This is a genomic window from Coriobacteriaceae bacterium, assembly GCA_025757745.1.
Classification (GTDB): Bacteria; Actinomycetota; Coriobacteriia; order Coriobacteriales; family Coriobacteriaceae; genus Collinsella.
On record CP107217.1, the window covers coordinates 57,672 to 288,357 of the forward strand.

Here is a 230,686-nt window from a genome sequence, read left to right on the forward strand (position 1 = left end):
GCGGCCCTTGGCGCGGCGACGGGCGAGCACGGCACGACCACCCTTGGTGGCCATACGGGCACGGAAGCCATGGGTCTTGGCACGCTTACGCTTATTAGGCTGATACGTACGCTTCATCTTAAGTTCCTCCTGCTGCATTTCGAGTGTCCGCGGGAGCGCGGACGCAGATATAGACACGTGAGCTTGAAGATTGTAGGGAAATCAACGTTCGAATGTCAAGAAATCAAAGGTAAAAGGTTGCGTAGTTCACACGGTTCCCCCATAAGCCCAACTGAAATTTGCGAGGTACGGCAACTTTTCACGATATTTCATCGAGTTTTCAACAGGTCATGTTGGCAATGTTGAGAACTTTTCGCCAGTTTTCCAAAGTTTTCAACAGGTTTTGAAAAGTTGTCGAAAGATGAGAAACATTGCACGGTGAGCTACTATTTGTTCGAAACCTTTTGAAAGATTGCGAGCGGCATGTCTGACGACTTTTACACCATGGTCGATTCCGGAGACCCGGCACCCGACAACGAGCACATCACCGGCGTGCGCGAAAAGCGTGGCGAGGAAGAGCAGACCGCTGCGGAAGCACAGGCCGCCATGTATGCCGCACGTATCGCGGTCTATGACGACATGCTGTCGACGCCGCGCGTCATCGTCATCGAACCGAAGGACGTGCGCACCTATCTGGAAGAGACAACCAACACCGTCTACCAGTGCATGAAAGAACAGGGCGGACACATCTCGCTCATGGTTATCCGCGAGATTGTCGAAAACTTTATCCACGCCCACTTTGCAGAGCCCATCATCTCGATCCTGGACGGCGGCGATACCATCCGATTCGCAGACCAGGGACCGGGGATCGATGACAAGGAGCGCGCGTTCGACTTTGGCGTTACCAGCGCAAACAGCAACATGAAGCGATACATCCGAGGAACCGGAGCCGGGTTTCCCATGGTGCAGGAGTACCTGGAAAACGCCGGCGGCGCCGTATCCATCGAGGACAACATGGGCAACGGCACCGTGGTCACGGTAAGTCTGAACCCCAAGCGCGTGCAGGAAATCGAGCGTGCCGGAGGACGAGGGGCCGCCGTACGCCCCGAGACGGAGCAGCCGGCATACGCCCTACCCAGCACGTTTGCACAGCAGCCCATGACGGCACAGCAGATGCAGCAACCCGTGGCGCGCATGCAGCAGCCTGGAGCTTTTCCCGCGCAAGATCCCCAGGTATTACTGGGCCACACGGCGCAAAACATGCCGGAGGGCATAGGCTCGGCAGATCTGGACACAGGCGCCGTTCAGCAGACGGCGGCCATGCCAAACGTCCCGCAAATGGGCTACCAACCGTACCCGCAAGGGTATCCTCCCCAATATATGCCGCAGCAGGGATACGCCCAGCCGTATCCTCAACAGTATCCCCAGGGGTACCAGCAGCCGTATCAGCAGATGCCACAGGGGCAATTTAACCCTTGGGCCCAGCAGATGCCCCCGCAGCCTTACCAACAGTGGCCGCAAAGTTTTCAACAGCAGATGCCACCCATGCAGAGTTCTCAACAACCAGCAGCTCAAATGATGTATCCTAATGCGGCGAATCAATACGCACAACCGCAGTCGGACGTGTTTGTAGGCGAGCGCGGCAACGCCGCATTAGGGTATCTGGCCCAACATCAAGAGTGTGGCGCAACGGACTTGGCGCGAGCGTTTGGAAACTCCGCACCCACCTGGTCGCGCACGCTCAACGATTTAGCGCAGGCGGGCTTGGTAATCAAACATGGGCAGAAATATCATCTGACCGAAATCGGAAGCGCTCGCGTGCGGGCTCGAGATTAAGGAACGGGAGAGACAGTGGACGAGGAAGCAAGCATCATCCTGGGGGATGCCATCGCCTTTTGCCAGCGCGACGGCCAAGATGCGCGCCTCATCAACATGCTAGGGCAATCGCGCGCCGTGAGCCTAACCGAGGACACCTTGACGATTGAGGCCCCCTCACGATTCGCCATCGCTCAGCTTAAAAAACATCAGCCGACCATCGAGGCATACCTGGAAGAGATTGCCTTTGCGCCGATTGCGCTCAACATCGTGGCACCGCAGGGCTCCGCGGCCGATAACGCCGTGTCTGCGGCACCCGTCGTCCCCCCGGCGGCGCCAGCTGCCGCCGCAGTGTCGACTCCCGAGCATCAAATCGGCGATGTTTCCCGTGAAACCATGCCCGCCGCCTCGACGTCGGCAACCCCCATGCCCGCAGCCACACACATGCCTATCTCGCACGACGCAACGCCGGGCGAGGATTCGGGCATCGCAATCAAAAACACGCTTTCAGCCGACGATTTCCGCCGCATGATGGACCAGATGAAAGGCGGGGCGCCTGCAAAAAGCGCAAAACCAGCCTCAACATCGCCCACGAGCGCCCCCGTAGCTGCGGCACCGGTCGAGCAGAACACCGATGGCGCGCCGCTCGCGGCCAACTCAAAATTCACCTTCGAAAACTTTGTCTACGGCCCCGAAAACAGCCATGCCTATCGCTCGGCTCTCAAGTTTGCCGCACTCGCGGACGAACGCGGCACATGCACATCCCTGTTCATCTATGGCAAATCGGGGCTGGGCAAGACCCACCTGCTGCTCGCCATCAAAAACGAGCTCGCCGAAAAGTCGCCCGAGATCAAGGTGAAGTACGCCAACTCGCAGGCGTACCTCGATGACCTGATGACGGAGTTCGACCGCCAAAAGAAGAGCAACGCCCCCATCATGCAGGCATACCACGGCGTGGACGTGCTCATTATCGACGACATTCAAAACATCATCGGCAAGCGCGCAAGCGTGGACTACTTTTTCCAGCTCATGGACGAGTTTATCCGCAATAACAAAAAAGTCGTCATCGCAGCCGACCGCGCACCCAAAGACCTGAGCATGGACGAACGCCTGACCAGCCGCTTTAACGCCGGTATGCTCTGTTTGGTGGCGGAGCCCAGCTACGAGATGAAATACAAGATCTTGCAGCGTTACTACGAGAACACGATAGCCACCACGCCCGAGGCGGGTGACGACTCGCTGCTGGCGGCCTATGGCGGCGATGGCGGGCATCTGACCGACGATCATTTTAAACACATGGCGGAGGTGTCGGGAACCAACATCCGCGAACTCGAGAGCTTCTGCGAACGCTGCGCCGGCGAGGCAGGAGACCGCGAACGCGAGGGCAGCGAGCTCAGCTTCGACGACATCGACGCCATCGCAAGCCAATACTTCGATACGTCGGCCAAGAAGATCAACGTGCAGACGGTCCAGTCTGTCATCGAGGAGCAATACGGCGTGACGCACGAGGAGCTTATCGGACCGCGGCGCAACGCCAACATAGCCAAAGCCCGTCATATCGCCATCTATCTGGCCATCGAGATGTGCGAGATGACGACCACGGCGGTGGGCGCGGAGTTTGGCAACCGCAACCACTCGACCGTCAGCACGAGCTACAAAAAGGTTCAGAAGATGATTCAGGAAGACCGCACCGTAACCGAGGACCTCAAGTCGCTACGAGATAAAATTACACTGCGCTCGTAGGGAAATAGAGACATCTGTTGAAAACTTGTCGAAACGCCGGGCATAACGTGTCTAAAACTCACCCCAAGGCGACGAAAAGTTTTCCGCAGGTTTTGAACGTGGAAAACGCGGTCGGTTGCGCACAGGGTGCTGTCGATTCTCTTTTTGGGGTTGACCAGCGCTTTTGGAAGTAATCAACAGTTTCGTCAGTGCTATTACTATTATTAAGATATTTATATCTATAGAAAGGTATTAAAAGATGAAGTTCACCGTCAGCCAAAGCTCGCTCACGCAAGCCATCGGCGTCGTTATGAAAGGCGTCGCTTCGGCATCTACCCTTCCCATCCTGTCGGGCGTGCTCGTTAAGGCGCAGGACGGCATCTTGGAATTCCAAACCTCAAACTACACCATCTCGATTCGTCATCGCATTGCCGCGCATGTGGAAGAAGAGGGCGAGATGGTGATTCCCTGCAAGATGCTCTCGAACATCACGAAGACCCTTCCCGATGCCCCGGTTACTTTTGAGCTCTCGGAGCGTCAGGTACTGATCGGATGCGAGAAGAGCTCCTTCCGCCTCAACACGCTCGACGCCAACGATTTTCCCGAGTTCCCTGCCTATGCTATCGAGAGCGCAGTGGAGCTCCCGACCGACATCCTGTCCGAGATGGTCGGGCGCGTATGGCGCGTCACTTCGACCGATAAGGCCCGTCCCATCCTGGGAGGCGTGCATATGAAGGTCGAGAACAACACCGTGCGCCTGGTGGCAACCGACTCCTTCCGCCTGGCCGTATGCGACACCCAGGTCGAGACCTCGACGCTCGAGGGGTCCTTTGAGCTCAACGTCCCGGCTGACGCCTTCAACGACGCCCTGAGCATCATGGCCAGCCAGGCGACCATCATGATCGGTGCCACCGACACCCAGGTTGTCTTTGAGGCCGGCAACACCACCTACGTGTCGCGTCGTATCGAGGGTGTGTATCCCAACTACAAGCAGCTCATCCCCGATTCGTGCGTGACGAGCGTCAAGATCGACGTGGCGGCTTTTAATGCCGCCCTCAAGCGCGTGGCGGTCATCGCGAGCGCGAACCCCGCAGTCAAGTTCGAGATCGATGTCGAGAACGGCCAGATGGGCCTGTCCTCCATCTCCAATGACCAGGATCTGGCGCAGGAGACAATCGATGTCGAGGCCGAGGGCGAGTCGGGCACCATCGCCTTTAACTACCACTACATCTTTGGTTGCCTCAATGCCCTATCCAAGGAGAAGGAGATCACGCTGGAGCTCAAGAGCTACTCGCAGGCGGGTATCTTTAAGTCCTACGACAAGATCAACTATCTGTACCTGGTCATGCCGGTTCGCATCTAGCGCTGCGCCATGACCATGTTTGCCCGCAACCTTTCCGTCGCGCGCTACCGCAGTTTCGATAGCTACCGTCTTGACCTGGACGAAGGCGTGACGGTGCTTGCGGGACCCAACGCGGCGGGAAAGACCAACCTCATAGAGGCGCTGCAGCTTTTGACGAGCGGCGCCTCGTTTAGGCATCCCACCGCTACCGAGCTCGTGCACGACGGCACGGGCTCGTGCAGGCTCGCGTTGAGGCTCGAGGGCGATGGCCGCGTGCTCGATATGGGGCTGGGTGTTGAGGACGGCAAGCGCTCGTTTAGCCGTAACGGCAAGAGGTGCTCGGCTGCCGGCGTGCGCGGGGTTATGCCGAGCGTGCTGTTTTGCCCCGATCATCTGGATATGGTCAAGCGCGGCGCCAGCGTGCGCCGCGCCGCCCTCGATGACTTTGGCGTGCAACTGAGCGCCCGTTACGCCGACCTGGTGAGCACCTACGGGCGTTGCGTGACGCAGCGCAACGCCCTGCTCAAGGAGACCTGGTGCTGCCGCGAGATGCTCGGTGCGTGGAATGACTCCATCGCCCGCGCCGGGTCAGCCCTGCTCGTGCATCGTTTGGCCCTGCTCGACCGACTGGCGGGCCATGTGCGCGCCGCGTATGGGCAGGTGGCGTCCGGCGAGGACGCAGGCGTGTCCTATGTATCCACACTGGGGGATTTACCTCAAACCGAGGGGCGCGAGGAACTTAAGGACTGGGCATACGAGCATATGCTCGCGGCCCTCGATGAGCGTGCCGATGAGGAGATGCGCCGCGGCGTGACGCTTGTGGGTCCGCATCGCGACGAGATTGAGTTTTCCGTCGCGGGCCGATCGGCCCGTTCATTTGCCAGCCAGGGCCAGCAGCGAACGCTGGTGCTTGCCTGGAAGGTGGCAGAAGTGGCCGTGGCGCGCGATATCCTGGGCACCGCGCCACTGCTGCTTTTGGACGACGTGATGAGCGAGCTCGATGCCGGGCGGCGAGGCGCTTTTCTGCAGCTGATCGGTGATGATATCCAGACGGTCATAACCACCACCAATCTGGGGTATTTTACCGATGACCTGCTTGATCGAGCCAAGGTGGTGAGCATGGGTGAGACGTGCTAATTACGAGCGCGAGAACGGAACGGTTGCCTTTGGCGGCTTTTTGGATGCCGAGCGTCAGCGCATCCTGGCGGCCGCGACACCTGAGCGCCGCGCGCAAATGGAGGCTGCAGAGGAATCTCGTGCGGTCTATCGCGCCTGGAATGCGGTGTGCTCGGGCACGCGCGAGGGACGCCACGTGACGGGCCTGCGCTACCTGCCCGAGTCCAATGAGCTGCTGGTGTATCTCGATTCGCCCTCGTGGACGCAGGAGATGACGCTGCTGCGCGAGATCATCCGGGCACGCATGGAGCGGGCCGGCGCGCATGTGGACGGCCTGGTGTTCAAAACGACCGCGCCCGGTCACACGCCGCCGGCTGCCAAGGAGCGCCTGCGCCCAGCCGTGACCGAGCGCCCGCCGGCTCCGCACGCCGATCTCAGTGAGGCCGAACGCGGCGAGATTGAGCGCCAAGTGGCGCCCATCGAAGATCAAAAACTGCGCGAGGCCCTCGAGAATGCCATGAGAGCTAGTGCCGAGTGGGCCAAGGGCGTGCAAAGCAAGAAAGAGCCTTAAATCGCATCTGGTGGCCTTGTAGAGCCAAATACCCTCGCTCCCGAGGGTATTTTTTACGATAAACTAGTAAGGCTGTACACATTTTCTTAGCTGAAGGAGGACGTGTGGCAAACGAAAACGATTACGATGGCGGCGAGATTAAGATTCTCGAAGGTCTCGAGGCCGTTCGTAAGCGCCCGGGCATGTATATCGGCTCGACGAGCGCCAGCGGCCTGCATCACCTGGTGTGGGAGATCGTTGACAACTCCGTTGACGAGGCCATGGCCGGTTTCTGCACCGAGATTCACGTGACGGTCCACGCCGACAACTCCATCACGGTCGTCGACAACGGGCGAGGCATCCCCGTCGACGAGCATCCCATCAAAAAGATCCCGACGCTCGAGGTCGTTATGACGATCCTGCACGCCGGCGGTAAGTTCGATAACTCGGCCTACAAGGTCTCGGGCGGACTGCACGGCGTGGGCATCTCCGTCGTCAACGCACTGTCCAAGCGCGTGGTCGTGCAGGTGCGCCGTGATGGCAGCGTCTACGAGATGGAGTTCTCGCGCGGCAAGACCGTCAAGAAGATGGAGGTCGTGGGCACCTCGGATTCGACGGGTACCACCGTCAGCTTCTGGCCCGACGACGAGATTTTCGAGACCTGTGTCTACGATTTCGATACGCTGCACAACCGTCTGCAGGAGACGGCGTTCCTCAATAAGAATCTAAAGATTGTGCTGACCGACGAGCGCGAGGCGACTCCCCACGTGGAGGAGTTCTGCTACGAGGGCGGCATCATCGACTTCGTCAAGTTCCTCAACGACGGCAAAGACGTTCCCGAGGCCTTCAAGGAGCCCATCTATATCGAGGGCAAGTCGGATCCGGATGCGCCCGTGACCAAGATGGGCGAGGTCGAGGTGTCCCTGCAGTGGAATGCCGGCTACGGCGAGAACGTCATGTCGTTTGCCAACGACATCTACACCCCCGAGGGCGGCATGCATCTCGAGGGTTTCCGCACCGCTCTCACCCGCGTGATCAACGATTACGCTCGCAAGCAGAACCTACTCAAAGAGAAGGAGGCCAACCTGAGCGGCGACGACGTGCGCGAGGGGCTTTCGGCCGTCATCTCGGTCAAGCTGCCCGACCCGCAGTTTGAGGGCCAAACCAAGGCCAAGCTCGGCAGCTCCTACATGCGCGCGCTCACGCTCAAGATCGTGACCGATGGGCTGACCGATTATCTGGAGGAGCATCCCAAACCCGCCCGCGAGATCGTCAAGAAGGCCCAGCAGGCATGCAAGGCCCGCAACGCCGCCCGCAAGGCGCGCGAGGCGACCCGCCGCAAGAGCCTGCTCGAGACGGCGTCGCTGCCCGGCAAGCTCGCCGACTGCTCGGTACGCGATGCCGAGCTGACCGAGCTCTTTATCGTAGAGGGCGACTCGGCAGGCGGTTCGGCCAAGGACGGCCGTCGCCGAGACATCCAGGCGATTCTGCCCCTGCGCGGCAAGATTTTGAACGTCGAGCGCGTGGGTGACCACCGCGCGTTCTCGAGCGACACCATCCAATCCCTGATCACCGCGATCGGCTGCGGCGTCACGACGAGCGCCGGCGACGGTGGCGACTTCGATATCAGCAAGGCGCGCTACCACAAGATCATCATCATGACCGATGCAGACGTTGACGGTGCGCATATCCGCATCCTGCTGCTGACGTTCTTCTACAAGTACATGCGCCCGCTGATCGATGCCGGCTATGTCTATGTTGCCTGCCCGCCCATCTTTGGCATTAAGGTACGCAACAAGATCCATTACGTGTATCCCAACGGCCGCCAGCCCGAAGACGAGATTCTGCGCGACACCATTCAGAGCCTGGGCCTGAACCCCGACGACAACGACGAGGACGGCAAGGCCAAGGACGGCAAGATCACCAAGAAGCGCAAGGGCTATACCGTTCAGCGCTACAAGGGCCTGGGCGAGATGGACCCCAAGCAGCTTGCCTCGACGACGATGGACCCCAAGACCCGTATCCTGCAGCGCGTGTCGATCGAGGACGCCGTGGTGGCGGACCGCGCCGTGCGCGAGCTCATGGGTTCCGAGGTCGGCTATCGCCGCGAGTACATTGAAAAGCATGCGCATGATGCTCGGTTCCTTGACGCTTAAGAGGAGGTAACGTGGCAGACGATATCAACAACAACGAGGGTGTGGACGAGGCCGGCGACGCCGGCATGCCCGATGATCTGAAGCGCCTGCTCGCCCGCGCTGAGCAGGGCGAGGACGGCGATCCGAATTCCTATAACCCCGACGCCGAGGATGAAGAGGATGAGGATGACGACGCCGAGCTCGAGGAGAGCTTCGGTGCGGTCGACCGCGGCGCCTCGGCCGGCGAGGATATCAACGGCGGTCAGCTCCAGATTTCGGAGTTCGGCCGCGAGATGAAGCAGTCGTTCATCGAGTACTCGATGTCGGTCATCACGGCGCGCGCCCTGCCGGACGTGCGCGACGGCCTAAAGCCGGTGCACCGCCGCATCCTGTACGCCATGAACGAGAGCGGCATCTACCCCAACCGCCCGCATAAGAAGTCGGCCTGGACGGTCGGCGAAGTTATCGGCAAGTACCATCCGCACGGTGACTCCGCGGTTTACGAGGCCATGGTTCGTCTGGCGCAGTGGTTCTCCATGCGCACACCGCTCATCGATGGCCACGGCAACTTCGGCAACATCGATGGCGACGGCGCGGCGGCCATGCGTTATACCGAGAGCCGCCTGGCAAAGCCTGCCATGGAGCTGCTGCGCGACCTGCAAAAGGATACCGTCGACTGGCAGCCCAACTACGACGAGTCGCTCGCCGAGCCCGTGGCGCTGCCCGCGCGCTTTCCCAACCTGCTGGTCAACGGCAGCCAGGGCATCGCCGTCGGCATGGCCACCAATATCGCCCCGCATAACCTCACCGAGGCGATCGAGGCCACCTGCTACCTGATCGACAATCCCGACGCCACCGTCGACGAGCTTATGCAGATCATGCCCGGTCCGGACTTCCCCACCGGTGCCATCATCATGGGCAGCGCCGGCATTAGGCAGAGCTACGAGACCGGTCGCGGCTCCATTACCGTGCGAGCCAAGGCCCACGTGGAATCCACCAAGACCGGCCGCAGCCGCCTGGTCTTTACCGAGATCCCTTACATGGTCAACAAGGGCACCCTGCAGGAGAAGATCGCCCAGCTCGTGAACGACAAGCGCATCGAGGGCATCTCGGACATGCGCGACGAGTCCAACCAAAAGGGCATCCGTCTGGTCATCGAGCTCAAGAAGGGCGTCATTCCGCAGGTCGTGCTCAACAACCTGTATAAGTACACCTCGCTACAGACGACCTTTGGCGCCAACAACCTGGCGCTCGTCAACGGCGTTCCCAAATGCCTGAGCCTGCGCGAGATGCTGCAGCACTACATCGACCACCAGGTTGACGTCGTCACCCGCCGCACCCGCTTTGACCTTAAGAAGGCCCAGGCGCGCGCCCATATCCTCGAGGGCTATCTGATGGCTCTCGACCATATCGACGAGGTCATCAGCATTATCCGTTCCTCGCAGACCGACTCCGAGGCAAGCGGCCGCCTGATCGAGCGCTTTGGCTTTACGCCCGAGCAGACCACGGCCATCCTCGAGATGAAGCTGCGCCGCCTGACTGGCCTGGAGCGCGACAAGATCCAGGAAGAGCTGGACGGTCTGCGCCGCGCCATCGCCTACTACGAGGACCTGCTGGCGCATGAGGAGAAGATCCTGGGCGTCATCAAGGAGGAGATGCGCGAGATTTCGAAAAAATTCGGCGACAAACGCCGCACCGAGATCAGCCATGTCGAAAAGGATCTGGATGTCGAGGACCTCATCGCCGACGAGGACATGGTCGTGACCATCACCCACACCGGCTACGTGAAGCGCATCCCGGTGGCTGCCTACCGCGCCCAGAAGCGCGGCGGCAAGGGCGTGTCGGGCGTCAACCTTAAAGAGGACGACGTTATCGACGAGATGTTTATCGCATCCACGCACGAGTACGTGCTGTTCTTCTCGAGCAAGGGCAAGGTCTACCGCCTGAAGGTGCACGAGCTGCCGGTGGGTACGCGCCAGGCGCGCGGCACCGCGATCGTCAACCTGCTGCCCTTTGAGGAAGGCGAGAAGATCGCGAGCGTCATCAGCTGTCGCGAGTTCCCCGCCGACGAGTACCTGATGTTTGCCACCAAGAGCGGCATGGTCAAGAAGACCGTGATGAGCGCTTACGACCGCAGCCGCCGTGATGGCCTGATCGCCATCAACCTGAGGGACGACGACGCGCTGCTCGCCGTGCGCCGTGTGCGCGAGGGCGACAAGATCATCCTGGCCACTACTGCAGGCAAGGCGATCATGTTCCCCGGGGACCAGGTTCGCGCCACGGGACGCGACACCAGCGGCGTTCGCGGTATTAGCATGAAGGACGGCGTGAGCGTTTTGGGTATGGAGGTTACCAACGGCAACGGCGACCTGTTTGTCATCACCGAGCGCGGCTACGGCAAGCGCACGCCGGTCGCGGACTATCCGGAGCAGAACCGCGGCGGTCAGGGCGTCTACACCATCCAGATGACCGAGCGTAAGGGAAACCTCGCGGCCATGAAGACGGTGGGTCCGCAGCACGAGCTGTTCATCGTGACGGAAGGCGCGACGGTCATTCGCGTCAAGACCGATGAGATTAGCCAGACCGGCCGAGCCACCCAGGGCGTCAAGATGATGACCGTCGACGACAACGACCGCGTATGCGCCGTAGCCCGCATGACAGCCGCCAAGGAGAAGCCCGAAGGCGAAGCCACAGAAGATGGCTCTGCCCCCGAAGAAACCCCAGTCGATCTAGGCGATGGCAACGACATGCCAGAAGATCTCCTTGACGAGTAAGAGGCCCTAGCTGGTAGAAAATATCAGACCCCATATATCGGCGGTCGGCGCACTGCGCGCCGACCGCTTTTTTGAAAACCTCGGGACTCGCGTTCGCCCCGGCCGCACGGCGGCATGTGAAGTCGATCGCGAGTTCCGCACGAGCCAGAGAGCACTTAATGTGCTCTCTGCGCGAGTTAGGACTGTCCGAGCAGGCGACTTCACATGCCGCCGTGCGGCCGGGGCGAACACCCTCCAAAGATTTTCAAAAAAGTTGTTGACGCGCGCGTAACGACTCGTCTAATATATCCCTTGCGCGATGGACCTGTAGCTCAGTTGGTTAGAGCGTCCGGCTGATAACCGGGAGGTCACAAGTTCGAATCTTGTCAGGTCCACCACTTTCTTTCGCAATAAACACCCCAGCGAGAGCCGAGTCGCCGCTGGGGTGTTTATTACTGTCTCCGTGGGGGTTTAGCTCAGCTGGGAGAGCGCGGGCTTTGCAAGCCTGAGGTCAGGGGTTCGATCCCCCTAACCTCCACCATGATGGACCTGTAGCTCAGTTGGTTAGAGCGTCCGGCTGATAACCGGGAGGTCACAAGTTCGAATCTTGTCAGGTCCACCATCAAAACTGTGAAGAGCCTCGAGGCATGGCCTCGGGGCTTTTTTCTTGTGTGTGATAAAACTCATTTTGGTTTTGTGTGCTGTGCGAAAGATTGGGTAGTATAGCTATTCAATGCGGCGAAGGCGCCGCGTGTTAACCGCTACGTACCGGAGGTGTTCCATGGTTCGTGTCGACATAGAGACCATCGTCATGGCCGCCGGTCCCGTGCCATCGCTTATCGTACTTCGCGAGCGCTGCAGCAAATCGGACTCCCCTGCGCCGCTGCGCTCCCTTTCTATCCAAACTGGTTCCTTTGAGGCTGCGGCTATTAGCCGTGGTATCGACAGCGGTCGTGCCGAGCGCCCGATTGCCCATGACCTGCTGCTCGATACGCTTGATGCCCTGGATGCAAAACTCGAGCGCATCGAGATTGTCCGTGCCGAGCCTCCCGTGTTCTACGCGACGGTCGTCGTTTTGGCCGACAGCAACGAGCATAGGATCGATGCGCGTCCGAGCGATGCCATCGCCCTCGCCGTGCGCAGCAATGCTCCCATGTTTGTTGAGGACGACATCATGAACCGCCTGGGGACCGTCTCTCCGGTTGCCGAGGAAGTCGATGATGAGCAGGAATTTGAGAAGTTCGACGAGTTCGTCCATACGCTCTCGCCCGATGATTTTTAAATGACGAGTAGCCATGAGACGGAGTATGCACTGATGGGTCGCGGCGTTTCAGCCGAAGCCGCCGCCATTGCCCGCGAGGCCCAGATGCGCTCGGAGGCATCCGAGGCCGCACGCATCGCCTATGTGACGCAGGCCCGTACGCTTCGCGAGCGCCGTGCCTCCTTTATCAAGATGGTTGCCGTCTCCGCACTTGTCGCGGCAATCTCCTCGCGCCTTCGTGGTACAGTTGGTGCGCTTGGGTTTTCGATTTCGATGGGCTTGGTCATCTGGGGCGTGGTCGATGCCGTGATGCTGACCAACCAGATCAAGGTACTCGATAAGCGCGCCGCCGATATGATGCGCGCCCGCGACGCCGCCGCCGAGATCGCTGCCGAGGCACAAGAGATGTAACGACGCCGGACTCGATGGGAAGGTCTAAAAATGGCACAGGATATGCAGGACGCCGGAAACGTCTCCGCCGAGCTCGACGCCATGGTGTGCGACCTCATCGGGGCATTTTTAGACGACCTGGCCGCTGGTGAGAACCCCGGTGTTGTCGTTGCGATCGAAGACGCCGCGTCCAACCGCTATCTGGCGGCACTCGACGAGGACGGCGAGGAGGCATGCCTCGAGGCTGCCACCAACTTTATCTCCGAGCACAAGATGGGCCTTAAGGACGAGGGCCTGGGTCGCATCGCCCGTTACGCCATCGGCTACACCGGTTGTGTCGAAATTGATGGCGGCTACCATGACGCCCTGCTTGTGAGTTTCTTTGAGACGACGCTCGAGAGCGGCTTTTCGGCATATGTACTGTACGAAGGTGTGGGCGCCGGCGATGGTTTTATGTGGAGCGACCCTGAACCTGCAGGCGAGGAAACCCCTCTTATCTAAAATCGCTAAAATAAACGAGTTTTCGGTAAAAGGCTCAAAATTCCCGCCGAGCGTTGTGTTACTGGGCGGGTCGCATACGCGTGCCGGTTGTATATAGATAGAAGATAGGGGAACTACATGCGCGTAGACAATCTGAGGAACATCGCCATCATCGCTCACGTCGACCACGGCAAGACGACGATGGTCGACAAGCTCCTGCGTGCCACGGACGCCTTCCGTGCCAACCAGCAGGTCGAGGACCGCGTCCTGGATTCTAACGACCAGGAGCGCGAGCGCGGCATTACGATTCTCGCCAAGAACATCTCTATCGAGTACAAGGACGTTAAGATCAACGTCATCGACACCCCGGGCCACGCTGACTTTGGCGGCGAGGTCGAGCGCGTGCTGCGTATGGCCGACGGCGCCCTGCTGCTGGTCGATGCCTTTGAGGGCCCCATGCCCCAGACCCGCTTCGTGCTGCGTCACGCCATCGACACCGGCCTCAAGATCATGATCGTCATCAACAAGATCGACCGTCCGGGCGCCAACCCCGAGAAGGCCTACAACGACTGCCTGGACCTGATGGCCGACCTGGGCGCCACCGACGACCAGCTTGAGTTTGCCATGGAGCACGTGGTCTACGCCAGCGCCATGAATGGCTTTGCCCGCCTTGACCCCAACGACGGCAACATGGACATGTATCCGCTGCTCGATATGATCATCGACGACATGCCCGCGCCCGAGGTTGACGAGAACGCCCCGCTGGCCATGCAGTGTGTGACCATCGACCACTCCAACTTCGTTGGCCGCATCGGTATCGGTCGCGTGTACTCCGGCACCATTCACCAGGGCGATCAGATCCTGGTCGTCAAGAACGACGGTTCCAGCGCTACCGCTACCGTCAAGCAGCTCTTTACTTTCGACTACCTGGGTCGCACCGAGTGCCAGGAAGTCGGCGCCGGTGATATCGCCGCCGTCGTGGGCATCGACCGCACCGATATCGGCGATGTCTACACCGATCCCGAGAACCCCGTTGAGCTCGAACCCATCGAGATCGACCCGCCGACCCTGTCCATCGTCTTTGAGGCTTCGACCTCCCCGCTCGTCGGCCGCGACGGCGACATCGTGGGTGCCCGTCAGCTCAAGGAGCGCCTGTTCAACGAGGCCGAGAACAACGTGACCATGAAGATCGAGGAGCTCGAGGACAAGAGCGGCGTCGAGGTCTCGGGCCGCGGCATTCTGCACCTGTCCGTCCTGATGGAGTCCATGCGTCGCGAGGGCTTTGAGTTCCAGGTCGGCCGTCCCCGCGTTCTGTTTAAGAAGGACGAGAACGGCAATAAGATGGAGCCCGTCGAGCAGGCCGTCGTCGAGTGCCCGGACGAGTATTCGGGCAAGGTCGTTGAGGTCTTCGGCACCTCCGGCGGCATCATGACGAGCATGGATACCTCGGGTATCGTGACGCACCTCGAGTTTAAGATCCCGACCCGCGGCATCATGGGTCTTAAGAACCGCATCATGAACGTCACTCACGGCGAGGGCGTGTTCTACCACACCTTCCTGGAGTACGGCCCCTATGCCGGCGAGATCGGCAACCGCCAGAACGGCGCCATGATCTCCATGACCACCGAGAAAGCCGTTGCCTACGCTCTGGGCACGCTGCAGGAGCGCGGCCAGCTGTTTGTTGAGCCGGGTACCGAATGCTACGAGGGCATGATCGTGGGCGAGCGCAGCAAGGCCGGCGACATGGTCGTCAACATCGCCCGTACCAAGAACCTGGGCAACCAGCGTTCCTCGACCTCCGATATCTCCGTCCAGCTGGTGCCGCCCCGCACCTTCTCGCTGGAGGAGGCGCTGGAGTACATCGCCGACGACGAGCTGGTGGAGATCACTCCCAAGAACATCCGCCTGCGCAAGCGTCTGCTCAATGCTACCGACCGCAAGAAGGCCGCAGTCCGCGCCGGTCAGGTCAACAAATAAGCGCCGAGCTTTATAGCGACTAACAAGAAAGGGCGCCGACCATCGCGGTCGGTGCCCTTTTTGGTGCACAGGGATTGAGTTGGTCTGCACCACCGCAAAGGTGTCTGTCCCCTTTGTGGCGGTTGACGGCTAGGCGGAAGGAAGGCCCGGAGTATTGGCGGCCTGCTGCGGCTTGAGGCGGGCGTTGCGCCAGATGATCTGGATGACGTAGCCGAGCGTAAAGACGAAGGCTACGCCGCTGACAAAGCTGCCCATAAGGGGAAGTGCCGTGAGTGCGCCCGCGGCGATACCGCCCACGGCGGCCATGGCGTAGCGGTTCTGGCTGTGTCCGATCATGCGTGCGATCGCGGTGCCCGTAAACGCCGCCGAGACCAGAGCGATACCGATCACGGCGCACATGAGAGCTCCGGCGAGTGACAGACCTGCAATCGAGATGATGAGCAACAGGACGGCGGGAACGGCGGCCACCGTGCCCAAAAGACCGCTCACCCACAGAGGGGTAGGTCGTTGACGAAGCATGCCGGCGGCGCTGGCGGTCGCGCGCGGAAAGACGAGCTCGAGGAGGATCGCGACAAAGCAGGTGGAAAGCGCCGCGGCGACGATGCCGCCGATGGTGTCGTTAATCGTTGAGGTGTTCTCGTTCTCGGTACGGTCGATCTTGAGGGCTCCGACCTGAGCGCCCTCGGCCCGCTCGGGGTCCTCGGAAACATGCGCGCTCACGGTGCCGGTGATGCGGGCGTTTTTGCCCAAGACGAGCTTGTCGGCCCAAACCTCGACATCGCCCTCGACGGTGCCGTCGATGGTCACCGTATCGCCTGCAAGTGCTGCCGACTTGGTGGAGCCTCGCAGGGCAACAGTATCGCCCATCGCGTAAAAACAGTTGGCGGTGCTACCGGTGTTGAGCACGACGTGCTGACCGGCTACCGTCACGCTGCCATCGATTGCGGTTTTGGAGATATCGATGGTGCGCGCCGCCAGGCGAATGGCGCCGCCTACGGTGCAGTCGCGAATCGATAGGCTGTCGCCTGCCGCGATAATATCGCGGCCGATGGAGGCATCGTCCAGGTTAAGGCTTTGGCCAGCCCAGTACAGGTCGCCCGCGACGCCAGACGGATTTGAGTCAGCTTCGGTTGCGAGTACGTTGCCCGCGGTGTCTGTGCCGGCGAACGACGCCGTGGGAAGTACGGTCAGCGCAAGCGCAATCAGTACGAATAGGAGGGCGATGCGGGCCTGCGCTTTGTGGCGCTTGGTCGACGGTTCTAGGTTGCAAGGCATAGTGAATCCTTCGTTAGATACTCGGCGTATATCTAACAGGGTACCCAACGTGCGAGCGCTCTAAAAGAACCTCTCGGTTGCATTTCGAAAGGTCGTGCCGTGCTATCTACTTTTTGCGATGTAAAAAGTGCGCGATGTCTTCTTCGGTGGGGCTTTTGATGTCAAAGCGCAGCGAGAGCCAGCGCAGACCCATGGTCACGATAACGCATACGACCAGCGCGGCGACATTGCTGACCAAGCCACTCATGACGAGGCTTACATAGCTTGCCGATCCGGCGATGGCCGCGATGGCATAAAAGTTGGTGCGTTGGAAAATGCCCGGAACCACGCCCATAAAGCCGTCGCGCAGCATGCCGCCGCCCACCGCGGTGAAAAAGCCCATCATGATGCAAACGACGGGTGCAAATCCGTAGACCAGTGCCTTGTCTGCGCCGGTTGCCGCATAGATGCCGACCGAGATGATGTCGAGCAGGGGGATGAGTTTGTCGGGCTTATCGACGATTGCCGGGAAGATGTAAATGATGGCCGCCGTGGCGATGGAGAGCGGCAGCGCCATTGGCTGGTTGAGGATGTAGACGTTGCCGACCTGGAGTGTCATGTCGCGCAAAAGACCGCCGCCCAGACCGCAGACTACCGCGAGTGCGACCGCGCCCACCAGGTCGAGCTTGTGTTCGCGCGCAACCAGCACACCCGAGATCGATGCAGCGACAACGGCGAACATCTCGAGCCAAAATGGGATAGCGACCATGGCATCCGAGGCATGTGAGGTAACGGTTGTGGCGGCGACGACGGGCAAGATGGGGTCCTTTGAGTTGCGGGTTTGGACAATGCCCGTACATAGTACATGTTCGGCGCCTATTGCGACCCTATTGCTCGGCAAACGGTCGGGACTGGGTACGGTCATAGGGCCCAAGCATGTACATCACCCTCCAAAGATGTCGAAAAATATCGTTTTTGGGGGGTGATGTACGTGTTTGGGGATCTGGGTTGATGCTGAATGCGATGGGGGCGTGGCTGAATAGGAGGGATGTCTAAATTTTGAGCGGAGCTCAAAATTTATTCGGTTGGCTTGCGCCGACCGCGCTGCGCTAAAAACGCGCCACCGGCGCGTTTTCTTTACGCTTTGCGCCCTGGCGGGTTCGAACCCCTCCTTCTTCGCCGTATTTGCTTGTTAGGGACTCAAAACAAAAAAGCCCCCATTCCCGGGAGCTTTCTCAACCAAAATGGCGGAGGAGGAGGGATTCGAACCCTCGTGACCTTATACAGGCCAAACGGTTTTCGAGACCGCCGCATTCAACCACTCTGCCACCCCTCCGCGTGGGGTAAAAACAAAGCAGGCACTAAGGCCTGCTTTGGAATTAACTGGCGGAGAGTCAGGGATTTGAACCCTGGAGACGCTTTTGACGCCTACACGATTTCCAATCGTGCTCCTTCGGCCACTCGGACAACTCTCCGTTAAATGCGAAAGTCAGTATACACGAGGAATCGAAAAGTGCAAACAGAAAACTTGGCATTTTTTAAAGCGCTCGCTCCGCACCCGTATCCGGCATGTGCCAGATGAGTACTAAAAAAGCATCCTGACCAGCCAGATCCCGCTCGATGATCTGTTCAAAATAGGTATTCATGAATGACGTGGCAGCGAATTTAAAAATTTTGAGGCAATCGATTGAACCGGTGGTATGCATTTCGTGACCACAACCCTGCAATCGGCGACCTGCGGTTTGACTCAGGTTGTCCTCGCCGCAGCGTATCTTGCTATCGAATTCGTCAAGCTCTTGGTCAGCATTTGGTTGGAATACGCATGAAGAGCCGTGTAAGCATGGGTATATGTGGAGGTCATGAGGTTGTAGCTGCATATTCTTGCAGCCTGGGAGGTTGAAAGATATTATTACCAAGTCTTTTCCTGCTTCAGGCGCACCTTCACGACCTGAAGCCACATTTGCCCAGAGGAGGTGACAATATGAAGGCTTATGAACTGCTGTTCTTTGTTGACCCGTCGCTCGACCCCGAGACTCGTCTCGCTGTTATGAAGCGTATCGATACCACGATCGCTGAGGGCGCTGGCAAGGTCGACTCCGTTGACGAGTGGGGCAAGCGCAAGCTCGCCTACGAGATCAACGACCTCACCGATGGTGACTACACCCTCATCAACTTCCACGCAGATCCTACCCAGATCGCCGAGCTTGATCGCGTCCTGCGCATCACCGACGCTGTGGTCCGCCACATGATCGTCCGTCGCGACGACCAGGAGTAAGACTGTCGTTTTGGACTGGGCTTGTGCCCCAAGAGGAAGTAGTGAGTTATGAGCATCAATCGAGTGAACATCACCGGTAACCTCACCCGCGATCCCGAGCTGCGCGCCACCGCCGGCGGAACCCAGGTTCTGTCCTTTGGCGTCGCCGTGAACGATCGTCGCCGCAACGCGCAGACTGGCGAGTGGGAGGACTATCCCAACTTTGTCGACTGCACTATGTTCGGCACCCGCGCCGAGGCCGTGAGCCGTTTCCTGGCAAAGGGAAACAAGGTCGCGATCGAGGGCAAGCTGCGCTACAGCTCTTGGGAGCGCGACGGTCAGCGCAGGAGCAAGCTTGAGGTCATCGTCGATGAGATCGAGTTTATGAGCTCCCGTGGTGGCCAGGGTGGCTACGATCAGGGCGGTTACGCCCCCGCAGCTCCCGCGCCCGCAGCGCGTCCTGCCGCACCGGTGGCTACGCCGCCCGCGGTCGACGTCTACGATGAGGACATCCCGTTCTAAGGGTTGTTCACCTATTTTTGAGTGAGAGGCGGCTTCGGCTCGCCGAAGTTGCCAAACGAAAGGTATTTTGACATGGCTAATGATTATTCTGCACGTCAGCCGCGTCGTAAGTACTGCCAGTTCTGCAAGGAGAACACTGAGTTCATCGACTATAAGGACACTCAGCTTCTCCGTAAGTACATGACCGACCGTGGCAAGATCAAGCCCCGTCGCGTCACTGGCGCTTGCACGCAGCATCAGCATGACATCGCCAACGCCATCAAGCGCGCCCGCGAGATGGCTCTCCTGCCGTACACCGTCCCCGTGGTTTCCTCTCGTGGCAACCGCGACCGCGGCTAAGAAGGGAGACGCATCATGAAGGTTATTCTTCTCGATGAGATCAAGGGCAAGGGCGGCGAGGGTGACGTCGTAGAGGTCGCTCAGGGTTACGCTGAGAACTTCCTGTTCCCCAAGAAGCTCGCTGTTGCCGCCACCAAGGGCAACCTCAAGCAGCTTGACGAGCGTCGCAACAACATCGCCAAGCGCGAGGCCGTCCGTCTGGCTACCGCCAACGAGACCAAGGCTGCCTTCGAGGGCAAGCAGGTCACCGTTGACGTCAAGGTTGGCGACGAGGGCATCCTCTTTGGCTCCGTTACCGCCGCTATGATCGCTGACGCCATCAAGGATCAGCTCGGTATGGACATCGACCGCAAGCGCGTCGAGCTCGGTAAGCCCATCAAGGTTGCCGGTGCCCACACCGTCGCTATCTCGCTGTACCGCGAGATCAAGGCCGAGGTTGTCGTTCTCGTCGGCGTTACCGCCGAGGAGCTCGCTGCCGAGGCTGAGGTTGAGGAGACCGCTGAGGTCGCCGAGACCGAGACCGCCGAGGTCGAGACCGAGGCTGCTGCCGAGTAGCATTTGCTGCAACGCAACAATCTTGTTCTAAGAAGGGCGCTCTGGGAGACCAGGGCGTCCTTTTATTTTTTGCGCTGGGTGAGTGTCGTGGCAGTCATTGAGATGCGGTCCCGTGTATGGGACCGTTCATCCGTTTGGTTCGGTGATGATTGCCAAGGCGCGGCTCGATTTATAGCCGCGGCTGATACTATGGATGCTCGCAAGCGATATGAATGAGGATGCTCATGGCATATGACGATAGGGAGACGGGGCTGACGGTCGAGGACCGTGGCTCCAAGCTGGGTCTCCCCCAAAACCAAGATGCAGAGGCCAACGTACTGGCTGCTATGCTGCTATCGCCTGAGGTGGTCGAAGAGGCCCAGGTCGAGCTGCAGCCCGATGACTTCTACCGGCCTATTCATAAGACCATCTATACCGCGATGGTCGATATGTACAACAGCCGCATCCCCATCGACTCCATCTCGCTGATCGATTACCTGCGAAGCATCAACAAGCTCGATGCCGTGGGCGGCGAGGCATACATTTTGGAGCTGATGGGTCAGACCCTGTCGCTCGTTAACTGGCAGCACCATGCCGCCATCGTTCGTCGCGACTCGATGCTGCGCGAGCTGATTGGCGCCACCAACGAGATCAACGCGCTGGCCTACAACGCCCCCACCGACACCAAAGAGGTCGTGGAGCTGGCCGAGAGCAAGCTGCTCAAGGTCACGGCGCGTGAGGTTAAGTCGAGCTACAAGACGCTGACCGAGTTTATGGTCGAGGCCTATAACGAGGCCGAGGAAGTGTGCAAGGCCGGCGGTCAGGCTGCAGGCGTGCCCACGGGCTTCCCGTCGCTCGACCGTATGCTCATGGGCTTCCGCGAGGGCCAGCTCATCATTATCGGCGCCCGTCCCGCCGTGGGTAAGACGTCGTTCGCCCTGAACTTGGCGCTCAATGCCGCCGCAGCGGGCTATACCGTCGGCTTCTTCTCGCTGGAGATGTCGGGCAAGGAAATTGCCCAGCGTCTGATTTGCGCCTATGCCATGATCTCGATCAGCGACTTCCGTACGGGCCGCATTAGTCCCGAGCAGTGGGCCAACATCAATGAGGCCACGCAGACGCTGTCCAAGCTCGATATTCTGATTGACGATACGCCCGGCACCACGGTGACCGAGATTCGCGCCAAGAGCCGCCGCATGCTCCATAACAAGGAGAAGGCCATCATCATCCTGGACTATTTGCAGCTGGTGAGTCCCCCGCCGGGACGTCGTTCCGAGAGCCGCACCGTCGAGGTCTCCGAGATGTCGCGTGGTCTGAAGATTATGGCCAAGGAGCTCAAGATTCCGCTGATCGCGTTGTCGCAGCTGTCGCGTCAGGTTGAATCCCGTACCGGCAAGCGCCCGCAGCTGTCCGACCTGCGTGAATCGGGCTCCATCGAGCAGGATGCCGATATCGTCATGTTCTTGGACCGATCCGCCGACGAGGCCGAGGCCTCGCGCGACGACCGACCCGACGAGGGCGTTACGCGTATCGTCGTGGCCAAGAACCGTTCGGGCCCGATTGGCGACGTCGACCTGATGTTCCTGCCGGCATCCACCAAGTTCTATGAGCTTGATGGGGCGCATACCGAGGAGTAGGACAGGCGCCCGTTGCACGGGTATACTGGGAATGTTTTGTGCTTCTGCGCACTTGCGGTGTGCGGACAGTCCATGAATGTGAGGAGTAAACATGCCGTCAACCGTTTTGGTCGGTGCCCAGTGGGGCGATGAGGGCAAGGGTAAGATCTGCGACCTGGTCGCCGGCGACTTTGATGCCGTCGTGCGCTATTCGGGCGGCAACAACGCCGGCCACACCATCGTCGTCAACGGCAAGAAGTACGGCCTGCACCAGGTGCCCTCCGGCATCATGTATTCCGACCACGTGTCGGTGATCGGTAACGGCTGCGTCGTCAACCCCAAGGTCGTCCTTGAGGAGATCGACATGTTCGAGGCCGACGGCATCACCACCAAGAATCTCAAGATCAGCGGCAACGCGCATGTCATCATGCCGTACCACATCGATCTGGATGGCGCCTTTGAGCAGAAGCTCGGCAAGAAGAACATCGGTACCACTAAGCGCGGCATCGGTCCGTGCTACCAGGACAAGATGGCCCGTATTGGCCTGCGTATGCAGGACATGCTGGATGAGGCGCTGTTCCGCGATAAGCTGGAGACCGCTCTTGCCCGCGTGAACCCCGAGCTAGAGCTCATCTACAACCTGCCCACCTACACCGTGGATCAGATTTGCGATGAGTACCTGCCCATGGCCGAGCGCCTGCGCCCCTACATCACCGAGACGAGCCTGCTGCTCAACAACATGATCGATGAGGGCAAGGATTTGCTGTTTGAGGGCGCCCAGGCGACGCTGCTCGACATCGATCACGGCACCTATCCGTACGTGACGTCTTCTAACTGCACCGCCGGCGGCGCCATTACCGGTTCCGGCGTCGGCATGAAGAACGTCGACCGCGTGCTGGGCGTCATGAAGGCCTATATCACCCGCGTCGGTTCGGGCCCCATGCCCACCGAGCTTTCCTATGAGTCCGAGGCCGGCCACACGCTGACCGAGGAGGGCTACGAGTACGGCGTGACCACCGGTCGCCGTCGTCGCTGCGGCTGGTTTGACGGCCCTATCGCCAACTATGCCTCACGCGTCAACGGCCTCACCGACATCGCTGTGACCAAGCTCGACGTGCTTTCGGCCTTCGACACCATTAAGGTGTGCGTTGCCTATGACGTCGACGGCGAGCGCTACACGAGCGTGCCCGAGCACCAGGTGCGTTTTGAGCATGCCAAGCCCGTCTACGAGGAGCTCCCTGGCTGGAAGTGCGACATCACCGGCTGCCGCAGCTTTGATGAGCTGCCGCAGGAGGCTCAGGACTACGTGGCGTTTATCGAGGATCTGGCACACACCCGCGTGACGTTCATCGGCGTTGGCGCCGGTCGCGAGCAGATCATCAACCGATTCTGGAAGTAATCGGCGTTATTTGGTTATTGCGATATACCCCTTCGCAGCCCGGATGGGCGGCCGAGGGGTATATTTGCTTGTAATGGGTCCGCTTGGTTGGCGGGCCGGTAATCCATAGAGGAGGCACCCTTGAAGGCGGACACTCAAACCATCGACATCCTGTTGTTGGGCAGCGGCGGCCGCGAGCATGCTCTGGCAGCCAAGCTCGCAGCATCACCGCGCGCCGGCAAGCTCTACATCGCGCCGGGTAACGGCGGCACCGCGAGCTGCGGCGAGAATGTGGTTCTCGACGATTGCGATCCTGCGGCCGTGGCGGCGTTTGCCCAGAGCCATGGATGCGGACTCGTGGTGATTGGCCCCGAGGCTCCGCTCGTGGCAGGCGTTGCCGACGCCGTTCGCGCGGCGGGTATCCCGTGCTTTGGCCCGGGTGCCGAGGGTGCCCAGATGGAGGGCTCCAAGCTGTTCTCCAAGCAGCTCATGGAGCGTGCGAACATTCCGACGGCCGCCTATGGCTCGTTTACCGATGAGGCCTCGGCTCTCGCCTACGTGCGCGAGCAGGGCGCTCCGCTGGTCGTGAAGGCTGACGGCCTTGCCGCCGGCAAGGGCGTTATTGTGGCAACCGAGCTTTCGCAGGCCGAAGAGGCTGTGCGGGAGTGCTTTGGCGGCACCTTTGGGGATGCCGGCAACACGGTGGTTATCGAGGAGATGCTCGTTGGCCCCGAGTGCTCGCTGCTGGCCTTTACCGACGGCAAGACCGTTCGTCCTATGGCTACCTCGCAGGACCACAAGCGCGCGCTCGAGGGCGACAAGGGCCCCAACACGGGCGGCATGGGCGTCTACAGCCCGGTGCCTATCGTGACCGACGAGGAGCACGCCACCATGGTGAAGGTCATGGAGCAGACCGTGGCAGAGCTCGCCGCCGAGGGCATCGACTACCGCGGCTGCCTGTACGGCGGCTTTATGCTTACCCCCGCCGGTCCCAAGGTGCTGGAGTTCAATGCCCGCTTTGGCGATCCCGAGACGCAGGTCGTGCTGCCGCGTCTTAAGAACGACCTGGTCGAGGTCATGCTTGCCTGTGCCAACTGCGAGCTCGATCAGGTTGAGCTCGATTGGCGTGACGAGTGGGCCGTGGCCGTTGTCCTGACGAGTGCGGGCTATCCCGGCAGCTATGAGAAGGGCAAGGTCATCACCGGCATCGAGGATGCCGAGGCCATGGAGAATGTGACGGTGTACCACGCCGGCACCGCTGTGGTGGATGGCAAGCTCGTGACCAACGGCGGTCGCGTACTCGCCGTGACCGCGCTGGGCGACACGTTCGAGAACGCTCGCGACCTTGCCTACGAGGCCTGCGAGAAGATTGATTTTGAGGGCAAGACCCTGCGCCACGACATTGGCCTGCGTGCGCTGCGCGGCCGCGACGCCTGGGATGCCTAAAATCCGAGAGGAATGAGACGGATGGACGATAAGAACGAAGAGCTCGTGGACGCGCAGATCGTCGAGGAAGACGGCCACGCGTACGGACACGCAGAGGGCGAGCCGGGCGGCGAGGTTGCCGACGAGCCGGTGCTGGTGCTGGGCGACGACGACCCGCATGACGCCCTGCTGCACGAGAAGATTCTTTCGGAGGAGTGCGCCTGGAAGGGCAAGATCCTCGACGTCCACCGTCTTGAGGTCGAGCTGCCCAACGGTCGCCGCAGTGCCCGCGATATCGTTCGCCATCCGGGTGCGGCGGCCGTTGTGGCACTGACCGAGAGTGGCAAGATCGTGCTGGTGCGTCAGTACCGCACCGCCATCGACCGCGTGACGGTCGAGATTCCCGCCGGCAAGCTCGATCCGGGCGAGGACCCGCTCGATTGCGCCAAGCGCGAGCTGCACGAGGAGACGGGCTTTAAGGCCGGCCGCATTCGCTTTTTGACGTCGATTGTCACGACCTGCGGTTTTTGCGACGAGATCATTCACATCTACCTGGCTACCAAGCTCGAGTTTGATGCGCCCGATCCCGACGATGACGAGTTTGTCAACGTTGACCTGGTACCGCTGCACGAGCTGATCGACGCCGTGCTCGACGGCAAGATTGAAGACGCCAAGACCGTCGTGGGCGCGCTCGCCTGCGACAGCATTGCTCATCGTTTGGGTGGAGCGGAGCTTTAAGTTACGCGGTTTTACCAAACCGCGTAACGAGTCGACGCTGCAAACGCCCCTAAGCGGCAATCTGCCTTTCAATCGTCGCTCGCGTACCGAAGTACGCGTCGCTCCTCTTTCAAGGCACCTTGCTCGCTTAGGGACGTTTTCGCTGACGCTGCCAGATCATTGGCGTTATGCTTGTTGGAACGCTTTGTTTTCAGCCCGAACGGTTCAACCAGATTTCTCACGCTATTTATTTATCCCCGAGGACTGCATGTTTAGAAGGTTTTTGTCTTATTACAAGCCCCAGATGGGGCTTTTTGTTGCTGATACTCTTTGTGCTCTGGTGCTTGCCGCCATTGACCTGGCGTTCCCCATTATCTTGCGCAATCTGACCGGCGGGCTCTTTACTCAGGGTCAGGCTGCTATTATGCAGGCGCTCGGTATGATCGCGGTGGGACTGGTGCTGATGTATGTCATCCGCTGCGCCTGCCGCTATTTTGTGAGCTATTGGGGTCATGTGATGGGCGCGCGCATGGAGTCCAAAATGCGCGAGGACCTGTTCGATCAGTACGAACGGTTTAGCTTTGCGTACTTTGATCGCAACAGCTCGGGCGACATGATGAGCCGCGTGGTCAATGACCTGTTCGATATCTGCGAGGCGGCGCACCACGTGCCCGAATGGATCATTATCTGCGGTATCGAGATCATCGGCTCGTTTGTGATTCTGTTTACCATCGCGCCGGTGCTCGCACTCGCCATGGCTGTGGTGACGGTGGTGTTCGCGGTCATTATGTTTTGGCAGAATATGCGCATGCGCGAGGTCTTTAGCGATAACCGCAAAAAGATTAGCGGCATCAACGCGCAGCTGCAGGATTCGCTGGCGGGCATGCGTGTGGTCAAGAGCTTTGCCAATGAGCAGACCGAGCGCTCTAAGTTTCGCGCCTCGAACAATCGCTACCTTTCGTCCAAGGAGAACATGTATCACGCCATGGGCGTCTATACCGCGACGTATGGCCTGCTCTCGGGAGTGCTTTATGTGATCGTGGTGCTGCTGGGCGGTTGGCTCGTTGCCCAGGGTCAGCTGCAGGCGGTCGATATGGCAACCTTCGCACTCTACATTTCGCTGTTCTGCACGCCGCTCGAGACGCTCGTCAATTCGGCTGAGACGTATCAGAAAGCCATCGCCGGCTTTAAGCGCATGGATGAGGTGCTCTCGACTGTCCCCGATATTCAGGATAAGCCGGGTGCTGCGGATCTGCAGGTGGCGGCTGGTGCTGTGGAGTACCGCGACGTGTGCTTTAGCTACGAGGATGTTGAATTGGCCGAGCGCGGCGCCGACGGACGCCCTGTTATCGACCACATGGACCTGTCCATCAAGCCCGGTCAGACCATCGCTTTGGTTGGCCCCTCGGGCGGCGGCAAATCGACGACTTGTTCGCTGTTGCCGCGCTTTTACGACGTTGCCGCCGGCTCCATTAGCATCGACGGCCAGGATGTGCGCGACGTGACGCAGCATAGTCTGCGCCGTGCCATCGGCCTGGTGCAGCAAGATGTGTACCTGTTTGATGGAACGATCGGCGAGAACATCGCCTACGGCAAGCCGGGCGCCACGGCAGAAGAGATCGCCGAAGCGGCCCGCCGCGCCAATATTGATACCTTTATCGAATCGCTTCCGCAAGGCTACGACACCGTGGTGGGCGAGCGCGGCAGCCGTCTTTCGGGTGGTCAAAAGCAGCGCGTCGCCATCGCGCGCGTTTTTCTCAAGAATCCCAAGATCCTTATTTTGGATGAGGCGACGAGTGCCCTGGATAACGAGAGCGAGGAAGCGGTGCAGGAGTCGCTCGAAGAGCTGGCACGCGGCCGTACCACGATCATCATCGCCCACCGTCTCTCGACTATTAAGCATGCTGACGAGATTGCGACCGTTGAGCATGGTCGCGTTGTGGAACGTGGCACGCACGAGGAGCTTCTCGCCCGTGGCGGCACCTATGCCCGTTACTATCGAATGCAGTTCGAAGGTGCGCGTGCGCACGAGCTCGACTGATTGATATGACAGGAAGATCATGGCTGATAAGAACCCTTTGACTCCGGAAGAAGTGACGGAGTTATTCTCCGAAATCGATGCATCCGGCGTCTTGGATCCTACGCTCGCCAAAAAGCGCACCGAGCGCATGCGCGAGAAAGAGGCCGCCGTCAAGCGCGGCGACAAGGCGACGCTGGCGCGGCTGCGCAGCGAGGATCGCGCGAGCCAGGCAAAACATATCGACCCGCTGTCCGAGGACGACCCTTCGGGCTCGCAGGTGAGCCATACCATTACGAAGACCGCCATGGCCGTGGTTATCGGCATTTTGGTGCTGATTGTTGGCATGCAGATTGGCTACGGCGTGATGCGACGTCTGAATACCGCGAACCTTTCCGAAAGTGTTTCGGTGGATACCGTTTCGACCGCGCTCAAGGGTGGACTTGAATGGGGCAATGGCTTTACGCAGTTCCCGCTCGATTTTACCGTCGACGAGGCAGATGAGCGCACGGGCACGGTTGAGGTGACGGTGCTGGACACGTCTTCTGCCAATGAGCTCGAGCTGCTGTCCAACGGTCAGATTCAGGCGGCGGCGCTCGCAACCAACGCCCTGCTCAACGACAAGATCGACCGTGTGGTGTATAACGTTCACGCCTATATCGACGAGGACAGCAGGATCCAGCATGATTCCTTCTTTGGCATGTTTCCTGCTCAGGGGCACCAAAGCGCCATCCTGACGTTCGTTTGGACCAAGAGCTCGTCCAACGCCACGAGTATCGACTGGAAGATGCGCATCGTAAGCATGGACGACACCATTGCCGAGCGCATTCAAAAACAGGTCAACTCGGTTTCATCGCTGATCGAGGACCCGGTGGTGAGCCAGACCAAGATCACGGAGGAGCAGGCCGAGCGCGATCTTGAGCATCGTCTGCACGGTCGAGAGATCTTCCGCGGCGGAAAGCCCGATCGCACGCCGTCCGAGCTGCTGGAGCAGGACAAGCAAAAGTAGTCCGCAGCCACATAGAACGATGCCATCCCGCGTGAGCCGCAAGCCCACGCGGGATGATTTTTCTGGGACGGGGATTAAAAAATCATTCTGTCATGTATGCAGTTGGCGACAAAGCCCTGCTCTCAGAATAATTTTTTAATCCCCGTCCCAGAAAAATCATTATGCACAGGAAGTCATAATTATCATTTTGTAAACAATTCTATGTAATTAATGCCATGGGCGATGCTTGCGGTTAGAATACCGCGAGGCCTAACTACACACCTTTAAGCCGGTCCTGTGAGACCGGGAAGGAGAACTATGGCGAACAACCATATTGCGGGCGCTGCCGCCCGCACCGTCGCGCCCAGCGAGCTGTGCCAGCGTATGCTGGCTAAAACCAGCAAGGGCACCTGCGGTCCCTGCATCCTGTATCTTGAGGATGGGACCATTTTTTATGGCCGTGCATGCGGTGCCGAGGGTACCGCAACCGGCGAGGTCTGCTTTAACACGTCGCTCGAGGGCTACTTTGAGGTCATGACCGACCCGAGCTATGCCGGCCAAATCGTAACCATGACCTATCCGCAGATCGGCAACTACGGCATTGACGAGACCGATGTCCAGTCGGCCTTCCCCGGCGATACCGCTCGCCCCGCGAGCGCTCCCGCCATGCGCGGCATGGTCGTCCACGACATGTGCGCCACGCCTTCTAACTGGCGCTCGACCGTCAGCGTGCCGGAGTACCTGCGTGCACACGGCATCGTCGCTATCGAGGGCGTCGACACCCGCGCTCTCGTGCGCCACCTGCGCGACAACGGTTCCAAGATGGGCATAATCTCGACGGAGATCTTCGACGTCGACGAGCTTGCCGAGCGCCTGTCCGCCGCGCCTACGCTGGTCGGCGAGAACCTGGTCAAGACCGTGAGCTGCCCTGAGCCCCATGCCTTTGCTGCGAACGACCTGCCCACTACGCATGACTTTGCGCTTGCCCCTGCCGCTCCTGCCCGCCACAAAGTGGTCGCCTACGACTGCGGTGTCAAGCGCGGCATCCTGGAGGGCCTGGTCCGTGCCGGCTGCGACCTCACCGTCGTGCCGTGGGATACGCCCGCCCAGCAGGTGCTCGACATGAATCCCGACGGCGTCTTTTTGTCCAACGGCCCCGGCGACCCCGATGCCGTGGTGGAGACCTACGAGCAGGTGCAGCAGCTGATCGGCAAGGTGCCGGTCTTTGGTATTTGCCTGGGTCACCAGATGATCAGCCTGGCCTGCGGCGCCCAAATGGAAAAGCTTAAATTCGGTCACCGTGGCGGTAACCAGCCGGTTATGAATCTGGTGAGCCGTCGCGTGGAGATCACCGCGCAAAACCACGGCTTTGGCCTGCTGTTCCCCAGTCTGGGCAAACTGATTCCGGAGCTTTCCGGCGGCGAAACCGAGCATGCGGCCGATGGCGACCTGCGCGCCTGGGTGCGTCGCGGCATCGCGCCAGTCGTGATGAACGAGCGCTTTGGCCGCATTCGCCTGACACATGTGAACCTCAACGACGGCACCGCCGAGGGCATCCAGCTGCTCGACGCCCCGTGCTTCTCGGTCCAGTACCACCCCGAGGCTTCGCCTGGCCCTACCGATGCCCACTATCTCTTTACCGCCTTTACGCGACTCATGGACGGCGAGGAGAACTACCTGGACATCGACACCGCGAAGGACCGCCTCGCCGGCTGGAATTTCGCCGATAGTGGTTCCGCCGTTCTACCGAACGGCGGACCTGTCGACGCTGCGGCTGCATCTGGCACATCATCTTGCCGTTCTGCTTCGGACGCGCGGGCATAAGCCCAGCGCGCCCTCGCATCACGGCAACCTGATGCACCAGCTGCACCCTCGCTGACTTTTCCAAAACATTGAGTCAGCCTCTCTAGGAGGTTTTAAACATGCCTAAACGTACCGACATCAAGCGCATCCTCGTCATTGGCTCGGGCCCCATCGTCATTGGCCAGGCCTGCGAGTTCGATTACTCCGGCGCCCAGGCCTGCAAGGTGCTCAAGGAGGATGGCTTTGAGGTCATCCTGGTCAACTCCAACCCGGCGACCATCATGACCGACCCGGGCTTGGCCGACCGCACCTATGTCGAGCCCATCACCGCCGAATTTATCGAGCGCGTGATCAAGAAGGAGCGCCCGGATGCGCTGCTGCCCACGCTGGGCGGCCAGACCGGTCTGAATGCCGCCGTCGAGCTGGCAAAGGACGGCACACTCGACAAGTACGGCGTCGAGATGATCGGCTGTGACCTTGCCGCCATCGAGCGCGGTGAGGACCGCAAGCTCTTTAACGAGGCCATGGCCGAGATCGGCCTGGAGGTCGCGCGCTCGGGCTATGCCTACAGCGTGGCTGACGCCGAGGCCATCGCCGAGCGTGTGGGCTATCCCTGCGTGCTGCGTCCGAGCTTTACCTTGGGCGGCGCCGGTGGTGGCATCGCGCATACTCACGAGGAACTCGTCTCCATCGTGAGCCAGGGCCTTGAACTCTCGCCTGCCCATGAGGTGCTGGTCGAGGAATCCATCGAGGGTTGGAAAGAGTACGAGATGGAGGTTATGCGTGACCACGCCGGCAACGGCATCATCGTGTGCTCCATCGAGAACCTCGACCCCATGGGCGTGCATACCGGTGACTCCATCACCGTGGCGCCGGCGCAGACCCTCTCCGACCTTGAGTATCAGCGCATGCGTGTCGCCTCGCTCGCTATCTTGGAGAAGATCGGCGTCGAGACCGGTGGCTCTAACGTGCAGTTTGCCGTGAACCCCCAGACCGGCCGCCTGATTGTCATCGAGATGAACCCGCGCGTGAGTCGTTCGTCCGCGCTGGCCTCCAAGGCCACGGGCTTCCCCATCGCCAAGGCCGCCGCTCGCCTGGCCGTGGGCTACACGCTCGACGAGATCGTCAACGACATCACCAAGGCAACGCCCGCCTGCTTTGAACCCACGATCGACTACTGCGTGGTCAAGGTGCCGCGCTTTGCCTTCGAGAAGTTCAAGGGCACCGACCCCACGCTCACCACGCGCATGAAGGCCGTGGGCGAGATCATGGCGATCGGCCGCACCTTTGAGGAGGCCTTTGGTAAGGCCATGCGCTCGCTGGAGGATGGACACCAGGGCATTTGCGCTGGCGGCAAGGAGGGTGCCGATAAGCTGAGCGACGATGAACTCGCCCAGGCTGTGGGCACCCCGACCGAGCACCGTATCTTCTTTGTGGTCGAGGCTCTGCGTCGTGGCTGGGATATCGCGCGCATCCACACCATCTGCGGTATCGATCCGTGGTACCTCAACCGCATCAACGATATGGTGCAGGTCCAGGAAAGCATCCGCGGCCTGCGCGTGGAAGACATTGACGCCGACGCGATGCGCCTGCTCAAGCAGTATGGCACGAGCGATGCCGAGATTGCCGCGCTGACCGGCTCGGACGAGCGCTTTGTTCGCGCTTACCGTAAGGGTCTGGGCGTGGTCCCCAGCATGAAGACAGTCGACACCTGCGCCGCCGAGTTCTCGAGTGCCACGGAATACCACTACAAGACCTATGAGAACATCTACCGCACGAGCCCGGTCGCCAAGAAGTGCGTTGCTCCCGACGAGACCACGCCGGCAAGCAAGCCCAAGGCGATGATTCTGGGTGCCGGTCCCAACCGTATCGGCCAGGGTATCGAGTTTGACTACTGCTGCGTGCATGCGAGCTATGCGCTGGCCGCCCGCGGCTTTGAGACCATCATGGTCAACTGCAATCCCGAGACCGTCTCGACCGACTATGACACGTCCGACCGCCTGTACTTTGAGCCGCTTACCTACGAGGACGTCATGGACGTTATCGATGTCGAGCGCCCCGACGGCGTCGTAGTGACGCTCGGCGGCCAGACCCCGCTTAAGCTGGCACGCATGCTCGAGGAGAGCGGCGTGAACATCATGGGTACCAAGCCCGACGCCATCGATTTTGCCGAGGACCGCGAGCGTTTTGCCGCCTTGCTCGATAAGCTGGGCATTATGTATCCGCCGGCGGGCCAGGCCACCTCGTTTGAGGAGGCCGAAGCCGTTGCCGCGCACATTGGCTACCCGCTGCTGGTGCGTCCGAGCTATGTGCTGGGCGGTCGCGGCATGATGATCGCCTACGATGCCGAGCATCTGCGCGATTACATGGCCGAGGCTGCGCGCATTAGCCCTGACTACCCGGTGTATCTCGATCGCTTCCTGGAGGGTGCGATCGAGTCTGATGTCGACGCCCTGTGCGACGGCGAGGAGGTCTACATCGGCGGCATCCTGGAGCATATCGAAGAGGCCGGTATTCATTCCGGTGACTCCGCGACCTGCATTCCGCCGTTCAGCTTTAGCGAGAGCCTGCAGGCGAAGCTCCGCGAGACCACGCGCCGCATCGCGATGGCGCTGGGCGTGCGCGGTCTGGTCAACGTGCAGTACGCCATTAAGGGCGAGACCGTTTACGTGATCGAGGCCAACCCGCGCGCCAGCCGTACCGTGCCGTTTATCTCCAAGGCCACCGGCGTGCCGCTGGCCAAATGCGCGGCGCGCATCATGGCAGGCGATTCCATCGCGAGCTTGGGCCTGCCGAGCGACGAACGTCAGCTGGACTGGTTCTGCATGAAGGAAGCCGTTATGCCCTGGGGTCGTTTCCCGGGCGCCGACGTCATCCTGGGGCCCGAGATGAAGTCGACGGGCGAGGTCATGGGTATCGCTAAGAGCTATCCCGAGGCATACGCCAAGACGCAGCTGGCGATCGACTACAGGCTGCCCGACCCGAGCTGCGGCAAGGTGTTCATTAGCGTGTGCGACCGCGACAAGCGCCACATCCTTTCGGTCGCGCGTATCCTGCGTTACCTGGGCTTTGACATCTGCTCCACCGAGGGTACGGCGCGCGTGCTGCGTGGAGGCAACGTGACGTGCGAGATCGTGGAGAAGATTAGCGGCCCGCACGACGGCGAGCGCCCCAACATCGGCGACCTCATCGCCGATGGCAAGATCGCGGTGATCATCAACACGCCGTACGGTCCGGGCTCGCGCGGCGACGGCTATCTGCTGCGCACCGAGGCCGTGCGCCGCGGCGTGACCTGCGTGACCGCGATGTCTGCCGCCAACACCTACGTGAGCGCCATCGAGGCCGTTCGCGAGGACCAACAGGGTCACGGCAGCGCCAACGACATGGGCATGGACGTCATCGCCCTGCAGGACCTGCCGCAGCACACGGTGTAGATTGAGCTGGCCGGCCGGGGCGGAGGGGGCTGAGTTTCTCACTGAGCGACTCTGCTTGCAGCCGGAGCGAAGGGGGAAACTCAGTCCCCTCCGCCCCGGCCTACGGTGACTCGGTTGCACCGTGTGCTGCCGAAGGGGCTTTGCGCGATGACTAGGGCTGAATAAAAAGTGAGTGTGGGCAGAGCCCACGTTTTGTATGGGGTCCTCCGGTGAATTGCATTCACCGGAGGACCTTTTTGTGGCTGGCTGAGAGTGCCGCTGGACAGTTAGTTCAGATTTGTATTTTTGTGAGGGTGGAAAAGGCCGATTTGAGCTCAAATGAGTCGTTCTTGGCGGTCTGATGCGACAAGGATGCGCAGTCAGGAATGAGAAAAGGGCGTTATTGGGTCTAAAACGGCTTCAAAACGATACGTTTGCACGTAAGGACCCGGCCAAAAAATACAAATCTGAACTAACTGTCCACCATCCTCCGTCAACCTCTCATTCCAAACCAAATCAGCCAACGTACGTCATAGCAATCTCCGGTAGATCGCAGGGCGGCGGTCGAGCTTTTCTCTCGGGAAACTTCGCGAAGCCCAGTTCCCGAGGGAAAGGTATGGTCTGTGTAATACCAGATAAACAGTACATTTTTGCTAGATTGGTATTTGACTGAAGAACCAATTGGTATGGCTTATTAAGCCCACCTTGCCGCTGACGCTCATTTTACTGCCGCTGGTGGACTTCCGAACTTGGTTGCGCAAGTGCTCCCATATATTGATATGACCTAGTAGGTGGCTATCTGGTTACTACCAGTTGGCCCCTTGGTAACGGGTGGCCCCATTGTGCGGAATGTACCGAACATCCCCGTTTGATACGTTTTCCCATGCTGCCGGGGGGGGCGTCCTCGGCACCTCAGCATCTCGGAAGAAAGGAGACCAGGTGCGCAGGAATTCCATTTTTACGAAACGGTGGGTGAAGGGAAGCGCGGTCCTCGTTGCCACTGCAGCGACGCTCGTGTTTGCCAATCCCCAGCAGGCGATTGCCACGCCACTCAAGGGCGTCGACTCGGCGACCGTGTCCCAGTCTGCCTCGAATGTCGTCGACATCGATTTCGCTGACGGCATCAAGGGCCGTATTACGTTCCTCGAGGACGGTATTTTCCGTTATAACGTCGACCCCAAGGGTGAGTTTTCCGAGTACGCCACGCCGCGCAGTAAGTCCCACACGGCTAAGATCCAGGCTCAGCCCGATACCTCGGACACCTACAGCAAGCCGAGTGCGACGGTTGCCGACAAGGGCGACACTATCGAGATCACCGGCGGAAAGGCGACCGTGATCCTGGACAAGGCGACTGGCAAGATGAGTATCAAGTCAGGCGACCGTGTCGTGGTTTCCGAGTCCGCGTCCCTCGACCTTGATAAGAAGGGTACCGTCCAGACGCTCGCCAAGGAGAAGTCCGAGAACTTCTTTGGCGGCGGCACCCAGAACGGACGCTTCCTGCACACCAACCAGACCATCGCCATCTCCAACACGAACAACTGGACCGATGGCGGCGTTGCCTCGCCCAACCCGTTTTATTGGACGAGTGACGGCTACGGCGTACTCCGAAACACGTTTGCAGAGGGTTCCTACGACTTCGGTTCCACGGACTCATCGACGGTCACGACTTTGCACAGCGAGAATGAGTTTGATGCCTACTACTTCGTGGCGACCAACGAGGGCGCTTCGAACGTGGCAACCGAGATGCTGCAGGACTACTACAAGGTGACCGGTAACCCGGTACTGCTGCCCGAGTACGGGTTCTACCTTGGTCATCTTAATGCCTATAACCGTGATGGCTGGTCAACGACCTCGGGTCAAAAGAAGTGGGAGACCAAGGGCAGCAAGTCCTCGAGCGAGAAGGGCGACGTTAAGTACGAGTCTGGCATGTCGACGGGCTACAAGCTCGACGGCATACTTGCGGCCGAGACGCTCAACGGTGAGGGCCCTACGGTTGATACCGAGAACATGAAAGCGACCGATTTCGACCGCCAGTTCTCTGCTCGTCAGGTTATCGATGACTACGAGGACAACGACATGCCGCTCGGCTGGTTCCTGCCGAACGACGGTTACGGCGCCGGCTATGGCCAGAACGGTTACTACAAGACCGGCGGCGTCAACTCCGACGGAGCGAGCTCGGCCGACCGTCTTAACGCTGTGCGTGCCAATGTCGACAACCTTAAGAAGTTCACCGAGTATGCCAACTCCAAGGGTGTGAGCACGGGCTTGTGGACCCAGTCCAACCTTGAGCCCGACAGCAACCCTGAGACCCCGTGGCATCTGCTTCGCGACTTCGACGCCGAGGTCAAGACGGGAGGCATCACTACCCTTAAGACCGACGTTGCCTGGGTTGGATCTGGCTACTCCTTTGGTCTTAATGGCATCAAGACAGCTTATGACACGGTGACGACCGGCGCTAACAAGCGCCCCAACATCATCACGCTCGATGGTTGGGCCGGCACGCAACGCTTTGGTGGCATTTGGACCGGCGACCAGTATGGCGGTAACTGGGAGTACATTCGCTTCCATATCCCCACGTATATCGGTCAGAGTCTTTCGGGCAACCCCAACATCGGCTCCGACATGGATGGCATCTTTGGCGGCGACCCCATCATCTCTGCGCGTGACTACCAGTGGAAGACGTTCACGCCCTCTATGCTTGACATGGACGGTTGGGGCACCTACCGTAAATCGCCCATGACGCACGGCGATCCCTACACAGGCATCTCGCGCTTCTACCTCAAGCTCAAGGCGCAGCTCATGCCCTATATCTACACGAGCGCGGCCTCGGCGGCCAACATCGACACGGGTAACGGCGATGCCGGCCTGCCCATGATCCGCGCCATGCTGCTTTCCGACAACTCCGAGTACGCCGCAAGCACTTCGACGCAGTACCAGTATATGTTCGGTGAGAACTTCCTAGTGGCACCGGTGTATCAGGATACCCAGGCAGACGAGAACGGCAACGACATTCGCAATGGGATTTACCTCCCCAACTACGGCACCGACGAGAATCCCACCATCTGGATCGATTACTTCTCGGGTAAGCAGTATCGCGGCGGCCAGGTTCTCAACAACTACGAGGCTCCGCTTTGGAAGCTGCCGCTGTTTGTGAAGGCCAACGCTATCGTGCCGATGTACGCCGAGAACAACAACCCCGAGGCCGTGAGCGACACCAACACCAAGGGTACCGACCGCAGCCAGCGTATCGTCGAGTTCTTCGCCACCGAGGGCGACGGCACCTTTACGCAGTACGAGGACGACGGCTCCTCCATCGAGAACAACACGACTGAGGACGATTCCTACGGCACGATCGACAATATCTCCTACGGTGAGCATGTGAGCACCGTCTACAGCTCCAAGGCCGCAGGCGGCACCGCGACCTTTACCGCCGAGGCCTCGCAGGGCGGCTACAACGGCTACGACTCCAACCGCACCACGACCTTCGTGGCCAATGTGTCCGCCAAGCCCACGAGCGTTGTCGCCAAGAACGGCGGATCCGCACTCAACGTGGTTGAGGTCGACTCGCAGGAGACCTTTGACGCCGCGACCCCCGAGGCCGGCCAGGCGGTCTACTTCTACAGCGAGACCCCCAACCTCAACCACTACGGCAGCGATGCGGACGGCACCGAGGCCGAGCAGGGCGAGAGCTTCAACAACACCAAGATCACCACGAACCCCAAGGTCTACGTCAAGTTCGCGAAGACCGATGTTGCTGCAGCGGCGCAGACGCTTGAGCTGGGCGGTTTCGTGAACGCCGACGCCACGCTCACAGCCGATCGCCTCAACGAGAACCTCTCCGCACCCACGAACCTTGCTGCCCCCGAGGACGCCACGACCCCAACGAGCATCAAGCTCACCTGGGGAAAGGTCGATGGTGCTACCTCCTACGACCTTAAGGTCGACGGCACTGTGTTTGCCGTGGGTGATGCGGCCGAGTTCACGCACACCGACCTCGCCTACAATAGCAAGCACACCTACCAGATTCGTTCGCGCAACGCCGAAGGTTACTCCGCCTGGAGCGATGTGCTCGAGGCGAACTCCGCACTCGATCCGTGGCGGAACGTCCCCGACGCCGAGGAAATCACCTGGGAGGGCTCACTTTACGGCAGCCATAAGGCCGAGCGCGCCTTCGACCATGAGTTCCAGTCGGGCGACGGCGGTTTCCACTCCGGTGGCAACGATCTGGGCAAGGCGCTTACCGTTGACTATGGACGCGCTTACAAGCTCGATAAGCTCGAGTACTATCCGCGCGATGACGCCGGCAACGGCACCGTGACCAAGATGCGTGTTGAGACGAGTCTCGATGGCGTCCACTGGACGAGCCAGGAGGTCGATTGGGCACGTTCCGCTGATTGTAAGACGGTAGCGTTTGACGGCACCGTGGCCGCCCGTTACGTGCGCATGACACCGCTCGCCTCGGTCGGCAATTTCTTCTCCGCGTCCGAGATTGCCATCTACAAGACCGACGGCACGGATGGCTTCGCCGTGGGCTCCAACCTCAACAAGGCCACGATCTCCGACGGAGACTACTCCAACATGAAGAACTATCTGGGCCTCGAGAATCGCGAGCCCGATACCCCGACGTTCGGTTCGCAGATCCGCGACCACTTCGCCGACCTCAACGATAACGGCGTTTACGACGTCTACGATTACTCGTTCACCATGGCGGGTCTTGACGGCGGCACTAAACAAAAGGGCAAGGTCGCAGGTTCGCTCGCGGTGATTCCGAGCAAGACCGAGGTCGAGGCCGGTGATGAGATCACCGTTGATGTCTATGCGGCCGACGCCAAGAACGTCAACGCCCTGGGCGCTCTCGTCAACTTCAAGAGCGACCAGTTCGAGTTTGTGTCCGAGAGCATCGCGCAGGACGGCTCGACTGCCGGCATGGAGAACCTGTCTCGCGAGAAGGTCCAGTTCGCGGACAGAACGCAGACTATCAATCTCGCCTTTGCCAACCGCGGCGATGGCAAGCTCTACAACGGTACCGGCGCGGTGGCGAGTTTCAAGCTCAAGGCCAAGACCGCCGGCAAGGTCGAACTGCCCTCGACATCTTGGCTCATCGGTCCGGCATGCGACGCGCTTGAGTTTGCGAGCGACGGCACGGTGACGATGCCGGATGTTCCTCAGCCAACGGTCGCCGAGTACGGTCAGGATGCCTTCAACATCACGATGACCAACGATGAGCTCACGACCGACGACGGGACCAACGTCGAGAAACTTATCCAGCAGAAGAGCTATAACGCGCTGTTCGATAATAACGAGGGCGACAACGGCTTTGAGTTCCTATGGGACTGGAGCGGCAACTGGGACAGCGAGGGTAAGCTTCCGAGTTACGTGAAGCTTCCCACCACGATGACATTCGCATTTAAGACGCCGTCGAAACTCGATAGTGTCGAGGTCGTTAACCGCAACGGTGGCAACGGAACCGTGCAGAAGATCAAGGCTGTCGTGACGTTCGAGGATGGCTCGACCCAAGAGTTCGCGGGCGGGGAGTACGATTCCTTCCGGGCTCGCTACGCCTTTGGCCTCTCTGCCGAGAACAAGGGCAAGAAGGCGACCAAGGTCGAGGTCACGCCGCTTGAGGCATCGGGTGACCAGATGCTCACACTGCGTGAGGTCAACTTCAACTACACGCAGGGTGTCGAGGCCATCGAGGGTGTCGAGCTAGGCAAGAACCAGACCGAGTTCTTTGAAGGCGACGTTACGCTCGTCGACGCCAAGGCCACGCCTGAGAGCGCCGGCTACCCCTATGTGACGGTCGAGAGCTCCGACCCCTCCGTGGTAAGCGTCTCCGCTGTTCAGGCTGGCGATAGCGTGAGCTACTACCTGCGTGCCAACAAGGCCGGCAAGGCAAAGATCACGGTGGCGTCGGTACTCGACCCCTCCAAGACCGCATCCTATGAGGTCGAGGTCAAGGCTGGTGTCGATACCTCTGCGCTCGTGGCAGCGCTTTCCAAGGCCATGGGCTACAGCGAGTCCGTCTACACTAAGGATTCCTATGCAGCTCTCACCACTGCGGTCGAGGCGGCTCGGAAGCTCCTCGACGGCGGCCAAGGCAGCTATAGCAAGAAGGATGTCGCAGACGCCACAGCCAAGATCGAGAAGGCAATCGACGGCCTCAAGATGCGCCCTGTCGATGAGAAGATTCTCATCAACACGCCCGAGAACCGCAAGAACGTCAAGGTGGCCGGCTTCTCGAGTGAGGCCGACTACGAGGGCAGCAACGCCGTCAACGCTCTCGACGGCGACGAGCGGACGCTTTGGCACAGCGACTGGGCCCATGGGACCGGTATGCCCCAGTATCTGAGTGTCGACCTGGGCCGCGACTACGATCTCACCGACGTTACATTCCTGCCGCGCCAGGACGGCGGCACTAACGGCGATATCTTCGAGGCCGAGATACTGGTCTCCGACACTGCCGACGGTTATGAGATGGGCACCGCCGCGTCGATGGGTACGTTCGCCTTCGACAACGACGGCCGCGTGCTCACCGACCGTGGCGACTGGAAGCAGATGAGCTTTGGCGCCGCGCGCGGTCGCTACGTGACCGTCAAGGTGATTCACGCCGGCGGTGGCGACGTTGATGCCTACTGCAGCATGGCGGAGCTCAAGTTCTACGGTACGGCCGTCCCCGATCCGGTGGCGAAGGATGATCTCGCTACCGCGATCGAAAAGGTTGATGCCGAGGTTGCTGCCGGCGACCTCAAGGCCGGTGACTACACCGAGGCCTCCTGGACGGCGCTCGAGAACGCCCTGGCGAGCGCCCGCGCCATCTTGAGCGATGAGGACGCCACGCAGGACGAGGTCGACCAGGCGCTCAGGGCGCTCGAGAGCGCCCGCGGCGCGCTCGAGAAGACCCCGGTGGTCCCGGTCGAGAATCCGACTAAGAAGCAGCTCAAGGCCCTGGTCAAGCAGGCGAAGGAGACTGACACCAGGGGCAAGACGGACGAGTCTGTCAAGGCCCTGACGGATGCCATTACCTACGCCGAGGACGTCTTGGGTGATGAGAATGCTTCCGACACCCAGCTCCAGGCGGCCTATGACCAGCTCAAGCTGGCCATTGAGAGCCTCAGGGATGCCGACTCCGGCAACCAGGGCGGCTCGGGCAACCAGGGTTCCGGCAATGGCTCGAACGGCGGCAACCAGGCGGGCAAGCCCGCAGGCGACAAGGCCCAGGGCAGCAAGAAGAACGGTTCGGCGATCCCCAATACCGGCGACCAGACGGCGGCGACCGTCGTGACCGTCGGTGGTCTTGGCGCCATCATCGCCGCGATCGGCGCTTTCTTCCATCGTCGCAGCAAGGCCAAGTAGCCCCAGCAACAGCTAAGCAAGCGTGCCCGCCGTCCCACCCAAGGACGGTGGGCATGCTTTTTGAATGTAGGCGGAAAGCTCCGACCCTTCGGCCTTAATCTCGCAAAGCATTCCGTCTCTCACCGAACACATCGGCATCGGTGGCTATACTTGAATTATTTGCAGTTAAGGGTCGCGGATTCGCTGCGTCACCGCTCTCAACAGGAGGTCTATGTTTATGGCAGATCAGAAGCCGGTTGTCGGGATCATCATGGGTTCCAAGTCCGATCTGGGCGTTATGGAAGGCTGCACCGCCGAGCTCGAGGCACTGGGTGTGCCCTATGAGCTCGTCATTGCGAGCGCGCACCGCACGCCGGCGAAGGTCCACGACTGGGCTTCGACTGCCGCCGATCGCGGTATCAAAGTGATTATCGCCGCCGCCGGCAAGGCCGCTCACTTGGGTGGTGTCGTGGCTGCCTTTACGCCGCTGCCGGTTATCGGCGTGCCTATGAAGACGAGTGACCTGGGCGGTATGGATTCGCTGCTGTCGATGGTGCAGATGCCTTCGGGCGTGCCCGTGGCCTGCGTTGCCATCAACGGTGCCAAGAACGCCGCCATCTATGCCACACAGATTCTGGGTGCTTGCGACCCCGAGTACCGCAAGGTTATCGAGAAGATGAAGCAGGAGATGGCTGACGCCTAAGCGTTCCGCCGTTTCACCGCAGTATAAGGAGAGCCATGTCCGATTATCAGGGAAAACGATTCAAGGCTTCTCAGATTCCCGATCCGTCGAAGCCGGGTGCTGCCCGTGCGGCACAGCAGGGTCGGACATCCTCTCCTCAGCAGCCGCGCGCGCCGCGCCCCGTGACACCGGCGACGCATCGTCGACAGGACGCGCCGGCCGCATATCGTCCTTCGTCTTATAGCTCCGCTAAGAAGCCGCCCCGGTCTTCATCGCATGCCGCGCCGTCGGATCGCACCGAGCCGCCGCGCAAAAAGCGCCACTCCATTATTCCCATTCTGCTCATCATCATCGGTATCGGTCTGATTGTCGCCGCCGCCGCTATTTTTATTAATGCCCAGATTGGCTATAAGCAGGCGAGCGATTCGTATCAGAAAATCGAGAAGCAATATGTAAGCGATAAGGACGCCAGCGGCGTGCCGATTATCGACTTTGATGCGCTTGCTCAGACGAACCCCGAGATTGTGGGTTGGATTTACGTGCCGGGAACCAACATCAACTATCCCGTGGTGCAGACCAACAACAACTCCAAATACCTCAACACGCTGTTCGATGGCACGTCTAACGCCTCGGGTGCCATCTTCTTGGATAGCGATGACACCGCGCCGGGAATGGTCGACCAGCAGACCACGATCTACGGCCACCATATGAACGATGGGTCGATGTTCAACGTGATTTCGGACACCACTGATCAGGCGACGTTCGATAGCATCGAGTTTGTGTATTACATCACACGGGATGCTACGTATAAGCTGCGACCACTGGCGACCAAAGTTGTCGAGGACACGTATGCCAAGGCGCGCACGCCCAATTTTGAGGGCGATGACGGGCTCAAGAACTACCTGTCCGAGATGCTCGACGGTGCCTCTGCCGTGGCGAGTGATGCCACCGATCGTGCCGCTTCGGCAACCAAGGTTGTAACGCTTGTGACCTGCCGTTCACTGTCGCTGAGCAACACGCGCGCTGTCATGGTGCTCACGCCCGTTGATGAATAAATTGCCCGAGAGTAGCTAATTTGGGACGGTAAGGGAGAAACGATGCTTGAGAGTGGCAAATTGATGCCTTCGATTGATGCTTGGCTGCGCGAGGCCAAGGCCGATGCTTCGGCGGCAGGCTGCGGGATGTATCTGACGCATAACGGTGTGGTGCGTGCGACGCCCAAGGCCGAGGTGCGCGGAGTCGAGACCGATGGCGTGGCACCAGGCCACAGGGTGGGCGGCATGGTCTTTGACTACGACGCCGAAAAGGTACGGTCTGCTATCGGGGCCACGCGCGCGATGCCGGGTATCGGCTATGTGCGCGTGTGGCTGGCAAGCGGCGAGCTTTCCGTAGGTGACGACATCATGCTCGTGCTTATCGGCGGGGACATTCGCCCACACGTGGTCGATGCACTGCAGGCGCTCGTTGGCACCATCAAGAACGAATGCGTGAGTGAGGTCGAGCGCGAGGCGTAGAGGATTGCGTCGATAGAAGGATCGTTTATAAAAATGCCCACCGGTACGTGTGATACCGGCGGGCATTTTGCGTTTTGGGCGCGGTGAGCGCTATACGCGTGTCGCATCCTTGGGGCTCATGGTCATGCTCTGGAAGCGGTTTTCCATGTACTCGTTATCGAAGTGCTCTCCGTAGAACTGTGCGACGGGAATGTCCGGCTCCGTGCCGTTAACGCGCTGGTACCAGTAGTCGAGCGATTGCAGCGTCATGACGCCGTCGACCAGCATGATAACGGTAAAGATGACGGTGGCCGAGTAGCGGCTCTTCCAGGGGATCTTGTTGATAAGCTTAAGCAGCCTCGGCAGCAGCAGCTTGATCCAGATGAGGCCGCCCAGGCCCCACAGGCAGGCGAAGCCCGTGCAGGTGCGTCCGCCCGTGAGGACCACGAGCGGATCGGGCAAACCGAACAGCGTTATGTGCGAGTAGCTCCACGAGACCACGCCAAACGCGGTCTGCATAAACCAGCCCACGAACACCTCAAAGCTGGCGCCGAGCAGGGCGCTCACCAGGAAAATGATGATGGGGTTCTTTTTGTAGAAGCGGTTAAGCACCATGGTCATGAGCACGGCGCCAAATCCGTAGATGGGGCTGAAGGGGCCAAACAGCATGCCGGCGCGGTTCTGATAGACGCCCGGGTCGTCGACCGTCATGTGCCAGATGTCCTCGGCGATCAGGCCGAGTATGCAGCAGACAAAGAACACCCAGAACAGGTTGAAGTAGTTGAGCTTGATGTAGCCCTCGCCGGTTTCATCGCGGCCGAGCATGCCCTCGGCGGCGGCGTCGCGGTCGAGCATCTCCTGCAGGCGGCGCTGCAGTTCGCGCTCCTGACGCAGCGTGGGGTCGACGGTTGCCGAAAGTGCAACAAGGATGCCGAGCTGGATCGCGGGACGCAGCAGGAAGGGCCCGATGCCCTGGAGCATCACGTCGACCAAAAGCTCGACGACGGTGAATGCAATAAGGATGTAGGACAGGCGGGCGGCGTTGCGGCGCTGGTTTTTGATAAGGTCCAGGCCAAAGATGATTAGGATGACGGCACTTGCCGCAGAGAGCATGATGCCGGCGACGATAAGGCCGACTGCGACGAGCGTGTTGTCGCCGAGCTTTTCGGTGGCGTTGCCGTTAACAAGTGCCGTGATGACCTGCCACATAAAGGCAGCGACCGACGGGAGCGTGCCCACGCCGGAAAGGATGCACAGGACGGCGTACACCTTAATGATGAGGGGAATCTTCTTGACCTCTGTGGCGCTGGGGACGCTGGGGTCGAGTTCGTTTCGATCCATACAGAACCTTTCTCGCTTTGTTGTAGGTTATAAGGATACGCCGCCGACCTGCCAAAAGACAGGACGAACGTCCCAATTGCAACAATGCAAGCCCCAACGGCGGGCGAGACGTGTCGTAACGGAAGTATGCGGGATCGTCGGCCCCGAGGCGGTTGCCCAATAAAATGTTTGGCTGCAAAACGGATTATAAGCTCGGTGGGCTTTTAAAAAGCGCTGTTCATGCGCGGGAGTGCTTGTCTTGCCGTGCGTATAATAGGGCAGGTAACGCCAAATAACGAGGCTCTGAGGGGATGCCATGTCTCAAGAAACCATCCACGCGGCCGAGCGTGCCGCGGGACAGGTGAAGACCATGTCGACGTATGATCCGGACTCCGACCAGCTGCATGAGGAATGCGGCATTTTTGGTGTGTGGGCACCCGATCGCGATGTGGCTCGACTGACGTACTTTGGTCTGCGCGCGCTGCAGCATCGCGGCCAGGAATCGGCGGGAATCGCCGTGGGCGACGGCGGCACGGTTATGGTTCGCAAAGACCTGGGACTGCTCGATCGCGTGTTTTCCAACGCCGACCTGTCGACGCTCTCCGGTCAGCTGGCCGTGGGTCATGTGCGCTATGGCACCGCCGGTGCCAAGAGCTGGGAAGCCTCGCAGCCGCATCTTTCTACTATCAACAGCGTCATTATCGCGCTTGCTCACAACGGCACTCTGGTCAACACCGATGAGCTGCGCCGCCAGCTGATCGAGCTGGGCGTGCCGTTCCTCTCCAATTCGGATTCCGAAGTCGCGACCAAGCTTATCGGCTACTTTACTCAGCGTACAGGCCATCTGCGCGAGGGCATTCGCAAGACCATGGAGCTCGTGCGTGGCGGCTACGCCATGACGCTCATCAACGAGCAGGCGCTCTACGCATTCCGCGATCCGCACGGCATTCGCCCGCTCGTGCTGGGCAAGCTGGTGGACGAGGGTCTGGATCAGGCCGATGCCGCATCCGTTTCGCAGCTGCCGTCGCAGGACGGCGCCGCGACGGTCGACCCCGCCGTCCATGTCACGCGCGCCGGCGGCTGGGTCGTTGCTTCCGAGACCTGCGCACTCGACATCGTGGGTGCCGAGTACGTCCGTGACGTCCGTCCCGGCGAGATTTTGCGCATCAGCGCCGAGGGTCTGGTGTCCGAGCAGGGCGTGCCTGCCGCCGAAGAGCCTGCTAACTGCATCTTTGAGCAGGTCTACTTCGCTCGCCCCGATTCCATCATGAACGGCAAGAGCGTCTATGCCTGCCGTTACGACATGGGTCGTCAGCTGGCACACGAGGAGCCCGTCGAGGCCGACCTGGTCATCGGCGTGCCCGACTCCGGCTTGCCGCCCGCGGAGGGGTATTCGCACGAGAGCGGTATTCCCTTTGGCGAGGGCCTCATCAAGAACCGCTACGTGGGCCGTACGTTTATCGAGCCCACGCAGGAGCTGCGCGCCATGGGCGTGCGCATGAAGCTCAACCCGCTGCGCGACAACATCGAGGGCAAGCGCCTGGTCGTCATCGACGACTCCATCGTGCGTGGCACCACCATGGTGCAGCTCGTCAAGATGCTGCGCAACGCTGGCGCCAAGGAGATTCATATCCGCATCAACTCGCCCGAGGTCATCTGGCCGTGTTTCTACGGTATCGATACCGACGTGCAGTCGCAGCTTATCAGCGCCAACAAGACGGTCGACGAGATTTGCGAGTATATCGGCGCCGATTCGCTGGCCTTCCTTTCGGTCGAGGGCCTGCTGAAGGTCATGCCCAAGGGCGGCTACTGCGATGCGTGCTTTACCGGCCGCTACCCCGTGGCGATTCCCGAGAGCTTTGGCCGCGACAAGTTCATGGAGGGCTTTAAGCCCCGCAACCTGGACAAGCCGCTTCACTTTGACGACGACGCCGTGGTCGAGAAATACGACGACCGCAGCTGGGAAGAGGAACACGGCGAGGCCTAAAACCTGCCATTTGGGGACAGGTTTATTTTGATAGGTTTTACCTGCTGTTTTGTTGATTGATCGGCGCGCGTTGCCAGAATGTGCGCCGAATCGAGGACAACTATGAGCACTGTTTGGCGTCTGCGCGTCAAGCAGTAGTGGGAGAGGAAGGCTCAGATGAGCGACAGCAAGCATGTGACGTATGAGGATGCCGGCGTCGATACCGCCGAGGGCGGCCGCGCCGTCGACGCTATTAAGCAGATGGTTAAGGACACCAACCGCCCCGAGGTCATCGGCGGTATCGGTGGCTTTGGCGGCCTGTTCTCGGCCGCCGCGCTTAAGGATATGGAAGACCCGATCCTGATCAGCGGTACCGACGGCGTGGGCACCAAGCTCGTGCTCGCCCAGATCATGGACCGTCACGAGACGGTGGGCCAGGACCTGGTCGCCATGTGCGCCAACGACATCTTGGCATCGGGCGCCGAGCCGCTGTTCTTCCTGGACTACGTTGCCATCGGCCACATCGAGGCCGAGCACATGGCAAAGATCATCAAGGGCGTGGCCGACGGCTGCAAGCTCGCGGGCTGCGCGCTCGTGGGCGGCGAGATGGCCGAGCACCCCGGCGTTATGGCTCCCGCCGACTACGACCTCGCCGGCTTTACCGTGGGCGTCGTCGACCGTCCCAAGATGCTCGACCCCGCGAACGTCCGCCCCGGCGACGTGATTCTGGGCCTGCCTTCTACCGGCGTGCACTCCAACGGCTACTCGCTGGTGCGTAAGGTCATCGGCGTCGACGGCATCAAGCCGGGCACGCCCGAGGCCGCTGCTAAGGCCGAGGAGCTGAGCCGCCCGCTCGAGGAGCTCGGCGGCGCATCGCTGGCCGACGCTCTGCTGGCCCCCACGCGCATCTACGTCAAGCCGGTTCTTGAGCTGCTGCGCGGTGGCGCTCCGGTGCACGCCATTGCCCACATCACCGGCGGCGGCATCACCGAGAACCTCAACCGCGCGCTTGCCGACGACGTCGACGCCGTGGTCACCCGCAACGGCGCCGAGATGGGTTGGGACGTTCCGCCCGTCATCACCTACGTGTCGCGCCAGGCCGAGCTCGCGCCCAACGAGGCATGCAAGACTTTCAACATGGGCGTCGGCCTGTGCCTGATCGTCGCCCCCGAGGACGAGGCTGCGGTTACCGAGGCCCTGGTCGCGCTGGGCGAGAAGCCGTTCCGCGTGGGCGAGTGCGTCGAGGGTTCCGGTAAGGTCGTGTACTCCGATGAGCGCTAACGAGCAGATGGCTGCCGCCGAGGGCCTGGACTTTGTGCCCTATACTCGTCCGACTGACACCGATACGGCTGAGCCGCTCAAGATCGGTGTGCTCATCAGCGGCTCCGGTACCAATCTGCAGGCGCTGATCGACCTGATTGCCGCCGGCAAGCTCAATGCCTCGATTGAGCTCGTGGTGTCGAGCCGTCCTTCGGCCAAGGGCCTGCAGCGTGCTGAGCGCGCGGGCATCCAGACGCTTACGCTGTCCAAGGATGTCTATGCCGATCCCATCGCCGCTGACGAGATCATCGCGCACGAGCTGCTCGAGCGCGGCTGCGAATATGTGGTCATGGCCGGCTACATGCGCATGGTGCACACGCCTCTGCTAGCGGCGTTTCCCAACCGCGTGGTCAACTTGCATCCGGCGCTGCTGCCGAGCTTTACCGGCGCGCATGCGATCGACGATGCCTTTGCGCGCGGCGTCAAGGTGACCGGTGTGACCGTACATTTTGCCAACGAGATCTACGACAACGGCCCCATCATCGCCCAGCGCGCGCTGGCTGTCGAGGAGGGTTGGGATGTCGATACGCTCGAGGAGCACATCCACGCGATTGAGCACGTGCTGTATCCCGAGGTTGTTCAGATGCTCGCCGACGGCCGCGTCCACGTGCTGGAGAGCGGCAAGGTCGCAATTGATGCACCCCGCCATCGTGCGTAAAAGGATTCGCTCGGTTTTCCTTACAACGTAAACTATCAAAAAGCTGGTTGGGGCATATGGAATCACATGTGCCCCAACCAGCCTTTATTACCTCTTTGATTTTGGACTCTGGATAACGTGACGTGTGTCATTTCCATCCCAAGAGATCCGATAGGGCCTCGTCCGCGTGTGGGCGAGCCCTTTTGCGTGGCCTTTTATGTCTGCTATACTGCTAGCAAATAGAGAGGAGCCGCTATGGGTACAGCAACGGTGCAGCTCAACACGCGAATCGACCCTATGCTCAAAGCTGGTGGCGATGCAGTCCTAACTCGCAATGGATTGGGGCCGAGCGATGCCATTCGTGCGCTTTGGGCTTATCTCGTCGAGCATCAAACGTTGCCAGGATTTATGGTGGCGGATAAGCTCGAGGCGCCCCGTGCGGAGAGTCTGGCCGAGCAGGGGTGCGGCCTAGCTTTTTCTTCGTTGGGGCTCAGTGCTTCGGATTTTGCGCCAGTTGGATCATCTGCGGACGACTGGGATGCCGTACGAGATGATATGTATGACGCGATGGTTGCCGACATTGAGGCGAATTGTCGATGATTGAGGCAAAGCATCTCTTGGTAGATACGAACGTTTGGCTCGATTATTACCTGCAAGAAGGGGCGTTCGACGAAGCGAAAAGATTGGTTGAACTGGCCGAGGCGGGAAAGATCGACCTTCTGTATGCGCCAACGACGGCAAAGGATGTGTTCTATATTTTGCCTCGGCGACTAGCCCGGCGGAATGTGAATGGGATTAACGTGTCGTTTGCCTCGGCGTCATGGGCCTGCATTGAGCACATGATGCAGGTGGCAGCTGCCTCTCCGCTTTCGTTGGCAGAGTGCGAGATGGCACGCATGCTTGGCAAGAGCATGCCGGATCTTGAAGACAACCTCATCATCGCTTCGGGCGAGACGGCAGATGTTGACTACGTGGTCACGAGCGACCGGCGCATGCTGGAGGCGATGCCCGAAGTTTGCCTGACGCCTGCCCGCGCACTCGATATGATTGGAATCCTCGACTAACCTTGCCTGCCTCGTTTCGCTATCATATGGGGCATTGTGAACCTCATGCAACTTTGGAGGACGGTATGGCGGATAACGCCGAGATGCTATTCTCACCTGAGCTGGTGTTTTTTGATTGGGTGTGCGCGACGCCGGATGAGGTGTTTGTGCGGCTCGAGGACGAGCTTGCACCTCGCGGCTACATTGTGCCCGGTTGGCTCGACGCCGTCCGCACGCGTGAAGATGCCTATCCCACGGGGCTTGCTATGCCGGCGACCAACATTGCCATCCCGCATACCGATCCGGGGTTTGTGGATAAGCCCTATATCGCGGTGGTAAAGCCCGCCGCGCCCGTGACGTTCAATGCTATGGCGGGCATGGGCGCCCCCGTGCCGGCGCAGATCATCATCAATTTGGGCATTGCCGAGCCGGGCGGCCAGGTCGAGGCCCTGCAATCGCTTATGAATATCTTTATGGATGCCGACGCCGCAGCCGATGTGCTCGGCCAGACCACGTGCCAGGGCATGGTCGACGCCATCCGCCGCCACTTTTAGGACCGGCACTTGGGGACTGTCCCTAACTGCCAGGTATGCCCCCTTTGCACCAAAATGGTGCAGATTAACTTATCCCCCATGTGCCAGGTGTGTCGCGGGGTCCGCGTTGTGACACAATGGCGTTTGTTCGATTCGTGATGCGAAAGGCCAACTATGGCAAACAAGAAAAAGAACTCCGAGGCCGCACCGACGCCCGAGCAGCAGGCTCGCGCTGCCTCCAACTCTCGTAAGAAGCAGCGCAAGACGTACGTGTCTAAGACCGTCAAGATTGTCCTGGTGGTTATCGGCGTGCTGGCAATGCTGCTTTCCGTCTCGGCCATGGCATGCTCCGGTCTCATGTCGCAGGCAGAGGATACCTCGAGCTACAAGCTTACCGGCGGTGTCGCCGCCACCATCAACGGCACCAACCTCACCGAGGACACCGTGACCAAGCAGATCATGAGCATGCGCGCGTCCTATGGCTACACCAAGGACAAGGACTGGGCGCAGTATCTGGTCGACAACGACCTGACGCCCAAAAAGTACCGCAAACAGCTCATCGATTCCTACGCGCAGCAGATTCTGCTTCAGCAGGCGCAGAAGGAAAACGGGGTGACGGTATCGGACGAGGAGGTCGAGAAGGCATGGAAGGACGCGTGCAAGAGCGCGGGCGGTGCCAAGGCCTTTAAGAAGACCCTTAAGACCTACGGCTATACCGAGGACACCTACAAGGACTCGCTCAAGGAGAGCCTGGCACAGCAAAAGCTCAAGGACGCCGTGGCGCCCACCAGCAAGCCCAAGGACAGCGAGATCGTCGATTACATCAACGAGAACCTGTCTAACTACAACGATGCCCGCCGCTCGTCGAACATCCTGATCAAGGTCGATTCCGACGCATCTGACGAGGACAAGGCCGCCGCCAAGGCCAAGGCACAGGAGTGCCTGGACAAGATCAACTCCGGCGAGCTGAGCTTTGAGGACGCCGTGAAGCAGTATTCAGACGACACCGGCTCCAAGGAGAAGAAGGGCGATGTGGGTTGGGATAAGCTCACCACCTTCGTCGACAGCTACCAGGCGGCGCTCGAGGGGCTCAACAAGGGCGACGTGAGTGACGTGGTCGAGTCGACCTATGGTTACCACATCATCAAGTGCACCGACTACTTCCATGTCGATAATCAGGTCGATGACATTAAGCAGGTGCCCAAGGACATCAAGAAGTACGTCTCTAACGTGGTGAAGACGCAAGCGGCCAGCACCGCGTACAGCGAGTGGCTGGAGCAGTACAAGAAGGACGCCGACATCACCGTTAACCCCATGCCCAAGGACGTGCCGTACAACGTCAGCCTGAAGGGCGTCACCAAGAGTTCGACCGACGATTCGTCGACGACTGAGTAATCATGGGGCGGCGCTCGTGCGAGTGCCGCCCGCACTATTGAGGAGGATTTGCAGATGACCAACGAAGAGCTGCAGAAGGAAATGATTGCGGCCATGAAGGCCAAGGACAAGGTTCGCCTGTCCATCATTCGCCAGGTTAAGACCGAGGTGAAGAACATCGAGGTCAACGAGCGCCGCGATGTGACCGAGGAAGACGTCAACAGCATGATCAAGCGTCTGATTAAGCAGACGAGCGAGACGCTGGAGATGTCCATTAAGGCCGGTACCGACCAGGACCGTACCGACAACCTGACCGAGCAGGTCAAGATTCTGGAGAGCCTGCTGCCTGCGCAGGTTTCGGGCGAGGAACTCGAGGCTCTGATCGAGCAGGTCATCGCCGAGCTGGGCGCGACGTCCAAGAAGCAGATGGGCCAGGTCATGGGTGCACTCGGCAAGGCCACCGGCGGCAACTTCGATAAGCCTGCCGCGGCAAAGATCGTCGGCGCCAAACTTGCGTAATTTGTTACGCGGTTTTACCAAACCGCGTAACGGCTCGACGCTGCAAACCCGTACACACGGCAATCTGACGTTCAATTTCAAGGGCGCGACCATAAGGTCTGCGCCCTTTCATTTCACGTCACCTTGCTCGCGTGTACGGGTTTTCGCTGACCTATGCTCAACAAGGGCGGTTGTGGGCGCTCATTGGGGACAGGCTTAAATGAGTACCCAATGAGCGGGTACTCATTTAAGCCTGTCCCCAATGACTAGGTGGAAGGTTGCGGGTTCTTTACGGGAATGTAGTGTGGGCTGCGGAAACGTGGTTCTTTCCGTAAAATAGAGCAATTCGTGTAAGCGCAGGGAAGGGACATTCATGGCAGACATGATCGAGATCAAGCATCTCAACAAGTACTTTGGCGACCTGCATGTGCTCAAAGATATCAATCTCACCGTCAAGCGCGGCGAGAAGCTCGTAATGATCGGGCCTTCCGGCTCGGGTAAGTCGACGCTCATCCGTTGCGTCGATTATCTTGAGGAGCCCACGTCGGGCGAGGTCGTCATCGACGGTACGCCGCTCACCAAGAAGAATCACCTGGAGATGGCTCGCAAGTATAGCTCTATGGTGTTTCAGCAGTTTAACCTGTATCCCAACATGACGGTGCTGGGCAACCTGACGCTCGCGCCCATCAAGCTGCAAAAGAAGAGCAAGGAGGAGGCGACCGAGATCGCCATCGCCGCGCTCAAGCGCGTCGGCATGGCGCATAAGGCCGGCGAGTATCCGCAGAATCTCTCGGGCGGTCAGCAGCAGCGCATCGCCATCGCCCGTGCCCTGTGCACCAAGCAGCCCATCATCCTGTTTGACGAGCCGACCTCGGCGCTCGACCCCGAGATGGTCCAGGAGGTTCTGGACGTTATGATTGAGCTCGCGCAGGAGGACATCACCATGATCTGCGTGACGCACGAGATGGGCTTTGCGCGCCAGGTGGCCGACCGCGTCATCTTTATGGAGGACGGCCGCATCCTGGAGGAGGGCACGCCCGAGCACTTCTTCGATAACCCCGAGAACCCGCGCTGCCGCGAGTTCCTGTCCAAGATTTTGCACTAGGCGCGGTGATGGACATGACGGATATGACGAGGGCGGCCGTGTCACGCCGTCACTTTTTGCAGCTGGCGGGCGCCGGCATGCTCGCGCTGACGGGGACCGCGCTTGCCGGTTGCGGCAACTCCACCAGCGGCGAGGGCTCCGACAAGGGGTCCAAGCTTGCGGCCATCAAGTCGCGTGGCCACCTGAATGCCGGCGTTAAGAAGGACGTTCCCGGCTATGGCTATTACGACACCGCCAAGGGCCGCTTTGAGGGCATGGAAGTCGATTTGTGCTACCAAATCGCCGCTGCCGTCTTTGGCGTGAGCTACAAGGAGGCCCGCGCCAAGGAGCTTGTCGAGTTTACCGATGTAACGCCCAAGACGCGCGGCCCGCTGATCGATAACGGCCAACTCGACGTGGTCGCGGCGACCTACACCATCACCGACGAGCGCAAGAAGAGCTGGGATTTCTCGACGCCGTACCGCACCGACTACGTGGGACTTATGGTCAAGAAGCGTTCGGGCTTTACCTCGATTGAGGACCTGGATGGCAAGGTCATTGGCGTGAGCCAGGGCGCCACCACGCAGAGCCTGATCGAGCAGATGATCAAGGACAACGGCTTTAGCTGCAAGCCCGAGTTTAGGGCCTTTAGCGGCTACCCCATCATCAAGAGCTCACTCGACGCCGGCAATATCGACGTCTTTGCCATGGACCGCTCCACGCTGGCCGGTTACATGAACGAGACCGTTGAGCTGCTGCAGCCCGAAGTCAAGTTTGGCGAGCAGGGCTACGGCGTGGCGACCAAGAAGGGCTGCGACCTTTCGGCCGTGGTCGATCAGGTGATTTGCGATCGCCTGGCCGATGGCTGGCTCGACCAAGAGGTCAAGACCTGGGGTCTTGTATAGGCGCATCGTCCAAGGAGGGAATCAAATGCTCGAAGGATTATTTGACGCCGACCGTTGGTCGACGACATTTCAAAACATGGGGCCCTTCTGGGAGGGCTTTGGCGTGACGCTGCAAGTGGTCGTTGCCGGTCTGTTGCTGTCGCTGGTGCTGGGCACGCTGCTGGGCGTGTTCTCTACCACTCGCTCGCGCGTGCTGCGCGCCATAAGCCGCGTGTACGTGGAGTTTTACCAGAACACCCCGTTGCCCGTGCAGGTGCTCTTTATGTACATGGCCGGTCCGCAGTTTTTGCAGGTCATAACCGGTGCCGACCAGCCGGTGCGCATCGCGCCGTTCGTGCTGGGCTTCTTGGGCGTGGGCCTGTATCACGCGGCCTACATCTCCGAGGTCATCCGCACCGGTATCGAGGCGGTTCCGCGCGGTCAGATGGAGGCGGCCCAGAGCCAGGGCTTCACCCGTGCGCAGGCGTATTGGTACATCGTGCTGCCCCAGACATTCAAGATCATTCTGCCGCCGCTGTGTAACCAGGCGCTCAACCTGGTCAAGAACACGTCGGTGCTGGCGCTTGTGGCCGGCGGCGACCTTATGTACCGTTCCGACAACTTTGTGAGTCTGTACGGTTACCTGCAGGGATACATCGTCTGCTGCCTCATGTACTTCATCATCTGCTTTCCGCTCGCCATGCTGGTGCAGTGGCTCGAGCGCCGCTCCAAGGAGCGTCCGCGCGGCGTAAGTCTGGCCGAGCTGGGGCTCGACAACGTAGAGGAGGCCTAGCGCATGGAAATCTTCAACGCGACCAACCTGCTCTACATTTGGGGCGGCTTTGTTAAGACCATCGAGATCTCGGCGCTGTCGATCTTTTTCTCGCTCATCTTTGGCACGGCGCTGGCGCTCGTTAAAAGCTATGCGCCCCGCCCGTTCCGTATTTTGGTGAGCGCCTATATCGAGCTGTTCCGCTGCACGCCGAACCTGCTGTGGATCCTGTTTATCTACTTTACGGTGCAGGGTTTGGACATTGTGATTTCGACCATCGCCTTTACGCTGTTTACCAGCGCCGTTATGGCCGAGATTGTGCGCGGCGGCCTCAACTCGATTCCGCGCGGCCAGTTTGAGGCAGCGCAGAGCCAAGGCTTCGGCTTCTTTGCCACCATGCGCTACATCATTCTGCCGCAGACGTTTAAGACGATCATTCCGGCGCTGTTTAGCCAGTGCACGACCGTCATCAAGGACAGCTCGTATCTTTCGGGCATTAACGTGGCCGAGCTCATGTACACGGCAAATGTCGTGATGGCCCATGCGATCGATCTGTCGCAGGTGCTTATGCTCTACGGCCTGGTGTTTGCGATGTACTTTGTGCTCAACTTTGGTATCTCGCTGCTGGTGAGGGCATATCAGAGGCGAATGGTGGCAGCGTAGAATGTGACAAAGGGACAGTCCCTTTGTCACATAGAGAAAGGAATCGCGATGAGCGATCTGGAGAACAAGAAGAGTCCTGTGGTCATTACCATCGCGCGCGACTTTGGTGCCGAGGGCCACGAGATCGGACGCATCCTCGCCAACGAGTTGGGGATTCCGCTGTACGACAACGAGCTGCTGGTACGCGCGTCTCTGCGCGCGGGCGAGTCGCTCGATAAGATGGCCGCCTATGACGAACGCCTGGCCGTGGAGAACATGGCGTTTCTGCCTGACCGCTATGACGCGCGTTCGTACTCGGACAAGTTGTTCCAAAAGATGAGCCAGGTGATTTTGGATCTGGGCGAGACCGAGAGCTGCATTATCGAAGGCCGCCTGTCCGATTACCTGCTGCGTAACAACCCCAACCACATTGCCGTGCTGGTGACCGCACCCTTTGAGGACCGCGTCGAGATTGTGCGCAAAAAGCGCGGCCTCAACAAAAAGAAGGGCGCCAAGCTGGTCAAGCAGCAGCAGAAGGCGCGCGAGGCGTTCTATAAGCGCTACAGCGCCGGAAAGTGGAAGATGACGAGCGGCAAGGACATCGTCGTCAACCGCGCCAAGCTGGGTCGCGAGGGCTGCAAGGACGTCATCGCCGCAGCCTACCGCTACAAAGTAGCTCAGCTCGAAGGCTAACCGACCAAAACCACCACAAGGGGACAGACACCTTTGTGGTGGTTTTTGTTTTAAGCCGAGGGGAAGGCTTTGGTGAGACCGGCGCGCGTCTGCGTGTCGGTCTTTTGGTAGATGGAGCTCAGGTGACGCTGCACCATGCGCATCGAGATGCCGAGCTCATCAGCAATCTGTTTGAGCGGGCGCTCGTCCTGGGTCACGGCCATGAGCACGTCGACTTCACGCGGGGTGAGAGTGTGGTTGGCGATGAAGGCCTGGCGCTGCTCCTCGATGGTGGGGGCGGCGAGTGCTTCTTCTGCCAGCTGCTCGCGCTCGCGCTCCTGCTCGGTTTGGGGCAGGCGGAACAGGCCCGCAGCTACAAACGCCACACTTGCCGCCACAAGCAGCATGAGTGCACCGATCATGATGATGGCGACATTGCCCGAGGTCGCAAGTGCCAGCGAGATGCCCGACGTAGTGAACGCGCACACGTTGTTGGCTGCGCGGCCCATGCCAGCCCACAGTGCGGGCGTATGCATGCGCGGTGCCAGCTGTGTAAAGGTGGCAGTAAAGAACGTGACAAAAAAGCCCGAGCTCAGGTAAAAGACGACAAGGCCCAGGTTGGGATCGGCGCCGGCCTCTACGGCTAGGATGGAAATGGTCGAGAGTACGGCGATGCCGAGCATGACAAGTCCCATGTAGCGGCGCTCGGCAAGATCAAAGATAATGCCGGCGGCAAGGCCGCTCGCCGCCAAAAAGAGGCGCGGCCAAGTCTGCACGGCAATGGTGCCATGAGCGTTGGAGAGCGTTACCACGTTGTCGAGGGTCGAGAACAAGCAGGCAAGAATCATGACGAGCGCGATGCTCCAGCACGCCTGCTTGGCGAGGGCGTGCGAGGACTCAACAAAGGGATTGATAGTGGGGTTGGAGCTCTCGGCGGCCTTTTGGGGAACGACGCTGAGGACGGAGATGGCGATAGTCGCTGAGCCAAGGACGATGAGCTCTGCGATACCGCCGCAATTGAGCAGGTTGACGGCGAACTGCATCAGGATGCCCGCGGCATAGGCTGCTCCTGCGCCAGTGGCAAGCTTGGAATCGTCTTGGAATGCCGTCGCGAAGGTGTGGTGAGCGGCGGCACCCAGCAGGCCGAGTCCAAGGAATGCCACGCAGCCCAGAATCTCGAGGGCAAGCGGGGCCGTAGGGAACTGAATTTGGGTCAGGCCCACGATGACGATAGGGACGCCGGCGGCGTTGACGGCTGCTAGTGAGTGGCCTTTGCGCTGTGCGAGCCCGAGCAGCGGCGCGTATCCGATAAAGCCGAGCACGCTCGCACCTAGAATAAGACCCTGTGCGATTACAACGCGTTCGGCACCGGCGAGCAGGCCGACGTTGACGTCGAAGCGAAACTCGGCGGCAAGGAAGGCGAAAGTGAAGAGCGCGAGTGCCAGAAGCGCGTTGATTTTAGGCCTGCTCAGGTTCAAGGACGGTCCTTTGGGTGGACGAATGATCGTGTCCTCGATTGTAGCGTTCCCGGGACGAGTGTGGCGATGGCGAAATCATATTGAATTAAACCGCAGGTAGAGACCTAGGTTCACATCTGCGAACCTAGGCATACGGAGCCATTTGGCACATCTTTGTGGTACAGAACCACCACAAAGGGGACGGACACCTTTGTGGTGGTATGTCCCTACGACCAAGGAGGCCGTTATGAACGAAAGTCACTTTGACAAGCAAGCTCAACGTGAGTCCACCTGCTCGCTGGTTCACGGTACTTGGCGTTGTGTGGGTGCCAAAATAGCTTGCGCCGGCGCGTGTGCGCTTATGGTCGGTCAGTTGCTGCTGCCGAGCGTGGCGCTGGCGACGGAATGCGCCGATCCCGCCGCTGGGACGGATGGGGTTGCCGCGGCTCCGGTGACGCCGACGGTTGCGGAGGATGCGGCCGCAACGACCGCACCAGCCGCTTCGACCGCGCCTGCAACCGATGCTGCTCCGGCGGCGCAAGCCACCGCTGAGCCTCAGCAGACGGCCCCGACTGGCGCCACCGATGAATCCAACGATGCGGCACCCGCTGAACAAAATACTCCCAGCGACAACGCCGCCACGCCGGCGAATGACGCCATCATGCCCTGTGGCGTGACCGATGTGACAGGCGGGAGCGGTGTTAAGGTCAACACGACCGTGGTCCGCCACGATACGAACTGCGGGCTTCCGGGCAACATCACGCTCGAAAAGGGTCAGTCGTACACCTATGATTTTCCCGATGTTGAGGGCGGCATGCCGGATGAGCCGCCCTGCGAACTTGTCGAAACCAAGTACTACCGGGCCGATGCTGTTTCGGGCACCCTGGTTGAAGTCCAGGACGCATCTATGTCCGATGTGACGGCCCGCTTTGAGCCCGTTGGCGATCACATGAGGCTGACGCTGACCTTTACGGGTGGCGCGGCAGGCGGCTCGTATCGACTCACGCGCAATGAGGATCTCTATATTGGCACGGCACTGGAGTATACCGGAACTGACTATGAAGGCAGCTCGACTATCCTCAACGAAACCAGGTACGATTATTACCTCCGCTACGCCATCAATAGCGAAATTACGCTCGTTGCGTCAGAAAACGAAGCCCTCCATAACCTGAACGTCAACGACGTGAAGACCGACTACGCGCCCGGCGAGGCGCCCCGCGCGACCGCGACGATTCCCGCCGCCGATGCCGACAAGTATGAGATCGCCTACGAGTGCTGGGAGGAAATGGAGCTCAATATGGAATCCGGGGAGTCGGTACCCGTCGCCTTCTGGTATTCCGATCCCGCAAAGTACACGCCGGGCATGAAGAAGATTGACCACTTCGAAGAGGGCAAGTTCTACATGTATTCCGTCGAGCTGAGGCTCAAGGGCGACAATACCGTGGCCGATGACTGCAATATGAACGTCAACGGTCATTGGGCGCACCACATCAAGACCGACAACGGCGTCTTCGCGCCAAACGCTGACAATATGCTGTGCGAGCAGCCGATCGACGAATGGCGGGCCATCGACCTTATCGAGATTAACGGTGCCATGACCACCTTTAAGGCAGGCGACAGGCCGGTCTTTACGGCGGGTACTCCGGCGGGTTCCGACTCTATTCTCCAGTGCGAGTTCTGGACGGGCAGCGACGGCAGCGAAGTAAATTCCGTTGAGTTCTGGGACCAGCACATCACCAACCATATCGACGCGTTTAAGCCCGGTGTGACCTATCGTTACGGCCTGTACTTTAAGCCGGCGCGTGGTTTCTACTTTACGCCCAATACCAAGCTGAAGATCAATGGGGTTGAGTGTGGCTATCAGGTGGGCGAGGCAAGTGAGGTTGATCCCGAGAGCGGTTGGATTTTCACCCTGTGGCTGAACACCAATCTGATGTTTACGCCTGAGACTACGCCGGCTCCCGATCCGCAGCCTACGCCGGATCCCAAGCCGACACCGCAGCCTGAGGTTAAGCCCGCGGCCAAGCCCGAGGTGAAGCCCGAGACCAAACCCGCGGCTAAGCCGGCCACGACAACCGCCACGACCAAGACGGTTGAGAAAACCACGCAGGCCAAGAAGGGCGATGCTGTCCTGGCTACCACGGGGGATACCACCGCGATGACGGTCACCGCCCTGGGCATCGCCGGCGCAACCCTTGCCGCCGCAGGCATCGCCGCGACCAAGCGCCGCAAGCGCTAGGTTTTGGTGACGGCGCCTATCCTCGGCTCCAGCAAAATCTCGATCTGTAACACCAAACTGCCCAAAACGGCTCTGGATGTTACAGATTGAGATGAACCGAATGGCCGCCAATCTAATGTCTCGATCTGTAACACGTAGCGGGGAATTTGGTCTCTAACTGTTACAGATTGAGACAAACTGGCCGGCCAAGTCCAGAACCGCCACAAAGGTGCCTGTCCCCTTTGTGGCGGTTTGCGCAGGTAGAACGGTAGGTTCGTATATATGAACCTGCCGTTCGCTTTGTTTTTGGACGACGATTACGCTGGATGACTTTTGGTTTGCAGGAAAGGAACGACCATGAGGTGGACTACTGTTCGAGCGCTTTGCCGCCGCCTGACCGTTGCCGCGGTGACCCTCACCATGGTGACGGGCTCGTTGCCCGCGGGCGCGTTTGCCGAGACCCTCACCACCGACGGCACTTTTGTGCAGGCGGATAACGGCCAAGCAGCCGACGCCGCTCCCGCCGATTCGGCTGACGCCCAAACGTCAGACTCTGCTTCCGCCGACCCCGCGCCCGATGCCGGCGCTGCCGATCCCACAGTGCCCGCCGCCGGTGACACCCCTACGCCCCCGGACTCCGAGATTGCATCGGCGGCAGGCCTGACGGGCGCTGGGCAGACCGAGAGCACGCCCGTGGCCACGCTCGCCATCGATCTTGTCGAGGGCAAGGAGCTCGCCGAACAGCAGAAGCAGGAGGAGACCGCCGAAGCCGAAGCAACCTGGAATGAGGATCTTGGGCTCTGGATGACCTCGAAGGGCGCCACGGGCGTAAAGGACGAATACGACGATGGCTACGTGGCCGGCGAGCAGACCCCCGCGCAGTACTACTTCTCGATTGATAGCCTCACCAACGAAATATCTATCGAGTATGGCGACGCGGGCATTACCACGTTGGAGGTGCCCTCGACCATCGACGACAAAAATGTCGTAAGCCTTACGGGTATGGGAAGCGCTGCGCTCACATCGATCGCCTTCGCCCCTAATTCGCATGTCCGCTCGGTTGGAGGCTTGGGCGGCAGCAGCATCAAAGAGATCGCACTGCCCGATTCGGTCGAGGAGCTCAAGAGCTATGCATTCTACAAAAGCAAGACGCTCCAAACGGTAACCTGGCCCAACAACGCGGCCTTTACCACGATTCCCGAGCAGGCCTTTAAGGAATGTGAACAACTTGACGACAAGGTGGTGGCAACGCTGCCGCCTTCGGTCAAAACTATCGACTATCTTGCATTCGCCTATTGCGGCGTGCCACAGTTCTATGTCTCGGACACAACAGTGCTCACCTTTACGCAGATCAATGTGCCGGGCACGGTGGAGCGGATTGAGCGCAATGCCTTTGACGGGTGCTCGCATGTGTCGTCGGTGACGATCGGCGACGGCGTTAAATATATCGGAGCGCACGCGTTCGCCTCTCTTGATCCTGCGATTGCCGGCAAAGAGATTGTGCTACCCAAAAGCGTGGAAATGATAGAGTGGGGAGCTTTTGAGAACACGAGATACGGAAACGAGACGAACCATAATGCCGTTGCCCTGCGCGTGATGAACCCCGATCTTCAGTTTGGTGAGGCGGGCTATCCGGGCGACTATAATGAGCGCGTGACAATCGATGGCGTAACGTATGCGATTCCCTTTAGTGAAGGCCAGACCATCTATGCCTATGCGACCGATTCGGCTGGCAACCCCTCGATGGTCAAAAAGCTTGCCGATGCCGTGGCCGATCGCAAGGACTCCGTCGATTCCTCGAAGCCTGCCTACACGTTTGAGTGGATGGGCGAGGCGGCCCAGGTGACGGGCAAACTTCCCCAGAGCGTGACGGCTACACTCGTGCAGGCGGGGCAGTCCACGCCGCTGGCGGTTGGCGATGACGGCAGCTTTACAGCGGACGCTCTCTCCAAGACAGCAGCCACCCTGCGCATTTCGCTCAGCGGTTACTATGACATGGTGCTGGCGCGCCCGGGCGACCAGATGACGGGCACATGGAATATCGGAGAGATTAAGGCTGAGGACTTTACCAAGATTCCGGCTTCGCGCGCGATTGAACTTAATGTGGCCTATCTCGAACCGGTCGCAGGCCAGGATAAGACCGAACGCATTGAGCTCGATAGTCTCGATAACATCGATCTGACGGTGAAGAGCGGCGGCAAGACGCTTAAGCCTGCCAAGGGCGACAAGGAAAACGACTACCGTATCCAGGGTACAGCGCTCGTGGTGTCGCAGGCCATTGCCGATGCAGACCAGGATCTGGAGATAACGCTCGAGCCCAAAGACAGCCTCAAGCTGGGTGGGGCGACGGCGACGGTGAAGCCTTCGGCCGGCAAGGTCGATATCGACTTGAAACCCTGGGGCACGGCGACGGTCACGACCAAGGGCGACTACCAGGGCGCCAACCGCGTGCTGGTGTTCCGTACGTCCGACGGCAAGCTAGTCGCCGACGGCGTCACCCATTTGATGGGTTACGAAGACGATGGCACCACGCCTATCATGAAGGCCGAGACGCCGCGCCTTAAGGCCGGTTCGTACACCATCGTCGCCTTTAACAAGACGAGCTACGACATCCAAGCGACGAGCTATTCCACGTTTAGCCGCCTAGGGCTGACCGTGGGTAAGCATATCGCGCAAAAGCAGGTGAAGATTGAGGACGGCAAACAGCTCGACGTGACGCTCGACGTCCCCACGTTTGACGTGGAGACGTATCGTGCCGAGCGCGGGCTGACGGCGGGCTCGGTTATCGCTGATTCGTCCGCGGTCGTTGGCGCGGAGACCGAGCTGCGCATTCATTACGAGCTCAAGGACAGCCAGGCTGCCAAGATTGAGATTCCTCTGGCCAAGGATGCCGTCGAGGATGTGTCCGCAGGCGCTCGCGAAGCCGGCGCCAGCTCCGATGCCATGTGGGCTGCCACAACTTGGGAGGGCGACAACCTCGTTCTCGATATGAAGAAGAGTGCGGGCGCCGATGTGTTTGTGCGCTTTAAGCCTAAGGCCGCGGGCATCTATGCCGTCTCGCCGCTTATTACGCTGGGCGAGGTGACATTGCCGCTGGGAAGCACCACGCTTGAGGTTAGCGGATCGCGCATCGAGGTCGACAACACCGACGTTCACAGCCTGCTGGGCAATGTGGCCTACGTTTATGCAGCGCCGTGCAAGAGCGTGCAGCTCACCGTGGGGACGGGCTCGTCGGCTGCAAAGTACACCGGCAAGACCAATAAACTCGGCCGTGCCAAGATTGAATACGAACTGCCGCAGGATACGCTTGCTGCCGAGCGTGTGACGCTCGAAGCGCGCGTGGGCTCGACCGATGTCGCCGCCGCTGCCGCAGAGGTGACGGCTCGCAATTATGTGCGCTATGTTCCGGGTGCTTCGGTCTGGAACTTTGATGTGACGTATCGTGGCGGTACGCAAAACCTGGTCAAGGACGGCAAGGACACCGGCAAGGGCCTGTGGACCTTCCATCATCTACCACAAAAGAAGAATGCCTACTGGACCTTTGACATCACGCTCGAGGTGGGAAACGAAGAGGCCGCCGACACGCTCGACCTGTACGTGGACTGCGTGGATGGCAAGACGGTGACGATTCCTCTGACTCAAAAGTCGCGCGAGGGCACCCGCGTGCGCTATGCGGCGGAGTATGTGGACGAGGGTTACCTTAAGCTGCTTAATGAGTTTAACAAGGCGAATGACTCGACCTATGTGAACTGCGGCAACTTTGAGCAGATCTTTATGCCGCAGACCTACCGCATCTCCAATGCCCAGCTTATGGCCATGCTGAGTTTTGACGCCAAAGCTTCGGCCAAAAAGCATTCCGCCGCGGCCGAGGAGCGCCAGCAGGAGTTCTCGAATGCCGTGCAGCAGTGGCACGAGTATATGATGGATAACTCGTTTAATGATGTCGACGAGGCCTTTAACGACGCGATTGACCAGATGGTCGCCGATGCGTTTGCCGAAGAGGACAAGGACGGTAAAGAGGACGAAGCCCAAGGTGGAGCTGCGCGTAAGGCTCGTCGCGACCCTGCCGCCAGCGACGGCGAGGGTGATGGTGCTGGCAACGACGAGGCCGCGCAGTTTGCGGCTGAGCTCAAGGCCGCGGTCGGCGGGTCGTCGGCGCTGCTGACCCAGCAGGGCGACAGCTATGGCGTCAATGTGGACAAGATGATCTTTGAGGATGCTTACGGCACCAGCGAGGATTGGTATCAGGAACTCGCGGCGGCCCAGGGCGCGAACGCTGCGGATGCGGCCGCCATCAAGGAGCTCGTCGACCATGCATCGCGAGCGGAGTTTATTGCCCAGCAGGCCGAGGATCTGGTGGGCCAGTCGATGGGTATCGGCCAGCTCAACCAATACGGAAGCTGGAATGACGCAACCGCTGCGGCGCTCAACAAGTGTGCGGGCATTAAGGCCAGCGAGTACAATGGTCAGTCGACGAGCGGGTTTAACGATTTGGGCCAGGCGCTCGGCAGCTCGCTGAGCTACAAGGCGGCTGACGACGATACCGTCAAGGGCTTTAAGGTCGCCGCGCCCGATGGCGAGCAGACGGCCTATATCGAGTCGGAGTTTATCGAGAACTCCAATAACAACAAGAACCAGGCGCTTCTGTTTAACTCGATCGCCATGCAGTGTGACATTCTGGACAATCTGTACGATAACTGGAATGTGGTCCATAGCCTCAATAACTCTACGATTCGCGGCTGGCTTATGGCTTGGAAGCGTAACGGCGACGCGAGCGCCCATATGAAGCTCATCCGCACGATCCGTTCGCTCAAGAGCTATAAGATCGAGTGCGAGATGTTCGGACAGGTCTTTAAGACCGATGCGTGGAAGGCGGCCGGCCAGGCGTTTCCCGCGGCGACCCAGGGCATCGGCATCTTTACCGGCATTTACGGCGTGAACGATGCCAGCAAGAACTGGGAGAACGTGAACGTCCGTATGCAGAAGGTGAAGGGCGAGCGCGAGGGCTATGAGCTTCAGCATACGCGCCTGCTTGCCAAGCCCGAGAAGACCGAGGACGACTGGAAGTGCATTTACGCGCTGCGTGACGCCATGGAGAAGGCGCGTGCGTTTGAGGATCTGCTGTATCGCCAGCTCTGCCACGATAGCACCGATGTGGCAGTGGGCTCCATTATGACAATCGCCGGCGTGCTGACGGCCGGTTCGGCGGGTACCGTGGTGGGCGCTGCCTATGATGCGGCTTCGACCAGCGTAGGTTCGGAGCGCGCGATTAAGCTGACCAACGCCGAATGCGCCTACGATGTTGCCTGCGAGCAGGTGGAGCGCGCGTGCCAGAATCGTATTACGGTCAACTGGGGCGAGCTGACCGATTCCGAGGTCTACAAGGCCAACAAGGACGGCTTGATCTCGGACGAGAAGATGCAGTCGATCTTCGAGGCGCGTTACCGCAATGTGGCTGCCAAGGCTGCACCCGACCCTGCGGGCGTGGTGTACGAGGGCCTGCTGTCCAATACGGTTGAAGGCGCGACGGTTGAGCTGTGGAGCGCCGACGATGCAGCCGGCACCAATGCAGTGCGTTGGGATGCCGAGGAGTATGAGCAGGACAATCCGCTTGCAACGGGTGCGGACGGTGCGTACAACTGGAATACGCCGACTGGCTGGTATCAGGTGCGCGTGACCAAGGACGGGTATGAGGAGGCGCGTTCGGCTTGGCTGCGCGTGCCGCCGATTCAGACTGAGGTGAACATTGGCTTGGTGTCGACGGCGGCGCCCGAGGTGGCTTCGGCCCATGCCTATACCGATTGCGTCGAGGTTGAGTTTACGCAGTATATGGACGCGAGCGACGATGCCCTGGTCGCATTGTGTGCGCAGGGCTTGGGCGACGTAACGTATGCGTGGCTCGATAAGCAGGATGATCCCAATGGCAAGCCGCTGTCGCGCGTGCTGCGTATTCGCTATGCCGATGCGCGTGAGGCGGGCTCGACGGTGGCGTTTGAGCTCGACGGTGCTCGCAACTACGCCGGTACGGCCATGGCGCGCTGGGCAAGTGGCGAGCTTGTCGTGGGCGTTCGTGCCGACAAGCTCAAGCTCAACGTGGAGCAGGCCGTGACCATGCTTGAGGGCAGTGACTTTGAGCTGGTGGCGCACGTGACCGATAGGGCGGGCAAGCCGTTTGCGGGCGCCAAGGTTAGTGTTGGGCTGGAGTCCTCGGCTATCTGCTCTGTCGATGCCATCCAGGCCGTGACGGGCGAGGACGGCGCGGCGACGTTTGCGCTGCATGGTGCTCTGCCTGGCTTGACGACGTTGACGGCGACGGTGGACGGCACGGCACTGTCCAAGCAGGTCGACGTTCGCGTGTCTGCCGAGGCAGTGCGACCGGCGCGACCGGTGGCGACGATTGGTGCGACGACGTTTGGTGCATGGTCGCCCAAGGAGAACTACATTACGGTGCCCAAGGGCACGAAGCTGGAGCTTTCTGCCGAGGATGGCGCGACGATTTGGTACACCACCAACGACACCTGCCCCTGCCGTGACGAAGGCCGTGTAAAGTACACCGAGCCCATTGCGCTCGATAGCAACATGTATGTGCGCATTGCGGCACAGCGCCCTGGCATGTCGTACAGCGAGTATTCCGAGCGTCTGAACATTACGATTACGGTGACCGATGAGGCGGTGCCTGAGCCGACGCCCGATCCCGGTCTGAAGCCAGAGCCCGAGCCGACGCCTGGCGACGGCGAGCAGGGCGGCGGTGCGGATGGCTCTGGCGGCACCGGGGTACCTGCAGGCGGTTCGACTTCGACGACGACCACGGTGACGACGAACAAGTCCAAGGGTAAGGGCGAGAACGGCAAGAAGTCCGGCGGCACGGAGCTCGCCAGCACGGGTGACTCCACCGCGATGACGGTCGCCGCCTTGGGCATCGCCGGCGCAACCGTTGCCGCGGCCGGCATCGCCGCGACCAAGCGTCGCAAGCGTTAGGTTTTGGCGACAACGCCCATTCTCGGCTTTTGCAAGATCTCAATCTGTAACACCAAGCTGCCCAAAACGGCTCTAGATGTTACAGATTGAGATGAACTGCTCGGCCGCCAATCTAATGTCTCGATCTGTAACACGTAGCGGGGAATTTGGTCTCTAACTGTTACAGATTGAGACAAAGCGGAGGCGGCTGGCGCAAGATCTCGATCTGTAACAACTACAAGGCTCAACGGGCTCCAGGTGTTACAGATTGAGACAAAACGACCGACCAGGCCCCCAACCACCACAAAGGTGCCTGTCCCCATCGTGGTGGTCGGGCGGCTGGCATAGAAAAAAGTCCCCGCCGGGCGTGTGCTCGACGGGGACTTTGCCGTTTGGTGGCTAGCGCTGTAGGTGATTACTCGCCCAGCAGGCTCTTGGTGATCGAAGCGGCGGCCTTCTTGCCGGCGCCCATCGCCAGAATGACCGTAGCGGCACCGGTGACGATGTCGCCGCCGGCCCAGATGCGGGGATCGGTGGTCTGGCCGGTCTCCTCGTCGGCAACGATGTAGCCCCACTTGTTGAGCTCCATCTTGCCGCCGATCTTCTTTGCGAAGGGGTTGGCGTTGGTGCCGATAGCCGAGATCGCGACGTCGCAGGGGATCTCCTCGATGGCGCCCTCGATGGGCACCGGACGACGGCGGCCGGACTCGTCGGGCTCGCCGAGCTCCATCTTCTGGACCTTGACGGCGCACACGGAGCCGTCCTCGCCAGCGACAAACTCGAGCGGGGAGACGAGCGGCAGAACCTCGACGCCCTCGGCCTTGGCATGGTGCAGCTCGGCGCGACGGCAGGGCATCTCGTCCTCGGTACGACGGTAGGCGATGATGGCGTGCTCGGCGCCCAGACGCTTGGCGGTACGGACGGCGTCCATAGCCACGTTGCCGCCACCAAAGACGACGACGTTCTTGCCGTGCTTGGTGGGGGTGTCGTACTCGGGGAACTTGTTAGCCTTCATCAGGTTCACGCGGGTGAGGTACTCGTTAGCGAAGAAGACGTTGGGCAGGTTCTCGCCGGGGACGTTGAGGAACTTGGGCAGGCCAGCGCCGGTCGCCACGTAGATGGCGTCGAAGCCCTGCTCGAACAGCTCCTCGGCCGTGGCCATGTTGCCCACGACGGAGTTGTACTCAAACTTGACGCCCATGTCCTCCAGGCCGTCAATCTCGCGCTTGACGACTGCCTTGGGCAGACGGAACTCGGGGATGCCGTAGACCAGCACGCCGCCGCCGGTAAAGAAGGCCTCAAAGACGGTGACGTCAAAACCGTTACGGGCGAGCTCGCCGGCGCAGGTGATGCCGGACGGGCCGGAGCCGACGACGGCAACCTTCTTGCCGTTCTTGGGGGCCATCTTGGGCGTGGAGGCGAGCTCGGGGCGGTCACCCAGGAAGCGCTCGAGCTGGCCGATGGCCACGGGCTCGGACTTCTTGCCACGGATGCACTTGCCCTCGCACTGGTTCTCCTGCGGGCAGACGCGGCCGCAGATGGCGGGAAGCATGGAGTCCTCGCGGATGGTATCGAGAGCGCCGCCGAAGTCCTTCGCGCGGATCTGCTCGATAAAGCGGGGGATGTTGATGTTGACGGGGCAGCCCTCAACACAGAACGGCTTCTTGCAGTTGAGGCAGCGCTCGGCCTCGGCCAGCGCCATCTCCTCGGTGAAGCCCTTGTCGACGGGGCGGAAGTCGCAAGCGCGCTCGGCAGCCGGCTCCTCGTTATCGGGGGTGCGGGGCGACTTCATATCGGCAACGAAACGACCGTTAACTAGTGGCATGCGCAGCTCTTTTCCTCATAGGCCTTGAGGGACTCGCCCTCTTCGGAACGGTAAGCGGCCTGGCGGGCACGAAGGTCATCCCAGTCGACCAGGGTGGCATCGAAGTCGGGGCCGTCGACGCAAGCGAACTTGGTCACGCCGCCCACCTCGACGCGGCAGCAGCCGCACATACCGGTGCCGTCAACCATGATGGGGTTGAGCGACGCGGTGATGGGGGTGTCGTACTTCTGGGCGGTGAGGGTCGAGAACTTCATCATCGGAACGGGGCCGACGCAGAAGACCTGGCTCACGGCCTTGTCCTGCAGCAGGCGCTCCAGCGGAGCGGTGACAACGCCCTGCTCGCCGTAGGAACCGTCGTCAGTGGTGATGTGGATGTGGTCCTCGTCGAGGAGCTCACGGAACTGGTCCTCCATGAGCAGGAGGTCCTTGGTGCGGGCGCCCATGATGGCGTGGACCTCGTGGCCGGTCTCGACCAGGTGCTTGGCGACCGGGAAGGCAATTGCCAGGCCGACGCCGCCGCCAATGACGGCACAGGGGCCCTCAGCCATCTCGGTGGGAACGCCCAGCGGGCCCACGACGTCGCGCAGCGACTCGCCGGCCTCGTAGGTGGAAAGCATCTCGGTGGTCTTGCCGATCACCATGAAGATGAACTCGACCCAGCCCTCGTCACCGTTCCAGCCGGCCAGGGTAAACGGGACACGCTCGCCCGTCTCATTGGCGCGAACCATGAGGAACTGTCCAGCGTGCGCATGCTTGGCGATTGCGGGCGCCTCGATGCGGAACTTGAACACCTTCTCCGAGAACTGCGTCTTCTCCAGGATCTTATACATAGAACCCCTCTCTTGTTAGGGCGACCGAACCGTGCCTCCACGGAAATGGACGGTAGCCCGAATAAAACCGTACGCGCACAGGCGTTGTGCAGACATACGGTGCAAATTATACCCTCATGGACATGTCGCTTACGTGTATCTTCGGCGGTTGGGAGCAGGGTCTATCCACTTTGGTCTACCAAATAGGGGCAGGTTTATTTTGGTCAGTTTTATCGGGTAAAACGGCAAAGGGGGCCGGCCTCGGGTTGTGATGAGGCCGGCCCCCTTTGGGGCGCTATGTGTGTAAGTCGGCGCGCGGTTGATTGCGATGCCGCAACTGAGGTGTTTCCGCAGATAAAACCTGCCAAAATAAACATCCCTAAATGGTAGGCTTTAGTGCTTGCCGTTGGCGGAAGCGGCGCCGTTGACGTGATCGCGGGCGTAGATTACGCCGTGCACGATCGCCAGGCCGGCGGCGTCTGCGGCGCGGGCGCAGGTATCCTGGAAGTCCTCGGCCTCGCGGGCGCGCAGCTGCTTGAGCACGTAGTCAGCGACAGCCATCTTGCCGGGAGGGTTGCCGATGCCGGTGCGGATGCGGCTGAAGTCGCGGCTGCCCATCTTGTCGATGATGGAACGCAGCCCGTTGTGGCCAGCATGGCCGCCGCCCACCTTAACGCGTACGTCGCCGGCGGGAATATCGAGCTCATCGTGGATCACGAGCAGCTCCTCGGCCTTGATTTTGTACTCGCGGCAAAGCTTGGAGATGGGACCGCCCGAGGTATTCATGTACGACTGTGGCTTGACCAGCACAATCTGACGCTTGCCGCCCTCTTCCTCGGGGTCGTTGATGTTGATGAGCGCGACCTCGGCGCCGGCCTGGTTTTTCCAGTACGTGACACCGGCCTGACGGGCCAACTCGTCGATTGCTTTGAAGCCAGCGCTGTGGCGGGTCTCGGCATACTCATCGCCCGGGTTGCCAAGTCCGGCAACCATGCGAATCTTAAGCGGCTGTGCAGCTGCCATATTTGTCCCTTCGTTACACAAATAGTTCAATCAACGACAAAGGCTACCACGCCCGCCGAAGGCGAGACTTCGTTTCAGCGAAATCCCACCAGACAAAAGCACGGTCGCGGCAGAGCGAGCCGCCGAAACAGAAGAAACCCCCGCGCGACCTTTGCGAAGCAAGGGGGAGCGCGGGGGTTTCTTCTGTTTCGGCGGCGATGCGCCGGGTTGCAAGGACGATGCGACTACAGCGCGAAGTCGCCGCCGACGAGCGTGGAGACGGGCTCCTCGTGGTAAACGGCGGAGATGGCCTGAGCGAACTCCTCGGCGACCGAGATGGTCTTGATCTTGCCGCCGACCTCGACGGGAATGGCGTCGGTGACGAGGCACTCGACGATGGGGGCGTCATTCAGACGCTCGATGGCCGGACCGGAGAAGATGCCGTGGGTGGCGCACACGTAGATATCGCCAGCGCCCATAGCCTTGAGCTCCTTGACGTTGGCGCACAGGGTGCCAGCGGTGTCGATCATGTCGTCGTTGATGATGCAGGTCTTGCCCTTGATGTCACCGATGATGCCCATGACCTCGGCGGCGTTGTGGCGCGGACGACCCTTGTGGGCGATGGCCAGGTCGCAGCCGAGCATGTCGGACAGCTTCTTGGCGGCCTTGGCACGACCCACGTCGGGGGAGACGACAACCAGGTTGTCGGTGTCGAAGTGCATGTCGTTGTAGTACTGGCCAAACAGCGGCAGTGCGGACAGGTGGTTAACCGGGATGTCGAAGAAGCCCTGGATCTGACCCTGGTGCAGGTCGAGGGTGATGATGCGGTTGACGCCGGCGCGCTCGAGCAGGTTGGCGACGAGGCGGGCGGTGATGGGCTCGCGCGGGCCGGCCTTGCGGTCCTGGCGGGCATAGCCGTAGTGGGTGATGACGGCGGTGATGGAGCGGGCGGATGCGCGCTTGGCAGCGTCGGTGGCGATGAGCAGCTCCATGAGCATGTCGTTGACGTTGCCGCCGGCCACGGACTGAATCAGGAAGACGTCGGCGCCGCGGACGGTCTCGTCGTAGCGGGCGTAAATCTCACCATTGGCGAACTGCTTTAGCGTAAGGCCCGAAAGCTCGACCCCAAGGTACTCAGCGATCTTCTGAGCGAGGGGACGGTTGGAGGAACCGGAATACACGCGGATGGACTTGCGCATATTCTCCGACTTCTCGGGATCATTAATCGGCATTACCCTTCTCCTTTATACATCGAATGCCATATAGATGCCTTGTTGCATTGTAACCGCGCGACGGGGTTTATCGAGTCTTGATAACGTCTTTACCGTCAACGGACACGAACCGACCACTCATCCGGTCGCGCAGGTCACGATAGAAAAAGGAGCCGTCCCCATGGGAACAGCTCCTTTTGTGCTTGGTAAAACGTTATACCTCGTCGTCCTCGCGCAGACGGCGGCGATAATCGGCGGCCCAGCCCTCAATATTTACCTGACGGGCGCGGCCCAGTCCGAGCGCGTCTGCCGGGACCGGCTCGGTGATGACGGAGCCGGCGGCAACGAGCGCGCCGTCGCCGATCTGGGCGGGCGCGACCATCATGGTGTCGGAACCGATGAAGGCATCCTTGCCGATGACGGTCTTGTGCTTGTGCACGCCGTCGTAGTTGCAGGTGATGGAGCCCGCGCCCACGTTGACGCCGGCGCCCATGGTGGTGTCGCCGATGTAGGACAGGTGCGGAACCTTGGAGCCCTCGCCGATCGTGGACTTCTTGATCTCCACGTGTGTGCCGGCCTTGGAACCGTCGAGCATATGGGTGCCCGGGCGCAGGTAGGCGCGCGGGCCGCAGTCGACGCCGTTCTCGATGACGGCCTCGATGGCGATGGTCTCATCGATGGTGCAGCCGCTGCCGACGGTGGTGTCGGTGAGGCGACTGTTGGGGCCGAGCTGGCACTCCTCGCCCACGGTGACGTGGCCGATCAGGTGCGTCTGCGGCCACACGACGGTGTCGCGGCCGATGGTGGCGTCGGGGCCGATCCAGGCCTGCGTGGGGTCGATGAACGTAACGCCCTCGGCCATCCAGTGCTCGTTGATGCGGTCGCGCGCGATGGCGGTGAGCTGCGCGAGCTGGATGCGGCTGTTGACGCCCAGGCCGTCGCGGTAGTCGTCACAGTGGAAGATGGAGACCGCCTGGCCGTGACCCTTGAGGATCTCGAGCATGTCGGGCAGGTAGTACTCGGACTGCGCGTTGTCGTTGCCGATCTCGTCGATATGCGCGGCAAGCTGAGCGCCGTCGAAGGCGTAGCAGCCGGCGTTGCACTCGAGCAGCGTGGCGGCCTGCTCGGGCGTGCAGTCCTTCTGCTCGATGATGCGCTCGATCTGGCCGTCGGCACCCAGCTTGATGCGGCCGTAGCCGAAGGGGTCGGGCGGGGTCATGGTCATGACGGTGCAGGCGAGCTCGCCGGTAGCGACGGTCTGCGCGAATTTGGCGACGGTGTCGGCGGTGATGAGCGGCAGGTCGCCGTTGAGCACGACGACGGGGCCTTGCGTGATGCCGCAGGCCTCGAGCGCGACCTTTACGGCGTGGCCGGTGCCCAGGCGCTCGGTCTGCTCGACGCACTCGACCTTGGTGGCGCTGTTGGCGTAGGCGCCGTCGATAAGGGCGCGCATCTCGTCGGCGTGGCTGCCGATGACGACCACGACGCGGCTGCAGCCGGCCTTGATGGTGGCGTCGACGATCCACTGGACCATTGGCTTACCCAGGATCTTGTGCGAAACCTTGCAGTGGTTCGACTTCATGCGGGTGCCCTCGCCGGCGGCGAGGATAATTGCGGTTGCGTCCATGTGATCTCCTGTTACGTTATAGAGACGTGTGTTTGGAAACGATACACGGCGCAATATGATACCGCAGGCATATGATGAGCGCGTAGCGATTGGCGCGTGACGGCCGATGTCGCTGCTGCCGGCGTGGTGTTTGCGCTGGCTGTGCATGGCGGCGGCGCTGCGGCGTTGGCGTTTGAGCGAGAGGATGGGGGTGCCCGTGGACATCATGCGAGGGGAATCGGGCAACGAACCCGTCGCGGCATTTTCGATGTCGCATCCGGCGGTGCCAGCGCTCTACATGGTGCTGACGCTGGGACTCACTATGTTCTCGATGCAGCCGGTGCTGATTGCGCTGTCGCTTGCGGGCGGGCTGGCGTACGGGTTTGCGACGCGCGGCGCCGCGCGCACGTTGGGGGCGCTTCGCTGGCAGCTGCCGGTGATTTTGATCATCGCGGTGCTCAATCCGCTGTTTAGCGCCTCGGGCTCGACGGAGCTGTTCCGTATTGGCATGCGTGCGGTGTATCTAGAGAGCATGGTTTACGGCCTGTGCATGGGCGGGCTGTTTGTGGCGAGCGTGCTGTGGTTTGAGGCGGCGGCGTCGATGCTCGAATACGACAAGGTGCTCGCACTGTTGGGCAACGCCGCGCCGGTGATCGCGCTCATGATCTCGATGTGCATGCGGCTTATCCCGCAGTTTTTGCGCCGCGGTCGTACGGTGCTGGCGGTGCAGGATGCGATTGATGTGCCTGGCCGCGCGCCGGCCGACCCCGTGCGCTCGCGCCTGCGGGCATCGAGCGTGTTGATGGGCTGGGGCATGGAAGATTCGCTGGAGCGCGCGGACGCTATGCGCTCCCGTGGGTGGGGCGCCGCGACACGCCGCACGACGTACGCGCGGTATCGGCTGGGGCGCGGCGATGTTGCCGCGCTGGTTGGGCTTGCGCTGTTTGGCGTGGCCACGACGGCAGTGGCGTGGACCGCGATGGCGCAGTATTCGTTTTACCCGCAACTATCGGTGCCGGCGCCGTGGCTGGGCTATGTCGTATATGCGGCCTGGATGGCGCTGCCCTGCGTGCTGTACGCGATTGACGAGAAGAGGTTTGGCTGATGACCCAGTTGGATAGCTGCTCGGTAACGGGCGTGGCGTGCGGCTCTGATGTACCCGCGATTGAGGTACGGGGCCTGAGCTTTACCTACCCCGGGGCTGAGGCGCTGGTGCTCGACGGGCTCGACTGGTCTGTCCCCCAAGGTGCGTTTGCACTGCTCGTTGGCGGTACCGGGTCGGGCAAGTCGACGCTGCTCTCGCTGCTCAAGCCCGAGATTTCGCCGACGGGTGAATGCGCTGGCGAGCTGTTCGTGCTGGGCGAGAGCGTTGCCGACATGGATGTCCGGGCGTCCGCGGAGCGTGTGGGCTATGTGTTTCAGGACCCCGAGAACCAGATCGTGTGCGAAACCGTGTGGCACGAGATGGCGTTTGGCCTGGAAAACCTAGGCATGTCGCGTGATGAGATGCGCCGTCGCGTGGCCGAGACCAGCTATTTCTTTGGGTTGGAGGATTGGCTCCACCGCGATACCGATACGCTTTCGGGCGGACGCAAACAGCTGCTGTCGCTGGCGGCTGTGCTGGCGTTGCGCCCGCGCGTGCTGCTGCTCGATGAGCCTACGTCCCAACTGGACCCCGTTGCCGAGAAGAGTTTTCTGCATGCGCTGTTTCGCGTGAATCGCGAGTTGGGCTGCACGGTTGTCATGGCGACGCACCAGCCGCGCCCAATGCTCGAATACGCGACGTGCGCGTACCGGATTGAGGGCGGACGCGTGTGCGAGGTGGCTGACATTGTCTCCCTGGGGTACCGTGAAGAGCTGTTTTCTGGCGAGGTGCCGGGGTGGGGTGCCTCGCGGCGTACAAAAAACGGAGTTTTCAGCAGCGCCAGTGGCCAGCCGGGCTCTTTGGACCCGCGCGGGGGCGCTCCGGGTGCAAAAAAAGGACTGAAATCGGACAAATCGGCTGAATTTGGGGCGCAAATACTGCCGCAGGGTGACTCGGGGGCGCCATCGCGCGCCGGTGGATGCCGAATACTCCCAAAAATGCACGCTGGGCCGGCTACCACCCTGGCAGGGAGCTGGTTTCGCTACGATCGGGCGTCCGGCTGGGTGCTGCGTGGGCTCGATGCGTCGTTCTCGGCTGGCGCGGTGCATGCGGTTGTGGGTGGTAACGGCTGCGGGAAGTCGACAATGCTTTCGGTGCTGGCCAAGACGGTCAAGTTGCAGCGTGGGCATATGGAGCGCGGGGCGGGATCGGCAGCGCTGCTGCCTCAGAACCCCAAGGCGTTGCTGGTTGCCGAGACGGTGCGCGACGAGCTGATGGAATGGGCTTCGACCTGCGGATATGACGAGGCTGTGGCGTGTGAGCGCGCGGCGAGCCTGGGGCTGTCGGGCCTGGATGGGCGCCACCCGTACGATCTTTCGGGCGGACAACGTCAACTGCTTGCGTTGGCAAAGCTGCTTCTGATTGGCCCCGAGCTGCTATTGCTCGATGAGCCCACCAAGGGTTTGGACCTGGCCAGCCGCCGCATCATCGCTCACGCCCTGCGTGACCATGCGAAGGCTGGCGGCACCGTCATCATGGCCACGCACGATCTGGATTTTGCCGAGCAGGTTGCCGACGACGTTGCCATGATGTTCGACGGTGAGATTGCCTGCATGGAGCCGCCCACCGACTTTTTTGCCGACAACGTGTTTTATAGGGCGTGATGGGATGACGGATTATCGCGTCGCGCGCCTGCTCGCAAAACTGGAGATTCCGCTGCTGCTGGCGGTTCCCGCGGTGATGGCTGCGGCGTTGCTGGCAGGCGTTGAGCAGGCGGCGCTTGCCATGCTTGTCGTGGTGGCGCTGGTGCTTGCGTTGTTCTTTGCGGGCTACGAGGCGTCGCGACCGGGCCTGCGCCAGATTATGCCAACGCTGGTTTTGGCGGCGTTGGCCGCGGCGGGGCGCATCTTGTTTGGCCCCATTCCCGACTTTAAACCCGTGAGTGCCATCGCCATTATCGCCGGGGCGACGCTCGGTCGTCGTAACGGCTTTATGGTCGGTGCGCTGGCGGCGCTGACCAGCAACTTCTTTTTTGGACAGGGCATGTGGACGCCATGGCAGATGTATGCCTGGGGTCTGGTTGGCTATGTTGGCGGCGCGCTGGCGCATGCGGGCGCGTTCGACCGTGCGGATGACACCGTGCGCATGCCGGCGCTGATGGCGTACGGTTTTGCTTCGGGCCTGCTCTACGGCGTGGTAATCAACGCCTACGACATCATCGGTTTTGTGCAGCCGCTCACGTGGGCGGGAGCCGTGGCGCGTCTTGCCACGGCGGTGCCGTTCGATATCACACACGGCCTTGCGACCTGCGTGTTTTTGGCCGCCCTGTACAAGCCCTGGTGTCGCCGCATCAACCGAGTCGTCGTGAAGTACGGACTGTAGGGCTGGTTGCGCCGGGGCGGGAATCAATACTGCCGAAGTGCCATTTGAAAACTATGCCGGTTTACGGGGCTAGATTGGCACGGGCAGACCATACCGGCTTTTTTCGAAATAGAGCAAGCCGTTCACCTGCGGTTTTATTATCTCGGAATTGCGTATGGTTGGGGGTTCGCGATTCAGCCCCGTAAATCGGCATAGTTTTGAAATGGCCGGCTGATATGACGGGCATCGTGGTCCTCAGAGAGCCAAATCGATCCCTTTTCCTCCGTCCCCAAGGGATCAGTTGGGCTAGAGCTCTAGTGTGAGGGTGACGGGGCAGTGGTCGCTGCCGAAGATGTCGCCGCGGACGCCGGTGTCGCGAACGTTGGTGGCGATTGAATCACTTACCAGGAAATAATCGATGCGCCAGCCTGCGTTGTTCTTGCGGGCATTAAAGCGGTAGCTCCACCAGCTGTAGACGCCCTCGACGTTGGGGTTTGCCGCGCGCCAGGTATCGGTAAACCCGGCGTTGAGCAGCTCGGTAAACTTGCCGCGTTCCTCGTCCGAAAAGCCGGCGTTGCCGCGGTTGGACTTGGGGTTCTTAAGGTCGATCTCCTCGTGTGCCACGTTAAAGTCGCCGCAGGTTACAACGGACTTGCCGGTCTCGCGCTCAAGCGCGCTCAAAAAGCCGCGATAGGCATCGTCCCAGGCCATGCGCACATCGATGCGCGCGAGCTCATTTTGGGCGTTGGGCGTGTAGACATCCACGAACCAAAACTTGTCGAACTCGAGCGCGCAGACGCGGCCCTCGGTTGCGGCTTGGGCGACGAGCTCGGCCGCCTCGCCCTCGCTGGCGTAGGGTAGCAGTGCGTCGGCGCGTAGCACGCGCAGCGGTTCCTGGCGGCTAAAGACTGCGGTGCCCGAATAGCCTTTACGCTCGGCGTAGCTCCAGGTTTGGTGATAGCCGGGCAGGTCAATATCGACCTGGCCCTCTTGCAGCTTGGTCTCCTGCAGCGCCAGGATATCGACGTCGAGTTCTTGCGCGATCTGGATAAAGCTCGGGTCCTTTTTGAGCACGGCGCGCAGGCCGTTGACGTTCCACGAGGCGAAAGTGTAAGTCTGAGGCATGGTGTCCTTTCGACGGGGTTGGCAGGCTTAAGATTAGCGCAACAGGGGCGGTGGTGGGCTCCGCGCGTGTCGATCCAAAGGCTGCGCGCCGGGCAAGCGCCCGCCGCCATCCGACCAACAAGGACGGAGGACTCATATGACGCAGGCAATAACGGATCCCAAGCAGGCCTCCGCCGCGCTGGAAGAGCTGTTCGGCACCCACAAGCGCGTGGTCTTCTTTGGCGGCGCGGGTGTTTCCACGGCGAGTGGCATCCCCGATTTCCGCAGCGTGGACGGCCTGTATCACCAGCAGTTTGCCTATCCGCCCGAGACCATGCTCTCGCATAGCTTTTATGAGGCGCATCCGGCCGAGTTCTTCGACTTCTACCGCACCAAGATGATCGCGCTTGGCGCCAAGCCCAACCGCTGCCACACCAAGCTCGTCGAGCTGGAGCGCGCCGGAAAGCTAAATGCCGTGGTGACGCAAAATATCGACGGCCTGCATCAGATGGCCGGCTCGCAGCGTGTGTTTGAGCTGCACGGATCGGTCCATCGAAACATTTGCCAGTCGTGCGGCGCGGTCTATAGCGCCGAGTGGATTTGCTCGCGCGAGCACGAGGACGCCGCGGGTGTGCCCGTGTGCCCTGCGTGCGGCGGGCGCATTAAGCCCGATGTGGTGCTCTACGAGGAGCCGCTCGATGAGCGTGTGCTGACCGGCGCCGTCGCCGCCATTGCCGCGGCCGATGCCCTCATTGTGGGCGGGACCTCGCTCGTGGTGTATCCGGCGGCGGGCCTTACGCGCTACTTTACCGGCGATACGCTGGCCATTTGCAATCTTGCTCCCACCGATCAGGATGCAAATGCCGACCTGCTGATTTCTTGCGACATCGCGGCCGCGTTTGCGTTCTAGCCCGTGTGCGCGGATACAATAGAAAGACTGATTGCAAAGCAACCCCGCCGCCTGCGCCCGAGCGCGGCGGCGCGGGCATTTTAGGAGGATGTTCATGGCGAACGATAGCAAGACATGGCGGTGCGGAAAGTACGAGCTCAGCTTTGACCGCCCGCGCATCATGGGCGTCCTCAACGTGACGCCCGATTCGTTTAGTGACGGCGGGGAGCACTTCGACCCGGATGCCGCCATCGAGTACGGCCTGGCGATGCTCGACGCCGGCGCCGACATCATCGACGTGGGCGGCGAGTCCACGCGTCCTGGCTTTACCCCGGTCAACCCCGACGAGGAGGCTCGCCGCGTGCTGCCTGTGGTACGCGCGCTGGCCAAAGAGGGTGCCATCGTCTCGATCGACACGCGCCACGTGGCGGTTGCCAAGGCGGCCGTGCGCTGCGGCGCCTCGATCGTCAACGACGTGACGGGCTTCACCGACCCCAAGATGGTCGAATTTGTCGCGACGAGCACCTGCGGTGTCATCGTGATGCACGCCGGCGAGGTCGCGGCGCCCACGCGCACGCATGCAACGGTGCAGCTCGATACCTCTGCTGCGGCGTTTGTTGCCGAGAAGGCACGCGAGGCGGCCGCGGAGGCTGCGCGCGAGGCCGAGAAGCCTGCCCGCCGTCGCCGTGGCAAGTTGCTGGGCGAGCCCAAGACGGAGGCCAAGCTGCCGGGCGGCGTGGTGCAGCCCTCGTTGCCGTTTGGCGATCCGGAGCCCGCGCCCGAGCCCGCGGACGAGCAGAAGCAGGAGGCACCGGCCGCCGAAGAGGCCGCCCCTGTCTCCGAGGCCGCCGCGACCCCTGAGCCCGCGCCGGAGCCCAATGACCGCCTGGCAGCCATGATGCGCCGCAGCGCCCGCCGCGAGGAGGCCTACGTGCCCACCTCTCAGCTCCGCCGCTTTACCCTGCCCGATTCGGCGCCCATCATGCGCCGTGTCATGGGCTTTCTGTCCGACCAGGCCCGCACGCTCATCCATGCCGGCGTGTCGCGCGACCGCATCTGCATCGATCCCGGTCCGGGCTTTGGCAAGACGGCCAACGAGGATATCGTCATCCAGCGCGAGACCGCCAAGATGGCGTCGCTGGGCTACCCGCTCATGTGCGCCGTGTCGCGCAAGCGTTTTGTGGGCGCCGTTTCGGGCGTGACCGAGGCCGCTGCGCGCGATGCCGCCACGTTTGGCGTGTGCCTGGGCGCTATCCAGGCCGGTGCCAACATCGTGCGCGTGCACGACGTCACCGGCTTTGCGCAGTTCCTGAACGGTTACTGGGCTGTCGCCAAGCCGCAGCCGCGCCGTGCGTTTGTGGCCGTGGGCTCCAACCTGGGGCATCGTTGCGATAACATCCGCGCCGCACGCGACATGATCGCCGAGATTCCGCTCACCTGCGTGTCCAACTGCTCGCGCATCTACGAGAGCGAGCCGGCCTACGAGACGCGCCAGGACGCATTCGCCAACGCCGTCATCGAGATCAAGACCGAGCTGGCGCCGCTGGTGCTGCTCGACGAGCTTATGAAGATCGAGGCCGAGCTGGGGCGCGACCGCTCCAAGAAGACCAAGGCCAACGGCCCGCGCACCATCGACCTGGACCTGCTGTGGATGGATGGCGAGACCCACGGCGGCAAAAAGCTGCGCCTGCCGCATCCGCTGATCGGCGAGCGCGACTTTGTGCTGGTGCCGCTCGAGGACCTGATGCACGACCCGGCGCGGTTCTTCCGCTACAACGGTGTCGAGGTCAAGGAGCCCGAGGAACGTGTGGGCCATATCGTGGGCGAATTGGGGCGTATGTAGATGATTGAGATGAATGCTGTAGCCGTCGGTACCGAGCTTGACGCCGCGCGCGACGCGGGTCGCGAGGGTGCGTCCGCGGGCTGGTGCGCTTGGAGCGCGGGCGAGGCGTCGTTGACGTTTTCGCTGGTCATGCGCCTGGATGTGAATATGCATGCCTTCCATGGCCTGCCGTTTGTGACGGCGATGGGCATGATGGACGCGCTTGTGGGCACGGCGTCGACGCCGGGTCTGGGCCTTGCCGGCAAGGTGGGCATTGAGTGGCCGAGCAATATCGTGTGCGGCGCGCCCGCGTTCGAGACGTCGTTCGCGCGCGTCGCCGTCAACGGCGGCGCCGGTGCTGCGGGCATGTTCGGTGCCGTGACGGTGGATATTGAACGTTCGGCGCTGAGCGAGCTCGGTGTGGATGCGGCCGACGAAGCGCTGGTCGAGGAGTTGGCTGCCGCCGTGCTGACCCGCGTGGACGCCTGGGCGGCTGTTGCCAACACGCCGCAGGGCGCCGCAGGTCCGCTGGCCCCCGTGCTGGGCGAGTATTTCGATATGGTGCCGCTGCTGGGCCGCCAAGTTGCGGCGGTGTCGCCCAACGGCCTGCCGCTTGCGGTCGGCGTGTTTGCGGGCCTGGACATCTGGGGCCGCGCGACTATCAAGACCGATGCCGGCGAGCAGGAGTTTCCTCCCGAGGCCGTACGGATTCGCGGGCTGTAACGCGGGGCGCCAGCGCTCAAAGATAACGATGACAACGAAGCCCTCTTCGGCCTGCACCGGGGAGGGCTTCTGTGTGACCCGAGAGAATGGCCGCGTCGGTCCTATTCCTCAAAATTGAAAAATTTTCGTTTTTGAGGAATAGGAAATATGCACGATATCGCTGTGTTGGGCGTATTCGAGGAGCCTCTATTCCTCAAAATTGAAAATTTTTCAATTTTGAGGAATAGGCTTGGCGAACGTTTGCGGGGGCTGGGGCATTGGACGTGCTCGACTTATGCCCCTGTCTTACCCCAGCTCCTGCATGCGGCGGTAGATTTCGCAGATGCCCTTGATGGTGAGCTGCCCGTCGACCACGTCGAAGGCATCGGTCGAATCGGCGACGATGCCGGCGAGACCGCCCGTGGCGATAACGGTGGCATCCTCGCGGCCCAGCTCGCGCTTCATGCGCGCGACCAGGCCCTCGGCCATGGCGGCGGCGCCCATCACGGCGCCGACCTTGATGCACTCCTCGGTATCGCGGCCGATGGCGTGCTCCGGCGCCTCGAGCGGAACGCTGGCGAGCTTGGCGGCACGGGCGGCAAGCGCGTCCATGGAGATGCGGATGCCCGGCGCGATCGCTCCGCCAATGTAATAACCGTCCTCATCGATGACGTCGATATTGGTCGCGGTGCCAAAGTCCACCACGATTGCCGGCGCGCCGTAGAAAGTTTCGGCCGCAACGGCGTTGGCGACGCGGTCGGCGCCCACAGCCTGGGGGCGCGCCGCACGCAGCTTGGTCACGGCGGCCGTCTGCGGCCCAATGACGATGGCGTCCGCGGCAATGCGGTCGGCTACGGCGTGCCATTCGCGCGAGAGCTGCGGCACCACGCCGGCAAAGGCGATCGCGTCGACCGCGTCGAGCGAAAGGCCGTACATCTTAAAGAAACCCATCAGGCGCACATGGATCTCGTCGGCGGTATAGGAGCGGTCGGTGGGCATGCGCCACGACTGCACCAGCTCGTCTCCGTCAAACAGGCCCATGGCCGTCTGCGTGTTTCCCATATCGATAGCGAGCAGCATGTCTACTCCCAGTGTCGGTGTAAAAGGACGCGCACCATTGTATACGCGCCGTCGACGGCGCTCGGCTGCGATTCGGTTACAGTGATATGGGCTGAGGGGTTTAAATATGAAGGAATTATGCTCTACGAGATTTTCCTTGCCGTTTACCGAACTCCCGCGTAATATTCTTTCTTGCGCACATGAGGCGCCCAGACATTGCGGGGTGGAGCAGTCTGGTAGCTCGCCGGGCTCATAACCCGGAGGTCGTAGGTTCAAATCCTGCCCCCGCGACCAAGAACTTGCAGCTCGTCGGCCTAGCCGGCGAGTTTTTTTGTTATTGCGGATCAATGTTTTCGACCCAGTTCTCAACTTCCCAAACAAAATCTCGATCTGTAACATCTGGACCCGATTTGGGCGGCTAGGTGTTACAGATCGAGATGTTTCGGCAGGACGATCTTTGTTTGTCTAAATCTGTAACACGAGGGACGGATTTTGCCGAGTTGTTGTTACAGATTGAGATTTTCTAGCAGGCGGGTTTGGTTTGTCTTGATCTGTAACACCTGGGGTCGTTTTTGGCCGATGGATGTTACAGATCGAGACATTTTGTTGGGACGGTTCCCGTTGTCCCGATCTGTAACGGGTAGGGGCCAAAAGTGGGCCTAGATGTTACAGATTGAGATGTTTGGTCGGACCGAATTTGTTCGTCTCGATTTGTAATATCTAGGGTCGTTTTTGGTCTGTAAGTGTTACAGATCGAGATTTTCCGACGGACCGCTCCCGTTTGTCTTGATCTGTAACAGTAAGACCCGGTTTTTGCCGAGTAACTGTTACAGATTGAGACAAACCGACGGGCCGTCCCGCCCCATCCACCTGCCGTCACCTGATATTCGCCGATTTTCGTTGTGCCGCCGTACCCCCATGCCATATCCTCTAGACAACTACGCGGCACCATCGCCGCCGCGCCTACAAGAGAGGAATGTCCATGACCGCACCTGCATCCAAACTGCTCCAGCCCATTACGGTTGGCCCCCTTGAGCTCAAGAACCGCATTATGTTTCCGCCGCTGACCACCGGCTACGAGGAGCGTGACGGCTCCATTGGCGAGCGCAGCCTGGCTTTTTACGAGCGCCTGGCCCGTGGCGGCGTGAGCTACATCGTCATCGGCGACGTCGCTCCCGTCATGACCGCGAGCCCCACGCCCAAGCTGGCGACCGACGCCCAGATCCCCACGTTTAAGGCACTGGCCGACGCCGTCCACAAGCACGGCGCCAAGATTGCGCTGCAGCTGTTCCACCCCGAGTACGACGTGCCCGGTGTCGGCCGCATGGTCATGGGTTCCATGGCTGCCGCCAAGGCCGCGCAGGAGGCCAAGGCTGCCGGCGACGAGGAGACCTTTGCCGCCAAGATGGCCGAGTCCAACGAGATCCGCAAACAGGCCTATGCCAAGCTGCACCACGACATGCAGCACTTCGTGAACGAGGCGAGCGTAGAGCAGCTCACCCAGATCAAGGAGGCTATCGCTGCCTCGGCCGCTCGCGCGCAGCAGGCCGGAATCGACGCCATCGAGGTCCACGGCGACCGCCTGGTGGGTTCGCTGTGCTCGGCCATCCTCAACAAGCGCACCGACGAGTACGGCGGCTCGTTCGAGAACCGCGTTCGCTATGCGCTCGAGGTCGTCGCTGCCATTAAGGAAGCCGCGCCGCAGCTGATGGTGGAGTACAAGCTCCCCGTGATCATGGAGAACCCCGACGGCACGCCGCGCGGTAAGGGCGGCCTGCAGCCCGACGAGGCCTGCGAGTTTGCCAAGCTGCTCGAGAGCGCGGGCATCGACATGATCCAGGTTGCACAGGCAAATCACACCGGCAACATGGGCGACACCATTCCGCCCATGGGCGCCATGCCCTACAACTGGACGCTACCCGTGGCCGAGCGCGTCAAGGCCCTGGTCTCCGTGCCGGTGGCAACCGTCGGCCGCGTGGTCTCGGTCGAGGCCGGCGAGAAGATTCTGGAAGACGGCGCGGCCGACATCGTCGCCTATGGCCGCTCGCTCATGTGCGACCCCGACATTGCGCTGAAGGCCGCCACGGGCGAGCCCATTCGCGAGTGCCTCAACTGCAATAAGGGCTGTGTCGACGCGATTCAAAACCGCAAGTACATCTCGTGCGTGCTTAATGCCGAGAACGGCGACGAGGCGACCATCGCCATCAAGCCGGGCGAGGGCGACAAGAAGATCGCCGTGGTGGGCGGCGGTATTGCCGGCCTGGAGGCCGCGCGCGTGGCGGCCAAGCGCGGCTACGACGTGACCGTCTACGAGGCGAGCGATCATCTGGGCGGCCAGATTGTGCTGGCGGCCGCGCCTCCGCGCAAGGACGAGATCATGCGCTCGGTCGAGTATTACGAGAAGATTCTGCCCGGCCTGGGCGTGAAGGTTGAGCTCAACCATGCCGCTACCGCTGAGGACCTCAACGCCGCCGACGCCGCGATTGTGGCCGTGGGCGCGCACGACGTGGTCATCCCCGTTCCGGGTGCCGACTCGGAGAAGGTCGTCTCGAGCTGGGACGTGCTGGCCGGCAAGGTGGAGCTCAGCGACCGCGTCGCCGTCATTGGCGGTGGCCTGGTGGGCACCGAGACTGCCGAGTACCTGCTGCAGCACGGCTGCGAGGTGGCGATCGTGGAGATGCTCGACAAGATTGCCGCGGGCGAGTCCGAGACCATTCTGCCGCTGATCATGAGCGACTTTGCAGAGCACAACGTGGAGCAGCACGTGAAGACCCGCCTGACCGCCATTACCGACGAGGGCGTGGAGGCCATTCGCACCACCGAGGACGGCGCCGAGGAGCCGGTGAAGATCGCCTGCGATTACGTGGTGATGGCCGTGGGCTCCAAGGCCAACGCGTTTGACCTGGACGGCGTGACGGTACCCGTGACCTACGTGGGCGACTGCTCGGGCGAGCGCACCGCCGACATCGCGAGCGCCATTCGCACGGCGTATCACGCGGCCAACGAGCTCTAAGCAAGAAAACTATCGCGTATTGAGTGGGCGGGGAGTGACGTATCGGTGCTCCCCGCCTTTTTGTCGATAAGAGTGCCTCTGACCAGCGGGTTCAGAAAATCCGAATCTCATGCACCAGAAAATCCGAATTATATGAACACGAAAATCCGAATCGCAACCACCCGAAAATCCGAATTTGCTACAGTGGTATAGAAGAATCAGAAAGCAGGAACTGGAAATCTGCGGAGGTGGCTCATGGCAGGTGAGAGGCCACATCGGGACGGATACATCCCACGTATCGTGGATGCGAAAATCGAGCGCTACCTTCGTGTCTTTGGCGCGGTCGAGATTGCGGGCACCAAGTGGTGCGGCAAGACGTGGGCCGCGCTCGAGCACGGGGCGTCCGCCTCGTATGTCGACGAGAATCTCGACCTCGCGCGTGCCGACCCAGCGATGATGTTGCTGGGAGACCGTCCGCATATTATCGATGAGTGGCAGCGCGTTCCCCAGATTTGGGACTACGTTAGACACGAGGTTGACCGCACCCGGGGTACGCGCGGCGCCTATATCCTCACGGGTTCCGCCACGCCCGCGTTTGGCTCAAAGGCGGAGGCGCCCGCGCATAGTGGAGCTGGCCGCATCGGCCGCGTCCGCATGCACCCCATGACGCTTGCCGAGACAGGTGAGTCCAACGGCAAGGTGAGCCTGGCGGGCTTGTTTGAGCATCGTTTTGAGCCCTGCCGGTGCGATGGCGATACACCGGGGCTTGTCGAAGCCGCTTGCCGCGGCGGCTGGCCCGAGGCGATCGATATGGTTTCGGCTGACGCCCAGCTCATCGCCCGCGAATATCTCAACACCACGTTTTCGAGCAGCTTCCCGGCGGTCGGTCTCGACCTCGATATTGCTCGTCGAGTCTCCGCATCGATCGCGCGCAATCTGGGACAGGCAACCACGTATAAAACGATTCTTATGGATATGTTCGGTGCCGAGGAGGAACCCGCAGCGTTTGCCGATGAGACCAAGGTGCGCAGGTACCTGGATGCCCTCAAAGGCATGTTCATTCTCGAGGAGGTCCCCGGTTGGGTTCCCGCCGCGCGCGACAAACGGCGCTTTACCGTCAAGCCCAAGCGCTATCTGGCAGATCCGAGCCTTGCTTGCGCCTTGCTAGGTATGTCCTCGCAGGCGCTGCTTGCCGACTGGCAGACATTTGGTCTGGTGTTTGAGAATTTGGTCATACGCGACCTTTCGGTCTACGCACGTTCGCTCGACCTGCTGGATAGCACGCCCGTGCGCTATTATCGCGACGATTCGGGCCTTGAGTGCGATGCTATCGTGCAGCTAGCCGACGGACGGTGGGCCGCCTTTGAGATTAAGGTAAGTGAAGATAAAGTGAGCGCCGGCGTTGAGAGCCTCAGGCGCGTTCGCAAGAAGGTCTGTGGAAATCCTCGTTCACGCACACGCGAACCGGAGTTTATGGCCGTGATTGTGGGGGTGGGTGAGTACGCCCGCGAGGTCGAGGACGGTATCTACGTGATACCCGTGCGCGCGTTGGGGTGTTAAGGGGCGGCACGCCGTGTGTCCGCTGCCCGGTGCTGCGGATTGGTGCAAGGGGGTCAGGTTTGTTTGCACCATGTTGGCGCGAAGTAACCTGACCGCTTGCACCAAGGGTTTGACTTTTAAGACATCATTAAGGCTTGCGTTGTGGAGCGAACCGCAGGTCAATGCTATTCTTTTACCTTATCGTACGGTGTTGTATTCTGCCTGAATTCTCTACCTGCGAACAACGGATAAACGCGACCGAGCGGAAAAGGATGGCAAGCCCGCAAGCAGGGCAAACGTAAGCGATGAGTGGCATGGACCGACATAGCGAGCTCCAGCAGCACAAGACGGCGGCCGAGTACCGTCAAGCTGCCGACGAGCACGTGCGGACCCTCAAGGATTTCTGGAAGGATTTCCTGGTGAGCGGTCTGTTTGTGCTGGCCGCCATCGTTGCCATCTTTGCGTGCCTGGCCTGGTTTGCCGCGAATAACCGAGTGAGCGCCACCGGGAGCACGATCGCGGCGAAGGCGGATCGGTACACGCTGACCGCCGCGGGCGAGGGTGAGTCCGGCGCACACGTGGGCTATTACGAGCGCACGGACGCCGAAAAGCAAAACATTGCGAAGCTCGATACGACCGACGCCATGACGGTAACGCTCGGCTCCAACCTGAACAACGAGACCGCGGGCTCTCTGTACCCGGGTGCTCGCGGCAAGATTACATTTACGGTGAAGCCGCTGGTGGATGACCTGGACGGGGTCACGATCAACTTGTCGCGCGTGCTTAAGGTCACGAACATTGTTGGCGTTGTTGGGGACGGAGGAACGCTGGCGCCCGAGGCGGAGGCGCTCCTTGGCTTGATCAAAGGCCACTTGCTGTTCTTTACGAGCTGCGACCAGAACGGGTATTACTCGGGCTGCGTGGTTGATAGCAAGATCGAGATTCGCAAGAGCGAATTTTGCGAAAACGGCGATATGACCAAGCCAACGAACCAGCCCGTCACCATCAATCTGTACTGGGTGTGGCCGGAGTACTTCCAGAACTTCATCCTTACCGGCAATACGAATTACTACAAGAATCTGTTTGCGGCGGCGGGCGACGCAAAGTCTGACTACGGCGCTCTGCAGGCAGATATGAACGCGCATAAAGCGAACTACTTTTACGGCACGGCAAGTAGTGTGGAAGCCGCCAACGCTCCTGCGGTTTCGGCTGACATGTCCTTCAGCGACACCGCCATCTGCTCGGCGCTGTACAACAATGCCGACGAGCAGATCGGCAATAAGGTCAAATACATCCAACTTAGAATTAGCGCTCAGGAGGGCGTGAGCTCATGAGCACCATGCAAACGCGCCTCGGCGATGCCCGCAATTGGATAGAAAGCCACCGCGCACAGGCCCTTGCGGTCCTGATATTGCTGGCGGCAATCGCTCTTATCATCGGCTTATCGCTCTCGTGGTTTGTGGGCAGCAAAAGTCTGTCTACGGTGGGCAAGATTCAAACGCCCGCGCAGCTCAAGATCATGGGTCCCAACCAGACAAGCATCGAGCCCATCGAGATTTCGTATGACGAGTCACGGGGCGATGTGAAAAACTCCAACGGCACCGTGACCGTTCGGCGCGCGTTTTGCGTGCGGAGCGACAATGGCGATCCCGCTGCCGGCGGTCAAGCGTTTGAGCTGCAGGTGGCCAACACAACGAATATCACGGGGCTGACAATCAACGTGTACCACGTGACGGTTAACGAATCGTCGGCAACGAAGGGAGATGTGGTCGGCCTCGACGGGCTCAACCACATCTACTCATGGAGCAAGAGGGACCCCGGCACCCCGATTCCGTTCACCTTTATTAGTGAGAAAAACGGCTTGGGTCAAGAGCTTGCCGACAATGATCCGACGTACGGCAAGTACGGGAATGTCCAGAAAAACGCCCGTCCGCTGTACCGGTACCACAGGTTTGAAAAGAGCGAGCTTGATGGCTACAAGGACGGAAAGGCCAACGCCGCTACGAACTTCATTATCGAGTGCACGTGGAATCCGGGCGCTGTGACCGTAAACGGAAAGACGGTCTCCAACGTCAAAGAGACCGACATGGTTTATCTAATCGCTCGCGTCACGAGCGGCAACTAATAAGTAGGAGGGGAGGGGCACCAGATGAGGAAAGACAAGAACGAGCAAAATGAAATCGCAAGGCCTGCTGGCAAACACTTTGCACAGGTTGATGATTCTAAGACAGAGCCTTGCTGTGCAGAGTCGGCGGCCCCTGCTTCCAAAGTGCGCAAACGTCTGTGGGCAGTTGCGGTGCTGCTGTGCGCCGTTGCGATTGTGACGGGTATCTACCTTACCTATACGGCCTTTTTGGCGGGCGACTTCCTTAAGTCGGTCGCCGTTTCGGGCACGTCACAGGCCCTGTTTGCCTCGGACATGCTTACGGGCTACACGAATGAGACGCTGAATGACGGGGGCATTGCCGTCCGAAGCGTCATCGCCGACACGAGTGGGGAAAACTGCTCTTTTACCTTCCGCATTTACAACCATCTGCTGGGCGACAAGAACAAGGTCAACGACAAGGACGTTAACGCGACGCTGAGCGTGGAGGCGACGGGAACGACGGGCACTTGGAGTGTTAACGGTAAGCCCACGCTGGCGGCGGGCGGCACGGTCGACCTTTCCTTCCCTGCCAACAAGGCAACCATGTATACCTATAGGGTTACGTTTTCCAAGGCGGACCTCAACAAAGCATCCTTCACCGTTAAGGCCCAGGTCGGCCCCAATAGCCCCGGCACCAACCTTAAATGGCTCGCTGCCAAGATTGCGCCTTCCGAGCGTGCAGAGGTAACGGCTTCGGGCGTTTCGGGCGAGTGGGTCGATAAGAACAAGAATGATACGAATGTCGATGACTTTGCCGCCTACAACTATCGCGTGACCGTCACGGGTGCTTCGACCAAGGTGAAGCTCACGTGGAAGGACGGGGTCGAGCTCGATCCGTTCTTTCCAAAGAACCACAAGAACGATGGTGGGCAGCCAATCGTCAGTGTCGACTCGGTCACGCACGTCGGCTCGGTCACATACGATGCCTCTCCCGGCTCGGAAATCATCACTTTCTACCGGACGGGCTCGAAGCCGACTAGCTTTAATGGCATTGGCGTTACGTGTTCGGTCGCGTAGAACAAGTCGCAAGCATAGATTTCGAGACCCCGTACGGGGCATGAGATAGAACGAGGTAGGACCAGATGAGAACGGCAAAGCGCATAACAACCGCATGCCTGACTGCGATCATGATTTTCCAGGCGCTCGCGCCCTCCACGGAGGTGTTCGCGCAAGAGCTCGACGCCGTTATGGAGGCGTCCGTCTCCGCCGCGCGTGCCGCGGGCAATACTGCCCGCTCCGTACAGGATGCCGTGGCCACCTCGCTGCAAGATGCTGACCAGGCTGCATCTGATGATGTCGCAACGACTCCGGGCGCCGACGCTGGCGCTACCGAGGGCGGCGACGGTTCTACCAACGCTGGCGAATCGCAGGACTCCACGACCGATGGAACCACCAGCGGCGATGCCCCAACGGAGGGTGACGCGTCCCAAGACGATGCGGCTGCCGATGAGGGTGCTGCTGACGAAGAGCAAGCGGATGACGCGGACGCGGATGCTGCCGCGCAGGCAAACACCGCCCCTGTCATCAAGACCGTCGAGCAGCTCGAAGCCGCGCTGGGCGACAACAAGGTCACCACCGACGGCTCGGGCGCCGTTGCGACCATCAAATTCGGGTCCAACGCCGACCTTATCGCCATCTCCAACACCGACCCTGTCATCTATCAAAATGCGATCATCTCCAGGGACGGTTTGAGCGGCGTCGACTTCGACGTGTGCAGCGCGCAGGCCGTGAGCGACCTGGGCAATCTCGCGTTCCAGGGGTTCGGCAGCGATGCCTACCCCTTCAAGGGCACGCTCGACCTGGGCGGCAGGTCCCTTACCGCCAACAAGACGCTCTTCAACAACATCGAGCTCAACGATAACAACGGCACCGTAAAGCTCACCTGGAAGGGCACCGATGCTCAGCCCATCGTGGCCGCAAAGGTCACGGGCGCGGACAAGACGCTCAGCGCTGCCATTACCGTAGACAAGCCCGAGAGCGGCGATACGAGCGTCGTCAAGCTCACTTCGCCGCTCGTGGGTGAGGTTACGGGCGAGCTCACGCTTGACGCCACGTATTCGACAAGCGCGAATAGCCCCCTGGCGATTGGCATGCAATCGTCCACGGGCAATCTGGGCCTACTCGCGAACACCCTTACTGCAGGCGCATCGCTTACGATCGCGGGGCTGAACGGTCTGCCGGAGAGCTTCAACGGCACCCCCACCATCGATGCTACGGGCGCTGGTGCCAATGCCGGCGGCCTTATTGGCGAGGCAGGCGAGGGGGCTGCCGTCGCCCTTGCTTCGAATGTCGATGTTTCGGCACTGAGCGTCGCGGGTAATAATGCGGCGGGCGGCCTTATCGGTAAGGCGACCAGGCTTACGCTTGCCGTAGATACGGACAACAGCGGAAAAGATGCCTCGGGCAAGGATATCAGTATCAAGCCAGCGCACTCGGTTGGGTCGTCATCAGCCGGTACGTATGCCGGCGGCCTTATCGGTGACGCCTCGTTTGCCAGCGATTTCACTATCGAGAATGGCACCTTCGATTTTGGCGAGGGCGTGGCGCTCAGTGTGGCCAACACGACCGCCGCCCCCTCTGTCGGTGGCCTGTTCGGCGTGCTCGACATCTCGAACGGCGATGTGACCGTAAACGGCGGATTGTATAAAAGCACGCTGCAAAACGGCGCGGACAACAGCAACAACAACGGCGTGCGCGGGAACTACGGCGGCTTGGTGGGCAAGCTGTGGGGCCAGAAATACGGTGACGCACTGCACGCGTTCACGGTGAAGGGTGGCGCTGAGGTGTCGTTTGGCGTGGGCTCTAACGGCAAGCTCGCGTATGCGGGCGGCCTGGTAGGCTACCTTGGTGAAGGCGGCGGGAGCGACAACGTGTCCGCCGTGGTCATCGGCGATGTAACGGTGACGTGTGCAACCTCGGGCTACGCCAGTAATAATGGCAAGTACGGCGGCGCCGTGGGTGTCGTGGGCACAAACAACGTTCTAGAAGTGCGTGGCCTGAAGGTCAAAACCGCCAGCGGCGCTACCATCGGCGGCACAAACGGCGGCTTTGCCGGAGTCGTTGGGTCGTCGTGGCTCGGCGTCGTCAAGTTCAGCGGTATCACCGACCTGTCGGACGCCAGATTCGCGGAAAACGACCACACCGCGCAGCTGGTCTACGAGAACTTTAACTCGCTGATTTTTGCCGCCGGCAGCGGAAGCGATGCGGGCGTCAAAATGGGCGAAACGACGAAATGGCAGTATAAGCGTCCCGGCAACCCGGTCAATATCGATGACGTGTACAGCTATGGCCAGGTCATTCGCCTGGGCGGCGGACTGAGCGAAAACCTCATCACTATCGACGAATCGCACCAGTGGCACTTTGCCTCGAACCTCACAAAAACCGACGGTGCGTTTACGCTGGCAGACGCCGACGATTTTGCGAAGCTGGCGATCACTTGGCAAACGAGTGGATACTTCCCTGTCGTGAACGGTGTCGCAAACGACAACTTCACCAGCCAGATTCCTTCGGCAAGCATCAATCTTTCCAGCGACATCAACCTTTCGGGAACGGGCCTCACCGGACTCACTAAAGACCGAGCCCCCATTGACTTCGGTGGCGTTAATGAGAGCGGGCACGGATTTACCGGCTCACTCGATGGCGGTGGCCACATCATAAGCTTGTCCGTGGGCGAGCCCTACGGCATGCGCGGGGACATTGCTCTCGACGGTAATGACGCGAGTGCGGGCAACGGCAAGATCTATCGCCATGGTCGCCAGGGCCTGTTTGCCATGCTGGGCACCGGCGCCTCCATCAGCAACGTGACCGTTAAAGGAAGCCTGCGCTTTGACAATGGTGTCGAGGTCCACGCAGGATCGTTTGCCGCGAACATAACGGGCAATGCGACGTTTAAGGGTGCTACCGCCCAAGCTGCGATTACCTGTGACCAGACATTTGCTAACGCTGCCAACGTGGGTGGCATTGCCGGCTCCGTGATGGGCACTGCAACGGTGGCGTTCGAGGCCAACGGCAACACCGCCTCCGCCGCCAAGGCGACCATCACGTTCCCGAAAGAGCTCAAGCGCGGCGAAACCAGCGAGCTCAAGAGCGGCGCAACCATCGGCGGCGCGATCGGCTGGGTCAACGACAGCGCCACCACCATTAACGTTACCAAGCTCACCGTCGGCGGCACGCTCAACGTCGGCAACGCGGCGAAAGACAAGGTCGTGCAGGCCGGCGGCCTTATCGGCTCCATTGCGCAGGGATCGAATAAGAAGTCCGTTACTATTACTGGTCTTAGCTTAAATGGATTCAAAATGACCGTGGGCAAGAATGGCGACAAGTTGAATGGCGCTGGTGGCCTTTTGGGCTACAGCTGGGGCAACACTATCGTTACCATTGGCAAAGACAAGGTAAACACCAGCGCCGACACCTATGCCCTCAAAACTTCCGACAACACGACCGTGACTGCGGATGGCTCTACTGAGCTCGGCGGTCTTGTATACGCTGCTAGCGGCCACTGGATCATCAATGACTACGCCATCGACCTTTCGGGCGTAACCATTAACGCGGACGTTGCCAAGACGCTCGGCGTTCTAGTTTGTCGTGGCTGCAAGGTGGATAATAAGACGGCATATGGCGTCGAAAACTATATAGGCCTGTACCTGGAAGACAGGGCTTATTGGGGTACCGCCTACAGGGTGCCCAGCGGCAGCGAAGCCATTAACGCGTCGAGCGTAGAGTCCTTTGACGAATGGGTTGGCAGCGGTGTACAACCAAACAAAGGCAGCAAGCTCATGGACGCCGACTGGAACACGGTCGTTTCGCTACACACACAGAAAAACAAGCTGGACATGGACGGCGATTCCACAAAAGACAACAGCTACCATAATCGCTCGTCTTTCGGTCGAAGCCAGAATACGAACGGCAATACCCGCTACTTCTACAACCTCGACATAGCCTCTAAGAATTGTGAAGGCGGCTTTAGCGGTGGCCAAATCAATACGGCGGACAAGCTGCTCTTATGGTCTGCTTTCTGCTATGCTCCCGCCGGTATTCGTTCGACAATCGTTCCCGATGGTACGACAGGGCTTGATGGTTCCATAACCATAACCGGCACAATCGATTTGGCCGGCTACAGCTACTATCCCACTCAACCGATCGGAGAGGTGACGGTTAATAATGCGGCCATCACCTTCTACTACTCCAAGATCAAGGCCGAGCAGAATGGCAACAAACTAAACTCCGATGCCACCCAGCACGAGAACATGCACTGCGGTCTTTTTCAAACGGTGGCAGACGGCGATCTCACAGTAAGCAACGTCACTTTGGGTGGTACCGTTGGGCCCGTTATCAATGACGGAAAGAGCTCTACTGACGCTATTGGCGCGGGCGGAAGCCCATCGGGCGCGCTCGTGTGCCGCTACGTATGTGGGTCCAGCGACGGCAATGGCACCAAGATTAGAAAGATCTCAATTGATGGTCTTACGCTCAACAATCTGATTGTCGACGGCGCCAACAGCGCCACGGACGCTAACGCCTATATGCCTCTGCTCATCAACGAGATGCAGAAGTACGTGAGCCTGAACGCGAAGAATATCAAGACTACTGGGTACACGAGTGGCACCAAGGCGGCTACGTCGCTGTTCGGAAAGCTTGGTGTAGGCAGTGAGGCCGATCAGGTGACGGCGAAGTTTGAGCAAATCAGCTTGCCCAGCCGAAAGAACAATACGATCTTCACCCATGCGAGCCTGCTGGAGAGTTTTGGCTACGGAAGCACGAGCACGGGTTCTGCGGACTACACCTTTACTAAGGCTGATGCCGATGCAGGCAAGGTGACCTACGGATCCGAGATTGATGGGAGTACGGAGTACCCGGGCAAGCAGCTTTGGTATTACGACGAAGCGACGTATGGCGCCGTTATCGGCTATGTGACGGTTGATGGTAAGAAGGACGGTGACGTCAGGCCTTGGTTTGGTGGCTATCTTCCTTATGTTTATAAGGGAAAGGCCACCGAGAGCGGCGTCCAATATCATGAAATTAAAGTCAACCAGCGCATTCCAAAGCTGGTAGAGGGATGCGGCACATATGGCGATCCGTATGCCGTTAAGGACGCGACGGAGATGAACGCCATCGCCAACTACATCAACAACCAAACTGCGCTCGACGGTTGGGAGGTCACCATTGCCGCCAACCAGAGTGCGCTCTGTACTCGCCGCGGCGACAATAAAACCGACAATGAGGTTACGTACGTCTATAAGCAGGCGAAAGACACTGGGAAGAAGTGGGAAAAGAAGACCGGCGACACCACTGATCCTTCGGCCACGCTTTCCGACGAGATGATGCACCGCTATATCCAAAGCGCGTACTACAGTATTGAACCTACCGGGGGTAATACGATCACCCTCGACGGTGCATCGTTTGGCGGTTTTGGCAACAAAGCCAACCCGTTCCGTGGCGTCATCGTTGGCAACCCTAAAGGTGATAAAAAGGCAACCATCAAGATAGAGAATAACGAGGGTTCGCTTCGCGGCCTCATTCCCTATAGTTATGGCAGCGTGGTGCGCAATCTCAACATCAACTATGTGAATGCGCACGCGACTATTACTTATTCTGAGAAGGATGCGGACGGCGTCCCGACGGCGTTTTTCGGCGGCGTTATCGGCTGCATTCTTGGCGGCGATAACATTATTGATGGCGTGGTCGTAAACAATCCAAATAACGGTTCGACAGCGTACGGCTTTACCGTTGTCAGCAACCCCGATGTCAGCAACCCCGATGTCAGCAGATCGCATCTTGTTCCCATTGGCGGCTACGTTGGCGCTATTGCGGGTGGCGGCGTGATTTTCCGCAACACGGGCACCTCGTGGCGTGGTGGTACAAAGAACAAAAAGTACAAGCCCATTGAGGAAGATGCCGCAAAGTATGACCAGTACGATAACCCTTACGTTGGCCGCGTGATCGACGGCTATGCCTTTAGCGAGGGCTGCAACGTCGATAACGGTGACGCCAACTACAAAATCAACGAGCTCATAAACAAGGAAACCCCCTGTGTCACCACCACGGGCACCGACAATAAGTACATCGGCACTAACGCCGAGGCGCCCGTGACCACGGTCGAAAACGCCCAGGGCCTTTTGGTGCTCTCGGCCATCATCAGCTCGGGTGCGGGTGCTGGCGCGGCACATACCAACTACTCCAATAATGGCGTGTTTCGCGGTTCCAAGGCTTACTGGGGCAGCGATTCGCAAGACCCGGCGATATGCGGCTACCTGTTTGGCAATAAGGAATATGGCAAGGTACGGAATGCTAGCTACGCAAATGTGGGCAAGCCTGAGAGTGCTGCCGGCGATTTCGAAATCGCCAAAAACGACGATCAGAAGGCCCCCGGCAAGCAGGGGTGGCACGGTCCGCTCGACCATGACGACGATGTGAATTCGCCCTACCTGGTGGCGTCCTACGCTGCCAGCTACGAAACGGGCTACGTGTGTGCATCAAAATCGATCGGCATGAGCCTGGAGTTCAAAGAAAATAGCACCTACGATATGACCGACTACGGCACGGGGTACGTGGGCCTAAACGGCCGCTACTATTCCAATGCTTGCAATTCGAACCAGCCGGGCACCGACCGCGACCGTATTACGCCGCACGTAGCCACGATCGACGGTAACGGCGCCACCATCACGGTGGGTACCGAAGGCACCGCCTACGGCGTCGTCGAATACGTCGACGACGACTATAAGGTCTCGGGCGTGGGTGGTCTATTCAGCACCGTGATGTTCACCTCCACCAATGTGGGGCAGAGCGTCACCGCGAACGACGGCGCGCAGGTCAAAGACCTCACCTTTAGCAACTGCAACGTAGCGCTCACCTATATCGACACCAACGGCGAAGCCAAACCAGGAGAGGCGCCGAACGACCTTACCGGTGCCGGCCTTTTGGCGGGTGCAACGGCCAACTACGACGACGGCACGTGCGGCATCTACCGCAACGTGCAGATGAAGAACTGCACCGTGTCGGGCGCAAAGAGCGTAGGAGGGCTTCTTGGCAGCTCGGGCCGCGCCAGACGAACTACGAGTGAAGACAGAACCTATATGGTCGAGTTCGGGGACGGGTGGGGCCCCGCGTATCTCTATGACTGCTCATACACTGGCCTTAACGTCACGGGCGAGAAGAATGTCGGTGGCTATGTGGGTACGGTCGCCTCGGCGTGCGGCGTGTGGACAACCGCAGACACAGGGGTGAGTGAAAGGACCGTTGGCAAAAACTCGACCATAACTGCCACAGGGACAGTGCCCTACGTGGGCGGCGTGCTCGGCTATGTCGAAAGAAGCGATATCTCGGTCAACACCAACATCGGCACCACCACAGCGGCCCAGTCGTCGTGCACGGCAGTCATCTCTGGGGTAAACGTGCTAGCCACCGGGTCGAACTCCGATGACCATATGGGCGCCGGCGGCGTGGTCGGACGCGCCCGTGGCGGCGTTATTTCTATGAGCAACGTGCGCATTGATGGCAGAGTCGGCACCGAGAACGCCGTCATCGGCGATGAGACCGGAACGAACAATAGCATCTACAATGCGGGCGGCCTGATTGGTGAGGTTACGAGTAGCGGTAGCCTCAACAAGTACTGGTTCGACGACTGCAATGTCAAGAATGTCAGCATTGCCGGCACCGGCAAATGCTCGGGAGGGCTTATCGGCTTCTTCTACAGCAATGTGAATATAGACTGCAACAACATTGAGATCGAGGGTGCTGCGATTAAGGGCAGCTGGAGTGGCGGTTTGTTGGGCGCGAATAACGCGAAGAACAGCGGATCCGTCGTCATCGACGTCACCAACACAAAGGTATCCAACACTACGTTTAGCGAAAGGTCCAACGGCGGCATTATGGGCGACGGGCGCGGCCAGTTCCATCTGGTAAACGTGCTCATGGACAGCAATAGCTACAATGCGGGCAAAACCCAGGGCGTACTCTTGGGCGAGGTTGACACGGGGGATGGTAAGTACAGCCTCTCCGCAGCGGGCGTGGAAGTAAAGCCCGGTAGTGGCAAGACCACGAGCGACCTGCCGCCGATGGTTTACACGACCAATACGAATACGGCTGCTGTTAACGAGAAAACTTATATTGCCTTCGGCGACTACAACGGCACGGCTGCCGCGCCCAACGAGAACAAAACGCTTTACGGCGCAGGCGATACTGCTACCACGGCAACGAGTCCGTACGTGACCACGAGGCCCGTGAGCACGCTGGCGGTGCGTGCCTCTGACGGCGACACCACCGACCGCTACCTGTTTGGCGACGGCGCCGCCATTGACACCGCGACGACCATCCAAAGCCAAGCGGGTGCCCGCGTTCCCGGCCGCTACACCTACACCAACATCGCCGGCATCAATGATGCCGGCGCGTACCAAAACACGAGCACCTATAGCGCGGACAGCTCAAAGAGCACTTTCAACACCAACAATGTTACTTCGGGCAAGAAGGCCGCAACCGACTTCCCTGTACTCATGATTTCCGGCAACGACACGACGACGGTCGAGAAGTATCTGAACATCGTGACTAACGGCGGCTTTTCCGATGCCCGCCGCCTCAACGGCAGCGCCAAGCACGTGACCGCCACCGCTGAGGTCTTCAATCTTGCCGATAACGGCGCCTTCGTCAAGGACGCAACCGCCTCGCAAGCGCCCACGCTCAAGGTGCTCAACAACGGCACGAGCTCCATGGCTTTCCGCGCGAGTACCGACTGGGACAACGAGCGGGGCCGCTTCACGCTGCTCACGGTCACTTTTAGCGAGGCCGGCCAGATCTACCGCGTGCAGGTGCCCATCATCGTTAGGCGCATGCTCGAGATCGACTTTACCGCCACCTACTCCGAAGGTGCGAACTTCAAGGCTGCCGACTATGCGACAAAATACGACAATCACGTGCTTGTGAGCAGCGGCGACACCATGACCGGTTACCTTACCTGGACCTATGGCAGCGCCCGGGGCGAGCCAGTCGCTTACGGCTGGAACACGCTGCTCGAAGCCGGCGGCTCCATGGGCCCGCTCAACAAAAGCATCACCTTTGGCGCCACGCTGCCCGAGGGCACGCAGCTCACACTCGTGGACACTGCTCATAACAACCGTGAATACCACTGCACGGTGGGCGCGGGCGGAGCGGTGTCGGTCAAACTCACCGAGTTTGTGGACGCTAGCAAGAAGGCCTACGTCGAGCCGTGGCTGAGTGAAACCGTGGGCGTGAAGGCCAAGGAGGACAAAGACGGTGCCTGGGTCAAGCTCACCGATGCCGAGGTCGAAGGCAAGAGCCAGGTCGAGCTCGAGAAGGCGGCCGGCGCCAAGGTCGGCGGTGCGTACTACCGCGCGCGCACTTCTTCCGACGCGACGGGCACGTTCTATACCCTCTCCGTTGATAAGGAAGAGCCCAAGAGTGAGAACTTCTACTTGGTGGTGCGCACGCCGGCGGGGTCCGCGGGCGTCAACGGCTACACCGCCACCGCGGTGGACACGAGCCTCAACGAGCACATCAACTACCTGCTGCGAGGCAAGAAAGCAGCCGACGACAAGGCTGCCGAGGATGGGCACCAGAATACGGCCTCGACTTACAGCGTGACATCCAACTACACGCACGGCCTCATCGATGACAACGAGGGCGGCATCAAACAGATGCAGCTTCACGATGTCACCTATCCGCTTACCATGAAGGTAAGCGACACCGTGAAGTTCGACCCGAACCAGCAATACACAAGCTCCGACGCGCTGTACTACCAGCTGGATTCTTCGCTCGTGAACTGCGGGAAGAACGGCAGTGCTGCGGGCGCGCATGGCTACCCGACTGGAACCCAGGGCACGTATTCGTTCTACGTGACAGTGGGGGGCAAGTACTACGCCCCGCATGCCTCAACCGTGAACGGCAAGACGAAGTGGACATGGGGGGAGGCCACCGCTGAAGATCATTGCGCCGCTACGGGTGTATGGACCGCGGACGGTACGGACATGAAATTGACGCTGGCCGACGCGGGTCTTGGGGCAATTGATCTTTCCGGCATTCGCGAAATCGCTAAGAACCATGGCAGCGAGTTCACCATCACCATGAAGGCGAGTCTCACCATGACGGAGCCCGCGTGCCAGGCCGGTATTATCGCTTCGCAGAATGGCGGCACAGATAGGTACACAAAGCCCAACTATCGTGCGTACCTCTCTACGAATGACGAAACGCTCAGCACCAGTAGCAACTCGGCATACATCGACGGCAAAGCTGGATACTACCGCATGGACGTGGGCTCCTCGACTATTGCGCTCGAGGCTTCAAAGAAGTCGCAGCTGGGTATCAACATCGATGACCTCAAGTCCGCCGACGGCGAAATCGCTCTGGTGGGAACGTATGATTTGTCCAAGCTCACGGGTGCCGAGGCAATGATTTCCAGTGCCGATACGGTAACGTATACGTTGAGCTTGCAGCAGCGCCAGGATGATGGCTCGTATGCTCAGGTCAGCGGTATCAAAAATTACATTACGGTGCTCGGTAGCGACAAGTTGGCTAACGGCTCTTTGAGCGCCGATGGCAAGAATTACGTATTTACTGATGGCAAGGGGACTGGCGGCGCGTTCGCCACGCGCGACGGCAACAGCCTTGCCTTTGAGCATGCTTTCCGCGTTAAGGTGAACACGGATGTTGAGGGCAAGCGCCAAACTTATGCCAACTACCGCTTGGTGCTTACGGCCAATATTATGACCGGCAACGTTGTCAACGACACACCGGTCAACGCTAGCAACCTTGATGGCTATTCGCACTCCGACTACGTGACGTACACGCTGGCGCGCATCAACACCAAGGGCATTCCCCATGAGACGAAAACCAACTAGCCACGCGAGGGGCGGCAACCACCCGGTTGCCGCCCTTTTTTCTTGTTCGCCTGGCCTGCTGCTGCCCCAGCTACCCACCAACTTTCCAACTTTCCACTCAGCTTTCCACCTAAGGTGGAAAGCTGGAAAGTAAGTGGAAAGTTGACATGTTAGATGCGGGCTGAAGAGGGGTTAATAATTACACAAAGCATACCAGCCAAACAAAAAGATACCAATCTGGTTGGTAAAACACCGTCAATGGGCCGCGAGCCAACTAGCTGCGTAAATAAAACCTAAAGAACTGTTGCAAATGAATGGCAAATGCCCAGATGCCACCGCTGCAATTTTCAATTAACTGTTACGCGCAAACAGCAAAATGCTACTATCTAACAAGCACGTAAGAAAGCAGATTAACGGTTAAGGCTAAGAAGTGGCAGGTATGTCGGAAGCAACTAGGACTCGCACGCATGCGCCCGAGGTTAGGCAGCGCGCCGTCGAGACCCTCCAAGAGGGGGTCGGTCATCGCGCCCTCGCCGCAAAGCTTGGCATTCCCCAGGCCACGGCTCGTCAGTGGGCCCGCGCATATGCCGTGGGCGGTGCCGACGCCGTGCTCAATGCAGGTGCTCGTCATCACACCTATTCGTTCGACGTAAAGCTCGCCGTGGTTAAGGACCGTTTGGAAAACGGTCTGACGGTTCGCGAGGCCATGATCAAGCACGGGATTCCCAGCGAGTCTTCGGTTAAGGCCTGGTGCCGCCAGTATCGCGAGAGCGGTGAATCTGCGCTGGTCGATAAGCCGCGCGGTCGCAAGCCGCGCGTTAAAAAGGCGGAATAGCAAACGGGATGGTGCGCCCACAGGGGCGCATTTTTCTTGCCGCCCCTCTACTCCAATGCGGACAGACTCCTTACCCCGTACGTCTAAAACTCCCCAGTTGGCCGAAAACCTGCCGCCGCTACTCCTCAACTGAGCTATAACGTTAAACAATTGCAGCGTTTTTGCATGGGGGAGTGATGGTATGACGCTACTGTATTTCCTTACCCTGTTTCCGCTGGTACCGGCGCTGGGCATGCTGCTCACGCGAGGTGACCGCGCCCGCGATGCAGTGGGGCTCATAGGCTCCGGCATCATTATGGTGGTGACAGTTGTAGTCGCCGTCATGTTTTTTGGAACGGGTCCGCAGAGCTTTGAGGTTGCCCCCGGCACCTCGCACGTGCTCTCCGTCATCAGCTCCGTCATCGACGTCATCCTGTGTGCCGTCATCCTGTACAACGCGTACAAATATAGGAACGCGCTCACCACGGTGCTCGGCATAGTCCAGCTGGTGGGCTCGCTCGTCTTTGCAGCCATGACGCTGCCCGCGGCCGAAGCCGTCACGGCGACGCCGCTCTACCTGGATTACATGAGCGTGATCATGGTCCTCGCCATTGGCATTGTCGGCAGCCTTATCTGCGTGTATGCCCTGGGCTACATGAAGGACTTCCAGGCCCACGACGAGCACGAGGCCGCGCTGCGCAGGCAAACCGCGCCCGACCGTCGCCCGCAGTTCTTGGCGCTCATGTTCCTGTTCCTCTCGGCCATGTTCGTCATCGTGATAAGCGACAACCTTGAGTGGCTGTTCTGCGGCTGGGAAATCACCACCGTGTGCTCGTTCCTTATGATTGGCTACACGCGCACGCCCGAGGCCATCAAGAACGCCTTTACCCAAATCATCCTCAACATGCTGGGCGGCATCGCGTTTTTGGTCGGACTCATGTACCTGCACGTTAACGGCATGCCGCTGACCATCTCGGGCATGATCGAGCTTTCCGGCACCGGAACCGCGCAGTCCGCGCTGCTGGTGATGCCGGTCATTCTGCTGTCGCTCGCCGCACTCACCAAGGCCGCACAGATGCCGTTCCACACTTGGCTGTTGGGTGCCATGGTTGCACCCACTCCCACGAGCGCCCTGCTGCACTCGTCAACCATGGTCAAAGCCGGCGTGTTTCTGATGGTCAAGCTGAGCCCACTCTATGCCATCTATCCCGTGACCGGCTTTATGGTCACGAGTGTGGGCGCCATCACGTTTTTGCTCGCTGCCCTCATGGCCATCTCGCAGAGCAATGCCAAACGCGTGCTCGCGTACTCCACCATTTCCAACTTGGGCCTCATCAACGCCTGCTTGGGTGTCGGCGCGCCCGAGGCCGTGTGGGCCGCCATCTTCCTGATCCTGTTCCACACGGTGGCAAAGTCGCTGCTGTTCCTGTGCGTGGGCACGGCCGAGCATCATATCGGCAGCCGCGATATCGAGGACATGGATGGCATGTTCAGCCGCATGCCGCACCTGACGCGCCTGATGATGCTGGGCATCATGGGCATGTTTGTGGCGCCGTTTGGCATGCTCGTGTCCAAGTGGGGCGCCCTGGTGGCATTTGCGCAGACCGGCAACGTGCTCATGATCATGGTGCTTGCCTTTGGCTCGGCCGCGACGTTTTACTTCTGGGGCAAGTGGCTTGCTAAGCTTTCGGGCGTCGATCCCACGGCTCAAAACGTTGAGGTCAATGTCCATAAGACCGAATGGATGGCGCTCAACACCATCGCCGCGCTGCTGATTCTGTGCTGCGTGGCGTTCCCGGTTATCTCGAGCGGTCTGGTGTCGCCCTACCTCGCCATGGTGTTTGGCCGCGTGCCGTACGTTATTGGCAAGGACGCCATGTATCTGATGGTGGTCATCGTGGCGTTTATCGCCGTGGTGCTGCTGACTTCATTCCGCGTGAGCAACAAACCGCACGTCAACGTATATCTTTCGGGTGTGGGAACCGACAATTACCGTCATTTCCGCGGCTCGATGGGACGCGAGGTGAAGGCCGAAAAGCGCAATTGGTACTCGGAGGACGCCCTTGGCGAGAAGCGTATTGGCCCCGCGGGTAGTGTTGTTTGCTGTGCCATCATCCTGTTTGCGCTGCTGTGCTGCGCGTGGATTGGGCCCGAGAGACTCGCCATGAGTGCGCCCTCGGTGCTGCGCGGCAAGTATTTTGAAGGCTCGGGCGTCGTGGGCATTTTTATTGGCACCGTGGCGTTTGCCTTGATTGCGCCGCTTGTGGGCGGCCTGATCGACGGCGTTGACCGCAAACTTTCGGCTCGCATGCAGGGCCGCGTGGGCCCGCGCTTGCTGCAGCCCTTCTACGACGTTGCCAAGCTGCTGCGCAAGGCTCCCGCCAGCGTAAACACCATGGACGATACTTATATGGCATGCGCGCTCATCTTTACCGTGGTGGGCGGCGGCATCTTTGTGTCGGGCTCCAACACGCTGTTATGCGCCTTTATGGTGACGCTTGCCGCGATCTTTGTGGTGCTGGCGTCCGCCTCGACGCAAAGCCCGTTTGCCCAGGTCGGTGCCGACCGCGAGCTGCTGCAGGTTATGAGTTACGAGCCCGCCGTTCTGCTGATGAGCGTGGGCCTGTACCTTGCCACCGACAGCTTTGATTCCATTGCCGTGACGGGGCAGTCGGCCCCCATCATCGTGTACAGCGCGCCCATTTTCCTTGCGCTGCTCGCGGTGCTCACCATCAAGCTGCGCAAGTCGCCGTTCGATCTTTCGTACTCGCATCACGCGCATCAGGAGATTGTCCAGGGCGTCGCCACCGAGATGAGCGGCGGCACGCTGGCCAAGATGACCCTTATGCACTGGTGCGAGACCGTGCTGTTTTTGATGTGGGTGGGCATGTTCTTTGTCTGGGACAACCCGGTGAGCTGGGTCGTAGCCCTGGTCGTGATGGCCGCGACGTATTTTGTCGAGGTGCTGATCGACAACACCTTCGCACGCAGTACCTGGCGTAGCTGCTTTAAGCTCGGCTGGGGCGTGGCACTGGTGTTTGGCCTGCTCAACCTTATGCCCATCCTCGTCGACGTGTTTATTTAGGAGGCGGCATCCATGGATCATAAAATGTCGCGCTCGCCGTGGGTTATTCATTACGACGGCTCGAGCTGCAACGGATGCGATATCGAGGTGCTGGCCTCGCTCACGCCGCTGTTCGATGCGGAGCGCTTTGGCGTGGTCAACACCGGCAATCCCAAGCATGCGGACATCTTTTTGGTGACGGGGTCGGTCAATGCCCAGAACCTGCCCGTCGTGCGCCAGATCTACAACCAGATGCTCGAGCCCAAGTGCGTGGTGGCGTGCGGCATCTGCGCGTGCTCGGGCGGCGTGTTTCGCGATGCCTACAACGTGATCGGCGGCGTGGACCGCGCGATTCCCGTGGACGTGTACGCGCCCGGGTGCGCCATTCGCCCCGAGACCGTGATCGATGCCATTGTGGAGGCGTGCGGCATCCTTGATCAGAAGGAGACCGTGATGCGTGCCGGCGGCGACCCGCTTACCGTAGGCGGCGCTGCTACCTGGGACGGTGGCGTTGAGCTGGGCGAGGACGGGTTTGTGGCTGCGGTGGCCGGGACTGATGGTGCCGGTGACGCGCCTGTCGGGAAGCCCGCCGCGCCCGCCGCTGCGAAGGAGGCCGAGTAATGCAAAAGGCAATCTATACCACCGTCGGGATCGACGAGCTCCTGGCGCATGTGCAGGCGCTCAAGGGCGCCGGCGCGCGCTTTGTACAGATGCATGCCGAGCGCTGTGTGGACGACGGATCGTATCGCCTGGTCTATACGTTTATCAACGTCCGCGCTGCGCAAGAGCAGATCGCGCGGGACGGAAACTATGCGATTGAGAACCTGGTGGTCGAGGGTATCGACCAGTACCAGGAGATTCCGTCCATCAGCTCGTATTACCCCGCGGTGTTCCCGTTTGAGAACGAGGCCCACGACCTGTTTGGTCTTGCCGTCACCGACATGCAGATTGACTTTAAGGGCTTTTTCTACCAGGTCTCGACGTCTGAACCCATGAGCGTTATCACGCCCGAGGTGAAGGCCGCGCGCGAGAAGGCCATGAAGGTCCGCGCCGCCGCCGAGGCCAAGGCGCGCAAGGCCGCTGCCGAGAAGGCCGCCGCTGCTGCGGGGGAGGGCGCTGGCGGTGCCGCGGGCGCTGCTGCCGCCCAGCCCGCTGCGGCTGCCGGCTCCGATGCTCAGCATGACGATGCCGCTGCGAAGGCCGCGCTCAAGGCCGCCGAGCTGGAGGCAAAGCTCGCCGCCATGGATCCCGAGAAAGCGGCCAAGGTCCGCGCGGCGCTTGCAGCCAAGGCCGCCCGCGACAAGCAGAAAAAGGAGGCGTAAGGTCCATGGCACATCGCTCCGTTATCCCGTTTGGCCCGCAGCACCCGGTGCTGCCCGAGCCGCTTCATCTGGACCTGGTGATCGAGGACGACCGCGTCATCGAGGCAATTCCGCAGATCGGCTTTGTGCACCGCGGACTCGAGAAGCTCACCGAAAAGCGTGACATGCACCAGTTTGGCTACATCGCCGAGCGCATCTGCGGCATTTGTGCCGTGGGTCACAGCTGCGGCTATGCCAGCGCCTGCGAACGCATGCTTGACATCGAGGTGCCCGGCCGCGTGCAGTATATCCGCACCATTCTGCATGAGCTTTCGCGCATTCACTCGCACCTGCTGTGGCTGGGCCTGCTCGCCGATGCCTTTGGCTTCGAGGCGCTGTTCTATCGTTCGTGGACCCTGCGCGAGCAGATTCTCAAGATCTTTGAGAGCACCTGCGGCGGGCGCGTGATCCTTTCGATTAACGAGATCGGCGGCCTTAAGCACGACATCGAGGACTCCGAGCTGGCGGGTATTGTCCAGACGCTCGATGCCATGCGCCCCGACTACGAGGCCCTGGTGCATACGTTTTTGGACGACGACAGCTGCGGCGAGCGCCTGCATGGCGTGGGCGTGATCAGCAAGAAGGACGCGCTGGATCTGTCGATGGTCGGCCCGTTCGGTCGCGCCTCGGGCGTGGATTACGACGTGCGCATGCTCGGCGACGGCGCCTATGCGGATCTGGCCGCGTTTGAGCCCGTCGTTGCTGCCGATGGCGATTGCTATGCCCGCTGCCAGGTGCGCTGTGCCGAGGTCACGCAGGCCATGGACATCATTAAGGAGCTTGTGGGCAAGATTCCGCACGACGGTATCGGCGGGCGTACCAAGCTCACGCCGGCCGACGGCGCGCGCGGCGAGGTTGTGATTGAGCAGCCGCGCGGCGAGGCGTATTACTATGTGCGCGGCAACGGCACCAAGAACCTGGACCGCTTCCGCGTGCGCACGCCGACGTCGCAGAACCTGGCGGGTCTGACGCATGCGCTGCAGGGCGTGCTCCTTGCCAACGTGCCCATGATTATCCTGACCATCGACCCCTGCATTAGCTGCACGGAAAGGTAGGCGCGGCATGAGTTTACTGACATTTGCCAAGACGGCCTTGGGTTCTATGGTCAAGCAGCCGGTAACGGTGTGCTATCCGCAGGAGAAGCTGACGGCGCCCGAGCGCTTGCGCGGGCATATCGTCAATGACATGGACGTGTGCATTTGCTGCGGCATGTGCGCGAGCCGTTGCCCGGCGGGCGCGCTCGCGGTCGATCGCAAGGGCGGTACCTGGTCGATTGACCCGTACGCCTGCGTGGTGTGCGGCGAGTGCATCGAAAGCTGCCCCAAACATTGCCTGAGCATGGACACCGCCCGCACTCCAGTTGCGGCGGACAAGACTCCCACGGTAGAAACTAAGTCGGAGTAGCGCTGGAATAGAGCTGGAATAGGGGCCGGTGGGGCAAAATTGCCCCACCGGCCCCGCGCGTGAACGCGCGGCTGGGCCGCCGCGAACAAAACTATGCCGGATTACGGGGCTGGATTGCGAACCTCCGACCATATCGAAAACCGCGAAATTAAAACTGCAGGTAGACGAACCGTCATTTTGCAGAAAACGCGGGTATGGATGAGGGCCCCGACTTTAGCCCCGTAATCCGGCATAGTTTTGAAATGCCACCATATCAGTACCAGCCCCTGATCTCCCGTGGACAGAGGGAAACGGATCATTTTGGTCCCGCGAGGCTTGCGGAGGCACTCGTGCAGGGCCGCCCGAACAAAACTATGTCGGTTTACTACGATGAATTCGACATTCCCGACCATGACTGCATTTTTCTAAATATTGCAAGCGCTCTACCTGCGGTTTTGCAAGCGCGCAATTTGCTGTGGTTGAAGGTTGGCGATTCATCGTAGTAATCCGGCATAGTTTTGAAATGGCGTTAAATCGGTAGCAGCGATTTTGCTATGCCGGGGGGCTCGGTCTTTGGGCAACTACCCTCGCAGGTAGGCGATGGCGATCTGCGTGCGGTTGCGCAGGCCCATTTTGGCAAGGATCGAGCTGATGTGGTTGCGCACTGTGCCTTCGCCCATATAAGCGGTGGCGGCAATCTCCTTGTTGTCGAGGCCGCGGGCGATGAGCTCGGCGACTTCGAACTCGCGGTCGGTCAGGCTGACAAAGGCCGCGGGCCGGCGGGTCGCGCCGGCCTCGACGTCCGCCCCATCAAAGTTGATATCCTCGATCGCCTTACCTTCGAGTACGCGTTTGCCATCCATGACCTGCGCTAACGCTGGCGGAATGGCGGCGACATCGGTTTTGATCAGGTAGCCGCGGGCACCCAGTTTGAGCGCCGACACAATGTACTCGTCATCCGGGAATGTCGTCAGAAACACCACGCGCGCCGCAGGGTCGCGCTCGAGGATCTCGCGTGCCGCCGATAGGCCGTCGCGTCCTGGCATCTGAATGTCGAGCAGCGCGATGTCGGGTGAGTACTCGGTGTAGAGCGCCACCGCATCGTTGCCGTTGGCGCCGGTACCCACCACCTCGATCTGCGGCTGGGCGCCCAGGATAATCTTGAGCGAATCGACCACCAAGCGGTCGTCGTCGACAACGATGAGCCTCATCGGTCCTCATCTCCTTGCTGTTTGGGAACGGTGGCAAACACGCGCCAGCCGCCGACGCCGGCGCGCGGACCGGCGGTGAAGGTGCCGCCAAGCGCCTCGATGCGCTCGCGCATGGAGGCGAGCCCCATGCCCTCCGCGGCGCCACGGCCGATTGCTTGGACCCCGCCCACGCCATCGTCGGTAACGATGAGCTGGTAAAACGACGGATGCTCCATGCACCGTACGGTGGCAGTATGGGCGCAAGCGTGGCGCATGGTGTTGGAGAGCGCCTCGCGCAGGACCGCCGCAAAGCAGTTCGCGACGTTTGCGGGCGCATGTTCGGTCATAACTTCAAGCTCAATCTGCGGGCCGCCGTCCGAGCGCGCGCCTTCAACAATGCGTTCGAGCTGCACGGAAAGGTCGACGGCGTTGTCGTTGAGCGCGTGGACGCTGGTGCGCACAAGCTGGAGCGCCTCGTCAACCGTGCGTTTGACGTCGGCGAAATCGACGGCGACGCCGGGCTCGTCGGCGTGGATCACGCGCAGGGCTTCGGCTTGTAGCGAGGCACGCGTGAGCTGGTGTCCGACGTTATCGTGGATTTCGCGCGCGATGCGGGCGCGTTCGGCGAGCGTCGCGAGCTCGACTTCGTAGTCCTGGCGGTCGGCAAGATCGCGGTTGCGCGCCTCCAGCGCCAGAGCTCGTTCTTGCAGCTCGTCGCGGATACGGCGCATGCGCTGCTGTTCGCGCTCCAACTGGGCGGTACGTAGCGATAACAAGGTGGCGGCAACCGAAAGGATGGTGGTCAGCAGGAGCGTTCGGGCGGTGAGCTCGTCGGCGCGAAGGTCCGCGACAAGCGCAAAGGTAAAGACGGAGCCAATGCTCAGTGCGATCCAGGCGTGCTCGCGGCGCACGCGTCGCGCGATGTCATAGAGGGCGAGAGGCGCAAACGGCACAAACGGCGGCACGAAGACAGCCGCGATGATGTAAGCGTAACTCGCGGCCTCGCTTACGCGGCGCGTGCGTTCCCCCTGTGCGACCTCGGCCAGCGAGGTGGCAATAATGCCAAGGCAAAACGCCGCGACCAGGCGAGCGTCCACAGCAAGACCCATGGCGGCCGCAATACAGCACGCCAGCACGATCGATTTGTCGAAAAGCCTGTTCATACGGGTATTGTACGCGAAGCCGCGCGTGGTGGAGGGACCGCCTGCGCAACTGTGACATTCCTCCCACGCGGCAAAGCGGCGTCGATCGCTCGCGCGAGCGGGGGTTTTCACCTCTGCCCCCTCGCACTCGTGACAAAGCTCACTGGCGCGCGCCGGCGGCTCCTGCGATGATGCAATCGTACCGGGCTGCAATCAACAGAAGGGCCGCCTCATGACAGACATCGTCCACGTCGAAAACCTCGTCAAGCGCTACGACGATCTTATCGCGCTCGACCACTTTAACCTGAGCATCGCCCCCGGCGAGATCTTTGGCCTGCTCGGACCCAACGGCTCGGGCAAGACCACGTCCATCAACTGTATTCTGCAGCTGCTCGCTTACGACAAGGGCACCATCGAGCTGTTCGGCGAGCCCATGACACCCGCCCGCTACGACCTCAAGCGCCGCATCGGCGTGGTGCCGCAGCAGGTGGCGGTATTCGACGAGCTCACGGTGCGCGAGAACATCGACTATTTCTGCAGCCTCTACGTCAACGACCGCAAGCGCCGCCGCGCGCTGGTGGACGAGGCGATCGACTTTGTCGGGCTGGGCGACTTTACCAAGTTCCGCCCCGGCAAGCTCTCGGGTGGCCTGGCGCGTCGCCTCAACATCGCCTGCGGTATCGCGCACAAGCCCGAGCTCATCTTTTTTGACGAGCCCACGGTGGCGGTCGACCCGCAGAGCCGCAACGCCATCCTGGAGGGCATCTGCCGCCTGCGCGACGAGGGCGCCACGGTGGCGTATACCAGCCATTACATGGAGGAAGTCGAGCAGATCTGCAGCCGCATCATGATCATGGACGGTGGGCGCGTGCTGGCACAGGGCACCAACGACGAGCTCAAGCGCATGATCCAGATGGGCGAGCGCGTGACCGTCGAGGTCGGCGCCGTCGAGCCCGTCACGGTCAAGCGGCTGCGCGCCCTCGAGCACGTGCTCAGCGTCGAGCTGTCCGGCGGCGAGCTCGTCTGCACCTGCGAGGCGAGCCCACACAATCTGGTTGACATCCTCGACACGCTGCGCGCCGCCGACGTGGCACTCGGCCGCGTGTGGAGCGAGCCGCCGACCCTCAACGACGTGTTTCTTGAGATCACCGGCCGCGAGCTGCGCGACTAGGGGGCGGCCATGTTCAACACCATTATCATTACGGTCAAGACGCTGCTGCGCCGGCCGAGCACGTGGGTTTGGGGCGCGATCTTTCCCATTGCGCTTTCAACGATGTTCATGTTTATGTTTGCGAACCTGAGCTCCGACGGCAAGGTCGACCCGGTGCCGGTAGCCGTCGTGGCTGACGAGGCCTGGGACGCCTCGACCTTTAAGGACGTGGCGACGTCGCTTGCCAAGGAAGGCGACGACCAGCTGCTCGAGATCCACGAGTGCGACGATGCAGCCGATGCGAACCGTGCGCTTAAGGCCGGCGAGGTCGCGGGCATCTATACGGTCGACGACGCGGGCACGCCCAACCTCACGCTGCTTTCGAGCTATGACAACTCGCGTGCGTCGTCGGTGCTCACCGACCGCAGCATTTTGGAGACGGTGGCAAGCTCGTATACGCAAAATGCCGAGCTCATGTCCCAGATTGCCCAGGACAACCCGGCGGCGCTCGCCGACCCGGAGGCGGTTGCGCGCGCCCTGTCGCTCGAGGGTGGCACCCGCCGCGTAAGCCTGACACGCACCACGCCCGATGGCACGGTCATTTACTACTACGCGCTCTTTGGCCTGGTCGCGATGATGTCTGCCGAGTTTGCCGCCTTGAGCGTCGTCGATCTGCAGCCCAATCTGTCGGGCCTTGGTGCGCGTCGCTGCGTGGGCGGTCTTTCCAAGACGACGTCGCTGGCCGGCATTTTTGTCGGCTCGTGGCTGGTCTCCTTTGCCTCGATGGCAATCGCGATCGGCTACGTGCGCCTGGTCGTGGGCGTCGACTTTGGCGGGCGCGAGGGGCTGTGTCTGGTGGGCGGTGCCGCCTCCGCGCTTGCCGCCACGGGCCTGGGACTCTTTGTGGGCACGCTTCCCGTTAAGGGCGGCAAGGCGTCCAAGTCCGGCATCCTTACGGGCTTTGCCACCACGTGCGCTTTGTTCGCCGGGCTCTACGGTGAACCGGCGATGGCGCTTGCCGATGACGTTGCCCGCGCCTGCCCGGCCGAATGCTGGCTCAACCCCGTCAAGCTCATCTGCGACATGTTCAACCGCCTGTATTTCTTTGAGGACTTGGGCCCCTTTGCCGTTCGCGCCGGCGCGCTGGTCCTTATGGCGCTGCTGTTCGTTGCCGCCGCCACGCTGATCTTTGGAAGGAGCCGCTATGAGCACCTTTAAGACCGCGCTTCGCATGGCGCTGGCGCACCCGTTCTACCTGCTCATCTACACGGTGTTCATCTCACTGATGGGCGTATTCATCGCGGCATCGGTGAGCTGGAACTCGTCGCAGCTTACCGAGTACAAGCCCTACGACACCAACGTGATCGTGGTCGACCGCGACGACAGCGACCTTTCGCGTGCGCTTACCAAGCATCTGGGTTCGCGTTTTGAGCTGGTCACGGGCATCGGCGACGATACATACGATCTTGCGGACGCGCTCTCCAAGAGCAATAGCGCCAAGGGTAGCGCCGACTGCGTGTTCTTTATCCCGGAGGGGTTTGAGGGTGACCTTGTTGCAGCCGCCCGCGCGGGGGAGTCTCTGCCCAAGCTCGATGTGACCTACGGCGCCGGTACCATGGCGGCAGCGCTTTCGTCTGCCGAGGCCTCGCGCTGGATCTCGCTCGCGGGCGCTGCGGCCGCACTTGAGCCCGCCGCCTCTAACGGTAGCGTCGCCAAGGCTGCCGAGCATGCGGCCGCGAAGCGCGCCAAGGTCGAGATCGAGCAGGTCAAGGTTGACTCGACAGCCGCCGCCACGCTCGAGTCGTATTTCAACTTTGGCGCGTACGCGATTATCTCGTCGGTCATCGTGTCGGTGGGATTGGTGTTCTCGGGCATGAACGAGCCCGAGCGCGTGCGCCGCATGGATGCCGGCCCGGTCTCCGAGCGCCAGCGTTCGCTCGCCGTGTTTGCGGCCGCTGCCGTGCTCACCGTCTGCATTTGGCTCGTGTCGAGCATGATGGGCGTCGTGGGCTTTGCCGGCGCGGTTGCCGAAGTCGGCGTGGGCCGTGTGTGCCTGGCGCTGGCGGCGACGTTTGCCCTGGCGTGCACGCCGCTGGCCGTTGGCTTTGCGCTTTCGAGCCTGGGTGCGCGCGAGGAGTTGCTCAACGGCGTGGGCAACCTGCTCGGCGTGCTCATGACGTTTTTGGGCGGCGCCTGGATGCCCCTGTCGCTGATGGGCCCGGCCGTGCAGACGGTGGCGCATTTTGTGCCGACATATTGGGTGAACGACGCGATCAGCAAGGCACTTGCCTCGGATTTGACGTCCGCCGTGCTGGGGGACATCGCCTGCGACCTGGGCGTCACGGCACTCTTCGCCGTGGCCATCGCCGCCGTAGGCCTCGCCCTCGCACGCACCAAATCCCGCGCCTAGCCACCTAGTCATTGGGTACTCATTGGGGACAGACTTAAATGAGTGGTTTCAGTCATTTAAGTCTGTCCCCAATGAGTACCCAATGACTGGTTTGGAAAAAATCGCGCACGTCGCTTAAAAATAGTTCGCCCAGGTTTACTATTACCCTAGAAAAGTAGCAGAAGGCTAACAACGGGGGATAGCATGGCAACGCGGGAAGCCTATGTCCAGGTCAAAGGGCTCAAGAAACACTACGGCGACGGTGACGCGCGTCTGACGGTACTCGATGGCATCGACACGTCCATCAACCGCGGAGAGGTCTGCGTCATGCTGGGGCCTTCGGGCTCGGGCAAGTCGACATTTCTTAATCTGATCGGCGGCCTGGAGGATGCCGACGCCGGCTCTATTCTGGTGGACGGCTGCGACCTCACGGTGCTCAAGCCTGCCGACCTGGGCGAGTATCGCCGCCGCGAGCTGGGCTTTGTCTTTCAGTTCTACAACCTGGTGCCCGACCTCACCATCAAGGAAAACATCGAGGTCACGGCGCACCTGTCCAAAAAGCCGCTCAACATTGACGACCTGCTGCGTTCGCTGGGTCTCTACGAGCACCGCAACAAGTTCCCGCGCCAGGTCTCGGGCGGCCAGCAGCAGCGCTGTGCCATCGGCCGCGCGCTCGTCAAAAACCCGGGCCTGCTGCTGTGCGACGAGCCCACGGGCGCGCTTGACTACAAGACGTCCAAGGAAATCTTGCAGCTCATGGAAGACGTCAACCGCGAGTACGGCTGCACCGTCATTATCGTCACCCACAACGCTGCCATCGCCCGCATGGCCAATCGCGTGCTGCGCCTGCGCGACGGGCGCATCGTCGAGGATGAGCTCAACGAGTCGCCCGTCGCAGCCGCCGAGCTCGATTGGTAGGCGGCGCCATGACACCTCTCGCAAAACGTCTCCCGCGCGAGCTGCGCCGCAATATCGGTAAGTACCTGGGCATCTTTTTGCTTATGTGCGGAAGCATTGCCCTTACATCGGGCTTTTTGCTTGCGGCGCATTCCATCGGCTGCCTTATCGACGACATGCGCGATGCGTACACGATTGAGGACGGCCGCGTGACCACCTCCTTCGAGGCCACCAAAGACCAGCTCAAGGCAGCCGAGGACGCGACAGACGACGTCGGCGGCGTCACGCTCTACAAGAATTTCTCCATCGACGCCATCATCAAAAAGACCGCCGGCGACGACGGCACCAAGCGCACGCTGCGCACCTATGCGCACCGCACCAAGGTCGATATCGCGTCCTACTGTGAGGGCAGGGAACCCAAGGCGGACGACGAGGTGGCCATCGACCGTGTCTTTGCCACCAATAACAACCTGTCCGTGGGCGATAAAGTCGAGCTCGAGGGTCGCACCTACACCATCTGCGGCATCATGACCCAGCCCGATAGCCAGGCGCTGTTCCTCAACAATTCGGACTTTACGGTGAACACCATCACCTATGGCGTGGCCGAGGTCACCGACGCCGGCTTTGCCGCGCTCGAGGATGCCGGCGGCGCGCCTGCCTACACCTACTCCTTTACCTTTACCGACCGCGACCTCTCTACTGCGGATCGCATCGATGCGGAGCAGGATATGGTCGAGGCGCTGACCGATGTCGATGCGCGCGTGGACGATCTGATCGATGCCGATTCCAATCAGGGCATTGGCTATGCGCGCGACGACGTGGACGGCGACTCCATGATGTGGACGACGTTGCTCGACATCATCATCGTGATCATGGCGTTTGTCTTTGTGGTCCTTACCGACGCCACCATCGAGGAGGAGAGTGCCATCATCGGCACGCTGCTCGCCAGCGGTTATCGCCGTCGGGAGATCGTCCTGCACTACCTGGCACTTCCCGCCATCGTGGGCGTGGTCGCGGCGCTTTTGGGCACTGCGCTCGGCGTTGTGTTCTTTACCGAGCCCATGCGCGGCCTCTATTACGGTTCGTACAGCCTGCCGCCCTTCCAGGTGTATTGGAGCTGGGAGATCTTTGTGAAGTGCGCCGTGGTTCCTGCCGCCGCGCTCATTCTCATCACGCTGGTGGGCCTGCTTCGCAAAATGGGCAAGACGCCGTTGCAGTTCCTTCGTCACGAGGCGAGCGGTAAATCGGGTACCAAGCGTGGCCTGCAGCTGCCGGAGCGAATGGGCTTTGTCTCGCGCTTCCGCCTGCGTATCTTCCTGCGCAACCTGGGCAACTTCGCCACGCTCTTCGTGGGCATTGCGTTCGCCTCGCTGCTGCTGCTCTTTGGCCTGGCGATTCTGCCCACGATGACGCACTACGCGGACAACCTCGAGACGAGCCTGGTCGCCGAGCACCAGTACACGCTCAAGGCTCCGCTGGAGCTCGAGGGCACCGCCGAGGTGCGCGAGCAGTGGTCGGCACTCGAGCGCTTGCAGTCGGTTGACGGCGCGCTGCTTTCCGCCGCTCAGGATGCCGATGACGAGCTTGACGACGCGGCCGATGCGGCGCAGGCGGCAGCCGATGCCGCGACCGCATCTCCGTCTGCCGAGAGCCTGACCGCGGCGCAGGATGCGCTTGCCAAGGTCCAGGACAAGAAGGATGCGCTTTATGCGCGCCTCGATGACCTTGCCGATGCCCTCGGCTGCAACCGCGACGAGGCTATCGACCTGATCGACAAGGCCTCTAAGATTGACGCTGACAACGACGATATCCACCCGGTCAATACGATCGACAATGGTGCAAGCGCAATCGCGCAGGCCGAGAAATACGCCGTCTACCAGCTGCAATACGACCGCGGCGATGGAAATGGCGAGGAGACGATTTCCGTCTACGGCATTTCATCCGACTCGCGCTATTGGAAAGACCTCAACGTCGGCGACGGACGCGTCGTCTTTGGCGGTGGCTTGCTCGACAAGTTCGGCTGGAGCGAGGGCCAGAAGGTCACGCTCAGCGACAAGTACGAGGGCGAGCATTATTCCTTTGAGTACGCGGGCAAGGACTGTGCCTGGGGCTCCAAGTCGGATATGAATGTCTATATGAGCATCGACGACTTTAACGAGCTGTTCGACAACGACGCCACCTACTTTAACGGCTATGCGAGCAACAAGAAGCTCGACCTCGATGCTCGTTACTTTGCCGGCGACACCACGCCCGACGACATGCGCGCCGTGGGCGACCAGTTCATCGGCATGATGAGCAAAATGATCGGCATGATGGTTGGACTTGCGGTGTTCATCTTCCTGCTGTTTATGTACCTGCTGACCAAGGCTGTGATCGACCACAGCGCCCGTTCGATTAGCTACATGAAGGTCTTTGGCTATCGCGAGAGCGAGATCTCGCATTTGTACATCCGCTCGATCACGCTGTGCGTGGTGGCGTCGCTCGTGCTGAGCCTGCCGGTCATTATTGGCTCGCTCACGGCCATCTTCCGTTCGATGCTGCTCGCCTATAACGGCAATATCGAGATCTATGTGCCCGCTTGGTCCATGGCGGCGTGCGTAGGAATCGGCTTTGCGACCTACCTGGTCGTGGCGCTGCTGCACACGCGTTCTATCAAACGTGTGGGCCTGGCCGAGGCGCTCAAAGTCCAAGAGTAGTCATTTAAGAACGTCCCCAATGACTAGGTTCCGTACTTGACTTTAACTCTGCTTTAACTGGTACCATCCTCTATGTCTGTAACGCCATATAGACCGAGGGGATATATCTATGACCGCAACTGCACCCGCAGCACCCGCTAAGGTGTACTTCACCAACCTGCGCACGCATGCTCGCGAGAGCCAGCTCGACAAGCTCAAGCGCCTCATACGTCACGCCGGTATTGAGCAGATCGACTTTGAGAACAAGTTCGTCGCCATCAAGATTCACTTTGGCGAGCTGGGCAACCTGAGCTTTTTGCGCCCCAACTACGCCCGCGCCGTCGCGGACGTGGTGAAGGAGCTGGGCGGCAAGCCCTTCCTCACCGACTGCAATACGCTCTATGTCGGTAGCCGCAAAAACGCGCTCGAGCACATCGACACTGCCTACCAGAACGGCTTTACCCCGTATGCCACGGGTTGCCAGATTATCATCGCCGACGGCCTCAAGGGTACCGACGAGGCGCTCGTCCCGGTCGAGGGCGGCGAGTACGTGCGCGAGGCCAAGATCGGTCAGGCGCTCATGGATGCCGATATTGTGATCAGCCTTACCCACTTTAAGGGTCATGAGCAGGCCGGCTTTGGCGGCGCCATGAAGAACCTGGGCATGGGCGGCGGCAGTCGCGCCGGCAAGATGGAGCAGCATGCCGCCGGCAAGCCGAACGTCGCGACCGAGCACTGCGTTGGCTGCCGTGCCTGCGAAAAGATCTGCGCGCACAACGCCATCTCGTTTGGCGATACCCGCGAGCGCGAGCTTGCCAACGGCAACACTCGCACGGTGCACGTGGCTGCCATCGACCACGATCGCTGCGTGGGCTGCGGACGCTGCATTGCGGCATGCAACCAGGACGCCATCAAGCCCGGCTATGAGGCCGCGGCCGACGTGCTCAACTGTAAGATCGCCGAGTACACCAAAGCCGTTGTCCAGGATCGTCCCAGCTTCCACATTTCGCTGGCTATGGATATCAGCCCCAACTGCGATTGCCATCCCGAAAACGACACACCTATCGTCAACGATATCGGCATGTTCGCGAGCTTCGACCCGGTCGCCATCGACCAGGCCTGCGCCGACGCCGTCATGGCGTCCGAGCCGCTGCCCAACACCGAGCTTACCGATAGCGCGGCCAAGATGGAGCACAACCACGAGCATCTGGAGGGCGAGCAGGCCAAGGATCCCTTCTGCATCACGCATCCCGACACCGACTGGCGCGTGTGCATCGCGCATGCCGAGAAGATCGGCCTGGGCACGAGCGAGTACGAGCTCATCGAGGTCAAGTAGCGTCGTCCTATTGGACAAACCAAGCGCCTTTGTGGCGTTAGTTGAGTAAAAGCCGCCCACGAGCACAACGCTCGCGGGCGGCTTTTTGGAAGTGCGGCGAAAAATCGAACCCCGCCGACCACAAACCGTTTTTTGGCAACAAAACCCCAGACGTTGCTTTTTGCCTAAAAATTCTTGTCGAGGAAGTTGTCGACCGTGTCCCAGTAGAGTTCGGGGTCGACCTGCGCGCTCTTGGCGTGGGTGGCGCCATGGATGGTGAGCTTTTGCTTGACCTTGCTGGCGCACGCGTCGTAGTTTTGGTCGAGCATATCGTACGGCACAAAAGTGTCTTGGTCGCCGTGGATAAACAGCATGGGAACCGTCGCGTGTTTGAGTTGCTCCACACTGCTCGCCTTATGAAAGTCGTAGCCCGCGCGCACGTTGCACACCAAGTTTGCTACATCGAGCAAGGGAAAGCTGGGCAGGCCGAACACGTCCTTGAGCTGCAGAGAAAACTCGTCCCAAACACTTGTATAACCGCAGTCCTCGATAATGCATTTCACGTTTGCGGGCAGAGATTCCCCCGCGACGTTCATGGCAGTTGCCGCACCCATCGACTCGCCAAAGACCAGGATGCGCGCCTCGGGGTCAGCCTGAACGATTTGCTCGATCCATGCGACGATGTCGAGGCGCTCGGGCCAGCCCATGCCGATATAGTCGCCGCCGGAGCGCTCGTGGGCGCGTGCGGCGGGTGCGAGTACGTTCATGCCGCGGTCGTGGAATCGCTTGACGTATCGGGCCATACCGATGGGCTCGTTGGTATATCCATGCAGGCAGACGGCGTAATCGTGTGCGCTCTCCGACGCAGCAAAATACCAGGCGGCAAGCTCGGTCCCGTCGTTCGCGGTGAGGCTGCTGCTCTCGCGGTTTTCCTTAAACCACGCCCGTGCCTCGCCCTCCTCGGCGTCCATCTGCTCGCCCTTTTCGGCGTCCTTGCCATCCTGCATCATCTTCATGGTGTACGGCGCTTGGGGGTTCAGGGCAAAGTCAAACAAAAAGTTGCCGGCAAACCCCAGCAGCGCGACAACGAGCACCAGCGCAACGACGCCGGCTATCTTGAGCTTTCGATGGGAACGTGCGTTTTGAGACATAAGAAGCTTTCCTATAAGATGTTAATACATCAACATTTAATGCAAGCGCATTATGGACGTTCGCCGTTGATGCGTCAACAGGCAAAGAATGGGTAAACAAAGGGTCACGTATGGTGCAAATTTCGCACGTACCCAGACGCTTTGATATAGTGTTGAGAACTCTTTACGTTGGAGGATGTAACCGGCATGTCCGATTCGAGCGACAGTTCTAAGCCGCGACCCAAGACCGCGGCCGTTCCACACTACACCATGGGCGAGGAGATCATGAACTCCGTCACCCATGGTGTTGGCTGCCTGCTGGGTATCGCGGGCCTGGTGCTCCTGATCGTATTCGCCGCCCTGCGCGGCGGAGGCCCGGCCCACATGGCCGCGGCGATCGTCTATGGCGTAAGCATTATCCTTGAATACTTGGCCTCCACGCTTTACCACGCGATTCAGTCCGCGGGTGCCAAGCGCGTATTCCGCATCATCGACCATAGCTGCATCTACCTGCTCATTGCGGGCAGCTATACGCCGTTTTGCCTCATTACACTGGCAAACGACGGCGGCGCTGTGCTGTTCTTTGCCGTATGGGCCATCGCCATTATCGGCATCGCCCTCGAGTGCTTTATGCGCGAGCGTCAACCGCACTGGGTAAGCGGCCTGGTCTACCTGCTGATGGGCTGGCTCGTCGTCTTTAAGCTGCCCGAACTTGTGGCACTGCTCAGCCCCGTGGCACTTGCCCTGCTCGCCGTCGGCGGCGTGTGCTACACCGCGGGCGTGCCGTTCTATATCGCCAAAAACGTGCGCTATCTTCACAGCGTGTTTCACCTGTGGGTGCTCGCCGGCAGCATCTTCCAGTTCATGGCGGTGATTCTCTTCGTAATCTAGCGACCACGCCTGCGCACCCGCGTCCTTGTTTGGGCGCCGGTGCAATTGCCGTATCCGCCGTCAACGTTTTAATCCGACGTCCCGAATCTTGGAGGTTCGAGAAACTCCCGATGGACATAACCATCTCCCTTATCACCACCCTCGTTTTGACCCTCATCAACGGCTACTTCTCTATGTCCGAGATGGCGCTCACCACGGCCAAGCGCGCCGTGCTGGAGCACGAGGCCGAGGAGGGCGACAAGCGCGCCGAGCGCGCCATTAAGCTGGCTGCCGACTCCGACCAGCTGCTGGCCACCATCCAGGTTGCCATCACACTCGTGGGCTTTGCCTCGTCCGCCGTCGCCTCGACGAGCCTGTCCGACCCACTCGCCGCTTGGCTCACGAGCTTTGGCATCGCGCCGCTCTCCGCCATCGCGCGCGGCCTGGCGCCGGTCATCATCACCGTCGCGGTCGCCTTCGTGTCCATCGTGATTGGCGAGCTTGTGCCCAAGCGCATTGGTCTGGCCAATGCCGAAGGCGTGTCCAAGCAGGTCGTGGGGCCGCTTTCCGTGTTCCAAAAGATCGCCCGTCCGCTCGTGTGGCTGACCGGCGCCTGCTCCGATGGTCTGGCTCGCATCCTGCGCATCAAGAGCGCCGACGACCGTCAGAACGTCTCGGAAGAAGAGATCAAGTACATGGTCTCGGAGCAGGACGACCTGCTCGACGAGGAAAAGCGCATGATCCACGAGATCTTCGACCTGGGCGACACCGTTGCCCGCGAGGTCATGGTGCCGCGCGTGGACACCACCATGTGCGAGGACGACGAGACGGTCGCCGACGTGCTGTCCACCATGCGCCAGACCGGCTTTAGCCGCATCCCTGTCTATCACGAGGATCCCGACAACGTCGCCGGCATCGCGCACATCAAGGACCTGATTCAGCCCGCGCTCGACGGCAAGGGCGACCAGCCCATCGCCGGCTTTTTGCGCGACGCCACCTTTGTGCCCGACACCAAGGACATCCTGCCGCTGCTGTCCGAGATGCAGACCTCGCACGACCAGATCGTGGTGGTCGTGGACGAGTACGGCGGCACGGCCGGCATCATCACCATCGAGGACATCGTCGAGGAGATCGTCGGCGAGATCGAGGACGAGTTCGACCCCGACAACAAGTATCTCACGCGCCTTTCGCGCCGCGAGTGGCTCGTTGATGGGCGTTTTTCGTGCGATGACGCGATTGAGCTTGGTTGGCCGCTTGAGGAAAGCGATGATTATGAGACCATCGCCGGCTGGATTTTGGAGCTTTGCGACTCGGTGCCCGACATCGGAGAGGTGTTTGAGGTTGCGGGGTACAAGTTTAAAGTGCAGTCGATGCGTGGCCAGCGCATCTCGCTCATTCGCGTGATCGCTCCGGTCGAAACCGATAAGAAGGATTCCGAGTCTTCGGCAGAGAAGCCGGCGGCGTCGGGTGCGGGCTCTGTGGATCCGCACGATGGCGACGAGTAGGGCAAGGAAGAGTAGGGGAGAGTTATGGCAGGCCTGTTCAACATCCTTAAGGTCACCGTCAGCGAGGACAAGATCTGCGCGCATGTGCTGGTGAACCCCGGCATGCCGCTCATGACCTCGGAGGATATCGAGGCCACGGCGCGCGTGTATTACCTGGTGCCGGCGATTGCCAAGCACCTGTGCCTGGGTGATTCCGGTCGCGAGTTCCAGGACTGCATGGGCCAGACCGAGCTTTGCCATCTGCTTGAGCATGTGACGGTCGAGCTCATGAACGAGACCGGGCTTGCCGGCAGCATCTCGTGCGGCCGCACGCGCGTAAGCGAGCACGACGAGCGCGTTTTTGAGGTTGAGCTTTCGTGCCCCGACGACGCGCTGGCCATCGGCGCGCTGTCTTCGGCCACCTTTATGATGGACTGGGCGTACCTGCACGCCGACCAGCCTGCCCCTGACGTGGAAGGCACGGTCGCGGGCCTGCGCAACCTGGTGCTGGGCATGCGCGCCGAGGCCGAGGGCAAGGATCCTCACGAGGCCGTCGCCGCTGCGAACGGCGAAGATGCTGCCGAGGCCGAGGGCGCTGACGAGGGCGATGTGCCGGTCGACGCCGAGCCCGTTGCCGATGCGACCGCCGAGCCCGTTCCCACCGAGCCCCAGGGCGTCCCCAACTTTGACGACGAGCCCCAGGTGGCGATTGATACCGAGGGCGCGGTTGCCGAGAACCACGAGGCCTCCGCTGCCGTCTTTGGCGGTGCGGCGACGGTTCCGGCAGGGCCTGCGCATGAGGGCGGCCTGCCGCTCGTGGACGGCGCCGGCGAGGACCCGGGTGCCACGGTGGCCATGCCGGCTATGCCTCAGGAGTAGGCCTACGCGTTTATCACCATCACGTACCTGCGCCTTTGCCGTACGCAGATGAGCGGAGCGGCAAGTGATGCGCTGCGGGTATAATGGACAGCATTCAAACGGTGGGCACCGACGTGCCCGCAGGAGAGGAATGATCATGGGTAAGACTTTCAGCTTTGTCTCCGGCGCACTTTTTGGCGCCGCTGCCGGCGCTATTGTCGGCGTTGCTCTGGCCCCGCGCTCGGGTGCCGAGACCCGCGCCATGGCTGCCGATATCGCTAACGACGCCTGGGACAATATGCGCGACACCTACGAGCACAGCGCCGAGGAGGCCCGTGCTGCGGTGAATGACTTTGGCCCGATGGTTGACGCCAAGACCGACGACCTGCGCGCCAAGGTCGACCTGGCCCGCGAGCGCATGGACCAGCTGCGCGAGCAGCTCAACGACGCCATTTCGGGCGGCAACGTGACGCCTGCCGCCGACGTCGTGGTCGAGAACGCCGTCGAGGCTGATACCGAGGCTGCGGAGCCCTCGACCGAGGCATAATGCGCGCCGGGGATTTTGTCGGCGCCAAGATCTATCGCAAGCCTACCGAGGACAAGCGCACCAAAAAGGATGGCACGCCGCGCAGCCCTAAAAAGCTCGGAAAGATTCACTTTCCGGTCTTTACCCCGGGCGGTACGCGCGTGGTCGGCTTTATGGTCCGCCAGTCCGATATCGCGGGCATGATCGAGCGTCCCGACCGATTCGTAGCGCTCGACGCCATTGGTGTCTACGAGGGCGCCATTGCGGTCGATGACGTCAAGGACACGTACGATTCCGCCGCCGCTAAGCGCCTCGACATCAACTTGGACGATTGCATCATCTGGGTCGGTATGGACGTGCGCACGGAATCGGGCGACGTCGTGGGCTATTGCTCGGACGTTGAGTTCAAGCCACGCTCGGGCATCGTGCAGGCATTCTATGTGACCGCCGGTGCTGCTTCGAGTGTTTTGGTTGGTGACACGCAGGTGCCGCCGACGATGCTGCGCGGCTACGAGAACGGTGCGATGGTCGTCTCGGACGAGGTCAAGTCGCTCGGGTATTCGGGCGGTGCGGCCGCCAAGGCCGCCGAGGCCAGCGTCGTGGTGGGCGACAAGGTCAAAAAGGGTGCCAAGGTACTCGACGACAAGGGATCGGTTGCCGTGGACAAGGGCAGTCGCGCACTGGGCAAGCAGCTCGGCAAGACGCGCGGCATGTTCAAGGCCTTTAAGGACGAATACCAAAAGGCGAGCGGAGGCTCGTCAAAAGCTACAAAATAGCGACGTACCAAATGATGGGAGGCAAGCCGGAGACCTGTTGCTCCGGCTTGCTGTGTTTATGGGGGAGGGCACATGCACCAAAACGGATCCAACTTAAACGGGCGTTCGGGTGCGCATCCGACAGCGCGCCGCGACCTGGGGCAGCTGCCCAGCGGTCAGCGCCGCCGTCACCGTAAGCCCGGCGCGATGTATCTCAACCATAGCCGCGGCTTTAGCGATCGCAGCGCGCGCATCGGCAACAGCCGCACACCCCGTCGTTCGTCTCGCCTGCCCTATGCGCTGATCGCCGTGGGTTGCGCGCTCGTGCTGTTTATCGCTGCCGTCGTGGGCTACGTCAACCGCAGCGTGGACGTGGAGCTCAACGGCCAGAAGACCGCGGTGCGCGTGGGCTCTACGCTGCAGAATCTCATCGACGAACAGGATTTGACTGACACCTACGACGCAGGCGACCTGCTAGCCGTCGATGACAGCGTGCTCAAGCGCCATGGGGGCGAAAAGCTGTCGGTGAAGGTCGACGGCAAGCGCGTGAAGCAGGGCAAATGGGATAGCCGCGAACTCGAGGGCGGCGAGAAGGTGACGGTCAAGGATGGCCGTAACACTTACGAGAAGCACGAGGTTCAGGCTACGGTTATCGAGCCCAAGCTCAAGGTCGAGGGCACGGGCGCTATCGAGTATGTGCAGACATGGGGTGTCCAGGGCCGATCCGAGGTGTGGGTTGGTGAGCGGTCAGGCAAGACGCAAGACCGCGGCGAGGTTGTGCCCGCCACCGATTGCGTTGTTGCGTGCGCCAGCGTGGCGCCCAAGGGCAACAAAAAGTACGTGGCGCTGACGTTTGACGAGGGTCCGAGCGGCGCCACCAAACAGATCTTGCAGGTGCTCAAGGAAAAGGGCGTCACCGCGACGTTCTTCCTTTCGGGCGATGCGGCCGAGGCCTCGCCTGCCACGGCCAAGGCGATTGTCGACGCCGGGTGCGAGATCGGATCCAACAGCTACAGCGACGATTCGCTCAAGGGTCAGGACCGTGAGGCGGTGCGCGAACAGATCACGAAAGGCACCGATGCGATTAAGTCGGCGACCGGCGTGAAGACGATGCTGCTGCGTGCTCCCTACGCTGCCTTTGACGAGCAAAACTGGATTGATGCGATGGACCTGGTCTCCGCCGTGGTCTCGTGGAATATCGACTCGGGCGACTGGCTGCTAAACGGTGCCGACGAACAGGTCTCGACGGTGCTCGATTCGGTGACGCCGGGCAATATCGTGCTGCTCACCGATAGAGACGAATGCGCCGAGCAGACACTCGAGGCGCTGCCGCAGATTATCGACGGCCTCATTGCCGACGGCTACAAGATCGTGACGCTCAGCGACCTGGTCAAGACGGACACGTCGCTGAGCAAAAAGCTCACCTCGCTGACGAAGGTCACCATGCCCAAGGACGCCGTGTTCCCCCAACTTGCCGAGGACGACGACACCACAGAGTAGTCATTGGGTAGTCATTTAGGAACGTCCCCAATGACTATGTCACGGATGCGTCAGCGTTTGGTATGCCTGCAATGTGCAGCGCATAAATTCGATGCCGCAGGGCGATGCTGATGCTATAGTTACTGCGGTTAATGAGGGTCAAGAGAAAGGTTACAGGTGAAATCCAAACCTCGACCATACAGTCGATGACCCCATGCAGGTGCTTTTTGCGCATGCACGGGGTGTAAGCGTCGAGCGGCGTGCCGCCCGCGCATGCGTATACATATCCAGAAGCCCCCGGACGTCGCACATGCGGCCGCGTTCGGAGGAATAATGATGGGGAGCACCATTGAATTATCTGAGTGAGATGCTCAAATTGCCGGTCTTGGACGTCGATGGAGAAAAGCTCGGCGTGGTGAACGATTTTGGTATTGCTACCGGCGAAGTTTTTCCGCACGTGACGTCGCTCGCGTTCCGCGGTCCCGGCAAGACGCCGTTTATGATCAGCTGGCGCAAATGGGTCGACCGTATCGACGAGACGGGTGTACACCTTAAGACGTCGGCCACCGAAATCCGTTTTTCGTACCTGCAGCCGACCGAACTCTTGCTTGCCCGCGACGTGCTCAACAAGCAGATTGTCGACACGCAGGGCATGAAAGTCGTGCGCGTAAACGACATCAAGTTTTCCATGTCGGGCGAAAATCAGCTGCGCCTGCTGGGCGCCGAAGTGGGCGCCCGCGGTCTGCTACGCGCGATCAGCCCCGCACTCGAGCATATCGTCGAAGGCTTTATGAAGCACCTGGGCAAGCCGCTCAGTGAGGACATCATCGCTTGGTCCTACATGGACCTGCTCGATCGCTCGACCAAGAACATTCAACTCTCGGTGTCGCATAAGACGCTCGGCGAGCTGCACCCTGCCGACATCGCCGACATTATCGAGCAGCTCGACCCGCGCCTGCGTGCGCAGGTGTTTGCACAGCTCGATACTGCCCAGGCCGCCGAGGCCATCTCGGAGTTCGATGACGACGAGCTTATGACCGAGATGCTCGAGGGCCTGTCCGACACGGACGCATCGTCGATGCTGGCCATGATGGACCCGGACGACGCCGCCGACCTGATCGACGAGCTCGATTACGAGAAGGCCGAGAAGCTCCTGCGCCTGATGGGCGTCAAGGAGGAGAAGGCGATTCGTAACCTGCTGGGCTATGAGGACAACACCGCCGGCCGCATCATGACCTCGGAGTTTGTCTCGCTGCCCGCCACGGCGACGGTCGGCGATGCCATCGAGGCGATTCGCAAACTCGATGAGGACTTCGAGAGTGTCTATTACGTCTATACCGAGGATCCGAGCGGCATGCTCACCGGCGTGCTCTCGCTGCGCACGTTGATCGTTGCCGACCGCGATGCCACGCTGGGCCAGCTCGCCTATCGCGACCTGGTCTACGTGTCGCCCGACGAGGACCAGGAAGACGTGACGGACGAGATGACCAAGTACGACCTGGTTGCCATCCCTGTCTGCGACGAGAACCGTCATATCCTGGGCATCGTGACCTTCGACGACGCCATGGACGTTATCGCCGAGGAGCATCAGGAGGACCTGCAGATCGCCGGTGTCGGCTCGGGCGATAGCGCGTCGGACGACTCGACGAACGTGCTCAGCTGGTTTGTGCATCGCCAGTACTGGGTTGTCGTGTGGGGCATTGCCTCGTGCATCATGGCAACGGTGCTGGGGACGGCGCTCGGCTCCGCGCATCTGGTGGTGTTCCCCATGTGCGCCATGCCGCTCGTGCTGCTTGCTGCCTCGCGCATGGTGTCGTTCGTCAAGAACTACTTCTTGGAGTATGACGGTCACGACGACGAGCCCAAGCCGTATCTGGGGTTCTTCTTCCAGAGCACGGGCATGGGCCTGATTCTGTCACTCGTGACCTACCTGTGCGCCCAGCTGGTGCGCACCGCTGCGTTCCCCGATGCGCCCATGTTTGAGGAGCAACTCTTTACCGGGTGCTTTAATATCGCTGCCATCATTTGCCTGGTTGGCAACATGAGCGCCGTGATTTACCTGATGGTGCTGTTCTGGCGTGACGAGCATGACCTCAACACGTCGGGCACCGCCATGAACGTTATTGCCGTCATGATCTCGTGCGTAGCGTACTGCGCCGCTGCGGTGCTGCTCACCATGTCGGTCATGGGTTAGGTGGTCGCGTGCAAAATACCAAGCAAAAGTCGGGCACCAAGCAAAAGTTGACCATCGCGGCCATCTTTGGCGCTATGGGTCCCGGTCTGCTGGCGGCGCTTTCGGGCAATGACGCCGGCGGCATTGCAACGTATTCCAGCGCGGGCGCCAGCTATGGCTACAAGATGCTCTGGATGCTTCCCGTCATGACTGTGCTGCTTATCGTGACGCAGGAGACCGCGGCGCGCTGCGGATGCGTCACGGGTAAGGGCCTGGCCTCGCTCATCCGTGAGCGCTTTGGCGTGCGCAGGAGCGTGCTGGCCATGGCGGCGCTGTTGATTGCCAACACGGCGGTGACCATCTCGGAGTTCGCGGGTATCGCGAGTGGCCTTGCTCTGTTTGGCGTTCCGGCGAGCATCTCGGTGCCGCTCGTGGCGCTGCTGGTGTGGATGCTTACCATGTCGGGCAGTTTTCAGCGCATCGAGAAGATTTTGCTGCTGGTAAGCTGCGTGTTCGTGACCTACATCGTCGCCGCGTTTATGGCCGGCCCCAACTGGGGCGAGGTCGCGGTCGACTTGGTCGTCCCCAATATTCAGAACGATCCCAGCTACGTGTCGCTCGTGGTCGCAACAATCGGTACCACCATCGCACCGTGGATGATCTTCTTGGCGCAGAACAACGTGGTCGATAAGAACGCGGGCGAGGACGATATCGTGCTGCAGCGCATCGATACCGTGAGCGGCTCGCTTGCCGCCGATGTCATTGCCGGCTTTATTATCATCACGACCGGTACGGTGTTGTTCCCGGCGGGTATTCAGATAAGCGATGCTGCCGATGCTGCCCGCGCGCTGGAGCCTATTGCGGGTCAGTGGTCCACGGTACTGTTTGCCTCGGGCCTGGTCGCGGCGAGCTTCTTGGCCGCCTGCGTGCTGCCGGGCGTTACGTCGAGCGCTATCTGCGAGGCATTTGGCTGGGAGCGCGGTGCTGACCGCAGCTGGGACGAGGCCCCGGTCTATCGCGGCATCATTACGGCCATCATCGGTATCTCTGCCGTGCTGGTGCTTATGCCCGGCGTCGATCTGTTCCAGATTATGATGACCTCGCAGGTCATCAATGGCGTGCTACTGCCCGTGGTTCTGGTGTTCCAGGTGGTTATCGCCGCTGACCGTCACATTATGGGCACTAACCGCAACGGCCGCGTGTGGAACGTGCTCACTTGGGCGACTATCGGTGTGATTACGGTGCTCACGGTCGTCATGTTTGTTCTGCAGGCGATGGGTTACAGCGCTTAGCGCCTCTTTTGGACTCCAAACAGGCCGCCGCCATGGGCTGCGACCTGTTTTTTTGCCTGCTGTAGGGTGTTAGCTATATGGCAGTGGGCAAAAAATGCCAAATATGAGTACTGTTGCTAAGTGAATAGCATTTACATCCAAGAAGATAATGAACATAAACTATAGTATGTTCATTAAAATTGGTTCCAATACGCCTTAAACCAGTCAGGTTGGCTGCTTTAGGGGTTGTAGGAGACGCTCAGACGTCATTTTGGGTGGTTTTGCCTGTTACTAAAATGGTAACACTACTCATATTTGCCTTTTTTGTCCACAGACCTTTGAGGTTGCGGCGAAAAGGGCTTGTTTTGATTGTTTGGGGCAGGCGCGAGGCGCGGAAACGATGTCTGGAACGGCGGAGCGGCTTGGAATTCATCCGTAGAGGTCTTCATTGGCTGCGCCAGGAGTGTCCCTAACTGCCGGAGGGGGTGTCTGCCGTAGCAGACACCCCCTCCGGATGTGGGAAGTTTACGCTGCAGGTTACTTGTCGGTGCCCAGCTTGTGTGGCTTGAGAGCGAGCGCATTGACGAGTGCGTCGGTGGCAGACTTGACGGCTGCCGGCTGCGGATCGTTGACGTGATCCTCGGGGTGTACGGGCAGGTCCTTCTTGACGGCATCGTGGATCAAGTTGAGGTACTCAGTCACGCCAGTGGTCGATAGGTGCGTGCCATCGCCATCGAACAGGTCGTTGCGGTTGGCACTGTATCCGTACCAATCGATAACGCGCACGTTCTTGTAGCGCGTAGCGGCGTTGGCGATGGCCTGGTTGGTAGAGCCAACCCACGGCTGCGGGCTGCGCGTGTTCACAAACACCACAATACGCTTATCTCCTGCATCGGCCATGATGGCGTCGATCTGGTCGTCGGTTACCAAGCCGTTGGTGCCCAGCGCAAAGACCACGATCTTGCCGGCAAGGTTCTGCTGGAGATAGCCCTCAAATGTCGCGCGGCCCGCATCAAACTGGCGGCCCTTTTCGGCATCGATATGGCTGTGTGGGAACACGCCATCAAAGGAATCAACGGCACGCAGCGACACGGAGTCACCGATCATCAACAGGTCGTAGGAGCCATCGGGGAAGCCGTCGTTGTCCTTGTCGGTGTCGTCGGCCGCCTGCTGGTCGGTGGGCGCGGTGTTTTTGGCTTCCTTGTTCAGAACTTCGGCGCCCTCACCGCTCAGCGCAGACGTCTCGGGCACAAAGATCAGGCCGCCCAGTGCAACGACCAACACGACAGCGCAGGTTGCGCAGGCAGGGACGTGCGCGCGTGCCCAGTTAGCGGGCTTTGTGGTGCCATCGCGGAACTCGGCGACGGTGCGGCCGAAGGCGCCCTTCCTAAACGGCGTTTCGATAAAGCGATAGGAGCACTCGGCTACGGCGACCACCAGCAGCACCTGCAAAATGTACTGCCACCAGGGCGTATCGTTGATGTTGGCGACCGGGTTCATGAGCAACAGCAGCGGATAGTGCCACAGGTAGATGCTGTACGAGCGCTTGCCAATCCACACGAGCGGCTCGGCGGACAGCGCGCGGGCAACCATTCCCTGGGGCTGCACGCAGGCCGCGATGACCATGAGCGTGAGGATCGAGCACAGCAGTGTGCCTCCGCGATACTGGAAGGCGGTGTAGCCGTTGGTGAGCGCGACCATGGCGGCAAGGCCAACCAGACCCACGACGCCCAACACATCGATGGATGCGGGCGAGGACCAAAAGCGCACGAGGGCGCTCGGCTGTGCCGGGGCGGTCTCGGCTGCTTCGTCGGCCTTCTCGCCAGGCTTGCCCTCGGCGTTCTTGCCGTGCTTGGCGGCGCCAGCTAGGCGATTGAGCCCCAAACGACGAGCGAGACGCACCGGCGCCAGGTCGCGATCGGGGATAAAGGCCATCCAGGCACCCAGCAGCAGCGAGAACACGCGGGTGTCGGTGCCGTAGTACACGCGGCTGGGGTCGGCGGCAGGGTTGTAAAGCACCATCATGGCTAGGGCAGATACCGCGGCAAGGCCCAGAACCACGCGGCGCGTGTTGGGCTTGCTCACATGCATGGATACCATGGCAAACAGCAGTGGCGGCCAAATCAGGTAGAACTGTTCCTCGATGGCAAGCGACCAAAAGTGCGTGAGCGGCGAGGGGTCGCCCAGAGCATTGAAGTACGAGACGTTTTGGGCAATCTGCCACCAGTTGTTGAAGAACAACAGCGACGGCAGGATGTCGGGGCGCATCTTGGTGAGCATCACGTGGTTGAAGACGGTGCACAGCGCACAGGTCACCACCACGACGGTCACCACGGCGGGGACCAGGCGACGGATGCGGCGGATCCAGAAGCTCTTGAGGTCGATGCGGCCGGTCTTAGCGACTTCGTTGAGCAGCAAGCGCGTGATCAGATAGCCCGAAAGCACAAAGAAGATCGTGACGCCGAGCAGGCCGCCCTGAGCCCACGTGAGGTTAAGGTGATAGAGCACCACCGCGACGACGGCGAGCGTACGCAGGCCGTCGAGTGCAGGGATGTAGCGGGACTTGGGGCGAGCGGGCGTCTGCTCCGCGGCGGGAGTGTTGGCGCGGCCCGCGTTGTTGGCAGAAGCGCGATGGGGGCTCGCGGTGCGTCGCGGTTCGTCGGCACGGCGTTCGCCCTTCACGCGTTCGTGCGGCGCCGGCTCGTTGCCCGTGCGGCGTCGACCGCGCGAGCCCGATTGCGAGAGTTGTTCCATAAAACATCATCCAATGACGAGAATAATCATCACGCCTTCATTGTAGCTGCCTGCTCCTGTGAATGCTTGCTGCTGGCGCAAGCTCAAGCGCGCGTCCACATCAAAGTGAACTAAAGTTATAGGGGGTGCGAGAGTGCACGATCGACGGCCGACGGTGGGCATAAGGCCCGCAGATGAGGAGGTTTCCATGGCAGATCGCGGCATCGTTGCGGTGTTCGGCAGCATGAACATGGACCTTTCGGTGGCGTGCGAGCGCATACCGCGTGCGGGCGAGACCGTCGGCGGCAGCGGGTTTATCACCAACGCCGGAGGCAAGGGCGCCAATCAGGCCGTAGCTGCCGCGCGTATGGGCGCGTGCACGCACATGATTGGCGCGGTCGGTCGCGACGCGTTCGGCGCGTCGCTCGTGGCGGGGCTCCAAGACGCCGGCGTGGACTGTGACTTTGTAGTGCATCGCGATGACGTGGAGACGGGAACGGCGACCATCATTCGCTGCGAGAGCGACAACCGCATCATACTGTCACCGGGCGCCAACCATGCGCTTGCGGGCGCGGACGTTGCCTGCGCGTTGAGGCGTCTGGTGGCCCATGAGCTCGACGGCGACGCCAGCGAGATTGCCCCGGCTGCCGGAAGCGTCTTTATCGCCCAGGGCGAATGTGACCTTGCGGCGACGGCCGAGGCGCTTGTTTGCGCTCACGAGCTGGGGTTCTATACGGTCTTTAATCCAGCGCCCGCCTGCGAGCTGCCTGCGGAGGTCTGGCCTGCGGTCGACCTGGTCTGTCCCAACGAGACCGAGTGCCAGGTGCTGACGGGCATTCTGCCCACGGATGATGTGAGTTGCGTCGCCGCGCTCAATGCGCTGCTCGACAAGGGCGCCGGCGCCGCGGTCATCACGCTGGGCGGTGCCGGCTCGGTTACGCTCGGCGATGGCGGTGAGCTGCTGCGCATGCCGGCACTTTCGAGTGCGGTAGTCGATACCACGGCCGCCGGCGATACGTTTATCGGCGCGTTGGTGGCGGCTCGCCTAGAGGGCTTGCCGCTCTTTGAGTGCATGGCCGCGGGCGCTCGCGCCTCGGCAGTGACGGTGTCGCGCCTGGGCGCTCAGCAATCGATTCCCACGCGCGCCGAAGTTGAACATTGGTTTGGTTAAACGATAAAGACGGAGAAGCGGAGTAGAACAATGGCAATCAAGAAGCTGATCCTTGATCTGGATATGGGTGTGGACGATGCGATGGCGCTGGCCTATGCCATCGCGAGCCCCGAGGTGGAGCTCGTGGGCATCACCACGTGCTTTGGCAACGTGCGCGTCGAGCAATCGGCGCACAACTGCCTGGCGGTGCTCGATCTGCTGGGTCGCCCCGAGGTTCCGGTGTACCTGGGTGCCGACCGTCCTCTGCAGGCGACTGAGCCCTATACGCCGCCGGCGTCCACCGCGCTCATTCACGGCAAGAACGGCATCGGCGGCGCGAGCGTGCCCGCGTCGCCCTACGAGCCGGTGGGGGCGACCTCGGCCGACGGCAACGCTGCGGTCGATTATCTGATCGATGCCGCGCGCACCTATGGTCCCGATCTGGTCTACGTAGCGACTGGCCCGCTCTCCAACCTGGCGCTCGCCCTGGAGCGCGATGCGGCGGCGATGATGTCCATCGGCCGCGTGGTCGTGATGGGCGGCGCCCTTACCGTGCCCGGTAACGTGAGCGCGGGCGCCGAGGCCAACATGGCGAGCGACCCCGAGGCAGCCGACGCGGTGCTGCGCTCGGGCCGTAAGCTCACCATGGTGGGTCTGGACGTGACGCATCGCGTGGTGCTCACACGCCGCGACATTGCCGGCTGGACGGGCTCGGGCACCATGGCGGGCTGCGCATTTGCGAGCATGGTCGAGCACTACATTGGCTCGTACGAGATGAACGCACCCTACCTGGGTGGTTGTGCGCTGCACGATCCGCTGGCCGTTGCCGTGGCGGTCGACCCCACGCTCGTAGGTGCGCTCGGCTGCAACCTGCGTGTTGATCTGCTGGGCGAGTACCGCGGTCGCACCATCTGCGATGAGCGTCGCCTGTCCGATCCGGACAAGAGCGCGCTTGTGGCACTGACCGTGGATGCTCCGCGCTTCCTGTCCGAGTTCAAGACGCGTATGGCCCGTGTCCTTGGCTAAGTTGTCTTTTTGGGACGGGGCTTTTTTGACTGGTATGATTGGTGTGACCATTCGAACCAGCTAAAAGAGCCCCGTCCCAATTTGACTATCGAGAGGATCTGCCATGGAGCGCATCGCGAGCTTTTCCGTTGACCATCTGCTGCTTGAGCCCGGCGTGTACGTGAGCCGCATCGACCGCGATCCGGCGACCGGCGCCGCCGTTACCACCTTTGACCTGCGCCTGACCACGCCCAATAAGGAGCCGGTCATGAACACGGCCGAGTGCCACACCATCGAGCACCTGGGCGCGACGTTCCTTCGCAATCATGCCGAGTGGTCGAGCCGCATTGTCTACTTTGGCCCCATGGGCTGCCGCACGGGCTTTTACCTGGTTGTCTTTGGCGAGCTGACGAGCGAGAAGGTCTTGCCGCTCGTCCGCGAGCTGTTTGAGTTTGTCGCCGGCTTCGAGGGCGATGTCCCCGGTGCCGCTCCCGAGGAATGCGGTAACTACCTGGACCAGAACCTCCCCATGGCCAACTGGCTTGCGCGCCGCTACCTCGACCGCGACCTGGCCGATATCGACGAGAAGCATCTGCACTATCAGCAGGCGTAAGGGCTTTGTCGTCCAAAACGCGCGCATTGGGCGCCTTCGCTTATGCGGGGGCGCCTTTTTGTTGATTGGTCGGGGTGAGCGTTCAAAATCGCTCATGTTTGTTCTAGAATGTTCGTATAGTCACATTTACGAACAGGAGTGAACATGCATATCTACTCTGTCAACGATCCCGAGTTCAAATCCTATGGCAACGTTTGGGATGACGTTCCGTCTGAGCTCACGTCGCCCGTGCTCGAGGCGCTCTCTGCCACGCCCATCCCCGAGGGCAGCAAGTACGTTGCAAGTGCGCCGGAGCTCGAGGGCGTCAAGGATGCCGATAAACTGGGCTTTCTCATGTTTGGTGGCCGTCCCTTCCAGCTCGGCTGGTGCAACGGCCACAACACGCGTCTCAACTGCCTGGAGTACCACCGCGCGAGTGAGTTCAACCTGGGCGCGCGCGACTTTATCCTGCTCGTGGCGCATCGCTGGGAGATCGAGGACGGCAAGCTCGATACCGCGTGCGTCAAGGCGTTCTGCGTGCCGGCGGGCAAGGTTGTCGAGGTCTTCAACACCACGCTCCACTACACGCCGTGCATGGTCGACGACGGTGGCTTCCAGGTGATGGTGGCGCTTCCCGCCGGCACCAACGGCCCGCGCCCCGAGGCCGCAACCGACATGCCTACCGCCGGTGACAGCTACTGCTACTGGAAGGCCGACAAGTGGGTTCTCTGCCATGCTGACAGCCCCAAGGCTGCCGAGGGCGGCTACGTAGGCCTCATCGGCAAAAACCTCGATATCGCCTGCGACTAGAATCTTCTGTCTCGATCTGTAACATCTAGCGGGCTAAATCGTCTCTACCTGTTACAGATTTAGACAAACTGCAGGGGACAGACCGAACAATCTCGATCTGTAACACCAGGCTCGGTTTCGACGGCCTACCTGTTACAGATCGAGCCAAACCGGGCCCAAGCCGCCACAAAGGTGCCTGTCCCCTTTGTGGTGGCTGCCTAGAGTTGGCTGCGCAGATAGTCAGCCATATATGGAACGGCGAAACGCACGTAACCGCGGCGCGCCTGTTCGATTACGCCGGCGTCGATGAGGCGCCGGCGATACTTTTGCGCATAGTCGGGTGTGACTGACATACGTTTCGCTACATCGGAAATGCGCGAAACGGCGTCTTCGTCATCAGTCATTGCGTCGAGAAACGCGACGTCTTGGTCCGATAGCGCGGCGAGCGTCGTTTCACAAACATCGTTTTCGAAATCGGCTTTTGACGCTTCGATAGCTCCGTCGACTTGCTCTGGCGTTACGTGTTCTCCTGTCTTGCAGCGATTGCCGATGTTATAGCCGATGAGCTGCAGCATATAGGGCGAGCCTTGGGTTGCGCGAGCGGCACGGAGGCGAAGATCGCCTGGAATATCAAGGTCGAGCTCTTCGAAAGCCCGCTGATAATAGGCATCGACATCTCCGACTGAAAGCGGTTCGAGCGTGACCTTGCGAGCGCGGTTGAGAAATGTCAGCACGCGGTCATTGAGCGTTGCACAGACGGCTCCCGGGAGACCTGCCATAACAAGCGCGACGTTGAGTCCCTCACCGACCAGCTCTTGATAGGCGGTGACGAGCTGTCTAATCTCAGGTGAATTAGCTTGGAGCTCATCGATAAGGATGAGGATGCCGTGCCCCTGCTCGGTCAGCTTGCGCGCCAGCTGCGTGAGTTTGAACTGGAAACTCTTGGTCTCCTGCACATCGCGTGTGAACTCGAGACCGGCTGAGAAGCCGAAGACGCTCAAGCTACCGCCAGAAAGTTTGGGGAGATGACGCTTGCTGACATAAGGCTCGCCTGCTTCTTGGATTTTTTCAACAATGCGCTCAAGCATATCTTCGGAGGCTACGGTGGGTGTGGCGACAACAAAACCGAGCTTGCGTGCGCGGTCGGCAAGTTCCCACAGAAGAACCGTCTTGCCGCTGCCTCGCTGGCCGAGCATGAGCATGGCTCGGTCTCGATTGCCCGGCTCCTGCTCAAGACCGGAGATGAATGTCGAAATCACGTTCCCGCGACCCACCAGATAGGACGGGCGATTTCCAAATGAGGGGGAGAAGATGGTTTCAGTCATAAGTCTCCTTTCCTTTTTTTCCTATTTTTTCCTTTCTTTCCTATTCAGTCAAATGAATTGCTGAGCGAAGGCGGTTACGTAGGCCTCGTCGGCAAAACCTCGACATCACCTGCGACTAGAATCTTCTGTCTCGATCTGTAACATCTAGCGGGCTAAATCGTCTCTACCTGTTACAGATCGAGACAAACCGGGCCCAAGCCGCCACAAAGGTGCCTGTCCCCTTTGTGGTGGTTTGGGGCGGCGGTATCAGAAAGTGTCAGACGGGGGCGGCTGCCGGGCCGCCGTGTGCGAAAAGAAGTGTCGGCCTGCGTCGCTGTCGTTGGGCGAGGCCCTATTTGCGGGGATACTGAAACCACGACAAGCAGCGTATGAAAGGATCGATGCATGGCTTTTCGTAAAGACTTTCTGTGGGGCGGCGCGACGGCTGCCAACCAGTGCGAGGGCGCCTATAACGTGGACGGCCGCGGCCTTGCCAACGTGGACGTGGCTCCGCACGGCCCCGAGCGCTATGCGGTGGTCTCCGGCCAGCGTAAAATGCTCGACTTCGAGGACGGCTATTACTATCCCGCGCAGACCGGCATCGATTTCTATCACCACTACAAAGAGGACATTGCTCTCTTTGCCGAGATGGGCTTTAAGACCTTCCGTATGAGCCTGGCTTGGACCCGCATCTTCCCCAACGGCGACGAGACCGAGCCCAATGAGGCTGGCCTGGCCTTCTACGAGGATGTATTCCGCGAGTGTCAAAAGCACGGCATCGAGCCGCTCGTGACCATCGCGCACTTCGACTGTCCGATTCACCTCATCAAGGAGTACGGCGGCTGGCGCAACCGTAAGCTCATCGACTTCTACAAGAACCTCGCGACCACAATCTTTACCCGCTACAAGGGTCTGGTGAAGTACTGGCTTACCTTTAACGAGATCAATATGATCTTGCACCTGCCGTTTATGGGTGCCGGTCTGGTCTTTGAGGAGGGCGAGAACAAGGAGGCTGTCGAGTACCTGGCCGCCCACAACGAGCTCGTTGCCAGCGCTTGGGCAACCAAGATTGCCCACGAGATCGACCCCGAGGTCAAGATTGGCTGCATGCTCGCCGCAGGTAGCTACTACCCCTACAGCTGTCGTCCGGGCGATGTGCGCCAGGCGCAGCTCGACAATCAGGACAATTACTTCTTCGTCGACGTTCAGAGCCGTGGCTACTACCCGGCCTATGCCGTCAAGAAGCTCGAGCGTCTGGGTATCGATGTGGGCATGACGGACGAGGACCGCGAGATCCTGGCCGCCAACACCGTCGACTTCATCAGCTTTAGCTATTACAGCACCCGTTGCTCCGCCGGTGCCGATAACCCCGATGTCGAGCGCACCCAGGGCAACGCCTTCGCCGGCGCCAAGAACCCCTACCTGCAGGAGAGCCAGTGGGGCTGGGCCATCGATCCACTGGGCTTCCGCATTACGCTCAACGACCTGTACGACCGTTATCAGAAGCCACTGTTTGTGGTTGAGAACGGCCTGGGCGCCAAGGATGTTGTCGAGGAGGATGGTTCCATCAACGACGACTACCGTATCGACTACCTGCGCCAGCATATCGCCGCGATGCGCGATGCGGTGACCGAGGACGGCGTTGACCTGCTGGGCTACACCACCTGGGGCCCGATTGACCTGGTGTCTGCCGGCACGGGCGAGATGTCCAAGCGCTACGGCTTTATCTATGTGGACCGCGATGATGCGGGCAACGGCACCCTCAAGCGCTCCAAAAAGAAGAGCTTCGACTGGTACAAGAAGGTTATCGCCACCAACGGCGAAGATTTGGCCTAGGCTTTCCCGATAACCGTAGCCTCCTAACCAAGGCGCCCGGCGAGTATGTGCTCGCCGGGCGCCTTGCCGTCTGCGAATTTTGGGACATGCGGCCCGCTTTTTCGACCCATCTGTCGGTACACTAAAAGCACTATGGGTACCCGCGAGCGACATATCGGCCACGCGGCCGCCCGATCCGCTCCCGTGGCGGATCCCAGGGGCGGCAGGCTCTTCGCCATGCCGCGATTCCTTGTTGGCATAACACATCAGGTGTACCGCCACCGCGTCTTTGCTATCGCCGGTGTCATCACCGCGATGTTCCTCATGCTTTTGGCAGTCTTGCCGGCACTGTTCGCCTTCGACCCCAAACTTTCTAACGCCGTGCCAGCCTATGGCGAGGTGTCCGAAGAGGTCGTGGATGCGCTTGTCCATTCGAGCTCTCTCCCGCTGCTTGTCGCCGCAATTATATTTTCGATCTGGGGCGTATCGGTCTATCTGCGCTGTTTGGACTATGTGCTGCGCCGCCGCCTTGTTGCCGTCGCCACCATCTGCGCCCTGTGGATGATCGAAGTCATTCTCAAGTACAAGTCGTTCACGCCGTTCTATGCCACCGTGCTGTGGTACCTGTACTACGTGCCCATGACGCTCATTCCGCTGCTCTACCAGTTGTGTGGTCTGCGCCTTGTGGGCCTGGAGCAACACCGCCTGGGTCGCCGCTACTGCGCTGCGCTGTGGATTATGGCTATCCTGCTTATCGGATTTGTGCTCACCAACGATTTTCACCAGCAGGTCTTCCACTTTGACCGTACAAGCGACACCTGGAGCAACGATTACACGTACGGCTGGGGTTATTTCGCCGTCCTCGTGTGGACGGCCTTTAACTTTGTGGCCTTTTTTATCCTGGTGGGCCGGTCCTCGTCCTTTCGCATCCAACGTTTCTCGGGCACGGCGGCGCTCGTGCTGCTGGGCGGCGCGTTCTTTGCCATCTCATATGCGTTGCGCGTGCCCTGGGCATGGAGGCTCAACTTCTCGCTCGTCTATTGCGTCTTGTGCGTGGTGGCGATGGAAATCTGTCTCGATTGCGGTGTCGTTCCGTCATATCACGACATCGCCGGCATTTTCGACACCTTGCCGCTTGACCTCAAAGTTCTAACGCGCGACCTGCAGGAAGTCTATGCCACGCCAGTGTCAAAGCCAATGCCGGTAGGCGTGCGCGAGGAGTTGCGGACCCAGGCGCACAGCCGCGCCCATGCCTTTGCCGTGGCGTCCGATCCCGATGTGATGTACCGTGCCTTTCCACTGCTGGGCGGATCGGCCCTGCTTGCCCAAGACGTGTCGGATCTCAACGAGCTTAACCGTGAACTGGCACATCGTCGTATGGAGCTGCAGCGTCAAAATGAGCTGCTCGCCGCCGACTACGACCTTAAGACGCACCTGGCAGACCAAGAGGCCGAGACCTTGCTGGTCCAAGACGTGGACCAGGCGCTTGCCCGCGCGCTCGAAGGGATGTACGACCTGCTGAGCTCGCTGCCGCCGTTGACCGATGAATCGTCTTCGCACGAGCGTTACCGCATGCTGCAGCGCGCCAAGATGCTCGTCGCCTATTGCAAGCGCAAGGGGTCGCTCACGTTGGCACAGCACGGGGAGAGCGGTTTTGATCGCGACCGCATTCAGCTCATTGCCAACGAGCTCGCAAGCGACCTGCGCACCATCGATATCGATTGCGCCTCGATTATCGCCATACGGCGCCCGCTGCACGCCAGTACGGTAAGCGCCCTGTACGACTGCGTGTATGACTTTGCGTTTTTTGCCTACACCACCGACCATCCGGCGCTTATGTATCACTTGGGCGACCATGACCGATGCAGTGTCGAGCTGCGCGCCACGCTTTTTTCCAACGATGATGCAGATCTTTCGCAGACGCCCGCCGCGCAAGAGCTCGAAAGCGCTCTGCAAGGGCGCAACGTGGCATACCGCCTTGAGGGCGAGCCCGGCCAGCTGCGCATGATCGTCTTGATGCCGCGGGCGGGTGAGTGACGATGCAGATTTCGCTCATCCTTCCCCAAATCGTTGCGCTCGATGTTGTCTTTGCCCTGGCTGCGTGTCTGCAGACGATTCACGTCCCGCTCATCGCATCGCGCCGCTCGTCCTATAACCGTAAGGTGATTTGTGCCTACGAGGCGAGCCTTGTGCTTCACCTAGTTATTTCGGCGCTCATCTTGTTCGCGTCGTCTGGCTCATATCTGGTGGCGCCGCTTGACGTTTGCGCCAGGGCAATGGGCGGAGCGTTGTGGCTCAATGCCGTGATCTTTGCCTACGGCATGGTGCTTATGGTGCGCTATCGTCGCCCCGTCATGCTGGCCGAACTGTTGCTCGTTGCCGCCGTGACACCGCCGGTGGTGCTTGCCATGGGCTCGGCGTGGACCACGGTCCTTATCGCAGAGGGAGCGTTTTTCCTGTTCCGCTCCATTGCGGCGCTCTTGATGGATGTCCGCAACCGCCAGGAGGATATCACCGCGTTCTCGACGATCGAAACCATCAACGTGATTCCCGTGGGCATCCTGTATCTGGACCCGAGGGGCCGTCCGCTGCTCATGAACCGCTGCATGCGAAAAAACCTGGTGGAGCTTCATATGCCCACCGACCTAGGCGATATGAGCGGTACATGGAACGACCTGCGCAAGCTCAGCATGCAAATGCCCGAAGGCGGTAAGAACCGCGTGCGGATCAACCTGGACCGCTTTGGTGAGGCGCGTGCGGTGGTCGAGGTTTCTCCCGCCGAGATTCGCCTGTTTGTGTGCGATGACGTTATGGTCTCGGGCCGTTCGTTCGAGCGCATAATCGGTCTGGACGTGACAGAGTATGCGCATGCGCATGACCGTCTGGCGCAGGCCAACCACCTGCTTGAGCTTGCGGGCCAAGAGCTCCAGGCCCAGATCGAAGAAGTCAAAAAAGTTGCCGACAATGCGGCCTATCTGCGCATGCGCGCCCGCGTTCACGATGTGATCGGCCAGCGCCTATCAATCCTTCATCGCTATTTGGAGGAGGGGCGCTTGGACGACGAGTCGCTCGAGCAGATCGACCCGCTGCTGCGCTCAATCGCTGCCGATCTGCGCAGCGGGGGCGACACCGAACCGGCAGAGCAACTGGGCGATATCGTCCATGCTTTTGGCCTGGTGAGCGTGCAGATCGATGTTGAGGGTGCGCTGCCTGAGGACGCGCGTGTCGCCGCCGCCTTTTTGCAGATTATCCGCGAGGCCTCGACCAACGCCACCAAGCATGCGCAGGCGCATCGGGTCCATGTGCGCTTGTGGCAGGAGAGGACGGATGCTGACGCCGTCGCGCACATGACGATTTCTAACGACGGGTCCCCGGCCCCCGTATCGTATCGCGAGGGAACGGGAATCCCAGGTATGAGGCATGTCGCACAAGATCTGGGTGGCAGCCTAGAGGTCCACGCCGCCCCGCCCTTTACGCTTGCGGTGTCCATTCCGCTTAACGCCAACGACACGTCCCAAAGGAGAAGCTCATGATCCGCGTCCTTATAGTCGAAGACCAGGCCATTCTGCGCGAGAGCCTGGCACGCTCCGTTGGTGACCAGCCCGATATGACCGTCGTCGCCGCGATTGCCGCCGCCACCGAGGCCTTGGGCGTCGCACTCAGGGAGCGCCCGGACATGATACTGATGGACGTGTGCACCGAACACGATTCAAACGGCATCGTGGCGGCGGCGCGCATCAAGGAGCAGCTGCCCGAGTGTCGCATCATTATCATGACGGGCATGCCCGAGATCACCTTTGTCGATCAGGCTCGCGAGGCGGGCGTCGATAGCTTTGTGTACAAGAACGTCGGTATCGACGAGCTGTTCGCTGTGATGCGCTCCACGCTGGCGGGCTATTGCACGTTTCCCAAGCCGCCCGAGAGCATTTTTTCGGGCACGGCGGCCCTCGACGATGTCGAGCTATCGATTTTGCGCCTTGCCTGCGAGGGCAAAAGTCGTCGCGAGATCGCGGCCGAGCTGTTTATGAGCGAGGGCACCATCAAGCGCCGCATTTCGGAGATCCTGAGCAAGACTGGCTACGACAACATCATGCGTCTTGCCGTGCATGCGGTGACCGAAGGCAGTATCGTCCCCAATATGGAGCGCCCGTAGTCGGTGCGCCGCCCGTGCTCCAACGCCAAAGATAGGCCGCCCGCCGTTTCGCATCTAAAAACGGCGGGCGGCCTGCTTGTATGGGCAGTGCTGTCGGCATAAAGCGGCGGGGCCGCAGGATTATCTCCTGCGGTCCCGCCTGACATGTGCGCGGATGTGTCCGCCAATCCGCGGCTATCGGTGTCTGCCGTTACGCGATGGTTGCGCTGTAAGAGGCGACGTCCTCGTAGGAATCGGTCAGGTAGGCGTCGATGCCGATGGTCGTATTGACCAGGTCGTCAAGGCTGTCAAGCTCGCCGTTCGAGAACGTGAATTCCTCGGTGGCGTTGGTGCCGGGCATCAGGTGAGCCGAGAACCAGGGTTCCTTCATGGTGCCGTTGACGTTGGTCTTGCCGGAAGGAGCGTAGAAGGTCAGGTCCTTGTCGCTCTTGTTGGTGATGTTGACGACAAAGCCGATGTCGCCCCAGTCGTCCTTGAACTTCTCGGTGATGGTGATGGTGCACAGATCGTCATCGGCGACGGTGACGGCGGGGGAGATTTCGACGCTCTGGACATCGTCGTCTTCGACGGCCTCATCGATCTCATCTTCCTTCTCGGCCGCCTCGCGATCCTTCTTCACCGTACCGGACAGGTCCTTGTCGGACTTGGTGAAGATAAACTTGTCGCCGTCCACCTCCAGGACGAGCTTGTCGTCCTTGAGCTTCAGATCGTGCGATTCATCTTCGGCGGTGACGGTTGCGGTGGTGGCGTCCTTGGCCTCCCACTTAAGGTCGACAACCTCAAGGAACAGGTCGAGGGTGCCCGTGCCGTCCTCATCGAGGATCAGGATGCAGTTGACGCCCCACTCTTCGAGCATATCCATGTACTCATCGGTGAGCTCTTCGCCATCCAAGGTTCCACCCGAGTACTGCCAGCTGCCGACGAAGTTGGCCTTGGGGTCTTTGCCGCCGCCGCTGCAGCCCGTCAGGGCAAAGGCGAGCGCCAGGACGCATGTCAGAAATGCGAGTACGGACTTTTTGAACGTTGTCTTCATGGTGTCCTCCTTCTTGTGTGAAAGCCCATAGAAGCAAATGCGGGGGTGGCGGACCCCCCGCCAATTACCAGATAGAGGGGTTAGGGCCTGGGCGTTCCACAGTTGCTGCAGAACTTGCCACCGTTTTCGCTGCCGCAGTTGGGGCAGAACCACTTGGTCGGTGCCGGGGCGGGTGCGGGACTGCCACACTCGGGGCAGAACTTGCCGGTGTTGGTGGCACCGCAGCTGCAGGTCCACGTGCCGGCCGCGGGGGCAGCGGCAGGAGCCGGTGCGGGGGCGGGTGCCGGAGCTGGCTGTGGGGCAGCCTGCTGCTGTGCCTGGCCGGCGGCGAACAGCTGGCTGGCGTTCATGCCGCCCATGCCGCCCGCCATGCCCATGCCCATAAAGCCGGCCATCGCGCCGTTGGGGTTGGCGGCTGCCGCGCGCATCGCATCGCTCTGGGCGCTGGCGATGTTGGCGGCTGCCATGGTGGGATCGCGCATGACCGCGGCCTTCTGCAGGTCCTTGATCATCTGCTCGTCTTCTTGCGAGGCGGCGATGGAGTTGACGCCAAAGCTCACGATTTCGACGCCGCGCAGGTCGCGCCAGTCGGCCGAGAGGACCTCGTTGAGCGCGCGGGCGAGCTCGGTGGTGTGACCGGGGATGGCGCTGTAGCGAATGCCCATCTCCGAGATCTTGGCGAAGGCGGGCTGCAGGGCGGTGAGCAGCTCTGACTTAAGCTGGCTGTCGATCTTATCGCGCGTGTAGCTATCGGTCACGTTGCCGCACACGTTGGTGTAGAACAGCAGCGGGTTGGTGATGCGGTACGAATACTCGCCGTTGCAGCGAACGGAGATGTCGACGTCCAGGCCAATGTTGTTATCGACTACGCGGAAGGGCACGGGAGAGGCGGTGCCGTACTTGTTGCCGATGATCTCCTTGGTGTTGATGAAGTAGACGCGCTGGTCTTTGCCCGCGTCGCCGCCAAAGGTAAAGCGGCTGCCGATATTGGCAAAGGTTTCCTTGATGGAGTCGCCCAGGTTGCCGCTGAAGACGCTCGGCTCGCTGCCGGTGTCAAAGACGAACTCGCCGGGCTCCAGCGCGACCTCGATGATCTTGCCGTTTTGCACCACGAGCATGCCCTGGCCGTCGTTGACGGCGATGACGGAGCCGTTGGAGATGACGTTGTCCTCGCCGCGCGTGTTGGAGCTGCGGCCGCCGGTGCGCTTGCTGCCCTTGCAGGCCAAGACATCAGCGGGCATCGATTCGCAATAGATAAATTCCTTCCACTGGTCGGCCATGACGCCGCCGGCAGCTCCCAATCCAGCTTTCAAGAGTCCCATGGTGATCTTCCTTTCTCGTCAAAGGCCGGGTGGTATTGGTCAGAATGGCTAATCGTCCTTGTTGTCCTTCATGACAACGGTGGTCTCGGTGTGGCTGAAGGTGTCGTGCTTCTCGGTCAGGTCGAGGTCTCCGCAGTAGTAATCGGCGTGGGTGGCCTCGTTGGCTGTCTTGAGCTGGCCTACCAGCAGCACGTCCGCGATGATTACGATGATCAGCGGTGCGACGATGTTGATGAGGATGCCCTCGACATCGAAGGTGAGGTAGTCTGGATTGAAGGCGTTCTCACCCATGAAGAGGATCTGGGAGAGGACAAACCCGATCACAAAGAACAGCACCGAGGCGATGGCGAGCTTGGGCTTGGAACAGGGGAGCTCGCCGACCATGCGGCCGGTCTGGCCGTTCATAGCAAACAGGTAACTCTTGCCGTTCCACGAGGTAGAGAGCATCCACACGGGGAACAGGGCATAATCGTTTTCTTCCCAGGTGTAGTCGAGCTGCTTGCTTTCGACTGCGGCGTCGTCGTATTCGTCGACGACGGTCTCGCGCAGGGCCGAAATTGTACTTTCTTCCATACGACGCTCGGCGCGCGCCTTGCAGGTTTCGCAATCCTCGTCATAGCGGTTGGCGATGTAGCCGGGCATATACGCGACCGAAAACGGGCGCAGCGCGTCGTAGTCAAACGGCTCGATGGCGTCCATATGGCCGTCGGGCATCTTGGACGATCCGTCGACGGGCACGCGCTCAAACGAGATATTGCCCTTACGGTAGGCGTCGTAGTGGTCGGTGGTCGTGACGGTGCGGTCGGATTCCTCGGTTACAGTCTCGTTGGTCGCATCGAAGTGCACTTCGCCGTCCACGTGGGCACCGTAGAGCCAAAACGGCACGTAGACACCTTGGACTTCGTCGATGTGGTTGCCGGTGACAAAGCTCTTGGGCAGCAGGATCTTGCCCTTGTAGTGGTCTTTGAGCGCGGCCATGACATCGTCGCGTCCGAGCTTAAACGGAATCACCAGGTCGGGTGAGAAGTCGCCCGAGAGCTGGCCGGGTGCCACGGCAGAGTTGCCGCAGTATGGGCAGGTGGTAACGGCGACGGTGCCGTCCGAGACCAGCTCGGCACCGCACGATGAGCAGATGTAGCCGGCGTTTTGAGCCAGCTCCTGCACGGCATCGTCGACAGCAGGCTTGGGGGCCGCGGCTGCGGCATCGGCTTTGGCATCTGCCTTGTCCTGGCGCTCGCGATAGAGGGCCTCGACTTCTTCGACTTCAAAACGCGAATCGCAGTAGTCGCAGACGAGCTTTTGCTCGGCACTGGCAAAGTGAAGGGGACCGCCACACGCGGGGCACTGATAGTTGACGCTCTCAAAGGCCATGATCGGTCCTTTCCGTGCCGGAGGCTATGCGCCGATGGCGCCGCCGCAGTATTCGCAGCGCCCACTGGCATCGGGAATGGTGGTTGCGCCGCAGAAGGGGCAGGTGACCGCGGTCTTGGGGGCCTTGGCGGCCACGACGCTGTCGCGCGTTTCCTGGCGCAGCTGTACCAGCGCGTCGCGAACTTCGGTTGCCTGGCGCTTGGCCTCGCGGTATTCGATGGAACCGCGCTGATCGATGGTGGAGTCGTTCACGCGCAGGTTGATCTCGGTAAAGTACGGCGTGTTGACGTGGATGGTCAGATTAAAATCGTAATCCAGGTCGTAGCGCGGCGGGTTGTAGCTCTCACGCTCGCCGTCCTTGGTCTCGCGATAGATCTCGGTGCGATGCTCGTCGATATCCATATCGCAGCCGAGTACCTGTGAGAACTCGATGATGTCGGGATTGGCGTCGCGCCAGCGGCTCTGCGAAGTGATGATTAGCAGGCCCGCGTCCTCATCGAGCATGATGTTGGTGCGCCCGGCAGAGAGCGTGCGCGTGGGGTTGAACGAGGCCAGGCGATCGGCATTGGCCTCGCGGTAGGCGAGTTGCTCGCGGATATCGTCCGCGGTGCTGGAACGATAGCCGCCAAAGAAGGGGGAGAGCTTGCCGACGCACTCTTTGCACAGGTAGCCTTCGCTGATCTTGGTCTTCCCCAAAAGTCCCAGCTCGGTACCGCAAATCGCGCACTCTTTCTTCTCGAACATCTTGTCAAAGAAGCCCATGGCTGCCTCCCATCAACAGGTAGCGTGTGTCACTTTTGATGATGGGGGAGTGCGCGATCTTTCACGATACCCAGACGGCTCAAGGAGTCTCCACAACTGGGACACATGGCCCATTTTTGACTAGTCGCTGGGGACACTCTTCGGCCACTCATTGGGGACGTACGCTGCTGGGGCAGTTGGGGCGACGAGCCGATGATGTCGTGATGTGGGATGGACTGGCACTTGCTACCGACGATTTTGGTGAGGATTTTGCACCCGCATGTTCCGATTCCGCGCCCGTGGAGGCAGCGGAGTTCACGCCCGATGAGTGCCTCGATGCCTTCGTTGCCGCCTTTGGGCTTACAGAGCACGAGCGCGATATTCTTGAGGTCTTGGTCGTTTCGGACCAGAGCGTTCAGGACATCGCCGCAACGCTCTTCCTTTCGCGCTCAACGCTCTACCGTCACATTTCCTCGATCAACAAAAAGACCGGCACCACCTCACGTGTGGCCCTTATCAACTTCTTCTGGTCCTGGACGCCCAAGGACTAGCTAATCCTCCAATAAGTTGCGGTGGAATAGTCCCTAAATCAAAGTCATGGGGCTTTAAACAGGAACTATTCCACCGCAACTGCTGAGGGGACAGACTGCGGCAGCGGCAGAGGCGTTGGCAGCTGTGGTAGTGGCAACGGCATCTGGCAGGGTGTTTTCCGTCTGCTCGCTACAGCAGCTCGCCGTGGCGGGCAATGTAGCGGCGCTTTGCCAGCTGGGTGAGCGCGATATAGGCGGTAACGATGCCAATGAGCAGCCCAAAAAAGCTCGTGGGCAGCGTCATGAGGCCGAGCGCATCGGCGATGGGGCTTGCCGGCAGCCAGGTGACAAGCGCCAGGCCTAGCACGGTGAGAGCGCACAGTGCCGGCGCGGCGTGGTCACGTGGGCTCGGCAGATGCGGGGAGCGCAGCATGTGGACCACGAGTGTCTGCGACCACATGGACTCGACAAACCAGCCGCTCTGGAAGAGTGCAGCGAAGGTCGCCATACCCGCGACGTTGCCCGTCCCGGAGAGCTCGGACCAGCTTGCGCCCACGGTGGCGGGGCACACCACAAAGAAGAGCGCGGCGAAGGTCACGATGTCAAACAGCGAGCTCACAGGGCCCAGCTCGAGCATAAAGCCCTTGATGGACGCGGCGTCCCAGGCGCGCGGGCGGGCAGTCCAGGCGTCATCGACGGTGTCCCACGGCAGCGCGATGCACACGATCTCGTAGACCAGCGACAGCAGCACCAGCTGTAGGGCACTCATGGGCAAAAACGGCAAGAACAGGCTCGCGACGGTCACGGACAGCACGTTGCCAAAGTTGGAGCTCACTGTGGTCTTGAGGTACTTGAGCAGGTTGCCGTAGGTGCGGCGGCCTTCGATGATTCCGCGTTCGAGCACGCCCAGGTCCTTCTGAAGCAAGATGATATCGGCGGATTCCTTGGCAATGTCGACGGCCGAATCGACTGAGATGCCGCAATCGCTCGCACGCATGGCGGCGGCGTCGTTGATGCCGTCGCCCATAAAGCCCACGGTGTGGCCGAGTAGCTCGCGCATGACGCGCACCAGGCGCGCCTTCTGCAACGGCGAGAGCTTGGCGAAGAGGTGGGTTTTCTCGGCGCGCTCGGCAAGCTCGGCGTCGTCGAGCGCATCGATCTCGGAGCCGAGCAAGACGTTGCTCGCATCGATGCCGATCTGCGCGCAGACGGTGGCGGCGACGCGGTCGTTGTCGCCGGTCAGGACCTTGACCGCCACGCCCTTGGCCTCGAGGGTGGCGACGGCGCCCGCGGCACTTGCTTTGGGCGGATCGAGGAAGGCCAAAAAGCCCATCAGCACCATGTCGCATTCGTCGGCGATGCCAAACTCGCCCACGCAGCGCGGATCGGTCTTCTGTGCCACGGCAATCACACGCAGGCCCTCGGCGTTAAGATCGGCGACCTGCTTGCGAATCTGGGCGAGCTTGTCTTCGGCGAGCGGCCGGGCGATGCCATCGACCTCGACAAAGGAGCAGATCTCGAGCATTTCCTCGGCAGCTCCCTTGGTAACCATCTGGGTTTTGCCTTGGGAGTCGGCGACAACTACGCTCAGGCGACGGCGCGAGAAATCGAAGGGCACCTCGTCGACCTTGGTATAGCGGTCGCGCAGGCTCTGGCCCAGCATGGAATCGGGCACGACGGTCGAGGGCGTCACATCGGCACGGTCGATTACGGCCAGGTCGATAAGGTTTTTGAGGCCGGTCTGGAAGAAGCTGTTCAAAAACGCATGGCGCAGCACGCGCGCGTCCTCGTTGCCATCGGTGTTGAGGTAGCGCTCGAGCACGATGCGGTCTTCGGTGAGGGTGCCGGTCTTGTCGCAGCACAGGACGTCCATCGCGCCGAGGTTTTGAATCGCCGGCAGCTCCTTGACGATAACCTGGCGACGGGCGAGGTCCTTGGCGCCCTGCGACAGGCTTGTGGTCACGATGACGGGAAGCATCTGCGGCGTGATGCCCACGGCCACGCTCGTGGCGAACAGCAGCGCGTCGATGACGTTGCCCTTGGTGGCGGCGTTGATGGCAAAGACGGCCGGCGCCATAACGAGCATGAGGCGTACGAGCAGCATGGAGACGCTCGAGACGCCGTGGTCAAACGCGCTCTTCTCGCCGCGCCCGTTGAGCATCTTGGCGATGCCGCCCAGGTAGGTGTCCGAGCCGGTGGCAACGACAAGCGCCATGGCGGTGCCGTTTTGCACGGAGGTGCCGGTAAAGACGATGTTCTTGCAGGCAGAGAGCGGCAGCGCGGAGCCGTCGGCACCATCGACGACGGTGACGGCAGCGGTCTTCTCGACGGCCTCGCTCTCGCCGGTGAGTGCGGACTCGATCACAAACAGGTCGCGCGCGGTGATGACGCGGGCATCGGCCGGCACCATATCGCCGGCAGAGAGGCGGATCACATCGCCGGGGACGAGCTCGTCGAAGAGGATCTCGACGCGCTCGCCGTCGCGCAGGACGGTGCAAGTGTTGGAGACCAGGTCCTTGAGGGCCTCTGCCGCATTGCCGCTGCGGGCTTCCTGGATAAACTTCATACCGCCCGATACCAGCAGCATGATGCCGATGACGATGACCGTGGAGGGGTCGCGCTGCGGCTCGGGCACGGCGAGCACGTCGATGTAGAGTGAGACCAGCGCGAGCGCGGCGAGGATGCCGGCGAAGGGATCGATGAACGCGTCGGCGATGCGGCGGGCGAGCGTCTTGGTCGGCGCTTCGATGGTGTTGGGGCCGGCGGCATCCAGGCGCTCGGTTGCCTGCTCGGCGGTGAGGCCGTTTGCCGTGGCGTCAAGCAGTACGAGAGCGTCCTCGGCGCTATGGGTGGCGGCGAATATGGTGTTCTTGGACAGGCCGGTGCGAGCGGCAGGGCGCGCCGTGCGGCGGCGCTTGGAGATGGCTTCGAGAACCGTGGCGGTTTTGAGCATCAGCATAGGGTCCTCCTTGTTGAAGGGAGTTAGCGTACGTGTCGTATTGAGTTGCAAAAAACCTAGATGTCGCTCACGTCAAGCTCACGAACCACCACAAAGGGGGCAGGCACCTTTGTGGGGGGGGTTGACGATCTGCCGGTGGCGTTTATGCGTGTGCGGAGTCCTCGCGGCGTGCCGAGGGCGACATGCAGGTTTTTCGACTAGGACTGCCTTCCATGGCACACCTCCTAAAGGCTGAGCGCAGCGCGCTTTGGGTATCTCGTACCCCTTTTTAATCCGCCCGTATTCTTGATGAGGGGGTTTGACATGTCAACCCCATTGTTCGGAAAACCATTCCCTCTGACAAAGCCTTTACAGAATGCCGTGGCCCCAAAGCGCGCCCGCATCGACGCTTCGCCTGCGCTAAACTGGAAGGCACGTACGCGATTACGAGAGGAGCCCGCATGGAGGCTTACAAGCAAGAGTTCATCAAGTTTATGGTTGAGTCCGACGTCCTTAAGTTCGGCAGCTTTACGCTCAAGAGCGGCCGTCAGTCTCCGTTCTTTATGAATGCCGGCGCTTACGTGACGGGCTATCAGCTCAAGAAGCTGGGCGAGTATTACGCCCAGGCCATCCACGATAACTTTGGCGACGATTTTGACGTGCTGTTTGGGCCGGCCTACAAGGGCATTCCGCTGGCCGTCGTGACCGCAATTGCCTACCACGAGCTGTACGGCAAGGAGGTCAAGTACTGCTGCGACCGCAAGGAGGCCAAGGACCACGGCGCCGACAAGGGCAACCTGCTGGGCTATGAGCCCCAGGACGGCGATCGCGTGGTCATGGTCGAGGATGTCACCACCAGCGGCAAGTCCATCGACGAGACCTATCCCAAGGTTAAGGCTGCTGCCGACGTCGAAATCAAGGGCCTGATCGTGTCCCTCAACCGCATGGAGGTCGGCAAGGGCGGCGTGACCACCGCGCAGAAGGAGATCGAGGCCAAGTACGGTTTCCCCGTCGCGAGCATCGTTTCCATGGCCGAGGTCGTCGAGACCCTCTACAACCACGAGATCGATGGCAAGGTCGTCATCGATGACGAGCTCAAGGCCGCCATCGACGCCTACTACGAGCAGTACGGAGCACGCTAGTTACGGCGTTTTACCAAACGCCGTAACCGGCCGACGCTGCGCGCCGCCCAGGACGACAATTTGTCATTCAAAAGGCGAGGCATGACCAGAAGGTCTATGCCTCGCCTTTTTCATGCCAACTTGTTCGTCCTGGACGGCGCTCGCTGTCCGTCCTCTACCTGCGTCGTTGTCTCGCTTCGGATGGGTGGTCATTGGGGACGTTCTTAAATGACTAGTCAGAAATGAGCGTGGATAATCTCCCGGTTTTGGCCTGTGTGCGGGCTCAAAGTGGGAGATTATCCACGCTCGTTAGATATGCGTCCGAAAATCCACGCTCGTCGCTACTTAAGCCCCGGGAGGCGGGTGTAGGGAAACGAGTGCTCCAGGAATTCGGAGCAGCGGGCGTAGTCTTTGGCGAAGTAGCTGCTGTAGAGCGAATCGAGCACGTATTGCACGGCGATGTGGCTGGCGAACTGCGTGATGCGATGCGTCATACTCTCGTGGTCACTCACCGTGAGGTAGGCGGCAAAGCCAGGGTGAATGCGAGCGCAATAAGGCGTGCCGATGACGATGACCGGGACATGCCGGCTGCTGAGAATCGGCAAGATGTCCTTGAGGTTGGGGGCAAGGCCGCCGTAGGAGATGACGATTGCCGCATGGTCGGGACCCGAGGCGAGCGCCGTACGCACCTGGGCCTCAGCGCCGTCGTGGCACGTTGCGCTTTTGCCGGCGGAGAGCAGGCGGTCGCGGAACATTCCTGCTGGATAGAGGTTGTGCGAGCCCGTGTAGATGTCGACCTGTCGGGCGTTCGCGATGAGCTTGGCGGCGTGGTCAAGCTGCGTGGGGTCGAGCAGCTCCTGCGTTTCGGCCAGCGTGGTCTGGTAGAGCCCTTCCATGCGCTCCATAACCTGCAGGCGATACTCAGCTTATCGACCCGCGATGCAAAGGAGATACTCATCCCACGAGCACTACCGGGAAGGGCTTGCGATTCGAGCCCTCACCTTAGCAATTTGACCATTTGGCACTATAATCACCATAGGCATGCGCATAACGTTGCGCTTAATCAAGAGGAGAAAACATATGGGTCTGTTTGACATGTTTAAGAAGAAGACTGAGCCCGCGGCAGCTGCTGCTCCGGCCTCCATCTCTGCTTCTGCTGGCGCCGACGTGCTGTGCTCGCCTGTCAAGGGCAAGGTCATCAAGATGGCCGACGTGCCCGATCCCGTCTTTGGTGGCGAGGTTCTGGGCAAGGGTTGCGCTGTGTGGCCCGAGGACGACCTGGTCTACGCTCCCTGCGACGGCAAGGTGACCGTCACCATGGGTCACGCCGTGGGCCTGCAGTCCGATAGCGGCATCGAGGTTCTGGTGCACGTTGGCGTCGATACCGTCAACATGAACGGTGATGGCTTCGAGGGCTTCGTCAAGGCCGACGACGTTGTCAAAGCTGGTCAGCCCATACTCAAGATCGACCGCGCCAAGATCGCTGCCGCCGGTTACAAGGACTGCGTCGTCGTGGCCGTGTCCAACACCGCCGAGTTCGCTGACGTCGAGCTCGCCGTCGAGGCCGAGTCTGCCGCCGCCGCCGGTGACGCCATCGTTAAGGTCGTCCGCAAGTAGTCTGCGGCATCCAGAAGATGCGCAAGGGTGGTCGGGTTGTCCGGCCACCCTTTTTTAATAGGCTAAACAGGTGCATTTTATTGCAAGGGGCTTGCTTTACGGGCCATTCGTTCGTCAAATTGAGCCGCCTGCGCTTTTGCGACGCAGGGGGTTGGGCCGGGCCGCTAATATGGACTTGCTGTTACGACGTGCGCTGCGCAGGGAACGCGGCGCCGCTTGTTTGGAGGAATGTCATGAAAAAGAAGCTGCTGCTTGCGCCCCTGATGGCTGCCCTGGTCGCGTGCGTGGTTTTGCTTTCCGGCTGCGGAGGGCCTTCGGTGGAGGAGCTCATCACCAACGACCTTACGAGCCAGTTTGACGAGATCAAGAACGGCGGCGATGATTTCCTCTCCGGTCTGGAAGAGGCTTCGGGCGACGAGTTTGAGCAACTGGGCATCGATCCCAAGGAGTACGCCAAGAGCTATCTCGAGGGCTTTGATTACAAGATCGGCGATGTGACGGTCGATGAGGACAAGGGCACTGCGACCGCCGAGGTTACCATCACCTGCAAGTCCATGAATAAGATCGTCGAAGATTTCGCCACCCAGTATCAGGAGAAGGTCGCCGCACTCGATACGATGCCTTCCGAGGATGACCTGTACAAGATGGCCGGCCAGGTCATGGTCGACGTGACCAAGGCCGCTAAGACCAAGGACACCAAGGTCACCTTTAAATATTCCGCCAACGAGGATAACGAGTGGTCTGCCGACGATTCCGCAACCACCGAGATGATGAATGCGATGATGAGCTAGGGGGTTACGCGGTAGTTCGTTACGGCGTTTTACCAAACGCCGTAACTGCTCGACGCTGCGCGGGCACCAGAGCGACAACTTGTCATTCAAAGAGGACGGCATGACCAGAAGGTCTATGCCGTCCTCTTTTCATGCCAATTTGTTCGCTCTGGTGCCCGCTCGCTGTCCGTCCTCTACCTGCGACGCTGCCATCGCTGGAGTAGTCATTGGGAAGGTGGCAGTTGGGACGTTCCTTTTCTGCCGACAGTTGGGGACACTCCCTTGGTGCAGGGGGGCAGCTAAAAGAGCCCCGTCCCACATTAGCATCCCGTGGGAGGGATGAGCGGTTACTCGCCCAGGATCAGCGCCGCGAGCTCGTCCTGGGTGTCCACCACGTAGTCGGCGCCGGCGGCTTCCAGCTCTGCACGGCCGCGGAAGCCCCAGCTGACGCCCGCACTCTTAAGGCCAGCGTTGTGGCCGGTCAAAACATCGACATTGGAATCGCCCACATAGAGTGTGGTTGCCGGGTCGGCGCCTAGCTCTTTCATCACATGCAGCGTAACAGGCGCCTCGGGCTTGGGAGGAAACGCATCGACGCGGCCCTGCACCAGCGCAAAGCGCTCGGAACCAAAATACTTCTCGATAAGCGGAGCGGCCAAGACATGGTCCTTGTTAGTGAGCACGGCAAGCTGCACGCCCGCGGCGCGCAGGCGGTCGAGCATCTCGATCGTGCCGGCATAGGGAGCGGTGTGGTCCTCCTTGTGCTCGCCGTAATAAGCCCTAAACTCGGCAAGCGTCTGCTCAAACATGCGGCCGTCGCCCGCATACTCGGCGGGCATAAAGCGCTCAACCAGCTTGAGCATGCCGTTTCCCACCTTATAGCGGTATTCGTCAACGGCAAACGTGGGCCAGCCGTGCGTCTCGCAGGTATGGTTGCCGGCGGCCGCCAGGTCCTCGAGCGTGTTGAGGATGGTGCCGTCCAGGTCAAAGATCACATGGGAAAAAGCTGCTGCCATGGGTGCTCCTGCCGCTTGAGTTGTAAAACGCACCCCATGATACTGGGCATGCGTGCCGGGCATGTTTGGAATCTGAATATCTTTAATAGCCCTGAGCCTTTGTCGTTAGCAAATCCTCGGCAGCTGCTCTCCTACGAGCATGTCGAGGATGCGGGTCGAGCCCCAGCCGGTGCGTACGCGCACGGCGGGTCGAGCGTCCGATCCAAGCGGCAGCACGCGGCCGATAATCGCGGCATTCTCGCCGTAGCGGGCGGCGCGCATGGCGGCCAGTGCCGCATCTGCCTGCTCGGCCGGCACCACGGCAACCATCTTGCCCTCGTTTGCTACCTGCAGCACATCGTAGCCGAGCATCTCACATGCCGCCTGTACGTCAGGGCGCACGGGCACGGCATCTTCGTCGACCTCCATGGCAACATTGCTGGCCTGGGCAAACTCGTTGAGTGTGGACGCCAGGCCACCGCGCGTGGGGTCGCGGAAGCAGCGTGTGCCGGGTGCTGCGGCCAGCACATCGGCAATCAGGTGGTTGAGCGGCGCGGCATCGCTTTCGATGGTGCTCGAAAACGCCAAGCCCTCGCGTTGGCTCATGATGGCGATGCCGTGGTCGCCGAGTGTACCCGACACAAGGATGACATCGCCAGGCTGGCAGTTGGCGCCGCTGAGCGTCACGCCCGCGGGCACCTCGCCCACGCCGGCGGTATTGATGTAGACGCCGTCGGCCCCGCCGCGCTCGACCACCTTGGTGTCGCCGGTGATAATCTTCACACCCGCCTCGCGCGCCGTCTCGGCCATCGTCTGCACAATTTGGCGGAGCTTATCCATGGGATAGCCCTCTTCGAGGATAAAGCCGCACGACAGGTAGCGCACGTGGGCACCCGAGGTCGCGACGTCGTTGACGGTTCCGCACACGGCGAGGCGGCCGATATTGCCACCAGGGAAGAACTGCGGCGAGACCACAAAGCTATCGGTCGACATGGCGATGCGCCCGCTCGCGGGCAGCGCAGCGACGCCGGCATCGTTGCCCTCGAGCAGTTCGGGCGACCCAAAGGCATCCAAAAAGACCTCATCGATGATGCGTTTCATCATCTGGCCGCCAGAGCCGTGGCCCAACAGGACAGTGCTATCGGTGGCAGTACGGGACATATCGAAAACTCCAATCGAGGACGGAATTATATGGGTGAGGTGCAGCGTCGACCGGCCCGCCGTTCGTTAGAGCGGCAGAACCCATTAGCCTCGGTAGCGGAAATATGCTGCACAGCTGCCCTCGGAACTCACCATGCAGGGGCCGACGGGATGCTCGGGTGTACAAGCGTGGCCGAACAGAGGGCAGTCGCTCGGCGTAATGGCCCCGCGCAGCACGTCGCCGCAGCGGCACCCACGCGGCTCGACCGTCGTCTCAACGGGCACATCAAAGCGAGTGCGGGCATCAAAGCGCGAGAACTCGGGGCGGATGGAAAGGCCCGAGTTGGCAATCGGCCCCAGCCCGCGCCACGTGGTGTCGCATGGCTCAAACACCTGTTCGACCAGCTGGCGCGCCACGGGGTTGCCGTCTGCGTTGACGCCACGGCGGTAGGCGTTGTCGATCGCCGGCCTGTTCTCGACAACCATCTGGACCAGCATGCAGATGCCCTGCAGGATATCGACCGGTTCAAATCCCGTGACCACACCCGGGGTATTGAACTCGTCGACCAAAAAGCTAAAGGGCGCCAGGCCCGTGATGGTGGCGACGTGGCCCGGCAGGATAAAGCCGTCGATGGTCGTCTCGGGGTCGTTGGAGATCGCGCGCAGAGCCGGCGGCGTGGTCTTGTGGGCGCAATAGACCGAGAAGTTCTGGAGTCCGCGTGCATCGGCCTCCAAAATGGCGGCGGCGATGGTGGGCGTCGTGGTCTCAAAGCCGACGCCCATAAAGATGACCGGGCGATCGGGGTTGTGTTCGGCGATATCGAGTGCATCGAGCGGGGAGTAGACGATGCGGATGTCGCGTCCTGCCGCCTTTTGCGCAGCGAGCGAGGTGGACGATCCGGGCACGCGCATCATGTCGCCAAAGGTGGTGATGATGGCGCCGTCCATCTTGGCGAGCGCGATTGCATGGTCGATATCGCGGTTGGCGGTAACGCAGACGGGGCAACCCGGACCGCTCAGCAGTTTGAGCCCGGCAGGCATAATGGAGCGAAAGCCATAGCGCCCGATGCTCACGGTATGCGTGCCGCAGACTTCCATAAGGTTGATGCTGCGGTTGCCGACAAGCTCATGAATGCGATCGATGAGCTCGCGAGCCAGCTTGGGATCGCGGAATGCCGAAAAGTCGATACCGGAGCGAGCCGGCTGTCCGGCCGCCACTAGTAAGCCTCCGCTGGGTTGGTGGCCAGCTGGTCTTCTTCGACCAGTTCGGTCATGGTATTGACGAGCTCGAGTGTCTCTTGGGCTTCCTGCTCGTCGACAATCTGAATGCCAAAGCCGGCGTGCACGAGAATATAGTCGCCTACCTGTGCCGTCGGCACGAGGCGCAGCGAAACGGGGCGCTCGATGCCCATCATGTCGACGGTCGCCTTAAGGTCGTCGTCGCGTTTGACCACTTTACCGGGAACGGCAAGGCACATAATGTTCCCCTTTTATACGTTTTGCGCTGGATAGGCGCCTAATTACCCATCAGTTGATGGTAGCGCTCGCGGGAGTTACGAGCAAACGCGTTACACCTGTGAGACGGCGGCGCGCAGGCTGGCAAAACAGCCTATCACGATGCTGTCTGCGCGAGGCGAGCGCGAGCGATGGCGGCCTGACCGTAGGCGATGCAGCCGTCGTTGACGGGCACGGCGTGGGGGACCAAGACGGCAAGACCGGCGTCTTTGAGTTCGTGGGTAAGGAGCTGAAGCAAAAGCCGGTTCATGAACACGCCGCCCGAGAGCGCGACGGTATCGATGCCTTCGCGCGCGCAGATTTCGTGTGCGATTCGTGCCGAAGAGCGCGCGATGGCGATGTGGAACCCGAGCGCGAGCCTGCCGGCGGGCACGCCGGTCCTGATTCCCTCCAAAAGCGCCTCAAAAAGCGGTCTGGAGTTCAGAACATGGCAGTCGTCCGGACGGGATGATTCGGTTACGGAAAAGCTGGCCATATTGCCGGTAGGGCAGGCACTTTCACTGCTGAGCGCGCGCCAGGCGGCGGCTTCGAATTCTATGGCGGGTTCGCCCTCGTAGGTTGCCTTGTCGCAGATGCCCAGAATTGCTGCCGCGGCATCAAAGAGACGCCCCATGCTGCTGGTATGCGGGCTGTTGATGCCGCGCTCGATCATGGTGGCTGTCACGCTGCGCGTTTGCTCGTCGAGGCTGTCCAAAAGCCGAGCGGCGCCTGGGTGCTCGAGCAGGCCGAGCTCACTGAGCAGGGCAAAGGCGTTGCGGCGGGCGTCGCGCACGGAGGCCGCCCCGCCGGGGAGCGCCCAGGTGCGCAAATGCGCGGCGCGCTCAAAGCCGCCAAGGCTGGCAACAAGAAACTCGCCGCCCCAAATGGTCCCATCGGTACCGGCGCCGGTGCCGTCAAAGGCGATGCCAAGGACGCGCGCGTCGGTTGTAAGCTGGCCCGCGGCGATGGCCTCGGCCATTACGCTCGCGATATGCGCATGATGGTGCTGCACCTCGACGAGCGGCAGATTGCATTTTCGCGCCTGCTCGCGCGCCCACTGGCCCGATAGATAGCTGGGGTGTACATCGCAGGCCAAGGCGGCGGGCGCCAAGTCAAAGAGATCTTCCAAGCGCGTGCGCGCGGCGTTCCAGGCATCGAAGGTCCCGCCGTTTTCAACATCGCCGATATGCTGCGACACAAAACAGGTTGCCTCGCCGTTCGTCCCTTCGCGCGTGAGCGCAATCGTGGCCTTTTGCTGTGGGCCACAGGCGAGCACGCAAGGCGCGACGGCGTCGAGTGCCGGCAGCGCCAGCGGCTGCGGCGCATATCCGCGTGCGCGACGCACGGGCATGACGGTGCCGTCGATCACACGCACCACGGAATCATCGTAGCGCGAGAGGATCGCGCGGTCGTTGCCGAGTAGCGCGTCGGCAATGCCGGCGGCAACGAGGTGTTCCCATGCAAGGGCATCGTCGGTCTCGATGGGCTCTTCGCTCAGGTTTCCGCTGGTCATAACCAGCGCGTGCATGTCATGCGACGCGGCAGCTGCAAGCAGCAGATGCTGAAGCGGTGTATAGGGGAGCATGACGCCGAGCTCAGGTAGATCGTGCGCGACGGATGGCGCGAGTGTAAGGGCGTCGGGGGAATCTCCCTCGCCAGCAGCACGCCGGCGCAGCAGCACAATGGGACGAACGCTGCCGGCCAGCAGGTCGCGCTCAACGCTATCGATATGACACAGGCGCTCGGCGCCGTCCAGGCCGCGCACCATAACGGCAAGCGGCTTATTGCTACGGCGTTTGCGGCGGCGAAGCTCGGCTGCCGCCTGCTCGTTGGAGGCATCGCATGCCAAGTGAAATCCGCCCAGACCCTTGATGGCGACGATACCGCCGTCGGCCAGCAGCTCAACGCAGCGGTCGATAATGGCGTCGCTGGTCTCGAGCGTGGTGCCGACGGCCGGCGACGCGGCGGCTTCGCCCGGCTCATTGCCCACGCCCGTCTCACGCCATGTAATATGCGGCCCGCAATCAAAGCAGGCATCGGGCTGCGCGTGAAAACGCCGGTCGAGTGGGTCGGCATACTCCGCGGCGCACTTGGGACACATGGGAAAACAATCCATCGAGGTGGCCGCTCGATCGTAAGGCAGCGAGCGGATGATGGTAAAGCGCGGCCCGCAGTTAGTGCAGTTGATAAAGGGGTAGTGATAGCGTCGGTCGGCGGGATCGAACAACTCGCGCAGGCAATCGTCACAGGTAGCGATATCGGGCGAGACGAGCGTGGTATGAGCGGTCTGATCCTGCGATGCCACAATGCGAAAGCCCCGCTCATCGGCAGCGCTCCAGCCGCCAGACCCCAAATCCGCAACATCGACTCGCTCAACGCGAGCCGCCGCGGGCGCATGCTCAGAAAGCGCGGCAACAAAAGCATCGAGCGCATCGGCCGGAGCGTGCGCCTCGATATGCACGCCGTCGCCCGCATTGAGCACCCATCCGCAAATGCCATGCGCCATGGCCTCGCGATACACAAACGGTCGCATGCCAACGCCCTGCACAATGCCCGTCACATGAATATACACATGCCGCATGCGACACCCCTCATCAAAACCGACCAAAAAAGGACAGGTTTGTTTTGGTGGGTAAAACTTCTAAACCTGCCAAAACAAACCTGTCCCTTTATGGCAGGTGCGCTGTGGGAAATCCCGCTACAGCCCCAGGCTCTGCTTGGTGGCGGCGCACGTGAGCTCGCCGTGCTTAACGCCGCGCAGCCCCAGCAACCGGTCCGCTAGCTCGTAGACGCGTTTGCCGCGACCCTTGAGCGCCAGAATCTCCAGGCAGTTGTGGTGGTCCAGATGCACGTGCATGGTCGAGACGATCTCGTCGGTGTAGTCGTGCTGCACCTCGTCCAGACGGCGCGTCAGATCGCCGGTATGGTGGTCATAGATCATGGTGAGCGAACCGATGACCTGCTCGTCGGGCGTGCGCATCTGTTCCTTGGCGATCGAGGCGCGAATCAGATCGCGTACGGCCTCGGATCGGTTAGCCACGTCACCACGGCGCGCGATCTGCTCGTCAAAGCGGCGCAGCAGGTCGTCGGGCGCGGTGACCGAAAAGCGGACCAGCTCGGAGCTGGAGCCGCTGTAGCGGCAGCTCGCATCGTCGTCCGCACCGTGATCGTGCGCGTGCTCGTGCTCGGCCACGTTACACCAGTTTCACAGAGCCGACGGAGTTGTGATCTGCCTCGATGGCCTCCTCGTAGCCCTCGAGCGCATCGTGCGCCTCGTGCAGCGCAGACATGGCGGCCTCGAGCTTGGCGCCAATGCGCTCCATATCAAAGTTCTCGGTCGCATGCAGCAGCTGATGGCTCCACTCGTGAGCGAGCTCAATGGTGTCGTCGACCTGCTTGACGCTCATGGCAAGCTGGCTCATGTTCATTCCGACGTCATGCATAGGAATCTCCTTTTGTACGGGGCGATATGGTGGTTCAGATTCTACTACGCCCGCCTTGAGCGCCGCCGCATAAGAAAACGGGTGCGAGTCCGTCTGACCCGCACCCGTTCACTGGGGGCTGTTTGTAACTACCATACTATCCGTGGTCGCATGCCTTGCGTTTGGCACTCCGGTGAGCGGTGCGAAACCGCTCATGGACGGCAGACAAGTAACAAGCGTATTACAGATGTTTCTCCAGCAGTGCCTGAAGTCTTGCCTTGGGTAAGGCGCCAACCGAGCGGTCGACCTCCTCGCCGTTCTTAAAGACGATCAGCGTGGGGATGCTCATGACGCCAAACTTCATGGCCAGGTCCTGGTTGTCGTCGACGTTGCACTTGGCCACAGCCAACTTGCCGGCCAGCTCGTCGGCAACCTCGTCTACGATGGGCGAGAGCGAGCGGCAGGGGCCGCACCACGGGGCCCAAAAATCAACCAGTACGGGCAGGCTATCGTTGACGACAGCGCCGAAGTTCTCGGGGGTAATCTGCTTAATGTCAGCCATGGTGACCTCCATAATACGACGCGGCTCGGCCGCGTAAAACTCAGTACGACCGTGCTTATACCCAGCGGCCCGCAAAGCAACCACTCGCGGGCGGCTCTTTTATATAATGGTGGGCACGCAAACGATTGGAGAGCGCATGCCCACGTCACAAAGCCAGAAAAAAGAAGCCATCGCTCAGGCGACCGAGCAGGAGCTCGCGTCGCTTGCAGATCGCGGTGTGCGTATCGCGGGCAACGCGTGCTCGCCGATTGTGCTGGTCAAAGGCGATTTGGATGAAGCCGAGTGCTCGGGCGGCGAGCTGGCCGCCGGCGCGGATGGCGCCGCGTTGCGCAAGGCGCTCGGTGCCATCGGATATGCCCCCGAGGATTTTTGTGTGCTGGCAAGCGTCGCCGGCGCGGGCGACGGAGCGGTCGCGGCGGGCGAGGCCCTGACGTGCGACCTGTTCCGCGAGGCGCTGGAGACCTTGGACCCCGAGGCGGTGCTGCTGCTGGACAACAGTGCGGCCGATGTCATGCGCGAGACCTATGCCGATATGCTTGTGGCAATTGATGACTTTGACACCGCCATGCTCAAGCCCGGCCTGGTCGCCCATGTGCAGGGCCGCCGCGTGCTCGCGCTCGACGGCTTTGAGGCGGCACTCACCGACAAGGCCGCTAAGCAGCGCATGTGGGCCTACATCAAGCAGCTGACCCCGGCGGCCGCGCCGCTGTAGCGAGCCCGCGTCGACAAACGACCCCGAGCGGGCGAGCCGTACCCGCGGAACGCAAATCCGTCGCGCCCGCGCCCTTACATCACAGCGCGCAGCTCAAACCGATCGCCGTTAATGCGGAACTGGCAGTTGCCGTTCATACGCTCCACGGCAAGTTTGATGCTCTTGGTGCCAAAGCCGTGGCCCGCATGCTGGGTCACGGGCATGCCGTCGACCATGCGCGGCGCGCGGTCAAACGTGTTGGAGACTAACAGTAACAGCTGGCCGTCCTCAAGTCGCAGGTCAAGGTCGACGAATCGCTTTCCTTGGGGTGCGGCGCTTGCGGCGGTGATAGCGTTTTCCAAGGCATTTGAGAGCACGCTAAACAGGTCGGCGTCACCTACATGGATGGTTTCGGGTACGGCGGCGCGCAAGTTGGCGGTAATGCCGTTTCTATTGATATCCGAGTTAAATGATGAAAGCGCAATGTTTACGGTCTCGTTGGCGCAGAAGCGGCGTACGGCGGTGCGGTCGCCGGCTTCGCAGAGCTCGTCGATGCGTTTGAGCGCCTCGTCGGTGTGGCCCTCCTCAATTAAAGCGGCCAGGCCGCGTAGGAAGTGGCGCATATCGCGGCGAAGAATCGACAGCTCGCGCCCAGATTGACGCCAAGCCTCGAGTTCTTTGATGGCGGCGCTGTCGCGGGTTTCGAGCATCCAGCGCTCTCGCTCGGCGGTTTCCTTTTCTTCGTATTCGCGCAGGTAAACGGCAAGAAACATAAGATAGAAGGCACAGAGCGCAAATGCCAAAAACTCAACCGTCACCACCGAGCCCGAGTGGAACAGCGTGGTGTAGACGTTGGTGGCGTAGTCAAAGATGTAATAGACGAGCGGCAGGATGAGCAGAATCTCGAGCTCGGTGGGGGTTTTGACCGCCAGGCGCGGACCGATGTCGCTTGCCCAATGCAGCAGGATCGCAAAGACGACGGCCGTGGTGATAATGCGTGCCGCGTAGTACGCGATTTGCGAGTCGGTGGCGGCGAGCGCGGCGATGCCCATCCAGTTGCTGAACTGGCAGCTCAGATAAGCACTGGTGACGCCCAGCATAACGAGCAGCGGGCTCAGGCGATAGCGCGCGCACAGATAGATGACGAGCGGCAGATGCACGACGAGTGGATATACCTGACGGGCGAAAAGCTCGCCGCCGACGGCATTGGCGAGGCCGAATGCGCATCCGGTTACGGCGCCGACCATCACCAGCTCAAGCGCATGACGCCGGTTGATCTCGATACCGCAGAGCGCCGCCGAGGCAAAAACGCCAAAAAGCAGGGTTGTTGCGTGGTGAATTGCCCAAAGTACCATCTCGGCCGTGGGGAGCATTAGCGCCTCCCGCCCTCGAACCGTGCCGCAAAGTAGGCATCCTGGAAACCCTGCTTGCAGCTGCGCGCCAGCGGGATGCAAGCGCCCGAGCGCATGACGATATCCGTGCGGTTGAAGTGGTCGATATTGCGCAGGTTGACCTGGTAGCTACGGTGACATTTAAAGAAGCTTGCGTTTTTGGCTAGCTGGTCCTCGATGTTGCGGAACGGCTCAAGCGCCTCGATATCGCGCCCGTCGCGCAGGTGGAATACCACGTGCTTGTTGCGGGCCTCGGCATATTCGATATCGGACAGGCGCAGGGCGTGGTAGCCAAAGGACGTTTTGGTTACGAGCTCATCGGTCACGGCGGGTCGCATGCTCGAAAGCTCGTCGAGCAGTTGCGCCAGGCGTTCGTACGTTACGGGCTTGAGCAGGTAGTCGAAGGCACGGACCTCATAGGACTCCAGCGCGAACTCGGGCGATGAGGTGAGGAACACCAGTCGCACGGCGGTGTCAGATTGGCGCAGCTCCCGCGCGGTGTCCATGCCGTTGACGAGCGGCATGATCATGTCGAGCAGAATGATGTCGGCACGCGATGCGGCATGGCGGGCCAGCAGGTCCTCGCCGCGCGTGACGAGCGCAACGTCGACTGCCGTGCTCGTCTCGGTCGACCAGCGGTCGATCATCCGGTGCAGTCTATCTAGAAAAGCGACGTCGTCGTCGCAGGCGATAATCTTGAGCATTCGAGCCCCCTTAGTAGTTCGATTTTGCCACATTGGGTGCGCGCCGCCCGCGGAGGCGTGTTCCATTTGCGCCCCAAGGCGTGCAACTCGCGCCAAGCGGCAGGGCGTTAGAAAGTGCAGCAGCAAAATAATCCGTGGATAAACATGTCAACAGATGCTGGCGGCCGGTCGGGGACCATGCCGACCGCCAGCGCCAAGCGATAACGAACATTGCGAAAGCATAGGGGTAAGGGGAGCTATGATGAGGGAGAAGAAGATGGGGATGCGCACTGTGTTGACGCGTCTGCTGGGCATCGCCACCGTAGCATGCGCGCTTGTGGCGACGCCGGGGGTGGCTGAGGCGGCGACTACGGCGGATATTCCTTCGAATGTGAAGATAGCCCAAACAGAGAGCACCAACCCCTACGTTGCCGACACGGTGACGCTCGAGGCGGGTGAGGATTACGTTGTCGGTGGAGAGATCAAGATCAACCATTACGTCGTAAAGGGCGGTACCGAGCAAGATCCGACGCGCATCTATCTCACCGGGAATGCAAGTGTTGGTCACTGGCCTGGTTCCATTAAGGACAAAAGAGGCAGCGGCTACGACGAGCTCTTTGTGCTTGACGGCGGCTATATCGAGTTCATTGGAACCAACGGGAATGGCAGGACTCCCGTCTATTGCAACGGCAAGAGCTTTTTGTCCGACAATGCCGGCAGAAAAGACGGTTACGGCGATGGTGCCGATAAAAACAGGGTCCCCAACAGCCTGAACCTTAAGGTTTCCGGCATCGAGCTTATAACGGTAGGCTCAGGGGTGTCTAAAAGGCCAATTGCGCTGTACGGCACGATGGTCGATGGCGAAACCGCGACCTTCGACAATGTCAAGGTCAGCAAATGGGATTGCACGCCGAACGGTGCGACTTATGGCAGCAGTCACGCGTACAGCAACATCGCAACAGAATATGAAGCCTCTCCGGCTCCGGTAACGATTCTCAGCTCGGCGAACGGTGCAAAGAGTTTGGACGTCGCGTTTAGCAACTGTGAATTTACGGATAATGAAGATGACTGCGCTGGTGCGCTAAGCGTCGTAGGCCGTGGGTGCAGGCCCAAGGTTGTGCTCAACAACTGCACCTTCAAGAACAATCAACAAGAATCGATCTGGTGCAAAGAACTTAACGTGCAGGATAAAAATGAGCATACCCATGCTGGCAACATTGTTGTCAATAATGCGGACATTACGCTGAACGGTTGCACCATCACATCGACGCAAGAAGCGGCGAACTATACGCAAGATATGGTTATGACGAGCGCAATTGCGGTGGCTAAAAATTCGACATGCACGCTCAACAATACGCAGGTGAGCGACACTTATGCAGAGGGCACGTACTACCATTCCGATGCGAACACGCGTCGAAACACTGTGTATGCCCGCGGAACGGTGACGCTTGCTGGCAATACGACCATTACAACTAACGGCGAGAAGGGCGCCCGAGGCCTTGCGCTTGACACGCCGGGGATTAATTACTACGGCAAACTGAACATTGCCGACACCTTCACGGGTAAGGTCCAGCTGTCGCTCAAGGACGATCAGCTGGGCGCCTATGCAGGCACGCAGTGGAAGCTTGGCACCTGCGGCATCGAAGAGAGCGACCTGCGCGCTCGTGTTACTACGGACGACCCGAGCGTTGGCATCGGAAGGACAGACGACGGATATGTGTACGCCTCGCGCCTGCCGCACGAACATGTGTGGTCGGTGGAAAAGGCTGCCAACAGCTCATATCAGCTGAAGGTCACCTGCTCCGGCAAGATGCGCCCGAGCGATTGCAGCTACAAAAATGGCTATGCCGTCGAGCTGGGTATCGATGGGGCAACGCCGGATAAGGGAAAGCTGGGCGTTACATACAGCGGCGGAGAAGTCACTCCAACGCTGATGATGTCGAATAAGGACGGCTATGCTAGGGACGATATCGTCTCGAAGGGCGACGTCTATATCTCCGGCTCTAGGTATTACAAGCTTACGAAGTGGGGCGACAGCGCGGGCGAGGCGCTGGAGCATGTTCCTACCGATGCGGGGATTTACCGTATCGAGTCTACGGTTAAGGTCAAGGGCCAGGAGGGCGACCTGACGCTTGCTCGCGAGTTCCAAATAAGACCGCTGGAGTTGAGCAAGGTCAGCGGACTCACGTTTGAATTCAATGACGGCGGAACAGACACCACGGTTGATGGTGAGAAAGCCCGTGCGTACCCGTGGACGGGTAAGACGATCAAGCCCAGTTTCTCTGTCAAGATTTATAACTACGGCTCTCAAAGCTGGTCGTACTTTGTCAAGGACAATGACTACGTGATTGACGGCGATTCGACGTATAGCACAGTGAGCGCGATCGATCCCCCCCCAGCTCCAATTCCTACTTCCCGTACTATCAGATCTATATCAAGGGTACGGGTAACTATACGGGTTCGGCATACGCAAACTGGACCATCACAGGTACGCAGTTTGAGAACGTGACGGCAGAGGGATTCGAGGGCGTCTACGACGGACAGCCTCACGGCGTCAACATTTCGGTGTCAAATGCCCCTGCCGACATGACGATCGAGTACAGCTTTGATGAGGGCGACAGCTGGACAACGGAGGCGAAGAGCTATACGGACGTTCAGCGTAACCGTAAGGGCGAGATCTGCTCCGTAACGGTCGATTACCGCATCACCGCGAAAGACTATGTGACAAAGAGCGGGTCGGTTGAAATCAAGATCACGCCGGCCAGGCAGCCTGTTCCGTGGCGTTATATCGCTAGCGAAGGCACGGGTGTCAAGGTCAAGGACCAAAGTGCGCATTTGCTCGAGGATGGGTCGCTCTCCAACTTGAATAAGACCTATGAGTGGAGAAAATACGGGGACACATACTGGGAGTCCATCGGTGCCGGTAAAACTTCGGTCGATGGACTGCCTGCCGGAAAGTATGAGGTGCGCTTCAAAGCGGACAACAACCACTACGCTTCGGGGGCTAACGTCTTCGAAATTGCGGAGGGTCCTTGCGCGTCCGCTGACGGTACTTGGTATAAGACCGAGGGTTCGAATGGCGCTCACTGGCAGGTGTGTCGATGCGGCAAGAAGCTCAACGAAGACACGCATGTCTTCTCTTGGGAGGAAGTTAAGGCTCCCACCACCGAGAAGCCCGGTCTAAAGCGGTATCAATGCTCCACGTGCGGCTATGTCCTGCGCGAGGAGGAGATTCCTCCGGCGTGCATCGGCGGTTATGTCGGCGTGTATGACGGCAACGAGCATGCCGTGAGCGTTGACCTTAAGGATGACGCGACGGCTCAGTTCAGCATCGACGGTGGCGTCACGTGGAAAACGGATGCTCCCACAATCAAAAACGTCGGCAAGACCACTGTCGACTATAAGGTGACCACCTCTGGTGCTTCCGACATCAAGGGTCAGGTGACGCTCGAGGTGACGCCGCTTGCGATCACGGTGGCGCCTGCTGCCGCATCTAAAACGTATGGCGACCCGGATCCCGACTTTACCTATGAAGTGACGGCCGGCTCTCTTATGGAGGGCGATACGCTTTCTGATATTACGTATAAGCGTGATGAGGGCGAGAGTGTTCTGACCGGTTATAAGACGTACAAGGTGACGGCTTCTCAGAAAGAGGGCGCCAACGCTAATTACGACATTACGTTTGAGGCGGGCGAGTTCACCATTACGCGCCGTACTATCGATGTGAAGTGGACGGTTGGACAATACGTTTACAACGGCCAAGAACAGGGCCCTACGGCAGAGATAACCAATCTGGTTAACAACGACGACGTGTCTCTCAAGGTCGTTGACGCCGCAAAGGTAAATGCCGGTATGTATACGGCGAAGGTGACTGGGCTCGTCGGTGAGGATAAGGTTCTCGCTAATTACCGCAAGCCGTCGGGCATCGAGTGCAAGTACGCTATCGCCAAGGCCAAACGAGACAGCGCTCCCAATGTAAAGGCGACGGCGGAGACCGTGAGCGGCAAACACGACGGCACGATTGAAGGTGTCGATACGTCGATGCAGCTGGGTAAGCCTAGCAAGCAGATGATGTTCATCAAGACAAGTGATCTGGCCGATGGCGACAAGCTTGAGAATCTTGCGCCCGGTTCCTATCGCCTGTGCTACGGGGCGACGACGAATTACGAAGCCTCCGAGATCGTTACCGTTACGATTGCCGCTGGCCGCAAGCTCAAGGTAACGCTGCCGGCCGAGCAGACGGGCTACACGCTCACGGCTGACGCGACCGAGCTCGACTGGCATGGCTCTGCCACCCTCACTATCAGCATCGAGGATGGCTACTTTGCCGACTCCCTCACCTATGTCGTCAAGGTCAACGGAGGCGCCGTGACGCCCAACGAACGCGGCGAGTTCACCGTCCAGGACGTCGAGGGCGACGTGAGGGTAACGGTCGAGGGTGTGCACAAGCACGAGGCCGTGAACGATAAGTGGCTCTCCGACGATAACGCGCACTGGCACGAGTGCACCTGCGGCGAGAAGATCGACGAGGCTGCGCACACCTTTGAGTGGGTTGTCGACAAGGCGCCCACGGCAACCGAGGCTGGCTCCAAGCATCAGCAGTGCACGGTCTGTGGACATGCGTTGCCTGCAGTCGAGATTCCGGCTGCCGCTATCGCTGGCTACTCCGACGAGTACGACGGTGCGTATCATACGGTCGATGCGACGAGACTGCCCGAGGGCGCGACGGCCCAGTACAGCACCGACGGCAAGAACTGGTCCTCCGAGGCCCCCAAGATCCGCGACGTTGGCACACTGACTGTTTCCTATAAGGTGACGATCGACGGTACGACCGCCGAGGGCGAGGTCACGCTCGAGGTCAAGCCGTGCCCGATCACGGTTGCGGCCGACGATGCCTCCAAGACCTATGGCGAGGCCGACCCCGTGTTTACGTGGACGATCACATCCGGCGAGCTTGTCGAGGGTGAGAGCCTTCAGGGTATTGAGATCGAGCGCGAAGATGACGACAACGTGCGCGAGGGCGGCTATGCTCTGCAGCTGACGCAGCCCGAGGGTGCAAACCCCAACTACAGCATCACGTTCGTCGATGGCGCGTTCACCATCAACCAGCGTCTGCTCACTGTGACGTGGGGCACCACCGAGTTCACCTATGACGGCAAGGAGCACTGCCCTGTGGCCACGCTCGGCAATGTTATCGGCAATGATGACCTCGGCGCGACCGTCGAGGGCTCTCAGACCGAGGTCGGCACCTCTTATAAGGCGACCCTCACCGCGCTGACGGGCAAGGCAGCGGGCAACTACGCGCTGCCCGCCGATGGCTTGACCTGCGAGTTCTCCATCAAGAAGGCCGCCCAGGACGCGCCGAAGGTCCAGGCCGAGGCCGAGACCGTGAGCGGCAGGCACGACGGCAAGATCGCGGGCGTCAACGCGACGATGGAGTGGCGCGCCAAGGGTGCCGCCGAGTACCAGGCCGTGGGCGAGGGCGTGACCGAGCTCAAGGATCTCGCCGCCGGCGTGTACGAGGTGCGCTACCAGGCCAAGGCCAACTACGATGCCTCCTCTGCTACCGAGATCACCGTGGCTGCCGGCCGCAAGCTGGTCGTGGCGCTGCCGACTAACCAGCAGGGCTACACGCTTGCCGCGACGGCAACCGAGCTCGACTGGCACGGCTCCGCAACGCTTACCGTGAGCATCGACAGCGCGTACTTTGCGGGCAAGGGCTACGCCGTCAAGGTCGATGGTAAGGCCATCGAGCTCTCCGACAAGGGCACCTATGAGCTCAAGGATGTCGAGGGCGACGTGAATGTGACGGTCGAGGGTGTCCTCAAGCACGAGTCCGACGGCACGGGCTGGGCGCACGATGCCAAGAATCATTGGCATGTCTGCCGCTGCGGCGACATCATCGACAAGGCGGAGCACACCTTTGAGTGGGTCGTCGACTGGCCGGCGACGGTCGAGGCCAAGGGTGAGAAGCATCAGGAGTGCACCGTCTGCCACGAGAAGGGCAAGACTGAGGAGATCGCGATTCTGGCGCCCGAGATCACCGACGGCAAGGGTCAGACGATGGTGGTCGAGGCCGCCAAGGACCTGACCTTCCGCTCGAGCGCGCCGCTCGAGTTCTTCCGGAAGGTGCTGGTTGACGGCAAGGAGGTCGCGCGCGAGAACTACGAGCTCACAGAGGGCTCCACGATTGTGACGCTCAAGGCGAGCTTCCTGAATACGCTCGGCGTGGGCGAGCACACGCTGAGCGTGGTCTCGACCACGGGCACGGCCGAGACGACCTTTACGGTCGCCGAGGCTGCCAAGCCCGCTCCTGGCCAGACCACTACGACTACTACGACCACGACTACGACTTCCAAGCCTAAGAAGAAGGCTGGCAAGGAGACGTTGCCTGAGTCCGGCGACAGCACGTATGTCATGGCTGGTGCCGTACTCGCAGTCGGTGTGGCAGCTCTGCTGCTGGCGTGGGCCATGAAGCGCCGCGCTTAACTGCATGCCAGTTCCCAGCGGGTCCGGATCGAGCGATCCGGACCCGCTTCTATGCCCACCGCCTCTTGGGCCAAGGCAAAACGGGCCGCTCGAACCGTGCGGCAGGTCCATTTTCGACTATCCTCAGCTTGCCAGTTCGAAAATGGACCTGCCGCATGATTGAATCTTTATTTCAACTTTACACCTGGCTTTACAGCTGTCTTGTCAGCTGTAAAGCCAGGTGTCATACTAAAGCTCCAAGATTCGCCAAAAGAGAGGGGCCTTGATGGCACAGAGCGCGAACATGGATGCGTCGGAGCTTGCACGCGATATCGCGGCCGGCCTAGCATCGGCAACGACGGCAACGGAGCGCGCGGCACTGGTGCCCACAGAGCTCGTCGAGGCCATTCAGCAACTAAAAACTCAACGTGACGCGGTGATCCTGGCGCACTACTATGTGGCGCCCGAGGTCCAAGCCGTTGCCGATTACGTCGGCGACAGCTTCTACCTGGCAAAGCTCGCCAAGAGCCTGCCGCAGCAGACCATCGTGCTGTGTGGTGTGGAGTTTATGGGCGAGAGCGCCAAGCTGCTCAATCCCACCAAGACCGTGCTGCTGCCCGAGCCGGGCGCGGACTGCCCCATGGCTCACATGGTCAAGCGCGAGACGGTCGACGCGGCGCGCACCGAGTACGGCGACGACCTTGCCGTGGTCTGCTACGTCAACTCGACGGTCGAGATCAAGAGCTGGAGTGACGTGTGCGTTACCAGCTCCAACGCCGTCAAGATCGTCTCCGAGCTGCCGCAGCAACACGTCCTGTTCATCCCCGATCAAAACCTGGGCCGCTTCGTAGCCGAGCAGGTGCCGCAAAAGCACGTCATCCTCAACAATGGCTACTGCCCGCGTCATCACATTATTACCGTCGAGCAGATTGTCGATGCACAGGAGGCGCATCCCGACGCGCTCGTGCTGGCGCACCCCGAGTGCAAGGCCGACGTCCTGGCCGAGGCCGACTACATCGGCTCCACTGCCGGCATCATCAAATATGCCGAGGAGTCGGACGCGAGCGAGTTCATCATCGTGACGGTCCGCGGCGTGCTCTACGAACTTGAGCGCCGCTGCCAGGGCACCGGCAAGAAGTTCTACTTCCCTGCGGTGCAGCCCACCTGTGTCAACATGGATCTCATCACGCTCGAAAAGCTCGTGCACTGCCTGGAGACGGGCGAGGGCGAGGTGCAGATTGGCGTGTCGGACGAGGCCGCCGATCAGGCCAAGCTCACGCTCGACCGCATGCTCGAGTACGCGGCGCGCTAAGCCAATGTGACATGAGGGACCATCCCTTATGCCACATTACAAGGGAGAGGATTCCTGTGGAAACCAAACAATACCCCGATATGGAGTGCGACGTCGTCATTGCCGGTTGCGGCGTGGCAGGCCTGTATGCGGCTCTCAATCTGCCGACGAGCACGCGCGTGATCATGCTCTCCAAGGGCGCGGTCGACGAGTGCGACTCGATGCTCGCGCAGGGCGGCATCTGCGTACTACCCGAGGGTTCTGACTACGATGCCTTCTTTGAGGACACCATGCACGCCGGCCATTACGAGAACCGCCGCGAGAGCGTCGACATCATGATCCGCTCAAGCCGCTCGGTCATCAACGACCTGCTGGCCATGGGCGTGGACTTTGAGCGCAAGGCCGACGGCAGCCTCGACTTTACCCGCGAGGGCGCGCACAGCCGCCCGCGCATTGCCTTCCATGCCGATATTACGGGCAAGGAGATCACAACCAAGCTGCTCCAGGCCGTTCGCAAGCTGGACAACGTGCAGATTTTGGAGCACGTGGCCATGACCGACATCCTGACGGGCGAGCGCGATGGCGCCACGGTGTGCACCGGTGTCGTCGCCGTTTCCGTGGACGAGGGCAACTCAGTTCGTCCCGCCGACGAGCTGGCAAATGCCGCCGAGGGCGTGCATGCTGGCGAGCCGTTTAAGATTCATGCCCGCCACACGCTGTGGGCGACGGGCGGCATCGGCGGCGTATACGACCATTCGACCAACTACCCGCAGCTCACAGGCGATGCCTGCTACATCGCGCAGGAGCACGGCATCACGATGGAGCACCTGGACTACGTGCAGATTCATCCCACGGGACTGTTTTCGCCGCAGCCGGGCCGCACCTTCCTGATCAGCGAGAGCTGCCGCGGCGAGGGCGCGATTCTGCTCAACGCCGCCGGTGAGCGCTTTACCGACGAACTGCAGCCGCGCGACGTTGTCGCCGCCGCTATTCGCGAGCAGATGAAGCAGGACGGCACCGAGCACGAGTGGCTGAGCTTTGCTCCCGTCGAGCGCGACGTGGTGACCGGGCACTTTGCCAATATCCGCGCGCGCTGCCTGGAGGACGGCCGCGACATCTTGGACGAGCCCATTCCCGTCACACCCACGCAGCACTACTTTATGGGCGGCGTATGGGTCGACAAGGACGGCCACACTTCGATGCCCGAACTCTACGCCGCCGGCGAGACGGCCTGCAATGGCGTGCACGGCAAGAACCGCCTGGCTTCTAACAGCCTGCTCGAGTCTCTGGTTTGGGGCCGCCGCGCCGCGTGGTATATGCGCACCGGCGAGTCGCTAGCCGTGGAGCAGGCCGGTGAGCCCGCGCTTGACGGGCGCCACCGCGCCCTGAGCGCCGATGCCCTTGCAATCGATGATTTGGCCCGTGCCGCCGGCACGCAGGCCGTGGAGGAGTAGACCATGAATCCCATTACTATGAAGCTCGTCGTCGATGACCTGATTTTGCAGGCTCTGCGCGAGGACATCACGTTTGAGGACGTGAGTACGGTGAGCGTGTGCCCCACGGCGCGCCCCGCTACCGTTGAGCTCATCGCCAAGGCCGACGGCATTATCGCCGGTCTGGACGTGTTCGCTCGCACCTTTGAGCTGCTGGATTCGCAGAGCTCGGTGCTGTTTGATGCTGCCGACGGTGACGAGGTGCACGCCGGCGACCACGTGGGCCAGGTGCGCGGCGACGCGCGCGTGCTGCTTTCGGGCGAGCGCGTGGCGCTCAACTACCTGCAGCGCATGAGCGGCATCGCAACTTACACGCATCGGATGGCGGCTGCGCTCGAGGGCACCAAGACCGTGCTTGTCGACACGCGCAAGACCACGCCGGGCATGCGTGTCTTCGAGAAGGCCGCGGTCGAGATCGGCGGTGGCAGCAACCACCGCTATAACCTGTCGACGGCTGTCATGCTCAAGGACAACCACATCGACGCCGCCGGTGGCGTGGCGCGCGCGATTGAGATGGCGCGCGCCCATGCGTCGTTTACCACGACGGTCGAGATTGAGTGCGAGAACCTGGATATGGTGCGCGAGGCCGTGGAAGCCGGCGCCGACATCATCATGTTCGACAACATGACCCACGACGACATGGCTGCCGCGATTGAGCTTATCGACGGCCGCGCCAAGACCGAGTGCTCGGGCAACGTGGACGCCAGCAATATCCGCGCGCTCGCCGACCTGGGCGTTGACTTTATTAGCTCGGGGGCGTTGACGCACTCTGCGCCGATTCTCGACCTTTCGCTTAAGCACCTGCGTCTGCTGGACGGTAAATAATGGACGCCCGCGAGCGTCGCCGTGCCATCATGGGCGTGCTCGAGGGAGCCACGGGGCCCGTTTCGGGCAGTGCGCTTGCCCGCGAGGTGGGCGTGAGCCGTCAGGTCGTGGTGCAGGATATTGCCCTGCTGCGTGCCGATGGGCACGATATCGTGGCAACCAACCGTGGTTATGTGCTGCAGGAGGCCCCCAGCAGCCCCGCCGTGCCCACGCGCTTGGTCAAGGTTCGCCACAGCGTGGAGCAGGCAGGCGATGAGCTCACGAGCATCGTCGACGCCGGTGGCGCCGTGCTCAACGTGATCGTCAATCACCGCGTGTACGGTAAGATCACGGCCGACTTGGACATTCGCAATCGTCGCGATGTTGAGCGCTACCTGCACGATATCGAGAGCGGCAAGAGCTTTCCGCTATTAACGGTGACGAGTGGCTATCACTTCCATCGCATTGCGGCAGATGACGAGCAAACCCTCGACGAGATCGAGGCCATGCTCAAAGAGAAAGGCTACTTGGCAGATCTAATGCCCTACGAGGACGATCTCTCTTAGCCGACGCTGCAAACGCTCCTAAGCGGCAATCTGCGGCGGTGCCAAATTAGTTATCCTCACAAACAAAAGGAGGCCTCCGCGGCGATGCGGAGGCCTCCTTTTTGTGCACGGTGTACTTTTGAGTGTGCAAGCGGGGGAGTTGTTACTCCTCGACGATCTCGGTGATCGCGCCAGCGGGGCAAGCGTCCTGGCAAGCGCCACAGGCGACGCAGGAGTCCTCGTCAGCGACGGTGGCGACGTCCTGGAGCTCCAGAACGCCAGCGGGGCAGGTGTCGACGCAAACGCCACAAGCGATGCACTCGTCGGCATCAATTACGGGATGAGCCATGGTAGTTTCCTCTCTGTTGACCGACGCTACAGACGATGCGCGCCGGTTTGATTCGGGCAAAAACATACCACGGGAGCGACCGTTTGCAATACCCTCTGGCCGGCATCTTCATACCGTTCGCCGAGTATGCCAAGGTTTACTAAAAAACGTGCAGGTGGGGCCGTTGAGCTGCGCAAATGTTAGCTAAAGGTGACTTGAAATATTGAGCGATTGAGCGCGCTTTTGGAAAGCGTGTCCCGGAATCGACGCTCGAAACGGGTCGCGCTTTCCCCCGGGGTCGCCTCAAGCCACCCCATGCGGCCTCGGGCCCAAACCTCAGCCATCTCTACATAGATCTCGATAGATTTGCCGAGAACTCAATCAGTGCGTCTACCTGCGCATTTGTGAACCTAAACTCTCAGCAATAAGAAATCTTATATGAATTGACTTAGATTTTGTATATTCCGGCCCATAAGGGGATACACTACATCCTGAAAGACAAGCCGAAACACCGCGCGGCAGACCGCCGAGTCGGTGCAAACGCACAAGAGAGAGGGAATTTCTAATGGGCAAGATTCTTGGTATCGACCTTGGTACTACTAACTCCGCAATGGCCGTTCTCGAGGGCGGTTCTCCGACCATTATCGTGAACGCCGAGGGCGACCGCACCACCCCGTCCGTCGTGGGCTTCCGTGCCGACGGCGACCGCGTCGTGGGTAAGGCCGCTAAGAACCAGGCTGTCACCAACCCCAAGAACACCGTGTTCTCCATCAAGCGCTTCATGGGCCGCAAGTACTCCGAGTGCACCTCCGAGATCAAGACCGTGCCGTATGAGGTCAAGGAGGGCCAGGGTGGCCGTGCTGTCGTCGACATCGAGGGCAAGGACTACACCGCCGAGCAGGTGAGCGCCATGACGCTCGCAAAGATGAAGGCCGACGCCGAGAAGTATCTGGGCGAGACCGTCACCGACGCCGTCATCACCGTCCCGGCCTACTTCAACGACGCCCAGCGTCAGGCCACCAAGGACGCCGGTAAGATCGCCGGCCTCAACGTCAAGCGTATCGTGAACGAGCCGACCGCTGCTGCTTTGGCCTATGGCCTGGATAAGCAGGGCACCGACCAGCGCATCCTGGTCTTCGACCTGGGCGGCGGTACCTTCGATGTCTCCATCCTCGACCTCGCCGACGGCGTGTTTGAGGTTCTGTCCACCTCGGGCGACAACCACCTGGGCGGCGACGACTGGGATCAGCGCGTCATCGACTGGATGGCCGATAAGTTCCAGCAGGAGAACGGTGTCGACCTGCGTCAGGACCCCATGGCCCTGCAGCGTCTGAAGGAGGCCGCCGAGAACGCCAAGAAGGAGCTCTCCGCCGCCCAGCAGACCACCATCAACCTGCCGTTCATTACCATGAACCAGTCCGGCCCGCTGCACCTCAACTACACGCTGACCCGCGCCGAGTTCGAGAAGATCACCCGCGACCTGCTCGAGCGTTGCAAGCAGCCTGTCACCAACGCCCTGCGCGACGCCAAGCTCAAGCTCTCCGATCTGACCGAGGTCATCCTCGTCGGCGGCTCCACCCGTATGCCCGCCGTCCAGGAGCTCGTCAAGACCATGACCGGCAAGCAGCCCAACATGTCCGTGAACCCCGACGAGGTCGTTGCCGACGGCGCTGCCGTCCAGGGCGGCGTGCTCACCGGCGACGTCGAGGGCATCCTGCTGCTCGACGTTACCCCGCTGTCGCTGGGCGTCGAGACCATGGGCGGCATCATGACCAAGATGATCGACCGCAACACCACGATCCCGACCTCCAAGACCGAGGTCTACTCCACCGCTGCCGACAACCAGACCAGCGTCGAGATCAACGTGCTCCAGGGAGAGCGCGAGCTTGCCCGCGACAACAAGTCGCTCGGTAAGTTCCAGCTGACCGGTATCCCGGCTGCCCGCCGCGGCGTGCCGCAGATCGAGGTCACCTTCGACATCGACGCCAACGGCATCGTCAAGGTCTCCGCTAAGGACAAGGGCACCGGCAAGGAGCAGCAGATTACCATTTCCGGCTCCACCGCTCTGTCCGACGACGAAGTCGATCGTATGGTCAAGGACGCCGAGGCTCATGCCGAGGAGGACAAGAAGCAGAAGGAAGAGGTCGAGGTCCGCAACCAGACCGACAGCCTGTGCTACTCCACCGAGCAGACCCTCAACGAGCTGGGCGACAAGGTTTCCGCTGACGTGAAGTCCAAGGCCGAGGCCGCTATCGCCGACGCCAAGAAGGCGCTCGAGGGCTCTGACGTCGAGGCCATCAAGGCCGCCGGCGAGTCCCTGCAGTCCGTGGCCTACGAGCTGGCCCAGGTTGTCTACGCCGACGCTCAGCAGCAGACCGACGGTGCCGCCGGTGCCCAGCCTGCCGACGATGACGTTGTCGACGCCGACTACGAGGTTGTGGACGACGAGGACAAGTAATCATGTCCGCCCGTAAAGCTCGCACGGAGGCGGCTGCCGCTGGCGCCGCCCCCGTTGACTCTGAGGAGAAGGACGTGAAGATTCCCGTAGAGGCCGCAGACGATACCGAGGCCAACGAGGCCCCGGCCGCCGAGGCTGCCGAGAACCAGGTAGAGGATTCCAACAAGGAGGCGACGATGACCGAGGACGAGATGGTGGAAGCCGCTATCCGCGCCGGTGAGGAAGCCGCCGACAACGACTTTAAGCTCAAGTTCGAGCAGGCCCAAAAGGAGCTTGCCGACGTGCGCAATGAGCTCGATGCTGCGGCAGAGGCCCAGAAGGCCGCCGAGGACAAGGCGAAGGACGCTACCGAGCGAACCGCTCGTCTGCAGGCCGACTGGGAGAACTTCCGTCGCCGCACCGCCAACGAGCGCATCGCCGAGCGCGAGCGCGCGACCGAGAAGCTTGTCACCGCGCTGTTGCCGGTGATCGACGATATCGAGCGCGCGATCGACCATGCCCGCAGCCAGGAGCTTTCCGACGACTTTAAGCAGTTCGTCGATGGCGTTGACGCGGTACATGCCAAGCTGCTCGACGTGTTTGCGCACGAGGGCGTTGAGCCCATCGACCCCAAGGGCGAGGCGTTCGATCCGCTCGAGCACCAGGCTGTGGGTCGCGTCGAGGACGCATCGCAGTATGACGAGACCGTCAACGATGTGTACCAGAAGGGCTACCGCATGGCGGATCGTATCCTGCGCTCCGCGATGGTGACGGTGACCTACGGTGGCGAGAAGCGCCCCGCACCGGAGCCCGAAGCGGCGCCCGAGGATGCTACGGCCGATACGGCCGAGAGCACCGAGGAGTAATTGAGAAGGGCCCCGGGGCAACACCCGGGGCCCTTTCTGGCCTAGTGCCATATGACAGTATGAGCCGCCGTCCGCAGGGGCGGCGGATATAACAGGAGAGGAGCTACGATGGCTGCAGGCAAAACCTTCTATGACATCCTGGGCGTATCCAAGAGCGCCTCCGACAAAGAGATTAAGAGTGCGTTTCGCAAGCTCGCGCAAAAATATCACCCCGATGCCGGCGGCGACGAGGCCAAGTTTAAGGAGATCAGCGAGGCCTACGAGACGCTTTCGGACGAGAAGAAGCGCAAAGAGTACGACCAGATGCTCATGTTTGGCGGCATGCCGGGCGCGGGCGGCGCGTATGGCGGCGGCTACGGTGCCGGCGCGGGCGCCAGCGGCTGGGGCGATATCTTCGACAGCATCTTTAGCGGCAACGGTGCTTGGGGCAGCGATTGGGGCTCGGGCTTTGCCGGGGCTGCGGGCGCTGCCGGTGCCGGCGCGGGCCGCAGCCGTGCTCGCAAGGGCGGCGACCTGTCGCTGACCGTCGATGTTTCGGCCGAGGACGCGTTCCGCGGCGTGACGCACAAGGTCACCTATCGCATTCCCTCGACAGGCGAGCAGCAGACCATTACGGTCTCGGTGCCTGCGGGCGCGGTCGACGGCGGCAAGCTGCGCTACAAGCGTCGCGGCGAGTATGGCGTTGCGGGTGGCGAGCGCGGCGACCTGGTCGTGACCACGCACGTGGAGGAGCACCCGCTGTTTAAGCGCAAGGGCGCCGACGTGACCATGGAGGTACCGGTCTCGGTCTACGAGGCGGCGCTCGGCTGTACGGTGGACGTGCCGACGCCCGGCGGTGCGACGGTTCGTCTGAAGGTGCCCGCGGGTACCCAGACAGGCAAGAAGTTCCGCTTTAAGGAGATGGGCGCGCCCGACGTTAAGCACCGTGGCCGTACGGGCGCGCTGCTCGTCGAGATCAAGGTACAGGTCCCCACGAACCTGTCCGACGACGAGCGCGATGCCATGACCAAGCTGCGCGAGGCCGACACGCGCGACTACCGCGAGAAGGTCAACCGTTACAAGGCGACGTACTAGGGCGGTCGTGGCACACGCCCACGCCCGCGGGCTTATGATGGACGATAACGAGACGGAAAGGGGTCAGGTAGCATGGCCGAGGACAATAGGAACAAACCGCTGTACATGATCAGCGTGGCGGCCGAGCTGACCGGCATGCATCCGCAGACTCTGCGCGTCTACGAGTCCAAGGGCCTGGTGAATCCCCAGCGCTCGGGCGGCAACACGCGTCTGTATTCGCGTGCCGATATCGAGCGCCTGGAGCTCATTAACCAGCTGACCGACGAGGGCATCAACCTTGCCGGCGTGGTGCGTATTCTCGATATGAAGGAGCGTGCCGAGGAGCGTGAGCGCGAAAACGAGAAGCTCCGCGCCCGCGTGCGCCAGCTCGAGGACGAGCTGCACGAGTACAAGATGCAGAAGAAGATTACCGCCCTGGCCCCGCGCGACGGCTCAGTCAACCCCGAACAGGTCATGCGCAAGCTGCTGGGCGCCGGCGGGGATCTGTAGGTTACGCCGTTCTGCCGAACGGCGTAACGGCTCGACGCTGCGCCTTTGGTTCCGCCGTTCTAACGAACGGCGGACCGGTCGACGCTGCAAGCCCGCCAGAGCGGCAATCTGCCTTTCAACTTCGGCGGCATGATCAGAAGATCAATGCCGCCTTGTTTCAAGGCACCTTGCTCGCTCTGGTGGGCTTTCGCTGTCCGCGCCAAAACATCGGCGTTGTTATGGGTAGTCATTGGGGACGTTCTTAAATGACTAGTCGAAAGGGACGCTCTTGCACCAAATCTTCCGGCCCACACTGGGCTCGTCCTTTACTTTACCGAGATAAAGTGAACGTGCAGATTCGTAACCCACTCGCAACCGTTCTATGGCACGATATTGAACGAATGTATGCTATGCGCCCAAATCTTTTGGGCAGAGTGGGAGACAGTATGGTCAAGCTGTACGAGGACGGCATCTACCTGCGCGACGGCAGCGAGGTTGTGCCTGCGGCCGAGGCCGCCGAGCGCGGTATTACGCAGACGCCCGAGGATGCCAAGCGTGGCACTATCGCGTATTCGATCCTCCAGGCACACAATACGTCCGGAGATCCCGAGGCGCTCAAGATTCGCTTCGATGCCATGGCGAGCCATGACATCACCTTTGTCGGCATCATCCAGACGGCGCGTGCCTCGGGCATGGAGCAGTTCCCGCTGCCTTACGTGCTCACCAACTGCCATAACTCGCTGTGCGCCGTGGGCGGCACCATCAACGAGGACGACCACGTCTTTGGCCTTTCCGCGGCCAAGAAGTACGGCGGCATCTTCGTTCCGCCGCACATCGCCGTCATCCACTCCTTTATGCGTGAGAACTTCGCCGGTTGCGGCAAGATGATCCTGGGTTCCGACTCGCACACCCGCTATGGCGCCCTGGGCACCATGGCCGTGGGCGAGGGCGGAGGCGAGCTGGCAAAGCAGCTGCTGCGCGACACCTACGACGTTGCCTATCCCGGCGTCGTCGCCATCTACCTCACGGGCGCCCCGCGCCCCGGCGTCGGCCCGCACGATGTGGCGCTCGCCATCATCCGCGCCGTCTTTGCCAAGGGCTACGTTAAGAACAAGGTCATGGAGTTTGTGGGCCCCGGCATCGCGAGTATGACGACTGACTACCGCAACGGCGTCGATGTCATGACCACCGAGACCACCTGCCTGTCGAGCATCTGGGCTACCGACGAGGACACACACGCGTTTTTGACCATGCACGGCCGCGGCGACGACTACCGCGAGCTCAAGCCCGCCGATGTTGCCTACTACGACGGCTGCGTCGAGGTCGATCTGTCGAGCGTCAAGCCCATGATCGCGCTGCCGTTCCATCCTTCCAACGGCTTCGAGATTGACGAGCTCAACGAGAATCTCGAGGACATCCTGCACGAGGTGGAGCTCGAGGCTGCCAAGATCGGCGAGGGCAAGACGCACTTTAGCCTGCTCGACAAGATCGTCGACGGCAAGCTGCACGTGCAGCAGGGCGTTATTGCCGGCTGCTCGGGCGGCAACTACGACTCCGTGGTCCAGGCTGCCCGCGTGCTCAAGGGCGCTAACACCGGCTGCGGCGAGTTCTCGCTGTCGGTCTATCCCACAAGCCAGCCCGTGGCGCTCGAGCTTACACGCCGCGGCTATATCTACGACCTTATGGAGGCCGGCGCGATCGTGCGCACGGCGTTCTGCGGCCCGTGCTTTGGTGCCGGTGACACGCCTGCCAACAACGGCCTGTCCATCCGCCACACCACGCGCAATTTCCCCAACCGCGAGGGTTCCAAGCCGGGTAATGGCCAGCTGAGCGCCGTGGCCCTGATGGATGCCCGCTCCATTGCGGCGACGGCTGCCAACGGCGGCGTCCTGACGCCGGCGACCGACCTGCCCGAGGAGACTTGGGACGAGGCCTGCGAGTACACCTTTGACGACGCGCCGTACAAAAAGCGCGTGTACTGGGGCTTTGGCAAGGCGGAGCCTGCCGACGAGCTGGTCGAGGGTCCCAACATCAAGCCGTGGCCCGCGATGGAGCCCCTCGGCGATGACATCCTGCTCAAGGTGTGCTCCAAGATCATGGACCCGGTCACTACGACCGACGAGCTCATTCCCTCGGGCGAGACGAGCTCCTTCCGCTCCAACCCGCTGGGTCTGGCCGAGTTTACGCTCAGCCGCCGCGACCCGGCCTACGTGGGCCGCTCCAAGGAGGTCGACGCGGTGGAGAAGCGCCGCGTGGCCGGTGAGTTCGCGGGTGACCTGGCAGCACTCGATGCCGAGCTTGCCAGCGTGTTTGAGGCGCTGGCAGGCGCGGGTGTCGCGGCCGATGCCAAGGCGACCGAGTACGGCTCCATGCTCTATGCCAAGAAGCCGGGTGACGGCTCTGCCCGCGAGCAGGCCGCGAACTGCCAGCGCGTGATTGGCGGCCTGGCCAACATCGTCCACGAGTACGCCACCAAGCGCTATCGCTCCAACGTGATGAACTGGGGCATGGTGCCCTTCCAGATGGAGGCCGAGCCCAACTTTGAGGTAGGCGACTACGTCTTTGTGCCGGGTATCCGCGCCGCGCTCGATGGCGACCTGAAGAACATCGCCGCCTACGTGGTACGTGCCGACGGTGCGGTCGAGCAGATTAAGCTCTACATTGCCGATATGACGGCAGAGGAGCGTGCCATCGTCAAGGCCGGCTGCCTGATCAACTACAACAAGTTCAAGGCCGCTGCCGAGTAACTCTGCTGTACGCCCCGGCCACACCTTTCCCTCGTGCTCACGCGCTTCGCGAGGGTCGCCCGAGGGAAAGGTGTGGCCGGGGCTACCGCGACGTTCTCGTTGGGTCTTGAGGGACGCTAATAAATAGATTTGTTTGATGCCGCCTCTGTTATCGGGGCGGCTTCTTTTTGTCGAAAACCACCACGAAGGGGCAGGCGCCTTTGTGGTGGTCCGCGGTTTGTCTCGTTCTGTAACAGGTAGACCCTTATTTGCCGAGTAGTTGTTACAGATTTAGATAAACGGGAGCTGCTGAACATTTCGTCTCGATCTGTAACATCTGAGGTCCAAAACGGCAGCTAGATGTTACAGATCGAGATGGTGAACGCCGGGGCCGAAGATCATCACAAAGGCTCCTGTCCCCTTTGTGGTGGTGGGGGCGAGCTCGATGCTGCCGCGCTCGCTGAACGACATTCTAATGAGCGCCTCTACAGGATTTCATCCGGGCTGGCGGGTTTGGTTGTTTTGGGGATGCCGAGTTTGGATGACGCGAAATCGTCAACATTGTCCTTAATTCCGTCTTTGGTGTAGACAGTGACCATATAGGTGCTGTGTCCGAATTCGCCCTTGTCGCGTGTTGCCCAGGCATCCCAGTAGGCGGCCCCGTTTCGCCCTTTGATTTTTCCGACACGGCGGAGTTCTGTTCGCTTTAATTTCTGGTTGCTATAGATGGTTCGACCGGCCTCCTCGGTGAGCCCGCACTGTCCAAGCATCTTGTCGAGGACTTGGTTCATGTGGCGCTCATCGGTGTTTGGTGCGTAGTCGTAGGCGAGGGTGATGAAGTCGAGTGGCTGGTCGTCGATTAGATAGTTTAGCGTCTGAGGTCCAAGGCAGAAATAGGGGGAGCATCCGTCGATCTGACCGAGCAGTGGCAACTTTGACTGCCAACTTCCGGTGGGAATTCCATCTTCGTAAAACACGCCGCGACAGATAAAGGAGAGCGAGGTGGCACGCGAGCCGGCGTCGACCATTCCGCATAAATCGAAGGGCGAGGTGATACCAAGGGAAAAGGGCGTGATGACGATAAGGAAGAGCATCACGATGGGTATGGCGAGAATGGCGATGACGTTGCGACCGGTGGAATGAGGCGGCTTCATATGCGCTCCTCGAGACAAAGATCTGTTGAGGATAGGCAGAAATGGATATGTTCAGAGAGCAATTCAAGTTTAATCTCATTGCGCGAGATGGTCGACCGTTAGCGTCGAAAACCACCACAAAGGTGCCTGTCCCCTTTGTGGTGGTGAGGAGCGCGCGGCTTCTTTTGGTAATAGTGTTAGCTGGCGGTATCATTAGTGCAGGTGGCGAAGGTTTGCATTGTGGGGTGTTTTGCCGTGAGCCGTTCTGCCCGTATTGGATTGATTGTCTTGGCGCTTGCGATCGCTGTGGTTGGCGCGGGCGCTGTCGGTATGGCATTTCTACCTGCTGCGGTGACGGAGCCGGTGGTCAAGCCTGTGACTCAATCTGTCGAACTTCTGACCGGCGACGACAAGCCCGAGACCATTACCGTTGATTTTGATGAGCAGCCGGCTGTGCTGGGTATTAGCAATTATCCGCGTATTCAGCTTGGGGCCATGCGCTATACCACGGATACAAGCCTGATCGATAGGGCGTCCGAGCTACTCAAGGGCAAAACATTTAAGCGTTGGTACGGATATGCGTCCTATCGGGCAAAAGCGAACGACATGGTTGGCGGATGCCACTCTTCCATCGAGCTGGACACTGCAAACGGCGCAAAGTTATGTGATGTCTCGTACGATCCGGGCTACGAGGGCAATGAGGGGCCGGGCATCTACATCATGGACGGCGATGTCGCCTATGTCATGGAGGGCGACCAGACCGAGCTCAACGATTTTATGGGTCAGTGTATCCAAGATGCCTATAAACAGACCTGCTTGCCTGACCCGCAGACTGCACGCGATAGTGGGTCTGCCCGTACATGGCTGTTCGAGGATGAGATGCCCTGGACCGTCGAATCGGGAAGTACGGGTTCGGCGAAGGAGTAGAGACCGCGACCACCACAAAGGTGCCTGTCCTCTTTGTGGTGGTTTTCGGTCTGTCTCGATCTGTAACATCTTGGCCGCTAAAAGTGGGCCCGGTGTTACAGATTTAGATTTTTGATCCGGGTGTTTTCTGTTCGTCTCGATTTGTAACAGATAGAGCTCTATTTGCTGACTAGATGTTACAGATTTAGATAAACGGGTGCGCTGGTCATTTCATCTCGATCTGTAACATCTAGAGCCATAAACAGCCGCTAGATGTTACAGATTGAGATAGTAAGGGGACGAGGCCGTAGCGGGTGAGCGCACCTGCTCCCTATCTTTCAATCACTCAGAAAATCTTATATATAGAGACTTAGATTTATGTATAAGATCGCGCAAAGCTGGCAACAATACTTCTCGAACAACGTGAAGCCGCCCCGTAGGGCGGCCGCCCCAAGAGAGGTGATTCCATGAGAATCGATAAGCTAGCAATGACGTCGCGCGAGGCGCTGCAGACCGCCATGAGCACGGCTGCCGACGCGCAGGCCGGCGCGGTGGAGCCGATTCACTTGCTGTCCGCCCTGCTCGGTGCCGGCGAGCGCAATATCTCCGTGATCATCGAGCGCATCGGTGCCGACCCGGCCCAGCTTGCACGCTCCACACAAGATGCCATCGACCATGCGCCCAAGGTGTCGGGCGAGGGTCAGCAGATGGGCCTGTCCAACGAGCTCGTCCGCGTCATCGAGAAGGCCGAGAAGAAGGCCACCAAGATGGGCGACAGCTTTGTGGTGACCGAGCATCTGCTGATGGCGCTTGCCGAGGACAAGGGCGAGGCCGGCCGCGTTCTTCGCGACGCCGGCGTCACCAAGGAGCGCATCGAGCAGGTCTACGAGGAACTGCGCGGCGATGACCGCGTGACGTCTGCCGAGGACAAGACCCAGTTTGAGGCGCTGGAGCAGTACGGACGCAATATCTGCGATCTTGCCCGCGCCGGTAAGCTCGACCCGGTCATCGGCCGTACCAACGAGATCCGTCGTACCATTCAGGTCCTGTCCCGCCGCACCAAGAACAACCCCGTGCTCATCGGTGAGCCGGGCGTCGGTAAAACAGCTATCGTCGAGGGCATCGCCCAGCGTATCGTGGCCGGCGACGTGCCGAGTACGCTGCGCGACCGCGACCTCATCGAGCTCGACATGAGCGCGCTGGTCGCCGGCGCCAAGTACCGCGGTGAGTTCGAGGACCGCTTGAAGGCCGTGCTCAAGGAGGTACAGAAGTCCGAGGGCAAGGTCATCCTGTTCATCGATGAGCTCCACACCATCGTGGGCGCGGGTGCCACCGAGGGCTCCATGGACGCCGGCAACATCCTCAAGCCGGCGCTCGCCCGTGGCGACCTGCATGCGATCGGCGCGACCACGCTCGACGAATACCGCAAGTACATCGAGAAGGACGCGGCGCTCGCCCGTCGTTTCCAGACCGTTATGGTGAGCGAGCCTACCGTCGAGGACACCATCTCGATTCTGCGTGGCCTCAAGGAGAAGTACGAGATCTTCCACGGCGTGCATATCACCGATAGTGCACTCGTGGCCGCCGCCGACCTCTCCGATCGCTACATCGCCGACCGCTTCCTGCCCGACAAGGCCATCGACCTGGTCGATGAGGCCGCAAGCCGCCTGCGCATGGAGCTCGACAGCATGCCGGTCGAGATCGACGCCACCACGCGTCAGCTCACCCAGCTGCAGATCGAGGAGCAGGCGCTCATGAAGGAGACCGACGACGCCTCCAAGGAGCGTCTGGAGGCCCTGCGCCAAGAGATTGCCGAGGTCCAGGAAAAGCTCAACGTGCAAAAGGCCGGCTGGCTCAACCAAAAGAACGCCATCGACCACGTGCAAGAGCTCAAGGGACAGCTCGACGAGGCCAGGAGCGAAGAGGAGCGCGCGACGCGCAACGGCGATCTGGGTCGTGCGTCCGAGCTGCGCTACTCCGTGATTCCTGGTCTGCAGCAGCAGATTCAGGATTCCGAGGCTGCGCTCGAGGCGCAAAAGCAGCAGGACGGCGAGGGTCTCAACGAACAGGTGACCTCTGATGAGATCGCCGAGGTCGTGAGCGCCTGGACCGGCGTGCCCGTCTCCAAGATGATGCAGGGCGAGCTCGACAAGCTGAAGGGCCTGGAGGGCGAGCTGCATAAGCGCGTCATCGGCCAGGACGAGGCCGTCTCCGCCGTCGCCGCAGCTGTGCGCCGCAGCCGTGCGGGCCTCTCCGATCCGGACAAGCCCATCGGAAGCTTCTTCTTCCTGGGTCCTACCGGCGTGGGTAAGACCGAGCTCGCCAAGGCGCTTGCCGAGTGCCTGTTCGATGACGAGCGTGCGCTCGTGCGTATCGACATGTCCGAGTACATGGAGAAGTTCAGCGTCCAGCGTCTGATCGGTGCGCCTCCGGGATACGTGGGCTACGACGAGGGCGGACAGCTCACCGAAGCCGTGCGCCGTCGTCCGTACTCCGTGATCTTGCTTGACGAGATGGAGAAGGCCCATCCAGATGTCTTCAACGTGCTGCTGCAGGTGCTTGACGACGGCCGTCTGACCGACGGTCAGGGTCGCCAGGTGTCCTTCAAGAACACGATTATCATCATGACGAGCAACGTGGGCTCCAAGGCTATCGCCGAGCTTTCGGGCAAGGACGAGGAGGAGATGCGCCATCAGGTCGACGCGGCCATGGCTCAGACCTTCCGCCCCGAGTTCCTCAACCGTATCGACGATATCGTGGTGTTCCATCCGCTCGGCATGGCGCAGATCGAGAAGATCGTCGACATCCAGCTCGCCGACGTCCGCGCGCGTCTGGCCAGGGAGCGCATGACGCTTGCCATCACCCCGGCGGCCAAGCAGATGCTCGCCGTGGGCGGCCTGGACCCGGTCTTTGGCGCCCGTCCGCTCAAGCGTCTGGTCCAGCGCGAGGTCGTGGATGCCATCGCCGCCGCTATCATCGACGGCACGGTGCGCGAGGGCGATCAGGTGACGGTCGATGTCGACAAGGACGGCGGCTTTACCGTCGTGTGCGACAATACGCCGGCGGCCACCTACGAGGTCCCCGACGCCGAGTAGATTTTTGGGAGATGCCTTAAAACCTGCCAGTCGTCTCTAAACGCCAAGGGCGGCGGATCCAATTGGGTCCGCCGCCCTTTTTCGTGCGACAATCGATGATGTTGAACGGATGCGATGCAAGGAGCTATGCAGATGAAAGACGAGAACAAGACGAACGCACCGGCGGCTGAGGCAGTGCCCGCCGCACCCAAGCCTGCGCCTAAACCGGCGCCCAAGCCGCGCGACCCCTACATCCGCGCCGAGAACGAGGACGACGACGGCTACGATCCCTACAGCGATCGCCGCCCCGAGCGCGAGCCGATGTTCGAAGCCGACCCGTGGCGCTGAGTGCCACCCAAAAGGCCGCCAATAAGTTGCGGTGAAATAGGGACTGTTTTGCAGTTTGATCAGCAAAAACCGTCCCTATTCCACCGCAACTGCGTTAGGGATGTGGATGTCGGGCGGCTGTCTTCGGGCTGGCTAGTCCTGGGCCTTGATGCTCGGCAGGAGAATCTGGGCGAGGTAGTCGGTCTCGAGTTTGGTCGCGGTGTCTGCCTTGCCGTCTTTACCGACCAGGTCGTTTTTGATCTGGCTGTATGTGTAGCGGTTGCCGGTCGTGAGCTCGACAAGCTCAATCGCCGTGTCCATGGGGTAGGTCGACACGGGGTTCTGCGTGCGCCCGTTGATGGTTTGCGGAATCACGTACGGATAGACAGGGCCGCTGGCGTAGACGGTGTAGCCGTTGCCCAGGCTGACCGTGCCCAAAACCGTATCGCCGTCATCGGGGGTAAAGGTCTCGCCGTCGCGCACTGCGACAAGCGTCACGAGCGGTGTGTTGGTGTCGCTGTCCAGATAAATGCACAGCGTGCTGCCGTTTTGCCAGGTTGCGACCTTGCCATACCACTCAACCGGAATATCGAGCTGATACAGGTTCGTCGCCTTGTGCCGAGCGTCGGCATCGCGGGCGGACTGAGCCTCGCTTGCGCTTACGGCGTTGGCGGCGGCATCGCGGCGCGTAATTGCCGCCTGCTGGAGTATCTTTGCCGCGGCGGCAGAGCTTGCGCCCCCTTCCTCGGCATACTTGGCGGCGGCATCGATCTGGTCGTCAGTCACCGTGTCGGCCGAAGGTACCTTGAGCTTAAAGGTGGCTTGAGCGCGCAGATCCTGCCCATCGCTCTTAATGGTGACCTGCGCCTTGGTGGTCGGGACGGTGTAGATGGTGCCGTCTTCCGCGATGGGGGATCCAGCAATGGAGAGCGTGTAATCGCCGGGCAGCAGCTTAATGCCGCGACCGTGCTCGTCAACGTAGAGCGTTTCGCTCACAGAAGAGCCGTCGGAGTCCTGGCCACTCACCTGCACGGGGATCTTTGAGCCGGTGGAGCAGTCGAGCCCCGCGGCATGTACGCCAATTTGCACCGACATCATGGTATGGGCGTTTGCGGCAACCACGGCGGCCCGCTCTTGCTGGTATCCGTTCCAAGCCGCATAGCCCGCGCCGCCGGCGACGAGCGCGATGGCAACAACGCCTGCCACCATCAGGTTGCGTCGCCTGGGCGACATCTTGCGATGGCGAACCTCGGCCTCGCGTGCCGAGGGAACGGACGGCAGGGGAATATCGCCCATGGCGATGGTCTCGTCTACGGCAGGCGCAGAGCCTAAGCCAGGGAGCTCGCGGGTCAGCGAATCTTCGGCGGGCAAGCTGTCGAGCAAGATGGTTTCCTCGCTCGTGTCGGATTCGGGCTGGTCGTCGGCCTCGCATTCGGATTCCTCGTGCCCCGCCTCGTCCTCGGTGGGCGCGGCGCCATCGTCTTTTGCATCCTGATCATCGGGCTGCGCTTCGATTTCCGGCTCATCTCGCACATCAACGCTCGAATCGTCAAACGCAATCTCGGCCAGTGCAATCTGGTCAAGGCTCTCCAGGGCCTCGGCACACGCTTCTGCATCTTGGGCCGCATCCTCTTGGCCCATCGTCTCATCTTTCATATATCCCCCAAGCTCAATATCGGGACAACACTGTACCCAAAAATGGAGCCATATAAAGCGCATGCGAAATATAAGATCCGATTTAACCCGAGTGCATCGTTTAGCCGCATCCTCGCGGCAGCAAAAAGCCCCCGGAACGTGAACGAATCACATTCCGGGGGCCCTGCAATGCGTTGAGTTGCGCGGAGCCGGTTATGCGGCTTCGTACTCAAGCGATGTTTGCGTCAGGCGCGTTACTCAGCGTGCGCGTAATCAACCTTGGCGCGGCGAGCGGTGGCCTTCTCCCAGTCGCTGGTGCCCTCAAAGACATCCTGCTTGTAGGGATTGCGGCCGAGCTTCTTGGCGCGGTAGGCGATGTAGATGATCGCGGCGACGTTGGCGACCAGTGCGGCGATCGAGACTGCGGTGGCGGCACCGGGGTCCAGCGTGGAGTGGGTCACAAAGATGGACTCCTCCTGGAAATACGGGAACACCTGGGCAAACATGCACCAAATGGCCAGCGTAAAGGCGCGGTTCTGGATCCATCCACCCTTGTTCCAGATAAAGGCGGCGACGGTGGGCGCCAGCAGCAGCGCAAAGCCGCAGAACCAGGAGTGGGTGGGCAGGCAGTTGTAGGTGTAGCAGAAGTTCCAGATATCGTAGGCGATGATGTAGACCCAGGTCATGTCGGGCCACAGCATGTCGGTCTGATCCTCGGAGGCGTAGACGCTCCACCAACCGGTCATGCAGAAGATGTTGATGAGACCGGCGATGCCGTTGAACACGTTGTTCCAGCCGGCCAGCTGCGTAGCACCTTCGGAGGTGACCCAAGTGGACTGGCCCAGGACAAAGAAGTGATAGGCGCTCTCAAAGTCGGACACGACGGCGATCATGATGTTGATGGCGACGATCACAAACGGCCATGCGCGGAACCAATGCGCCTTGCCGATCTTGCCCCACTGGTACTTAATGGCAATGAAGCCCCAGCAACCGGCCAGCGCCGCGTATACCTTGGCGTAGTGGAACCAGCTGTTCTGGTACACATGGGTGGGGTTGGTGAGTGCCCACTCGGCACCTTGCGAAACGCCGATGGCGATGGCGACGCAGTAGATGGTCATGGCCAGCGGAGCCACGCCAAAGATGATTGCCGCGCCCAGCTTGGTGCGGCGGCCGACCTCGTTGAGCACGATCAGACCAATAAAGACCATGGCCCAGCCGGCCCAGTGGATAAGGGCATCGCTACCCCAAACATCGAACAGCATGCTGCTCTCCTTTCACACGCCCGCGGCCCCTCTTCTGATCGCGGGCAGTTTGGCTAAATGTCGTCAGTTCTGGGGCTTGCGCTCCGGATACTTGGCGGTATAGCCCTCGATGTGGAGCGTCGAGGCGATGATTTCCTTGACCGTCTCGTCGGGCACATCGGGGTGCGTGCGGATATACATCAACAACCCCATGATGAGGGTGTAGAACGTCTCGTAGACATGGTCGATGCGTAGCTCATGATGGGCGACAAAATCCACCACGGTGGTGTCGCAGATATACTGCGCCACGCGCTGGACCACGTTGTGCAAAAAGCCGCCGTAGAGCGCGCCGCTGCTCGAGGTGAGCGTGCTCGGCAGCTCGTGGCCGCTCACGACCAGGTGCTTAAAGAGCGGGGCGACGGTGTCGAGTGCGCCTTCGATGTCGCCGACCGTGCGGCTGGCGTTCCACTGCTCGAGCTCGGAGATAAAACCGTCGATTGCCTCGTCCATGACGGCAGTGACGGCGGCGTCCATATCGGCGAAGTAGTGGTAGAACAACGAGCGCGTACAGCCGGCACGCTTGGTCACGGCCGATACCGAAAGATGCGACACGCCCAGCTCGGAGCTCACGGCGCGCACGGCGGCGAGAATCTCTCGACGGCGTTCGTCGCCCGTCAAGCGCTTTGCCGCGCTGTCGGGCGCGGGGACGGCGTCGGCCACAGAGGTGTTCGCTGCGTTACTGCTCATGCGCTTGCCGCCTTTCATCCGTTTGAGCCTGACCGTTCGCCTAACAGTCTTGAATATTGTTGACGGTTCGTCAATACTATTTTTGACACAATGTCAACAATGGCGGGTGAACGGTATAGGGGCATGCCCGACCTGCAAAAAAAGAGGGGCGCCGCGGTCTCGCCGGACTGCGGCAAGAGAAGGGACAACCATGATTCTCAACGGACCGGGAATTAGTTACACCGAGCCCGACATCGGTTCGGAGTTCGTGCCGCCGCTGCCGGAGCATCCGCGCGAGGCAATCGTCAAGCTGTGCGAGCACTGCACTAACCGTCTGCTGCATCGCGACGAGCTGCTGGGCTACGAGTACTGGTCGTTTGCCGAGGCCGCAACCGACGAGCAGGCCGAAGTGCTCTGCAAGATGAAGATGCGCCGTCCCTATACGCTGCCCGAGATGGTCAAGCTCACCGGCATGCCTGAGGCCCAGATCGAGAAGATGCTCGACGACATGAGCTACACGGGTCTGCTCGAGTACAACTGGGAAAATCCCGAGCGCGCCAAGCAGTGGGTGCTGCCCATGTTGGTACCGGGTTCCGCCGAGTTCCTCAACATGCGCGTGGGCCAGCTCGAAGAGCACCCGGTCTATGCCAAGTTCTTTGAGCAGGCGTCCAAGGGGCCGCTGTCCCGTGCTACGCCGATGGTGCCGCCCGGAGGTGCCGGTATCGGCATGCACGTCATTCCGGTCGAGAAGGCCATCGACGCCGCAAGCACCTCGGTGCCGATCGAGCATATCGAGCATTGGCTCGACAAATACGAGGGTAAGTATGCCGCCAGCACCTGCAGCTGCCGCGCGAGCCGTCGCGTGATGGGTGAGGGCTGCGCCGACGACCCGGCCGATTGGTGCATCGCCGTGGGCGATATGGCCGACTACGTGGTCGAGACCGATCGTGGCCACTATGTGACGCGCGATGAGGTTTACGACATCTTGCGCCAGGCCGAGGACAACGGCTTTGTGCACCAGATCACCAACATCGACGGCGAGAACAAGATCTTCGCCATCTGCAACTGCAACGTCAACGTGTGCTACGCCCTGCGCACCTCTCAGCTGTTCAACACGCCCAACCTGTCGCGCTCGGCCTACGTCGCCAAGGTCGAGAAGGACAAGTGCGTGGCCTGCGGTCGCTGCGTTGAGGTGTGTCCGGCCGGCGCCGCCAAGCTGGGCCAGAGGCTCTGCAGCAAAAAGGCCGGCGGACAGGTGCCCGAGTATCCGCGCCAGGAGCTGCCCGACGCTACCAAGTGGGACCACACCAAGTGGTCGCCCAACTACCGCAACGACAACCGCATCGAGACGCATGAGTCCGGCACCGCGCCCTGCAAGACGGCTTGCCCCGCGCATGTCGCCGTTCAGGGCTATTTGAAGCTCGCGGCTCAGGGTCGCTATGACGAGGCGCTGGCGCTCATCAAGCGTGAGAACCCGCTGCCCGCCATCTGCGGCCGCGTGTGCAACCGCCGCTGCGAGGATGCCTGCACCCGCGGCCGTGTGGACGCCGCCGTGGCCATCGACGAGGTCAAGAAGTTCATTGCCCAGCGCGATCTGGACGCTGCGACCCGCTATGTCCCGCCCGTGGTGACGCCGACGCGTGCCGGCGGCTTTGACCAGAAGATCGCCATCATCGGCGCCGGTCCTGCCGGCCTGTCCTGTGCGTTCTACCTGGCCGAGAAGGGCTACAAGCCCGTCGTGTTCGAAAAGAACGAGCGTCCGGGTGGCATGCTCACCTACGGTATTCCCAGCTTTAAGCTGCAGAAGGACGTCATCGAGGCCGAGGTCGAGATCATTCGCCTGATGGGTGCCGAGTTCCGCTATGGCGTGGAGGTCGGTCGTGATGTGACGCTCGACGAGCTGCGCGAGCAGGGCTTTAAGGCCTTCTACGTTGCTATTGGCTGCCAGGGCGGCCGCCTTGCCGGTATTCCGGGCGAGGATGCCGAGGACGTGACCGTGGCCGTCGACTTCCTTCGCGAGGTTAACAGCGGCAAGATCGATACCCTGTCCGGCCGCACCATCGTGGTGGGCGGCGGCAACGTGGCCATCGACGTTGCCCGCAACGCCTGCCGTCTGGGCTCTGAGCATGTTGAGATGTTCTGCCTGGAGAGCGAGGCCCAGATGCCCGCCAGCGAGGAGGAGCGTCGCGAGGCCATCGAGGACGGCGCGCACATCAGCTGCGGTTGGGGCCCCAAGGAGGTTCACCTGGACGAGGCTGGCCGTGTGTGCGGCATCACCTTCAAGCGCTGCACGCGCGTCTTTGACGACGAGGGCCGTTTTGCGCCCGAGTACGACGAGAACGACCTGCGCCGCGTCGATGCCGACCGCGTGGTCATGTCCATCGGCCAGTCCATTGTGTGGGGCGACCTGCTGGCTGGCTCCAAGGTGGAGCTTGGCCGCGGTCAGGGTGCCCTTGCCGACCCCCAGACGTACCAGACCGCCGAGCCAGACATCTTTGTGGGCGGCGACGTCTACACCGGCCCCAGCTTTGCCATCGATGCCATCGCCGCCGGCCACGAGGCCGCCGTGTCCATCCATCGCTTTGTGCAGCCGGGCTCCACGCTCACGATCGGCCGCAACCAGCGCCGCTACACCGCGCTTGACCGCGACGACGTCGTGATCGAGAGCTACGACAACGCGAGCCGCGAGGTTGCCCATGTGGACCGCGAGCGCGAGAAGGCCGCGCCGTTTAGCGAGTACGTCGAGACCTTTACCGAAGAGCAGGTGCGCGCCGAGACCGCCCGCTGCCTGGGCTGCGGCGCCTCGATCGTCGACCCCAACAAGTGCATCGGCTGCGGCCTGTGCACCACCAAGTGCGCGTTTGACGCCATCCATCTGGATCGCGACCGCCCCGAGTGCTCAACGATGGTCAAATACGAGCAAAAGCTCCCAAGCCTGGGCAAGTACGCGCTCAAGCGCGCCATTAAGATCAAATTTGGGAAGAAGTAAGAAACGCAACAAGCAGGAGAACGGCGCAGAGAGCGGTTGGACAGCGAGCGAGTCCCAGGCGTGGCGAGGTGCCTTGAAAGAGGAGGGCATAGGGCTTTTGCCCATGCCCGACGATTGAAAGGCAGATCGCCCGTCTGGGGCTCGCGCAGCGTCAAGCCGACCGCCGTTCGGTAGAACGGCGGAAGAAAAAGTGCATGAATTAGGAATCGTCTATCACATCATTCGCGATGTCGAGAATGTGGCGCGCGCCAATGGCGTGAGTCGCGTTTCGAGCGTGACGCTGCTCCTGGGCGAGGTCTCGGGCGTCGTTCCCGATCTGCTGCTTGATGCTTGGCGCTGGGCGGCAGATAAAAAGCCTATCACGCAGGGCGCGGAGCTTATTGTGGAGCCTGTCGAGGCCGTGACGCATTGCGAGGCGTGCGGCTGCGACTACGCGACGGTCGAGCACGGCAAGACCTGCCCCCATTGCGGTAGCGGCGAGACCTATCTGCTGCAGGGCCAGGAGGTCATGATCAAGCAGATCGAGACCCCCGACGAGGACCCGGCAGACGCTGCTCCTGACGGCCTCTCCGACGCCCCCGATGCCGTCGACGCCGCCAACCCTCTCCACATCGCCTAACATCTAATGTCTACATGGGCTAGAGTTCTAAACATATTTGCTTCGGTTAGTCAAGTCATGTCTGTTTAAACAAAATGGTGGCACGCAGACGCATTGGGATTCACCTAAAAGCGGTCTTAACGAACGGTGCACCTTTATATGTCTTTGAAAACAATCAGCAAATCACGTTTTAGCAGGCAATGAGCTATAAGCCAGCAACGTAATCAATTTGTAACAAACATAGACGTTTAAACAAATAATCCAACCTTTTGCGAATTTAGCTATAATTCCACAATCCAAACAGGTATACTCCTTTCATGTCGTGTAGGAAATACGTAGACAAAAAGGAGGTTATGTGATGGTAAGTATTGTTCTTGCTAGCCACGGGGACTTGGCAGCTGGAATCAAGCAGACGGGCTCGATGGTCTTTGGCGATCAGCCGTCTGTTGCCGTGGTCTCGCTCGAGCCGAGCATGGGCCCCGACGATTTCCGTGCCAAGGTCGAGGAAGCAGTCGCTTCCTTCGAGGACCAGGAGCAGGTGCTCTTCCTCGTTGATCTGTGGGGCGGCACGCCGTTCAACCAGATCAGCGGGCTCATCGAGGGCCACGATTCCTGGGCTATCGTCACCGGTGTCAACCTGCCTATGCTCATCGAGGCATATTCGCAGCGCTTTGACGCAAAGAACACTGCACATGCGATCGCAAAACATCTCGTGACTGAGGCTAAGGCCGGCGTGCGTGTCAAGCCCGAGTCTCTGGAGCCCGAGGAGAAGAAGCCGGCTGCGGCCGCCGCTGCTCCTGCAGGCGCCATCCCTCCGGGAACGGTCATCGGCGATGGGCACATCAAGATCGCCCACGTCCGTATCGACACCCGTCTGCTTCATGGTCAGGTGGCCACCACGTGGACCAAGCAGATCAACCCCAACCGCATCATCGTGGTCTCCGACGGCGTTGCTCACGACGAGCTCCGCAAGACCATGATCGAGCAGGCTGCCCCTCCGGGAGTCCATGCCAACGTCGTGCCCATCAAGAAGATGGCCGAGGTCGTCAAGGACACGCGCTTTGGTGACACCAAGGCCATGCTGCTCTTCGAGAACCCGCAGGATCTGCTCAGGGCCATCGAGGCCGGCGTCGACATCAAGGAAGTCAACATCGGTTCCATGGCTCACTCCAAGGGCAAGGTCGTCGTCACCAACGCCGTCGCTATGGGCGATGATGACGTTAAGACTCTCGAGGCCCTCAAGGCCAAGGGCGTCAAGTTCGAGGTCCGCAAGGTTCCTTCGGATTCCTCCGAGGATCTCGACGCCATGTTGAAGAAAGCTAAGGCCGAACTGGCCGCTCAAGCATAGTAAAGGAGGGTCCGATACATGTCTGCAATCACTATTCTGCTTGTTGCGATTGTCGCGTTGCTTGCCGGTATGGAAGGCATTCTGGATGAGTTCCAGTTCCATCAGCCGCTCGTGGCATGCACGCTTATCGGTCTCGTAACCGGTCACCTTCAGGAGGGCATCCTCCTGGGCGGTTCGCTCCAGATGATGGCCCTTGGCTGGGCTAACGTCGGCGCCGCCGTCGCGCCTGACGCCGCTCTGGCCTCGGTCGCTTCTTCGATCATCATGGTGCTCGCCCTCAACGGCGGCGCCACCGATTCGGCCAAGGCCGTTACCGCGGCCATCGCCGTCGCCGTCCCGCTGTCGGTCGCTGGTCTGTTCCTGACCATGATCTGCCGTACCATTGCTACCGCTATCGCTCACGCCATGGACGGTTGCGCCGAGAAGGGCGACTTCTCCGGCATCGAGCGCTGGCAGTACGCTGCCATCCTCATGCAGGGCCTTCGTATCGCCATCCCGGCAGTACTTCTGTGCGTTATCCCGGCCGAGGCTGTTACCAACGCGCTTAACGCTATGCCCGACTGGCTGTCCGGCGGCATGGCCGTCGGCGGCGGCATGGTCGCTTCCGTCGGTTACGCCATGGTCATCAACATGATGGCCACCAAGGAGACCTGGCCGTTCTTCATCCTCGGCTTTGTCCTTGCTGCCATCCCTCAGCTCACGCTGATCGCCCTTGGCCTCATCGGCATCTCCCTTGCCCTCATCTACCTTGGCCTTAAGGATCTGGCCAAGCAGGGTGGCGGCACGGGCGGTGGCTCCGGCGACCCGCTCGGCGACATTCTGAACGATTACGAGTAGGAGGGGAGTGATACATATGGCAGAGAACAAGATTCAGCTCACCAAGGCTGACCGTAAGAAGGTTTGCTTCCGTCATCAGTTCCTTCAGGGCTCGTGGAACTACGAGCGTATGCAGAACGGCGGCTGGTGCTTCGCAATGATCCCTGCGATCAAGAAGCTCTACACCAGCAAGGATGACCAGATTGCCGCGCTTAAGCGCCACCTGGAGTTCTATAACACCCACCCCTATGTTTCCGCCCCCGTCATTGGCGTTACCCTCGCCCTCGAGGAGGAGCGCGCCAACGGTGCTCCGATCGATGACGTCGCCATCCAGGGCGTCAAGGTCGGTATGATGGGCCCGCTCGCCGGCGTCGGTGACCCCGTCTTCTGGTTCACCCTTCGCCCGATTCTGGGCGCTCTGGGCGCTTCCCTGGCCATGTCCGGCAGCATCGTCGGTCCGTTGCTGTTCTTCTTCGCGTGGAACATCATCCGTTACGCTTTCCTGTGGTACACACAGGAGTTTGGCTACAAGGTCGGCTCCTCTATCGCCAAGGACCTCTCCGGCGGTCTGATGGGCAAGGTCACCGAGGGCGCTTCCATCCTGGGTATGTTCATCATCGGCGCCCTGGTCGAGCGCTGGGTGTCCATTTCCTTCACCCCGATCGTCTCCACGGTCAAGCAGTCTGCTGGCGCCTTTATCGACTGGGCTAGCCTGCCTTCCGGTTCCGAGGGTATCAAGGAAGCGCTGACGATGTACAACTCCGTCGGTGCTACCGCCCTTGATCAGATGAAGGTCACCACGCTCCAGGGTAACCTCGATCAGCTCATCCCCGGCCTTGCCGCCGTGTGCCTGACCCTGCTGGTCTGCAAGCTCCTCAAGAAGAAGGTTAGCCCGATCGTCATCATCCTGGCTCTCTTCGCCGTCGGCATCATCGGTCGCTTCTGCGGCTTCATGTAAGCACGCTTCGGCTTAAGACCGAGAGTTGCTAGGTAAGGGCTTTTGAGCCATTGAAACGGACCGCACCCGGTGGGTACACTGGATGCGGTCCGATTGTTTTTATTGGAGGGCGAGGCGCGTATGGCGCAATCTCAGAACAGCACGGTCGATCTGGCAACGCCGGCAACCTGCCTGATGGGGCTTACCAGCCACGGTAACGTGATGGTGGGCAATAAGGCGTTTGAGTACTATAACGAGCGCAATCCCGAGGATTATATTCAAATCCCGTGGGACGAGGTCGACTATATTGCCGCCGAGGTTTTGCGCGGCACCAAGAAGATTACGCGTTTTGCCATCTTCACCAAGGACAACGGTCACTTTACGTTTTCGACGCGCGACGACAAAGAGACGCTTCGCGCGGTCCGCAAGTACGTCGACGAGAATAAGCTCGTGCGTTCGCCCGACTTTATCGATGTGACGGCCAAGGGCGCCAAGAGCATCCCCGCTGCCATCAAGAGCCTTTTCCACAGAGACAGCTAATCGTTGGCGATAGATGGCGGAAAATGCATCCCGGAATTTGTTCTCATTCCGGGATGCATTTTCCTTTTGAGGGCCAGTTGGGAAAGCTTGTCCCATTATTTCGCGTTATTCCGGGTTATTCTTTCCGATATTGAGGATTGCCCTCGGAAACTATTCGCTATAGAGCCTTCTCGATGAGTGGCCATGCGCTACATGGCAAAGGGGTAAATCTGCTACACTAGTACAACATGCCTCCGTAGCTCAGGGGATAGAGCACCGCTCTCCTAAAGCGGGTGTCGACGGTTCGAATCCGCCCGGGGGCACCAGGGAATATGACGGCGTCGCGGGAGCGGCGCCGTTTCTGGTTTGCGGGGGCCGCCGTGCTGCTCGCCCGTGGGGGACTGGCATCTGTTTCCTAGAGTGCGCTGCGGTAAATCTTTCTCGCGTTGTCCAGCGTGAGCTTCCTGAAGCTGCCGAAGAGCTCTCCGCGGTTGATCTTGAGGCCCGGAATCATCTTTTCGATATCGTCCTCGGTGACTCCGAACTCCGATAGCGCGCGCGGCATTCCCAGCGAGACGAAGAAATCCTGCAGCTCGTCGATGGTCGCTTCGACCGCGTACTCGATTGCCTGCTCGGGGGTTACCTCCACATCGAGCTCGTCCGCGTCCGAATCGATGGGTTCGATGCCAAGGGCCTGGGCGCTGAACTCCAGGAAGCGCTCAGGGTGCTCTCGCCATACGTAGCGCATCCAGGCGGGGAAGATGACGGCGAGGCCGGCGCCGTGCGTGATCTTGGTGTCCAGTGCGGATAGCTCGTGCTCAAGGCCGCGGCAGGTCCAATCGCCGTCGCGCAGGGCGTTATGGGCGAGCGTACCCACCCACATGATCTCGGCGCGGGCGTCGTAGTCATCGGGGTTCTCCATCACCTTGGGCGCCGCCTCCCTCGCGGCGCGCACTAGCCCGCAGGCGATGTTGTCGGTTACGCCCACGGCGGGCTCGCCGGAGAAGAGTCGCTCCATGATATGGGCGATCATGTCGGTCACTCCCGCGGCGGTCTGGCAGGCGGGCAGGCTGAAGGTCAGCTCCGGGTCGAGGAAGGCGATGGCCGGGCGGTTGAGGTCCGTGTTAATGCTGCATTTGAGGTGCTCCTCGTCGTTGCTGATAACGCAGGAGTTAGAGGCCTCGGAACCGGATGCGGGGATGGTCACCACGCAGGCGACGTCGATGCGGTCGGCGGGAACGGCGCGCTTGCGGAAGAAGTCCCATACGTCGCCGTCGTATACCGCCCCAGTGCGATGGCCTTCGCGCAGTCCATGACGGAGCCGCCGCCCACGGGCAGGATGATGTCGGCGTCGTTTGCCCGTGCGAGCTCGACGCCTTCTCGTGCCAAGCCTATTTCGGGGTTTGGACGCACCCCTCCAAGCCCGATGTGCTCCACGCCCGCGGCATCGAGCGATGCCCTCACGCGGACGAGCGTTCCGCAGCGAACTGCGGAACCCCTGCCGTAGACAATGAGCGCTCAGCGGTAGCCGGAGGCGGACAGAGTCCCCCAACCTTGTCGGTCGCTTTTCGCCCAAAGACAAAGCGGGTGGGGGAGTAGAAGGAGAAATCGTTCATGGAGCTCCAATCTGGCGTTTCGCCCTACATGCGCGGAGGAGTTTTTCGGGCGCATCGCCTGCGTTCGCGTCGCAATCTCGGCGGCGCGGTGCGGTCCGTGGATTCCATCGTATCGCCCGCGGCACCCCTTACCGACGATTGAGGCGAGTCTGCATTTCGCGGCGCGACGTCCACCTGGCGGACGATATCCGTTCGCGACACGTGGCCGTCCCGGTCGCAATAGCGTATGCGCACCGGGTTGCCGAGATGGGCCTGCGACCCCTTCTCCTGATGCGAGCGCGCGAGACGGGTGAGCAGCGGCGCGAGCACCTGCTCGACCGTCTCCTCCCGATACCACGCCGCCACGGGCAACCCGTTCACGTCAAACCCGTACGTTCGCCATGCCATTCGCCTCGCCGCCTTCGCCGAACGAAACCGCGTATCCAGACCGCCGGTCCCCCACCCAGCACTTCGACGAGCCTTCGCGCTCACTTCTGCGGTCGGGATGCGCCCGCGAGGCGCTCGGCAGGCAGCGCCATTTCCGCTCGCTGTGTCGAGCGCGAGTGTCGAGAAGTCGCCATATGCCACTCAGATGTAGCATGGAGTGCCGAAGTGCACGCGCCCGTGACGAAACACTGGCGCCAACCCGTTCCGCGCACCACCCCGCCCGTAAGGTGTGTGGCGAAAGGAGGACCAGCCGCATGAACATCCCCGAGACACAGAGCCTACCTCGATCGCATTCCGCACGAGCTTCTCTGACATTTCCGCCCATTACCACGTGGAGGTCCCCGTCGCGGAGATCGCCTACGCATACGACTACATCAATTCCCGGCATGCCCCGCGCAGGCAGGCCACGCTGAACGACGGGTCCGCGGCCCGGCAGGACGAATGACGCGCTTCGGCACAGGCCATGCCGAAACGCGTCACGCAAGCAAAGGAAGGAAGCCAACATCACATGAGCATCATCGCAGCACGCATCGACAACCGCCTGCTACACGGCATAGTGGCAACCCAGTGGGTACCCGAGTTCCGTCCGCAGCGTCTCATGGTCATCGATGACATCGTCGCCAACGACCCGACCAAGAAGGCCGCCATGCGGATGGCAAAGCCCTCGGGAGTCGCCCTCTCCATTATCAACAAGGAGACGGCTCTCACGAACTATCGGGCGGGCAAGTACGACGACCACACGGTCTTCATCGTGGCGCGAGACCCCCAGACCATCCTCGACGTCATACAGACGGGCCAGGTTGTTCCCACACTCGTGGTCGGAGGCACAGTCTTTCCCGAAGAGGGGTCAGACGCCGTCCAGGTGAGCAGTCGCGCCTACGTCACCAAAGACGAGCTGCCCGCATATCGAGCGATTGCTGGCACCGGCTGCGACATCACCGTTCGCTATGTGCCGGCCGACAAGCCCGTAGAGCTCTCCAGCATCATCACGCTTTAGCAAGGGAGTGAACTTATGACACCATCCATCATCCAGATAGCCGTCGTTACACTCATCGCCTTCATCTACGGAGCCGAGAAGAACGCGGGACAAATTCTCACGAACATGTCCGTCACGCCAGCATGGTTCGTCGGACTTGCGCTCGGCGACCCCGTAACCGGCCTCGCCGTCGGCGCCATCGTCCAACTCATGAGCCTGGGCGTGGCGGCCATGGGAGGAGCCTCCGTCCCCGACTATCCCACTGCCGCCATCATTGGCGCCGTCGTTGCCATCACCTCGGGTCAGGAGGCGAGCGTCGGCGTTGCCGCCGGAATCGCAGTCGGCATGCTCGGCCTTCAGCTCGACGTCATCGCCAAGACGGCAAACGGCTTCCTCGGGCGTACCTCGCAGCGCTTTGCCGAAGAGGGCAAGTACTCGCAGATGAAGAGCGTACTTTTCCTCGGTCCGGTCTTCTATGGCCTTACGGCGGCCATCCCCACGTTTGCCGTACTGCTCTTTGGCGCCGATGCCGTCAACGCTTTCCTCTCCGTCATGCCCTCCTGGTTCACGACCGGCCTCTCCATCGCCGCCGGTATCCTCCCCGTCGTCGGCCTTGCGATGCTTCTGTCCTTCATGCCAATGAAGAAATTCATCGCCTACGCCATCGTTGGCTTCGTTCTGGCCGCCTACCTGCAGATAAGCATTCTCCCCATTGCCCTGCTCGGTGCCGCCGCGGCCATCGAGTACTACAAGTCGCACAGCAATCCGTCCGTAAACGCCCTCGACGCTGGAGGTCTGGAAGATGAGTAACGAAGTTAACGCCACCAAGGCAAACGAAGCGCCAACCCGCCTGGCAGACGGAACGTACCAGCCAGTCCTCACCGTTTCCGATCTCGACCGTTGCGGCCGCCGCTGGATGCTCGGCGCGTCCATCTATAACTATGAGTCCCAGTGTGCCCCGGCGGTCATGTTCGCAACCGAACCCGCCCTGCGCAAGATCTATGCAGGAGACGAGGAGGGCTACCGCAGGTCACTTCTGAGCACCTATCGCTATTACAATGCGACTCCCCAGGTAAGCGGCCTGCTCCTCGGCGCCGGCCTAGCCTTGGAGGACAAGGGGCACAATGACGCCATCGACGCGGTCCAAGACCTTAAGATTGGCCTCATGGGCTCCCTCTCAGGAGTCGGCGATACGATCTTCGCCATCCTCATTCCCACCATCTTCGGCTCCATCGCCGCCTACATGGGACAGGCGGGAAACCCCGTCGGCGTGCTTCTCTGGCTCGCCGTCGCCATCGCCATCTTCGTATGGAAGCTCTTTGACTGGCGCATAGGCTATAAGTTCGGCGACAAGCTCTTCACGACCCTTGCCGAGAAGATGTCCGTTTTCACCGAGTCGACGTCGGCACTTGGCATGATGGTCGTCGGTGCGCTCATCCCCACCGTCATCAAGGTCTCGTGTGGTCTCACGTTCACCATGGGTGACGTCACGCTCGACGTCCAGACGGGCATCCTCGACCAAATCATGGTCGGCATGCTGCCCGTAATAGCCACAGCCATCGTCTACGCCCTCGTCAAGCGCAAGGTCAGCATCAACAAGATTGTCCTCGGCATCCTCATCATCTCGTGGGTGTGCGCGGCTTTCGGCATTCTTGCTGCCTAGCCTAGGGCTAGACCAACCCACAAAGGACGCATTATGAGGCACATCATCATTGCATCGCACTACGGCCTGGCAGCCGGACTCGGAGACACGCTCAAGGCCATCATAGGACCGGGGCACGACATCAGGGTTGTCTGCGCGTTTACAGACGAAACCCCGCTCGAGGAGAAGCTCGCCAGCGCATTCGAGGGCATCGCCGAAGATGACGAGACCCTCGTTCTCACCGACATCCTTCAGGGCAGCGTAAACCAGCTCGTAGCCTGCTCGGCTCCGCGAGGCGCGTTCATAGTGACCGGCGTAAACCTTCCCGTGGCCCTCGAGCTCTCGCTCCACGCCGGACAGCTTACTCCCGATGTGGTGAGGCATGTCGTCACCCAAGCCAAAGAGCAGCTCGTCTACCTCGGAGATCTTACTCCGGACGTTGACGAAGAAGACGAATAGGAAAGACGCGACAGTAAGGAGGACGAGACATGCGCAAAGTCCCGACCAATAACCAGCACCTGTTCTACCAACCGAAGGACGTGTGGGTGGGAGACGTCATGCCCTTCGGCAAGGACGGCACGTTCTATCTATACCACCAGCGTGACACGCGCGACCCCGCTCCGCTTGCCGAAGGACAGCCCTTTGGGTGGTCGCTCGCGACCACCCAGGACTTCGTGACGTACCAGGAACACGGAACGGCGATCCCCCACGGCGGAGAAGACGACCAAGACCAGTTCATCTACGCCGGAACCGTTTACGAGGCAAAAGGGGAGGTACGCGCTTTCTATACCGGGTTTAACCGCAACTACCTGCGAGAAGGCAAAACGTCCCAGGTGCTCATGCAGGCGAAGGCCTGCTCGGATGATTATGCGACGTGGAAAAAGACGGGCGTTGCAGTAGAGCTCACGCCTCAGCCAGGATACGATGGGCGCAACTGGCGCGACCCTTTCGTAATATGGGATGACGACCGGAAGGAATACCTCCTCGTACTGGGCACGCGTAAGGGAGACGACCCCTCCAAAACCCTCCAAACTGGCAGGCTCGTTCACTTTACGTCGAAGGACCTCGAGCACTGGCAGTTCAAGGGCGACTTCTGGGCCCCCGGCCTCTACACCATGTTCGAAATGCCAGACATTTTTAAAATTGGCGATTGGTGGTACCTGGTCTACTCTGAGTACAGCGACGAGAACAAGATCGTCTACCGCATGAGCCGCGATCTCTACGGTCCGTGGGAGAAGCCGAGAGATGACGCCTTCGACGGGAGGGCGTATTACGCCGGACGGACCGCCTTCGACGGATCGCGCAGGATTCTGTCCGGCTGGGTCCCCACGCGCGAGAACGACGATGACCGGGCCAACTGGCTTTGGGGTGGCTCGTTTATGCCCCATGAGGTGTACCAGCGCCCCAATGGCACCCTCGGCGTTCGCCCTCCCCAAAGCATAAAGGATGCGTTCGAGTGCCCTGATGCCGTCCCGGATATCGAGCTTCGCGGAGACCACGAACGAACGGAGTGCGTAATCACCGAAAACGCAGGCGAGATCTTCTGCTTCGAGGCAGACGTGACGTTCAGGGACGCTTGCGACTTCTCAATTCGAGCCTACAAGAATCTCGAGACCGACGAGTCGTACGAATACCGCTTCGACCTCGACGCGAATCGGCTCTCGTTCGACAAGAGCCCCTGTTACAAGTGGTTCCGCGTAATGGATAAGGGGCTTTGGAGGCCAGTCTGGCTCGAGTCCGGGCGTTCTTACCACCTGCAGCTCATCGTTGACGACAACATCCTCGTCCTCTACCTCGACGGTACCGCACTCACGACACGCGTCTGCGAGAAGTTCGGCCACTCGCTTGCTGTTACGGTAACGAATGGCGAACTCAAACTGTCCAACATAGCCTTGGCGAAGGGGCTGCGCGAACAGGAAAAGTAAGCCAGTGAACCTCGTCGCCACAGCGACTCCCCCAGCAAAACACGCGAACAACGGGTCCGGCCGCATTCCGGCGACCGGACTCGTCCTGTGCCCTGATGGCACATGGCCCCGGGCTGCCGACAGCGAGGCGGCCTTAGGGGCCTCGCCTACAGATTCCTGAGTGCGTCGACGAGGGAGACCTTGCCCGCGGTGACCTCGTCGGCCTGCTTGATGACCTTTGCGGGCACGACGGCCACCACAGCGCCGGCGGCAGAGTCGATTCGAGCGATGTGGTCAGAGACGGAGCGAACGGCGAGCCGCTTGCCGACAGGGAGGCAGTCAAAGGTGGCAAAGCGCACTCCTACGGTTGGGATACGCCCGTGAGGCGCTCGGCGGACAGCGCTGTTGCCGCTCGCTGTGTCGAGCGCAGGTGTCGAGAAGTCGCCATATGCCACTACAGATGTATCATGGAGTGCCGAAGTTCACGTGCCCGTGACAAAACGCGGGCGCCAACCCGTCCCGAGCACCACCCCGCCCGTAAGGTGTGGGACGAAAGGAGGACCAGCCGCATGAACATCCCCGAGACACAGAAAGACCTGCTTGCCTACCTCGATCGCATCACGCGCGAGCTTGGCAGCACGCGGGGCGGGCGCATCCAGAACCGTCTCGACCACTTCACCACGGCATCTATAACCGACTCGCTCGCCATCTCGCGCAGCCTGGCAAGTCAGTATCTCAACGAGCTCGTGCGCGCTGGCCTCGTGGTGAAAGCAGGGGCACGACCGGTGTGCTACTTCCACCGCCGCTCCCTCGAACGCTTCTTCCAGTCTCGCATTGAGCGTAGCACCTACCCTTCGGTCGAGCAGCTCTTCGCCACGCTCGGAAACGGCGAGCGACTCGACTTCGACCGCGCAATCGGTCACGAGCTGAGCCTTGCGCCCTGCATCAGCCAGCTCTGCGCCGCGCTCAAGTACCCGCCAGCTGGCCTGCCCATCCTGCTCTGTGGCGCCTCGGGAACCGGCAAGGGTCTACTCGCCGAACTTGCCCTCGAATACGGCAAGAACGTCGGCGTCCTGCAGCAGGAAGCCAAGCTTGTGAGCATCGACTGCTCGCATTACGCAGACGATGCCCGCGCGCTCACTCACGACCTGTGCGCAGATGGCGGGCCTGCAGATCGGGCGAGCGGCGGCATCGTTTATCTCAAGGACGTCGACGCCCTCTCACCCGCTGCCCAGGACGCGCTCTTGGAGTGGGCCTCCGCACAGGCGGGCGCCATTGTGCCAGCCCCTGCTGTGCGCCTTATCTTTGCCACCTCAAACGAGGCAGACAGTACCGAGTGCCGCAGCCTCACGCGTCGCATCCCCATGTCCGCCCAGGTGCCGTCTCTGCGCGAGCGCACCCAGGAGGAGCGTGAGGAACTGACTCTCCACTTCCTCAAGGAGGAGGGCCGACGCATAGGACGCGACATCCTCATAAGTCGCGGAGCCTTCCGAGCCCTCGCCGGCACCAACTTCGAGGAGAACGTACGCGGCCTGCGCGACTGCATCACCAACTGTTGCGCCGAGGCCTATCTAGACACGAAGGGTGAAAGCCTGGAGATTCGCACCTACCAGCTTCCCTCCGCAATCCTTGCCGGCTCCGCACTCGAGCGCAGCGAGAACGACATGCAGCTCATCGACACCACCCGGAGCATCCAAAGCCAGGCGGACGACCGCGCACGGCATGTACTCGACGCCATGCTGGAGCCATACGAGAGCTATCGCGAAGGCACGCTTGATGGGGGCGCGTGCAGCGCTCAGCTGGTGGAGCGAGCCCGCGACCTCGAGGACTACCTGGCGTTCGGGCAAAACCCGGGCCGCTCGAAGTCCGACGCATACGAGCAGATCGCCGACAGCGTCGTCACTTCCGTGAACGAACTCTACTCGATCGATTTGTCCCGAAAGAGCTCGCATCTAATCGCCCAGGGCATCTGCCTCCAGCTGTGGCCGCCCGCAAGCCTCTCGCGTTGGAAGAGCTCCCATGCAAGCGAGCTTTCCGGCATGCGCGGCGTCGTGGCCCAGCGCAACCGCTTTGCCGTTACTGTCTGCGCCTGCATCGCTGATGAACTCAAGGCCACGCTCGGCATCGCACTCGACGATCTCACGTGTCTGCTCGTCCTTGCGCATGCGGCACTCGCACTCGACCCGTCTAAGCGTCGTCGGAGCGTCGGTATCGTCCTCAGTCATGGCTACTCGACCGCCACGAGCATCGCCGACGCCGCCAATCGGATTCTTGACACGAGGGTCTTCGAGGCCATCGACATGCCCTACGACCAGAAGGTTACGGACGTCGCTGTTCCTCTTCAGCAAATCATCGACCGCTTCTCCTACGCAGACGAGGTCGTCATCCTCGTGGACATGGGATCGCTCCAGGATATTTATAAGAGTCTGGAATCCACCTCCGGCATGACGCTCGGCATCATAAACAACGCCTCTACCGGCCTTGCGGTGGAGGTTGGCGCCGGACTTATCGCGGGTCGCTCCGTGCGAGAGGTTCTCGACGATGCTGCGGCAGCTTGCACCTGTAATTATCACATCGTGGCGCGCAACGCCCGACCGGACGCGATTGTCTTCTGCTCCGAAGGCGGACTTGACGCAGCTGCGCGGATCCGCGATCTCGTGGCGCAGAGCCTGCCTGGCGAGTCCCCCGCGCGGCTTGTCGCCGTTGACTGGCGGCAGCTCGCCAATAACGGATCTGAGGATGCCGCCTTCTCCCAGTACAACGTGCGCTCGGTCATCGGCACGGACAATCCGCACGCCGACGGAGTCCCGTTCATTTCGCTCGAGGAACTCATCGCCGGCGAAGGAACGGCCCAGATAGACCGCGCCTTCGCACGCTTGCTCGACGCGGACAGCTTGCGCACGTTCCACCAGAATCTCGTCAAGAACATGACCCTCAGGAACGTGGTCGAGTCCATCACAATCCTTAACCCCAACAAGCTCTTCGGCGAAATCGAGAGTGCCGCAGAGCGGCTCCAGCAGCTCACCGGAGACGTGATTGGCGCTCGTGTGAGCATGGGGCTCTACGTGCACCTGTGTTGTCTCGTGGAGCGCCTCGTGACCAGAAGCCCCATCGAGAACTACGCAGACGAGCAGCGCTTCGCCAATGAACACAACGATTTCGTCGAGGCATTCCGCACGAGCTTCTCTGACATTTCCGCCCATTACCACGTGGAGGTCCCCGTCACGGAGATCGCCTACGCATACGACTACATCAATTCCCGGCATGCCCCGCGCAGGCAGGCCACGCCGAACGATGGGCCCGCGGCTCAGCAGGACGAGTGACGCGCCTCGCAAGCAAAGGAAGGAAGCCAACATCACACGAGCATCATCGATCGCTGCGTGCAAGGCGGCGGGCCTCACCGTGTTCGCCAAGCGCGAGGAGCGTTTTGGTTTTTCGCAAGCAAATGTGGACGAAATCAGCGACCAGATTCCCGATACGCTCAAACATGCAGGGCCCCTATGTGTTTAACCTCATTTTTCCGTGTGCGGTAGAATGGAGTCGTTGAGATCGCGAACGCCTTAAAGGGAGAGTTTTTGTGGATGCGCATCTGGATGGGGGCTCTTCCGCCCCGCTGTATCAACAGGTGCTCGATTTGCTTAAGAGCGATATCGAACAGGGGACATATCCCGTTGACTCGCAGATTCCAACGGAACTTGAGCTTTCTAAGATGTACGGCGTGGGAAGGGTCACGGTTCGCCGCGCAATAGAGGAGCTTGTGGGCGAGGGGTATCTCACCAAGCGGCAGGGGCGTGGTACGTTTGTGACCGCGACAAAGATAATTCGCAAGGTGCATCAGAAGGACGATGTTCAGAGTTTTACCCAAGCATGCGCTGAAAACGGCATGAAGGCGGGCGCTCGCGTCGTTGCCCGCAAGACCGTTGCCGCCGATCGCGACCTCGCTTCTTTCTTTGGCTTGGATGAAGGCTCTGACCTCATCTTGGTCTCACGCGTGCGTACCGCAGACGGCGTGCCGGTCCTGTTCGAGAACAACTACTATCCTGTCGATGGATTCGAATTTCTCAAAGATATCGGTCTCTCCAATTGTTCGATATTCGAGGCCGTGGGGGAGCGTACGGGTAGGTATCCCTGCTCGTCCGATCCCTGCAGGCTGGAGATCGCCCGTGCGGGAATTGATGCCGCCCGCGAGCTCAAGGTCCCAGTAGGGGAGCCGCTGTTCTTCATGAACGCGGGCTTTCTCGATTCCAACGGAGAGCGCTTCTGCTATGGCAGACAGTACTACGTGGGTTCGCGCTACAGCTTCGATATCTAGCGGCTCTGTCTCACACAGCGCTGTTCTCGTATTGCCGCGGCAGGTCCGTTTAGCGCGTAAAAGTTACCACTTATAGAACAACCTAATATGTTTCTTGACCGACGCCTTCATGCAGGTTATACATAGAACAACCTAAGATGTTTGCCTATACGTGAAGGATTTTTGGCAAGCATCGTTGCTCTGGCAGGAGGTTAAGAATGCCGGATGCCAAACAGGAGAAGCCCAAGCGCAGATTCCATCTCCAGCTTCCCCATGTGTACACCATCGCGTTCATGCTGATCGTGTTCTTCGCGGTGCTCACATGGATCGTCCCATCGGGTCAGTTCGACCGCCAGACCATTCAGACGGCCGCGGGCGAGCGAGAAGTCGCCGTAGCCGGAACGTACCAAGAGGTCGACAAGGTCTACACCGATTCGGAGACGGGGGAGACCGTCGATCTGCGACAGGGCATCGATGCCGTCCTGCAGGCTCCCGCCAAGGGCATTCAGGCTGCGGCCGATGTCGTCGCGTTCGTCCTGCTGATCGGCGGATCGTTCGCCATCGTCACCAAGACCAACGCCCTAAACGCCGGCATGAGCCGCGTGATCAAGAAGCTGAAGAACAAGGACATCTTGATCATCCCCATCTCCATGATCCTGCTCTCGATCTGCGGCACCACGTTCGGCATGTCCGAGGAGGCGCTGCCGTTCTACGCGATCTTCATCCCCATCATGCTGAGCATCGGGTATGACTCCATGACCGCGTTCATCATCTGCTTCCTCGGCCCCAACCTTGGTTACTGCGCATCCACTATTGATCCTTTCAACGTGCTGATCGCCCAGGGCGTTATCGGCATCGAGGGAAATCCCCAGCTTTGGCTCCGCGCCATCCTGTGGGTCATCTTCACCGCCGCGGGCATTTTCTGGGCCATGCGCTACGCGCGCCGCGTCAAGCTCGATCCCAAGTCCTCCATCACCTATGAGGACGATAAGCAGAAGCGCATCGAGTTCTCTGTCACCGATGCCTCTATCGAAGAGGAGTTCACGCTTCGCCACAAGCTCGTCCTCATTGATTTCGCGGTCGGCATGGGCGTTATCGTGTGGGGCCTCGTTACCCAGGGCTGGTATATGGACGAGATCTCCATGGTGTTCCTGGCCATGGGCCTTCTTGCCGGCATACTCGGCGGCCTGGACGAGAAGACCATTGCGGAGGAGTTCGTCCGCGGAATCGCCGACTTCGCCTACGCAGCCTGCATCATCGGCATCGCCCGCGGCATCCTGGTCGTCGCAGAGGGCGGAATGATCATCGACTCTATTCTTAACTGGCTCGTCGGACTCCTTGCGGGCGCTCCGTCCTTCATCTATACCACCTTCATGTACATCGTCCTCGGCCTGCTTTCGCTGCTGGTTCCTTCCAGCTCCGGCCTCGCTGCACTCACCATGCCCGTCATGGGCCCGCTGACCGAGCTTATGGGCCTCAATCCCGGGGCTGCCGTCACCGCTCTGCAGTTCGCGAACCAGACCGTCAACACCATCAGCCCCGTTGCGGGCATGACCGTCGCGGGTCTTGCCGTGGCGAAGATCTCCTTCGGGCAATGGTGGAAGACCATCTGGAAGTTCTTTATCTTCATGGTTCTGTTCGGATTGGTCGCGACTGTGATCTCCGGCCTACTGCCGATGTAGGAGGTGCCCAGCATGGATTTAAGCGCTTCCACACCCCGTCTGCGTCGCGAGCAGGTCGCCGGCATGAACATTCACTACATCATGTGGTCGCTCGATTACTTCCTTGATGCTCAGCAGCGCCTTGGCTTCAAAACCATCGAGCTTTGGGCGGCCGAGCCGCACGTGACGCTGGACCACACGGGGTATTTCGAGGCCGACGAGCTTCGCCGCAAGATCGAGTCCCGCGGACTCTCCGTGAGCTCCCTGTGTCCGGAGAACGTGGTGTATCCGTGGCAGTACGCTGCCAGAAAGCCCCTCCACGCGCAGCGGAGCCTCGCTTACTTTAAGCACGGCATCGAGCTCGCCGAGGTGCTCGGCGCCCCGTATATGTCCATCAACTCCGGTTGGGGCGATTGGGACGAGGACCGCGAGGAGGCTTGGAAGCGCTCTGCCGAGCACTTGGCGATTCTTGCGGACTATGCCGGCGAGCACGGCGTGACCCTCTGCATGGAGAGCCTGAGGCCGGAAGAGAGCAACTTGGTGGTTACACTCGCGGACGCCAGGCGCATGCTTGACCAAGTAGCCAGCCCGCACCTTACTCCAATGGTGGACACTACCGCTATGGGAGTCGCCGGCGAGAGCCTTGAAGAGTGGTTTGCCGAGTTTGGCGATGGTGCCATAAGGAACATGCGCTTCATTGATGGCGACCCATATGGCCATCTGGTTTGGGGCGATGGAAAGCACAGTATGGACGATTTCGTACGCGTCCTCAACGCGCATGGGTTCGAGGGCTATCTTGGTCAGGAGATCACCGATGGAAGGTATTTCGATGATCCCGCAGCAGCGGACCGGCACAACATGGACGCCTTCGAGAGGTATTTTGTCGACTAGCGCGTAGCTCCCATTCGCGTGGGGAAGTCAACACGCTTGACGAGAAGACTCGCAGTAAACGTTGGCGGATTCGTCCGCCGTATCGAAAGGAAGAATAACAATGAACGCACATGATCTTATCGCCGACGCAATCGCTGAAAAGGGCGGTTTCGATAGCGTCTTCTGGGTTGCCTGCGGCGGCTCCCTCATCGACCTGCTGCCCGCCCACGAGCTGCTCAAGCGCGAGGCGACTACGTTTGCCAGCGAGGCGTATACCGCCCGCGAGTTCGATATCATGCGTCCCAAGCGCCTGGGCGAAAAGTCCCTTGTCATCGCTTGCAGCCACTCCGGCAACACCCCCGAGGTAATCGATGCGTGCTCGATCGCCAAGGCGGCGGGCGCGACCGTTATCGTGCAGACGGACAACGCGGGTTCCGGCATCGATAACGGTGAGTGGACGTGCTGGGTATATCCGTGGGGCGAGGGAGTTCCGCAGGCGGAGGTGCCCGCCGGCATCTCTTTGGCTCTCGCTTCCGAGCTCCTGGATCAGCAGGAAGGTTATGCCGACCTTGCCGACATGTACGAAGGCATCGCCAAGATGGACCAGATCCTGCCTGCAGCTCGCGAGAAGGTCAACGCCGAACTCTGCGACCGTTTTGCCGCCCTGTGCCAGGACCACAAGTTCCTGTATATCTTGGGGTCCGGTCCCGTGTTTAGCCAGGCCTATGGCTTCGCTATCTGCTCGCTTATGGAGATGCAGTGGCAGAGCTGCGCCTATATCCACTCCGGCGAGTACTTCCACGGCCCCTTCGAGGTGACCGAGCCCGGAGTCTTCTACTTCCTGCAGATGTCTTCTAGTGAGTGCCGAGCCATGGATGAGCGCGCCCTCGCATTCCTCGAGACCCATACCGACACTCTTATGGTGCTCGACGCCATGGAGTACGGCATGGACCAAGTACCGGCGAGCGTTCGCGCGTTCCTTGATCCAATCCTGTTCTACGCGATGAACTGTGAGCTGCGCTCCGCTCGCGGCAAGGTGTTCGACCATCACCCGGACGTGCGTCGTTACATGGGCATCGAGAAGTACTAGCGATTTTAAAACGGGGTGCGAGGCGCGTTGAGACGTGCGAATCCCTCGCGCCCCGTCTGCTCGCCGTAACCACGGCGGTTTACCTGAATGGAGATAACCATGGCAGCCTATCCTATAAGCGTGCTTGGCTTTGGAGACAACGTTGTCGATAAGTACGAGCACATCAAGACCATGTATCCCGGCGGCAATGCAGTTAACTTCGCCGTCTTCGCCAAGAAGCTCGGCGTCGATCGCAGCGCCTACATGGGAATCTTCGGATCAGATGAGGAGGCCGAGCACGTTATAGCATCGCTCGAGGACGAGGGCGTCGAGCTTCTTCGCTGCCAGCAGGTCCTGGGCGTCAACGGCGCCGCTCGCGTGACCGTTGACGAGACCGGGGACCGTATCTTCCTGGGCTCCAATGAAGGCGGCATACGTGGCGACATGCGCTACGTGATAGACCGCTTCGCCGCCGAGTACGTCAGCGGCTTCGATTTGGTGCACAGCGGCAACTACTGCTTCACCGAGCGCGAGCTCCCCAAGATCAAGGCTGCCGGCGTGCCTATCAGCTTCGACTTCTCCGATGACTCCACCGACGAGTACTTCGGGCAGATTGCGCCATTTGTGACGTACGCCTTTATGTCCATGGGCGACGCTTCCCTGGAGGATATCAAGGCGAAGCTCGAGTGGGTGAAGGCCCTTGGCCCTCAAATCGTATGCGCATCGCGCGGGAGCAAGGGCTCCGTCGCCTATGACGGCGAAAACTTCTACGAGCAGGGCATCAAGCCCGTGGCGCCCGAGGAGCTCAAAGACGCTATGGCGGCCGGCGATTCACTGCTGACGGCGTTTTTGGTCACCTATCTTTCCAAGAAGAAGGCCGGCGAGTGCGGCGAGGCCGCGATTCGCGAGAGCTTGGACTTCGCTGCCGGTTTTGCGGCGGAGACCTGCAAGATCGAGGGCAGTTGGGGCCACCCGCTGGTCTACGAGAACTAGTTTTTTGTCGTGGCGGGGTGTCTTGGGGCGCCCCGCATTGCGTTAGGAGTCAAGATGTCCGTTCGTGCCTGCGCGGCAGGATTTTGCTGCGCCGATGTCTACCAGAATCTGGATCCCCTGGGTTGCATCCAAGGGGGCCTCTCAGGAGCGCTTCGAGGGGTGCTTCTTGAGTATATGAAGGCAAAAGGGATATGCAATCTTCATATACGGCCTTCTTTTAGAGGGCGTTGTCCTTACTCTTTCATCTCCTTGCCTATGGACATTTTGTCCATAGGCAAGAGTCCATGGTCGAGATCATGGTGAAGTTCTGCGGCCAGTAATTACTGCATTACATATTCTGTTGTCACCTGGGAGGCTCGCTTTTGCGGGCCTCTTTGCGTTGCTAAGGGGCCATGGTCTGTCGATAAATAAAGCGCCCGCTTGCGGGGGAGCAAGCGGGCGCCGTTGAGCGAATATGTTTGCGGCCCTAGCCGCTGCGGGTGATGGGTCCTCGACTAGTTAGTCGTGCCGGAATCGTCGCCCGAATCGGAGCCAGAAAGCGAAACCGTCAACGTGATCGTGCTGTCGGTGGACTGCTTGCCGGTGGGGGAGACGCCCGTGACGGTGGCGTTTTCGTTGCCGCTCACGGGGTTGCCGTTCTGGTCGCAGAACGCGATGTTGTAGAAGCCGGCATTGTTGAGCGCGGTGACGGCGGCAGAGATGCTCTTACCGTACAGATTGCCCGGAACGCTCGCCTTGCCGGACTTCTTGGCAATGACGACGGTAATCGTGGCGCCGGGCTTCTGCTTGCCGCTGGGGTTCCAGCTAATCACCGTGCCCTCGGTAACCGAGTCGTTCTCCTGATAACTCACGTTAACGCCAAAGCCGGCCATGTCGAGCGCATTGCGCGCCTGGGACTCGGTCATGTCAGTCAGATCGGGAACAGAGGTGGTATCCGGGCCGCTCGAGACCTTGTACGAGATGGTCGTGCCCTTCTCGACTTCTTTGCCGGCATCGGTGCCCTGCTCAAAGACCTGGCCTTCCTCGGCTTCGTTGGCTTCCTCGGAAGCGCTGCCCTTAAGGCCAACGCTTGCCAGCGCTGCCTCGGCCTGGTCCTTGGTCAGGCCAACGAGCTGCGGAACCTCAACCTTCTCGGAGGGCTTGGGGCCCTTGGAGACCACCAGGTTCACGCGCGTGCCCTTGGGCTTCTTGGCGTTGCCGTCGGGGGTCTGCTCGGCAACCTTGCCCTCGTCGACGTCGTCGTTGTAGCTCTGGTCGACGGTGCCGACCTCCAGGCCGGCTTCCTTGATCAGCTCGACGGCAGTCTGCTGGTCCTTGCCCAGCACATCGGGCACGGTGACCTGCTCGCCGCCAAAGAGTCCTGTGGCAAAGGCCACCACGATGCCGATGACGGCAACGGCTGCCACCACGGCGGCGATGATCTTGTTCTTGTTGGATTTGGGCTTTTCGACCTCGTAGGAGCCGGTGGAGCCCGAAACCGAGCTACGGGCGGTATTCTGGCCGCTCACGCCCGAGACGGGACGCACCATGGCGCGCGTCTGATCGGAAAGCTCGCGAGTCTTGGTGGCGCCCAGCTCACCGGGGGCACCGATGATGCGCGTGGGCTCCGAGACGTTGACGGCACGGCCCGACAGGTAGCTGTTGAGCACCTGACGAAGCTCGTCGGCGGTCTGGAAGCGGTTTGCCGGGTCCTTCTCCATGCACTTGAGGATGATGCGCTCAAGGTCGGCGTCGACACCGGAGTTGATCTGGCTCGGCGGAATAGGCAGCTCGTTGACCTGCTTGAGTGCGACCGAGATGGCGTCATCACCGTCAAAGGGCACGCGGCCGGTGGCGCACTCGTACATCACGACGCCCAGCGAGTAGATATCCGAGGTGGGGCCGAGGTCCTGACCACGGGTCTGCTCGGGACTGACGTAGTGGGCGGTTCCCAGCACGTTGTTGTCTTGCGTGAGGTGGCTGTTCTTGGCGCGCGCGATGCCAAAGTCCATCACCTTGATGTTGCCGTCGGGCAGCACCATGATGTTCTGCGGCTTGATGTCGCGGTGGATGATCTCGTGCTTGTGGGCGACCGAAAGCGCGGAGCTGATCTGCGAGCCGATCTGGGCGACCTTCTTGGGGTCGAGGGCGCCGTGGCTCTTGATGCCGCTCTTAAGGTCGGTGCCGCGCAGGTACTCCATGACGATGTAATAGGTGTCGCCGTCCTTGCCCCAATCGTAGACGCCCACGATATAGGGGGAGGAGAGACCGGCTGCTGCCTGGGCCTCCTGCTTAAAGCGTGCGGCGAAGGTTGCGTCGCCAGCATACTGCGGCAGCATGATCTTGACGGCAACCGTGCGGTCGAGGACCTGGTCCTGTGCACGGTAGACGGTCGCCATGCCGCCTGTCCCCACCTTATCCTTGAGGAGGTATCTTCCCCCGAGGACCCTCTGTTCCATTCCTGCTCCTAACATAACTATTCGCTCAACGATGTGTGTAGTACCTACGATGTGGCCGCTGGGGCCGTGTGGCGCGTTGCCGCTAACTCTTCGGCCGCGGCGCGCCTCGGGTGTCCGATTCAATCATGGGCATCACGCTCCCTGTGCGGCGAGCGCCGCGGTCAGGACGATGCCGGCAATCTTGGCCGCCTTGACGTCGTGTTTGTCGTAATCCTCCAAGGCCACCGAGATGGCGACCGTGGGTGAATCGTAAGGTGCAAAGCCAACGAACGTCGAGTTGACGTTGGTGCCGCCGGTCTCGGGCGAGCCGGTCTTGCCGGCGACCTTGACGCCGGGGACCTGGGCATCGGTGCCGGTACCGGACTGGACGACGGCGAGCATGGCCTGCTTGACCTGGTCGGCCGTGGCGGAGCTGACGGCCTGACCCAGCGAGCGGGACTGCGTGGTCTTGACCACAGTTCCGTCCGGGGCGAGTACCTGGGCTACAAAGTACGGGTCCATGACCACGCCACTGTTAGCGATGGCGGCGGCAATCACGGCGCTTTGCATGACGGTGGTCTGCGGGCCGGGCGTGTGGTCCATGCCGACAGGCTGGCCGGCGCCGGCCCAAGCGGTCTCCCACTCGGTCATGAGCGACGGGTCTGCCATGATGGAGGCCGCGGAGGTCAGGTCCTGGCCGAGCTTTTGGCCGTAGCCAAAGGCGTTGGCAAACTGCACGAGCGTGTTTGCGCCAACTTCGTTTGCCACCTGGCCAAAGACGACGTTGGAGGACACGGCAAAGGCCTGCTGCAGGCTGATGGTGCCGTAGCTCTCGTTGGCATAGTTGGTGACCGGTGCGTTGCCGATGTCCATGGAGCCGGGCGCCTGGTAGGTGCTGGTAAGGCTGGCGGTGCCGGTCTCGAGTGCCGCGGAAAGCGTAACGACCTTAAACGTGGAGCCCGGCGTGTACAGCGCGTCCATGGCGCGATTGTACATAGAGCCGTCCTCGCCGCCGCCAGCCTGCAGTAGGGCGTCGATGTTGGTGTTGTCGTAGGTGGGCGAGCTGGCACATGCGAGCACCGCGCCGGTACGCGGGTCGATGACCACTACAGCGCCCTTAAAGCCCTTGAGTGCCTGCTCGGCCGCCGTCTGGATGCGCGAGTCGATGGTGAGCTTGGCGGTGTTGCCCGGCTGGGTCTGGCCCGCGAGCGACGCGATGGCGTTGTTCCAGCTGGAGTAGTCCTTAGAACCGGTGAGCGTGTCGTTCATGACGCTCTCGATGGCGGTGGTGCCATACTGCTGGCTCACGTAGCCAACCACGTGCGCTGCCAGGTTACCGTTGGGGTAGGAGCGTACGTAGGTGCCGTCCTCCTGCTGCAGCGACTCGGCCAGCGTCACGCCGTCGGACGTGATGATGGAACCGCGCTGGATGTACTTGGAGCGGGCGATGGTGTGGTTGTTGGTCGGCATGTCCTGATAGTCCTTGGCCTTGATGACCTGGACATAGGTGAGGTTGCCGATAAGGATGGCGAATAGCGCCGTAAAGGCGAGCACCGCACGGGTTAGACGGTTGGCGAGCGCAACGCGGCCGAGCACACCGGATTCAGGCGTGTCGAGCAGGCGACGGCGCATGCGCGAGCCGACGGAATGGCTGCCGCTGCCGTAGGAAGACGAGGTGGCAAAGCGCGTGCCCGTCGGGGCGGCGGCAGATGCGACCTGATCATCGGTGATGGCGGCCATAGTGCCGGTGCCGGTAAGCTCGGCCTCGCGTCCGGTCGCTTCGTCACCGGCGCGCAGCAGGAGCGCGACGATGATAAAGCTCGCCAGCAGCGAGGAGCCGCCCTGGCTCATAAAGGGCAGGGTGACGCCGGTCAGCGGGATCAGGCGGGTTACGCCGCCAACGATCAAGAAGGCCTGGAAGCTGATGGCGGCCGTAAGGCCCGTGGCACTAAAGGCTGCGAGGTCGGATTTAGCGCGGGCGGCCGTGGTGAGGCCACGCACGGCAAAGAGCATAAACAGGATGAGCACGGCGCCGCCGCCCAAAAGGCCCATCTCCTCGCCGATAGCCGAGAAGATAAAGTCGGACTCGACGACGGGGATGTTGTTGGCCATGCCGTTGCCGATGCCAACACCGACCAGGCCGCCATCGGCAAGCGAGAAGAGCGACTGGACGATCTGGTAGCCCTGGCCCTGGGCGTCCTTAAACGGATCGACCCAAACCTGGAAACGCACCTGAACGTGAGACAGGAACTTGTAGGCGCCCACAGCTCCAACGGCTAAGAGCGCAAGGCCGATAACGACATACGAAAAGCGCCCCGTGGCAACGTAGAGCATCAGCAAGAAGATGGTGTAGAACAGCACGGCCGAACCCAGGTCGCGTTCGAAGACGACGACGAGCAGGCACACACCCCACACGGCAAACAGCGGCAGCAGCAGTCGCAGGCGAGGGATCTTAAAGCCCAGGATCTTGCGGTTGGAGATGGAGAGCAGCTCGCGGTTCTCGGCCAGGTACCCTGCCAGGAACAGCACGATAAAGACTTTGGCGAACTCGCCGGGCTGGATGGTAAAGCCTGCGATGCGAATCCACAGCTTGGAGCCCGAGATCGTGGTGCCGATAAAGATAGGCAGCATCAGCAGGATGATGCCGATGATGCCAAAGGTGTACTTGTAGCGCATGACCACGTCGAGGTTTTTGACCAGTGCGAGCGTTCCCACCATCAGGGCCACCGAGACAAACAGGATGATGAGCTGTGAGATGGCGAGAGCGGGGGCGAGGCGTGTCACGAACGTGATGCCGATGCCCGAAAGTATAAATACGATGGGTAGGATGGCGGGGTCGGCGCCGGGCGCCAAGATGCGCACGGCGATATGTGCCGCGGCGAAGGCGGCAAAGAGGCCGATCGGCACGGCGAGCGTCTCAAAGGAGATGGCGGCGCCCGCGGTGAGCACGTACATCGCATACAGCAGGATGACGGGGAACGCCGAGGCGATGAGCAAGAGCAGTTCGGTGTTGCGGCGACTCATAAGCGGCACTCCCTTTCTAATTCTTATCGGAGGCTTCGGCCTCGGCGGACTGTTCGGCGGTTTTCTCGGAATCCGATTCGGAGGTCGAACCCTGGTCGGTGTTATTGCGGATCGTTTGCGCGTCGATCACCTGACGGGTCTGCTCCTCGTCGATCTGATGGCGGTACTTGGAGATGGTGTCCTGTGCGTCGTCGATGCTCGTCTGCTGAATACCTGCCTTAAGGCGATTTTGTGTGTCTTCGGGCAGGTCGGACAGTTTGATGGTGGTCGTGCTGTCGAGCCAGTGCAGCTTAAGGCCGAGCGGCTTGCCGGGAATGCCCCGGTAGACCGCGACGGTGTCCTTGTAGGTGCCCAGGTAGTACGAGCCGGTGATGCCTGCGTAGGCCCAGATGGCTGCCGCCAGCACAAAAGCGATGCCCAGTACGGTGGCAATGGTGATGTTGCGGCGGCGGACGCGCTTTGCCTCGCGCATGACGCCATCGTCGACCAGGTCGACCACCACCACGGTCACATTGTCGTGGCCGCCGGCGGCGAGCGCCGCGTCCACCAAGTTGTCGACGCAAATCTGCGCGGTCGAGGACTGTGTGGCGATGTTTTCGATATCGCTATCGGGAATCATGCTCGAAAGACCGTCCGAGCACAGGATCAGGCGGTCGCCTTCCTCGATATGCAGGGTAAAGTGGTCGGCATACATGGCGGGATCCGAGCCCAGCGCGCGGGTGATGACCGAGCGGTTGGGGTGGACGCGAGCCTCGTCTGCCGTAATTTCGCCGGCGTCCACGAGCTCCTCCACATAGGAGTGGTCGCGGGTCACGCGGATGAGCGTGCCCTCGTGGAGCAGATAGGCGCGCGAGTCGCCCACGTGGGCGATGGCGAGCATGTCGTTTTCGATATAGGCGCAGGTTGCCGTGCAGCCCATGCCGGGCTTGCCAAGCCCGTTGAGCGCAGCCTCGATGACCGCGGCGTTTGCAGCTTCGACGGCGGCCGCCAGTCGTGCGGCGTCGGCTGCCTGCGGCGCTGTCTTGGCAATGGTCTCGACGGCGATGGAGGAGGCTACCTCACCGGCGGCGTGGCCGCCCATGCCGTCGCATACGCAAAAGAGCGGCGATTGCACCAGATAGGAGTCTTCGTTATGCGGGCGCACACAGCCAACATCGGAGCGGGCGCCCCACATGAGCTGCGTGGTCGTGCCGGCGTCGTAGGTCGAGTCAGTCTCGACGCGCTCGTCGGTCAGCGGCTCAAAACTCATGGTCGAGCCGGGGTCCTTAAGCTTGGCCTCCACGGCGGCAACGTCAATCTCGGCCGTATCGCCGGGCGAGACGGTGTCGGCATCGTTGCTCGGGTCGTTGACGTTGGGCGTGGCTGGCTCTTCGGTTGTACGGTCGACAGGCTCGTCGTCTTGCGGGGCGACGGCTGCAGGCTCGGACGCTGCGGCGGGTGCCGGCGCTACGGGAAACACCGGTGCCGCGGGCTCGGGAGCCGCAAATACCGCGGAGCTCTCGGTAATCGCCGTGGCGACGGGTTCGGCAAAGTGAGCCGGCGCGGGCGTGTCTTGCGGGACCGCGGGCTGCTCGGCAGCGGCGTGCACGCCGATGGGGGCGTTACCGCCGTCAGCGGCGTTCTCGTCGTCGGTCAGCGTTGGATATTCTTGCGTTACATGCGAAAGAGGCAGGGAGAACACGGTGTCCTCGGGTTCCACGGGCACAGGGCCCGCCGGGGCGGCATGAGCCGGCGCGGCCGCGGGGGCGGCCGACGTCTCGGACATGGTTGCGGACTTGTTCTCCTCGTCGATCATCGACGGTTCACCTTCATGACCACGTCGCCAATCTGGACTTCGTCGCCCTCGCGCAGCGTTGCGGGCTCCACCAGCTGGCGGCCGTTGACGAGCGTGCCGTTAAGCGAGTTGAGGTCCTCGATAATAAGTGCCGGGCCCTGCAGCGAAAAGCGCGCATGCGAGGCCGAGACAAACGGTTCGTTGATGCAGATGTCCGACGACGGCGAACGGCCGACGATGACGGGGCCGAGCATATCCACGTGGATGCCGCGGATGCCGCGCGGGCCCTTGTCCACATCGATCGTCCAGATGGCCGAGTCGCGGCGCTGGCCGCGGACGAGCCCCACGCCGGTCTTCATGACGGCAAACAGGAAGATATAGAGCAGGACGACCAGGACAATGCGGCCTGCAAACAGGACGATATCGATGTTCATAAGCGACTATCCCCTAAATTCGAACGTGCTCAGGCCAAACGTCAGCAGGTCGCCGTTGCGCAGCGGGCAGCGCGTGATGCGGCGGTTGTTGACGAGCGTGCCGTTGGTGGAGTTGAGGTCCTCGATCGACCAGTCCGAGCCCGTAAAGGTGAGCTGGGCATGACGGCGCGACACGTTGGGGTCGCGCAGGGCGATGTCGGAAACCGAGCGCTCGCGACCGATGGTCACCTGTGCGGAGGTGATGGCGTGGCTCTCGCCGCTCACGACGTCGACAAGCTGGGCGAGCGGACGCTGCGGGGCGCGAGAGCTTGCCATGTTGGAGGCGATGCTGGCTGCGGCGCCAAGGCCAGCGGCGGCGCCGGTCGCGGCGGCTCCGCCCATGCCGGCAAGCGCGTCGCGCGAGACGGTTTGGGGCACGGGGATGGGTGCGGCGGCGGGATCGGGCATATTGGGCGCAAAGGGGTCGGCCACGGCAAGCGGGTCGGGAGTGGCAGCACGAGGTGCCGGCTGCTGCTGCGGCATAGCAGCGGGGTGTTGCTGCGGGGCGGCAAACTGCTGCTGGCCGGCGCGCGGGGCGCTGGCGGCACGGCTCGCGGCTGAGTTGTTCTGGCCCAGGCCGTTTTGGTAGGCGCGCTCTTCCTCGTACAGGCGACCGAGCGTAGGGGCATCGACGTTCTCGGCAAAGACCGAGAACTTGCCGCCGCGCAGCTGCGGGTCGATCATAAAGCGAACGAGGGGCTCGCCGACAAAGACGTAGCGGCGCTTTTCGGCCTGCGCTTTCACAAACTCGCGGACCTCGCGCGAAAGCTCGGGATAGAACGGGGCGAGCATGGGATCGTCGTCGGCGGCAATCAGGATGGTATAGAGCGCCGGCGCGGTGTTGACGCCGTTGATCACCAGAGTCTGATCCTCCATGTCGCGAGCGGCCTGCTTGGCAAGCTTCTTAAAGGAGAACGGGGCACGGGTGGTACCGAAGATGCCGGCCACGTGGTCCTCGAAGATGTTCAGGAAGTTCACGAAAGATCACTCTCCGTATAGGTTCTTTGGTATCCGAGCAAATAAAGGCATATCCCGACGATTATAGAGGATAGGATTCCCGTAACCGCTGCCTTGGCGACGACCGGGCCCGCAAGGCTGGCAATTTCCATATGGTGTGCAAGACAAAACGATACGGCCGAGCCGATGCCGGCGACGGCAATTGCGACGATGGCGGCAAGGTTCGATCCCTGCTCGGCGCGCTTGGCATGAGCATTGAGCAGCAGCGATGTTGCCGCGGCTATTGCTGCAACCAGCACGATTGCAGCGAGAAGGAGCGCGTCTCCCAGCGCTGCGACGACATTGCTAAGCCCCAGTACGCCTCCCGCAGAGAGAGCCGCTGCGGCAAGGCGGGCAAAGAGTGCGCCCATGCCCGTGGCCGCCGCTGCGCTTGCCGGGCCGAGCCAAAACGCCGCGATGCTCGTGGCGGCTCCGGCGGCAAGGAGGGCGTCGCCGGTTAGGCAACCCAGCGCAAGCGCGCAGGTGAGCGTCGCGCTCGCAGCCGCCTCGGTGCGTCCCCAAGCAATCCACCAACCGGACATGGCAGCGGCAAAAATGACCGCGACCGGCAGCATCGACAGGATGCCCTGCGACTGCATGGTGGCGTTGGCCATGAGCACCAAAAAGCCCACGGCCGAGATGGCCGAGCCAATCTGCGGGGCCAAGCCTGCCGCCGCGCCAATGGCGACGGCCGCCACGACCAGCCCGGGAAGCGTCGCGACGCCGGCTGTCTGCATAAGCAAAAAGCTGAAGGCTCCGCATGAGAGCGCCGAGATGCCGCGCATGGTGTAATTGCGTGCGCGGCCCCAGCGCGTGCCCGCCCAGCCAAGCGCGGGGTCGACCTCGACGGTGTCATCCTCGTAGCTCGATGGCTCGATATCATCTGCCACGCACTCGTCACTCGAAAGCTCGCCTACCATCTGCTCCAAGCTGCGACGGCCTTCGCGCACGCTCCCCAAGCCGGCAAGGAGTCGGTCGCAGAATGCCTCGATGCTATCGGGGCGGTCTTGCGGCATGGGGGAGAGAGCGCTCATGAGCGCCGCCTCGGCCCCCGGGGGAAAGTGAGGGATCAGTTCGCTGGGATAGGTGGCGCCGCCGATGATGCGGTCGAGCGAGTCGGCAGGCGTGGCCGCCATAAAGGGGGCACTGCCGCACAGGCCCTCGTAGATCACGCAGGCAAGGGCAAAGACATCGGCACGTTCGTCGACCGTGCCGGTCTCGATATCGAGCTGCTCGGGCGGCATGTAGCCGATGGTGCCGCCGCGCGATCCGCCAAAGCCGCCGGCGGACGACAGCCGCGCCATGCCAAAGTCGGTGATCTTTACATTGCCCGAATGGTCGATAAGCACATTGGCGGGCTTTATGTCCAGATGAAGCACGCCGTTTGCATGGGCAAAGGTGAGTGCCTGACCCAGCGCGTCGGCAATGGCCGCGGCCTCGTCAAAGGTGAGCGAGTGGCCGTCCACGCGATGCAAAAACTCGGCCAACGACATACCGTCGACATACTCCATGACCAGGTAGGCATAGGCGGTGTCGTGCGTAAAGTCGATAACCTGCACGATATTGGGATGTTGAAGCATGGCGGCGGTATGCGCCTCGCGCAGCACGTCCATGATGTCGCTGGCGGGCATGCCGGCGCCGTTGATAAGGGGGATGCGCTTAATGGCCACGCGACGGCGCAGATGCGTGTCGCGGCAAATCTCGATGGAGCCAAAACCGCCGGTCGCAAGCGTCTCGAGCGGCTGGTACCGCTTGAGCAGCTCGCGAGAGCTAGTGCCCTCCAAGGGAACGTCCGGCGAGAACCGGGCGGTATGTTGCGAGAAAAGCGGCATGGCCAACCCTCGTGCGTTTAAAGTTCGTTTGCGAGCGGCGGGCGCGGGGCCGAGCCGTTCGCGGTGGCATAGATGCTGCTAGTGTAGCACGCTCAGGCGGATGGCGAGGATGGCGGGATGCGAGGCTGCCTGTCTGGCTTGGCCTTCGTCTCGACCCATCCGGAAAGCGCGCCCCAGTTTGCGGCCAAATACTGGGACACGCTTTCCGAATGGGGTGTGCTGCGGAAACTGCGTCCCAGAATATTGACTCAGAACGGGATACAGTTTCCAGATCGACGCTCAAAAGGAAACCGCATCCCGCTTTGATGCGGGGACTGCGGACAAAAGCTGAACCGTGATCTGGCTCGGATTGGAGTTCGCCTGAATCGTTGATGCTGGCTGGTGTGGGCGTGGAGATAAACGAGCAGCCCGAGCGATATAATGACACGCTATGGAGGTCATATGCTCTTTTCCCGCTGTTCTGCCACATCTGCTTTCGCCATTGCGCTCGTCGTAATGGCGGTTACCCCTTATCACCGGTTTTCATCTTCAATCGGCTTGGCATCAGGTGCAATGACCTGGCTCGTTATCCTTGGCGCATGCCTCGCGGCGTTTGGTCATGGTGTTGCGCTCCGCAAGGGGAGAGAAATAAGACGGCCGGGTCGCCTTGGCGTCTTCGGTGTTTTCCTTGCTGCTATTGCGGTGGTTCCCGAATGGGTCGACTTGGTCTTCTATGCTCGCGGAGATTCTATTCCAATCGTGTTTGCACCAATCTGGTTGTTGCATCGTGTTTCGTGTGCCTTGTGCTTCACTGGGTCGTTGCTCCTCTCATATGTAATTTGGGATACGGCGGGCTCTCCTTTGATACGGGGGGCGGCGCGGGACGGCGAAAGGGGGACCCGCCGATCGCAGAGCACGCTTTTTGCAGAAACAATAGTTGTCCTGTCTTGCCTGCTGTTTTGCTGTCGAATTTCATGGAGAGTCGTTCCCGAGCCATGGGGGATGCCCTCTGTAACGGCCGCATCAATTGGCCTCGTGCTTTTAATTCCGCTGGTCTATCTCGTATTGGCTGCGGTCCCGCTGCTTTGCTGTCCCCGCGCCTTTGGTCGGGGGCAGGGCGACGTGTTTGCCCGTTCTGTGCTTGTAGCAGTTCCCATTGGCCTTGTTCCGGCTGTCGAGGTGGCATACTTTGCAAGCGATGCCGCAGTCATTGCATCACTGTCGATGGGGTCCGCTATTGCTGTTGCCGCCTTCGTATGCACATTGCTAAGGGAGAAACGGGACAACAATTCGGATACCCCTCGCACGTCCGACCCATTCGATGCGGGGGTGTTTTCCCCTGCCCTGTCGCCTCGAGAAGAGCAGTTTGTTCGACTGCTGCTCAAAGGGAAAACGCCGGCGGAAATTGCCAGGGAGACGGGTACGAAGCCATCGACGGTGCGAACAACGCTTCACCGAGCATACGGGAAGGCATCGGTTGCGGGCTCACGCGAGCTCGTGGCATTGTTTGCGGGTGAGGGTGATGCTACAGGGCCTGGTCTGCTGCAGCGGCATGCTGGTGATATGTTGACATCAGTTCGGACGCGCCGGCTGTTTCGATACCTGCTCACAACATTTTTTATCCTCCTTGCGGCGGGCCCCTTGGTAATGGCGGATAGCGATTGGGGATCCGGTGTTTCGCGGGCAGTCGCCTTTTCTCTCGCAAGCTATGCATTGGGTCTCGGACTGCTTCTGTCGCTGCACTACGCGGGTGAAAAACTGAATCGTGAAGTTGCGCTGACTAGAACGGATGGGGCGATTGGGCTCGGAAGCCCGTGCGTATGGGCGGTGCTGTCTGCCGTGGAATGGTCTTTTGTCTATATTGCGGCATGGAGGTGTATATGCGATCCGTTGATGGCTGCGCCGGTCCTGCTGTGCGGCGTGGCATCTACGGTCTCGCTCGCTGTTGGGCTGCGTCCGTTTAAGGTGCATGCCCGTGTCCGGGCTATCGTGCCGTTGGTGTCAATAGGTGCGGCTACTTTAATCCATGCGGCCACTAGGGGGCGAATCCATGGGTTCGCGGTGCTGACGGGGATGTTGCTCACATACATAGTGCTGCGTAGCTGCCCGCAGCGCAAAATGCTTGGGATATGGATGCTTTGCTTTGGGGCGGCGGCTCCTGTCTGGGTTGTCTTGCTCAACATGGTGCAGGATCTGACGGTTTTCGAGCCTCTGTTCCTTGCGTCGTTGCTGGGGCAAAGTTCGGCCGTCAATGTCGTCGTGGCAACGGTGATTGTTTGCTGGTCTGTGCCCATGCTCGTTACGCACATCGTGCTCGTACGCTCGGTTGAGGACGAGAAGGCCGTCTTGAAGTACCGTGCGAACGGGTCCACCGAAGCAGCTCACGTGCGCCGGCTGGCTCTGCTTACGTCGCGCGCCCTGTCCGATGTTCAGGCCCGAATATTGTTGATGACGGCAGAGGGCACAACGACAAAGACCATTGCGCAGGATGTCGGTTACGCTGCATCTACGGTGCAAGCGCTGCGATCCGCGTCCTATCGCCAGTTGAAGATCAAGAACAAAGCAGAGCTTATTTCATTGTTATCGCAGGTAGATAACGTGTAAACGCCTGGATTATCAACTCAATAGCGAGTGTTTACAGACATCTTTCTCCATTCATGCAAAGGTTGCTGTGCGTCGACGCATTGTTAGCCGCTTTTGATTGGAGAAGGCCATGATTAAGCCAAGGAGCGCTATTACTCGAATCGGAGTCGGGTTGGCGATTGCTGCGGGTCTGTCCCTAGGGGTTCCCGCTGCATCGTTCGCGCAAGAGGAGTTTGACACCTCTCAGGTTTCTAGCATTACTCAAAACGCCGATACGGGAATTACGACCTGTACGAACAATGCCGATAGGGCATTTAGTTTTCAATGTGCCGGGACGAGTGCAACTGGCTACCGTCAAAAGGATGATTCCTCATCGCTCTATCTGGATATCCAAGGTTATACGGGAAATCCGCTTCGGTTATATACAGACGGTGCGTATAACACAAGCGGTAGCGGCAGCATGAATTGTACTCAGGGAACGTATCGTTCGAATCACAAGGGACAGTGGGAAATGTATAACCTCGTCCGTGAGAACGGGCGATCTGCGGCGCGACTGACTGCATGGGCGGAGTCTGGCTACGGCACTGTTATTGGTGTATGGAGCCCCGACTGCGTCGGGCATTTCCGCAAGCTTCCCGCATAGTTGTTTTAAATGGCTCCCTTCCGGCTTTCTGGGTCGGAAGGGGGAGGAGGACGTATGAACCAAAGGCTCGTAAGATATGAGCTGTCGAAAACGATAAGACGCCCAGCTTTTATCTTTGCTCTCTTGATTGCAGTCGCAGTTGCAATAGCTGCTGCGCTGGAGCCGTGGGCAAATTTGGAAAAAGAACGTCACAACCTTCTTTCTTTTGGTTACGGCGTTGGCATGCAAGCCAAAAACTATCTCGGTCAAACACGTGAAAGCAGCTTCGGTAACTGGATTGTTGTGAGCGCGAACGCGCCACTGTCTGCGTCGGTGTTTTTCTATGCACTGCCCCTGCTTGCAATGTTGGCCGGATCTTGGTCGTGCCTCTTTGAGCGTTTGAGTGGTTATGACATGCAGATATGCACGCGCGTTTCCAGAAAGGCATACGTGAACGTAAAGGTGCTGTCTGCTTTCCTCTCCGCGTTTACAGTGACTGCCATTCCTCTGCTCGTCAATTTCCTGATTGTCTCGATGCTTTTTCCTGCGTATCTTCCTCGGGTCGATGAGTCGACCTACGTAGGGCTTTACCTACATAGCTATTTCTCCGGTCTATTTTATTCACATCCTTTGTTATATGTGCTTGCATACACGCTGTTCGATGCGGTCACGCTCGGGACTTTATCCATGGCTGTAACTGGCTTCTCAATTTTGTTTCGTAGCAGAATCAAAGCGATAATTGTCCCGTATCTGCTAATGGTTGCGTGGCATTTTGCAAATGGCTGGATCTTCGGCGTAATGGCTTGCGTGGGGTTTAACTGCAATATCCTCAACAGCATCAGGTCGGAATCGCTGAATAACTGGCCAGACATTCGAGCCGGTTTTGCGGAAATCATATTATTGACCCTTGCTTCGTTGGCTTTTTCTGGGGCGTGGAAAAGGCGGGAGATGGTCTGATGCTGTTTAGGCTGGTCGCCGCGGACCTGAGGACCGTTTTGAAGAAGAACATCATTACCTTTATTGCGATTGCAGCAGTGACCGTTGCGAACCTGGTGTACGCCTACGGATTGTCTTCTGTGTATGGGGTCAGGACGGATACCTTGGGGTTTGCGGACAATCTTGCGCTCGTGTTTGCCGGATCTGCTCCGTTTGAGCCTAGGCCCGGGGTCATGTTTGTGCCTCCGCTAGGATGGCTATTTCTCATTCTGCTTATTCTCTATACAACACTCGATTATCCCGCCGAATCGTTGCACGGGTTTGGTTTGCAAACGCTTGTCCGATGCCGGGCGAGAACCCTTTGGTGGGTCTCGCGTTTTATCTCAGTGGCGGCGATAACAGCATTTTCGCTGCTTGTGGTGGTTTGCTCTGTTGTGATTTGGAGCTTGATGGTGAGCGCCTCGTTCAGCGCGGTCATCCATGGCGAGTCGCTTCAGTTGGCTAATTTGGCGCCGTGGTTTCTCAAAGTGGGCGAGGCGGATGCGCTGCCGTTTTTCATAGGTCTCTTTTTTGCTTTTGAGGCGCTTGCGTTTGCACAGGCAGCGGTTGGGTTTGTGCTTGGGCCGTCAGCCTCATTTGCGGTTGTAATGAGCTACCTGATCTGTTCGGCATATGCGCGGCATTGGGCGCTGCTGGGAAATGCCTTGATGCTGTTGCGCTGGGGTGGAATCGTCAAAGAAGGAATTGCGACGGGCTCGAGTGGCTTGTTTTCAATTGTGATTATGTCGTTATGTCTATCGTTGGGTGGACTGTGGTTTCGAAAGGCCGACCTTATCGAAAAGAGGGACAAGATATGAGCGTGATCGTTAGGGACGTATCGAAGCGCATGGGCAAAAACGATGTCCTGCGCAACGTGTCTATCGAGGTTGACCCTGGGACTGTGGTCGGGCTTCAGGGGATAAACGGTTCGGGCAAGACCATGCTTATGCGAGCGGTCTGCGGATTGATTAGACCCACCGAGGGCGAAATCATTATCGATGGTCAAAGACTTGGGGCTGATATCTCGTTTCCGCCGAGTCTTGGGATGTTGATAGAGGCTCCTTCCTTTTTAGGATATCTGTCTGGCTACGACAATCTGGAACTCATAGCTCAAATCAAGGGCGTTGCCACCCCCGAGGACATTCGCTCCGCCCTGCGGCTCGTGGGGCTCGATGCAGACGAAAAAAAGAAGTTCCGAGCATACTCGCTTGGGATGAAGCAGCGTCTGGGGATAGCTGCGGCGATTATGGAAAAGCCGAAGCTGCTTGTTCTCGATGAACCAACAAATGCCCTCGACGAAGCGGGCGTTGAAATGCTCAAGCGTGTTGTGGCGATGGCGGCATCAACGGGTCGCGAGGTTCTTCTGTCTAGCCATGACGGAGAGGTGCTCGAGGAGCTGGCCGATCGGGTTTACTGCATGCGCGACGGTGCCGTTGTGGAAGTTCGGGAAAGGTCGTGAGCGCGATGAAGAAGACCCTGTGGACGAGAAGATCGGCGCTCGCGCTTTTTTGCTGTGCTGCTACCGGCCTTGCGGGCATGAGGGTGAGCGTCGTTAACAGGAATCGGACAGTCATTCCTGAGAAATATTACGCGGAGGGCGAATGGCTCTCGATGGATGGAGCGTTTCTGGGATCGAAGGATGTGGTGACTGATGGGTATTCGTTTTGCATAGATGGAGCAGAACTACTCACGCCGCGCGAGTATCTCAAACGAGCGCATGACGATTATTCAAAATATGGCACCGTGGATACGAAAACGAGACTGAAGGATGCCGACATCACGTGCGTTATCGCCGTAAAGATGCGTGTCAGAAATAGGGATAATATCGACGGTGGAATCAAAGCGTATGTTTGGCATCTGGTTCCGGAGTCTGCGCCAAACTATGA

At 60.7% G+C, this 230,686-nt stretch carries 171 protein-coding genes, 7 tRNA genes and 1 pseudogene (2 of these 179 only partly in view); 128 read left to right on the top strand and 51 right to left on the bottom strand.

The genetic code is table 11. The features are described 5' to 3' along the window. Window positions 1–117, bottom strand: the 5' portion of a protein-coding gene (rpmH, locus tag OGM60_00245) for a 50S ribosomal protein L34 (GenBank protein UYI99260.1). It extends 18 nt beyond the left edge of the window; 117 of the gene's 135 nt are visible here — the first part of the coding sequence; its start codon is at window positions 115–117; its stop codon lies beyond the left edge, outside the window. A gap of 345 nt (window positions 118–462) precedes the next feature. Here rpmH and OGM60_00250 point away from each other — a divergent pair, with 345 nt between their 5' ends. The 14 genes from OGM60_00250 (at window position 463) to typA (ending at window position 15,520) form a co-directional block, all read left to right on the top strand. Then, window positions 463–1,815, top strand: a complete 1,353-nt coding sequence (locus OGM60_00250) for an ATP-binding protein (protein ID UYI99261.1) — start codon at window positions 463–465, stop codon at window positions 1,813–1,815. A 15-nt stretch (window positions 1,816–1,830) separates the two neighbouring features. Further along, window positions 1,831–3,537: a DnaA/Hda family protein gene (locus OGM60_00255; protein ID UYI99262.1), complete on the top strand. Its 1,707-nt coding sequence runs from the start codon at window positions 1,831–1,833 to the stop codon at window positions 3,535–3,537. Between the two features lie 238 nt (window positions 3,538–3,775). Continuing rightward, entirely contained in the window at window positions 3,776–4,879 is a 1,104-nt protein-coding gene (gene dnaN / locus OGM60_00260; GenBank protein UYI99263.1) for a DNA polymerase III subunit beta, read from the top strand. A gap of 9 nt (window positions 4,880–4,888) precedes the next feature. Next, on the top strand, window positions 4,889–5,995 hold the full coding sequence (gene recF, locus OGM60_00265) for a DNA replication and repair protein RecF (GenBank protein ID UYI99264.1): 1,107 nt from the start codon (window positions 4,889–4,891) through the stop codon (window positions 5,993–5,995). Beyond that, entirely contained in the window at window positions 5,982–6,545 is a 564-nt protein-coding gene (locus tag OGM60_00270) for a DUF721 domain-containing protein (protein ID UYI99265.1), read from the top strand. The genes recF and OGM60_00270 overlap by 14 nt, the downstream gene beginning before the upstream one ends. A gap of 104 nt (window positions 6,546–6,649) precedes the next feature. Beyond that, window positions 6,650–8,680: a DNA topoisomerase (ATP-hydrolyzing) subunit B gene (gyrB, locus tag OGM60_00275; GenBank protein ID UYI99266.1), complete on the top strand. Its 2,031-nt coding sequence runs from the start codon at window positions 6,650–6,652 to the stop codon at window positions 8,678–8,680. 272 nt (window positions 8,681–8,952) lie between these two features. Then, window positions 8,953–11,433 (top strand): DNA gyrase subunit A, encoded by a 2,481-nt coding sequence (gyrA, locus tag OGM60_00280; GenBank protein UYJ00133.1) that lies wholly within the window; start codon window positions 8,953–8,955, stop codon window positions 11,431–11,433. 300 nt (window positions 11,434–11,733) lie between these two features. Then, window positions 11,734–11,810: transfer RNA gene (locus OGM60_00285), tRNA-Ile, on the top strand. 67 nt (window positions 11,811–11,877) lie between these two features. Continuing rightward, window positions 11,878–11,953, top strand: a tRNA-Ala gene (locus OGM60_00290). A 4-nt stretch (window positions 11,954–11,957) separates the two neighbouring features. Continuing rightward, window positions 11,958–12,034 (top strand) — tRNA-Ile (locus OGM60_00295). Window positions 12,035–12,193: 159 nt separating this feature from the next. After that, window positions 12,194–12,694, top strand: a complete 501-nt coding sequence (locus tag OGM60_00300; protein ID UYI99267.1) for a bifunctional nuclease family protein — start codon at window positions 12,194–12,196, stop codon at window positions 12,692–12,694. After that, entirely contained in the window at window positions 12,695–13,084 is a 390-nt protein-coding gene (locus OGM60_00305; GenBank protein ID UYI99268.1) for a hypothetical protein, read from the top strand. Between the two features lie 30 nt (window positions 13,085–13,114). Then, complete coding sequence (locus OGM60_00310; GenBank protein ID UYI99269.1) at window positions 13,115–13,564, top strand: hypothetical protein; 450 nt, start codon at window positions 13,115–13,117, stop codon at window positions 13,562–13,564. A gap of 117 nt (window positions 13,565–13,681) precedes the next feature. Continuing rightward, on the top strand, window positions 13,682–15,520 hold the full coding sequence (gene typA / locus OGM60_00315) for a translational GTPase TypA (GenBank protein ID UYI99270.1): 1,839 nt from the start codon (window positions 13,682–13,684) through the stop codon (window positions 15,518–15,520). A gap of 129 nt (window positions 15,521–15,649) precedes the next feature. Here the strand turns inward: typA and OGM60_00320 are convergent, their stop codons facing one another. From OGM60_00320 to OGM60_00340, 5 genes are all read right to left on the bottom strand, one after another. Then, window positions 15,650–16,795 (bottom strand): polymer-forming cytoskeletal protein, encoded by a 1,146-nt coding sequence (locus tag OGM60_00320; protein UYI99271.1) that lies wholly within the window; start codon window positions 16,793–16,795, stop codon window positions 15,650–15,652. Window positions 16,796–16,901: 106 nt separating this feature from the next. Continuing rightward, window positions 16,902–17,591, bottom strand: coding sequence for a TRIC cation channel family protein (locus OGM60_00325; GenBank protein UYI99272.1), 690 nt, complete (start codon window positions 17,589–17,591; stop codon window positions 16,902–16,904). Between the two features lie 428 nt (window positions 17,592–18,019). Further along, a tRNA-Ser gene (locus OGM60_00330) sits at window positions 18,020–18,110 on the bottom strand. Window positions 18,111–18,158: 48 nt separating this feature from the next. Beyond that, a tRNA-Ser gene (locus OGM60_00335) sits at window positions 18,159–18,249 on the bottom strand. Window positions 18,250–18,312: 63 nt separating this feature from the next. Beyond that, the gene (locus tag OGM60_00340; GenBank protein ID UYI99273.1) at window positions 18,313–18,480 is read right to left on the bottom strand and encodes a hypothetical protein; all 168 of its coding nucleotides are present in this window, start codon (window positions 18,478–18,480) and stop codon (window positions 18,313–18,315) included. A 275-nt stretch (window positions 18,481–18,755) separates the two neighbouring features. Here OGM60_00340 and rpsF point away from each other — a divergent pair, with 275 nt between their 5' ends. From rpsF to OGM60_00420, 16 genes are all read left to right on the top strand, one after another. Next, entirely contained in the window at window positions 18,756–19,049 is a 294-nt protein-coding gene (rpsF, locus tag OGM60_00345) for a 30S ribosomal protein S6 (GenBank protein UYI99274.1), read from the top strand. A 48-nt stretch (window positions 19,050–19,097) separates the two neighbouring features. Next, complete coding sequence (gene ssb, locus OGM60_00350; protein ID UYI99275.1) at window positions 19,098–19,550, top strand: single-stranded DNA-binding protein; 453 nt, start codon at window positions 19,098–19,100, stop codon at window positions 19,548–19,550. A gap of 72 nt (window positions 19,551–19,622) precedes the next feature. After that, window positions 19,623–19,889, top strand: coding sequence for a 30S ribosomal protein S18 (rpsR, locus tag OGM60_00355; protein ID UYI99276.1), 267 nt, complete (start codon window positions 19,623–19,625; stop codon window positions 19,887–19,889). 15 nt (window positions 19,890–19,904) lie between these two features. Next, window positions 19,905–20,444, top strand: coding sequence for a 50S ribosomal protein L9 (rplI, locus tag OGM60_00360; protein UYI99277.1), 540 nt, complete (start codon window positions 19,905–19,907; stop codon window positions 20,442–20,444). A gap of 218 nt (window positions 20,445–20,662) precedes the next feature. Next, a complete protein-coding gene (dnaB, locus tag OGM60_00365) occupies window positions 20,663–22,060 on the top strand; it encodes a replicative DNA helicase (protein UYJ00134.1) in 1,398 nt (465 codons plus the stop codon). A gap of 91 nt (window positions 22,061–22,151) precedes the next feature. Continuing rightward, window positions 22,152–23,438 carry an adenylosuccinate synthase gene (locus OGM60_00370; GenBank protein UYI99278.1) on the top strand — a complete coding sequence of 429 codons (1,287 nt, stop codon included), beginning with the start codon at window positions 22,152–22,154 and terminating at the stop codon, window positions 23,436–23,438. Window positions 23,439–23,558: 120 nt separating this feature from the next. Next, window positions 23,559–24,863: a phosphoribosylamine--glycine ligase gene (gene purD / locus OGM60_00375; protein ID UYI99279.1), complete on the top strand. Its 1,305-nt coding sequence runs from the start codon at window positions 23,559–23,561 to the stop codon at window positions 24,861–24,863. A gap of 21 nt (window positions 24,864–24,884) precedes the next feature. Further along, window positions 24,885–25,580 carry an NUDIX hydrolase gene (locus tag OGM60_00380; protein ID UYI99280.1) on the top strand — a complete coding sequence of 232 codons (696 nt, stop codon included), beginning with the start codon at window positions 24,885–24,887 and terminating at the stop codon, window positions 25,578–25,580. Window positions 25,581–25,827: 247 nt separating this feature from the next. Continuing rightward, the gene (locus tag OGM60_00385; protein UYI99281.1) at window positions 25,828–27,600 is read left to right on the top strand and encodes an ABC transporter ATP-binding protein/permease; all 1,773 of its coding nucleotides are present in this window, start codon (window positions 25,828–25,830) and stop codon (window positions 27,598–27,600) included. Window positions 27,601–27,619: 19 nt separating this feature from the next. Next, complete coding sequence (locus OGM60_00390; GenBank protein ID UYI99282.1) at window positions 27,620–28,585, top strand: hypothetical protein; 966 nt, start codon at window positions 27,620–27,622, stop codon at window positions 28,583–28,585. A 297-nt stretch (window positions 28,586–28,882) separates the two neighbouring features. Next, entirely contained in the window at window positions 28,883–30,388 is a 1,506-nt protein-coding gene (gene carA, locus OGM60_00395; GenBank protein ID UYI99283.1) for a glutamine-hydrolyzing carbamoyl-phosphate synthase small subunit, read from the top strand. A 98-nt stretch (window positions 30,389–30,486) separates the two neighbouring features. Beyond that, entirely contained in the window at window positions 30,487–33,801 is a 3,315-nt protein-coding gene (gene carB, locus OGM60_00400) for a carbamoyl-phosphate synthase large subunit (protein UYI99284.1), read from the top strand. 951 nt (window positions 33,802–34,752) lie between these two features. Continuing rightward, a complete protein-coding gene (locus tag OGM60_00405) occupies window positions 34,753–41,133 on the top strand; it encodes a discoidin domain-containing protein (protein UYI99285.1) in 6,381 nt (2,126 codons plus the stop codon). A gap of 217 nt (window positions 41,134–41,350) precedes the next feature. Continuing rightward, a complete protein-coding gene (purE, locus tag OGM60_00410) occupies window positions 41,351–41,815 on the top strand; it encodes a 5-(carboxyamino)imidazole ribonucleotide mutase (GenBank protein ID UYI99286.1) in 465 nt (154 codons plus the stop codon). A gap of 35 nt (window positions 41,816–41,850) precedes the next feature. After that, window positions 41,851–42,849 (top strand): sortase, encoded by a 999-nt coding sequence (locus OGM60_00415; protein UYI99287.1) that lies wholly within the window; start codon window positions 41,851–41,853, stop codon window positions 42,847–42,849. 42 nt (window positions 42,850–42,891) lie between these two features. Beyond that, window positions 42,892–43,308, top strand: a complete 417-nt coding sequence (locus tag OGM60_00420) for a molybdopterin biosynthesis protein (GenBank protein UYI99288.1) — start codon at window positions 42,892–42,894, stop codon at window positions 43,306–43,308. A gap of 90 nt (window positions 43,309–43,398) precedes the next feature. On the opposite strand, the gene OGM60_00425 is transcribed toward OGM60_00420, so the two are convergent. Beyond that, a complete protein-coding gene (locus OGM60_00425; protein ID UYI99289.1) occupies window positions 43,399–44,628 on the bottom strand; it encodes a putative ABC transporter permease in 1,230 nt (409 codons plus the stop codon). 295 nt (window positions 44,629–44,923) lie between these two features. Here OGM60_00425 and OGM60_00430 point away from each other — a divergent pair, with 295 nt between their 5' ends. The 13 genes from OGM60_00430 to OGM60_00490 all read left to right on the top strand — a co-directional run bounded on the left by OGM60_00430 (window position 44,924) and on the right by OGM60_00490 (window position 56,053). Continuing rightward, complete coding sequence (locus OGM60_00430) at window positions 44,924–46,594, top strand: amidophosphoribosyltransferase (GenBank protein ID UYI99290.1); 1,671 nt, start codon at window positions 44,924–44,926, stop codon at window positions 46,592–46,594. 156 nt (window positions 46,595–46,750) lie between these two features. Continuing rightward, window positions 46,751–47,854, top strand: coding sequence for a phosphoribosylformylglycinamidine cyclo-ligase (gene purM, locus OGM60_00435; GenBank protein UYI99291.1), 1,104 nt, complete (start codon window positions 46,751–46,753; stop codon window positions 47,852–47,854). After that, window positions 47,844–48,551, top strand: coding sequence for a phosphoribosylglycinamide formyltransferase (gene purN / locus OGM60_00440; GenBank protein UYI99292.1), 708 nt, complete (start codon window positions 47,844–47,846; stop codon window positions 48,549–48,551). The genes purM and purN overlap by 11 nt, the downstream gene beginning before the upstream one ends. 234 nt (window positions 48,552–48,785) lie before the next feature. Continuing rightward, window positions 48,786–49,130 (top strand): type II toxin-antitoxin system RelB/DinJ family antitoxin, encoded by a 345-nt coding sequence (locus tag OGM60_00445; protein ID UYI99293.1) that lies wholly within the window; start codon window positions 48,786–48,788, stop codon window positions 49,128–49,130. Further along, a complete protein-coding gene (locus OGM60_00450; protein UYI99294.1) occupies window positions 49,127–49,594 on the top strand; it encodes a PIN domain-containing protein in 468 nt (155 codons plus the stop codon). The genes OGM60_00445 and OGM60_00450 overlap by 4 nt, the downstream gene beginning before the upstream one ends. Before the next feature lie 65 nt (window positions 49,595–49,659). Beyond that, complete coding sequence (locus tag OGM60_00455) at window positions 49,660–50,127, top strand: PTS sugar transporter subunit IIA (GenBank protein UYI99295.1); 468 nt, start codon at window positions 49,660–49,662, stop codon at window positions 50,125–50,127. 153 nt (window positions 50,128–50,280) lie between these two features. Beyond that, entirely contained in the window at window positions 50,281–51,501 is a 1,221-nt protein-coding gene (locus OGM60_00460; protein ID UYI99296.1) for a peptidylprolyl isomerase, read from the top strand. A 54-nt stretch (window positions 51,502–51,555) separates the two neighbouring features. Beyond that, the gene (locus OGM60_00465; GenBank protein ID UYI99297.1) at window positions 51,556–51,999 is read left to right on the top strand and encodes a GatB/YqeY domain-containing protein; all 444 of its coding nucleotides are present in this window, start codon (window positions 51,556–51,558) and stop codon (window positions 51,997–51,999) included. A gap of 361 nt (window positions 52,000–52,360) precedes the next feature. Beyond that, window positions 52,361–53,083 (top strand): amino acid ABC transporter ATP-binding protein, encoded by a 723-nt coding sequence (locus OGM60_00470; protein ID UYJ00135.1) that lies wholly within the window; start codon window positions 52,361–52,363, stop codon window positions 53,081–53,083. A gap of 8 nt (window positions 53,084–53,091) precedes the next feature. Then, a complete protein-coding gene (locus OGM60_00475) occupies window positions 53,092–53,967 on the top strand; it encodes a transporter substrate-binding domain-containing protein (GenBank protein UYI99298.1) in 876 nt (291 codons plus the stop codon). A 25-nt stretch (window positions 53,968–53,992) separates the two neighbouring features. Beyond that, window positions 53,993–54,739, top strand: coding sequence for an amino acid ABC transporter permease (locus OGM60_00480; protein UYI99299.1), 747 nt, complete (start codon window positions 53,993–53,995; stop codon window positions 54,737–54,739). A 3-nt stretch (window positions 54,740–54,742) separates the two neighbouring features. Then, window positions 54,743–55,381, top strand: coding sequence for an amino acid ABC transporter permease (locus OGM60_00485; GenBank protein UYI99300.1), 639 nt, complete (start codon window positions 54,743–54,745; stop codon window positions 55,379–55,381). Between the two features lie 48 nt (window positions 55,382–55,429). Beyond that, complete coding sequence (locus OGM60_00490) at window positions 55,430–56,053, top strand: cytidylate kinase-like family protein (GenBank protein ID UYI99301.1); 624 nt, start codon at window positions 55,430–55,432, stop codon at window positions 56,051–56,053. A gap of 50 nt (window positions 56,054–56,103) precedes the next feature. Here OGM60_00490 and OGM60_00495 read toward each other — a convergent pair whose 3' ends face one another. Continuing rightward, complete coding sequence (locus OGM60_00495; GenBank protein UYI99302.1) at window positions 56,104–57,510, bottom strand: helix-turn-helix domain-containing protein; 1,407 nt, start codon at window positions 57,508–57,510, stop codon at window positions 56,104–56,106. Between the two features lie 226 nt (window positions 57,511–57,736). Here OGM60_00495 and OGM60_00500 point away from each other — a divergent pair, with 226 nt between their 5' ends. Then, window positions 57,737–59,728, top strand: a complete 1,992-nt coding sequence (locus OGM60_00500; GenBank protein ID UYI99303.1) for an LPXTG cell wall anchor domain-containing protein — start codon at window positions 57,737–57,739, stop codon at window positions 59,726–59,728. 336 nt (window positions 59,729–60,064) lie between these two features. Next, on the top strand, window positions 60,065–66,685 hold the full coding sequence (locus OGM60_00505) for a leucine-rich repeat protein (protein ID UYI99304.1): 6,621 nt from the start codon (window positions 60,065–60,067) through the stop codon (window positions 66,683–66,685). A 394-nt stretch (window positions 66,686–67,079) separates the two neighbouring features. Here OGM60_00505 and gltA read toward each other — a convergent pair whose 3' ends face one another. From gltA to glmU, 5 genes are all read right to left on the bottom strand, one after another. Further along, the gene (gene gltA / locus OGM60_00510; GenBank protein UYI99305.1) at window positions 67,080–68,489 is read right to left on the bottom strand and encodes an NADPH-dependent glutamate synthase; all 1,410 of its coding nucleotides are present in this window, start codon (window positions 68,487–68,489) and stop codon (window positions 67,080–67,082) included. Continuing rightward, complete coding sequence (locus OGM60_00515; protein ID UYI99306.1) at window positions 68,480–69,319, bottom strand: sulfide/dihydroorotate dehydrogenase-like FAD/NAD-binding protein; 840 nt, start codon at window positions 69,317–69,319, stop codon at window positions 68,480–68,482. Before OGM60_00515 ends, gltA begins: the two co-directional genes overlap by 10 nt. A 372-nt stretch (window positions 69,320–69,691) precedes the next feature. After that, window positions 69,692–70,321, bottom strand: a complete 630-nt coding sequence (gene pth / locus OGM60_00520; protein UYI99307.1) for an aminoacyl-tRNA hydrolase — start codon at window positions 70,319–70,321, stop codon at window positions 69,692–69,694. Between the two features lie 224 nt (window positions 70,322–70,545). Then, entirely contained in the window at window positions 70,546–71,532 is a 987-nt protein-coding gene (locus OGM60_00525; protein UYI99308.1) for a ribose-phosphate pyrophosphokinase, read from the bottom strand. 193 nt (window positions 71,533–71,725) lie between these two features. Further along, window positions 71,726–73,138 carry a bifunctional UDP-N-acetylglucosamine diphosphorylase/glucosamine-1-phosphate N-acetyltransferase GlmU gene (glmU, locus tag OGM60_00530; GenBank protein UYI99309.1) on the bottom strand — a complete coding sequence of 471 codons (1,413 nt, stop codon included), beginning with the start codon at window positions 73,136–73,138 and terminating at the stop codon, window positions 71,726–71,728. Between the two features lie 205 nt (window positions 73,139–73,343). Here glmU and OGM60_00535 point away from each other — a divergent pair, with 205 nt between their 5' ends. The 3 genes from OGM60_00535 to OGM60_00545 are packed head-to-tail and all read left to right on the top strand — an operon-like array spanning window position 73,344 to window position 76,583. Beyond that, window positions 73,344–74,222 carry an energy-coupling factor transporter transmembrane protein EcfT gene (locus OGM60_00535; GenBank protein ID UYJ00136.1) on the top strand — a complete coding sequence of 293 codons (879 nt, stop codon included), beginning with the start codon at window positions 73,344–73,346 and terminating at the stop codon, window positions 74,220–74,222. Then, a complete protein-coding gene (locus OGM60_00540; protein ID UYI99310.1) occupies window positions 74,222–75,865 on the top strand; it encodes an ATP-binding cassette domain-containing protein in 1,644 nt (547 codons plus the stop codon). Before OGM60_00535 ends, OGM60_00540 begins: the two co-directional genes overlap by 1 nt. Before the next feature lie 4 nt (window positions 75,866–75,869). Further along, window positions 75,870–76,583, top strand: coding sequence for an ECF transporter S component (locus OGM60_00545; GenBank protein ID UYI99311.1), 714 nt, complete (start codon window positions 75,870–75,872; stop codon window positions 76,581–76,583). Between the two features lie 285 nt (window positions 76,584–76,868). On the opposite strand, the gene OGM60_00550 is transcribed toward OGM60_00545, so the two are convergent. Further along, a complete protein-coding gene (locus OGM60_00550) occupies window positions 76,869–77,687 on the bottom strand; it encodes an exodeoxyribonuclease III (GenBank protein ID UYI99312.1) in 819 nt (272 codons plus the stop codon). Window positions 77,688–77,823: 136 nt separating this feature from the next. On the opposite strand from OGM60_00550, the gene OGM60_00555 reads away from it, so the two are divergent. The 3 genes from OGM60_00555 (at window position 77,824) to OGM60_00565 (ending at window position 81,100) form a co-directional block, all read left to right on the top strand. Further along, window positions 77,824–78,576: an NAD-dependent protein deacylase gene (locus OGM60_00555; GenBank protein ID UYI99313.1), complete on the top strand. Its 753-nt coding sequence runs from the start codon at window positions 77,824–77,826 to the stop codon at window positions 78,574–78,576. 94 nt (window positions 78,577–78,670) lie between these two features. After that, the gene (folP, locus tag OGM60_00560; protein ID UYI99314.1) at window positions 78,671–80,398 is read left to right on the top strand and encodes a dihydropteroate synthase; all 1,728 of its coding nucleotides are present in this window, start codon (window positions 78,671–78,673) and stop codon (window positions 80,396–80,398) included. Next, window positions 80,399–81,100, top strand: coding sequence for a hypothetical protein (locus tag OGM60_00565; protein ID UYI99315.1), 702 nt, complete (start codon window positions 80,399–80,401; stop codon window positions 81,098–81,100). 285 nt (window positions 81,101–81,385) lie between these two features. On the opposite strand, the gene OGM60_00570 is transcribed toward OGM60_00565, so the two are convergent. Then, on the bottom strand, window positions 81,386–82,159 hold the full coding sequence (locus tag OGM60_00570) for a type III pantothenate kinase (GenBank protein UYI99316.1): 774 nt from the start codon (window positions 82,157–82,159) through the stop codon (window positions 81,386–81,388). Between the two features lie 196 nt (window positions 82,160–82,355). On the opposite strand from OGM60_00570, the gene OGM60_00575 reads away from it, so the two are divergent. From OGM60_00575 to OGM60_00635, 13 genes are all read left to right on the top strand, one after another. Next, window positions 82,356–82,432, top strand: a tRNA-Met gene (locus OGM60_00575). Between the two features lie 688 nt (window positions 82,433–83,120). Beyond that, window positions 83,121–85,151 (top strand): FAD-dependent oxidoreductase, encoded by a 2,031-nt coding sequence (locus OGM60_00580; GenBank protein ID UYI99317.1) that lies wholly within the window; start codon window positions 83,121–83,123, stop codon window positions 85,149–85,151. A 234-nt stretch (window positions 85,152–85,385) separates the two neighbouring features. Further along, window positions 85,386–86,690, top strand: coding sequence for a DUF4143 domain-containing protein (locus OGM60_00585; protein UYI99318.1), 1,305 nt, complete (start codon window positions 85,386–85,388; stop codon window positions 86,688–86,690). Between the two features lie 293 nt (window positions 86,691–86,983). Then, a complete protein-coding gene (locus tag OGM60_00590) occupies window positions 86,984–88,003 on the top strand; it encodes a hypothetical protein (GenBank protein ID UYI99319.1) in 1,020 nt (339 codons plus the stop codon). Beyond that, complete coding sequence (locus OGM60_00595; GenBank protein UYI99320.1) at window positions 88,000–88,794, top strand: hypothetical protein; 795 nt, start codon at window positions 88,000–88,002, stop codon at window positions 88,792–88,794. The genes OGM60_00590 and OGM60_00595 overlap by 4 nt, the downstream gene beginning before the upstream one ends. Before the next feature lie 24 nt (window positions 88,795–88,818). Beyond that, window positions 88,819–89,832, top strand: coding sequence for a hypothetical protein (locus OGM60_00600; protein ID UYI99321.1), 1,014 nt, complete (start codon window positions 88,819–88,821; stop codon window positions 89,830–89,832). A gap of 65 nt (window positions 89,833–89,897) precedes the next feature. Next, window positions 89,898–100,661: a hypothetical protein gene (locus tag OGM60_00605; protein ID UYI99322.1), complete on the top strand. Its 10,764-nt coding sequence runs from the start codon at window positions 89,898–89,900 to the stop codon at window positions 100,659–100,661. A gap of 418 nt (window positions 100,662–101,079) precedes the next feature. Then, entirely contained in the window at window positions 101,080–101,475 is a 396-nt protein-coding gene (locus tag OGM60_00610; protein UYI99323.1) for a transposase, read from the top strand. Between the two features lie 181 nt (window positions 101,476–101,656). Next, on the top strand, window positions 101,657–104,539 hold the full coding sequence (locus tag OGM60_00615) for a proton-conducting transporter membrane subunit (protein ID UYI99324.1): 2,883 nt from the start codon (window positions 101,657–101,659) through the stop codon (window positions 104,537–104,539). A 12-nt stretch (window positions 104,540–104,551) separates the two neighbouring features. Further along, window positions 104,552–105,139: an NADH-quinone oxidoreductase subunit NuoB gene (gene nuoB, locus OGM60_00620; protein ID UYI99325.1), complete on the top strand. Its 588-nt coding sequence runs from the start codon at window positions 104,552–104,554 to the stop codon at window positions 105,137–105,139. Beyond that, entirely contained in the window at window positions 105,139–105,840 is a 702-nt protein-coding gene (locus OGM60_00625) for an NADH-quinone oxidoreductase subunit C (protein UYI99326.1), read from the top strand. Before nuoB ends, OGM60_00625 begins: the two co-directional genes overlap by 1 nt. 5 nt (window positions 105,841–105,845) lie before the next feature. Continuing rightward, window positions 105,846–106,934: a nickel-dependent hydrogenase large subunit gene (locus OGM60_00630; GenBank protein ID UYI99327.1), complete on the top strand. Its 1,089-nt coding sequence runs from the start codon at window positions 105,846–105,848 to the stop codon at window positions 106,932–106,934. 7 nt (window positions 106,935–106,941) lie between these two features. Next, window positions 106,942–107,283 carry a 4Fe-4S dicluster domain-containing protein gene (locus OGM60_00635; protein ID UYI99328.1) on the top strand — a complete coding sequence of 114 codons (342 nt, stop codon included), beginning with the start codon at window positions 106,942–106,944 and terminating at the stop codon, window positions 107,281–107,283. Between the two features lie 560 nt (window positions 107,284–107,843). Here the strand turns inward: OGM60_00635 and OGM60_00640 are convergent. After that, a complete protein-coding gene (locus tag OGM60_00640) occupies window positions 107,844–108,473 on the bottom strand; it encodes a response regulator transcription factor (protein ID UYI99329.1) in 630 nt (209 codons plus the stop codon). Beyond that, complete coding sequence (locus OGM60_00645) at window positions 108,470–109,726, bottom strand: histidine kinase (protein ID UYI99330.1); 1,257 nt, start codon at window positions 109,724–109,726, stop codon at window positions 108,470–108,472. Before OGM60_00645 ends, OGM60_00640 begins: the two co-directional genes overlap by 4 nt. Before the next feature lie 100 nt (window positions 109,727–109,826). Here OGM60_00645 and OGM60_00650 point away from each other — a divergent pair, with 100 nt between their 5' ends. The 6 genes from OGM60_00650 (at window position 109,827) to OGM60_00675 (ending at window position 118,041) form a co-directional block, all read left to right on the top strand. Then, window positions 109,827–110,765 (top strand): ABC transporter ATP-binding protein, encoded by a 939-nt coding sequence (locus OGM60_00650; protein UYI99331.1) that lies wholly within the window; start codon window positions 109,827–109,829, stop codon window positions 110,763–110,765. 9 nt (window positions 110,766–110,774) lie between these two features. Next, window positions 110,775–111,962 carry an ABC transporter permease gene (locus OGM60_00655; GenBank protein ID UYI99332.1) on the top strand — a complete coding sequence of 396 codons (1,188 nt, stop codon included), beginning with the start codon at window positions 110,775–110,777 and terminating at the stop codon, window positions 111,960–111,962. Next, window positions 111,949–113,154 carry an ABC transporter permease gene (locus tag OGM60_00660; GenBank protein UYI99333.1) on the top strand — a complete coding sequence of 402 codons (1,206 nt, stop codon included), beginning with the start codon at window positions 111,949–111,951 and terminating at the stop codon, window positions 113,152–113,154. The genes OGM60_00655 and OGM60_00660 overlap by 14 nt, the downstream gene beginning before the upstream one ends. A 183-nt stretch (window positions 113,155–113,337) precedes the next feature. Then, window positions 113,338–114,051, top strand: coding sequence for an ABC transporter ATP-binding protein (locus tag OGM60_00665; protein UYI99334.1), 714 nt, complete (start codon window positions 113,338–113,340; stop codon window positions 114,049–114,051). Between the two features lie 8 nt (window positions 114,052–114,059). Further along, window positions 114,060–116,726: an ABC transporter permease gene (locus OGM60_00670; GenBank protein UYI99335.1), complete on the top strand. Its 2,667-nt coding sequence runs from the start codon at window positions 114,060–114,062 to the stop codon at window positions 116,724–116,726. A gap of 109 nt (window positions 116,727–116,835) precedes the next feature. Continuing rightward, a complete protein-coding gene (locus OGM60_00675) occupies window positions 116,836–118,041 on the top strand; it encodes a DUF362 domain-containing protein (GenBank protein ID UYI99336.1) in 1,206 nt (401 codons plus the stop codon). Window positions 118,042–118,205: 164 nt separating this feature from the next. Here OGM60_00675 and OGM60_00680 read toward each other — a convergent pair whose 3' ends face one another. After that, on the bottom strand, window positions 118,206–119,171 hold the full coding sequence (locus tag OGM60_00680) for an alpha/beta hydrolase (protein ID UYI99337.1): 966 nt from the start codon (window positions 119,169–119,171) through the stop codon (window positions 118,206–118,208). A 186-nt stretch (window positions 119,172–119,357) separates the two neighbouring features. Between OGM60_00680 and OGM60_00685 the strand changes: the two genes are divergently transcribed. From OGM60_00685 to OGM60_00720, 8 genes are all read left to right on the top strand, one after another. Then, window positions 119,358–120,041 (top strand): hemolysin III family protein, encoded by a 684-nt coding sequence (locus tag OGM60_00685; protein UYI99338.1) that lies wholly within the window; start codon window positions 119,358–119,360, stop codon window positions 120,039–120,041. A gap of 110 nt (window positions 120,042–120,151) precedes the next feature. Then, window positions 120,152–121,525: a hemolysin family protein gene (locus OGM60_00690; GenBank protein UYI99339.1), complete on the top strand. Its 1,374-nt coding sequence runs from the start codon at window positions 120,152–120,154 to the stop codon at window positions 121,523–121,525. Window positions 121,526–121,549: 24 nt separating this feature from the next. Next, window positions 121,550–122,383 carry a hypothetical protein gene (locus OGM60_00695; protein ID UYI99340.1) on the top strand — a complete coding sequence of 278 codons (834 nt, stop codon included), beginning with the start codon at window positions 121,550–121,552 and terminating at the stop codon, window positions 122,381–122,383. A gap of 136 nt (window positions 122,384–122,519) precedes the next feature. Next, window positions 122,520–122,909 (top strand): YtxH domain-containing protein, encoded by a 390-nt coding sequence (locus tag OGM60_00700; GenBank protein UYI99341.1) that lies wholly within the window; start codon window positions 122,520–122,522, stop codon window positions 122,907–122,909. Then, a complete protein-coding gene (locus tag OGM60_00705; protein UYI99342.1) occupies window positions 122,909–123,664 on the top strand; it encodes a PRC-barrel domain containing protein in 756 nt (251 codons plus the stop codon). Before OGM60_00700 ends, OGM60_00705 begins: the two co-directional genes overlap by 1 nt. 72 nt (window positions 123,665–123,736) lie before the next feature. Further along, window positions 123,737–125,143: a polysaccharide deacetylase family protein gene (locus OGM60_00710; GenBank protein UYI99343.1), complete on the top strand. Its 1,407-nt coding sequence runs from the start codon at window positions 123,737–123,739 to the stop codon at window positions 125,141–125,143. A gap of 328 nt (window positions 125,144–125,471) precedes the next feature. Next, the gene (locus OGM60_00715; GenBank protein ID UYI99344.1) at window positions 125,472–127,316 is read left to right on the top strand and encodes a CBS domain-containing protein; all 1,845 of its coding nucleotides are present in this window, start codon (window positions 125,472–125,474) and stop codon (window positions 127,314–127,316) included. A 74-nt stretch (window positions 127,317–127,390) separates the two neighbouring features. Then, window positions 127,391–128,587 (top strand): Nramp family divalent metal transporter, encoded by a 1,197-nt coding sequence (locus OGM60_00720; GenBank protein ID UYJ00137.1) that lies wholly within the window; start codon window positions 127,391–127,393, stop codon window positions 128,585–128,587. Between the two features lie 516 nt (window positions 128,588–129,103). Here OGM60_00720 and OGM60_00725 read toward each other — a convergent pair. Beyond that, on the bottom strand, window positions 129,104–131,320 hold the full coding sequence (locus OGM60_00725) for an acetyltransferase (GenBank protein ID UYI99345.1): 2,217 nt from the start codon (window positions 131,318–131,320) through the stop codon (window positions 129,104–129,106). A 187-nt stretch (window positions 131,321–131,507) separates the two neighbouring features. Here OGM60_00725 and OGM60_00730 point away from each other — a divergent pair, with 187 nt between their 5' ends. From OGM60_00730 to OGM60_00745, 4 genes are all read left to right on the top strand, one after another. After that, window positions 131,508–132,470, top strand: a complete 963-nt coding sequence (locus OGM60_00730) for a ribokinase (GenBank protein UYI99346.1) — start codon at window positions 131,508–131,510, stop codon at window positions 132,468–132,470. Window positions 132,471–132,500: 30 nt separating this feature from the next. Further along, window positions 132,501–133,475: a nucleoside hydrolase gene (locus OGM60_00735; protein UYI99347.1), complete on the top strand. Its 975-nt coding sequence runs from the start codon at window positions 132,501–132,503 to the stop codon at window positions 133,473–133,475. A gap of 103 nt (window positions 133,476–133,578) precedes the next feature. Then, the gene (locus OGM60_00740; GenBank protein ID UYI99348.1) at window positions 133,579–134,067 is read left to right on the top strand and encodes an S-ribosylhomocysteine lyase; all 489 of its coding nucleotides are present in this window, start codon (window positions 133,579–133,581) and stop codon (window positions 134,065–134,067) included. A 144-nt stretch (window positions 134,068–134,211) separates the two neighbouring features. Next, on the top strand, window positions 134,212–134,856 hold the full coding sequence (locus OGM60_00745) for a DUF4867 family protein (GenBank protein ID UYI99349.1): 645 nt from the start codon (window positions 134,212–134,214) through the stop codon (window positions 134,854–134,856). A gap of 197 nt (window positions 134,857–135,053) precedes the next feature. Here the strand turns inward: OGM60_00745 and OGM60_00750 are convergent, their stop codons facing one another. Further along, window positions 135,054–136,160 (bottom strand): ATP-binding protein, encoded by a 1,107-nt coding sequence (locus OGM60_00750; GenBank protein ID UYI99350.1) that lies wholly within the window; start codon window positions 136,158–136,160, stop codon window positions 135,054–135,056. A gap of 384 nt (window positions 136,161–136,544) precedes the next feature. On the opposite strand from OGM60_00750, the gene OGM60_00755 reads away from it, so the two are divergent. The 4 genes from OGM60_00755 (at window position 136,545) to OGM60_00770 (ending at window position 142,107) form a co-directional block, all read left to right on the top strand. Further along, entirely contained in the window at window positions 136,545–137,975 is a 1,431-nt protein-coding gene (locus tag OGM60_00755) for a 6-phospho-beta-glucosidase (GenBank protein ID UYI99351.1), read from the top strand. A 132-nt stretch (window positions 137,976–138,107) separates the two neighbouring features. Next, window positions 138,108–139,991, top strand: a complete 1,884-nt coding sequence (locus OGM60_00760) for a hypothetical protein (GenBank protein UYI99352.1) — start codon at window positions 138,108–138,110, stop codon at window positions 139,989–139,991. A gap of 2 nt (window positions 139,992–139,993) precedes the next feature. Further along, the gene (locus tag OGM60_00765) at window positions 139,994–141,487 is read left to right on the top strand and encodes a hypothetical protein (GenBank protein ID UYI99353.1); all 1,494 of its coding nucleotides are present in this window, start codon (window positions 139,994–139,996) and stop codon (window positions 141,485–141,487) included. Further along, complete coding sequence (locus OGM60_00770; GenBank protein UYI99354.1) at window positions 141,484–142,107, top strand: response regulator transcription factor; 624 nt, start codon at window positions 141,484–141,486, stop codon at window positions 142,105–142,107. The genes OGM60_00765 and OGM60_00770 overlap by 4 nt, the downstream gene beginning before the upstream one ends. 190 nt (window positions 142,108–142,297) lie before the next feature. On the opposite strand, the gene OGM60_00775 is transcribed toward OGM60_00770, so the two are convergent. The 4 genes from OGM60_00775 to OGM60_00790 form a co-directional block, all read right to left on the bottom strand. Continuing rightward, on the bottom strand, window positions 142,298–143,140 hold the full coding sequence (locus OGM60_00775; GenBank protein UYI99355.1) for a hypothetical protein: 843 nt from the start codon (window positions 143,138–143,140) through the stop codon (window positions 142,298–142,300). Between the two features lie 80 nt (window positions 143,141–143,220). Continuing rightward, a complete protein-coding gene (locus tag OGM60_00780) occupies window positions 143,221–144,462 on the bottom strand; it encodes an SPFH domain-containing protein (protein UYI99356.1) in 1,242 nt (413 codons plus the stop codon). A 48-nt stretch (window positions 144,463–144,510) separates the two neighbouring features. Beyond that, the gene (locus tag OGM60_00785; GenBank protein ID UYI99357.1) at window positions 144,511–145,833 is read right to left on the bottom strand and encodes a hypothetical protein; all 1,323 of its coding nucleotides are present in this window, start codon (window positions 145,831–145,833) and stop codon (window positions 144,511–144,513) included. A gap of 24 nt (window positions 145,834–145,857) precedes the next feature. Next, a complete protein-coding gene (locus OGM60_00790) occupies window positions 145,858–146,595 on the bottom strand; it encodes a DUF4428 domain-containing protein (protein ID UYI99358.1) in 738 nt (245 codons plus the stop codon). Window positions 146,596–146,798: 203 nt separating this feature from the next. Between OGM60_00790 and OGM60_00795 the strand changes: the two genes are divergently transcribed. After that, on the top strand, window positions 146,799–147,125 hold the full coding sequence (locus tag OGM60_00795) for a helix-turn-helix transcriptional regulator (GenBank protein ID UYI99359.1): 327 nt from the start codon (window positions 146,799–146,801) through the stop codon (window positions 147,123–147,125). Between the two features lie 169 nt (window positions 147,126–147,294). Here the strand turns inward: OGM60_00795 and mgtA are convergent, their stop codons facing one another. Further along, the gene (mgtA, locus tag OGM60_00800) at window positions 147,295–150,063 is read right to left on the bottom strand and encodes a magnesium-translocating P-type ATPase (protein UYI99360.1); all 2,769 of its coding nucleotides are present in this window, start codon (window positions 150,061–150,063) and stop codon (window positions 147,295–147,297) included. Window positions 150,064–150,503: 440 nt separating this feature from the next. Between mgtA and pyrE the strand changes: the two genes are divergently transcribed. Beyond that, window positions 150,504–151,184 carry an orotate phosphoribosyltransferase gene (gene pyrE, locus OGM60_00805; protein ID UYI99361.1) on the top strand — a complete coding sequence of 227 codons (681 nt, stop codon included), beginning with the start codon at window positions 150,504–150,506 and terminating at the stop codon, window positions 151,182–151,184. Between the two features lie 320 nt (window positions 151,185–151,504). Here the strand turns inward: pyrE and OGM60_00810 are convergent, their stop codons facing one another. After that, entirely contained in the window at window positions 151,505–152,059 is a 555-nt protein-coding gene (locus OGM60_00810) for an SIS domain-containing protein (protein UYI99362.1), read from the bottom strand. 184 nt (window positions 152,060–152,243) lie between these two features. On the opposite strand from OGM60_00810, the gene OGM60_00815 reads away from it, so the two are divergent. Then, the gene (locus OGM60_00815; GenBank protein UYI99363.1) at window positions 152,244–152,780 is read left to right on the top strand and encodes a PTS glucose transporter subunit IIA; all 537 of its coding nucleotides are present in this window, start codon (window positions 152,244–152,246) and stop codon (window positions 152,778–152,780) included. A 233-nt stretch (window positions 152,781–153,013) separates the two neighbouring features. After that, entirely contained in the window at window positions 153,014–153,571 is a 558-nt protein-coding gene (locus OGM60_00820) for a hypothetical protein (GenBank protein UYI99364.1), read from the top strand. Window positions 153,572–153,897: 326 nt separating this feature from the next. Here the strand turns inward: OGM60_00820 and OGM60_00825 are convergent, their stop codons facing one another. The 8 genes from OGM60_00825 to trxA form a co-directional block, all read right to left on the bottom strand. Beyond that, window positions 153,898–154,566, bottom strand: coding sequence for an HAD-IA family hydrolase (locus OGM60_00825; GenBank protein ID UYI99365.1), 669 nt, complete (start codon window positions 154,564–154,566; stop codon window positions 153,898–153,900). Between the two features lie 105 nt (window positions 154,567–154,671). Continuing rightward, window positions 154,672–155,706, bottom strand: a complete 1,035-nt coding sequence (gene hypE / locus OGM60_00830; GenBank protein UYI99366.1) for a hydrogenase expression/formation protein HypE — start codon at window positions 155,704–155,706, stop codon at window positions 154,672–154,674. Between the two features lie 84 nt (window positions 155,707–155,790). After that, on the bottom strand, window positions 155,791–156,903 hold the full coding sequence (gene hypD, locus OGM60_00835) for a hydrogenase formation protein HypD (protein UYI99367.1): 1,113 nt from the start codon (window positions 156,901–156,903) through the stop codon (window positions 155,791–155,793). Next, on the bottom strand, window positions 156,903–157,163 hold the full coding sequence (locus OGM60_00840; GenBank protein ID UYI99368.1) for a HypC/HybG/HupF family hydrogenase formation chaperone: 261 nt from the start codon (window positions 157,161–157,163) through the stop codon (window positions 156,903–156,905). Before OGM60_00840 ends, hypD begins: the two co-directional genes overlap by 1 nt. Before the next feature lie 134 nt (window positions 157,164–157,297). Next, window positions 157,298–159,760: a carbamoyltransferase HypF gene (gene hypF / locus OGM60_00845; GenBank protein ID UYI99369.1), complete on the bottom strand. Its 2,463-nt coding sequence runs from the start codon at window positions 159,758–159,760 to the stop codon at window positions 157,298–157,300. A gap of 117 nt (window positions 159,761–159,877) precedes the next feature. Further along, window positions 159,878–160,372 (bottom strand): nickel-responsive transcriptional regulator NikR, encoded by a 495-nt coding sequence (gene nikR / locus OGM60_00850; protein ID UYI99370.1) that lies wholly within the window; start codon window positions 160,370–160,372, stop codon window positions 159,878–159,880. A gap of 1 nt (window position 160,373) precedes the next feature. Further along, the gene (locus tag OGM60_00855) at window positions 160,374–160,622 is read right to left on the bottom strand and encodes a hypothetical protein (protein UYI99371.1); all 249 of its coding nucleotides are present in this window, start codon (window positions 160,620–160,622) and stop codon (window positions 160,374–160,376) included. A gap of 220 nt (window positions 160,623–160,842) precedes the next feature. Beyond that, a complete protein-coding gene (gene trxA / locus OGM60_00860; protein UYI99372.1) occupies window positions 160,843–161,163 on the bottom strand; it encodes a thioredoxin in 321 nt (106 codons plus the stop codon). Window positions 161,164–161,299: 136 nt separating this feature from the next. Here trxA and OGM60_00865 point away from each other — a divergent pair, with 136 nt between their 5' ends. Further along, a complete protein-coding gene (locus OGM60_00865) occupies window positions 161,300–161,875 on the top strand; it encodes a hypothetical protein (GenBank protein UYI99373.1) in 576 nt (191 codons plus the stop codon). A gap of 74 nt (window positions 161,876–161,949) precedes the next feature. Here OGM60_00865 and OGM60_00870 read toward each other — a convergent pair whose 3' ends face one another. Further along, window positions 161,950–163,227 (bottom strand): ATP-binding protein, encoded by a 1,278-nt coding sequence (locus tag OGM60_00870; protein UYI99374.1) that lies wholly within the window; start codon window positions 163,225–163,227, stop codon window positions 161,950–161,952. Further along, window positions 163,227–163,949: a LytTR family DNA-binding domain-containing protein gene (locus OGM60_00875; protein UYI99375.1), complete on the bottom strand. Its 723-nt coding sequence runs from the start codon at window positions 163,947–163,949 to the stop codon at window positions 163,227–163,229. The genes OGM60_00870 and OGM60_00875 overlap by 1 nt, the downstream gene beginning before the upstream one ends. Window positions 163,950–164,190: 241 nt before the next feature. Between OGM60_00875 and OGM60_00880 the strand changes: the two genes are divergently transcribed. The 6 genes from OGM60_00880 (at window position 164,191) to OGM60_00905 (ending at window position 174,550) form a co-directional block, all read left to right on the top strand. Next, complete coding sequence (locus tag OGM60_00880) at window positions 164,191–166,437, top strand: hypothetical protein (GenBank protein ID UYI99376.1); 2,247 nt, start codon at window positions 164,191–164,193, stop codon at window positions 166,435–166,437. Beyond that, a complete protein-coding gene (locus OGM60_00885) occupies window positions 166,434–170,417 on the top strand; it encodes a hypothetical protein (GenBank protein ID UYI99377.1) in 3,984 nt (1,327 codons plus the stop codon). The genes OGM60_00880 and OGM60_00885 overlap by 4 nt, the downstream gene beginning before the upstream one ends. 265 nt (window positions 170,418–170,682) lie before the next feature. Continuing rightward, entirely contained in the window at window positions 170,683–171,708 is a 1,026-nt protein-coding gene (nadA, locus tag OGM60_00890; GenBank protein UYI99378.1) for a quinolinate synthase NadA, read from the top strand. Window positions 171,709–171,764: 56 nt separating this feature from the next. Further along, a complete protein-coding gene (locus tag OGM60_00895; protein UYI99379.1) occupies window positions 171,765–173,141 on the top strand; it encodes an FAD-binding protein in 1,377 nt (458 codons plus the stop codon). A 3-nt stretch (window positions 173,142–173,144) separates the two neighbouring features. Further along, a complete protein-coding gene (nadC, locus tag OGM60_00900) occupies window positions 173,145–174,005 on the top strand; it encodes a carboxylating nicotinate-nucleotide diphosphorylase (protein ID UYI99380.1) in 861 nt (286 codons plus the stop codon). Continuing rightward, on the top strand, window positions 174,005–174,550 hold the full coding sequence (locus tag OGM60_00905) for a transcription repressor NadR (GenBank protein UYI99381.1): 546 nt from the start codon (window positions 174,005–174,007) through the stop codon (window positions 174,548–174,550). Before nadC ends, OGM60_00905 begins: the two co-directional genes overlap by 1 nt. A 142-nt stretch (window positions 174,551–174,692) precedes the next feature. Here the strand turns inward: OGM60_00905 and OGM60_00910 are convergent, their stop codons facing one another. Then, window positions 174,693–174,878 (bottom strand): 4Fe-4S binding protein, encoded by a 186-nt coding sequence (locus OGM60_00910; protein UYI99382.1) that lies wholly within the window; start codon window positions 174,876–174,878, stop codon window positions 174,693–174,695. A 544-nt stretch (window positions 174,879–175,422) separates the two neighbouring features. Between OGM60_00910 and dnaK the strand changes: the two genes are divergently transcribed. The 4 genes from dnaK to OGM60_00930 all read left to right on the top strand — a co-directional run bounded on the left by dnaK (window position 175,423) and on the right by OGM60_00930 (window position 179,723). Beyond that, window positions 175,423–177,315 carry a molecular chaperone DnaK gene (dnaK, locus tag OGM60_00915; protein ID UYI99383.1) on the top strand — a complete coding sequence of 631 codons (1,893 nt, stop codon included), beginning with the start codon at window positions 175,423–175,425 and terminating at the stop codon, window positions 177,313–177,315. Window positions 177,316–177,317: 2 nt separating this feature from the next. Then, window positions 177,318–178,160, top strand: coding sequence for a nucleotide exchange factor GrpE (locus OGM60_00920; protein ID UYI99384.1), 843 nt, complete (start codon window positions 177,318–177,320; stop codon window positions 178,158–178,160). 108 nt (window positions 178,161–178,268) lie between these two features. Beyond that, a complete protein-coding gene (locus tag OGM60_00925) occupies window positions 178,269–179,234 on the top strand; it encodes a DnaJ domain-containing protein (protein ID UYI99385.1) in 966 nt (321 codons plus the stop codon). A 72-nt stretch (window positions 179,235–179,306) separates the two neighbouring features. Beyond that, window positions 179,307–179,723 carry a helix-turn-helix transcriptional regulator gene (locus tag OGM60_00930; GenBank protein ID UYI99386.1) on the top strand — a complete coding sequence of 139 codons (417 nt, stop codon included), beginning with the start codon at window positions 179,307–179,309 and terminating at the stop codon, window positions 179,721–179,723. A 59-nt stretch (window positions 179,724–179,782) separates the two neighbouring features. On the opposite strand, the gene OGM60_00935 is transcribed toward OGM60_00930, so the two are convergent. Continuing rightward, window positions 179,783–179,953 (bottom strand): hypothetical protein, encoded by a 171-nt coding sequence (locus OGM60_00935; GenBank protein UYI99387.1) that lies wholly within the window; start codon window positions 179,951–179,953, stop codon window positions 179,783–179,785. 195 nt (window positions 179,954–180,148) lie between these two features. On the opposite strand from OGM60_00935, the gene OGM60_00940 reads away from it, so the two are divergent. Continuing rightward, complete coding sequence (locus OGM60_00940; GenBank protein ID UYI99388.1) at window positions 180,149–182,449, top strand: hydratase; 2,301 nt, start codon at window positions 180,149–180,151, stop codon at window positions 182,447–182,449. A 464-nt stretch (window positions 182,450–182,913) separates the two neighbouring features. Here OGM60_00940 and OGM60_00945 read toward each other — a convergent pair whose 3' ends face one another. Then, complete coding sequence (locus OGM60_00945; protein ID UYI99389.1) at window positions 182,914–183,582, bottom strand: hypothetical protein; 669 nt, start codon at window positions 183,580–183,582, stop codon at window positions 182,914–182,916. A gap of 234 nt (window positions 183,583–183,816) precedes the next feature. On the opposite strand from OGM60_00945, the gene OGM60_00950 reads away from it, so the two are divergent. From OGM60_00950 to OGM60_00960, 3 genes are all read left to right on the top strand, one after another. Next, window positions 183,817–184,488, top strand: coding sequence for a hypothetical protein (locus OGM60_00950; protein UYI99390.1), 672 nt, complete (start codon window positions 183,817–183,819; stop codon window positions 184,486–184,488). A 446-nt stretch (window positions 184,489–184,934) separates the two neighbouring features. Continuing rightward, window positions 184,935–187,562: an ATP-dependent chaperone ClpB gene (clpB, locus tag OGM60_00955; protein ID UYI99391.1), complete on the top strand. Its 2,628-nt coding sequence runs from the start codon at window positions 184,935–184,937 to the stop codon at window positions 187,560–187,562. Window positions 187,563–187,694: 132 nt separating this feature from the next. Further along, window positions 187,695–187,889 carry a hypothetical protein gene (locus OGM60_00960; GenBank protein ID UYI99392.1) on the top strand — a complete coding sequence of 65 codons (195 nt, stop codon included), beginning with the start codon at window positions 187,695–187,697 and terminating at the stop codon, window positions 187,887–187,889. A gap of 132 nt (window positions 187,890–188,021) precedes the next feature. Here OGM60_00960 and OGM60_00965 read toward each other — a convergent pair whose 3' ends face one another. From OGM60_00965 to OGM60_00975, 3 genes are all read right to left on the bottom strand, one after another. Beyond that, entirely contained in the window at window positions 188,022–189,524 is a 1,503-nt protein-coding gene (locus OGM60_00965; GenBank protein ID UYI99393.1) for a hypothetical protein, read from the bottom strand. 233 nt (window positions 189,525–189,757) lie between these two features. After that, window positions 189,758–190,765 (bottom strand): DUF5692 family protein, encoded by a 1,008-nt coding sequence (locus OGM60_00970; protein UYI99394.1) that lies wholly within the window; start codon window positions 190,763–190,765, stop codon window positions 189,758–189,760. 63 nt (window positions 190,766–190,828) lie between these two features. After that, window positions 190,829–191,491, bottom strand: a complete 663-nt coding sequence (locus OGM60_00975) for a TetR/AcrR family transcriptional regulator (protein UYI99395.1) — start codon at window positions 191,489–191,491, stop codon at window positions 190,829–190,831. A gap of 190 nt (window positions 191,492–191,681) precedes the next feature. Between OGM60_00975 and OGM60_00980 the strand changes: the two genes are divergently transcribed. The 7 genes from OGM60_00980 to OGM60_01010 all read left to right on the top strand — a co-directional run bounded on the left by OGM60_00980 (window position 191,682) and on the right by OGM60_01010 (window position 199,003). Then, window positions 191,682–194,459, top strand: coding sequence for an FAD-dependent oxidoreductase (locus OGM60_00980; protein UYI99396.1), 2,778 nt, complete (start codon window positions 191,682–191,684; stop codon window positions 194,457–194,459). A 190-nt stretch (window positions 194,460–194,649) separates the two neighbouring features. Further along, on the top strand, window positions 194,650–195,078 hold the full coding sequence (locus OGM60_00985; GenBank protein UYI99397.1) for a hydrogenase maturation nickel metallochaperone HypA: 429 nt from the start codon (window positions 194,650–194,652) through the stop codon (window positions 195,076–195,078). 337 nt (window positions 195,079–195,415) lie between these two features. Continuing rightward, a complete protein-coding gene (locus OGM60_00990; GenBank protein ID UYI99398.1) occupies window positions 195,416–196,405 on the top strand; it encodes a PTS sugar transporter subunit IIB in 990 nt (329 codons plus the stop codon). An 18-nt stretch (window positions 196,406–196,423) separates the two neighbouring features. Next, the gene (locus OGM60_00995) at window positions 196,424–197,242 is read left to right on the top strand and encodes a PTS mannose/fructose/sorbose transporter subunit IIC (GenBank protein ID UYI99399.1); all 819 of its coding nucleotides are present in this window, start codon (window positions 196,424–196,426) and stop codon (window positions 197,240–197,242) included. 16 nt (window positions 197,243–197,258) lie between these two features. Continuing rightward, entirely contained in the window at window positions 197,259–198,179 is a 921-nt protein-coding gene (locus tag OGM60_01000; GenBank protein ID UYI99400.1) for a PTS system mannose/fructose/sorbose family transporter subunit IID, read from the top strand. A 120-nt stretch (window positions 198,180–198,299) separates the two neighbouring features. Next, window positions 198,300–198,698 carry a DUF956 family protein gene (locus tag OGM60_01005; GenBank protein ID UYI99401.1) on the top strand — a complete coding sequence of 133 codons (399 nt, stop codon included), beginning with the start codon at window positions 198,300–198,302 and terminating at the stop codon, window positions 198,696–198,698. Window positions 198,699–198,927: 229 nt separating this feature from the next. Next, a tRNA-Arg gene (locus tag OGM60_01010) sits at window positions 198,928–199,003 on the top strand. Window positions 199,004–199,092: 89 nt separating this feature from the next. On the opposite strand, the pseudogene OGM60_01015 reads toward OGM60_01010, so the two are convergent. Together OGM60_01015 and OGM60_01020 are read right to left on the bottom strand one after the other, a co-directional pair. Continuing rightward, window positions 199,093–200,293: pseudogene (locus OGM60_01015) on the bottom strand (iron-containing alcohol dehydrogenase). 24 nt (window positions 200,294–200,317) lie between these two features. Continuing rightward, window positions 200,318–200,638, bottom strand: coding sequence for a hypothetical protein (locus OGM60_01020; protein UYI99402.1), 321 nt, complete (start codon window positions 200,636–200,638; stop codon window positions 200,318–200,320). 589 nt (window positions 200,639–201,227) lie between these two features. On the opposite strand from OGM60_01020, the gene OGM60_01025 reads away from it, so the two are divergent. Genes OGM60_01025 through OGM60_01045 form a run of 5 tightly spaced genes read left to right on the top strand, consistent with a single transcriptional unit; the run spans window position 201,228 to window position 205,262 of the window. Then, window positions 201,228–201,716: a PTS sugar transporter subunit IIB gene (locus OGM60_01025; protein ID UYI99403.1), complete on the top strand. Its 489-nt coding sequence runs from the start codon at window positions 201,228–201,230 to the stop codon at window positions 201,714–201,716. A 15-nt stretch (window positions 201,717–201,731) separates the two neighbouring features. After that, a complete protein-coding gene (locus OGM60_01030; protein UYI99404.1) occupies window positions 201,732–202,505 on the top strand; it encodes a PTS sugar transporter subunit IIC in 774 nt (257 codons plus the stop codon). Further along, window positions 202,498–203,358, top strand: coding sequence for a PTS system mannose/fructose/sorbose family transporter subunit IID (locus tag OGM60_01035; protein UYI99405.1), 861 nt, complete (start codon window positions 202,498–202,500; stop codon window positions 203,356–203,358). Before OGM60_01030 ends, OGM60_01035 begins: the two co-directional genes overlap by 8 nt. 33 nt (window positions 203,359–203,391) lie before the next feature. Further along, a complete protein-coding gene (locus OGM60_01040) occupies window positions 203,392–203,796 on the top strand; it encodes a hypothetical protein (GenBank protein ID UYI99406.1) in 405 nt (134 codons plus the stop codon). Between the two features lie 29 nt (window positions 203,797–203,825). After that, on the top strand, window positions 203,826–205,262 hold the full coding sequence (locus OGM60_01045) for a family 43 glycosylhydrolase (protein ID UYI99407.1): 1,437 nt from the start codon (window positions 203,826–203,828) through the stop codon (window positions 205,260–205,262). A 146-nt stretch (window positions 205,263–205,408) separates the two neighbouring features. On the opposite strand, the gene OGM60_01050 is transcribed toward OGM60_01045, so the two are convergent. After that, window positions 205,409–205,696, bottom strand: coding sequence for a hypothetical protein (locus tag OGM60_01050; protein ID UYI99408.1), 288 nt, complete (start codon window positions 205,694–205,696; stop codon window positions 205,409–205,411). Between the two features lie 114 nt (window positions 205,697–205,810). On the opposite strand from OGM60_01050, the gene OGM60_01055 reads away from it, so the two are divergent. The 6 genes from OGM60_01055 to OGM60_01080 all read left to right on the top strand — a co-directional run bounded on the left by OGM60_01055 (window position 205,811) and on the right by OGM60_01080 (window position 214,125). Continuing rightward, complete coding sequence (locus OGM60_01055) at window positions 205,811–208,564, top strand: sigma 54-interacting transcriptional regulator (protein UYI99409.1); 2,754 nt, start codon at window positions 205,811–205,813, stop codon at window positions 208,562–208,564. Window positions 208,565–208,818: 254 nt separating this feature from the next. Beyond that, window positions 208,819–209,553, top strand: a complete 735-nt coding sequence (locus tag OGM60_01060; GenBank protein UYI99410.1) for a GntR family transcriptional regulator — start codon at window positions 208,819–208,821, stop codon at window positions 209,551–209,553. A 197-nt stretch (window positions 209,554–209,750) separates the two neighbouring features. Next, window positions 209,751–211,214 carry a YfcC family protein gene (locus OGM60_01065; protein ID UYI99411.1) on the top strand — a complete coding sequence of 488 codons (1,464 nt, stop codon included), beginning with the start codon at window positions 209,751–209,753 and terminating at the stop codon, window positions 211,212–211,214. Between the two features lie 12 nt (window positions 211,215–211,226). After that, complete coding sequence (locus OGM60_01070) at window positions 211,227–212,084, top strand: sugar phosphate isomerase/epimerase (GenBank protein ID UYI99412.1); 858 nt, start codon at window positions 211,227–211,229, stop codon at window positions 212,082–212,084. A gap of 100 nt (window positions 212,085–212,184) precedes the next feature. After that, the gene (locus OGM60_01075; protein UYI99413.1) at window positions 212,185–213,153 is read left to right on the top strand and encodes an SIS domain-containing protein; all 969 of its coding nucleotides are present in this window, start codon (window positions 212,185–212,187) and stop codon (window positions 213,151–213,153) included. Between the two features lie 99 nt (window positions 213,154–213,252). Then, window positions 213,253–214,125 (top strand): PfkB family carbohydrate kinase, encoded by an 873-nt coding sequence (locus tag OGM60_01080; protein ID UYI99414.1) that lies wholly within the window; start codon window positions 213,253–213,255, stop codon window positions 214,123–214,125. Window positions 214,126–214,619: 494 nt separating this feature from the next. Here the strand turns inward: OGM60_01080 and pknB are convergent, their stop codons facing one another. The 6 genes from pknB to OGM60_01110 all read right to left on the bottom strand — a co-directional run bounded on the left by pknB (window position 214,620) and on the right by OGM60_01110 (window position 224,641). Continuing rightward, on the bottom strand, window positions 214,620–216,563 hold the full coding sequence (gene pknB, locus OGM60_01085; GenBank protein UYI99415.1) for a Stk1 family PASTA domain-containing Ser/Thr kinase: 1,944 nt from the start codon (window positions 216,561–216,563) through the stop codon (window positions 214,620–214,622). A gap of 132 nt (window positions 216,564–216,695) precedes the next feature. Next, window positions 216,696–219,566 (bottom strand): FtsW/RodA/SpoVE family cell cycle protein, encoded by a 2,871-nt coding sequence (locus OGM60_01090; protein ID UYI99416.1) that lies wholly within the window; start codon window positions 219,564–219,566, stop codon window positions 216,696–216,698. A gap of 16 nt (window positions 219,567–219,582) precedes the next feature. Further along, complete coding sequence (locus OGM60_01095; GenBank protein UYI99417.1) at window positions 219,583–221,361, bottom strand: Stp1/IreP family PP2C-type Ser/Thr phosphatase; 1,779 nt, start codon at window positions 221,359–221,361, stop codon at window positions 219,583–219,585. Next, complete coding sequence (locus tag OGM60_01100; GenBank protein UYI99418.1) at window positions 221,358–221,774, bottom strand: FHA domain-containing protein; 417 nt, start codon at window positions 221,772–221,774, stop codon at window positions 221,358–221,360. Before OGM60_01100 ends, OGM60_01095 begins: the two co-directional genes overlap by 4 nt. A gap of 6 nt (window positions 221,775–221,780) precedes the next feature. Further along, window positions 221,781–222,791 carry a DUF3662 domain-containing protein gene (locus OGM60_01105; protein UYI99419.1) on the bottom strand — a complete coding sequence of 337 codons (1,011 nt, stop codon included), beginning with the start codon at window positions 222,789–222,791 and terminating at the stop codon, window positions 221,781–221,783. Beyond that, window positions 222,788–224,641: a serine/threonine protein kinase gene (locus OGM60_01110; GenBank protein ID UYI99420.1), complete on the bottom strand. Its 1,854-nt coding sequence runs from the start codon at window positions 224,639–224,641 to the stop codon at window positions 222,788–222,790. Before OGM60_01110 ends, OGM60_01105 begins: the two co-directional genes overlap by 4 nt. Before the next feature lie 441 nt (window positions 224,642–225,082). Here OGM60_01110 and OGM60_01115 point away from each other — a divergent pair, with 441 nt between their 5' ends. The 5 genes from OGM60_01115 to OGM60_01135 all read left to right on the top strand — a co-directional run. Beyond that, entirely contained in the window at window positions 225,083–227,224 is a 2,142-nt protein-coding gene (locus OGM60_01115) for a LuxR C-terminal-related transcriptional regulator (protein UYI99421.1), read from the top strand. A 676-nt stretch (window positions 227,225–227,900) separates the two neighbouring features. Then, the gene (locus OGM60_01120) at window positions 227,901–228,782 is read left to right on the top strand and encodes a hypothetical protein (protein UYI99422.1); all 882 of its coding nucleotides are present in this window, start codon (window positions 227,901–227,903) and stop codon (window positions 228,780–228,782) included. Window positions 228,783–228,820: 38 nt separating this feature from the next. Continuing rightward, window positions 228,821–229,618: a DUF2705 family protein gene (locus tag OGM60_01125; protein ID UYI99423.1), complete on the top strand. Its 798-nt coding sequence runs from the start codon at window positions 228,821–228,823 to the stop codon at window positions 229,616–229,618. Beyond that, window positions 229,615–230,259, top strand: a complete 645-nt coding sequence (locus OGM60_01130) for an ATP-binding cassette domain-containing protein (GenBank protein UYI99424.1) — start codon at window positions 229,615–229,617, stop codon at window positions 230,257–230,259. Before OGM60_01125 ends, OGM60_01130 begins: the two co-directional genes overlap by 4 nt. 5 nt (window positions 230,260–230,264) lie before the next feature. Beyond that, window positions 230,265–230,686, top strand: the 5' portion of a protein-coding gene (locus tag OGM60_01135) for a DUF5028 domain-containing protein (protein UYI99425.1). Its footprint extends 238 nt past the window's final position; only the first 422 of its 660 coding nucleotides appear in the window; the start codon lies at window positions 230,265–230,267; the stop codon falls past the right edge of the window.

What these genes read in the sequence shown, in the direction of transcription:
- mgtA (UYI99360.1), bottom strand. Translation starts at nt 150,063, where the DNA reads ATGCTGATGCTCAAAACCGCCACGGTTCTCGAAGCCATCTCCAAGCGC.
- carB (UYI99284.1), top strand. Translation starts at nt 30,487, where the DNA reads ATGCCTAAACGTACCGACATCAAGCGCATCCTCGTCATTGGCTCGGGC.
- OGM60_00485 (UYI99300.1), top strand. Translation starts at nt 54,743, where the DNA reads ATGGAAATCTTCAACGCGACCAACCTGCTCTACATTTGGGGCGGCTTT.
- OGM60_00300 (UYI99267.1), top strand. Translation starts at nt 12,194, where the DNA reads ATGGTTCGTGTCGACATAGAGACCATCGTCATGGCCGCCGGTCCCGTG.
- OGM60_00670 (UYI99335.1), top strand. Translation starts at nt 114,060, where the DNA reads ATGACACCTCTCGCAAAACGTCTCCCGCGCGAGCTGCGCCGCAATATC.
- OGM60_00935 (UYI99387.1), bottom strand. Translation starts at nt 179,953, where the DNA reads ATGACTACCCATAACAACGCCGATGTTTTGGCGCGGACAGCGAAAGCC.
- OGM60_01035 (UYI99405.1), top strand. Translation starts at nt 202,498, where the DNA reads ATGAGTAACGAAGTTAACGCCACCAAGGCAAACGAAGCGCCAACCCGC.
- glmU (UYI99309.1), bottom strand. Translation starts at nt 73,138, where the DNA reads ATGGACGCAACCGCAATTATCCTCGCCGCCGGCGAGGGCACCCGCATG.
- OGM60_00445 (UYI99293.1), top strand. Translation starts at nt 48,786, where the DNA reads ATGGGTACAGCAACGGTGCAGCTCAACACGCGAATCGACCCTATGCTC.
- OGM60_00740 (UYI99348.1), top strand. Translation starts at nt 133,579, where the DNA reads ATGGAGCGCATCGCGAGCTTTTCCGTTGACCATCTGCTGCTTGAGCCC.
- dnaN (UYI99263.1), top strand. Translation starts at nt 3,776, where the DNA reads ATGAAGTTCACCGTCAGCCAAAGCTCGCTCACGCAAGCCATCGGCGTC.
- OGM60_01030 (UYI99404.1), top strand. Translation starts at nt 201,732, where the DNA reads ATGACACCATCCATCATCCAGATAGCCGTCGTTACACTCATCGCCTTC.
- OGM60_00650 (UYI99331.1), top strand. Translation starts at nt 109,827, where the DNA reads ATGACAGACATCGTCCACGTCGAAAACCTCGTCAAGCGCTACGACGAT.
- purE (UYI99286.1), top strand. Translation starts at nt 41,351, where the DNA reads ATGGCAGATCAGAAGCCGGTTGTCGGGATCATCATGGGTTCCAAGTCC.
- OGM60_00580 (UYI99317.1), top strand. Translation starts at nt 83,121, where the DNA reads ATGACCGCACCTGCATCCAAACTGCTCCAGCCCATTACGGTTGGCCCC.
- typA (UYI99270.1), top strand. Translation starts at nt 13,682, where the DNA reads ATGCGCGTAGACAATCTGAGGAACATCGCCATCATCGCTCACGTCGAC.
- purN (UYI99292.1), top strand. Translation starts at nt 47,844, where the DNA reads ATGAGCGCTAACGAGCAGATGGCTGCCGCCGAGGGCCTGGACTTTGTG.
- OGM60_00475 (UYI99298.1), top strand. Translation starts at nt 53,092, where the DNA reads ATGGACATGACGGATATGACGAGGGCGGCCGTGTCACGCCGTCACTTT.
- OGM60_00570 (UYI99316.1), bottom strand. Translation starts at nt 82,159, where the DNA reads ATGCTGCTCGCTATCGATATGGGAAACACGCAGACGGCCATGGGCCTG.
- OGM60_00750 (UYI99350.1), bottom strand. Translation starts at nt 136,160, where the DNA reads ATGACTGAAACCATCTTCTCCCCCTCATTTGGAAATCGCCCGTCCTAT.
- recF (UYI99264.1), top strand. Translation starts at nt 4,889, where the DNA reads ATGACCATGTTTGCCCGCAACCTTTCCGTCGCGCGCTACCGCAGTTTC.
- OGM60_00585 (UYI99318.1), top strand. Translation starts at nt 85,386, where the DNA reads ATGGCAGGTGAGAGGCCACATCGGGACGGATACATCCCACGTATCGTG.
- OGM60_01130 (UYI99424.1), top strand. Translation starts at nt 229,615, where the DNA reads ATGAGCGTGATCGTTAGGGACGTATCGAAGCGCATGGGCAAAAACGAT.
- OGM60_00310 (UYI99269.1), top strand. Translation starts at nt 13,115, where the DNA reads ATGGCACAGGATATGCAGGACGCCGGAAACGTCTCCGCCGAGCTCGAC.
- OGM60_01110 (UYI99420.1), bottom strand. Translation starts at nt 224,641, where the DNA reads ATGCCGCTTTTCTCGCAACATACCGCCCGGTTCTCGCCGGACGTTCCC.
- purM (UYI99291.1), top strand. Translation starts at nt 46,751, where the DNA reads ATGAGCGACAGCAAGCATGTGACGTATGAGGATGCCGGCGTCGATACC.
- OGM60_00590 (UYI99319.1), top strand. Translation starts at nt 86,984, where the DNA reads ATGGACCGACATAGCGAGCTCCAGCAGCACAAGACGGCGGCCGAGTAC.
- OGM60_00735 (UYI99347.1), top strand. Translation starts at nt 132,501, where the DNA reads ATGGCAATCAAGAAGCTGATCCTTGATCTGGATATGGGTGTGGACGAT.
- nadC (UYI99380.1), top strand. Translation starts at nt 173,145, where the DNA reads ATGAATCCCATTACTATGAAGCTCGTCGTCGATGACCTGATTTTGCAG.
- OGM60_00695 (UYI99340.1), top strand. Translation starts at nt 121,550, where the DNA reads ATGGCAGGCCTGTTCAACATCCTTAAGGTCACCGTCAGCGAGGACAAG.
- OGM60_01120 (UYI99422.1), top strand. Translation starts at nt 227,901, where the DNA reads ATGAACCAAAGGCTCGTAAGATATGAGCTGTCGAAAACGATAAGACGC.
- OGM60_00930 (UYI99386.1), top strand. Translation starts at nt 179,307, where the DNA reads ATGGCCGAGGACAATAGGAACAAACCGCTGTACATGATCAGCGTGGCG.
- clpB (UYI99391.1), top strand. Translation starts at nt 184,935, where the DNA reads ATGAGAATCGATAAGCTAGCAATGACGTCGCGCGAGGCGCTGCAGACC.
- OGM60_00875 (UYI99375.1), bottom strand. Translation starts at nt 163,949, where the DNA reads ATGCTCAAGATTATCGCCTGCGACGACGACGTCGCTTTTCTAGATAGA.
- OGM60_00685 (UYI99338.1), top strand. Translation starts at nt 119,358, where the DNA reads ATGTCCGATTCGAGCGACAGTTCTAAGCCGCGACCCAAGACCGCGGCC.
- OGM60_01095 (UYI99417.1), bottom strand. Translation starts at nt 221,361, where the DNA reads ATGATCGACGAGGAGAACAAGTCCGCAACCATGTCCGAGACGTCGGCC.
- OGM60_01005 (UYI99401.1), top strand. Translation starts at nt 198,300, where the DNA reads ATGGCGCAATCTCAGAACAGCACGGTCGATCTGGCAACGCCGGCAACC.
- OGM60_01115 (UYI99421.1), top strand. Translation starts at nt 225,083, where the DNA reads ATGCTCTTTTCCCGCTGTTCTGCCACATCTGCTTTCGCCATTGCGCTC.
- OGM60_01080 (UYI99414.1), top strand. Translation starts at nt 213,253, where the DNA reads ATGGCAGCCTATCCTATAAGCGTGCTTGGCTTTGGAGACAACGTTGTC.
- gltA (UYI99305.1), bottom strand. Translation starts at nt 68,489, where the DNA reads ATGCCACTAGTTAACGGTCGTTTCGTTGCCGATATGAAGTCGCCCCGC.
- OGM60_00705 (UYI99342.1), top strand. Translation starts at nt 122,909, where the DNA reads ATGCGCGCCGGGGATTTTGTCGGCGCCAAGATCTATCGCAAGCCTACC.
- OGM60_00505 (UYI99304.1), top strand. Translation starts at nt 60,065, where the DNA reads ATGAGGTGGACTACTGTTCGAGCGCTTTGCCGCCGCCTGACCGTTGCC.
- OGM60_00380 (UYI99280.1), top strand. Translation starts at nt 24,885, where the DNA reads ATGGACGATAAGAACGAAGAGCTCGTGGACGCGCAGATCGTCGAGGAA.
- OGM60_00785 (UYI99357.1), bottom strand. Translation starts at nt 145,833, where the DNA reads ATGGCCTTTGAGAGCGTCAACTATCAGTGCCCCGCGTGTGGCGGTCCC.
- OGM60_00700 (UYI99341.1), top strand. Translation starts at nt 122,520, where the DNA reads ATGGGTAAGACTTTCAGCTTTGTCTCCGGCGCACTTTTTGGCGCCGCT.
- OGM60_00470 (UYJ00135.1), top strand. Translation starts at nt 52,361, where the DNA reads ATGATCGAGATCAAGCATCTCAACAAGTACTTTGGCGACCTGCATGTG.
- folP (UYI99314.1), top strand. Translation starts at nt 78,671, where the DNA reads ATGGCGAACGATAGCAAGACATGGCGGTGCGGAAAGTACGAGCTCAGC.
- carA (UYI99283.1), top strand. Translation starts at nt 28,883, where the DNA reads ATGGCGAACAACCATATTGCGGGCGCTGCCGCCCGCACCGTCGCGCCC.
- OGM60_00545 (UYI99311.1), top strand. Translation starts at nt 75,870, where the DNA reads ATGACGGATTATCGCGTCGCGCGCCTGCTCGCAAAACTGGAGATTCCG.
- OGM60_00810 (UYI99362.1), bottom strand. Translation starts at nt 152,059, where the DNA reads ATGGAAGGGCTCTACCAGACCACGCTGGCCGAAACGCAGGAGCTGCTC.
- OGM60_00745 (UYI99349.1), top strand. Translation starts at nt 134,212, where the DNA reads ATGCATATCTACTCTGTCAACGATCCCGAGTTCAAATCCTATGGCAAC.
- OGM60_01045 (UYI99407.1), top strand. Translation starts at nt 203,826, where the DNA reads ATGCGCAAAGTCCCGACCAATAACCAGCACCTGTTCTACCAACCGAAG.
- OGM60_00975 (UYI99395.1), bottom strand. Translation starts at nt 191,491, where the DNA reads ATGAGCAGTAACGCAGCGAACACCTCTGTGGCCGACGCCGTCCCCGCG.
- OGM60_00910 (UYI99382.1), bottom strand. Translation starts at nt 174,878, where the DNA reads ATGGCTCATCCCGTAATTGATGCCGACGAGTGCATCGCTTGTGGCGTT.
- OGM60_00250 (UYI99261.1), top strand. Translation starts at nt 463, where the DNA reads ATGTCTGACGACTTTTACACCATGGTCGATTCCGGAGACCCGGCACCC.
- OGM60_00820 (UYI99364.1), top strand. Translation starts at nt 153,014, where the DNA reads ATGAAAAAGAAGCTGCTGCTTGCGCCCCTGATGGCTGCCCTGGTCGCG.
- OGM60_00550 (UYI99312.1), bottom strand. Translation starts at nt 77,687, where the DNA reads ATGCCTCAGACTTACACTTTCGCCTCGTGGAACGTCAACGGCCTGCGC.
- OGM60_00450 (UYI99294.1), top strand. Translation starts at nt 49,127, where the DNA reads ATGATTGAGGCAAAGCATCTCTTGGTAGATACGAACGTTTGGCTCGAT.
- OGM60_01065 (UYI99411.1), top strand. Translation starts at nt 209,751, where the DNA reads ATGCCGGATGCCAAACAGGAGAAGCCCAAGCGCAGATTCCATCTCCAG.
- OGM60_00925 (UYI99385.1), top strand. Translation starts at nt 178,269, where the DNA reads ATGGCTGCAGGCAAAACCTTCTATGACATCCTGGGCGTATCCAAGAGC.
- OGM60_00420 (UYI99288.1), top strand. Translation starts at nt 42,892, where the DNA reads ATGCTTGAGAGTGGCAAATTGATGCCTTCGATTGATGCTTGGCTGCGC.
- OGM60_00880 (UYI99376.1), top strand. Translation starts at nt 164,191, where the DNA reads ATGAGGGAGAAGAAGATGGGGATGCGCACTGTGTTGACGCGTCTGCTG.
- OGM60_00710 (UYI99343.1), top strand. Translation starts at nt 123,737, where the DNA reads ATGCACCAAAACGGATCCAACTTAAACGGGCGTTCGGGTGCGCATCCG.
- OGM60_00600 (UYI99321.1), top strand. Translation starts at nt 88,819, where the DNA reads ATGAGGAAAGACAAGAACGAGCAAAATGAAATCGCAAGGCCTGCTGGC.
- OGM60_00865 (UYI99373.1), top strand. Translation starts at nt 161,300, where the DNA reads ATGCCCACGTCACAAAGCCAGAAAAAAGAAGCCATCGCTCAGGCGACC.
- OGM60_00905 (UYI99381.1), top strand. Translation starts at nt 174,005, where the DNA reads ATGGACGCCCGCGAGCGTCGCCGTGCCATCATGGGCGTGCTCGAGGGA.
- OGM60_00675 (UYI99336.1), top strand. Translation starts at nt 116,836, where the DNA reads ATGACCGCAACTGCACCCGCAGCACCCGCTAAGGTGTACTTCACCAAC.
- OGM60_00725 (UYI99345.1), bottom strand. Translation starts at nt 131,320, where the DNA reads ATGGAACAACTCTCGCAATCGGGCTCGCGCGGTCGACGCCGCACGGGC.
- ssb (UYI99275.1), top strand. Translation starts at nt 19,098, where the DNA reads ATGAGCATCAATCGAGTGAACATCACCGGTAACCTCACCCGCGATCCC.
- OGM60_00430 (UYI99290.1), top strand. Translation starts at nt 44,924, where the DNA reads ATGTCTCAAGAAACCATCCACGCGGCCGAGCGTGCCGCGGGACAGGTG.
- OGM60_00770 (UYI99354.1), top strand. Translation starts at nt 141,484, where the DNA reads ATGATCCGCGTCCTTATAGTCGAAGACCAGGCCATTCTGCGCGAGAGC.
- OGM60_00635 (UYI99328.1), top strand. Translation starts at nt 106,942, where the DNA reads ATGAGTTTACTGACATTTGCCAAGACGGCCTTGGGTTCTATGGTCAAG.
- OGM60_00665 (UYI99334.1), top strand. Translation starts at nt 113,338, where the DNA reads ATGGCAACGCGGGAAGCCTATGTCCAGGTCAAAGGGCTCAAGAAACAC.
- nadA (UYI99378.1), top strand. Translation starts at nt 170,683, where the DNA reads ATGGCACAGAGCGCGAACATGGATGCGTCGGAGCTTGCACGCGATATC.
- OGM60_00630 (UYI99327.1), top strand. Translation starts at nt 105,846, where the DNA reads ATGGCACATCGCTCCGTTATCCCGTTTGGCCCGCAGCACCCGGTGCTG.
- OGM60_00990 (UYI99398.1), top strand. Translation starts at nt 195,416, where the DNA reads ATGGTAAGTATTGTTCTTGCTAGCCACGGGGACTTGGCAGCTGGAATC.
- OGM60_00660 (UYI99333.1), top strand. Translation starts at nt 111,949, where the DNA reads ATGAGCACCTTTAAGACCGCGCTTCGCATGGCGCTGGCGCACCCGTTC.
- OGM60_00945 (UYI99389.1), bottom strand. Translation starts at nt 183,582, where the DNA reads ATGAAGCCGCCTCATTCCACCGGTCGCAACGTCATCGCCATTCTCGCC.
- OGM60_01040 (UYI99406.1), top strand. Translation starts at nt 203,392, where the DNA reads ATGAGGCACATCATCATTGCATCGCACTACGGCCTGGCAGCCGGACTC.
- OGM60_00980 (UYI99396.1), top strand. Translation starts at nt 191,682, where the DNA reads ATGATTCTCAACGGACCGGGAATTAGTTACACCGAGCCCGACATCGGT.
- OGM60_01000 (UYI99400.1), top strand. Translation starts at nt 197,259, where the DNA reads ATGGCAGAGAACAAGATTCAGCTCACCAAGGCTGACCGTAAGAAGGTT.
- OGM60_01025 (UYI99403.1), top strand. Translation starts at nt 201,228, where the DNA reads ATGAGCATCATCGCAGCACGCATCGACAACCGCCTGCTACACGGCATA.
- pth (UYI99307.1), bottom strand. Translation starts at nt 70,321, where the DNA reads ATGGCAGCTGCACAGCCGCTTAAGATTCGCATGGTTGCCGGACTTGGC.
- OGM60_00370 (UYI99278.1), top strand. Translation starts at nt 22,152, where the DNA reads ATGCCGTCAACCGTTTTGGTCGGTGCCCAGTGGGGCGATGAGGGCAAG.
- OGM60_00500 (UYI99303.1), top strand. Translation starts at nt 57,737, where the DNA reads ATGAACGAAAGTCACTTTGACAAGCAAGCTCAACGTGAGTCCACCTGC.
- OGM60_01100 (UYI99418.1), bottom strand. Translation starts at nt 221,774, where the DNA reads ATGAACATCGATATCGTCCTGTTTGCAGGCCGCATTGTCCTGGTCGTC.
- dnaB (UYJ00134.1), top strand. Translation starts at nt 20,663, where the DNA reads ATGCTCATGGCATATGACGATAGGGAGACGGGGCTGACGGTCGAGGAC.
- trxA (UYI99372.1), bottom strand. Translation starts at nt 161,163, where the DNA reads ATGGCTGACATTAAGCAGATTACCCCCGAGAACTTCGGCGCTGTCGTC.
- OGM60_00720 (UYJ00137.1), top strand. Translation starts at nt 127,391, where the DNA reads ATGGGTCCCGGTCTGCTGGCGGCGCTTTCGGGCAATGACGCCGGCGGC.
- OGM60_00340 (UYI99273.1), bottom strand. Translation starts at nt 18,480, where the DNA reads ATGCATACCACCGGTTCAATCGATTGCCTCAAAATTTTTAAATTCGCT.
- OGM60_00775 (UYI99355.1), bottom strand. Translation starts at nt 143,140, where the DNA reads ATGAAGACAACGTTCAAAAAGTCCGTACTCGCATTTCTGACATGCGTC.
- OGM60_00480 (UYI99299.1), top strand. Translation starts at nt 53,993, where the DNA reads ATGCTCGAAGGATTATTTGACGCCGACCGTTGGTCGACGACATTTCAA.
- OGM60_00940 (UYI99388.1), top strand. Translation starts at nt 180,149, where the DNA reads ATGGTCAAGCTGTACGAGGACGGCATCTACCTGCGCGACGGCAGCGAG.
- OGM60_00525 (UYI99308.1), bottom strand. Translation starts at nt 71,532, where the DNA reads ATGCCGATTAATGATCCCGAGAAGTCGGAGAATATGCGCAAGTCCATC.
- OGM60_00680 (UYI99337.1), bottom strand. Translation starts at nt 119,171, where the DNA reads ATGTCTCAAAACGCACGTTCCCATCGAAAGCTCAAGATAGCCGGCGTC.
- OGM60_00425 (UYI99289.1), bottom strand. Translation starts at nt 44,628, where the DNA reads ATGGATCGAAACGAACTCGACCCCAGCGTCCCCAGCGCCACAGAGGTC.
- OGM60_00970 (UYI99394.1), bottom strand. Translation starts at nt 190,765, where the DNA reads ATGCTGTTCGATGTTTGGGGTAGCGATGCCCTTATCCACTGGGCCGGC.
- dnaK (UYI99383.1), top strand. Translation starts at nt 175,423, where the DNA reads ATGGGCAAGATTCTTGGTATCGACCTTGGTACTACTAACTCCGCAATG.
- OGM60_00415 (UYI99287.1), top strand. Translation starts at nt 41,851, where the DNA reads ATGTCCGATTATCAGGGAAAACGATTCAAGGCTTCTCAGATTCCCGAT.
- OGM60_00385 (UYI99281.1), top strand. Translation starts at nt 25,828, where the DNA reads ATGTTTAGAAGGTTTTTGTCTTATTACAAGCCCCAGATGGGGCTTTTT.
- OGM60_00790 (UYI99358.1), bottom strand. Translation starts at nt 146,595, where the DNA reads ATGGGCTTCTTTGACAAGATGTTCGAGAAGAAAGAGTGCGCGATTTGC.
- OGM60_00540 (UYI99310.1), top strand. Translation starts at nt 74,222, where the DNA reads ATGACCCAGTTGGATAGCTGCTCGGTAACGGGCGTGGCGTGCGGCTCT.
- OGM60_00490 (UYI99301.1), top strand. Translation starts at nt 55,430, where the DNA reads ATGAGCGATCTGGAGAACAAGAAGAGTCCTGTGGTCATTACCATCGCG.
- OGM60_00565 (UYI99315.1), top strand. Translation starts at nt 80,399, where the DNA reads ATGATTGAGATGAATGCTGTAGCCGTCGGTACCGAGCTTGACGCCGCG.
- OGM60_00535 (UYJ00136.1), top strand. Translation starts at nt 73,344, where the DNA reads ATGCGAGGGGAATCGGGCAACGAACCCGTCGCGGCATTTTCGATGTCG.
- OGM60_00455 (UYI99295.1), top strand. Translation starts at nt 49,660, where the DNA reads ATGGCGGATAACGCCGAGATGCTATTCTCACCTGAGCTGGTGTTTTTT.
- rplI (UYI99277.1), top strand. Translation starts at nt 19,905, where the DNA reads ATGAAGGTTATTCTTCTCGATGAGATCAAGGGCAAGGGCGGCGAGGGT.
- OGM60_00730 (UYI99346.1), top strand. Translation starts at nt 131,508, where the DNA reads ATGGCAGATCGCGGCATCGTTGCGGTGTTCGGCAGCATGAACATGGAC.
- rpsR (UYI99276.1), top strand. Translation starts at nt 19,623, where the DNA reads ATGGCTAATGATTATTCTGCACGTCAGCCGCGTCGTAAGTACTGCCAG.
- hypE (UYI99366.1), bottom strand. Translation starts at nt 155,706, where the DNA reads ATGTCCCGTACTGCCACCGATAGCACTGTCCTGTTGGGCCACGGCTCT.
- OGM60_01090 (UYI99416.1), bottom strand. Translation starts at nt 219,566, where the DNA reads ATGAGTCGCCGCAACACCGAACTGCTCTTGCTCATCGCCTCGGCGTTC.
- pyrE (UYI99361.1), top strand. Translation starts at nt 150,504, where the DNA reads ATGGAGGCTTACAAGCAAGAGTTCATCAAGTTTATGGTTGAGTCCGAC.
- OGM60_00815 (UYI99363.1), top strand. Translation starts at nt 152,244, where the DNA reads ATGGGTCTGTTTGACATGTTTAAGAAGAAGACTGAGCCCGCGGCAGCT.
- OGM60_00765 (UYI99353.1), top strand. Translation starts at nt 139,994, where the DNA reads ATGCAGATTTCGCTCATCCTTCCCCAAATCGTTGCGCTCGATGTTGTC.
- rpsF (UYI99274.1), top strand. Translation starts at nt 18,756, where the DNA reads ATGAAGGCTTATGAACTGCTGTTCTTTGTTGACCCGTCGCTCGACCCC.
- OGM60_00690 (UYI99339.1), top strand. Translation starts at nt 120,152, where the DNA reads ATGGACATAACCATCTCCCTTATCACCACCCTCGTTTTGACCCTCATC.
- OGM60_00595 (UYI99320.1), top strand. Translation starts at nt 88,000, where the DNA reads ATGAGCACCATGCAAACGCGCCTCGGCGATGCCCGCAATTGGATAGAA.
- OGM60_00960 (UYI99392.1), top strand. Translation starts at nt 187,695, where the DNA reads ATGAAAGACGAGAACAAGACGAACGCACCGGCGGCTGAGGCAGTGCCC.
- OGM60_00515 (UYI99306.1), bottom strand. Translation starts at nt 69,319, where the DNA reads ATGTATAAGATCCTGGAGAAGACGCAGTTCTCGGAGAAGGTGTTCAAG.
- nuoB (UYI99325.1), top strand. Translation starts at nt 104,552, where the DNA reads ATGGATCATAAAATGTCGCGCTCGCCGTGGGTTATTCATTACGACGGC.
- OGM60_00465 (UYI99297.1), top strand. Translation starts at nt 51,556, where the DNA reads ATGACCAACGAAGAGCTGCAGAAGGAAATGATTGCGGCCATGAAGGCC.
- pknB (UYI99415.1), bottom strand. Translation starts at nt 216,563, where the DNA reads ATGGAACAGAGGGTCCTCGGGGGAAGATACCTCCTCAAGGATAAGGTG.
- OGM60_00640 (UYI99329.1), bottom strand. Translation starts at nt 108,473, where the DNA reads ATGAGGCTCATCGTTGTCGACGACGACCGCTTGGTGGTCGATTCGCTC.
- OGM60_00920 (UYI99384.1), top strand. Translation starts at nt 177,318, where the DNA reads ATGTCCGCCCGTAAAGCTCGCACGGAGGCGGCTGCCGCTGGCGCCGCC.
- OGM60_01055 (UYI99409.1), top strand. Translation starts at nt 205,811, where the DNA reads ATGAACATCCCCGAGACACAGAAAGACCTGCTTGCCTACCTCGATCGC.
- OGM60_00870 (UYI99374.1), bottom strand. Translation starts at nt 163,227, where the DNA reads ATGCTCCCCACGGCCGAGATGGTACTTTGGGCAATTCACCACGCAACA.
- OGM60_00555 (UYI99313.1), top strand. Translation starts at nt 77,824, where the DNA reads ATGACGCAGGCAATAACGGATCCCAAGCAGGCCTCCGCCGCGCTGGAA.
- OGM60_00615 (UYI99324.1), top strand. Translation starts at nt 101,657, where the DNA reads ATGACGCTACTGTATTTCCTTACCCTGTTTCCGCTGGTACCGGCGCTG.
- OGM60_00760 (UYI99352.1), top strand. Translation starts at nt 138,108, where the DNA reads ATGGGTACCCGCGAGCGACATATCGGCCACGCGGCCGCCCGATCCGCT.
- OGM60_00995 (UYI99399.1), top strand. Translation starts at nt 196,424, where the DNA reads ATGTCTGCAATCACTATTCTGCTTGTTGCGATTGTCGCGTTGCTTGCC.
- OGM60_00795 (UYI99359.1), top strand. Translation starts at nt 146,799, where the DNA reads ATGTGGGATGGACTGGCACTTGCTACCGACGATTTTGGTGAGGATTTT.
- OGM60_00825 (UYI99365.1), bottom strand. Translation starts at nt 154,566, where the DNA reads ATGGCAGCAGCTTTTTCCCATGTGATCTTTGACCTGGACGGCACCATC.
- OGM60_00655 (UYI99332.1), top strand. Translation starts at nt 110,775, where the DNA reads ATGTTCAACACCATTATCATTACGGTCAAGACGCTGCTGCGCCGGCCG.
- OGM60_00780 (UYI99356.1), bottom strand. Translation starts at nt 144,462, where the DNA reads ATGGGACTCTTGAAAGCTGGATTGGGAGCTGCCGGCGGCGTCATGGCC.
- OGM60_01075 (UYI99413.1), top strand. Translation starts at nt 212,185, where the DNA reads ATGAACGCACATGATCTTATCGCCGACGCAATCGCTGAAAAGGGCGGT.
- OGM60_01070 (UYI99412.1), top strand. Translation starts at nt 211,227, where the DNA reads ATGGATTTAAGCGCTTCCACACCCCGTCTGCGTCGCGAGCAGGTCGCC.
- OGM60_00305 (UYI99268.1), top strand. Translation starts at nt 12,695, where the DNA reads ATGACGAGTAGCCATGAGACGGAGTATGCACTGATGGGTCGCGGCGTT.
- OGM60_00610 (UYI99323.1), top strand. Translation starts at nt 101,080, where the DNA reads ATGTCGGAAGCAACTAGGACTCGCACGCATGCGCCCGAGGTTAGGCAG.
- OGM60_00840 (UYI99368.1), bottom strand. Translation starts at nt 157,163, where the DNA reads ATGTGCCTTGCCGTTCCCGGTAAAGTGGTCAAACGCGACGACGACCTT.
- OGM60_00855 (UYI99371.1), bottom strand. Translation starts at nt 160,622, where the DNA reads ATGCATGACGTCGGAATGAACATGAGCCAGCTTGCCATGAGCGTCAAG.
- OGM60_00320 (UYI99271.1), bottom strand. Translation starts at nt 16,795, where the DNA reads ATGCCTTGCAACCTAGAACCGTCGACCAAGCGCCACAAAGCGCAGGCC.
- OGM60_00625 (UYI99326.1), top strand. Translation starts at nt 105,139, where the DNA reads ATGCAAAAGGCAATCTATACCACCGTCGGGATCGACGAGCTCCTGGCG.
- OGM60_00755 (UYI99351.1), top strand. Translation starts at nt 136,545, where the DNA reads ATGGCTTTTCGTAAAGACTTTCTGTGGGGCGGCGCGACGGCTGCCAAC.
- OGM60_00460 (UYI99296.1), top strand. Translation starts at nt 50,281, where the DNA reads ATGGCAAACAAGAAAAAGAACTCCGAGGCCGCACCGACGCCCGAGCAG.
- hypF (UYI99369.1), bottom strand. Translation starts at nt 159,760, where the DNA reads ATGCGGCATGTGTATATTCATGTGACGGGCATTGTGCAGGGCGTTGGC.
- OGM60_00605 (UYI99322.1), top strand. Translation starts at nt 89,898, where the DNA reads ATGAGAACGGCAAAGCGCATAACAACCGCATGCCTGACTGCGATCATG.
- gyrA (UYJ00133.1), top strand. Translation starts at nt 8,953, where the DNA reads ATGAAGCAGTCGTTCATCGAGTACTCGATGTCGGTCATCACGGCGCGC.
- OGM60_00965 (UYI99393.1), bottom strand. Translation starts at nt 189,524, where the DNA reads ATGAAAGATGAGACGATGGGCCAAGAGGATGCGGCCCAAGATGCAGAA.
- OGM60_00390 (UYI99282.1), top strand. Translation starts at nt 27,620, where the DNA reads ATGGCTGATAAGAACCCTTTGACTCCGGAAGAAGTGACGGAGTTATTC.